Origin of the sequence: Derxia gummosa DSM 723 (genome assembly GCF_000482785.1) — a bacterium.
In the GTDB taxonomy this organism is placed as follows: domain Bacteria; phylum Pseudomonadota; class Gammaproteobacteria; order Burkholderiales; family Burkholderiaceae_E; genus Derxia; species Derxia gummosa.
Genome location: NZ_AXWS01000007.1, coordinates 510,230 through 734,620, shown reverse-complemented (window position 1 = coordinate 734,620; position 224,391 = coordinate 510,230). Strand labels below are relative to the sequence as shown.

209 protein-coding genes, 4 tRNA genes, 3 pseudogenes and 1 riboswitch (2 of these 217 only partly in view) are annotated in these 224,391 nt (G+C 69.7%); of the genes and pseudogenes, 110 read left to right on the top strand and 106 right to left on the bottom strand.

The genetic code is table 11. The annotated features are described in order from the left end of the window. The 15 genes from H566_RS27180 to H566_RS0104405 form a co-directional block, all read right to left on the bottom strand. Positions 1–1,681, bottom strand: the 5' portion of a protein-coding gene (locus H566_RS27180) for a hypothetical protein (RefSeq protein WP_051378012.1). It extends 1,058 nt beyond the left edge of the window; the window shows 1,681 of its 2,739 coding nt (coding positions 1–1,681); it begins with the start codon at positions 1,679–1,681; its stop codon lies off the left edge, out of view. 21 nt (positions 1,682–1,702) lie between these two features. Further along, positions 1,703–5,227 (bottom strand): phage tail protein, encoded by a 3,525-nt coding sequence (locus H566_RS0104470; RefSeq protein ID WP_028310501.1) that lies wholly within the window; start codon positions 5,225–5,227, stop codon positions 1,703–1,705. A gap of 2 nt (positions 5,228–5,229) precedes the next feature. Then, a complete protein-coding gene (locus tag H566_RS0104465) occupies positions 5,230–7,518 on the bottom strand; it encodes a baseplate J/gp47 family protein (protein WP_028310500.1) in 2,289 nt (762 codons plus the stop codon). 72 nt (positions 7,519–7,590) lie between these two features. Beyond that, entirely contained in the window at positions 7,591–7,986 is a 396-nt protein-coding gene (locus tag H566_RS0104460; protein ID WP_034410449.1) for a GPW/gp25 family protein, read from the bottom strand. After that, complete coding sequence (locus H566_RS0104455) at positions 7,986–10,256, bottom strand: hypothetical protein (protein ID WP_028310499.1); 2,271 nt, start codon at positions 10,254–10,256, stop codon at positions 7,986–7,988. The genes H566_RS0104460 and H566_RS0104455 overlap by 1 nt, the downstream gene beginning before the upstream one ends. Continuing rightward, on the bottom strand, positions 10,253–10,963 hold the full coding sequence (locus H566_RS0104450) for a phage baseplate assembly protein V (protein WP_028310498.1): 711 nt from the start codon (positions 10,961–10,963) through the stop codon (positions 10,253–10,255). Before H566_RS0104450 ends, H566_RS0104455 begins: the two co-directional genes overlap by 4 nt. 45 nt (positions 10,964–11,008) lie before the next feature. Beyond that, the gene (locus tag H566_RS0104445) at positions 11,009–12,091 is read right to left on the bottom strand and encodes a phage late control D family protein (RefSeq protein ID WP_028310497.1); all 1,083 of its coding nucleotides are present in this window, start codon (positions 12,089–12,091) and stop codon (positions 11,009–11,011) included. Between the two features lie 81 nt (positions 12,092–12,172). Beyond that, entirely contained in the window at positions 12,173–12,361 is a 189-nt protein-coding gene (locus H566_RS0104440) for a hypothetical protein (RefSeq protein ID WP_028310496.1), read from the bottom strand. 10 nt (positions 12,362–12,371) lie between these two features. After that, positions 12,372–13,379, bottom strand: a complete 1,008-nt coding sequence (locus tag H566_RS22840) for a CIS tube protein (protein ID WP_156924287.1) — start codon at positions 13,377–13,379, stop codon at positions 12,372–12,374. Then, positions 13,372–13,863, bottom strand: a complete 492-nt coding sequence (locus H566_RS0104430) for a phage tail protein (RefSeq protein ID WP_028310495.1) — start codon at positions 13,861–13,863, stop codon at positions 13,372–13,374. The genes H566_RS22840 and H566_RS0104430 overlap by 8 nt, the downstream gene beginning before the upstream one ends. Positions 13,864–13,923: 60 nt before the next feature. Continuing rightward, positions 13,924–16,605, bottom strand: a complete 2,682-nt coding sequence (locus H566_RS0104425) for a hypothetical protein (protein ID WP_028310494.1) — start codon at positions 16,603–16,605, stop codon at positions 13,924–13,926. Positions 16,606–16,609: 4 nt separating this feature from the next. After that, the gene (locus H566_RS0104420; RefSeq protein ID WP_028310493.1) at positions 16,610–17,062 is read right to left on the bottom strand and encodes a phage tail protein; all 453 of its coding nucleotides are present in this window, start codon (positions 17,060–17,062) and stop codon (positions 16,610–16,612) included. 34 nt (positions 17,063–17,096) lie between these two features. Beyond that, positions 17,097–19,181 carry a phage tail sheath family protein gene (locus H566_RS0104415; RefSeq protein WP_028310492.1) on the bottom strand — a complete coding sequence of 695 codons (2,085 nt, stop codon included), beginning with the start codon at positions 19,179–19,181 and terminating at the stop codon, positions 17,097–17,099. Between the two features lie 17 nt (positions 19,182–19,198). After that, the gene (locus tag H566_RS0104410; RefSeq protein WP_028310491.1) at positions 19,199–20,158 is read right to left on the bottom strand and encodes a hypothetical protein; all 960 of its coding nucleotides are present in this window, start codon (positions 20,156–20,158) and stop codon (positions 19,199–19,201) included. Next, entirely contained in the window at positions 20,158–20,772 is a 615-nt protein-coding gene (locus H566_RS0104405) for a Pvc16 family protein (protein ID WP_028310490.1), read from the bottom strand. The genes H566_RS0104410 and H566_RS0104405 overlap by 1 nt, the downstream gene beginning before the upstream one ends. A 280-nt stretch (positions 20,773–21,052) precedes the next feature. On the opposite strand from H566_RS0104405, the gene proC reads away from it, so the two are divergent. Both proC and H566_RS0104395 read left to right on the top strand, forming a co-directional pair. Beyond that, a complete protein-coding gene (gene proC / locus H566_RS0104400; RefSeq protein ID WP_028310489.1) occupies positions 21,053–21,877 on the top strand; it encodes a pyrroline-5-carboxylate reductase in 825 nt (274 codons plus the stop codon). Positions 21,878–22,051: 174 nt separating this feature from the next. Continuing rightward, entirely contained in the window at positions 22,052–22,510 is a 459-nt protein-coding gene (locus tag H566_RS0104395; RefSeq protein ID WP_028310488.1) for a hypothetical protein, read from the top strand. 154 nt (positions 22,511–22,664) lie between these two features. Here the strand turns inward: H566_RS0104395 and H566_RS0104390 are convergent, their stop codons facing one another. After that, complete coding sequence (locus H566_RS0104390; RefSeq protein WP_245591285.1) at positions 22,665–23,078, bottom strand: hypothetical protein; 414 nt, start codon at positions 23,076–23,078, stop codon at positions 22,665–22,667. 234 nt (positions 23,079–23,312) lie between these two features. Here H566_RS0104390 and H566_RS27175 point away from each other — a divergent pair, with 234 nt between their 5' ends. Further along, positions 23,313–26,147: an ATP-binding protein gene (locus H566_RS27175; protein ID WP_051378008.1), complete on the top strand. Its 2,835-nt coding sequence runs from the start codon at positions 23,313–23,315 to the stop codon at positions 26,145–26,147. A 42-nt stretch (positions 26,148–26,189) separates the two neighbouring features. Here H566_RS27175 and H566_RS0104380 read toward each other — a convergent pair whose 3' ends face one another. From H566_RS0104380 to ubiA, 3 genes are all read right to left on the bottom strand, one after another. Further along, positions 26,190–27,086, bottom strand: coding sequence for a crotonase/enoyl-CoA hydratase family protein (locus H566_RS0104380; RefSeq protein ID WP_028310486.1), 897 nt, complete (start codon positions 27,084–27,086; stop codon positions 26,190–26,192). A gap of 708 nt (positions 27,087–27,794) precedes the next feature. Beyond that, positions 27,795–28,355 (bottom strand): hypothetical protein, encoded by a 561-nt coding sequence (locus H566_RS0104375; protein WP_034410444.1) that lies wholly within the window; start codon positions 28,353–28,355, stop codon positions 27,795–27,797. Positions 28,356–28,357: 2 nt separating this feature from the next. Then, on the bottom strand, positions 28,358–29,260 hold the full coding sequence (ubiA, locus tag H566_RS0104370) for a 4-hydroxybenzoate octaprenyltransferase (protein ID WP_051378006.1): 903 nt from the start codon (positions 29,258–29,260) through the stop codon (positions 28,358–28,360). Between the two features lie 248 nt (positions 29,261–29,508). On the opposite strand from ubiA, the gene H566_RS0104365 reads away from it, so the two are divergent. Continuing rightward, positions 29,509–29,781 (top strand): DUF378 domain-containing protein, encoded by a 273-nt coding sequence (locus H566_RS0104365; RefSeq protein ID WP_084544737.1) that lies wholly within the window; start codon positions 29,509–29,511, stop codon positions 29,779–29,781. Between the two features lie 88 nt (positions 29,782–29,869). Here H566_RS0104365 and H566_RS0104360 read toward each other — a convergent pair whose 3' ends face one another. The 3 genes from H566_RS0104360 to H566_RS22830 form a co-directional block, all read right to left on the bottom strand. Continuing rightward, positions 29,870–30,757: an NRDE family protein gene (locus tag H566_RS0104360; RefSeq protein ID WP_028310482.1), complete on the bottom strand. Its 888-nt coding sequence runs from the start codon at positions 30,755–30,757 to the stop codon at positions 29,870–29,872. A gap of 251 nt (positions 30,758–31,008) precedes the next feature. Next, complete coding sequence (locus H566_RS0104355; RefSeq protein ID WP_084544736.1) at positions 31,009–31,653, bottom strand: PEP-CTERM sorting domain-containing protein; 645 nt, start codon at positions 31,651–31,653, stop codon at positions 31,009–31,011. Between the two features lie 688 nt (positions 31,654–32,341). Continuing rightward, positions 32,342–34,720 (bottom strand): alpha-amylase family protein, encoded by a 2,379-nt coding sequence (locus H566_RS22830; protein WP_051378004.1) that lies wholly within the window; start codon positions 34,718–34,720, stop codon positions 32,342–32,344. Between the two features lie 249 nt (positions 34,721–34,969). Between H566_RS22830 and H566_RS0104345 the strand changes: the two genes are divergently transcribed. Continuing rightward, complete coding sequence (locus tag H566_RS0104345; protein WP_028310480.1) at positions 34,970–36,349, top strand: 8-oxoguanine deaminase; 1,380 nt, start codon at positions 34,970–34,972, stop codon at positions 36,347–36,349. 113 nt (positions 36,350–36,462) lie between these two features. Here the strand turns inward: H566_RS0104345 and H566_RS0104340 are convergent, their stop codons facing one another. The 3 genes from H566_RS0104340 to H566_RS28795 are packed head-to-tail and all read right to left on the bottom strand — an operon-like array spanning position 36,463 to position 37,780. After that, positions 36,463–37,161, bottom strand: coding sequence for an ATPase (locus H566_RS0104340; RefSeq protein WP_235839879.1), 699 nt, complete (start codon positions 37,159–37,161; stop codon positions 36,463–36,465). Between the two features lie 32 nt (positions 37,162–37,193). Then, positions 37,194–37,562, bottom strand: coding sequence for a type II toxin-antitoxin system Phd/YefM family antitoxin (locus tag H566_RS0104335; protein WP_051378003.1), 369 nt, complete (start codon positions 37,560–37,562; stop codon positions 37,194–37,196). Then, complete coding sequence (locus H566_RS28795) at positions 37,544–37,780, bottom strand: hypothetical protein (protein ID WP_139826114.1); 237 nt, start codon at positions 37,778–37,780, stop codon at positions 37,544–37,546. Before H566_RS28795 ends, H566_RS0104335 begins: the two co-directional genes overlap by 19 nt. Between H566_RS28795 and H566_RS22825 the strand changes: the two genes are divergently transcribed. Next, complete coding sequence (locus tag H566_RS22825) at positions 37,779–38,705, top strand: ion transporter (RefSeq protein WP_034410441.1); 927 nt, start codon at positions 37,779–37,781, stop codon at positions 38,703–38,705. The two genes, H566_RS28795 and H566_RS22825, sit on opposite strands and share 2 nt — an antisense overlap. 1 nt (position 38,706) lies before the next feature. On the opposite strand, the gene fdxA is transcribed toward H566_RS22825, so the two are convergent. Both fdxA and H566_RS22820 read right to left on the bottom strand, forming a co-directional pair. Beyond that, positions 38,707–39,057 (bottom strand): ferredoxin FdxA, encoded by a 351-nt coding sequence (fdxA, locus tag H566_RS0104325; RefSeq protein ID WP_028310477.1) that lies wholly within the window; start codon positions 39,055–39,057, stop codon positions 38,707–38,709. 4 nt (positions 39,058–39,061) lie between these two features. Then, positions 39,062–39,400, bottom strand: coding sequence for a hypothetical protein (locus H566_RS22820; RefSeq protein WP_034410439.1), 339 nt, complete (start codon positions 39,398–39,400; stop codon positions 39,062–39,064). A 103-nt stretch (positions 39,401–39,503) separates the two neighbouring features. On the opposite strand from H566_RS22820, the gene H566_RS0104310 reads away from it, so the two are divergent. Beyond that, complete coding sequence (locus tag H566_RS0104310; protein WP_028310475.1) at positions 39,504–40,382, top strand: LysR family transcriptional regulator; 879 nt, start codon at positions 39,504–39,506, stop codon at positions 40,380–40,382. A gap of 100 nt (positions 40,383–40,482) precedes the next feature. Here H566_RS0104310 and H566_RS0104305 read toward each other — a convergent pair whose 3' ends face one another. The 6 genes from H566_RS0104305 to H566_RS22810 form a co-directional block, all read right to left on the bottom strand. Then, positions 40,483–41,664, bottom strand: a complete 1,182-nt coding sequence (locus H566_RS0104305) for a Fic family protein (RefSeq protein ID WP_028310474.1) — start codon at positions 41,662–41,664, stop codon at positions 40,483–40,485. A gap of 232 nt (positions 41,665–41,896) precedes the next feature. After that, positions 41,897–43,348, bottom strand: coding sequence for a dihydrolipoyl dehydrogenase (locus tag H566_RS0104300; RefSeq protein WP_028310473.1), 1,452 nt, complete (start codon positions 43,346–43,348; stop codon positions 41,897–41,899). 355 nt (positions 43,349–43,703) lie between these two features. Further along, positions 43,704–44,447, bottom strand: coding sequence for a glutathione peroxidase (locus H566_RS0104295; protein WP_028310472.1), 744 nt, complete (start codon positions 44,445–44,447; stop codon positions 43,704–43,706). Between the two features lie 176 nt (positions 44,448–44,623). After that, entirely contained in the window at positions 44,624–45,382 is a 759-nt protein-coding gene (locus H566_RS0104290) for a pseudouridine synthase (RefSeq protein WP_028310471.1), read from the bottom strand. Between the two features lie 165 nt (positions 45,383–45,547). Continuing rightward, positions 45,548–47,977, bottom strand: a complete 2,430-nt coding sequence (locus H566_RS22815) for a putative bifunctional diguanylate cyclase/phosphodiesterase (RefSeq protein WP_051378000.1) — start codon at positions 47,975–47,977, stop codon at positions 45,548–45,550. A gap of 181 nt (positions 47,978–48,158) precedes the next feature. After that, a complete protein-coding gene (locus H566_RS22810) occupies positions 48,159–48,566 on the bottom strand; it encodes a BLUF domain-containing protein (RefSeq protein ID WP_051377998.1) in 408 nt (135 codons plus the stop codon). Positions 48,567–48,943: 377 nt separating this feature from the next. Between H566_RS22810 and H566_RS0104270 the strand changes: the two genes are divergently transcribed. Then, a complete protein-coding gene (locus H566_RS0104270; RefSeq protein WP_028310470.1) occupies positions 48,944–49,546 on the top strand; it encodes a DUF4337 domain-containing protein in 603 nt (200 codons plus the stop codon). 186 nt (positions 49,547–49,732) lie between these two features. On the opposite strand, the gene H566_RS22805 is transcribed toward H566_RS0104270, so the two are convergent. After that, positions 49,733–51,262 carry an N-acetylmuramoyl-L-alanine amidase gene (locus H566_RS22805; RefSeq protein ID WP_051377996.1) on the bottom strand — a complete coding sequence of 510 codons (1,530 nt, stop codon included), beginning with the start codon at positions 51,260–51,262 and terminating at the stop codon, positions 49,733–49,735. Next, positions 51,259–51,774, bottom strand: coding sequence for a tRNA (adenosine(37)-N6)-threonylcarbamoyltransferase complex ATPase subunit type 1 TsaE (tsaE, locus tag H566_RS0104260; RefSeq protein ID WP_034410436.1), 516 nt, complete (start codon positions 51,772–51,774; stop codon positions 51,259–51,261). Before tsaE ends, H566_RS22805 begins: the two co-directional genes overlap by 4 nt. Before the next feature lie 75 nt (positions 51,775–51,849). On the opposite strand from tsaE, the pseudogene queG reads away from it, so the two are divergent. After that, positions 51,850–53,112: pseudogene (gene queG, locus H566_RS29895) on the top strand (tRNA epoxyqueuosine(34) reductase QueG); the annotation flags it as partial. A 24-nt stretch (positions 53,113–53,136) separates the two neighbouring features. On the opposite strand, the gene H566_RS29890 reads toward queG, so the two are convergent. Genes H566_RS29890 through H566_RS29595 form a run of 5 tightly spaced genes read right to left on the bottom strand, consistent with a single transcriptional unit; the run spans position 53,137 to position 57,502 of the window. Continuing rightward, positions 53,137–54,432 (bottom strand): response regulator, encoded by a 1,296-nt coding sequence (locus tag H566_RS29890; protein ID WP_028310468.1) that lies wholly within the window; start codon positions 54,430–54,432, stop codon positions 53,137–53,139. Between the two features lie 55 nt (positions 54,433–54,487). Beyond that, positions 54,488–55,378 carry an AEC family transporter gene (locus tag H566_RS0104250; RefSeq protein WP_028310467.1) on the bottom strand — a complete coding sequence of 297 codons (891 nt, stop codon included), beginning with the start codon at positions 55,376–55,378 and terminating at the stop codon, positions 54,488–54,490. Positions 55,379–55,384: 6 nt separating this feature from the next. Beyond that, a complete protein-coding gene (locus H566_RS22800) occupies positions 55,385–56,185 on the bottom strand; it encodes a BPSS1780 family membrane protein (RefSeq protein ID WP_156924286.1) in 801 nt (266 codons plus the stop codon). 14 nt (positions 56,186–56,199) lie between these two features. Continuing rightward, positions 56,200–57,195, bottom strand: a complete 996-nt coding sequence (locus H566_RS0104240) for a homoserine kinase (RefSeq protein ID WP_028310466.1) — start codon at positions 57,193–57,195, stop codon at positions 56,200–56,202. A 10-nt stretch (positions 57,196–57,205) separates the two neighbouring features. Continuing rightward, on the bottom strand, positions 57,206–57,502 hold the full coding sequence (locus tag H566_RS29595) for a DUF2782 domain-containing protein (protein WP_211238030.1): 297 nt from the start codon (positions 57,500–57,502) through the stop codon (positions 57,206–57,208). Positions 57,503–57,789: 287 nt separating this feature from the next. Between H566_RS29595 and polA the strand changes: the two genes are divergently transcribed. Beyond that, a complete protein-coding gene (gene polA / locus H566_RS0104230; RefSeq protein WP_028310464.1) occupies positions 57,790–60,678 on the top strand; it encodes a DNA polymerase I in 2,889 nt (962 codons plus the stop codon). Between the two features lie 77 nt (positions 60,679–60,755). Here the strand turns inward: polA and H566_RS0104225 are convergent, their stop codons facing one another. Beyond that, complete coding sequence (locus tag H566_RS0104225) at positions 60,756–61,877, bottom strand: porin (RefSeq protein ID WP_028310463.1); 1,122 nt, start codon at positions 61,875–61,877, stop codon at positions 60,756–60,758. A gap of 294 nt (positions 61,878–62,171) precedes the next feature. Here H566_RS0104225 and coq7 point away from each other — a divergent pair, with 294 nt between their 5' ends. After that, a complete protein-coding gene (gene coq7, locus H566_RS0104220) occupies positions 62,172–62,831 on the top strand; it encodes a 2-polyprenyl-3-methyl-6-methoxy-1,4-benzoquinone monooxygenase (RefSeq protein ID WP_051377990.1) in 660 nt (219 codons plus the stop codon). A gap of 18 nt (positions 62,832–62,849) precedes the next feature. Here coq7 and H566_RS0104215 read toward each other — a convergent pair whose 3' ends face one another. After that, positions 62,850–63,272: an OsmC family protein gene (locus H566_RS0104215; RefSeq protein ID WP_028310461.1), complete on the bottom strand. Its 423-nt coding sequence runs from the start codon at positions 63,270–63,272 to the stop codon at positions 62,850–62,852. A 412-nt stretch (positions 63,273–63,684) separates the two neighbouring features. On the opposite strand from H566_RS0104215, the gene rplM reads away from it, so the two are divergent. The 4 genes from rplM to erpA (H566_RS0104195) all read left to right on the top strand — a co-directional run bounded on the left by rplM (position 63,685) and on the right by erpA (H566_RS0104195) (position 66,271). Continuing rightward, positions 63,685–64,113 (top strand): 50S ribosomal protein L13, encoded by a 429-nt coding sequence (rplM, locus tag H566_RS0104210; RefSeq protein ID WP_028310460.1) that lies wholly within the window; start codon positions 63,685–63,687, stop codon positions 64,111–64,113. Between the two features lie 8 nt (positions 64,114–64,121). Next, positions 64,122–64,514 (top strand): 30S ribosomal protein S9, encoded by a 393-nt coding sequence (gene rpsI, locus H566_RS0104205; protein WP_028310459.1) that lies wholly within the window; start codon positions 64,122–64,124, stop codon positions 64,512–64,514. 103 nt (positions 64,515–64,617) lie between these two features. After that, positions 64,618–65,664, top strand: a complete 1,047-nt coding sequence (argC, locus tag H566_RS0104200; RefSeq protein WP_028310458.1) for an N-acetyl-gamma-glutamyl-phosphate reductase — start codon at positions 64,618–64,620, stop codon at positions 65,662–65,664. Positions 65,665–65,908: 244 nt separating this feature from the next. Continuing rightward, positions 65,909–66,271, top strand: coding sequence for an iron-sulfur cluster insertion protein ErpA (gene erpA, locus H566_RS0104195; protein ID WP_028310457.1), 363 nt, complete (start codon positions 65,909–65,911; stop codon positions 66,269–66,271). Between the two features lie 100 nt (positions 66,272–66,371). Here the strand turns inward: erpA (H566_RS0104195) and H566_RS0104190 are convergent, their stop codons facing one another. Then, positions 66,372–67,583 carry an anhydro-N-acetylmuramic acid kinase gene (locus tag H566_RS0104190; protein ID WP_028310456.1) on the bottom strand — a complete coding sequence of 404 codons (1,212 nt, stop codon included), beginning with the start codon at positions 67,581–67,583 and terminating at the stop codon, positions 66,372–66,374. Between the two features lie 13 nt (positions 67,584–67,596). Then, complete coding sequence (locus H566_RS22795) at positions 67,597–69,048, bottom strand: M23 family metallopeptidase (protein ID WP_051377988.1); 1,452 nt, start codon at positions 69,046–69,048, stop codon at positions 67,597–67,599. Between the two features lie 148 nt (positions 69,049–69,196). Here H566_RS22795 and tyrS point away from each other — a divergent pair, with 148 nt between their 5' ends. From tyrS to H566_RS0104165, 4 genes are read left to right on the top strand one after another with little or no spacing between them, the layout of a single operon-like run. Next, on the top strand, positions 69,197–70,420 hold the full coding sequence (gene tyrS / locus H566_RS0104180; protein ID WP_028310455.1) for a tyrosine--tRNA ligase: 1,224 nt from the start codon (positions 69,197–69,199) through the stop codon (positions 70,418–70,420). After that, a complete protein-coding gene (gene dtd / locus H566_RS0104175) occupies positions 70,420–70,905 on the top strand; it encodes a D-aminoacyl-tRNA deacylase (protein WP_028310454.1) in 486 nt (161 codons plus the stop codon). Before tyrS ends, dtd begins: the two co-directional genes overlap by 1 nt. After that, the gene (locus tag H566_RS0104170) at positions 70,902–71,555 is read left to right on the top strand and encodes a YbhB/YbcL family Raf kinase inhibitor-like protein (RefSeq protein ID WP_028310453.1); all 654 of its coding nucleotides are present in this window, start codon (positions 70,902–70,904) and stop codon (positions 71,553–71,555) included. Before dtd ends, H566_RS0104170 begins: the two co-directional genes overlap by 4 nt. After that, complete coding sequence (locus H566_RS0104165) at positions 71,552–72,349, top strand: histidine phosphatase family protein (RefSeq protein ID WP_051377986.1); 798 nt, start codon at positions 71,552–71,554, stop codon at positions 72,347–72,349. The genes H566_RS0104170 and H566_RS0104165 overlap by 4 nt, the downstream gene beginning before the upstream one ends. A 128-nt stretch (positions 72,350–72,477) precedes the next feature. On the opposite strand, the gene H566_RS0104160 is transcribed toward H566_RS0104165, so the two are convergent. From H566_RS0104160 to H566_RS0104145, 4 genes are all read right to left on the bottom strand, one after another. Further along, a complete protein-coding gene (locus H566_RS0104160; RefSeq protein ID WP_028310451.1) occupies positions 72,478–73,155 on the bottom strand; it encodes an LrgB family protein in 678 nt (225 codons plus the stop codon). Positions 73,156–73,264: 109 nt separating this feature from the next. Continuing rightward, a complete protein-coding gene (locus H566_RS22790; RefSeq protein ID WP_051377984.1) occupies positions 73,265–73,720 on the bottom strand; it encodes a CidA/LrgA family protein in 456 nt (151 codons plus the stop codon). A 241-nt stretch (positions 73,721–73,961) separates the two neighbouring features. Next, on the bottom strand, positions 73,962–75,155 hold the full coding sequence (opgC, locus tag H566_RS0104150; RefSeq protein WP_028310450.1) for an OpgC domain-containing protein: 1,194 nt from the start codon (positions 75,153–75,155) through the stop codon (positions 73,962–73,964). 164 nt (positions 75,156–75,319) lie between these two features. Beyond that, positions 75,320–76,072 (bottom strand): SDR family NAD(P)-dependent oxidoreductase, encoded by a 753-nt coding sequence (locus tag H566_RS0104145; RefSeq protein ID WP_028310449.1) that lies wholly within the window; start codon positions 76,070–76,072, stop codon positions 75,320–75,322. A gap of 208 nt (positions 76,073–76,280) precedes the next feature. Beyond that, positions 76,281–76,432: riboswitch (ZMP/ZTP riboswitch) on the top strand. Positions 76,433–76,499: 67 nt separating this feature from the next. On the opposite strand from H566_RS0104145, the gene glyA reads away from it, so the two are divergent. The 5 genes from glyA to H566_RS0104115 all read left to right on the top strand — a co-directional run bounded on the left by glyA (position 76,500) and on the right by H566_RS0104115 (position 82,479). Then, the gene (gene glyA, locus H566_RS0104140; RefSeq protein ID WP_028310448.1) at positions 76,500–77,753 is read left to right on the top strand and encodes a serine hydroxymethyltransferase; all 1,254 of its coding nucleotides are present in this window, start codon (positions 76,500–76,502) and stop codon (positions 77,751–77,753) included. A 17-nt stretch (positions 77,754–77,770) separates the two neighbouring features. Next, positions 77,771–78,232: a transcriptional regulator NrdR gene (nrdR, locus tag H566_RS0104135; protein ID WP_028310447.1), complete on the top strand. Its 462-nt coding sequence runs from the start codon at positions 77,771–77,773 to the stop codon at positions 78,230–78,232. Between the two features lie 28 nt (positions 78,233–78,260). Beyond that, positions 78,261–79,373 carry a bifunctional diaminohydroxyphosphoribosylaminopyrimidine deaminase/5-amino-6-(5-phosphoribosylamino)uracil reductase RibD gene (gene ribD / locus H566_RS0104130; RefSeq protein WP_028310446.1) on the top strand — a complete coding sequence of 371 codons (1,113 nt, stop codon included), beginning with the start codon at positions 78,261–78,263 and terminating at the stop codon, positions 79,371–79,373. A 260-nt stretch (positions 79,374–79,633) separates the two neighbouring features. Continuing rightward, complete coding sequence (locus H566_RS0104125; RefSeq protein WP_051377982.1) at positions 79,634–81,274, top strand: pyrroloquinoline quinone-dependent dehydrogenase; 1,641 nt, start codon at positions 79,634–79,636, stop codon at positions 81,272–81,274. A 152-nt stretch (positions 81,275–81,426) separates the two neighbouring features. Further along, entirely contained in the window at positions 81,427–82,479 is a 1,053-nt protein-coding gene (locus H566_RS0104115) for a Tim44 domain-containing protein (RefSeq protein WP_156924285.1), read from the top strand. A gap of 151 nt (positions 82,480–82,630) precedes the next feature. On the opposite strand, the gene H566_RS27165 is transcribed toward H566_RS0104115, so the two are convergent. From H566_RS27165 to H566_RS0104095, 4 genes are all read right to left on the bottom strand, one after another. Continuing rightward, positions 82,631–84,109 carry a DUF2779 domain-containing protein gene (locus H566_RS27165; RefSeq protein WP_028310442.1) on the bottom strand — a complete coding sequence of 493 codons (1,479 nt, stop codon included), beginning with the start codon at positions 84,107–84,109 and terminating at the stop codon, positions 82,631–82,633. Positions 84,110–84,190: 81 nt separating this feature from the next. Next, positions 84,191–85,231 (bottom strand): GNAT family N-acetyltransferase, encoded by a 1,041-nt coding sequence (locus H566_RS27160; RefSeq protein ID WP_051377979.1) that lies wholly within the window; start codon positions 85,229–85,231, stop codon positions 84,191–84,193. Positions 85,232–85,504: 273 nt separating this feature from the next. Next, the gene (locus tag H566_RS0104100; RefSeq protein ID WP_028310441.1) at positions 85,505–86,176 is read right to left on the bottom strand and encodes an HAD family hydrolase; all 672 of its coding nucleotides are present in this window, start codon (positions 86,174–86,176) and stop codon (positions 85,505–85,507) included. Positions 86,177–86,363: 187 nt separating this feature from the next. Then, positions 86,364–86,570 (bottom strand): cold-shock protein, encoded by a 207-nt coding sequence (locus tag H566_RS0104095; protein ID WP_028310440.1) that lies wholly within the window; start codon positions 86,568–86,570, stop codon positions 86,364–86,366. Positions 86,571–86,985: 415 nt separating this feature from the next. Between H566_RS0104095 and H566_RS0104090 the strand changes: the two genes are divergently transcribed. Further along, the gene (locus H566_RS0104090; RefSeq protein ID WP_028310439.1) at positions 86,986–88,362 is read left to right on the top strand and encodes a phosphomannomutase/phosphoglucomutase; all 1,377 of its coding nucleotides are present in this window, start codon (positions 86,986–86,988) and stop codon (positions 88,360–88,362) included. A 160-nt stretch (positions 88,363–88,522) separates the two neighbouring features. Here the strand turns inward: H566_RS0104090 and H566_RS0104085 are convergent, their stop codons facing one another. Further along, positions 88,523–88,960: an Ohr family peroxiredoxin gene (locus H566_RS0104085; RefSeq protein WP_028310438.1), complete on the bottom strand. Its 438-nt coding sequence runs from the start codon at positions 88,958–88,960 to the stop codon at positions 88,523–88,525. A gap of 189 nt (positions 88,961–89,149) precedes the next feature. Between H566_RS0104085 and H566_RS28785 the strand changes: the two genes are divergently transcribed. The 18 genes from H566_RS28785 (at position 89,150) to H566_RS0103995 (ending at position 108,355) form a co-directional block, all read left to right on the top strand. Further along, complete coding sequence (locus H566_RS28785; protein ID WP_028310437.1) at positions 89,150–89,701, top strand: Rossmann-fold NAD(P)-binding domain-containing protein; 552 nt, start codon at positions 89,150–89,152, stop codon at positions 89,699–89,701. 61 nt (positions 89,702–89,762) lie between these two features. Continuing rightward, complete coding sequence (locus tag H566_RS0104075) at positions 89,763–90,692, top strand: LysR family transcriptional regulator (protein ID WP_028310436.1); 930 nt, start codon at positions 89,763–89,765, stop codon at positions 90,690–90,692. Positions 90,693–90,908: 216 nt separating this feature from the next. Further along, complete coding sequence (locus tag H566_RS0104070) at positions 90,909–91,892, top strand: isopenicillin N synthase family dioxygenase (protein ID WP_034410421.1); 984 nt, start codon at positions 90,909–90,911, stop codon at positions 91,890–91,892. Continuing rightward, positions 91,885–92,763: an alpha/beta fold hydrolase gene (locus tag H566_RS0104065; protein WP_084544726.1), complete on the top strand. Its 879-nt coding sequence runs from the start codon at positions 91,885–91,887 to the stop codon at positions 92,761–92,763. Before H566_RS0104070 ends, H566_RS0104065 begins: the two co-directional genes overlap by 8 nt. Further along, positions 92,760–93,746, top strand: a complete 987-nt coding sequence (locus tag H566_RS0104060) for an ABC transporter substrate-binding protein (RefSeq protein WP_028310433.1) — start codon at positions 92,760–92,762, stop codon at positions 93,744–93,746. The genes H566_RS0104065 and H566_RS0104060 overlap by 4 nt, the downstream gene beginning before the upstream one ends. A 6-nt stretch (positions 93,747–93,752) precedes the next feature. Beyond that, on the top strand, positions 93,753–94,529 hold the full coding sequence (locus H566_RS0104055) for an ABC transporter ATP-binding protein (protein WP_028310432.1): 777 nt from the start codon (positions 93,753–93,755) through the stop codon (positions 94,527–94,529). 4 nt (positions 94,530–94,533) lie between these two features. Beyond that, entirely contained in the window at positions 94,534–95,292 is a 759-nt protein-coding gene (locus tag H566_RS0104050) for an ABC transporter permease (protein ID WP_028310431.1), read from the top strand. 32 nt (positions 95,293–95,324) lie between these two features. After that, positions 95,325–95,864, top strand: coding sequence for a nucleoside deaminase (locus H566_RS0104045; RefSeq protein ID WP_028310430.1), 540 nt, complete (start codon positions 95,325–95,327; stop codon positions 95,862–95,864). A 2-nt stretch (positions 95,865–95,866) separates the two neighbouring features. Then, positions 95,867–99,271, top strand: a complete 3,405-nt coding sequence (locus H566_RS0104040) for a molybdopterin cofactor-binding domain-containing protein (RefSeq protein ID WP_084544724.1) — start codon at positions 95,867–95,869, stop codon at positions 99,269–99,271. Beyond that, positions 99,268–99,729 (top strand): (2Fe-2S)-binding protein, encoded by a 462-nt coding sequence (locus H566_RS22770; protein WP_034410418.1) that lies wholly within the window; start codon positions 99,268–99,270, stop codon positions 99,727–99,729. The genes H566_RS0104040 and H566_RS22770 overlap by 4 nt, the downstream gene beginning before the upstream one ends. 267 nt (positions 99,730–99,996) lie before the next feature. Continuing rightward, a complete protein-coding gene (gene groES, locus H566_RS0104030; protein ID WP_028310428.1) occupies positions 99,997–100,287 on the top strand; it encodes a co-chaperone GroES in 291 nt (96 codons plus the stop codon). Positions 100,288–100,335: 48 nt separating this feature from the next. Further along, positions 100,336–101,970, top strand: a complete 1,635-nt coding sequence (gene groL / locus H566_RS0104025; protein ID WP_028310427.1) for a chaperonin GroEL — start codon at positions 100,336–100,338, stop codon at positions 101,968–101,970. 152 nt (positions 101,971–102,122) lie between these two features. Continuing rightward, the gene (locus H566_RS0104020; protein ID WP_028310426.1) at positions 102,123–102,320 is read left to right on the top strand and encodes a hypothetical protein; all 198 of its coding nucleotides are present in this window, start codon (positions 102,123–102,125) and stop codon (positions 102,318–102,320) included. A 142-nt stretch (positions 102,321–102,462) separates the two neighbouring features. Continuing rightward, positions 102,463–103,275, top strand: coding sequence for an orotidine-5'-phosphate decarboxylase (gene pyrF, locus H566_RS0104015; protein ID WP_028310425.1), 813 nt, complete (start codon positions 102,463–102,465; stop codon positions 103,273–103,275). Between the two features lie 137 nt (positions 103,276–103,412). Beyond that, positions 103,413–104,117, top strand: coding sequence for a response regulator (locus tag H566_RS0104010; RefSeq protein ID WP_028310424.1), 705 nt, complete (start codon positions 103,413–103,415; stop codon positions 104,115–104,117). Then, positions 104,117–105,952 (top strand): sensor histidine kinase, encoded by a 1,836-nt coding sequence (locus tag H566_RS22765; RefSeq protein ID WP_245591284.1) that lies wholly within the window; start codon positions 104,117–104,119, stop codon positions 105,950–105,952. The genes H566_RS0104010 and H566_RS22765 overlap by 1 nt, the downstream gene beginning before the upstream one ends. Positions 105,953–106,138: 186 nt before the next feature. Continuing rightward, the gene (locus tag H566_RS0104000; protein WP_028310423.1) at positions 106,139–107,002 is read left to right on the top strand and encodes an SDR family oxidoreductase; all 864 of its coding nucleotides are present in this window, start codon (positions 106,139–106,141) and stop codon (positions 107,000–107,002) included. Between the two features lie 183 nt (positions 107,003–107,185). Further along, positions 107,186–108,355 (top strand): DUF2863 family protein, encoded by a 1,170-nt coding sequence (locus H566_RS0103995; RefSeq protein ID WP_028310422.1) that lies wholly within the window; start codon positions 107,186–107,188, stop codon positions 108,353–108,355. An 84-nt stretch (positions 108,356–108,439) separates the two neighbouring features. Here the strand turns inward: H566_RS0103995 and H566_RS0103990 are convergent, their stop codons facing one another. Further along, the gene (locus H566_RS0103990) at positions 108,440–109,081 is read right to left on the bottom strand and encodes a response regulator (RefSeq protein ID WP_028310421.1); all 642 of its coding nucleotides are present in this window, start codon (positions 109,079–109,081) and stop codon (positions 108,440–108,442) included. Then, a complete protein-coding gene (locus H566_RS22760) occupies positions 109,078–110,511 on the bottom strand; it encodes a sensor histidine kinase (RefSeq protein WP_051377974.1) in 1,434 nt (477 codons plus the stop codon). Before H566_RS22760 ends, H566_RS0103990 begins: the two co-directional genes overlap by 4 nt. A gap of 642 nt (positions 110,512–111,153) precedes the next feature. Between H566_RS22760 and H566_RS0103980 the strand changes: the two genes are divergently transcribed. From H566_RS0103980 to lanM, 4 genes are all read left to right on the top strand, one after another. Next, complete coding sequence (locus H566_RS0103980) at positions 111,154–113,052, top strand: methanol/ethanol family PQQ-dependent dehydrogenase (RefSeq protein WP_034410413.1); 1,899 nt, start codon at positions 111,154–111,156, stop codon at positions 113,050–113,052. Continuing rightward, entirely contained in the window at positions 113,049–113,690 is a 642-nt protein-coding gene (locus H566_RS0103975) for a pentapeptide repeat-containing protein (RefSeq protein ID WP_028310419.1), read from the top strand. The genes H566_RS0103980 and H566_RS0103975 overlap by 4 nt, the downstream gene beginning before the upstream one ends. Beyond that, positions 113,671–114,123 carry a c-type cytochrome gene (locus tag H566_RS22755; RefSeq protein WP_051377972.1) on the top strand — a complete coding sequence of 151 codons (453 nt, stop codon included), beginning with the start codon at positions 113,671–113,673 and terminating at the stop codon, positions 114,121–114,123. The genes H566_RS0103975 and H566_RS22755 overlap by 20 nt, the downstream gene beginning before the upstream one ends. 119 nt (positions 114,124–114,242) lie before the next feature. Then, positions 114,243–114,650 (top strand): lanmodulin LanM, encoded by a 408-nt coding sequence (gene lanM / locus H566_RS0103965; RefSeq protein ID WP_028310418.1) that lies wholly within the window; start codon positions 114,243–114,245, stop codon positions 114,648–114,650. A gap of 112 nt (positions 114,651–114,762) precedes the next feature. On the opposite strand, the gene ybeY is transcribed toward lanM, so the two are convergent. The 5 genes from ybeY to H566_RS0103940 all read right to left on the bottom strand — a co-directional run bounded on the left by ybeY (position 114,763) and on the right by H566_RS0103940 (position 121,996). After that, a complete protein-coding gene (gene ybeY / locus H566_RS22750; RefSeq protein WP_084544722.1) occupies positions 114,763–115,380 on the bottom strand; it encodes an rRNA maturation RNase YbeY in 618 nt (205 codons plus the stop codon). Positions 115,381–115,547: 167 nt separating this feature from the next. Further along, entirely contained in the window at positions 115,548–116,768 is a 1,221-nt protein-coding gene (locus H566_RS0103955; protein ID WP_028310417.1) for a PhoH family protein, read from the bottom strand. A gap of 95 nt (positions 116,769–116,863) precedes the next feature. Beyond that, positions 116,864–119,638 (bottom strand): zinc-dependent metalloprotease, encoded by a 2,775-nt coding sequence (locus tag H566_RS0103950; protein ID WP_034410776.1) that lies wholly within the window; start codon positions 119,636–119,638, stop codon positions 116,864–116,866. A 249-nt stretch (positions 119,639–119,887) separates the two neighbouring features. Continuing rightward, positions 119,888–121,240, bottom strand: coding sequence for a tRNA (N6-isopentenyl adenosine(37)-C2)-methylthiotransferase MiaB (miaB, locus tag H566_RS0103945; protein WP_028310415.1), 1,353 nt, complete (start codon positions 121,238–121,240; stop codon positions 119,888–119,890). 423 nt (positions 121,241–121,663) lie between these two features. Beyond that, positions 121,664–121,996, bottom strand: a complete 333-nt coding sequence (locus H566_RS0103940; RefSeq protein ID WP_156924284.1) for a hypothetical protein — start codon at positions 121,994–121,996, stop codon at positions 121,664–121,666. Between the two features lie 281 nt (positions 121,997–122,277). On the opposite strand from H566_RS0103940, the gene H566_RS28780 reads away from it, so the two are divergent. Together H566_RS28780 and H566_RS0103930 are read left to right on the top strand one after the other, a co-directional pair. Further along, the gene (locus H566_RS28780; protein WP_156924283.1) at positions 122,278–122,703 is read left to right on the top strand and encodes a hypothetical protein; all 426 of its coding nucleotides are present in this window, start codon (positions 122,278–122,280) and stop codon (positions 122,701–122,703) included. Between the two features lie 66 nt (positions 122,704–122,769). Then, positions 122,770–122,846, top strand: a tRNA-Pro gene (locus H566_RS0103930). A 192-nt stretch (positions 122,847–123,038) separates the two neighbouring features. Here the strand turns inward: H566_RS0103930 and H566_RS0103925 are convergent. The 14 genes from H566_RS0103925 to H566_RS0103860 all read right to left on the bottom strand — a co-directional run bounded on the left by H566_RS0103925 (position 123,039) and on the right by H566_RS0103860 (position 134,471). Next, positions 123,039–123,539: a hypothetical protein gene (locus H566_RS0103925; protein WP_028310412.1), complete on the bottom strand. Its 501-nt coding sequence runs from the start codon at positions 123,537–123,539 to the stop codon at positions 123,039–123,041. A 70-nt stretch (positions 123,540–123,609) separates the two neighbouring features. Beyond that, positions 123,610–123,936, bottom strand: a complete 327-nt coding sequence (locus H566_RS0103920; protein WP_028310411.1) for a (2Fe-2S) ferredoxin domain-containing protein — start codon at positions 123,934–123,936, stop codon at positions 123,610–123,612. Positions 123,937–124,038: 102 nt separating this feature from the next. Further along, positions 124,039–124,335 (bottom strand): ferredoxin family protein, encoded by a 297-nt coding sequence (locus H566_RS0103915; protein WP_028310410.1) that lies wholly within the window; start codon positions 124,333–124,335, stop codon positions 124,039–124,041. Further along, on the bottom strand, positions 124,332–125,636 hold the full coding sequence (locus H566_RS0103910; protein WP_028310409.1) for an FAD-dependent monooxygenase: 1,305 nt from the start codon (positions 125,634–125,636) through the stop codon (positions 124,332–124,334). The genes H566_RS0103915 and H566_RS0103910 overlap by 4 nt, the downstream gene beginning before the upstream one ends. A 20-nt stretch (positions 125,637–125,656) precedes the next feature. Beyond that, positions 125,657–126,760, bottom strand: coding sequence for an electron transfer flavoprotein subunit alpha/FixB family protein (locus tag H566_RS0103905; protein WP_028310408.1), 1,104 nt, complete (start codon positions 126,758–126,760; stop codon positions 125,657–125,659). 26 nt (positions 126,761–126,786) lie between these two features. After that, positions 126,787–127,635 (bottom strand): electron transfer flavoprotein subunit beta/FixA family protein, encoded by an 849-nt coding sequence (locus H566_RS0103900; protein ID WP_028310407.1) that lies wholly within the window; start codon positions 127,633–127,635, stop codon positions 126,787–126,789. Positions 127,636–127,685: 50 nt separating this feature from the next. Beyond that, on the bottom strand, positions 127,686–128,063 hold the full coding sequence (nifW, locus tag H566_RS0103895) for a nitrogenase stabilizing/protective protein NifW (RefSeq protein ID WP_028310406.1): 378 nt from the start codon (positions 128,061–128,063) through the stop codon (positions 127,686–127,688). A gap of 35 nt (positions 128,064–128,098) precedes the next feature. After that, positions 128,099–129,238 carry a homocitrate synthase gene (gene nifV / locus H566_RS0103890; RefSeq protein WP_028310405.1) on the bottom strand — a complete coding sequence of 380 codons (1,140 nt, stop codon included), beginning with the start codon at positions 129,236–129,238 and terminating at the stop codon, positions 128,099–128,101. 395 nt (positions 129,239–129,633) lie between these two features. After that, entirely contained in the window at positions 129,634–129,969 is a 336-nt protein-coding gene (fdx, locus tag H566_RS0103885; protein WP_028310404.1) for an ISC system 2Fe-2S type ferredoxin, read from the bottom strand. A 14-nt stretch (positions 129,970–129,983) separates the two neighbouring features. Further along, on the bottom strand, positions 129,984–131,924 hold the full coding sequence (gene hscA / locus H566_RS0103880; RefSeq protein WP_028310403.1) for a Fe-S protein assembly chaperone HscA: 1,941 nt from the start codon (positions 131,922–131,924) through the stop codon (positions 129,984–129,986). Between the two features lie 192 nt (positions 131,925–132,116). After that, positions 132,117–132,440: an iron-sulfur cluster assembly protein IscA gene (gene iscA, locus H566_RS0103875; RefSeq protein ID WP_028310402.1), complete on the bottom strand. Its 324-nt coding sequence runs from the start codon at positions 132,438–132,440 to the stop codon at positions 132,117–132,119. Positions 132,441–132,450: 10 nt separating this feature from the next. Beyond that, entirely contained in the window at positions 132,451–132,807 is a 357-nt protein-coding gene (erpA, locus tag H566_RS0103870; protein WP_028310401.1) for an iron-sulfur cluster insertion protein ErpA, read from the bottom strand. After that, positions 132,804–133,223 carry a Fe-S cluster assembly scaffold IscU gene (gene iscU / locus H566_RS0103865; RefSeq protein WP_028310400.1) on the bottom strand — a complete coding sequence of 140 codons (420 nt, stop codon included), beginning with the start codon at positions 133,221–133,223 and terminating at the stop codon, positions 132,804–132,806. The genes erpA (H566_RS0103870) and iscU overlap by 4 nt, the downstream gene beginning before the upstream one ends. 36 nt (positions 133,224–133,259) lie before the next feature. Further along, positions 133,260–134,471, bottom strand: coding sequence for an IscS subfamily cysteine desulfurase (locus tag H566_RS0103860; protein ID WP_028310399.1), 1,212 nt, complete (start codon positions 134,469–134,471; stop codon positions 133,260–133,262). 645 nt (positions 134,472–135,116) lie between these two features. Here H566_RS0103860 and nifA point away from each other — a divergent pair. The 15 genes from nifA (at position 135,117) to H566_RS0103785 (ending at position 146,178) form a co-directional block, all read left to right on the top strand. Beyond that, a complete protein-coding gene (nifA, locus tag H566_RS0103855; RefSeq protein WP_028310398.1) occupies positions 135,117–136,874 on the top strand; it encodes a nif-specific transcriptional activator NifA in 1,758 nt (585 codons plus the stop codon). 163 nt (positions 136,875–137,037) lie between these two features. Next, complete coding sequence (gene nifB, locus H566_RS0103850; RefSeq protein WP_028310397.1) at positions 137,038–138,633, top strand: nitrogenase cofactor biosynthesis protein NifB; 1,596 nt, start codon at positions 137,038–137,040, stop codon at positions 138,631–138,633. An 84-nt stretch (positions 138,634–138,717) separates the two neighbouring features. Beyond that, positions 138,718–138,912 (top strand): 4Fe-4S binding protein, encoded by a 195-nt coding sequence (locus tag H566_RS0103845; protein WP_028310396.1) that lies wholly within the window; start codon positions 138,718–138,720, stop codon positions 138,910–138,912. Between the two features lie 38 nt (positions 138,913–138,950). After that, positions 138,951–139,349 (top strand): HesB/IscA family protein, encoded by a 399-nt coding sequence (locus tag H566_RS0103840; protein WP_028310395.1) that lies wholly within the window; start codon positions 138,951–138,953, stop codon positions 139,347–139,349. A gap of 26 nt (positions 139,350–139,375) precedes the next feature. Next, a complete protein-coding gene (locus tag H566_RS22745; protein WP_211238029.1) occupies positions 139,376–139,978 on the top strand; it encodes a tetratricopeptide repeat protein in 603 nt (200 codons plus the stop codon). After that, on the top strand, positions 139,975–140,868 hold the full coding sequence (locus H566_RS22740; RefSeq protein ID WP_245591283.1) for a 4Fe4S-binding leucine-rich repeat protein: 894 nt from the start codon (positions 139,975–139,977) through the stop codon (positions 140,866–140,868). Before H566_RS22745 ends, H566_RS22740 begins: the two co-directional genes overlap by 4 nt. Then, positions 140,861–141,241, top strand: a complete 381-nt coding sequence (locus tag H566_RS0103825) for a nitrogen fixation protein NifZ (protein WP_028310394.1) — start codon at positions 140,861–140,863, stop codon at positions 141,239–141,241. Before H566_RS22740 ends, H566_RS0103825 begins: the two co-directional genes overlap by 8 nt. Further along, a complete protein-coding gene (locus tag H566_RS0103820) occupies positions 141,225–141,485 on the top strand; it encodes a nitrogen fixation protein NifZ (protein WP_028310393.1) in 261 nt (86 codons plus the stop codon). Before H566_RS0103825 ends, H566_RS0103820 begins: the two co-directional genes overlap by 17 nt. A 56-nt stretch (positions 141,486–141,541) precedes the next feature. Beyond that, positions 141,542–141,874, top strand: a complete 333-nt coding sequence (locus tag H566_RS0103815) for a DUF3024 domain-containing protein (protein WP_245591282.1) — start codon at positions 141,542–141,544, stop codon at positions 141,872–141,874. 18 nt (positions 141,875–141,892) lie between these two features. Further along, positions 141,893–143,074, top strand: coding sequence for a cysteine desulfurase family protein (locus H566_RS0103810; protein WP_028310391.1), 1,182 nt, complete (start codon positions 141,893–141,895; stop codon positions 143,072–143,074). 35 nt (positions 143,075–143,109) lie between these two features. Beyond that, a complete protein-coding gene (gene nifT, locus H566_RS0103805) occupies positions 143,110–143,325 on the top strand; it encodes a putative nitrogen fixation protein NifT (RefSeq protein WP_028310390.1) in 216 nt (71 codons plus the stop codon). Positions 143,326–143,335: 10 nt separating this feature from the next. Next, positions 143,336–143,596: a hypothetical protein gene (locus tag H566_RS0103800; protein WP_028310389.1), complete on the top strand. Its 261-nt coding sequence runs from the start codon at positions 143,336–143,338 to the stop codon at positions 143,594–143,596. Positions 143,597–143,648: 52 nt separating this feature from the next. Further along, entirely contained in the window at positions 143,649–144,803 is a 1,155-nt protein-coding gene (locus H566_RS0103795) for a DegT/DnrJ/EryC1/StrS family aminotransferase (protein ID WP_028310388.1), read from the top strand. Between the two features lie 27 nt (positions 144,804–144,830). Next, the gene (locus H566_RS0103790) at positions 144,831–145,685 is read left to right on the top strand and encodes an SIR2 family NAD-dependent protein deacylase (protein WP_028310387.1); all 855 of its coding nucleotides are present in this window, start codon (positions 144,831–144,833) and stop codon (positions 145,683–145,685) included. 199 nt (positions 145,686–145,884) lie between these two features. Further along, entirely contained in the window at positions 145,885–146,178 is a 294-nt protein-coding gene (locus H566_RS0103785; RefSeq protein WP_028310386.1) for a 2Fe-2S iron-sulfur cluster-binding protein, read from the top strand. A gap of 214 nt (positions 146,179–146,392) precedes the next feature. Here H566_RS0103785 and H566_RS0103780 read toward each other — a convergent pair whose 3' ends face one another. Continuing rightward, entirely contained in the window at positions 146,393–148,885 is a 2,493-nt protein-coding gene (locus tag H566_RS0103780; RefSeq protein WP_028310385.1) for a hypothetical protein, read from the bottom strand. 252 nt (positions 148,886–149,137) lie between these two features. Between H566_RS0103780 and H566_RS0103775 the strand changes: the two genes are divergently transcribed. Both H566_RS0103775 and H566_RS22735 read left to right on the top strand, forming a co-directional pair. Next, positions 149,138–150,841, top strand: coding sequence for a cation:proton antiporter (locus tag H566_RS0103775; RefSeq protein WP_028310384.1), 1,704 nt, complete (start codon positions 149,138–149,140; stop codon positions 150,839–150,841). A 143-nt stretch (positions 150,842–150,984) separates the two neighbouring features. Further along, positions 150,985–151,383 (top strand): group III truncated hemoglobin, encoded by a 399-nt coding sequence (locus H566_RS22735; protein WP_051377969.1) that lies wholly within the window; start codon positions 150,985–150,987, stop codon positions 151,381–151,383. A gap of 75 nt (positions 151,384–151,458) precedes the next feature. Here the strand turns inward: H566_RS22735 and draG are convergent, their stop codons facing one another. From draG to H566_RS0103735, 7 genes are all read right to left on the bottom strand, one after another. Next, positions 151,459–152,370: an ADP-ribosyl-[dinitrogen reductase] hydrolase gene (gene draG / locus H566_RS0103765; RefSeq protein ID WP_028310382.1), complete on the bottom strand. Its 912-nt coding sequence runs from the start codon at positions 152,368–152,370 to the stop codon at positions 151,459–151,461. Further along, a complete protein-coding gene (locus H566_RS0103760; protein WP_028310381.1) occupies positions 152,363–153,205 on the bottom strand; it encodes an NAD(+)--dinitrogen-reductase ADP-D-ribosyltransferase in 843 nt (280 codons plus the stop codon). Before H566_RS0103760 ends, draG begins: the two co-directional genes overlap by 8 nt. Positions 153,206–153,425: 220 nt before the next feature. After that, the gene (locus H566_RS0103755) at positions 153,426–153,857 is read right to left on the bottom strand and encodes an ArsC/Spx/MgsR family protein (protein WP_028310380.1); all 432 of its coding nucleotides are present in this window, start codon (positions 153,855–153,857) and stop codon (positions 153,426–153,428) included. 86 nt (positions 153,858–153,943) lie between these two features. Further along, positions 153,944–154,744 (bottom strand): rhodanese-like domain-containing protein, encoded by an 801-nt coding sequence (locus tag H566_RS0103750; RefSeq protein ID WP_028310379.1) that lies wholly within the window; start codon positions 154,742–154,744, stop codon positions 153,944–153,946. After that, positions 154,741–156,423: a nitroreductase family protein gene (locus H566_RS22730; protein WP_084544720.1), complete on the bottom strand. Its 1,683-nt coding sequence runs from the start codon at positions 156,421–156,423 to the stop codon at positions 154,741–154,743. Before H566_RS22730 ends, H566_RS0103750 begins: the two co-directional genes overlap by 4 nt. Positions 156,424–156,427: 4 nt before the next feature. Beyond that, positions 156,428–157,018, bottom strand: a complete 591-nt coding sequence (locus H566_RS0103740) for a hypothetical protein (RefSeq protein ID WP_028310378.1) — start codon at positions 157,016–157,018, stop codon at positions 156,428–156,430. After that, positions 157,015–157,431, bottom strand: a complete 417-nt coding sequence (locus tag H566_RS0103735; protein WP_028310377.1) for a group II truncated hemoglobin — start codon at positions 157,429–157,431, stop codon at positions 157,015–157,017. The genes H566_RS0103740 and H566_RS0103735 overlap by 4 nt, the downstream gene beginning before the upstream one ends. Before the next feature lie 466 nt (positions 157,432–157,897). Between H566_RS0103735 and nifH the strand changes: the two genes are divergently transcribed. From nifH to H566_RS0103680, 11 genes are all read left to right on the top strand, one after another. Next, on the top strand, positions 157,898–158,770 hold the full coding sequence (nifH, locus tag H566_RS0103730; RefSeq protein WP_028310376.1) for a nitrogenase iron protein: 873 nt from the start codon (positions 157,898–157,900) through the stop codon (positions 158,768–158,770). A gap of 154 nt (positions 158,771–158,924) precedes the next feature. Next, positions 158,925–160,382: a nitrogenase molybdenum-iron protein alpha chain gene (gene nifD / locus H566_RS0103725; protein ID WP_028310375.1), complete on the top strand. Its 1,458-nt coding sequence runs from the start codon at positions 158,925–158,927 to the stop codon at positions 160,380–160,382. Between the two features lie 120 nt (positions 160,383–160,502). Next, positions 160,503–162,062 (top strand): nitrogenase molybdenum-iron protein subunit beta, encoded by a 1,560-nt coding sequence (gene nifK / locus H566_RS0103720; RefSeq protein ID WP_028310374.1) that lies wholly within the window; start codon positions 160,503–160,505, stop codon positions 162,060–162,062. A gap of 224 nt (positions 162,063–162,286) precedes the next feature. Further along, positions 162,287–163,795 (top strand): nitrogenase iron-molybdenum cofactor biosynthesis protein NifE, encoded by a 1,509-nt coding sequence (gene nifE, locus H566_RS22725; protein WP_051377967.1) that lies wholly within the window; start codon positions 162,287–162,289, stop codon positions 163,793–163,795. Between the two features lie 13 nt (positions 163,796–163,808). Continuing rightward, complete coding sequence (gene nifN, locus H566_RS22720; RefSeq protein ID WP_084544719.1) at positions 163,809–165,287, top strand: nitrogenase iron-molybdenum cofactor biosynthesis protein NifN; 1,479 nt, start codon at positions 163,809–163,811, stop codon at positions 165,285–165,287. Next, the gene (gene nifX / locus H566_RS0103705; RefSeq protein WP_028310373.1) at positions 165,284–165,697 is read left to right on the top strand and encodes a nitrogen fixation protein NifX; all 414 of its coding nucleotides are present in this window, start codon (positions 165,284–165,286) and stop codon (positions 165,695–165,697) included. The genes nifN and nifX overlap by 4 nt, the downstream gene beginning before the upstream one ends. Continuing rightward, positions 165,690–166,169 carry a NifX-associated nitrogen fixation protein gene (locus H566_RS0103700; RefSeq protein ID WP_028310372.1) on the top strand — a complete coding sequence of 160 codons (480 nt, stop codon included), beginning with the start codon at positions 165,690–165,692 and terminating at the stop codon, positions 166,167–166,169. Before nifX ends, H566_RS0103700 begins: the two co-directional genes overlap by 8 nt. Before the next feature lie 3 nt (positions 166,170–166,172). Further along, on the top strand, positions 166,173–166,373 hold the full coding sequence (locus H566_RS0103695) for a CCE_0567 family metalloprotein (protein ID WP_028310371.1): 201 nt from the start codon (positions 166,173–166,175) through the stop codon (positions 166,371–166,373). Positions 166,374–166,383: 10 nt separating this feature from the next. After that, complete coding sequence (fdxB, locus tag H566_RS0103690; protein WP_028310370.1) at positions 166,384–166,689, top strand: ferredoxin III, nif-specific; 306 nt, start codon at positions 166,384–166,386, stop codon at positions 166,687–166,689. Positions 166,690–166,692: 3 nt separating this feature from the next. Beyond that, positions 166,693–167,214: a nitrogen fixation protein NifQ gene (locus H566_RS22715; RefSeq protein WP_211238028.1), complete on the top strand. Its 522-nt coding sequence runs from the start codon at positions 166,693–166,695 to the stop codon at positions 167,212–167,214. Positions 167,215–167,269: 55 nt separating this feature from the next. Next, positions 167,270–167,346: transfer RNA gene (locus H566_RS0103680), tRNA-Arg, on the top strand. Between the two features lie 65 nt (positions 167,347–167,411). Here the strand turns inward: H566_RS0103680 and H566_RS0103675 are convergent. Further along, complete coding sequence (locus H566_RS0103675) at positions 167,412–167,714, bottom strand: hypothetical protein (RefSeq protein WP_028310369.1); 303 nt, start codon at positions 167,712–167,714, stop codon at positions 167,412–167,414. 84 nt (positions 167,715–167,798) lie between these two features. Then, positions 167,799–168,419: a DUF2239 family protein gene (locus tag H566_RS22710; protein ID WP_034410406.1), complete on the bottom strand. Its 621-nt coding sequence runs from the start codon at positions 168,417–168,419 to the stop codon at positions 167,799–167,801. Between the two features lie 167 nt (positions 168,420–168,586). Here H566_RS22710 and H566_RS0103665 point away from each other — a divergent pair. Both H566_RS0103665 and H566_RS28775 read left to right on the top strand, forming a co-directional pair. After that, positions 168,587–168,662 (top strand) — tRNA-His (locus H566_RS0103665). Positions 168,663–168,998: 336 nt separating this feature from the next. Then, positions 168,999–169,526 (top strand): hypothetical protein, encoded by a 528-nt coding sequence (locus H566_RS28775; RefSeq protein ID WP_156924282.1) that lies wholly within the window; start codon positions 168,999–169,001, stop codon positions 169,524–169,526. A gap of 331 nt (positions 169,527–169,857) precedes the next feature. Here the strand turns inward: H566_RS28775 and H566_RS0103660 are convergent, their stop codons facing one another. Further along, positions 169,858–170,139, bottom strand: coding sequence for a site-specific integrase (locus tag H566_RS0103660; RefSeq protein ID WP_156924281.1), 282 nt, complete (start codon positions 170,137–170,139; stop codon positions 169,858–169,860). A 128-nt stretch (positions 170,140–170,267) separates the two neighbouring features. Here H566_RS0103660 and H566_RS28770 point away from each other — a divergent pair. Beyond that, positions 170,268–170,357, top strand: a tRNA-His gene (locus tag H566_RS28770). Between the two features lie 61 nt (positions 170,358–170,418). Here H566_RS28770 and nth read toward each other — a convergent pair. The 12 genes and pseudogenes from nth to H566_RS30540 all read right to left on the bottom strand — a co-directional run. After that, positions 170,419–171,063 (bottom strand): endonuclease III, encoded by a 645-nt coding sequence (gene nth, locus H566_RS0103655; RefSeq protein WP_028310367.1) that lies wholly within the window; start codon positions 171,061–171,063, stop codon positions 170,419–170,421. Positions 171,064–171,097: 34 nt separating this feature from the next. Further along, positions 171,098–171,985, bottom strand: coding sequence for an RnfABCDGE type electron transport complex subunit B (locus H566_RS29590; protein ID WP_084544823.1), 888 nt, complete (start codon positions 171,983–171,985; stop codon positions 171,098–171,100). Beyond that, on the bottom strand, positions 171,982–172,746 hold the full coding sequence (locus tag H566_RS0103645) for an exodeoxyribonuclease III (protein WP_028310366.1): 765 nt from the start codon (positions 172,744–172,746) through the stop codon (positions 171,982–171,984). Before H566_RS0103645 ends, H566_RS29590 begins: the two co-directional genes overlap by 4 nt. 51 nt (positions 172,747–172,797) lie before the next feature. Then, positions 172,798–174,546: a hypothetical protein gene (locus tag H566_RS0103640; RefSeq protein WP_028310365.1), complete on the bottom strand. Its 1,749-nt coding sequence runs from the start codon at positions 174,544–174,546 to the stop codon at positions 172,798–172,800. 46 nt (positions 174,547–174,592) lie between these two features. Then, positions 174,593–175,441: a class I SAM-dependent methyltransferase gene (locus H566_RS0103635; protein WP_084544718.1), complete on the bottom strand. Its 849-nt coding sequence runs from the start codon at positions 175,439–175,441 to the stop codon at positions 174,593–174,595. Next, positions 175,438–178,986 (bottom strand): glycosyltransferase family 8 protein, encoded by a 3,549-nt coding sequence (locus tag H566_RS0103630; protein ID WP_028310363.1) that lies wholly within the window; start codon positions 178,984–178,986, stop codon positions 175,438–175,440. Before H566_RS0103630 ends, H566_RS0103635 begins: the two co-directional genes overlap by 4 nt. A 201-nt stretch (positions 178,987–179,187) precedes the next feature. Further along, positions 179,188–179,835 (bottom strand): DUF4124 domain-containing protein, encoded by a 648-nt coding sequence (locus tag H566_RS0103625; protein ID WP_028310362.1) that lies wholly within the window; start codon positions 179,833–179,835, stop codon positions 179,188–179,190. Positions 179,836–179,840: 5 nt separating this feature from the next. Continuing rightward, positions 179,841–181,892, bottom strand: a complete 2,052-nt coding sequence (locus H566_RS0103620; protein WP_028310361.1) for a M3 family metallopeptidase — start codon at positions 181,890–181,892, stop codon at positions 179,841–179,843. Positions 181,893–182,105: 213 nt separating this feature from the next. Beyond that, positions 182,106–182,957: a bifunctional methylenetetrahydrofolate dehydrogenase/methenyltetrahydrofolate cyclohydrolase FolD gene (gene folD, locus H566_RS0103615; protein WP_028310360.1), complete on the bottom strand. Its 852-nt coding sequence runs from the start codon at positions 182,955–182,957 to the stop codon at positions 182,106–182,108. Positions 182,958–183,101: 144 nt separating this feature from the next. Continuing rightward, positions 183,102–183,695 carry an LOG family protein gene (locus H566_RS22700; RefSeq protein ID WP_034410403.1) on the bottom strand — a complete coding sequence of 198 codons (594 nt, stop codon included), beginning with the start codon at positions 183,693–183,695 and terminating at the stop codon, positions 183,102–183,104. Positions 183,696–183,781: 86 nt separating this feature from the next. Further along, on the bottom strand, positions 183,782–184,471 hold the full coding sequence (locus H566_RS22695) for a TetR/AcrR family transcriptional regulator (protein WP_425387922.1): 690 nt from the start codon (positions 184,469–184,471) through the stop codon (positions 183,782–183,784). 17 nt (positions 184,472–184,488) lie between these two features. Beyond that, positions 184,489–184,681: pseudogene (locus H566_RS30540) on the bottom strand (TetR/AcrR family transcriptional regulator); the annotation flags it as partial. A gap of 88 nt (positions 184,682–184,769) precedes the next feature. Here H566_RS30540 and H566_RS0103600 point away from each other — a divergent pair. Further along, the gene (locus tag H566_RS0103600) at positions 184,770–185,279 is read left to right on the top strand and encodes a GyrI-like domain-containing protein (protein WP_028310359.1); all 510 of its coding nucleotides are present in this window, start codon (positions 184,770–184,772) and stop codon (positions 185,277–185,279) included. 56 nt (positions 185,280–185,335) lie between these two features. Here the strand turns inward: H566_RS0103600 and H566_RS27155 are convergent, their stop codons facing one another. Both H566_RS27155 and H566_RS0103590 read right to left on the bottom strand, forming a co-directional pair. Further along, a complete protein-coding gene (locus H566_RS27155; protein WP_051377963.1) occupies positions 185,336–186,475 on the bottom strand; it encodes an esterase/lipase family protein in 1,140 nt (379 codons plus the stop codon). Between the two features lie 18 nt (positions 186,476–186,493). Beyond that, positions 186,494–186,994 carry an RDD family protein gene (locus H566_RS0103590; protein ID WP_028310358.1) on the bottom strand — a complete coding sequence of 167 codons (501 nt, stop codon included), beginning with the start codon at positions 186,992–186,994 and terminating at the stop codon, positions 186,494–186,496. 260 nt (positions 186,995–187,254) lie between these two features. On the opposite strand from H566_RS0103590, the gene H566_RS0103585 reads away from it, so the two are divergent. The 18 genes from H566_RS0103585 to H566_RS0103500 all read left to right on the top strand — a co-directional run bounded on the left by H566_RS0103585 (position 187,255) and on the right by H566_RS0103500 (position 207,574). Then, on the top strand, positions 187,255–189,006 hold the full coding sequence (locus tag H566_RS0103585; protein WP_051377961.1) for an acetolactate synthase 3 catalytic subunit: 1,752 nt from the start codon (positions 187,255–187,257) through the stop codon (positions 189,004–189,006). 110 nt (positions 189,007–189,116) lie between these two features. Then, on the top strand, positions 189,117–189,608 hold the full coding sequence (gene ilvN, locus H566_RS0103580) for an acetolactate synthase small subunit (protein WP_028310356.1): 492 nt from the start codon (positions 189,117–189,119) through the stop codon (positions 189,606–189,608). Between the two features lie 40 nt (positions 189,609–189,648). Further along, the gene (ilvC, locus tag H566_RS0103575; RefSeq protein WP_028310355.1) at positions 189,649–190,665 is read left to right on the top strand and encodes a ketol-acid reductoisomerase; all 1,017 of its coding nucleotides are present in this window, start codon (positions 189,649–189,651) and stop codon (positions 190,663–190,665) included. 151 nt (positions 190,666–190,816) lie between these two features. After that, a complete protein-coding gene (locus tag H566_RS0103570) occupies positions 190,817–191,140 on the top strand; it encodes a hypothetical protein (protein WP_028310354.1) in 324 nt (107 codons plus the stop codon). After that, positions 191,137–191,985, top strand: a complete 849-nt coding sequence (locus tag H566_RS0103565) for an SIMPL domain-containing protein (protein WP_034410399.1) — start codon at positions 191,137–191,139, stop codon at positions 191,983–191,985. Before H566_RS0103570 ends, H566_RS0103565 begins: the two co-directional genes overlap by 4 nt. Before the next feature lie 12 nt (positions 191,986–191,997). Continuing rightward, positions 191,998–192,681 carry a response regulator gene (locus H566_RS0103560; protein WP_028310352.1) on the top strand — a complete coding sequence of 228 codons (684 nt, stop codon included), beginning with the start codon at positions 191,998–192,000 and terminating at the stop codon, positions 192,679–192,681. Next, complete coding sequence (locus H566_RS0103555) at positions 192,678–194,096, top strand: sensor histidine kinase (RefSeq protein WP_028310351.1); 1,419 nt, start codon at positions 192,678–192,680, stop codon at positions 194,094–194,096. Before H566_RS0103560 ends, H566_RS0103555 begins: the two co-directional genes overlap by 4 nt. Positions 194,097–194,128: 32 nt before the next feature. Next, a complete protein-coding gene (locus H566_RS0103550; protein ID WP_028310350.1) occupies positions 194,129–194,767 on the top strand; it encodes a phosphatidylserine decarboxylase in 639 nt (212 codons plus the stop codon). Between the two features lie 3 nt (positions 194,768–194,770). Further along, positions 194,771–195,664, top strand: coding sequence for a CDP-diacylglycerol--serine O-phosphatidyltransferase (gene pssA / locus H566_RS22685; protein WP_051377958.1), 894 nt, complete (start codon positions 194,771–194,773; stop codon positions 195,662–195,664). A gap of 95 nt (positions 195,665–195,759) precedes the next feature. Beyond that, entirely contained in the window at positions 195,760–197,313 is a 1,554-nt protein-coding gene (locus H566_RS0103540) for a 2-isopropylmalate synthase (RefSeq protein WP_028310349.1), read from the top strand. A 193-nt stretch (positions 197,314–197,506) separates the two neighbouring features. After that, positions 197,507–198,898, top strand: coding sequence for a sigma-54-dependent transcriptional regulator (locus tag H566_RS0103535; RefSeq protein ID WP_028310348.1), 1,392 nt, complete (start codon positions 197,507–197,509; stop codon positions 198,896–198,898). A 259-nt stretch (positions 198,899–199,157) separates the two neighbouring features. After that, positions 199,158–200,441: a glycosyltransferase gene (locus H566_RS0103530; RefSeq protein WP_028310347.1), complete on the top strand. Its 1,284-nt coding sequence runs from the start codon at positions 199,158–199,160 to the stop codon at positions 200,439–200,441. Positions 200,442–200,444: 3 nt separating this feature from the next. Next, complete coding sequence (locus H566_RS0103525; RefSeq protein WP_028310346.1) at positions 200,445–201,059, top strand: D-glycero-alpha-D-manno-heptose-1,7-bisphosphate 7-phosphatase; 615 nt, start codon at positions 200,445–200,447, stop codon at positions 201,057–201,059. After that, complete coding sequence (locus H566_RS22680) at positions 201,056–202,441, top strand: glycosyltransferase family 9 protein (protein WP_245591281.1); 1,386 nt, start codon at positions 201,056–201,058, stop codon at positions 202,439–202,441. The genes H566_RS0103525 and H566_RS22680 overlap by 4 nt, the downstream gene beginning before the upstream one ends. Further along, the gene (locus H566_RS0103515; RefSeq protein ID WP_028310345.1) at positions 202,435–204,198 is read left to right on the top strand and encodes a carbamoyltransferase family protein; all 1,764 of its coding nucleotides are present in this window, start codon (positions 202,435–202,437) and stop codon (positions 204,196–204,198) included. The genes H566_RS22680 and H566_RS0103515 overlap by 7 nt, the downstream gene beginning before the upstream one ends. After that, complete coding sequence (locus H566_RS22675) at positions 204,188–205,327, top strand: glycosyltransferase family 2 protein (RefSeq protein WP_245591280.1); 1,140 nt, start codon at positions 204,188–204,190, stop codon at positions 205,325–205,327. The genes H566_RS0103515 and H566_RS22675 overlap by 11 nt, the downstream gene beginning before the upstream one ends. Further along, positions 205,324–206,595 (top strand): glycosyltransferase family 9 protein, encoded by a 1,272-nt coding sequence (locus H566_RS22670; protein WP_245591279.1) that lies wholly within the window; start codon positions 205,324–205,326, stop codon positions 206,593–206,595. Before H566_RS22675 ends, H566_RS22670 begins: the two co-directional genes overlap by 4 nt. A 25-nt stretch (positions 206,596–206,620) precedes the next feature. Next, positions 206,621–207,574 (top strand): glycosyltransferase, encoded by a 954-nt coding sequence (locus H566_RS0103500; RefSeq protein WP_028310344.1) that lies wholly within the window; start codon positions 206,621–206,623, stop codon positions 207,572–207,574. Positions 207,575–207,685: 111 nt separating this feature from the next. Here H566_RS0103500 and H566_RS22665 read toward each other — a convergent pair whose 3' ends face one another. Then, entirely contained in the window at positions 207,686–208,651 is a 966-nt protein-coding gene (locus H566_RS22665; protein WP_051377956.1) for a sigma 54-interacting transcriptional regulator, read from the bottom strand. A 267-nt stretch (positions 208,652–208,918) separates the two neighbouring features. Between H566_RS22665 and H566_RS0103490 the strand changes: the two genes are divergently transcribed. From H566_RS0103490 to H566_RS22655, 4 genes and pseudogenes are all read left to right on the top strand, one after another. Continuing rightward, complete coding sequence (locus H566_RS0103490) at positions 208,919–209,647, top strand: PIG-L deacetylase family protein (RefSeq protein ID WP_034410396.1); 729 nt, start codon at positions 208,919–208,921, stop codon at positions 209,645–209,647. Continuing rightward, entirely contained in the window at positions 209,640–210,821 is a 1,182-nt protein-coding gene (locus H566_RS22660; RefSeq protein WP_051377954.1) for a glycosyltransferase family 2 protein, read from the top strand. Before H566_RS0103490 ends, H566_RS22660 begins: the two co-directional genes overlap by 8 nt. 16 nt (positions 210,822–210,837) lie before the next feature. Beyond that, positions 210,838–211,332, top strand: a complete 495-nt coding sequence (locus tag H566_RS0103480) for a CinA family protein (RefSeq protein WP_028310342.1) — start codon at positions 210,838–210,840, stop codon at positions 211,330–211,332. 14 nt (positions 211,333–211,346) lie between these two features. Continuing rightward, a pseudogene (locus tag H566_RS22655) lies at positions 211,347–211,802 on the top strand (DUF421 domain-containing protein); the annotation flags it as partial. Positions 211,803–211,987: 185 nt separating this feature from the next. Here the strand turns inward: H566_RS22655 and H566_RS22650 are convergent. The 3 genes from H566_RS22650 to H566_RS0103460 form a co-directional block, all read right to left on the bottom strand. Next, entirely contained in the window at positions 211,988–213,331 is a 1,344-nt protein-coding gene (locus H566_RS22650; protein WP_051377952.1) for a dicarboxylate/amino acid:cation symporter, read from the bottom strand. Between the two features lie 214 nt (positions 213,332–213,545). After that, positions 213,546–215,207 carry a CYTH and CHAD domain-containing protein gene (locus H566_RS0103465; protein ID WP_028310341.1) on the bottom strand — a complete coding sequence of 554 codons (1,662 nt, stop codon included), beginning with the start codon at positions 215,205–215,207 and terminating at the stop codon, positions 213,546–213,548. 21 nt (positions 215,208–215,228) lie between these two features. Next, positions 215,229–215,681: an Hsp20/alpha crystallin family protein gene (locus tag H566_RS0103460; RefSeq protein WP_034410742.1), complete on the bottom strand. Its 453-nt coding sequence runs from the start codon at positions 215,679–215,681 to the stop codon at positions 215,229–215,231. 315 nt (positions 215,682–215,996) lie between these two features. Here H566_RS0103460 and H566_RS0103455 point away from each other — a divergent pair, with 315 nt between their 5' ends. The 7 genes from H566_RS0103455 to H566_RS0103425 all read left to right on the top strand — a co-directional run bounded on the left by H566_RS0103455 (position 215,997) and on the right by H566_RS0103425 (position 223,041). Then, complete coding sequence (locus H566_RS0103455; RefSeq protein WP_028310339.1) at positions 215,997–217,667, top strand: nitrite/sulfite reductase; 1,671 nt, start codon at positions 215,997–215,999, stop codon at positions 217,665–217,667. Then, positions 217,660–218,166, top strand: coding sequence for a DUF934 domain-containing protein (locus H566_RS0103450; protein WP_028310338.1), 507 nt, complete (start codon positions 217,660–217,662; stop codon positions 218,164–218,166). The genes H566_RS0103455 and H566_RS0103450 overlap by 8 nt, the downstream gene beginning before the upstream one ends. Before the next feature lie 82 nt (positions 218,167–218,248). After that, positions 218,249–218,986, top strand: a complete 738-nt coding sequence (locus H566_RS0103445; protein ID WP_028310337.1) for a phosphoadenylyl-sulfate reductase — start codon at positions 218,249–218,251, stop codon at positions 218,984–218,986. Between the two features lie 10 nt (positions 218,987–218,996). Then, complete coding sequence (gene cysD, locus H566_RS0103440; RefSeq protein ID WP_028310336.1) at positions 218,997–219,911, top strand: sulfate adenylyltransferase subunit CysD; 915 nt, start codon at positions 218,997–218,999, stop codon at positions 219,909–219,911. A 12-nt stretch (positions 219,912–219,923) separates the two neighbouring features. Beyond that, on the top strand, positions 219,924–221,228 hold the full coding sequence (locus tag H566_RS0103435; protein WP_028310335.1) for a sulfate adenylyltransferase subunit 1: 1,305 nt from the start codon (positions 219,924–219,926) through the stop codon (positions 221,226–221,228). 149 nt (positions 221,229–221,377) lie between these two features. Beyond that, positions 221,378–222,199 carry a ferredoxin--NADP reductase gene (locus H566_RS0103430; protein ID WP_028310334.1) on the top strand — a complete coding sequence of 274 codons (822 nt, stop codon included), beginning with the start codon at positions 221,378–221,380 and terminating at the stop codon, positions 222,197–222,199. Further along, positions 222,193–223,041, top strand: a complete 849-nt coding sequence (locus tag H566_RS0103425; protein WP_028310765.1) for a sulfite exporter TauE/SafE family protein — start codon at positions 222,193–222,195, stop codon at positions 223,039–223,041. The genes H566_RS0103430 and H566_RS0103425 overlap by 7 nt, the downstream gene beginning before the upstream one ends. Before the next feature lie 134 nt (positions 223,042–223,175). Here the strand turns inward: H566_RS0103425 and H566_RS22645 are convergent, their stop codons facing one another. The 3 genes from H566_RS22645 to H566_RS0103410 all read right to left on the bottom strand — a co-directional run. Next, entirely contained in the window at positions 223,176–223,715 is a 540-nt protein-coding gene (locus H566_RS22645; protein ID WP_034410393.1) for a M23 family metallopeptidase, read from the bottom strand. A 204-nt stretch (positions 223,716–223,919) separates the two neighbouring features. Next, a complete protein-coding gene (locus tag H566_RS29335) occupies positions 223,920–224,093 on the bottom strand; it encodes a hypothetical protein (RefSeq protein WP_169732486.1) in 174 nt (57 codons plus the stop codon). Positions 224,094–224,318: 225 nt separating this feature from the next. Beyond that, positions 224,319–224,391, bottom strand: the final stretch of a protein-coding gene (locus tag H566_RS0103410) for a sulfate/molybdate ABC transporter ATP-binding protein (protein ID WP_028310333.1). 1,001 nt of this gene lie beyond the right edge of the window; the window shows 73 of its 1,074 coding nt (coding positions 1,002–1,074); the start codon falls outside the window, past its right edge — the gene reads right to left on this strand; the stop codon is at positions 224,319–224,321.

Here is a 224,391-nt window from a genome sequence, read left to right as displayed (position 1 = left end):
CGAGCGAATCGTCGACGTGCGCGCCGCCCGTCACGTCGAGCGCCCCGCCGACGCTCGCGTTGCCATCGACGCCGAGCGTGTCGCCCACGTGCGCCGCGCCGCTCACTTCAAGCGAATCGGTCGAGAGCGCGCCGGTGATCGTCAGGCCCGCGAACTCGGGACTGTCGAGCGGGCCGAGGTTCTGGATCGTGTCGATGAGGATGTCGGGCGCGGCGCTGTCCGGGTCCACGACGAGGTTGGTCGCGATGGCGTCGGTGCCGGTGGGCGTGTGCTGCACCGGCCGCAGCCAGCCGAGCGCGAAATGCGCCGGCGTGCCCGCCACCTCGGCCACGCCCGTCAGCAGCTGGCCGCGCGCCGGGCCGACGGCCTGGCCGGTGCCGCCGTCGCTGACGGGAATCGGCTGGCTCATGCCGGGGCCGTAGTAGTCGGGGCCGCCCGCCGCCGGGTCGGCGCCGCCGGGCCACTTGACGGCCGGCCGCAGCACCGCCTTGCGGCCCTCGGGCTCGGCGTCGGTCGGCGCGTCGATGAAGTCCACCCGCGTGATCGCATGCTCGTGCGCCGCGAAATCGACATCGAGCGCCTGGGCATTGGGCAGCCGCGCGTCGAAGCGGCCGAGCAGGTAGTCGGCCTCGCGCGGTGCGTCGTTCTCGGCGTTGGTCAGCAGCCATTCCTGCAACAGCCGCAGATGCGCGAGCTGGGCGCGGCCGAGCCAGCGCGCGACCGCCGTCTGCGCCACGTCCTCCGGAAATTGCAGGCTGCCGGCGTCGAGCGTGATGTCGATCGCGGCGAGCAGCAGGCCGGCCTCGGCCGTGGCTTCCGCCGCCGGCACCGGGCCGAAATGCGCCATCGCGTCGGCGCGCAGCCGGCGCACCCACACGTCGAAGGCGGCGTTGATGAACTCGGCATAGCGGGCGCGCGGGATGACGAGCGTCGGCCCTTCCGGCGAGGCGCCGCCGGGCGCGGGATCGGGGTCGGGCAGGGGCGTGGCGGCCTGGGGCGGGCGGCTCGGGTCGCTGCCGTCGAACCAGCGCGCGGCATTGGCGATGGCCTGCTTCACCTGCGTCTCGACGGCGGCCTGGAAGTCGGCCACCGACGGTTCGGGCGCGGGCGCGTCGCGCACCTCCACACGGCGCAGCCAGGCCGCGAAGGTGCGCAGCGCGGCGTCCTCGGCCTGGGACGGCGGCGTCCAGCTGAAGTCGAGCGTGAAGCCGTCGGCGATGCGCGAATCGGCAATCAGCGAATCCTCGGCGCGGCAGGGCTCGCCGGGGATGGGCACGGGCGTGCCCGTGATTTCCACATGGCGCAGCACGACGTACACGCTCGCCGCGCCGGTCTTGCCGTCGGCGCCCGACTTGCCGGGGCCGGCCAGCCATTCGTCGAGGCGGGCGCATTGCGCGGCGGCCACGCCCACGAGCTTGCCGTCGGGCAGCAGCGCGAGGCCGGGCGCGACCTGCACTTCCACCTGCGTGCCGACGACGTTGGTGCCGACCGCGAGGCCGGTGATCGCGCCGTAGCCGATCAGCTCGCGCAGGGCGCGCTCGTCGCGCGTGGCCAGGTAGGTGTGCTCCTGCCGGAAGTCGTCCACGCCCAGCACCATGCCGAAGCTGAAGTTGACGCGCTGGTTCGGGTCGAGCGCCGCGTCGGGCGCGGGCGCGAAGTTGTAGCCGGAACAGCAGCCCATGGAGGTCTCCCCTGAAGTGGTCTAGCCGCGATCGAGGCCGACGCGGTCGGCCGGCGGTTGCGGGCGGAGCGGCGCGAGCCGCGCGCCGCCGAGGTCGATGCGCCCGAGCACGGCGGGCGCGACGGCGCCGCCGCCCCAGCCGAGCGCGGCCAGTTCGGGGCGCCGCGCGAGGCCGGTTTCGAGCCGGGTGTCGAGGCCGAGCCGGGCCTCGCCGATGCGGAACAGGTCGAAGCCGAAGCGCACCTCGGCGACGGTGTGGGCGGGCTTCTCGTCGGCAATCACGCGCAGCACCGCGTCGCGGCGACGGGCGAGGTCGTCGAGGTCGAGACCGGCGTCGGGCAGCGGCAGCACGACGCGAAAGCGGTGCGCGCCCGCGAGGCCGCGCAGCACGCGCGATTCGAAGCGGTGCCAGTCGGCGAGGGCTTCGGCGCTCGCGGGCAGCGCGACCGGCGACGGGATGCGGTCGAAGTCGCGCCAGCGCGTGCCCCAGGCGGCGTTGAGCGCGGAGACGCGGCGCCAGCGGCGCGAGAGGAAGTCCTGCCAGCGGCGGCGCAGCGGCGCGCAGGGGGCGCTGGCGGCTAGGTAGGTGGTCCAGGCGGCGCGGTCGGCGGCGGTGGCGGGTTCGTCGGCGGGGAGCGGGGCCGGGCTGTCGGCGCTGGCGCCGTCATCGCCCGCGAGCGGGGCGTCGCCGGCGAGCGTGGCGGCGCGGGCCTGCGCGGCTTGCGCCTCGCTCCAGGCCGACCACAGCCGCGCTTCCTCGATCGCGCCGCGCGGCGTGAAGCCGAGGGCGCGCAGCAGGGTGGCGTGACGGGTGGCGTTGGTGGTGGTGGCGTTGTCCTGCGCGGCGGCGCTGCCGGCATCGGCGGCGTCTGCCGCGCCGTCGGCGGGCGTCGAAGCGCCGTTGCCGGTCGTGCCCGAGCCGTCGGCCGCGCCCAGCGCTGCAAGCGCTTGCGGATCGGCGAGCGTGGCGTCGCCGTCGAGCCGCGCGAGCAGGTCGGCGCGGCCTTGCGTGGCCGGGTTCCATGCGCTCGCGGGCAGCGGCGGGACGAGGCCGGACAGTTCCTGCAGCCGCAGGCCGTGCGGGCGTTCGGCCAGCGTTTCGGGCGCGTCGAACCAGGCTTCGTCGATGCTCGTCTCCCAGGCGAGCGTGGCGCCGAGCAGCAGGCCGGGCACGGTGCCGCGCCGGGCGTGGCGCGTCATCGCGTGGCGGATGAGCAGGCGGCGACGCCGGTCGTCGAGCGCGGGATCGAGCGCGACGCCGACCCAGCCGGCGAGCCAGTCGAGCGCGCCGGCCGGCGCGGTGCGCGCATCGAGCAGCAGTTGGGCGGCGGCGATGCGGTCTTCCCAGCGCGTGAACTCGCCCTCGAACAGCGCGAGGAAGCGGTCGAGGAAGTCGGCGCCGGTCGGGTCGGCGCGATAGACCGGCGGCAGGTATTCGCGGGCGTAGGAGAAGCGCGGGTACCAGGCGCGCAGCGCGCGCAGCAGCGGCGTGCGCTTGCCGTCGCCGCCGATGACGAGCCGCAGTTGCAGGAAGCGGCCGGTGGCGGCCTGGAGCAGCGTGGACCAGGTGCCGCTGGCGTCGTCGCTGCCGCAGGCGGTCATGGCCGAGATCGGCGCGCCGGTGGCGCTGGCGGCGCTGCCGGTGGCCGGTGCGCCGTTGCCTGCGCTGTTGCCGCCGCCTTCGCCCGCGCAGGTGCCGCTGTCGCGCCAGGGCAGTTCGCTGCCGGCGGGGTTGCGCGCCGGGCCGGGTTCGCGGCGCCAGGGCTGGTGCGGGAGCGAGGCCGGGTCGTCGTCGGCGCGGGTCTCGATCGCGAGCGTGGTGCCGGGCGGCAGGCGCATGTCGAGCGCGACGCGGTGCCAGACGCAGCCGGGAAGGCGGCTGTCCCAGGGTGGGAGTTCGAGGCTGGCGTCGCGCAGGTAGCGCGGCTGGGGCAGGGCGAGCAGCGGCACCCAGCGCTCGTCGGCGGCGTAGAAGACGCGCGCGGCCGGGTAGGCGTGCAGCACGACGCCGCCGGGCAGCGCGGCGAGGCCGAGGCCGAGGTAGCGGCGCATGGGCAGGAAGTCGCGGACGATGCCGATGGCGAGCGCGCCGTCGTCGCGCCAGTCGGCGGCGAAGCGGAAGGCCTGGTCGCCGCCGGCAGCGACGACGATGAAGGCGAAGGGCGCGGCGGCGTCGACGGCATTGGCGCCGTGGTCGATGGCGAGCGCGCGTTCGGCGAGGGCGGGACGCGGGCGCTGCTGCGCGCTGCCGCCGTCGGGCAGGGGGATGTCGCGCGGCTCGACCACCTCGGCGATGAGGGCGTCGAGCGGATCGGCGGGCACGGCGCCGGCGAGGTCGCGGCGCAGCACGGGCAGCACGCTGCCGTCGAGATGCATCGCGCCGGCGACGGGCTGTTCGGCGCCGTCGATGACGCGGCGGCCGATGACCAGCAGGCGCTCGCCACGCAGCGCGGCGACGGCGGTGACGCGCACGGTGGCGAGGGCGTCGGGCGGGACGGGCGTGCCGGGTGGGGCGCCGGTAGCGGCGAGGTTGGCGAACAAGGCGGGGCGGAGGTCGAGGACGCAGGGTTGCGGGGCAGCGGCCTTGGCACTGCCGCCGTTGCCGCCGGAAGGCACGGGCGGACTGGCGGGGGGCGAGCCGTCTTCCGCGTCGGGGGCGGCGGGCGTCGCATCACCGGCGCCCGGCTTCGGCACCGGCCCGAAGGCCGGCGCGCCGGCCGTCGCGGGCAGGGCGGGCTTGAGGTCGGCGCCGACGCGCCAGAGCCGGCCGTCGATGAGCGCGCCGATACCGCCATCCTCCAGCGCGACCAGCGCCTCGGTGATGCGCGGCGCGCCCGAACCTGAGCCTCCGCCCGCGCCCGAACCGCCGCCTGAGTTACCGCTTGAGCCGCCGCCCGAGCCACCCGCCTCGCCCGGCACCCGTCCCAATCCTGGCCAGCCCTGGAACAGCGGCGGCCCCGCGCCGTGCAGATCGAAGATCAGCAATCCCCCCGCCGCCGCCGCCGCGACCACGAGGTAATGCCCGCGCGTCACGGCGAGCGCATCCAGCGTCACCGCCGCCGGCGCGGGCGTGGCCGCGACCGGCCGGAAGCCACCCGCCGCCGTGCTGCCCGGCGCGGGCGCGCGCCGTCCGGCGGTCAGCCCCGCGATCGCCGCGATGCCGTCGCGCTGCGGCGCGCCCGGCTGCTCGCCCGTCACGGGCCAGAAATCGCTCATCGCGCCGCTGCCGGCCGAGCGGATGCGGATCGCGCGCCGGTCGGCCGAGAGCGAGTAGAGGTTGCCCCAGGCGTCGAAGGCGCCGCCGCGTCCGTGGCCTTCGGCGAGCGCGCCGGCCACTTCCCCGCGCGGCCGGAACTCATGCAGCAAGCCCTTCAACCCCAACCCGCCCGCCCCGCAGCTCGCGCCGATCGCGCCGCCGCCCGTCGTCCCGTCCGACCACGCGAGCGGCCGGTCGCCCGGCGGCAATCCCTCGAAGGCCGCGTCGAGCGCGCCCTGCCAGTCGCCCTGGGTGACGAGCGCGAAATGCCGGCTGCCGTTGGCATCCATGCTCAGCACTCCTGCGGAACCTTGGGCACCGGCAGCCGGCGCGGCGCGGTCGTACCGCCGCCGTTGCCGCCCGAGCCGTCGCCGCCATCACCGCCGCCCGCGCCGCTGCCGCGCCCGACCAGATCGTCGAGCGACACCGGATCGCCGAGCGTGACCGACAGCCCCGCGATGAAGGGCAGCTGCAGCCCCTGCATCGGCACGCTGTCGCGCCGGCTGCCGCTCGCGTCGCCGAGCAGCAGGCCCGCCACGCCCGCGACGCCGGTCGTGCGCGCGACCACGGCGGCCAGCTCCAGCGCCGTCACCGCGCGGAACAGCGGCCAGCCGTTCTCCAGCCCCGGCAGCGTCGCGGCGGGCGCGCCCGTCACGGCCGGCGGCAGCGGCGAGAGGTGATCGCGCAGCGCGGCGCGCACCCGGTCGCGCACCGTCGCCACCGACTGCCCGGCCACGATCTCGATGCCCACGCTGATCCACACGCCCGAGTACACCGGCCCGCGCAGCAGCACCTCGCAGGTCACGAGCCGGCGCGGCGCGAGGTGGTTGCACAGCGCGTTGATGAAGTCGGCGTCGGGCAGCGGGTTGTCGGGGTGGGCGGCGTCGGTGCGCGGGATGACCATGCAGGTGACGACGCCGGGCTGGTCGCCGGGCAGCGCGGGCGACAGCTCGGGATGCCAGGCCGCGAGCACCTCGGCGCGGCCGAGGTCGGCGCCTGGCGCGGCGCGCAGGATCTCGGCGAAGTCGTCGGCGCTGACGGCGCGGTCGCGGTGGCGCAGCACGAGCGGAATGCGGCGCTCGCCGTCGGCGGCGGTCTCGGCGGCAGTGCCGCCGGTGCAGGCGACCGGGTTGGCGAGCTTGATGCCGGCCGGCAGGTCGGGCGCGAGCGTGATGGCGCCGGCTGCGACATTGCCGTCGGCGCCGTTCGACCAGTCGTAGGCCACGGCGATGGCGGCGCCCGCCGGCGGCCGCGCGCCGCGCACGCCGTCGCCGAAGCGCAGCAGGCCGGCCTCGGCGTCGAGCGCGAACACGGTCGCGCCGGGCTTGCCCTCGGCGGGCGCGGCTTCGAGTTCGTCGGTGAGCGTCCAGCGCTGGCCGCCGACGGCGAGCACGACCGACTCGGCCAGCACCTGGCCGTGGCCGAGCTGGCGCTGCTGGTTCACGTCGCCGTCGCCGGGCGCGAGCGTCTCGCGCTCGACGCGGCTGCGCTGGGTGACGGTGGCGCAATGGATGCCGGCCCAGCGCAGCCGCACGCCGGCGGTGCCGAGGCCGTCGATGCGCAGCCAGGTGAGGACGCGGGCGTCGAGTTCGTCGTCGGTGAGCAGGGGTGGCAGCTCGCCGACGCCGGCTTCGAGCGGCTCGTCGATGCTCCAGGTGCCGATGGCGTCGGCGGCGGGCATCGTCACCTGCAGGATGCCGGCGCGGTCGGGAAAGCCGGCCGGCGCGACGGCGTCGAGCCGGCAGTAGAGGGCGGTGGCGGTGCCAGCAGTGCCGCCGGCCGTGGCGCCGTCGGCCGCCGCGCCGCCGGTGCCCGACGCCGCATCGCCCGTGCGCGGCATCCACACGCCGAGCGCCGGCGCCGGCCGCGCGCTCGCGCCGGGGATGAGGCTGGCCGACGGATCGGCGCGCTCGGGCACGAGGCCGATCGACAGCGTGCAGGCCGCGAGCCGCTCGCGCACCTGCTGGCGCACCGCGTCGCTGGCCTTCTTCGGCGCGAGCAGCGCGATCCACAGCGCGCCGTCCACCGCCTCGGCGCCCACGTCGAGCGCGGCGGGCAGGTCGTCGAGCGCGACGGTCTCGTACAGCACGGGCGCGAGGTCGGTGCCGGCGAGGTCGCGGCCGGTGGCTTCGTACAGCTGGCGGTAGTAGTCGAGCAGGGCCGGATCGGGCGCGGCCACGGTGCGCTTGAACACCGCGAGGCCTTCCACCGGAGGCACGTCGAGGCCGAGATCGGTGATGAAGGGCAGCGGGCCTGCAAACGCTTGCAGACCGGGCGCAAGCGTGACGCTGATGTGCCCCGGCGATTCGTTGCGCAGCTGCACGAGGCCGTGCGCGGGCGCGGCCGGCAGCAGCTTCACGCCCAGCAGTTGCAGGAACTTGAGCCGGTTGCGCTCGGGGATGAGGTTGGCTCGGTAGAGCAGGCTTTCCGCCATGAAGGCGAACAGCTCGACCAGCGTGACGCCGGGGTCCGACGGGCCGGTGTGGGTCCATTCGGGCGTGTGCACCGAGGCGCGGGCGAGCGCGTCGCGCACGAGGCTGTCGAAGTCGCGGTCGTCGATGGCGGGCAGGGTGATCGGCATGGCGGTCTCGGGGGCGGGCGCTGGCGGCGGCGGGCGGTGGCTCGGTGCGGTGGCGATGGGCTGGCGGCGCGGTCAGCGGCCCCGCACGGGGATGCTCAGGCTCGTGCGGCCGGCCTCGCCGGTCGCGATGAGGGTGAAGCCGAGGGTGGCGAGCGCGGCCTCGGGGTCGGACGGATCGGCGCCGACGCTGATCGACTCGACCTTCAGCCTCGGCTCGAAGCGCTCCAGGCTGCGGCGGATGCTTTCCTCGATGGCGCGCCAGGTGGGCGGCGTGTTGGGCTCGAACAGGAAGCGCTCCAGCCCCGCGCCGAAGCCGGGCCGGCGCAGCCGCTCGCCCTGGCCCGTGAGCAGCACGAGCCGCAGCGATTCGCGCACGTTGGTCTCGCCCTGCGACCAGGCGAGCCGGCCGTCGGCGGTCACGCGCAGCGGGAAGCCCACGCCGCGCCCGTAGATGCTGGCCTCGTCCATCAGCGTTTTCCTTTCAGCCCCGGCACCGGGAAGCAGGCGATGAGGAAGGGCAGCCAGCGGAAGATCAGGTCGAGCAGCGTCGCGATGACGATGAGCAGGATGAAGGCGACGAGCGTGATGATCGGGATCGACAGCGAGCAGATCGTCCCGAAGCTGGCGGCCGGGCCGCCGCAGGGCTGCATGTCGGTCACCTTCAGGTCCTTGTGGAAGGGCCAGGGCAGCACCGAGCGGACCATGTCGCCGAAGCCGAGGCGGCGCACGCGCTTCATCTGGCCGCAGAGCAGGTCGCTCATGATGAAGGCGCTGTTGCGGCCGAACTTGCGCAGCCCGCCGGGCGAGGTGTCGAAGGGCAGGGCGATGCGGATGGGCCGCAGCGGCGCGTCGCTGTCGAAGAAGCCGGCCAGCTCGAACACCTCGCTCGGCGCGGAGATGACGAGCGGATGCAGCGGGCCGCAATCGCAGCGGCGATGCACGAAGCGCAGCACGAAGCGCGGCGGGCCGGCGTCGTCGGCGAGGGCGGCCTTGAGGTCGTCGGCGAGGCGGGCGGCGGCGGCCGCCTGCGGCGTGGCGGCGCCGGACTCGCCGGCCTTGACGGCGGCGTCGATCGCGTCTTCCAGCGTCGCGGCGAAGGCGTCGATGAAAGCGATTGCATTGTCCTGGGCGGCATCGTCGAGCACGAAGCTGGCGTTGCCGCCGTCGAAGGGCAGGCGCAGGCGCGGATCGGCGCTGGCCGCCGTGCCGCCCACGTCGCCGAGCACGAGCGGCAGCGCGAACGCCGGCCATTGCAGCGGCGCGCCGTCGGTGGCGGACGAGAAGGTCTGGTCGGCCGCGTCCAGCCCGGCCGAGGCGGCGGGGATGGCATCGAGCGCGGCGCGCAGCGACACGGCGAGCGGCCGTGCCGGCTTGACGACGGCCGTCGAGAGCGAGCGCGTGATGCTGTCGGGCAGGGTGGTGCGCCAGCTCGCGGGCCAGGTCACGTCTTCGAGCGCGCGCAGCAGGCGGCCGGCGGTGTCGCTGGCGGGTGGATTGGCCGGCGCGGTCTGGCCGAGGCGCGCGGCGATGCGCGGCAGATAGGCATCGAGGAACTCGCGGCAGTCCTGCATCAGCCGCCACGAGGCTTCGCAGAGCTGGTCGTTGAGCGTGACGCAGGCGGACTGGAGCTGGGCGGCGCTGGCGGTGACTTCCTCCTGGTCGTCGTTGAAGCTGATGCGCGCGGATTGCAGGCTCTGCACCGCGCGCTCGACGAGGCCCTGCCAGGGCGCGATGACCTTCATGCGCGCGAGGGCGCGGAGGTCGGCGGCGCGGGCGTCGAGGGCGGCGGTGGTGGTCGCGGCGCTTGCGCCCGACGCGGCGCCAGCCGCCGAACCTGCGCCACCCGCGCCGAGCCCCGCCGCCGGCGCCAGCCCGCCCGCGCCATCCGTGCCGGCCCATTCCGTCGCCCGGCGCGCGAAGCGGTATTCGTCATGCCGCGCGACCGGCACCAGCGCGCCGAGCAGGGTGCGGCGCGGGCCGGCGGGTGGCTGGTAGCCGAGCGGGAAGGTCGGCAGCCATTCCTCGCCATCGGCGCAGGCGGCGGCCGGCCTGGCGAGCGGCGCCCAGTAGCCCGGCCCGCTCGGCGGCTTGACCCAGGCGTGCTCGACGACGCGCGTCGCGCCGTCCGCGCCCTTCACGCTGAACAGCCGGCGCAGCACCACGCCCGACTTGTCGCCGCCCGAGGTCACGCGCGGCGGCAGCCCTGGCAGCTCGCACACGAGGTGGGCGGCGGCGAGGTAGTAGCGCTGGTGCACGGGCTGGAACAGCTTGAGCACGGAGGACGTGGTGCCGAGCGTGCCGGGCAGCAGCGCGGCGCCGGCGGCGGCGTTGCCCGCGCCGGCCGAAGGCACGACGCCGGCCGAAGCCGCAGCGCCCGCCGCCGTCACGCCGGCCGCCGGCAGCGTCGCCACCTCGCCCGCCATCGCCGGACTTTGCGCTGCCTGCGCATCGCGCCGGAAGCCGAGCAGCGCCGTGCTCCGCTTGAGCAGCCGCGCCGGCCGCGAGCTGTTGAGCGCCACGCCGGCCGGCAGCGGCTCGGGCGTCGGCGCGGCCACGGCCGACCAGCTTTCGGGCTTGGCGACGAGCTGCGGCAGCGTCTGCGGCGCCTGCGCGAGCAGCGCGAGCAGCCGGTCCATAAAGTCGTCGCCGTCGAAGCGCAGCAGGCTCGGCGACGGCCGCACCGGCTGCGCGACGAAGGCTTCGGCGCCGACCCAGCGCAGGACGTGCTTCGCGCTCACAGGATGTTCCCCGCGCCCGGCGTGTAGGTCGCCGCGATGATCGTGTTGGTGATGACCGTGTCCGCCTGCACCACGCCCGAGAAGCGCGACATGCCCGCGTCCACCGTCACCATGCCGGCCGACACCTGCACCTGGCTGGCGTTGACCTTCACCTGCGCCGACGCGGTCACGGTGATGCCCGCCGGCTCCAGCTTCACGCTGTTGCCGTTGCTGTCCTTCACCTCGACCGTGCCCGGCCCGTCCTTGAGCGTGACCGAGCAGCCGCCCGGCGTCTCGATCGCGATGCTGTCCTGGCCCGACTGGTCGGTGATGCGGATGAGCACGCCGTTGCGGCTGCGGATGGTCTTGTGCGCGTTGGCGCTGTCGGGGCTTTCGGGTGGCGCGTCGCGGCCGTTCCACAGCCCGCCGATCACGCAGGGATGGCGCGGATCGCCGCCCTCGAAGATGACGAGCACCTCGTCGTCCACCTCGGGCATGAACCAGCTGCCCCGGTTGTTGCCCGCGAACAGCGTGGCCACGCGCGCCCAGGCCTCGTAGCGCTCGCCCTTGCCGTCGGGCGACCAGGGCAGGGTGAGCTTGATGCGGCCGCGCGAGTCGGGGTCGTTCAGGTCGGTCACGACGGCCACATGGGCGCCGTACCAGCGGCCGCCCCAGCCGGCCGGCAGGCGGTCGGCGTAGAGCGATTCGGCGGGGGTGAAGTCGAACATGGCGGGCTCGGTGGTCGGTGGGCGCGGGTTGTCGTGAAGCGGCGATCAGCCCGGTCGCCCGACCGCCGCGCGCTCGGCGGCGAAGTCGGTGCGCAGGCCGCGTTCGAGGTCGAAGCGGTGGCAGACCTCGGTGACGAGGTACTTGCCGTTGAACAGCGCGCCCACGCCGCCCACTTCCACGCGCGCGCCGCAGCGCAGCCGGGCGGCGGGCGTGGCCGTGCCGCGCGCGGTGACGAAGCGGCGGCCGATCTGGCGCATCCAGCTCTCGGCCAGCGCGCGCGCCTCGGCGGCGTCGGCCGGCGCGAGGTGGGCGACCGTGTCGGCGCGTTCGCCGAAGGCGCGGCGCAGCAGGTCGGCGCCGCCGTCGCCACCGTCGAGTTCGCCCGACAGCACGCTGCCGGTCGCTTCCTCGCGGATGGCCTGCTTGGCGGCCATGTCCCAGCCGGCCACGCTCAGCTTCGTGCGCTGGAGCGCGAGGTCGGCCGTCACGTCGAAGGCGGTGAGCGTGCTGCCGTAGTCGAGCGCGACGGTGGCGCCGCCCGCGCGCGACGGGCGCGGCGCCACATGCAGCGCATCGCCCTCGACCCACACTTCGCCACCGGCGGCGCGCGCGCGTTCGCGCAGGAAGGCGAGGTCGCTCTGGTTGACCTGGGCGACGACCGCATGCGTCGGGCCGGGCAGAGTGATCTGCGCACTCAGGCCGTGGTCGCCCGCGATGCGGCGCGCGATGTCGGCATCGCTCGCCTGCGCGAAGCAGCGCGTGCGGCGCGTCATGCGCAAGTCCTGCAAGCGGTCCTCGGCCTGCACGATGACGAGCACGCCGCCCGCGCCCACGTCGGGAAAGTGCCCGCCGATCGCGCTGATGCGGCCGGAAAAGATGCTGTCGGTCTGCAGCTTCACCTCGATGCGCTTGCCGAACTCGAGCCGGCCGCGATCGAACAGCGGATAGCCGTGCGCGCCGTCGCGCGTCAGCCCCCAGCCCTGGAACGCCAGCTCGCAGCGCGCCATGCCGTCGCTGCGTTCCTCCACGCGCATCTCGGCGAGCGCGACCGCGAGGTCGGGCACGCTCGTCCCGTCGATCGCGACGACCGGGCGGGAGGATTCGAGCGGGAGGTTGATGTCGGGCATGGCGGTGGTGGCGCGCGGGCGGTGGCGGGTTGGCGGCGGTTGGAGTCGGCGTTGGCGTTGGCGTTGGCGTTGGCGCGCCGCTCAGTGCGCGTAGCTGCGCAGCGCGCGTTCGCGGCGGCGCTCGTCGGCCTGCTGGAGCGTGGCGGGCGCGGGCGGCTCGGGCGGCGTGGAGGCGCTCGCCGGCGCGCCGCTCTCGTCGCTGACCGTGCTGCGCGTGGCGGCCTGCGAGGGCGCCGGCGTCAGCTCGAATTCGCCGATGTGGACGGGCATGGCGGCCTCCTCAGCCGGTGACGATGCGCGGCTTGGTCGCGCTCAGGTCGATGAACTGGCCCGGCGCGAGCGCGCGCGGGTTCTCGATGCCGTTGGCCGCCGCCACCTGCTGCCAGCCGCCGCCGAAGGCCGCGCCCGTGCTGGCCGCGAAGCCGCCGAGCGACCCGCCCGCCTGCGCCGACAGCCTGAGCGAGGCCGACAGCCCCGCGCCGCCCGACAGCCCGCCGCCGATGCCGCCCGACAGCCCCGCCGACAAGCCGCCGCCCGGCCCGCCGAAGCCGCCGCCACTCCCGCCGCCCGGCGTTGGCGCGCCCGCCATTCCCGGCTTGCCGTCCGTCATCTGTTGCAGGCTCTGCCCGCTGCGCGCGAGCGCCAGCGGATTGCTCGCGGGCGCCTGGTTGGCGCGGTTGACGCGGCCCGGATCGTTGGGGTCGAAGGCGGGCACGAGGATGCTCTGCTGGCTCAGCGTCAGCGCCACCGTCGCGCGCAGCGCATGGCCGTCGGCGGAGAAGAACTCGACCGTCTCCTCGATCGCATCGACGATGCCGTCGAACAGGAAGCGCCCCCACAGGAAGCGCACGCCCGGCGGCGTGAGCTGGCTCGCATCCTTGGCGCCCTTGCCCGGCGGCTTGGGCTTCATGAAGTGCAGCACGTCGGCGGTGACGCGGCGCACGTCATCGACCTGGAAGCGCGTGGCGTCGCCCTGCTTCGTGCCGCCGCTGCCGTCGTTGCCGGAGGCGACGAGAAAGGGCATGTCGCTCGCGGCGCTCACGTCGAAGGTGAGCTGCACGCTCAGCTTGGTCGTGCCCGCGCCGACGAACTGGCGCGCCGGCGTGCCCTGGGAGCCGTTGCCGGCCTTGGCGCCGCCGTTGTTCTGCTCCTTGGTCTGGTTGGCGTAGGCGAGCTTGAGCGTCTCGGGGTTGAACTGCACCGGCACGCGCTTGCCGCCCGGCAGCACGTCGGTGAGGTCGTCCTTCAGCTCGATCAGCTCGGCCCGCACGATCACTTTTTCAGCCACGGCTCTTGTCCTCCCAGCGGAAGCTTTCGTAGGCGATCTGCATTTCCTCCACCGCCACGGTGCCGTCGCGCGCATTGAGCGCGGGCGCCTTGAGCTTGACCGGCAGGCAGCGGCTGAGCACGAAGCGACCCCATTCGCTCGCGCCGTCGTGGCGCAGCACGCTCACCGTCACGCCGGCGCGCAGCCAGGGGTTTTCGAGCTGGGCCGAGAACCATTCCCACAAGTCGAAGCCCTGGGTCACGCCGCGCTTGAGCGTGAGCTGGCCGAAGGCCACCGGCCCGGCCAGCCGGTGCACGCGATGCGCATTGCCGCCCTCGCGCAGCGACTTCACTTCCTGCGACATCTCGATGCCGTCGCATTCGGAGAAGGCGCCACCGGCGAGCGGCGCCGGCTTGTCGTCGCGCAGGATCTCGACCACGAAGTTGAACGCGGGGAAGGGCTGCCACTTGAGGCGTTCCTGTTCCTGCGGGGTGGGCGTGGCCATGGCTCAGGTCTCCGGGGCGACGGGCGCGCTGCAAAGGTTTGCAATGCGGACGGACATGGCTCAGTCCTCGATCGTCAGTTGCTCGCCCGCACGCACCACGCGCAGGGTGAGGAAGCGCAGCGGCCGCGAGGGCGCGACGCGGATTTCGAGGCTGCATTCGCCGCGCTCGATCTCGCGCGCGGCCGGCTCGCCGCTGGCGGTGCGCAGCAGATAGCAGTCGGGCGCGCGGCTGCCGCGGAAGGCGCCGCGCTGCATCAGCGCGCCGAGCAGGGTGTCGAAGCTGCGTTCGAGGCTGCGGCGCAGCGTGAGGTCGTTGGGCTCGAAGGCGTAGCGCTCGCCCTCGCGGCGCGCGAGCCGGCGCAGCAGGATGAACAGCCGGCGCACGCCGATGGCCTGCCAGTCGGCATCGAGGCTGAGCGTGTACGCGCGCGTCGCCGCGAGGCCGCGCGGGCGGGCTTCGATGGCGTTGGCGCCGGCCGCCTCGATGGCTTCGGCATCGACCGCGCTGGCGGGCGCGGCGGCGTCGGGCAGCGGGTCGAGCCCGGCGGCCGACCAGGCACCCTTGTCGCGCGTGCGGCGGGCGTACTGGCCGAGCAGCGCGCCCTCGGGCGGATGGGCGACGAGGGCGGCGCCGTCGCGTTGCAGCAGCCAGGGATGGTGGAGCGCGACGAAGCTCGGTGCCTGGCTGGTCTCGACCTCGCGCGCGGCCTCGGCGCGCAGCGTGGCGACGTGAGCGGCGATCTGCGCGGCGCTCCAGTCGCGCGGCGCGGCCAGCAGCGCGAAATGCTCGCGCGTCGCGGCGCAGAGGTTCATGAGGGCGAGGTGGACGGGCAGGAGCAGGTCGGCGCCGTCGGCCGGCGTGGCGCGCGCGACGCGGCCGGCGGCGACGGCGTGGACCTCGACCGTGGCCGACCAGTCGCTCGCGAGGCCGTCGCGCCAGACCCGGGCGCGCAGGAAGACGAGGCCGGCGACGAGGCGCAGCGAGTAGCGCGCGGGGGCGAACACGCGCGCGCCGGCCGCGAAGGCGAGCGGACGGCCGCGCGCGTCGAGCACGACGGAGGTGTCGGGCGCGCCGGTGAGGGCCGTGAGCGGGCGGGCGTCGGCGAAGTCGGGCAGGCGGGCGAGCTGGGCTTCGATGCTGACGGGGGCTGGCGGCGGGGAGGCGTCGGGTGGCGAGGCGTCGGCGGGCGGGCTGGCCGCGTCGTCGGTCGGCGCGGAGGTGTCGAGCGCGGGCGCGTCGATGAGCCACTCGACATCCGCCGGCTGCTCGCCGGTCACGTCGAGCACCGGCGGTTGCGGGCGCTTCGGCGGCTGCACGCAGGCGCTGAAGGCGGGCAGGTCCTCGCAGGTGCAGGCGGGGTCGGGCACGAGGCGCAGCAGGCCGTCGCGCGCGACGGGCGGCTTGGTGACGGTCCAGCCCGGATGCACGGCGTCGGGCACGGCGATCCAGGTTGCGTCGCGCGCGACGGCGTCGTCGCGGCCGAGCGCGGCATGCAGGCCGCGCAGCCGGCGCGGCGCCGGGCCGAGGAAGCGCAGGTCGTCGGCGAGCGCGCGCAGCTCGGCGCCGCGCAGCTCGGGGTCGGCGAAGGCCGGGTCGATGAAAAGGCTTGCAGCGCAGTCGGCGAGGCCGTTGCGCGCGAGCGCGTCGGCGGGCGCGACGCGGGCCGGCGACCAAGGGCCGAAGTCGATGCCGACGGCGGCGGGCACGAGCATCCAGTCGGCGGCGGTGGCGCCGGCGGCGAGTCCGCCGCGCGCGAGGTCGAGGCCGGCGTCGGTGGCCGGCACGAGCGCGGCGAGGTCGGCGCCGTCCGGCCCGGCGAGCGGCCAGTCGACGGTGGTGAGGTCGTCGCCAGCGTCGAAGCGGGCGAGCGCGTCGGCTTCGGTCCAGGGCTGGTCGCCGCTGCCGCCCGCCGCGAGCGCGCAGCCGTCGCGGCGCAGCGTGGCGGCGTCGGGCCGGCGCAGCGCGAGATCGATGGTGATGCGGTCGAGCAGCCAGCCGTCGAGGTCGGGGCGCGGCGCGCCGGCCGGCACGAGCTGGCGGCCGTCGGCGTCGGTCCAGAGCCAGTCGGCGGCGCGCGCGTTGGCGAGCAGGGCGCCGATCGTGGCGTCGCGGTCGGCGCGCAGCCAGCCGGTGGGCATGGCGACATTGGCCGGCGCGGGGCTGCGGGCGCGCAGCACGTCGCCGGCGCGCAGGCGGTCGCCGGCGTGCAGCGGTACGCCGCTCAGGCGTGTGGCGAGTTCGAGCCAGTCGGCCCAGGCGCCGGGGCTGGCGGCGCGCAGGGTGAAGTCGGCGTCGGCAAGGGTCCAGGGGCCGGCGAGCGTGGTGCCGGCTGCGCCGGCACCGCCGCCGGCCGCGTCACCGTCCGCCGCGCCGACCGCGACCCGCTCGCGCACCGCGAGCCGCAGTCCCGGCACCGCGAACCGCGCGGTATCCGCATCGCCGCCGGCCACGCGCACGACGTAGCAGCGCCGCCCGCCACCGGCGAAGAAGCTCGCCACTGCCGCCGGCAGATGCGCGCGCAGCATCTCGCCACCCGCAAGGCCGCTCGACGCCGCCTCCGGCACCAGCGCCACCCCGCCCCCGAACACCGTCGCGTACTGCGCCGGATCCTCGACCGCCACCGGCCGGTCGAGCGGCCCGCGCTCGGCGAAGCCGACGAACACCGGCACGTCCATGACCGGCAGGCCATCGGCCAGCGGCGGCGGCACGTCGACGATGCTGATCCCGGGCAGGCGGCGCATGGCCTTACTCCATCTCCAGCCGTTCGTAGGAGAGCGTCAGCTCCTCCATCGCCACGTCGGTGCCCTTGGCGTTGAGCGGCCCCGACACATGCTTGGAAATGCGCGCGTTGATGAGCCGCCAGGTCTGCACCGTGGTGCTGCGGTCCTCGCTCTTCAGCTCGATGGTCACGTTGCGCAGGCCGCTGTTGACGCCGTTGCGCACGTCGTCGAGCCACTTGTAGAGGTCGAGCGAGCCGATCACGCCGCGCTTCATCGTCACGTCGGTGGCCTTGTTGAGGCCGGCCGTCTTGATGACGTTGTTGAAGGCGTAGTTGCCGGGCCGGTATTCGGTGATGGTCACTTCCATCCCGATGCCGCTGATCTCCTGGAAGCCCGCCTGCGGCGTGTTGGTCACGCCGTCGCCGAGGTTCACGAGGAAGTTGAACTGCACATAGGGGCGTTCGCGCAGGACTGCCATGTCGGTCTCCTTGCTGTCGGTTCGGTGCGCGGGATCAGTTCTTCTGGTCGGCCGTCCACTGGCCGATGCGGAAGATCACGAACTCGGCGGGCTTGAGCGGCGCGATGCCGATCAGGCAGACGAGGCGGCCGTTGTCGAGGTCGTTCTGGGTCATGGTCGAGCGGTCGCAGCGCACGAAGAAGGCCTTCTCTGGCTTGTCGCCGAGCAGGGCGCCGCTGGCCCATTCGTTGACGAGGAAGTCGCGGATCGTGGCGCGCACATTGGCCCACAGCGCCTCGCCGTTCGGCTCGAACACGGCCCATTGCGTGCCCTTGTCGATCGAGCGCTCCAGGTAGGCGAAGTAGCGCCGCACATTCACGTACTTCCATTCGGGGTCGGAGCTGATCGTGCGCGCGCCCCACAGCCGATAGCCGCGTCCCTCGAAGAAGCGGAACACGTTGATGCCCTCGGGATTGAGCACCTCCTGCTGCGCCGTGCTCACCAGCGTCTCGAAGCCGATCGCGCCGCGCACCACCTCGTTGGCCGGCGCCTTGTACACGGCGCGCTCGGTGTCGTTGCGCGCATAGATGCCCGCGACGAAGCCCGACGGCGGCAGGTTGAGCGCCTGGCGCGTGATCGGGTCGAACACTGTCACCCAAGGCCAGTAGAGCGCGGCGTGCTTGCTGTCGAGCTTGGCGCGCAGCTTGCGCACCTCGGCGATCTTCATGCCCTCGGGCGTGTCGAGCACGGCGATGCGATAGCGCATGCGCTCGGCATGGCTGATGAGCAGGTTGGTGACGGCGTTGACGTCATCGACGCGCGAGTCGTAGGCCCAGGTCGAGCCGGGCGCGGCGACGATCGAGATGTCTTCCAGCGCCTCCAGCTGCTTGAGGCCGGTGGCGTAGTCCTCGGTCGGGTCGGCGCGGCCTTCGTATTCGGCGCGGCCGGGCAGCAGGCCATCGTTGCCGCCTTCGAGGTAGGCGACGCCGGTGAGGCCGCGTTCGAGCTTGGCGCGCAGGGCGGCGAGTTCGTCCTTGAAGCGGGCGTCTTCCCATTCGGCCGGCGTGAGCGAGAAGTCGATGCCCTTGAGCGAATCGAGCGCGCGCAGCAGGTCGGTGCCGCCGCCGACGATGCCGCCGGCCACGTCGTTGAGCAGCACGATGGGCGTGTCGGCGCTGGCGGCGCCGTCGAGGCTGAACAGGTCGAAGATCGAGTCGGGCACGCCGGCGGTCTTGTGGCCGGGCGCGAGCGACAGGCCGCCCCAGGCGCCGAGGCTGCGGCTGCCGTCATCGCTCAGCACCTCGATGGCGAGCGAGAGCGCGCGGATCGAATCGCCGCTGCCGGGCGTCGGGTCTAGGTTGAAGTCGGCGAGGGCGAGCGTCGCGCTGGGGTCGGCCGGCTGCGGCGGGCTGCCGGGGCGGATGCCGCCTTCCACGAAGCTCCAGCCGCCGTCGATGGCCTGCTTCGCGACGTAGATGGGCAGTTCGTCCACCTCGCGCGGCGCGGGCGGCGAGGCGACGGGCGCGGCCGGCGTGAGCGTGGCGGCCGAGGTGATCCACACCACGTCGCCGTCGGCGAGGTTGGCGACGGTCGGGATGAGCGCGGTCTTGTCGTCGGGATCGGGCAGGGCGCCGAGCACGTTGGGGCCGAGCCGCAGCGTGAAGCGCACGCGCAGATTGCCGCCCGAGCCGGGCCAGCGCGCGACGATGCGGAACCGGTCGCTGCCGTCGGCGCCGACGGTGGCGCGGGCATGGCCGTCCTTGTAGAGCACCGGGTTGGAGGCGGCGACGGCGGCGTTGGCGAAGGACGCTTCGAGGTCGGACGGATAGACGCCTTCGAGCGGGCGGAAGACGCGGCTCACATAGGCGCGCCGGCCGCCTTCCTCGAAGAAGGCGCGCACCGCCTGCCAGAGGAAGTTGGGGCCGCTCTGGCCGCCGTCGGCGCCGAAGGCCATCTGCGTGCCGGCGTCGTAGGCGCGCTCGTATTCGGTGAGGCTGGTGAGGATGTCGGACGACGCCAGCACCGGGCCGAAGCGTGCCGGGCCGATGAAGCCGGTGGTGGTCGTGCTCACGCCCTCGATGGACTTCGAGCGGAAGGACACTTCCTCGACGAAGACGCCTGGGGCCAGGTACTCGGGCATCGCGATCTCCTTGCGGATCAGAGCGGCGCAAGCCGCAGTTCGGGACGGTGGGGGGGCAGACCCTCGGTGACGGGCACGGCAAGCCGGCCGGCTTCGAGGCGCAACGGGCCGAGGGCGTCGGCCGTGGCGATGCGCGCGAGCGCGCGGACTTCGGGCTGGGCACGCCAGCGGGCGGCGTGCGGGATGACGGTGAAAGCGCTTGCGGCGCCGGACGCGGCGTCGGTGGCCGAGCCGCCGGCGCGACGGCGCGCGGCGTTCGCGGCGGCGACGAGGCTGGCGCGGGCGACGGCCTCGGCCACGACCGCCGGATCGTGGAAGACGCGCAGCGTGACCGGCGCGCCCGGTGGCGGCGCCAGCTCGGGCGGGCTGGCCGGCGGGCTCGATTGCGGCTTGCGCTCGGGACGCGGGAAGGGCAGGTGCAGCGCGAGCCGGCCGGCGGCGTCGGTCATGCCTTCGGTATTTCGGCCCTGACCGTCGGCCGCGAGCACGCGCGCGAAGGCGGCGGGCGGCGGCTCGGTGCCGGCGGGCGAGCCGGGCGGCGGGTCGAGCAGCAGCAGGCCGGTGATGCCGGCGCTGCCGGGCGGCGCGACGCGGCCGGGCGCCGAGGGCAGGACGAGGCTGGCGAGGGCGCCGCCGGGTGCGTCGGGTGGCAAGGGCCAGTCGAGCCGCAGCGGCAGGAAGCGGCCGAGCGGGTCTTCGACCACGATCTCTGCAAGCGCTTGCGGCGGCGCGGGCGGGCTCGGGTCGCCGGCGGCTGCGCGTCCGGCGAGGTCGTCCGCATTCCACGGCCAGCGCAGCCCGGGCCAGTGATGCACGCCGCCCGCCGACACCGCCGCCCGCGCGATCTCGCGGCCGTCGCGCACGCGGCGCAGCGCGCAGCGCAGGCCGTCCGTCACCGGCTGGCCCGACCATGCGTCGATCAGCCGGAGCCCGGTGGTCGTGCGCAGCACGAGGTCGATGGCGGGCACGACGGCCATCAGCTGCCCCCGCCCGGCGTTGCGAGGCCGAAGCGGCGTTCGACCACCGGCGCGCCGAGCGTCTCGGGCCGGTCGGAATCGAGCAGCACCATGCGCGCTACATAGGTCATGCCGGCCTGGAAGCCCGATTTCACGCGGTCCCAGAGCGCCAGGTAGTCGGCCGTCTGGAGCGGATCGGCGATCAGCTCGACCGACTCTTCCGGCGCGAACACGGCCGGCGCGCCCTTCGTGTAGCGGTTGATGGTTTCGCCCGTGAGCACCGGCAGGTCGTGCATGAAGACGAGCGCCCAGCCGAGCATCTGCGCCTGCCGGTCGGCGCTGCGCGCGACGGGCAGCAGCAGGAAGTGCAGGTCGATCGGCAGCGAGGGCCGGTAGACGAGGCCCTCGCGCGTGCGGCGCGGCGGCAGGTTGCGCGGCATGCCACCGATGCCCGCGCGCCAGAGGCAGAGGTAGAAGCCCTCCGGCGGCGGCGTCTGCGCATCGACCAGCTGGTTGAACGACGCGAGTTCGAACTTGGGCGGCGATGGAAACTGCAACTCCGCGACCGGACAGGCATCGCGCATCAGCTCCAGCACGCTCTCGCCGATGGCGCGGATCGCGTCGTAACGGGCCATGTCTCCCTCGATGGGATGCCAGCGCTCGCGGGCGCCGGTCTGGTCTGCGAAAAAGCGGATGAATTCCTTGCCGCTTCGTTGCTTTTGTTTCCGGGCCGCAGTTGTAGTCCCGCGTCGATGACGCTGCCAAGTACGGACCAATACCCCCTTCGGTCCGCTTGATCCGGGCCGCGCCCGGCCGACGCTGCCGCTAGCGCCGGGCCGGGGGCGGGCGCGCGGCAAGGCGTGGCGGGGCTTTGCTAGAGTCCGCGCCTTTCTTCATCTGGACGAGGGCAAGGCCATGGGCGATCACGCGCGAACCATCACTTTCATCGGCGGCGGCAACATGGCTCAGGCGCTGATCGGCGGCCTGATCGCACGCGGCGCCGTGCCGCGCTCGCTGCGCGTGGTCGAACCCAACGAGGCGACGCGCGCGCTGCTGATCGAGCGCTTCGGCGTCGATGCGCGCGCCGACGCGGCCGGGGCACTAGCGGGCGCGGCGGCCGTCGTGCTGTCGGTCAAGCCCCAGGTGTTGCGTGAAGTGGCGCTCGGGCTTGCGGCCGAGGTGGGCGACGCGCTCGTCATCAGCATCGCGGCCGGCATCCGTGCCCGTGACATCGCGCGCTGGATCGGCAGTGACCGCGTCGTGCGCACCATGCCCAACACGCCCGCGCTCATCGGCGAAGGCATCACCGGCCTGGCCGCGCTGCCGGCCTGCACGACCGCCGACCAGGGCCTGGCCGACGAACTGCTTGGCGCCGTCGGCCGCACGGTGTGGGTCGATGACGAGAGCAAGCTCGACGCCGTCACCGCCATCTCGGGCAGTGGCCCGGCCTATGTGTTTTTGTTCATCGAGGCGCTCGAAGCCGCCGGCGTGCGGATGGGCCTCGGTGCCACCGAGGCGCGCGCGCTCGCGATCCAGACCTTCGCCGGCGGCGCCCAGCTCGCCGCGCGCTCCGACGATTCGCCCGCCGTGCTGCGCGAGAAGGTCACCTCCAAGGGCGGCACGACCTTTGCAGCCCTGACCACCATGCGCGACAAGGCCGTGCCGGAATCCATCATTGCCGGCGCGCTTGCCGCCGCAGCCCGCAGCGCGGAACTCGGCGACGAATTCGGCCGCGACTGATTTCCGGCACACCGGCCCGGCCGGCGCCTTTCCCGTCATTTGCCTTCGGCGAATGCGCGCGGAATCGGCGCCGCAATCGCGGCGCGAATGCAGGCAATCGGCGACCGGATTGGCGCGATAACGCCGGGAGCGCGCGGGAATTCCAATTTCATTCCCCCTTTCCGGAGAACAGCCGTGCCCGCCCTCGAAAAGAAAAGCGCGTTCATCCCCGTCGCATCCGCCAAGCCGACCGGCCTCGCCGATCTCGGCATTCCCGGCGAACCCGTGGTCAAGAAGGGCAAGCTGGCCGAGTTCACCCAGCCGCAGGACGGCGGCAAGGTCGGCCGCATGTTCCAGAACATCCGCGCCGTGCTCGCCAGCACGACCGAGGGCGGCCAGCCCAGCGGCAAGCTCGTGGTGCTGTTCGAGATCTTCGGCGACGACAACGTGCCGACGGGCGTGAACAGGGGCGTGGACGTGGCCCTGTATGCCGGCGACACCCTGCTGGCCGAGTACAAGCACGGCGCCGTTTTCCTGCCCTACGCCTGCGCCTGGTACGAGAACAAGATCTTCTTCGACATTCCGCTGGATGTTTTCGAGAAGGCCGACAAGCTCGAATTCATCGCGCTGGCCGACGAGGTGCGCGCCTTCTGAGGCGAATGATTGCCGGCGGTCGCGCAATGCGATCGCCGAGCCGCGAACGCGATTGCGGCCATTCAGGTTGCCCGCGCCATTCGCGCCGCCCGGGCCATCCGGGCGATTGCCGCCATTTCGCGCGCGATTGCCGCCATTTCGCGCGCGATTGCCGTCAGCCGAGCCGGAACTGGAACAGCTCCGGTTTCTTCGCGCGGTATTGCCGCAGATAAAGCCCGGTCGGCGGCAGCCATTTCTCGATCGCGATCCAGACGGCGTCGCGTTTGTCGCGTGTCGAACAATCGAGCATCGCGCCGAGGTCGATCCAGGCCTGCCAGTCCACCTTCGCCAGTTCGTCGCGGGTTTCCTGCGGCAGCGCCTTCGCGCTCTCGACCATCGTGGCCAGATGCTTCTGGATCGATGGCCGCGCGAGCCGCGAGGCGAAGTACTGCTCGCGCGTCATGTCACCTATCAATACCTGGATGGCATGGCCGGCTTCGAAGAAATTGGCGAGGAGGGCGGCGACGAACATGGCGGGTCGGTTGTCGATCTTGTTGGCCATCGGCGGCGGGGAGGCGCGTGCATGCATGTGGCGTTCCCGCGCGGCGTCCGACGCAAGCTTCAGGGTCGCCCTGCGTCGACGCGCTCACGAAACGGCAGGAAAAGTCAAACCTTGAGTCGGATAATTTCCGCCTTTGCCCGGAAAAATCCCTAGACGTGCGCTGATCCGCGGGTGTCGGGGGCGACCAGAATGGTCGGCAATCATCCGGTTGGGCGGTGGGTTGCCTGCGACCGTCGTCGTTCCGGAAACCGAGCTTCCCCCATGTTCCGATTCCTCCACCGCGCCCGTTCTTCGTCCCCGCCCGACAACGAGATCGAGCAGGCGTCGCTGCGCATCGCGGTCAGCCTCGGCATCTATGTCTGCCTGCTGCCGGCCTTCTTCGGCGGCGAGGCGCATCCGGCGGCGATGCGCGTGTCCGCGGCGCTGCTCGGTTTCCTGGCGCTGGCGTTCGGCATCCGGCTGGCGATGCGGCTGTGGCCGCGCTGCGCGCCCTGGCCGCGCCTGATCGGCAACGTGGCCGACGTGGCGATGACGAGCTTCTCGATGATCGCCATCGGCATCGACGGCGCTGCGCTGTTCTTCGTCTACCTGTTCATCACGATCGGCAACGGCTTCCGCTTCGGCAACCGCTATCTGGACATCAGCCTGGGTCTGAGCCTCGCGGGCTTTGCCGTGGTGGCGACGACGGAGCCGTTCTGGCGTGGCCACCAGCCGCTGGCGATCGGGGTGGCGATCGGGCTGACGGCGATCTGCCTGTATGCGCGCACGCTGATCCGCCGGCTGTTCGCGGCGCTGGAGCGCGCCGAGGTGGCCAACGAGGCCAAGCGCCGCTTCCTCTCGACGATGACGCACGAGCTGCGCACGCCGCTCAACGCAATCCAGGGCATGCACGATCTGCTGGGCGAGACGCGGCTCGACGGCCATCAGCGCGAGCTGCTCGGCTCGATCGACACCGCCGCGCGCACGATGCTCGGGCTGGTCGAGGACGTGCTCGACTTCTCCAAGATCGAGGCCGGCAAGGTGGTGCTGGAGGACGCGCCGTTCGACCTGACCGACACGGTGGACGGGGTGCTGCGCATGCTCGCGCCGCAGGCGACGCGCAAGGGGCTCGATCTGGTGCTGCGCATCGATCCGCGCATCGATCCGGCCTTGCGCGGTGATGCCTTCCGGCTGCGTCAGGTGCTGCTCAACCTGCTGGGCAACGCGCTCAAGTTCACCGAGCACGGCCGGGTCGAGCTGAGCATCGACCGGCTCGATGCGGGCGAGGATGGCTGGCGCCAGCGCCTGTGCTTCTCGATCCGCGACACGGGCATCGGCATGACGCCCGAGGCGCTGACGCGCATCTTCGACAGCTTCACCCAGGCTGACAGCAGCATGACGCGGCGCTTTGGCGGCACCGGTCTGGGCACGACGATCTCGCGCCAGCTGGTGCAGCTGTTCGGTGGCGAGCTGCGCGTGGAGAGCGCGCCGGGCGTGGGCAGCCGCTTCTGGTTCGAGATCGGTCTGGCGCGCGCGGGGGCGCTCGGCGTGGGCGCGGCTGGTGCCGGCGGCGCGGCCGACCGTCTGCCATCGGCGCCCGCCGCCACGCCGGCAGGCCCGTCCGTGCCCTCCGGTCCGGCGCCGCGCTGCCTGCTCGTCGGCTTCTCGGCCGAGACCGTGCTGCCCGGCGTCCGGGTCACGCAGGTTGGCGACATCGCCGCCGCGCTCGATGCCGCGCTGTCCGGCGCGCGCGAGTCGCGGCCGCATGACCTCGTGCTGGTGCGCGCAGGTCTGCCCTCCCGCGACCTGGTCGAACTGGCCGTCGGCCTGCACTGCCATGACGACTCGCCCCCGCTGCTGCTGTTCGACCCCGATGGCGACGAGCGGGCGCGCGCGCTGTGCCGGCTGATCGGCTATGCCGATGCCGTACCGACGCTGCCCGATGCCGCCCAGCTCGCCGCGCTCGCACGACGCCTGAAGCCGCAGCGGGAGAGCGCCGCCACGGCGGACACGGTCGCGCGCTTAGGCGCCGATGCGCCGACGGCGGGCGCGGTGGCGGCGCAGGCGATCCGCGCGGAACCCGGCCGGGCCGATGCCGCCAGGGCGGAGCCGAGCCGGGCCGATGCGGCGAAGGCGGAGACGGCGAGGCCGGACGCCGTCCCGGTGAATGCCGTCGACGCCGGCCCGGATCGCGCTCACGTGTCCGATGCGCCCGCCGGACTCGCGCCCCAGCCCGCCGCCGAGCCGCCCAGCCTCGCCGAGCAGTACCGCGCCCACGGTGGGCGCTCCGGTCTGGACGTGCTCGTTGCCGACGACAACCCGGTCAACCAGGACGTCGAGCGCCGCATCCTCGAACTCGTCGGCTGCCGCGTCAGCCTGGTCGCCGACGGCGAACAGGCGCTCGATGCCGCCGAGCGGCACCGCTACGACCTGATCCTGCTCGACATGAACATGCCCGGCCTCGGCGGTCTGGATGTCGCGCACATGCTGGCCCATGTCGAGGCCGGCCGGCCGCGCACGCCGCTCGTGATGGTCACGGCCAATGCCCAGCCCGAGGTGATCGAGGATGCGCGCCGCGCCGGCATCGGCCATTTCCTGTCCAAGCCGGTTGCCGCGCTGCGCCTGCTGCTGACCGTGGCCGAGGCGACCCGGCCCGGTGGCGGCCTGCCCGCCACCCTGCCGACCGACCTGACCGCGCTGCCGGCCGCCAATGACGAGCCACCGCGCGCCGGTCGGCTGATCGATCCGGTGCGCCTCGATGAACTCACGCGTCTCGGCCCCGATTTCGTCGCCGAACTCGGCCAACGCTTCAACGCCGACAACCGCCGCCTGCTCGCCGCGATGGATCGCGCCCTGGCCGAGCAGCGCATCGACACCCTCGTGCGGCTCGCGCACGAACTGCGGGGCGTCAGCCTCACCCTTGGCGCGACCGAGCTTGCGGTGCGCTGTGAGGCCATCGAGACCATGTCGCTCGCGCGGCTGCGCGCCGAGGGCCGCAGGCTGGTCGGCGACATCGCCGACGTCTCGGCGCGGGTGCGTCGCGCTCTCGGGGAACCGGCGCGCGAGGGCGGGCATCGGGCGACGCGGCCGGGTGATCCGGATCCGGTCGGCCCGTGACGCTTCGCCAGCGTCGGGCCGGGCTGCCAGCGAGTCCGTGCGTCAGTCCGCCAGGCCAGTCTCGGGCTGAAAGCGCCGCGTCTGCGCGCGCACGAGACGCTGCATCGTGCGCAGGTCCTTGTCGTCGAGCCGCAGCGCCGCATCGACCCACAGGCCGGTCACGCGCATGAGTTCGTCATGCGTGACGGGCTGGACCTCGTCGCGCGCCGCGAACACCGCCTGCACGCCGTTGCGGCGGCGGTGCTGGCGCCGCACCCAGTCCATCACGCCGCGCTCACCCTCGCCGTCGGGCACGACGCCGTCGATCACGCCCAGATCGAGCAGCTCGCGCGCCGTCACCACCTCGCCGCTCAGGATCAGCCGCTCGGCCACGCGCCGCCCAGCGCGCCGCGCGAGAAAGCTGTAGGCGCCCATGCCCGGAAAGAGATTGAACAGGATTTCGGGCAAACCGAAACGCGCCTGTTCCTCGGCAATGATGATGTCGCTCGACAATGCCGTCTCGAATCCGCCACCCAATGCATCGCCCTGCACCAGCGAAATGGTGATGAGTCCGTCGCAGAAATAGCGCTGGCTGCGCGCATAGAGATTGTCGATGCAAAGCTTGGCGTAATCGGCCAGGCCATCGCGGTCGCGCTCGGCAATCAGTTGGGTGAACAGCGCGAGATCACCACCGGTATTGAACACGCCAGGCTGGCGTGAGGCACACACATAGTAATTGGCGCGCAGGCTTCGATCATCGAAATCCACCATGCCATGCTGTGCCTGGATGCGCGAATCGACACGTCGGATGTCATGCAGCAATTCTGGCGTGAAGCAGGCATTGCCTTGATTGGCGAAGAAGCCCCACAGCACGCCGTATTCCGGATCGAATTCAGTGTCGTATTGCGGCGCAAAAATCCGGGTGGGGACGCGGGGCTGGGCTTGCAGTACGGCATTCATCTGAATCTCCGGTGAGACGATTGCGCTGGGTATGGAGATTCTATTTCGGCTTTCGGCAGCAATCGGGCAAAATTGAATCGAAAATGAAGCAGATAATCCGGGTAAATTGAAGTATTGAAATCAGGTCAATTGTGATTGTGCGCCGGTGTTGGCCGGCGCTTCGGGGCCGCGCCGGAATGCCCGTTTTTTCAGGGATTTGGCCGATCCGGCCGCATGCTTGCAGCAGTGCGGGAGACAATCGGGCGGGTGAGGTCCGCGCCATGGCGTGTTGTCATGCGAACAGGTGCTGCCATGTCGGACACCGGAGGTATGCCCGCGCGCCGCAAATCCGGCTCGGCATGAGCGTAATTGGCAGGCATCAGAAAATGCACTTGCCGGAAAATGCGCTTGCGTCGGTCGAAAATGGCATTGGGCCGAAAGGGAGCGTTGCCATGCATTCACCGTGCAATCCCTGCGGCATTGCGCAATGTCCTCCCGGGCGAGGGGGCGGCAAAATCGGTAATGACCCGAAATGATCGGGATGGCGAATCACATGCGGACGCGACCGATTGGCAATCGACGGCGGAGGCTCGGTCGGGCTTGCAGGAATCGTATCGGTTAATCGGCGGACACAATCGCGCGGATGTCGAGATGATTCGCAGATGCCCGAATGCCGGCGTTTCTCGGCAGCCGATTGCACGGTCGGCCGCAATCGACGAGGCAGTCGGATCAATGCACGTCGAATTGCTCGACCCAGACGATTTCGCAGGCGCCCGGTCCGGTATCGAATCGCGTGAGCGAGCTTTGCGCATGCCATTTGTCGGCGTCGAGCGCGACGAGCCAGCCGCTCAATGTCACCCGGCTGCCCGGCTCGACCGCGCGCAGGCGTTTCTCGATGTCGCGGCTGGCCGGAATCATGTGCATGTTGGCGCTGTGCGCTTCGATTGCGCGGCGCGGCGGCGTGGCGGCATGGACGCGCCAGAAATAGGCGCGGTTGTCCTGGTCGATGTCGATGTCGCGCAGTACGGCCGGGTCGGCCATCAAGCCCCAGCCGAGTGCCAGGTCGACGGGCGCGAGCGTGGCCAGGTTGTCGTGCCGGTAGCTGCGCGTGCCGAGTACGCGGGCATCGAGTTCGAAGCGCTGCAGGGGCGTGATGCGCACCCCGTTGTGCCGCCAGCTGATGCCGGGGCCGGTGGCGAGGGTGGTCTCGGGCGCGACCGGACGGTCGAGCGTGAACAGTTGCCAGCCGCCCAGACCGAGTAGCGCCAGCAGCAGGAGCAGGCGCCCCACGGTCAGCGCAGGGCAGTGGCCGCGATCGCGCCGATCCAGAGCAGCGCGCCGAGCCGGTGGTTCTCGCGGAAGGCGCGGAAGCAGTCGGCGCGGTCCTTGTGGCGGATGAGCGTCCAGTCGCGCAGCGCGAGCACGGCGGCGCCGACCATCGCCACCCACCACGGCCAGCCGAAGCCGGCCAGCGCGCCGGCCACGGCCATCAGCGCGAGGTGGCCCGCATGGCAGGCCATGACGATGCCGATCACATGCCGGCCGAAGGTGATGGCCGAGGTGCGGATGCCGATCTTGAGGTCGTCGGGCATGTCGACCAGCGCGTACTCGGTGTCGTAGGCGATGACCCAGAGCAGATTGGCCGCGAGCAGCAGCCAGGCCATCGGCGGCACGTCGTTCTGCACGGCGGCGAAGCCCATCGGAATACCGAAGCTGAAGGCGATGCCGAGCCAGGCCTGGGGCACCGGGAAGAAGCGCTTGAAGAAGGGATAGCTCGCCGCCACGCCCACCGCCAGCACCGCATAGGCCCAGGTGAGGAGGTTGAGCGGCAGGATCAGCAGGCCGGCCACGATGGCCAGCACCGCCGCCACCCACAGCGCCTCGGCGCCGCTGATGCGGCCGCTGGTGATCGGCCGGTGGCGGGTGCGCTCGACATGCAGGTCCACATGCCGGTCGGCCCAGTCGTTGATGGCGCAGCCGGCCGAGCGCATGAGGAAGGTGCCGAGCGAGAAGATCAGCACGATGTGCCAGGACGGCACGCCGTCGGCCGCGATCCACAGCGCGGTGAGCGTCGGCCACAGCAGCAGCAGCGTGCCGACGGGCTTGTCGAAGCGGATGAGCTGGCCGTAGAGGCGCAGGCGTTCGGTGATGGGCAGGGGCGGTCGGACGGGCGGCGTGGCGTGTGCTGGCGTCATGGCATCGGGAGGTGGAGCGGAAGCGGCGCCAAGTGTAGGCGCCACCCGATGCCCGCAGAGGGGGGCTTGCGACGGGGGCGGCACTCCGGGTGAGGCCGGATGATCGTGGCGCGGGCCGTGCCATCGGCCGGGTACGACGCGCGCTTGTCGGCCGGCGCCCACGTTAGCAAGGGCGACTGGCCGGCGTCGGTGGCGCGAGACGGCGCCGAAAGTCGGGCCGGTCATCAACCCGGCTTCAGGAGACTCTCATGGCCGACATCCACATCCCCCAGCATCCCCTCGCCAACGCCCATGTCGCGGTGAGCGGCAGCAAGCCCGTCAACACGATCGACGCGGTGGCGCTGGTGCTGCTGATCGTCGGCGGCCTCAACTGGGGGCTCGTCGGGACCATGGGCTTCGACCTCGTGGCCACGCTTTTCGGTGACATGACTCCGCTGTCGCGCATCGTCTACGGGCTCGTGGGCCTGTCGGCGCTGTGGTCGATCGGCACGCTCGGTCGGCTGCGTCGCCTGCCGGATTGAGCTGCGGCGGGCCGGGCTCGCGCCGGCCCGGTGCCACGACGGGTGGCCGCCGGCGTGGGCGGTTTCGTCACCGTCGCGCGCCGCCGGCTCAGTCCTCGCCGCCCGAGAAAACGCCAGCCGGCAGTTCGAACTTGTGCACGCTGCGGCCGGTCTCGGCGCCGGTCGGGTCGAAGCGGCGTTCCTCGAACCAGGAATCACCCTCGCGCGACAGCACCAGCACGCTGCTGGAGCGGGTGCCGTGCTTCTCGCCCAGGACGAACAGCGCCGATAGCCGTTCTTCCTCCTCGGGGCCGACGCCGGTATCGGGCAGGCGCTGGCTATAGGTGGTGGTGTCGCCCAGCAGCGCGAAGCAGCCGTCGGCCAGTTCCTCGGCATTGGCGTTGGCCACCACGTTCAGGCCCAGTTCGCGCTCCTGCACCGCGAATTTCATGCTCGTGAAGCGGTCGAGCAGCATGCGGTAGCCGCCGCTGTCGCGCATGTAGGCGCCAAAGGCGTTGTCGAGCCATTCGTTCTTCGGCCATTGCTCATCGAGCAGGCCGTTGCTGATGGTGTGGATGCCGGGCGTCAGCGCCAACGGCAGCTTGCTGCGCGAGCCGGCATAGAACACGTCGCGTGCGGTGCCGACGATGAGGTTGAACGGGCCGCAATCGGGCTTGGCGCGCATGAAGCCGCGTGCGTGCTGGACCGGCTCGGCGTCGCTCGCGAGGAAGTTGAGCGGCAGCTTGCCGCGCGAGCTGGCGGCGGGTGTGGATTCGGCATTGCCGCGCCAGCTGGTGACTGCGGCGTAGCGGCCGGCAGCGGTGGCCGCGAACCAGGTGCCGCCCGCGACTTCATCCTGGCCACCGACCCAGCGCAGGCCGTCGGCCTCGTGCCAGTCGGCCGGCGAGGTGGGGCGGTCATGAACCTCGTCGCGGTTCATGATCATCACGAAAGGGAACTCGGGGTGCGCGCGCCACGCGATGGCAATGATGCTCATGGTTGTTGTCTTTCGCTTGAGAGGAAGGCGAAGCCGAAAGATAACCCCATAAAACACCCGGAAATGCGCCGGCGGGAATTGACCGGCGCATCGGCAGCGCGGGATGGCGTCAGGGGACGACGCTTGGGCGGGACCGGCAGGACCGGTGGGAGAGACGGCGCGGGAAGACGGCGCTCGGGAACAGCGGAAATGACGTCATTGCGGCGGGCGGAAGACCGCGAAGGCCTTCCGCGCCGGCAGCCGCGCGGATATCAGGCTGCGGCGACTTGTCGCTGGGCGCGGCGCCGCTTGAAGGCCAGCGCAGCCACCCCCAGCCCCGTCAGTGCGAGGCTGGCGGGTTCGGGCACGGCCGTGGTGACGTTGAGGTTGTCATACGACACATCGCGGCTCGTCCAGAAGCTGAAGCTCGAGACGTTGGTGAGGTTGAAGTTGACGGTGCTGACCTGGTTTGCACCCAGTGCGAACGAGCCGGCATAGGTCGTGCCGCCACGCTCGTACGAATAGCTCAGCAGGGTGCCGCTGTCGGTGCGCAGGTTGGTCGAGAAAGTTGCCTCGCCGACCGAGAACAGGCTGTTCGTCGCAGAGGTGAGCGTGACCTGTTCGCCCGACTGGAGCAGGGCGTAGGCGCTGCCGCTCGCGACTCGGCCAAGTACGCTGTCAGCGGTGACAAGCTGGTCGAGGTAACTGCCAAGTCCGCTGGTCGTGCCAACGATTGCCCAGTTGCTCGACGCCGTCCAGTCAATGCCGGCGTAGTTCGACAGGTCTTGGAGCCAGGCCAGACCATCGGCGCTGCCGGCGAGGCCCGGGACATCTTCAAAGCCGATTTGCGCGGCGCTGGCCGGAGCCATTGCCGCTCCGCCCAACAGCAGGGCGGCTGCAAGTAGTTTGAGTTTCATTGCTGTTCCTGAGTTGTATGGGTTGTAACCCGGTTGGCTGCCGCCCAACCGTAGTCAAGCCGGCCCGATCTTCATGTGCGCAAATTCACCTGCCCGATCTGCCCCGGTCGAAATTCATCAAGCGGATTGCAATTGGCGCAATCAATGCCAATTCCACTTGGCAGTGCAGCAATCGTGATGCTGCCAACGTCATTCGAATTGGCGACCGAATTGGTGCAGGTGCAGGCGGGCGCGGGATCGCAGGCGAGTGTAGTCGGCCTTGCTGCATCGCCATATGTTCTGCGACGTGCTTTTGGGTCGACGTTCGACCGTCCGTCGCCGCGATTCGGCAGAAGGACGGGTTGAAGCCTTGCGATGAGCGGATGGATCTGATTGCGAGCATTTGCTCTTGATGCTCTGTCGATCGGCTAGGGATTTTTCTTAATCCGAATTGGCGAGATGCGCCGATATTGCCGATGAATTGAATTCAATTCCGATCGCACGGGATGAACCTCGAGTCGGAGCGGGCATGCTTTTCCTGCCTTTGCGGTTGCGGCAATCGAGTCTTGAAAAAGTATTTCGGCAGTTGAACAACGTGCGTGATTGTGCTGATCAACGCCGATTCCCGGCGATTGCGCCGGAAGATGACCGCGAACCGCGAACCGCGAACCGCGAACCGCGAACCGCGAACCGCGAACCGCGAATCCGGTCAGCGTCCGCCGGTCGTCGTCCTGGCCGCGGCTGTCGCCGTCCCGTCCGTGGTCGTCCCGGCCAGTCGCCCGAGCAGGCGCAGGTTGGCAGCGCGCACGCCGGGCACGAACTCGCTCCAGGGCAGATCGGTGATCGCGACGAGGCCGAGATGGCCGTTCTCGCCGTCGAGCCAGCGGCCGGTGACGGGTTCGTCCAGGTACTGGAACCAGTGCGCGCCGACGAAGGCCGGGTTGGCAGCGACCGAATCGAGCATGCGGGCATAGGCCGGTGCCCGCTCGGCCTCGGAGACCACGGCCATCACGCCGTTCCAGAACGGGCCGCGATCATTGCTGCCGAAATGGAATTCGGTGAGCAGCGCCGGCTTGTCGTGGCGAGCGAACGCCTCGGCCTCGAAGCCGCGCGCAATGTCGGGCACGTAGAGGTTGAAGCTCACCACGTCGCACCAGCGCGCGCAGGCGGCGACGGCCTCGGGCGTGCGGCTGGCCAGCCGGCTGCCGAGATAGAGGTGGTTGGGATCGTGGCGGCGCAGGGTCTCGGCGACGACGCGGTAGTAGGTATCGGCGTACAGGCCGAGGAAGGCGCCGAGGTCGGCCGCGACGGCCGGATGCTGCTCGTCGGGCAGCGGGGCGGTGTGCACCGGCGCGAGCAGCTGTTCCCAGTTGTCGAGCGCCATGCCCCAGGCGTCGGCGAACAGGCGGGCCTCGCCGTAGCGGGCCTGCATCAGCTCGACGAAGGCGCGCTTGGCGAAGCCGGCGCCGGGCGCCGAGGCGTCGGTGCGCAGGGTGTTGTAGGCGAGGGCGTAGCGCTGGCGCGGATCGGTGGCGGCGCCGTTGCCCCAGGCGAGTTCGTTGTCGATGAACCAGCCGATCAGCCAGGGATCGTCGCGGCGCGCCTTCGTGCCGGCGGCGAGCGCCTTGTCGGCGGCGGCGGCGAAGGCGGGATCGAAGGGATCGGGCATGCGGCCCCACCAGTCCTGGCCGTCGCTGACGCGGGCGAAGTCGCCGCCGATTTCCAGATTCCTGACGTAGGGCGTGCGCTTCATGCCGGTAAGGGCGTCGTCGCTCCAGTTGCCGATGGTGTTGAAGCCCCAGGCGCGCAGGCGCAGATGGGCGCGGTCGCGCCAGGCGGCTTCGAAGCGGTCGCGGTCGCGGCGGTAGAGGTTGGCGCGGTAGAAGTCGTAGCTGCGGCCCTTGCTGTAGCCGAGGCCCTGGCGGGCGCCGGCGTCGGCGCCGAGCACGGCGGCGCTGTCGCGCTTGCCGTAGAAGCGGGCGAGCGGATCGCCGCGCGCGGGCAGGTCGTCGAACATGAATTCGCGGCCCTCGACGAGGGTGTCGGCGCCGGCGATCTGCATCGTGTTGACGCCGAGCGACTGGAAGCGGTGACCGGCCGGGGTGACGAACCACCAGCGCGGGCGGCCGTCGGCGCCGGGTGCCTTGGCGGTGCGGAAGAAGCCGGAGGCGGGGGCATTCGGGGCGGGAGCGGCGGGCGTGGCCCCCGCCGGTGCGCCTCCCTCGACGGCGGTGTCGGCGGGCGCGGTCGCGGCCGGCGGCGGCGCGGTCGCCGTGAGCGGCACCGGCACGAGCGGCGCGGCACCGGGTGCGTCGGGCAGGCCGCCGAAGGCGTCGGCGGGCTTGACCTCGGTGGCCCATTGCACGAGCTGGTCGTCCTCGTCCTCGGCGGCTTCGAGCAGTTCCGCCTTCGACAGCACCTTGTCCTGCCACTGGCCCCGGTTGAGCTGGCCGAAGGTATCGACGATGCGCTCGTAGGCCAGACGCGCGTCCAGTCCCTCGGCGTCGGTGAAGAGCTTGCCGAACAGCAGGGTCTGCGGCGCGGTCGGGCCGGGAATGGACAGCGTCAGTCCGGTGATGTGGGCGCGGTCGATCGCGCCGCGCACCTCGGTGGCGACGAGCAGGCGCTCGTCATTGCGCAGCCAGGGCGCGAAGGGCGCGGCGACCATGCCCCAGCCGCGCCCGCTCGTGGCCGCGAGCGGCAGCACCAGCGTCTGCGGCGGGCCGGGCGGCAGCGCGACACGGGCCTCCAGCCGGTTGCCGGCGGCATCGGTCAGCGCGAGATCGAAGGTGACGGCCCAGGGCATGCCGTTCTGCGCATGCAGGCGCAGGCTGCCGGCCCGGGCCCAGTTCCATTCGCCGGCGGGCGGCGCGAGCGTGAGGCGCGGCGCGGCGCCGGGCGCGAAGGTCACGGGCACGAACCAGCCGTCGCCCGCGTTGCCGAGGGTGGCGCCGGCGGCGTCGAAGCGCAGGTCGTTGTCGGGTGGCGCGAAATCGGCCACCGGATCGGCGCCGGCCGGCAGGGTGGGCAGGACGGACAGCGCCGCGAGCAGAGCGGCGAGGGCGAGCGGGCGGAGTCGTAAGGACATTGGGGCAGGCGCGCGGGAGAGCGAAGGTTCGGAAGGGGGCGTCGGCCGGCGCGGGCCGGCGGCGGCGAATCCGGTGGCCAGGGCGAATCCGGCAGCGGCAACTCCGGCAGCGGCAACTCCGGCTTGCGCTCGACCATCGGCCGCAAGCCACCCGAAAGGCGTAAGCCCCGGCTGGCGCGCGGCTTGCACTGCATCATTGCCGACCGGCGTGCCGATTCTGGCGCGCCATTTCTTTCTGAAGGTGAATCGATGCCGGCCCGTTCCGCCGCAACTGGAAACAAGACCTTGCTCGTCCGCAACGCCGACGTGCTCGTCACCATGGACGGCGAGCGCCGCGAGATCCGCGGCGGCGGCCTGTATTGCGTGAACGGCCGCATCGCCCAGGTCGGCCCGACGGCGCAACTGCCGCCGACCGCCGACGAAGTGCTCGACATGACCGGTCACATCGTCATCCCCGGCCTCGTCAACACGCATCACCACATGTACCAGAGCCTGACGCGCGCCGTGCCCGCCGCGCAGGACGCCGAACTGTTCGGCTGGCTCAAGACGCTGTACCCGATCTGGAGCCGCATCACGCCCGAGATGATCGAGATCTCGACGCAGACGGCAATGGCCGAGCTGATGCTCTCGGGCTGCACCACCAGCAGCGACCACCTCTACCTCTACCCCAACGGCTGCACGCTCGACGACAGCATCGACGCGGCGCGCCGCATCGGCATGCGCTTCCACGCCGCGCGCGGCAGCATGAGCGTCGGCGAGAGCGCCGGCGGCCTGCCGCCCGACAGCCTTGTCGAGCGCGAAGCCGACATCCTCGACGACAGCCAGCGCCTCATCGACGCGTACCACGACCCCGGCCGCTTCTCGATGACGCGGCTGGTGCTCGCGCCCTGCTCGCCGTTCTCGGTCAGCCGCGAACTCATGCGCGACTCGGCCGCGCTCGCGCGCGAATGCGGCGTGTCGCTGCACACGCATCTGGCCGAGAACGTCAACGACATCGCCTACAGCCGCGAGAAGTTCGGCATGACGCCGACCGAGTACGTCGAAGACCTCGGCTGGGTCGGCCCCGACGTGTGGCATGCCCACTGCGTCCAGCTCGACGACGAGGGCGTGTACCTGTTCGCGCGCACCGGCACGGGCGTCGCGCACTGCCCGTGCTCGAACATGCGGCTCGCCTCGGGCATCGCGCCGGTGCGCAAGATGCGCGACGCGGGCGTGAGCGTGGGCCTCGGCGTGGACGGCTCGGCCTCGAACGACGGCGCCCATCTGCTCGGCGAGGCGCGGCAGGCGATGCTGCTCCAGCGCGTGGGCTTCGGCCCGGCCGCGATGAGCGCGCGCGAGGCGCTGGAGATCGCCACGCTCGGCGGCGCGAAGGTGCTCGGCCGCGACGACATCGGCGCGCTGGCGGTGGACATGGCGGCGGACGTCGTGGCCTTCGACCTGGGCGCGATCGAGTTCGCGGGCGCGCTGCACGATCCGGTGGCGGCGCTGGTGTTCTGCGCGCCGCCCAAGGTGGCGACGAGCGTCATCAACGGCCGTGTGGTAGTGCGCGACGGGCGCGTCACCACGGTGGATCTGCCGGTGGTGCTGGAGCGGCACAACGCGTTTGCGCGACAGTTGCTGGTGAGGTGATGCCGGGCTGCAAGCGTTTGCAGCATGCGTGATCGCTCATGCCGGCGCAGCTTTGGTTGCAGGCGCTTGTGGCTGCCGGCGTTTGCGGGCGACGGCGTGCCGGCCCGCCCGTCTCAACCCGCCGCCAGCCTCAGCACCGCCGCCGCGATCGGCTTCGCCCAGCCTGGCATCGCCGCCGGCTCGCACATCGCCAGCAGCCGGCCATCCTTCCAGTGCAGCAGCGCGTGCGGCTGGGGCGAGATGCCCGCCTGCGGATCGCCCTCGGCGCTGTTGTCGAACAGCTTCAGCTCCGCCAGCCGGGGCAGCAGCGCGACGAGGTTGCGCCGGCCGGCGTCGTAGCGGCGGCGGATGTCGGCCTCGGGAATGTCGTGGCCGCCCTTGGCGACGCGCTCGGCCACGCGCTTCAGATGCAGCTCGACGCTTTCCAGCCCCACGTACCAGACCCGCACCGCGAAGCCCGCGTCGGCCGCCCGCGCGAGCAGCGCCGGCAGGGTGCTGGCGCCGAGCGTGGTCTCGAAGTTGAAGTCGAGTCGGCCGGCGATCGCGCGTTCGAGCAGCGACTTGCCGGCCTGCCAGGCGAGGCCGTTGGCCGTGGCCTGGTCGAGATCGGGATGGGCGTCGCGCAGGCGGCGCGCGACCGCGTCGGGGTTGAACCAATCGCCGCCGGCGGCGCGCAGCATCGCGCCGGCCACGCTGCTCTTACCGGCGCCGTTGGTGCCGGCGAGCACGCGGATCGTCGGGCGCGGTACGGCGCCGTCGGCGGGCGGCGCGGCGCTGCTGGCGGAGGTCGAGGCGACGGCGGCGGTCGGCACCGCGGCGGAATCGGTTGGCGGCGCGGCGGCCGTCATCGGCCGGCAGTGGCGGCGGCCATCACGGCGGCGGCGCCGAGTTCATCGGGCGAGGCGTCGAACAGCGCCTCGCCCGCCGATCGGCCCGCCGGCGTCTGCATGCCGGCGAGCAGCGCATCGAATTCGGCGCCGAGCGCCGCGAGCGGATCGGCCGGCGCGGCCTGCGCGCCGGTAAGCGCGCGCCAAGCGTCGAGCGACAGCAGCACCGCCTTGGGCGCGTCATGCCGCGTGATCGCGACCGCGCCCTTGGTGAAGGCGGTTTCGAGCACGCGACCGAATTCGTTCTTGACCTCGGTGGCGCTGAAGGCGGGCATCTCGACCGACTGGCCGAGGGAGGTGGTAAGGCTCAAAGCAGATGCGGACATGACGGCCTCGTTCCGGCGGGGAATGCCTGAATCTTAGCCATTTCGGCCGAAATTGCCATGATGGCTGGCTGGGCGGCGCCTTCCCGCGCGGCCGCCGGCGGTGCACCGGCACGGCTCGCCACCGTCTTGCGCGCAACATCGCGCCCGTCGCAACGCCGCTTGCCGCCGCGCGCACTTTGTTTCAATTTGGCTTCATCCAGATTCGCGCCGTCGCCCATGGACCGCACTTCCGCCCGCCCCGCGCCACCGCCCGTCCCCGCCTATGCCCGCGCCGCGCAGCAGTTCGGCAAGCCGCTGTCGGGCTGGCGGCTGACGCTCTACACCATCATCTTCGAGGCCGACACGCGCGCCGGCCGCGCCTTTGACCTCGCGGTGATCGGCGCCATCCTCGCGAGCGTGCTGGTCGCCATCCTCGACAGCACGCATGCGATCTCCGACCGCTGGGGCGGCTGGCTGTACGGCGCGGAATGGTTCTTCACGCTGCTGTTCACCGCCGAGTACGTCGCGCGGCTGCTGTGCGTGCGGCGGCCGGGCCGCTATGCGCTCAGCTTCTTCGGCGTGATCGACCTGCTGTCGATCCTGCCCACCTACATCGCGGTGCTGGTGCCGGGCGCGCATGTGCTCATCGACGTGCGGGTGCTGCGGCTGCTGCGGGTGTTCCGCATCCTGCGGCTCACGGCCTACGTGGCCGAGTTCAGCGCGCTCGGCGCGGCGCTGCGCGCGAGCTACCGCAAGATCGCCGTGTTCCTGAGCTTCGTGCTGATGCTCATCCTCGTGTTCGGCTCGGTCATGTACGTGATCGAGGGGCCGGACAACGGCTTCACGAGCATTCCGGTGGCGATGTACTGGGCGGTGACCACGGTGACGACCGTCGGCTTCGGCGACATCACGCCCAAGACCGAGCTGGGCCGCCTCATCTCGTCGGTGATGATGCTGCTCGGCTGGGGCGTGCTGGCGGTGCCGACCGGCATCGTCACCGCCGAGATGACCGCCCAGCGGCGCGGCTGGCCCGGCGCCGTCACCACGCGCACCTGCCAGTTCTGCCTGACCGAAGGCCATTCGCCCGAGGCCAACTTCTGCCGCCATTGCGGCGCGAAGCTGCCCGACTGGCATCACGACACGGTGGCCGGCGGCGAGGGCTGAATCAGCCCGGCAGCCGCGCGAGCGTCGCGGCGAGCAGCGCGCGCTTGTCCTTCACCTCGGCCCAGCGCGCGTGATCGGCCGGCGCGGCTTCGCGCTCGGTGATGACGGGCCAGCCCGCGTGGCGCGCGAGCCGCGCGTTGATGGCGGCGAAGGCCTCCTGGCCGGCCGGCAGTCCGGTGTCGGGGAAGATCGCGCCGACCGGGCATTCGGGCACGCACACCGCGCAGTCGATGCATTCGTCCGGATGGATCACGAGAACGTCGGGTCCCGCGCGGAAGCAGGACATCGGGCACACGACCGCGCAGTCGGTATGCCGGCAGCGGATGCAGGCTTCGGTGACGACGAAGGGCACGGACTCAGCCCAGCGCCCAGTGCCCGAGCAGGCCGAGCGCCCCGATGCCCCAGCCGATCGGCGCGCTGACGACCACTGCCGCGACGAACAGCCGCCGGCCGCGCACGGCCGCGCGCGCGAGCGGATTGGCCGGCAGCGGCAGCAGCTGCCCGGCGCACAGCTCGGGGCGTTGCGCATTGGCCTTCGCGCGCGCCGAACCCGCCGGTGCGCCGGCCATGGCGGCCGCGATGGTCGAGGCGGCCGACGCAGCCGTGACAGCTGATGAGGCCGCCACCGCCGCCGCGAGCGGCGTGGCAACCGGGCCGCGTGCTTGCGCGGCCTTGAGGGAGGAGAGATCAGACATGACGATCGAAGATGCTGGAAGCCGGAGCTGCCGACCGTAAAGCTTTCCTGCCCGTTGATCGAGCGCGATACCGTTGAGGCTTTCTTTCCCAAAAAGAAACTCAATGGACGGATTGCTCGGTCTGAAGGTCTTCCGCGAGGTGGTGGACGCGGGCAGCTTTGCTGGCGCGGCCGAGCGGCTGGGCCTGTCGGCCGCGATGACGAGCAAGCACATCGCCGCGCTCGAACGCCGCGTCGGCGCCCGGCTGCTCAACCGCACCAGCCGCCATCTGAGCCTGACCGAGGCCGGCGAGCGCTATCACGCCCACGCGGCCGGCGCGCTGGAACTGCTGGACGAAGCCGAGGCCGAGCTGCTCGGCATCCAGGACCGCCCGCGCGGCCTGCTGCGCGTGACCGCGCCGGTCTGGGCCGCGACGCCGCGCTTCGCCCGCATGCTCGTGGACTATCACGCGCGCTATCCCGAGGTGGTGGTGGACCTGAGGCTCGAGAACCGCAAGGTCGATCTCGCGTCGGAAGGCTTCGACCTCGCGCTGCGCGTGACCAACGAGCCGACGCCGTCGCTGGTGGCGCGGCCGGTGTGCCCGATCCGGCTGCTGCTGGTGGCGGCGCCGGCCTATCTCGACCGCGCGGGTCGCCCGGCCGGGCCGGACGACATCCCGCGCCTCGACGCGATCCTGCCGACCTACGTGGACATGAGTTCGGTGACGATGAACGGCCCCGCCGGCCCGGCGCGCCTGCGCCCGCGCTCCGTGCTCAAGACCGACGACACCCTGCTCGCGCTGCGCGCCGTGCAGGCCGGGCTCGGCATCGCCTGGCTGCCCGACGTGCTCATCGTCGATGACCTGGCCGAAGGCCGGCTGGAACGGCTGCTGTCCGACCACGAGCACCCGCCGTTCATGCTGCATGCGCTGTGGGCGAGCCGGAGGTTCACGCCGCCCAAGCTGCGGAGCTTCGTGGACTTTGCGGTGGCGGCGCTGGGGTGAAACGGAGATGACGGGGGCATGCAAGACCGCCGCGCTGTTCTGGCCGGGGGGCGACCGGCAGCCGGCGGCGAGCCGGCCGTCCCTCCGAGGGGAGGGTCGCTCAATCCGGCTGGGTAGCGGCTTCGGGATAGAGATCGGGCAGCAGGAATTGCAGCGCGTCGAGCGGCAGCCCGAGCCGCACCGGACCGAGCGGTGTGTCGCTGCGCAGCAGCCCGGTCGTGAGCAGGCGCGACAGCAGCGCGCGCGCCGTGCGTTCCTTGAGTCCGGTCATCTGCGCGAACTCGCCGCGCGTGACCGGCCCGGCGGCAAACACGTAGTGCAGCGGCGCTAGCGCTTCCATGCGGATGTTCTTGTCGTGCGCGGCACGGAAGCTCAGCAGCGCCTGCATGCGCGTCTTCATCGCGTCGAGGTCGAGCAGGCGGGTCATGAAGCCGACCTGGTCCTCGCAGATGCCGAGAAAGAAATCACACCAGTCGCGCAGCGCGGCCTCGCTCAGGTTGCCGCGCCCGTCGAGATCGCCCCGGCGCGCGGCGTCGGCGGCGGCGAGATGGTCGTAGTAGTCGGCGCGGCGCCGCGCGAGCCCGCGATTGACCGACCACAGCCCGTCGCTCAGGCGCCAGAGCGCGGCATGGGTCTGGAGCCGCAGCGCGCGGCCATTGCCGTCGAGAAAGGGATGGACCCAGGCGGCGCGCTGATGCAGGCAGGCGACCGGCAGCAGCAGGCGCTCGCCGGGCGGCAGCTTGCCGAACACTTGGTCGAGTCGCGCGAGAAAGGCGGGCAGCGCGGCGGCGGCCGGCGGTACATGGCGCCCGACCTCGACCTCGCGGTTGCGCAGGGCGCCGGGTTCGATCGGCAGGCCGTCATCGGTGAGGCGGTCTTGAGGCGCGAGGCGGGAATACAGCGCGCGATGGGCGTCGATCAGGAAGGCCATGGTGGTGGGCGAGTCGCCGGCCGCGACGCGCGCTTCGAGTTCGCGCTCGGCATCGAGATGGGCCACGGCGATGCGCTGGAGCCGCGCTACGTCGGGCCGCTCGGAAAAATCGCGGGCAAGCGCGCGCTGGATGTTGAGCGGATGCGTGCCCTGCCCCTCGATGCGGTTGCTGTAGTACGAGTTCATTGCCCGCAGCAGCTCGCGCAACTCGGTACGCGTGACCGGATGGGCCATGCCAGCGAGGCGCTGGGCACGCTCGACCAGCGTCGCGCAGCGCTCGCGCAGTTCGTCGAGCTTCCGATGCTGGAAGTCCGGTTGAAGGGGTTCGAACTGCGCGGGATGCGTGAACATTTTTTGCCGACTTTACTGCCGAAATTTTGCAGTCAAAACTTGTTGATAAGGAAGAGAATTTTATTGGAATGATGAGTTTGAAGAATAATTTTCTGCCGACTCTTTAGCCGACTCTTTAGCCGACTCTTTAGCCGACTCTTTAGCCGACTCTTTAGCCGACTCTTTAGCCGACTCTTTAGCCGACTTTTTGCGTCCTGAGCGGGGACAGCCCGGTCGCCCGGGCCGCCATCGCTCAGTTCGCGTCGCTGGCCTTGTCCTCGCAGCTCAGGCACTCCCGCTCCGCCGCGCCCAGCTTTGCCAGATGGGCCGCCGCGTCGCGCAGCGCGGTGCGCAGGCCTTCCTCCACCACCGGGTGATAGAAGGGCATGTCGAGCATCTGCGCCACCGTCAGCCGCTGCTGCACCGCCCAGGCCAGCAGGTGGGCGATGTTCTCGGCGCGCGGGCCGAGCCATTCGGCGCCCAGGAAGCGGCCGTCGCGCACGTCGGCATACACATGCATGAGGCCGGCGTTCTTCAGCATCACGCGGCTGCGGCCCTGGTCGGCGAAATCCACCTCGCCGGTCACGTAGCAGCCGTCCTCCAGCTCGCCGCGGCGCTTGCCGACCATCGCGATCTGCGGCTCACTGAACACCACCGAGATCGGCGCGCGGCGCAGCCCCGCCACCACGTCCGGGAACACCGCCGCGTTGTGGCCGGCGGTCTTGCCCTCGTCGGCGGCCTCGTGCAGCAGCGGCACGATGTTGTTGACGTCGCCCGCGATGAACACCGGATGCGTGCCGCATTGCAGCGTGGCCGGGTCGAACACCGGCACGCCCTGCTTGTCGAGTTCGAGGCCGGAATGCTCCAGCCCCAGCTTGCCGAGATTGGGCCGGCGGCCGGTCGCGGCCAGCAGGTAGTCGAAGCGCTCGGTATGCGTCTCGCCGGTGGCGGCCTCGGTCCAGGTCACGACCACCTCGTCGCCCTCGCGGCGGATGTCGCTGCCCTTGATGTCGGGCGAGAACGGGAACTCGGCGCCGAAGATGCCGATCGCGCTGCGGATGACGGCCTCGTCGCTCAGCGGGCCGACCTTGCCGCCCATGCCGAACAACCGCACCTTCACGCCGAGGCGGTGCAGCGCCTGGCCCAGCTCCAGCCCGATCACGCCGGGGCCGAACACGGCCACGCGCTCGGGCAGATCGTCCCAGGCGAACACGTCGTCGTTGACGATCAGCCGGTCGCCGAGCGCGCGCCACGGCGGCGGCACGGCGGGCGCCGAGCCGGTGGCGATGACGATGCGGCCGGGCTTCACGATCGTGTCCTCGCCCACCAGCAGCTCCATCGGCGCGGTGAACTTCGCGAAGGCCTCGATGCGGTCTTCGGTCGGGATGTTGAGCACGCCCTTCACCACGAAGCCGACGAAGCGGTCGCGCTCGCGCTTGACGCGGTCCATCACCTCGCGGCCGTCGATGCGCACCGCACCGTCCACATGCACGCCGAAGGGCGCCGTGTGCCGGGCCGAATGCGCGGCCTCGGCGGCGGCGATGAGCAGCTTGGACGGCATGCAGCCGACGCGGGCGCAGGTCGTGCCGTGGGCGCCGCCCTCGATGAGCAGGGCGCTGGCGCCCGCCGCCTTGGCGGCGCGGTAGGCAGCCAGACCGGCGGTGCCGGCACCGATCACCGCAACGTCGGGTGTGAGGGTCTTCATCTCGTTATCTCCGTGGGCGGCCCGGATCGGGCGACGCCTTGCAAGGGTTTGCAGATCGTCGGGCTGAACGCTGCCGGCCGGGGCGCGGCGCGCGACTCGGGCAGGAGCGGAAGGGGGGGGCGGGCCGGGTCGCGCGCGGGCGCTGCGGATGTCCCGGGCCGGGAATCGATTGGAGGAGTTGCATGCCGGTCATGCCGGCGACGCACCCGGGCGACAGGGCGTCTGGAATTGCCGCCGATGCAGGCCGACCCACCGGAAGGCCAGGCCTGCAAAGGCTTGCATCAGGCAGGGTGACGCGGCCCGTGATGCCGCGTCACCCTGCCGTCGCCACCCCGGGCGGGGCGGCATCGCGGCATCACTTCTTGCCGGCGACGAAGGCGGTGACTTCTTCCGAACCGCCGATGAGCTTGCCGTTGATGAACACCTGCGGCGCCGTCATCTTGCCGCTCAGCGCGCCCAGCACCTTGCCGCGCACCTTGTGTTCGAGCGGGACTTCGATGAACTCGTAGCCGGCGGCCTTGAGTTCTTCCTTGGCCTTGGTGCAGAACGGACAGCCCGGCTTGGTGAACACGACGACCTGGTCGGGCGCCGTGGCTTCGGGCGCCACGTACTTGAGCATCGTGTCGGCGTCCGAGACTTCGAACGGGTCACCTTCCTTGTCCGGCTCGATGAACATCTTCTGCACCACGCCGTCCTTCACGAGCATCGAATAGCGCCAGCTGCGCTTGCCGAAGCCGAGGTCGGCCTTGTCGACCAGCATGCCCATGCCTTCGGTGAAGGTGCCGTTGCCGTCGGGGATCATGACGATGTTGGCGCTCTCCTGATCCTTGGCCCATTCGCTCATGACGAAGCCGTCATTGACCGAGATGCAGGCCACGGTATCGACGCCGTGCTTCTTGAGCGTCGCGGCGAGTTCGTTGTAGCGCGGCACGTGCGACGACGAGCAGGTGGGCGTGAAGGCACCGGGCAGCGAGAACACGACGACGGTCTTGCCGTCGAAGATCTCGGAGGTGGTGACGTCCTTCCAGGCGTTGTTCTCGCGGGTGCGGAAGGTGACGTTGGGGACGCGCTGGCCTTCGCGGCTTTCAAACGTGGGCATTGCTGACTCCTCGGAATGTTCAGTGCTGCTGGGGGTTGACCTGCGCTGCGTCGTGCAGCGATGGAGCGAAGTATCGGGATGGGCCGCCGATAGGTCTAATTCATTGTGTTAAGCGAATCGATAGTCAATTAACTATTGATCCGCTCGACTTGATAGCCCCGGTCCGGGCGCCCGCATCAGAACCCGGGATGGCTTTCGAAGGCCAGCGGAAAACCGTCGACGGGATGCGTCAGCGCAAGCCGCGACGCATGCAGCAGCAGGCGTGGCGCGGCATCGCGCGCCGGCGGTGGCGCGTAGAGCTCGTCGCCGAGGATGGGATGACCGAGCGCGAGCAGATGCACGCGCAGCTGGTGCGAGCGGCCCGTGACCGGCTCCAGTTCGACGCGGCTGCAAGCGATTGCAGCCGCGTCGGACCCGGCGTCGTTCCGGACGGCGAGCGGGGCGGCGAGGCTGGCGTGACCGTCCGCCATGTCCGCCACCGCCGTCGCGGCGAGCCGGCGCCAGCGCGTCAGCGACGGCTTGCCGTGCGTGAAGCTGACCATCTGGCGCGGCCGGTTGGGCCAGTCGCAGATGAGCGGGAGGTCGATCTCGCCGGCGTCGGCGGCGGGCCGGCCGGCCACGACCGCGACATATCGCTTGGCGGTCTCGCGGGCCTGGAACTGCCGGCTCAGTTCGCGCTGTGCCGCCGCGCCGCGCCCGAAGCAGACGATGCCGGAGGTGGCGAGGTCGAGCCGGTGCACGACGAGCGCATCGGCGAAGCGCGCCTGCACCCGCGCCGCGAGGCAGTCGGCATGGCCGGCGCCGCGCCCGGGCACGCTGAGCAGGCCGGCCGGCTTGACCACGACCACCAGCGCGTCATCGGCGTGCAGCAGGTCGAGGCCGGTATCGGGCGGCGGCGCATAGACGGGAGCGAGGGGCGGGGCGGGAGCGGACATCGGACGCGGCAGGCGGATCGGGCGGCGCGGATTATCGGCGCCGATGGCGGTGTCGGTGCGGGAACGGGCGTGCGCGCCAGTCCGGGCCGGGTCCGGCCGCCGCGCACGGCCCGGGCAGCGCCCCATCATCCGGCCCGCGACCGCCGTCCCGGCGCCCGGACGCCCTCAGTGGAACAGCTCGATCACCGTCGCCGTCGGATCGAGATCGACCAGCGGCCCCTCGTGGCGCAGCCGGTGCTGGGCGACCCAGCGCTCGAAGTCGGTGGCCGCCAGCGGCCGGCTCACGATGTAGCCCTGCACCAGATCGCAGCCCACATGGCCGAGCAGGCGCAGCGTGCGCTCGTCCTCCACGCCCTCGGCCACGACGCTCAGGCCGAGCAGATGGCCGAGGTCGATGGTCGAGCGCACCAGCATCGCGTCATGCCGGTGCGCGCACATGCCGCGCACGAAGCTCTTGTCGATCTTGAGCTCGTCGACCGGAAAGCGGCTCAGGTACGACAGCGACGACTGGCCGGTGCCGAAGTCGTCGATCGCCAGCCCGATGCCGAGGCTGCGCAGCCGCGCCAGCGTGGCCAGCGCGCGGCCCGGGTCGTTCATGGCCGCGCTCTCGGTGATTTCCAGCTTCAGCATCGCGGGCGGCACGCCGTGGCGCGCGAGAGCCGCCTCGACCTTGCCGTGCAGTGCCGGATTGTCGAGATCGACCGCCGACAGGTTCACGGCCAGCGGCAGCTCGATGTGCAGCGCGCGCATGCGCGCGATCTGGGCGCAGGCGGTGTCGAGCACCCAGGCCGTCAGCCGCTTGATGAAGCCGGTCTGCTCGGCCCAGGGAATGAAGCTGTCGGGCGGGATCAGGCCCCGCTCGGGATGGCGCCAGCGCAGCAGGCATTCGGCCGATTCGAGCTGGCCGTTGCCGATGCCGACCTTGGGCTGGAAGTGCAGCTCGAGCTGGTGCTTGTCGATCGCGACGCGCAGCTCCGACAGCAGGCTGAGCCGCACGCAGGGATCGCGCTGCACCTGGGGCGTGTAGGCGACGAGCGGGCGGTGCTTGCGCTGCGCCTCGTCGAGCGCGAGCGCGGCATGGCGCAGCAGCGTGGGCGCGTCGCGGCCGTCGACCGGCGCGGTCACGCTGGCGGCGCGCGCCGAGATGTCGACCGGCTGGCCCTCGACCGACAGCGTCACGTCGAGCGCGGCGAGCAGCGCCTCGCCCAGCGCATGCACGCGGTCGTGATTGGCGCGCGGCTGGTCGACGAGGAAGGCGAACTCGTCGGCGGCGATGCGCGCGATGGCGGCGCATTGCGGCCGCGCGGTCTCGAACAGGCGCCGCGCCACCTCGCGCAGCAGTGCGTCGGCCAGCCGCGCGCCGAGCGCGTCGTTGATGGTGCCGAAGCGGTTGAGGTTGACCAGCAGCACGCTGACGCTGCGCGCCTCGCCGTGCTGCAGCGCGTGTTCGAGCCGGCTCATGAACAGCGTGCGGTTGCCCAGGCCGGTCAGCCCGTCGCAGAAGGCGAGTTCGTTGATGCGCTGCTCGCGCTCGGCGAGGCTGGCGCGCATCGCGTTGAAGGCGGCGCCGAGCTGTTCCAGTTCGGCGCTGCTGTGGAAGGCGACCTGCTCGACCGCCTCGCCGCGCCCGACGCGCAGCGCCTTGACCGCGATGCGCCGGATCGGCCCGGCGATCGAGCGCGCCAGCGTCAGCGCCAGCGCGAGGCCGAGCGCGAGCGTGGCGATCGTCACCAGCAGCAGGTTGCGGCGCATGCCGGTGAAGCGCGCGAGGCTGTCGCCATGGGTGTGCAGCGCGATGAGCTGGAGCTGGGGTTCGGCGCGCAGGCTGGGCAGCCATTCGGCCACGCCTTCGCGGCGCGTGTCGCCCAGCGCGAAGAGGAACTGGCGTTCGCCCGGCTCGACCGGGCCGGCGACGAGCTGGGTTTCGAGCGTGACCCAGTCCGAGGGCGGCAGGCTGGCGGCGAGGAGGCGGGGCCGCCCTTCGGCGCGTGCGGCCAGCATCAGGTCGACGCCACTCAGGCTGGCGAGACTGTCCATCGCGGGCTGGTCGAGCGGCACGCCGTAGAGCACGAAGCGCGGGCCTGCGCCCACGCTCAGCGCCACCACGCGCATGGCCATGCCGTCGGGCGCGAGCGCCATCGAGCTGGCGAGCCCGGCTTGCCGGGCGTGCGTGAGCAGCGCCGGCAGGCCGGGCGCGCCGGCGAGGTCGAGTTCGTCGAGCAGCGGGTGCGTCGATTCGGTCAGCACGGTCACGCGGCGGGCGCCGAGCGGCGCGGCCAGTTCGCGCAGGTGATCGCGGTCGGGCGCGTCGGCGCGCGCGGCGGCGAGAAAGTCGCTGCTGTTGCGCAGCACGCGGAAGCCGGCGCCGAGTTCGGCACCGCTCTGCTCCAGCAGCCGTTGCGCGATGCGCATGCCGGCGTCGAGGTCGATGGCGAGCGTTTCGCGCGCGACGCTGTCCAGACCGGCGCGCACGATCAGGAAGCCCGTGACCTGGGCGATCAGCAGCATGCCCATCACGAGCAGCGTGATCTGGCGCGACAGTCGGCGTGGCAGCAGGCGGCGAAAACGCGCCCGAAGGGAATCGGAAAAGCCCATGCGGAGGAAAGCGTTCGTTGCCCCGGCAAGAGGGGGCATGAACGGTTGACGGCCGTCGGGCAGCAGGGCTTGAGCCGGCTAAGCCGGGCGGATCGGCACCTGATCGGGCGATCCGGCGCGAAGGCGGCGTGCGAGGCGACGGGTGGCGGGCGAGGCGGCGAGGCGGAACCTGCCCGGCGCGTCAGACGCCGACGCCGCCCGGCGCGCTGTCGAGCCAGGGCATGAGCGCGAGCAGATGGACGATGCAGGCCGGGCCGAGGTTGGCGAACAGGGCGTCGAGGCTGTGCGGGCCGGCCGGCTCGGCAAAGCTCAGGCTCCAGCCGTGAAATCGCCTTTCAGGCAGCGCGAGCGGTGCGCGATGGCGCACGGTGACGCTGCCGAGCGCCGGATCGGCAGCGAGCAGTCCGAGCCGCCGATCCAGCGCCTCGGCTTCGCCTTCGAGGTATTCGCAGCAGCGCCAGCCGTCGAAGATGAGCAGGCCGGTAAGCCCGGCCGCGCGGTTGCCGCGCCGCGATTCGCGCGCCAGTTGCGCGATCCGGGCCGCGATGTTGCTGTCGCCGGGTTCGCTGGTGTGGATGAGTTCGATCATGCGGGCTGTGGTTGACGCCTCGGACCCGCATGCGGGAGGGGCGGGGGGCGCTCTGCTTTCCCCTTCAGGATAGCTTCGTGCGGCACCGCACAAGTGCCGGCATCGCGCCAGCGCGGCGCCGCACGCCCGGCTTCGGGCAGGCGTCGGGCGACCGGCCGTCGAAGGCGACTTGCTGCCAGCGGGCGCCGAGACCGGTGATCTTCATGAGATCGACGGGGGCGAGGCGGTCACATCCGCCACCCGCGACACGGCCGCGGACGATGGCGCGGTCTTCTGCCTGCGGCACAATCCGGCCCCGATTTTTCCGTCGGCCACGCATGGCCGCTACCGATCGGGCAGCGGCCCGGGCCGCCCCGCAATCCGCAGGAGCAAAGCGAATGTCAGGCAGTCATTTCCACGTCCACGGTCCGCACGATCACGAGATCGAGCATGCCGCCGCCCACGGCGACAAGGACCCGTTCGCGGGTCGCGTGGCGGTCACCACCGCCATCCTCGCGACGGTGGGCGCGCTGTTTTCGTATGAAGGCGGCGCGACCCAGGCGGCGGCCACGCTCTACAAGAACGATGCCGCGATCAGGAAGACCGAGGCAGCCGACCGCTGGGCCTTCTACCAGTCGAAGAGCGGCAAGCAGAACCTGGCCGAGCTGGGCATGGGCCTGCTCGGTGCCCAGCCGCAGAACGAGGCGGTGCTGGCCGAGATCGCGCGCCTCAAGGCCGAGGCCGAGCGCTACAAGGGCGAGAAGGACGGCCTGAAGAAGGAAGCCGAGGCGCTGGACCACGAGTCGGCCGAGTTCGACGAGAAGTCGGCGCACGAGCTGCACACGCATCACCGCTGGGCCCAGGCGACGACCGCGATCCAGGTGGCGATCGCGCTGTCGGCCATCGCGCTGCTCACGCGGCGCAACTGGCTTCAGATGGGGGTGTACGCGGTGGGCGCGGGCGGCGTGGCGCTCGGCATCGCGGCGGCGATGCATCTCTGACGGTGGCGGCTGCCGGGCCGGGCGGCGCATCGCAGGGCCGGGGCGGGCGGCGTACGCCGGCGTCCTCACAGGCATGCGCCGGTGCCATCACGGGCGCGGGCGGGCGAGCCGACCGTGGCGCGCGGGCCACGGCGCCGGCCGGTGTCGCCACGGTTGCGCCGGGATTCGCTGTCGCGCGAGCGGGGGTCAGCCGCGCCGCACGGCCTCGTCCACCGCCGCGAGGCGGCTCTTGGCGAGCGGCGGATTCTTGGCGAAGTAGCGCTTGATGCCCGAGACGATCGCGTCGGCCAGCTTGTCCTGGTAGGCGTCGTCGTTGAGGCGGCGCTCTTCGTCGGGATTCGAGATGAAGGCGGTCTCGACGAGGATGGACGGGATGTCGGGCGCCTTGAGCACGGCGAAGCTCGCCTGCTCGACCTCGCCGCGATGCAGCTTGTTGATCTTGCCGATGTGTTCCAGCACCGCGCGCCCGAGCTTGAGACTGTCGTTGATCTGAGCGGTGGTGGACAGGTCGAGCAGGACGCTGGCGAGCTGGCGGTCACGCGCGCTGACATTGATGCCGCCGATCAGGTCGGCATCGTTTTCCTTCTGCGCGATCCACTTGGCGGCGGCCGAGGAGGCGCCGCTCTCGCTCAGCGCGAACACGCTGGAGCCGCGCGCGTCGCGGTTGATGAAGGCGTCGGCGTGGATGCTGACGAACAGGTCCGCCTGCACGCGGCGCGCCTTCTGCACGCGCACGTTGAGCGGCACGAAGTAGTCGTCGTCGCGGGTCATGAACACGCGCACGTTGGCCTCGCCGTCGAGCTTGCGGCGCAGGCGCTGAGCGATCTGGAGCACGACGTTCTTCTCGTAGCTGCCGGAGGCGCCGGTCGCGCCGGGGTCTTCGCCGCCGTGGCCCGGGTCGAGCGCGATGGTGACGAGGCGCGAGACGGACGGGCGCGGGTCGGCCGGTACCGGCGGGCGCGCGGCCGAGGCCGGCGGCACGGCCGCGCCGTGGCCGCGCGCGGCATCGGCCGGGTTGGCGGGCGGCGCCGCCCCGGTGACGCGGCCGCTGTCGGGGTCGATGCGGGTGATCCAGTCGCCGCTGCCGGGGCCGGTTTCGGGCGCGCGCGCGAGCGGCGCCGGGCCGGCAGGCGGCTCGGGCAGCGGCGAGGAGGTGGCACGGGCGGGCGGCTGCGCATCGGGCGCGCGGCCGGCGTGCTGGGCATCGCCGCCGCGCGCGGGCGGCGCGTCGGCGGGCGGCGCTGCATCGCCACCCTGGGCCAGTTGCATGAGCGGATCGACCGGCTCGGCGGGGTAGAGGTCGAAGATGAGCCGGTGCCTGAACTGCGCGACCGGCTCGACCGAGAACACCTGGGGTCGCACGCGCTGCTTGAGGTCGAGCACGAGGCGCACGACGCGAGGCCGGTTCTGGCCCACGCGCACGGCGCGGATGTATGGATCGTCGGGCGTGATCTTGGAGACGAGGTCGCGCAGCGTGGTGTTGAGGTCGAGGCCTTCCACGTCGACCACGAGCCGGTCGGGGTTCTCGACCAGGAAGTGGCTGAAGCGGATCTCGTTGTCGTGTTCGAGCGTGACGCGGGTGTAGTCGGCGGCGGGCCAGACGCGCACGGCGGCGATCTGCGCGGCGCGGGCGGCGCGGGTGCCGGCCAGCGGCAGCAGCAGCGCGGCGGCGCCCGAGCGCAGCACGCGACGACGATGGAACAGGCGGTCGCTCATGCGGCCGCCGGACTTGCCAGCGCGTTCAGACATTCGCGCCCCCGTTCGCTGAAAGCATCGAGCCGCGCATGGCGGCCGTCACCGGCGTAATCGAGATGCAGGGCGAGATCGGGCGGCGGCAGCAGCTCGCCGGCCTGCTCGGGCCATTCGACGGCGCAGACGGCGTTGTCGGCGAAGTGATCGCGCAAGCCAGCATCGAGCCAGTCCTCATCGCGGTTAAACCGATAAAAATCAAAGTGGTAGAAGGCAATTCTCGAATCGTTCTCGCTCGCGCGCAAGGCGGGAGCAAGGCTGTAACCCTCGACGATCGCGTAGGTGGGGCTGCGCACGGGGCCGGTGTGGCCGAGCGCGCGCAGCGTGGCGCGGATGAAGCTCGTCTTGCCGGCGCCGAGATCGCCGTGCAGTTGCAGGTGCAGCGGCGCGCGCAGCACGGCGGCGAAGCGGGCGCCGAGCGCGTCGGTCGCGGCGGCGTCGGGCAGCTCGATGGCGAGCGTCGCGAGGGGGGCATTCATACTCGGACCTCGATCCGTGCAATTGATGGAAGTGATGTGCCGCGGGCGGGTGACGCCGCTGCGGCCAAGCCTGGAATGACTGTGAACCCTTCGACCGGCGGCGGCGCGGCTGTTGCCGGAAAGCAAAACGCGGCGGCACGCGCGGCCGGAGCGGCGGACTGCCCGACGGTCGATGCGTCCGCCGGGCGGCAGGCCGGCCCGCCCGCCGCGTCGCCGCTCGCACTGGCGGGCGCCGATCGGGCCGAAAACCTTGCCGCGCTCGTCGCCCGCATCCGCGCCGAGGCGGCCGCGCTCGGCTTTGCCGGCTGCCGCATCGCGCCGGCCGAGGTGCCGGCAGCGGCGGTGGACGGCCTCGCGCGCTGGCTCGCGGCCGGGCGCCACGGGGGCATGGATTATATGGATCGGCATGCGGCGCTCCGGGCCGACCCGCGCGGCCTGCTGCCGGAGGTGGCGCGGGTCATCGGCGTGCGCATGGACTATCTGCCGGCCGCCGCGCCCGCCGGCTGGCGCGAGCGCGAACGGGCCGCGCAGCGCGCGCCGGGCACGGCGGTGGTGTCGATCTATGCGCGCGGGCGGGACTATCACAAGGTCATCCGCAATCGCTTGCAGAAGCTGGCCGAGCGCATCGACGCGCTTGCGGCCGAGGCCGGGCTGGGCCGGCATTTCAGCCGCGCCTGCACCGATTCGGCGCCGGTGATGGAGGTGGAATTCGCGCGGCTGGGCGGGCTGGGCTGGCGCGGCAAGCACACCCTGCTGCTCGACCGCGACGGCGGCTCGATGTTCTTTCTGGGCGAGCTGCTGACGAGCCTGCCGCTGCCGGTCGATGCGCCGGTCGAGCCGCATTGCGGACGCTGCGCCGCCTGCATCGACGCCTGCCCGACGGGCGCGATCGTCGCGCCCTACGAACTGGATGCGCGCCGCTGCATCAGCTACCTGACCATCGAGCACGACGGACCGATCCCGGTCGAATTCCGCCGCGCGATCGGCAACCGCATCTACGGCTGCGACGACTGCCAGCTCGCCTGCCCGTGGAACAAGTTCGCGCATCGGGCGAGCCTGCCCGACTTCGACGCGCGCGCGCCGCTCGACCATGCGGAGCTGCTCGATCTGTGGGGCTGGGACGAAGCCGGATTCCTGCGTCGCACCGAAGGCAGCGCGATCCGCCGCGTCGGGCATGAGCGCTGGCGGCGCAATCTCGCGGTGGCGATGGGCAATGCGTTGCGCGATCCGGTCACCTCCGCGCCCGAGCGCGCGGCGCTGGCGGCGGCGCTCACGGCGGCCCGGTCCGGGGCGTCGCCGCTGCTGGCCGAGCACATCGACTGGGCGCTGGCGGGTTGGGGCGGGCCGCTCCCGCCGCCCGCCTCAGCGTCCGCCGATCGAATCGAACAGCTGCTGCAACTTGTGCGGCTCGATCGGCTTGGCCAGGAAGCCGTCCATGCCGGCGGCGCGACAGTCGGCGCGCATGCGCTCGGAGTCGTCCACCGTCACCGCGATGATGGGCAGGCGGGCGTGGCGCGGATCGGCGCGCAGCCGGCGCGCGAGTTCGGGGCCGTCGATGCCGGGCATGTCGCAATCGGTCAGCACCAGATCGACATCGAGCCGCCCGAGCAGCTCCAGCGCCTCGGCGCCGTCGCCGGCGGTCGCCACCTCGAAGCCCATGCGCGCGAGCGAATCGACGGTCACGAACTGGGTGATGCGGTTGTCTTCCACCAGCAGCACGCGGCGCATGCCGGCCACGCGCGGCGGCACGGGCGCGGAATCGTCGTCGCGCGGCTGGGGCACGGTGGCCACCTCGGCGATGTCGGCCACCGGCGCTTCGAGTTCGAGCCCCAGCTGCAGCGATTGCGCGCCGAGCGTGACGCCGAGCCGGCCGCCCATCAGCCGCGCGAGCTGGCGCGCATTGGCGAGCGCGAGGCCCTGGCTGCCCAGGGCACTCGGCACCGGATCGAGCGTCGGCAGCAGCAGCAGCGACTCGGCCTGCTCGGGCCGCACCAGCGCATGGCTCAGCAGGTCGAGCCGCACGGCGATGCGACGCGGCGCCAGCACCGTCTCGGTGAGCGTGACCGTCACGCCGCGCGCATCGGCCTGTGCCAGGGCCGCGTCGATCAGCAGACTGATCAGCTGGGCCAGGCGTTCGCGGTCGGCCAGCACGCACTGGTTGCTGAACGCGGCTACCACCAGTCGTGGCGCGATACCGCCCGCGCCGGCCGCACCGCGCCGCGCGTTCACCAGTTCATGCAGCAGTACCGGCAGATCGACCGGGCCACTCGCGAGCCGCAGCTGACCGGCCTGCAGCAGGGCGCGGTCGGCCAGCGTGGTGAGCGTGCCGTCGATGCCGCGCGCCGAGCGACGCAGGGTGTCGAGCAGGCGCTGGCGCTGCGCGCCCGTGTTCTCCTGGGCCAGTGCGTCGGCCACGCGCGCGAGCGCGGTGCCGGCCGGACGCAGCTCGGCCACGATGCCGTCGAGCAGGTCCGATTCCTGGCGCGCCAGCGTGCGCGCGCGATCGAGTTCGAGCCTGTTGCGCGCGAGCTGCTCGCGCAGCACGGCCAGCTCGCGCGCGAGCCGGCGCCGGCTCAGCCATTGATGGGTGGCGATGCCGGCCAGTACCGGCACGGCAAGGCCGGTGCCGAGAAGAGCGAGGGAAAGCGAGAGCGGCATGGGCGGAAGAAGGCGCGCCGCCGGCATGGCGGGCGCGGAGCCGATCGAGTGTGCCTCAGCCCAGAAGCCCGAGCCAAAGCGGGATGCCCAGCATCGACAGAAGCGTGCTGAGCGAGATGAGCCCGGCGACGAGCGGTCCGTCGCCGCCCATGCGCTGGGCCAGCACATAGGCCGACGAGGCGGTGGGCAGGCAGCCGAACAGCAGCACGACGCGGGCCTCGGCGGGCGGCAATGCAAGCGCTTGCGCGAGACCGAAGGCCACCAGCGGCAGCAGCCCGAGCTTGACGAAGGTGAACCAGCCCACGAGCCAGCGCGACACCCCGAGTTGGCGCAGTTGCAGCCCCGCGCCCACGGCGATCAGCCCGAGCGCGATCGACGCCTGGCCGAGCCGGCTGAGCAGCGCCGCGACCGGCTCGGCCAGCGTGCCGCCCGCGAGGTTGAACGCCAGCCCGCCCAGCGTCGCCACCAGCAGCGGATTGCGCGCGAGTTCGCGCCACAGGCCGGCGCCGCTGTGGCGCGCGAGCGCGAGCACCGCCATCGCATTGGCCAGCGGCACCGCGACGCCGATGATGACCGCCATCGTCGCCGTGCCCGGCTCGCCGCCGAGCCGGCTCGCGAGGGCGAGCGCCACATAGCTGTTGAAGCGGAACGCGCATTGCAGCCCCGATGCGAAGCGTCGCGCATCGGGCTTGAAGGCCAGCGCCAGGGAGCCGAGCAGCGCGCCCGCCAGCGTGATGCCGAGCGAGCACTGCACCAGCCCCAGTGCCGTGCCGGCGTGGAAGCTCGTTCGCGCGATCGAGTGCACGAGCAGCGCCGGAAAGAGGATGAAATAGACCAGCCGCTCGACACCGACCCAGAACTGCGGCGCGAAGCCGCCACGCCGGGCCAGCAGCACGCCGAGCGCGATCAGCGCGAAGTCCGGCAGCAGCAGCAGCGCGGTCTGCATCCGCGCTCAGGCAGCGCCGCGGTCGAGGCCGAAGGTCTGGCGGTAGGAGAGATAGATCGCGCAATGCATGGTCGAGAACAGCACGACCGACAGCGGCATCACCAGGAAGGCCTGGAGCGATTGCGGCGCGCCGAGCAGCGACAGCGGCGCGAGCAGCACGAGCTGGCTCAGCACCATCACCGCGAAGGCGCCGGCGAAGAAGCTCGCGAAGGCGCCGAGATTGCGCCAGCCCGCCACCGTGCTGAAGAACAGCGCCTTCAGCGGCGGCACGTCATGCCAGGCCACGAGCGCCGGCGCGAACCAGAAGCTGAGCGTGACGGCGAGGTAGCCGACGATGGCCGCGATCATCGCGAAGGTCATGCGCGACGATTCCATCTCGGCTTCACTCGGCTCGCGGCCCTCGATGAACATGTGCGACAGCGTGCCGTCGTCGAGCAGCGCGGTGAGCAGGAAGACGAGGCAGATCGCCAGGAAGTAGAAGCCGCCCAGTTGCAGCAGCGGCTTGGCCGCCTTGCCGTGGTTGGCCCGGAAGCCCACCACCAGCTCGCGCACGTTCACGCCTCGCCCCTCGCTCGCCGCCCTGGCTGCGCTCAGGAAGCCGACCGACAGGCCGGGCATGAGCGCCACCTGCACCAGCGGCCCGAGGATCGGGATGAGCACCACGAGAAACAGCGTGAACAGGTAGAACAGGAACAGCGTCATCAGCGAGATGGGCTGGCGCCGGAACAGCGCGAAGCCGTCGCGGATCCAGCCCCAGCCGGCGGCGGCGGGCAAACGGTAGGCCTGCATGGAGACGGGCGACGACATGGCGTGAGATGGGTTCAGGGCAGGGCGCAGCCGGGACCGGCGCGGCGCAGACGCAGGATGCGTTCGAAATGCGTCGGATCGTGCGGCGTGAGGGTTTCGGCTTCACGCGGGCGGTAGAAGTCGTACAGCCGGCTGACCCAGAAGCGCAGCGCGCCGGCGCGCAGGGCGAGCGGCCAGGCGGCGCGCTCGGCGTCGGTGAAAGGGCGCTCGGCTGCGTAGGCGGCGATGAGCGCATCGGCGCGCGCCGCGTCGATCGCACCGCTGTCGAGGTCGATCGCCCAGTCGTTGACGGCAACGGCGAGGTCGAAGATGAAGCTGTCCACGCCCGCGAAGTAGAAGTCGAACACGCCGCCCAGATGGGGCGCCGCGCGCGTGCCATCGAACAGCACGTTGTTGCGGAAGATGTCGGCATGCACCGGGCCGCGCGGCAGGCTTGCGTACTGCGCGCCCGACTGATGCCCGGCCTGCACCGCGAGTTCGTCGCGCAGCAGGTCGGCCAGGTCGGCGGGCAGCCATTCGGCCACCTTGGGGAGCATCGCCTGCTGCCAGTCGAGGCCGCGCAGGTTGGGCTGCATGAGCTGCGGCCGGGCCTCTTGGTAGGCGAGGCCGCCGGCGTGCATCTGCGCGATCGTGCGGCCGAGTTGGCGGCAGTGCTCGGGCTGCGGATCGAGTTCGAACTCGCCCTTCAGCCGCGTCGCGAGGCAGCAGGGCTTGCCCTTGATGCTTTGCAGGATCGCACCGGTGCGGTCGGGAATCGGCCTCGGCACCGCGACGCCGCGCGCCGCCAGCGCCGCCATGAATTCGAGATAGAAGGGCAGCTGGGCCGGCTCCAGGTTCTCGAAGATGGTCAGCACGAAGCGCCCGCCGTTGTCGGCCGAGGTCGTGTTGAAGAAGAAGTTGGAGTTCTCGATGCCGGAGCCGATGCCTTCGATCGACACGAGTTCGCCGAGGTCGTACTGGCGCAGCCAGTCCGCCGCTTCTGCCGGACTTACCGGCGTGAATACAGCCATGGGGTGGTCCTCACCACTCGAGGATCAGCCAGCTCGGTACCGTCAGGTTGGGCGAGGGGCCGTCGAAACGCTGGAGTTGTCCGCCGCCGGAGCGGTCGATGAGCCAGTAGGGCTTGCCGACGTTGGGCGTGACCTTGACGGCGTAGAGCCGGCCGTTCACGCGGTATTCCTTGAACTCGGCGCTGCCGTCGCGGCGGACGGTGATGTCGGGGGGCTTGCCGCCTTCGAGCGTCGGGGCGCCGTCGGGGACGGGTTCGAGCTTGAGCGGCGGTTCGGCGGGGTCGGCGGCAAGCGCCGGAAGGGCCAATGCGGCGAGCAGCAGGCCGGCGAGGGCCGGAGCGGCACCTTGCCCGATGCCTGCCGCCAGCGCGGCAAACCGGCTGCCGGCACGGGCCGGCGTGCCGCCGAGGCGGTGGAAAGCGCTCGCGATGCTGCCCCGGTCGGAGGCGGCGGTGCCGTCAACGTCGTCGAAAACGGCCGCAAAGCGCGGCGAGACGGGCGAAAGCGAGCGGGTTTTCATCGGCCGGATTCTATCAGCGCCCCCTTGGGCGACCCGACATAATGCCGGGCCAATTTCCGGAGCTGTCTCCAACGATGAACAAGCGTCTGCTGCTGGTCGATGGGTCCAGCTATCTCTACCGAGCCTTCCACGCGCTGCCCGATCTGCGCAGCCCCCAGGGCGAGCCGACCGGCGCGATGCACGGCATCCTCGCCATGCTGCGCCGGCTGCGCGCCGACTTTCCGGCCGATTACGCCGCCTGCGTGTTCGACGCGCGCGGCAAGACCTTTCGCGACGACCTCTATGCCGATTACAAGGCCAACCGCGCGTCGATGCCGGAAGACCTCGCGAAGCAGGTCGAGCCGATCCACGTGGCGGTGCGCGCCGAGGGCTGGCCGATCCTCATGGTCGAGGGCATCGAGGCCGACGACGTGATCGGTACGCTCTGCCGCGAGGCCACGGGCAAGGGCATCGACGTGATCGTGAGTACCGGCGACAAGGATCTCGCCCAGCTCGTCAATCAGCACGTCACCCTCGTCAACACGATGAGCAAGGACGGCAAGCCCGAAATGCTCGACCCGGCGGGCGTGGTGGCGCGCTTCGGCGTGCCGCCCGAGCGCATCGTCGATTACCTCGCGCTCATCGGCGACACGGTGGACAACGTGCCGGGCGTGGACAAGGTCGGCCCCAAGACGGCCGTGAAATGGCTGACCGAGCACGGCTCGCTCGACGCGATCATCGCTGCGGCCGACGGCTTCAAGGGCGTGACCGGCGAGAACCTGCGTCGCGCCGTGCCGCAGTTCCCGCTCACGCGTGAGCTGCTGACGGTGAAGTGCGATTGCGACCTGAGTGCGCATTGCGTGGCGCTGGAGGCGCTCCTGCCGGCCGAACCGGACGCCGAGGCGCTGCGCGGGTTGTACGAGCGCTACGGCTTTCGTACCTGGTTGCGCGACATGGGAGGGCCAGGGCGGGCGGCCGGCGGACGTGGCGCGGCGGGAGCGGGAGCGGGAGCGGGAGCGGCCGAGTTCGCGTTGGTCGGGCAGTCGGGTGGGTTCGCGCCGGGCACCTCGACCGGCAGTCCCGGCGCGCAGCCCGTGACTGGCTCGTCCGTCGGCGCCGACGACGACAGTGCGCCGGATGCCCGGACCACGGCCGGCGACCTGTTCCCCCCAGCCATCACGCGCGACTACGAATGCGTGCTGACCGAGGAGGCGCTCGCCGCCTGGATCGCACGCATCGACGCCGCCGAGCTCACCTGCGTCGATACCGAGACCACCTCGCTCGACCCGATGCGCGCAGAGATCGTCGGCCTGTCGCTCAGCGTCGAGCCGGGCCGCGCCTGCTACATCCCGCTCGCCCACCGTTATGCCGACGCGCCAGCCCAGCTCGACCGAGAAGCCGTGCTCGCCCTGCTCAAACCCTGGTTCGAGGATTCGAGCAAGCCCAAGCTGGGCCAGAACCTCAAGTACGACCGCCATGTGCTGCTCAACCACGGCATCGCGCTGGCGGGTGTCGCGCAGGACACGCTGCTCGAAAGCTATGTGCTCGAAAGCCATCGCAGCCACGACATGGATTCGATGGCGCTGCGTCATCTGAACGAAACCACCATCACCTACGAACAGGTCGCGGGCAAGGGCGCGAGCCAGATCTGTTTCGACCAGGTGGCGATCGATCGCGCCACCGAATATGCCGCCGAAGATGCCGACATCACACTGAGGCTGCATCGCCATTTCGCGCCGCAATTCGAAGGCGAAGCCGGCTTGCGCCGGATTTACGAGGAAATGGAGTTGCCCGTCGCCGAAGTGCTCGCGCGTATCGAGCGGCATGGCGTTCTGGTGGATTGCGAGGCGCTCGCGGCGCAAAGCCATGCGCTTGGCCAGCGCATCCTCGAACTGGAACAAGAGTGCTATGACGCGGCGGGCCAGCCGTTCAACATCGGTTCGCCCAAGCAGATCGGCGAATTACTGTTCGGCAAGCTCGGTCTGCCGGTCGTGAAAAAGACGCCGAGCGGCGCCCCGTCCACCGACGAGGAAGTGCTGCAAAAGCTCGCCGAGGACTATCCGCTGCCCAAGCTCATCCTCGAACACCGCGGGCTGGCCAAGCTCAAGAGCACCTACACCGACAAGCTGCCGCGCATGGTCAATCCCGCTACGGGGAGAGTGCATACCAACTACGCGCAGGCCGTGGCGGTGACGGGACGGCTCGCCTCGAACGAGCCCAACCTCCAGAACATTCCGATCCGCACGCCCGAGGGCCGGCGCGTGCGCGAGGCCTTCATTGCTGCGCCGGGCCATGTGATCGTGAGTGCCGATTATTCGCAGATCGAATTGCGCATCATGGCGCATATCGCCGATGACGCGAATCTGAAACGCGCATTTACCGAAGGAATTGATGTCCATCGCGCCACTGCCGCTGAGATATTCGGAATCGACCCCGAAATGGTGAGCAATGAACAGCGGCGTTACGCGAAAGTCATCAATTTCGGATTGATATACGGAATGAGCGCATTCGGTCTCGCGGCGAATCTCGGCATTGGGCGAGATGCTGCAAAGCTTTACATCGATCGCTATTTCACACGTTATCCGGGCGTCGCGCGCTACATGGAGGAAACCCGGAGGCTGGCAAAGACGCGCGGATATGTCGAGACGGTATTCGGGCGTCGGCTCTGGCTGCCGGAGATTAATTCGCCGAATGGTCCGCGCCGTCAGGGCGCCGAGCGTGCCGCGATCAATGCGCCGATGCAGGGCACGGCAGCCGACCTGATCAAGCTCGCGATGATTGCGACACAGAAGGCGATCGACGCCGAGCGATGGGCGACCCGCATGGTGATGCAGGTGCATGACGAACTCGTGTTCGAGGTGCCCGACAGCGAACTGGAGATGGTGCGGCGGCGTGTACCCGAGTTGATGGCAGGCGTCGCATCACTCAGCGTGCCTTTGCTGGCGGAGATCGGCGCGGGTCCGAACTGGGAAGCGGCGCACTGAGCACAAATGGAAAAGGCCACCCTGAGGTGGCCTTTTCGCTAGGCGCCCGGCAGTTGCTGCCGGGCGAGCTTTGTTCATCAGAACGTGTGACGGGCACCCAGGAAAATGGTGCGCGGGTCTTGACCGCGAGCAGACGCCAAGCTGGCAGTGCCGCCGAGCGAGTAGGCCGATTGCGAGTCGTTCCAGATCTTCTGGATACCAGCGTACGTCGTCGTGCGCTTCGACAGGCTGTAGTCGTAGCGCAGACCGGCGGACTTGGCATCACCGTTTTCGCCAATCACGCCTTGATCGTTGCGATTGTTCAGGAAGGCGTAATCGACCGTCAGGGCGCCAGCGCCGAGCGGAGCCGAAATGCCGAGATCGACGTAGTAGTTGCTCAGCGACTTGGTGGTCGTGGCCGGCGTCGAGGCGTAGCTGGCGAAGTTGCTGGTCTTGTTGTCCTGGTACAGGACATAGGGCTTCACAACACCGAAGTTGTACGAAGCGCCGACTGCCACCGTACGGACCTTGTCCACCGAGACGGCGGTGGTGGGATTGGCCTTGGTTTCTTGGTACAGGGCCGACGCGGCAAACGCGCCAATCTTGTACTCAGCGGCACCAGCCAGCGTGTTGCCAGCAGTGGTCTTGACGCCGTTGTTGGTGTTTTCGCCGAAGGCAGCGAAAGCCGTCAGCGTCAGGCCAGAGAAGTTCGGCGAGATGTACTTGACAGAATTGTTAGCACGCGCAATCGGGGCGGTGACAACCGTGGCGGTGGTGGTGTAGGGCGTGCCGTTGGCGAATGCAAACACGTTCGACGCAGCGCCAATCGATTGACCGTTACCCGCGCCGCCGTAGTTCACGACGATGTCGTACAGCGGAGTCTGGTGACGACCGATGGTCGCCTGGCCGAAGTTGCCCTTCAGGCCGACGAACGACTGACGACCCCAGACGGCGCCTTGGGCGTTCGAACCGTCGTCAAGGTTGATGCCGCCTTCGATCGTGAAGATCGCCGACGTGCCGTTGCCGAGATCTTCGCTGCCGCGAACGCCGATGCGCGAACCGCTCAGACCGCCGCTGTCGATGCGGTTGGTGGTCTTCGGGCCGTTATCGAGGTTCTGGTAGTACGCATCGGCAATGCCGTACAGCGTGACGGTACTTTGCGCGAAAGCAGCACCGCCAAACGTGCCGAGAACGGCCAGCGCAAGAAGCGACTTCTTCATAAGGTTTTCTCCACGATGTTTGTAGAAAGCCTGAAAGCTCTTTCGTGAGAGCCCGCTCCTGAATTGAATTCGGCGGTGCTCAGAGTTCAGTAACTTCCCGGACCTGCTCGGAAGCTGCGGCCGATTCTTTCAGAGAACCTTGAAAGCGGCACGACGCCCCGTTCTTTTCCTTGTATCGGAGTGTTGGCCTGTCGGATTTGCGCAACAAGCGCAATTCACTTGCGCATGACCACATGCGGCGCGAGCAGTGCGCCTATAGATAGCAAGCTGTACTTACCGCATGCATTTGCAAAAATGAGTCCTATTGGCACCGCAGACCTAAGTCGCAGGTTTTCCCTTCCGGATCGCGCAATCATCGAGTTCGATACCGCCTTACGCTCGGTTTTCGGCATCCCGCCGACTACACGGGAAATCGACTTCCCCGCCACGGATGTCGCGCTTTCCGAGACTGAACGTGAACTGGCTGGCAGCCTCATGCGCGTCAACCATGTTGGCGAGGTATGTGCGCAGGCCCTTTATCAGTCGCAGGCGCTGACGGCCCGAGACGAGACGGTGCGGTCGCAGTTCCGGCAGGCCGCAGCCGAGGAGCGCGACCATCTGGCGTGGACCGCACGCCGGCTCGACGAACTGGGGGCGCATCGATCACGGCTGAATCCGTTCTGGTATGCCGGCGCCTTCGTCATCGGTGCGCTGGCGGGGCGTTTCGGCGATACCGTGAGCCTCGGCTTCATGGCCGAAACCGAGCGGCAGGTCGAGGCGCATCTCAACGGGCATCTCGATCGCCTTCCGGAAGGCGATACCCGCAGTCGCGCCATCGTCGCGCAGATGAAGGCCGATGAAATTGCCCACGCCGAAGCCGCGACCGCCGGCGGCGGCCTTCCGTTTCCCACCCCGGTGCGGCAGGGAATGAAACTCGCCGCCAAGGTGATGACGACGATAGCCGCGAAAATCTGACGAGGCAGGGCCTCGCCGTCAGGCTTCGATGATCTCAAATGAGTGGGTGATGGTCGCTGTCTTGGCGAGCATGATTGACGCTGAGCAGTACTTCTCGTGCGAGAGATTCACGGCTCGCTCGACCTGCTTGGCTTGCAGTCCGCGGCCGCTCACCTTGAAGTGAAAGTGGATGCGCTCGAATACTTTCGGATCTTCCGCAGCGCGCTCGGCGTCCAGCGAGACCTCGCAGTCGAGCACATCCGCACGGGATTTCTTGAGGATGTGCACCACGTCATAGGCGGTACATCCACCCGTCCCCATGAGGATCATTTCCATGGGGCGAGGCGCGAGATTACGGCCGCCACCTTCCGGAGCGCCATCCATCATCGTGGTATGCCCGCTTCCGGATTCACCCAGGAAAGCCATACCTGCCGACGCAATCCACCGCACTGTGCATTTCATGATAAGGAAAGTAACGAGTTGATCGGGAGGTGCGTGGGCTTCTTCTTGCATCGCACCATAGGGTTAGCTATAGTTTGCCTCACCTGCTGCCCTGTGCTTGCGGCCTCAGCGCTAAAGCGAGGGCACATCACCGTGTCTCCTCCACCCTCCTCTTTGGTGGATTCTGCCCGGGTGCCGAAGGCACTCGGGCTTTTTTTTGCCCGAACCATGCCGAGTTGTCTTGCATGGTTTGACAGAGGGCGCTTCGGCACACTAAAGTAGCCGACTTTCCGTTAAATGATCCGACCGATCGCCGACCGTTTTCCGGCAAGGCATGTCGGCCGCTCAAAGCGGTTCTCGCCTGCACCCGGGTCGGATTTCTGGGGTGCGCTGAACCCCCCGGGCTCTCCCGGTCTGCACTTTGCGACGCAACATGAAAACTTTTTCCGCCAAGCCGGCTGAGGTCAATCACGAGTGGTTCGTGGTTGACGCGACCGACGTAGTCCTGGGCCGCCTCGCCGCCGAAATCGCTCGCCGCCTGCGTGGCAAGCACAAGCCCGAGTACACCCCGCACGTTGACACGGGCGACTTCATCGTCGTCGTCAACGCCGGCAAGATCCGCGTGACCGGCACCAAGGGCCTCGACAAGAAGTACTACCGTCACTCGGGCTACCCGGGCGGTATCTACGAAACCACCTTCGACAAGATGCAGGCCAAGTTCCCCGGCCGCGCGCTCGAGAAGGCCGTCAAGGGCATGCTGCCGAAGGGTCCCCTCGGCTACGCGATGATCAAGAAGCTGAAGGTGTACGCCGAAGGCTCGCATCCGCATGCCGCGCAACAACCCAAGCCGCTCCAAGTCTGAGGTCAGCCATGATCGGTAACTACAACTACGGTACCGGCCGCCGCAAGACTGCGGTTGCTCGCGTCTTCATCAAGCCGGGCACGGGCCTGATCGTCGTCAACGGCAAGCCGGCCGACGAATATTTCTCGCGCGAAACCGGCCGGATGATCATCCGCCAGCCGCTCGTGCTGACCGACAACGCCGCACGTTTCGACATCAAGGTCAACGTGCAAGGCGGTGGCGAGTCGGGTCAAGCCGGTGCGGTTCGCCACGGCATCACCCGCGCGCTGATCGACTATGACGCGACGCTCAAGCCCGCTCTGTCGAACGCCGGTCTCGTGACCCGTGACGCGCGTGAAGTCGAACGTAAGAAGGTCGGTCTGCACGGCGCCCGTCGCCGCAAGCAGTTCTCGAAGCGCTGATCGGTTTGCGGCTGGCAGGCCAGTCGCCCGAACACGAAAGCCGCCCAGATGGGCGGCTTTTTGCATTTCTGGCAGTGAATTTGTGACCGAACAGGGGCAAGCCATGATCAAGGTCGGCATTGTTGGCGGTACCGGATATACGGGCGTGGAACTGCTGCGTCTTCTCGCGCAGCACCCGCAGGTGCAGTTGCAGGCGATCACCTCGCGCAAGGAGGCCGGCATGCCGGTCGCTGACATGTTTCCGTCGCTGCGCGGCCGCGTGGATATCGCCTTCTCGGCGCCGGACGCGGCCACGCTCGGTGCCTGCGACGTGGTGTTCTTCGCGACGCCGCATGGCGTGGCGATGGAACAGGGGCCTGCCCTGTTGGAGGCGGGTGTCAAGGTGATCGATCTGGCGGCCGACTTCCGTCTGCGCGATCCGGTCGTATTCGAGAAGTGGTACGGCATGCCGCATTCGGCGTTAGCGCTGCTCGACAAGGCCGTGTATGGCCTGCCGGAAGTGAACCGCGACCGCATCCGTGACGCGCGACTGATCGGGCTGCCGGGTTGCTATCCGACCAGCGTGCAGCTCGGTTTCCTGCCCGTGCTGCGTGATGGCGCGAAGCTGGTGGACGGCACGACGCTGATCGCCGACTGCAAGTCGGGCGTGTCGGGCGCCGGTCGCAAGGCCGAGGTGCATACGCTGCTGGCAGAGGCGTCGGACAACTTCAAGGCTTACGGGGTGAAGGGGCATCGCCACCTGCCGGAGATCGAGCAGGGCCTGCGCGCGATCGCCGGTCATGACGCGATCAATCTGACCTTCGTGCCGCATCTTGTCCCGATGATCCGTGGCATCCATTCGACGCTGTACGCCCGCATCCTGCCGGAGGCACGCGAGACCGATTTCCAGGCGTTGTTCGAGGCGGCCTATGCGAACGAGCCCTTCGTGGACGTGATGCCGGCGGGTAGCCATCCCGAGACGCGCTCGGTGCGGTCGGCCAATACGGTGCGCATCGCCGTGCACCGCCCGGGCGGCGGCGACCAGCTCGTCGTCCTCGTGGTCGAGGACAACCTCGTGAAGGGCGCTTCGGGGCAGGGCGTGCAATGCATGAACCTCATGTTCGGCCTGCCCGAGAGCACCGGGCTCACGATGCTGCCGGTGTTGCCGTGATGTGCTGACGGCGACGCCCTCGGCTCCTGCATCCGCAAGACCCCGCTCCACGCCGGGTTGTTTCCGTCGGGCATGGCGGCATATCCCCGCAATCGTGATGCGCATGTACCCGCCAGCTATTGGCGCGGCGGGCGCGTCCGACCCTGATGCCGATGCAGGCAAGCACATGCCGCGTTCGGCGCCTGCATACACTCACCGAATGACTCGGGCGCAGTCCGCGCGCGCCGAAACCCAGGAGCAAGCCATGAACGCCGTCACCGAATCCCTCCCGACCGAAGCCGGTCCGCTGATCTTCACCGAAGCCGCTGCTGGCAAGGTGCGCGAACTCATCGACGAGGAAGGCAATCCCAACCTCAAGCTGCGCGTGTTCGTCCAGGGCGGCGGCTGTTCGGGCTTCCAGTACGGCTTCACTTTCGACGAAGACCAGAACGACGACGACACCGTCATGCAGCGCAACGGCGTCAGTCTGCTGATCGACGCGATGAGCTACCAGTACCTCGTCGGCGCGACCATCGACTACAAGGACGATCTGCAAGGCGCCCAGTTCGTGATCTCGAACCCGAACGCGACCAGCACCTGCGGTTGCGGTTCTTCGTTCTCGGTCTGACGAGACCGAGGCAGCGCGGCCCGGGCCGCGCACGGTATGAGGACAGGCCGGCATTGCCGGCCCGTCTGCTTTTGCATCGGCAGCAGGCGACGGTGGCGGATCAGGCCGGATGGCGCGCGCCGAGCAGTCTCACGCCCTGCGCGCCGGTCACGGCCGGCAGGTTGCCGGGCAGGCCGCGCTCGTGTCGCATCGCGAGCCAGGCGAAGGCCATCGCCTCGACATGCTCGGGTGCGACACCGTGTTCGGCACTGGTCCCGACCACGCAGTCGGGCGCCGTCAGGGCGACATGCGCGGACAGCGCCAGCATGAGTTCGGCATTGCGCGCGCCGCCACCACAGACGATGACGCGTGCCGTGCGCGGCGTGACCTCGCGCGCGATGCCGATCGCGGTCAGCTCGACCAGCGTTCGTTGCACATCCTCGGGCGCGAGGAACGACCAGGCCGCGAGCTTGCGGTCAAGCCAGTCGGCGTTGAACAGGTCGCGCCCGGTGCTCTTGGGTGGCGCGCGATCGAAGAATTCCTCGTCGAGCAGTTCGTCAAGCAGCATGTCGTCGGTGTCGCCGATCGAGGCCCAGGCGCCGTTGCGGTCGAAGGGTTCGCCCAGATGGCGCTCGACCCACAGGTCGAGAAGCACATTGCCGGGCCCCACGTCATGGCCGGTGACGCTGCCGTCGGCGCCGAGTCGGCTCACGTTGGCGATGCCGCCGATATTGGCGACGAGTACCTCGCCGTCGGCCGTGCCGAACACGGCCGCATGGAAGGCCGGCACCAGCGGTGCGCCCTGACCGCCGGCGGCGATGTCGCGGCTGCGCAGGTCACCGATGACGGTAATGCCGCTGCGCTCGGCGAGCCGGGCGCCGTCGAGCAGTTGCAGCGTGTAGCCGCATTCGGGGCGATGGCGCACGGTCTGGCCGTGGGCGCCGATCACGGCGACAGGCTCGTCGGCCGCCATCGGCAGCAGCGCCGCGACCACTTCCGCATAGGCATCGGCCACGCCGACGGCGGCGACCGCCGCACGGTGCAGTTCATCGGCGACGGGTCGCTGAAGCGCGAGCAGCTCGGTGCGCAGCGCGGGTGGGAAGGGACGGTGGACGTGGCCGAGCAGGGTGGGCCGATCGCCGGATGACAGAGCTGCCACCGTGCCGGCCATGGCGTCTGTCGGCTTGGCATCCGGTTCGGCGGCATTCGCCGGCCAACCGGGCAACAGCGCTGCCGCCCTCGGCGCGGCGGGCGCCGCGTCCGCGCTGAAGCGCACGAGCACGCCGTCGATGCCGTCGAGGCTCGTGCCCGACATCAGGCCGATGCAGAGCACGGTTCGCCGTCCGTCAGCGCATGCGCGCGCGCACGTTGCTCGCCACCTGCGCCGGCGCGTTGTCGGCCAGCAGCGCGAGCCGCTTCTGGTAGTCCATCACGCGGGCTTGGAAGGCGATGCGCTGGCGACCGTCGAGCGGCGTGGACTGCGGCAGGGCGACCGTGAGCGGATCACGCTGCTCGCCGTTGACGCGGAACTCGTAGTGCAGATGCGGCCCGGTCGCCCAGCCCGTGCTGCCGACATAGCCGATGATGTCGCCCTGGCCCACGCGCGAGCCGTTGCGCACGCCCGGCGCGAAACCGCTCAGGTGGCCGTACACCGTGCTGACCGCGCCCTGGTGCTTGAGGATGACCACGTTGCCGTAGCCGTTCTGCCAGCCGGCCGTCTCGACCACCGCGTCGCCCACCGCGCGCACCGGCGTGCCGGTGGCCGCGCCGTAATCGACGCCGCGATGCGCGCGCCAGGTGTTGAGGATGGGATGCAGCCGGTTCATCGAGAAGCCCGATGTCACGCGCGAGAACTCCAGCGGCGCGCGCAGGAAGGCCGCCTGCCGGCTCTTGCCGTCGAAGCCGTAGTAGCTGCCACGGCCCGCCTCGCCCTCGTACCAAGCCGCCTCGTAGGTCTTGCCGGCGTTGACGAATTGCGCCGCCAGCACGCGGCCGGCCTGGCGGTATTCGCCGTTGGCGTACATCGCCTCGTACACCACGCGGAAGCTGTCGCCGCGGCGCAGGTCGGAGCGGAAGTCGATGTCGTCGTTGAAGATGTCGGCGAGCTGCTTGGTGACGGCATCGGGCAGGCCGGCGGCGTCGGTGGCCGCGAACAGCGTGTTGCGGATGCTGCCGGCGCGCATCTCGATGCGGCGCTCGAAGGTCACGGCCTCCTCGCGCGCGGTGAATTCGCCGTTGCGCGCCTCGACCACGACCATGCGCTCGTCGGCCTTGGGCTCGGGCATGGCGGGCTTGTCGGCCGGCTCGCCCTTGCCGCGCCGCGCGCGCGGTGCGTTCTTGCGGCTGGAGATGGCAGCGTCGCCGGCGATCGGGAAGCGCAGCCAGATCAGGTTGCCTTCGCCATCAACCTTGGCGGTGACGGTGCGGCCATTGCGCACCTGCATCACGCGCTTGCCGAGATCGTCGGCGCGTAGGAAGCGGGCGGCGGCGGCGTCCTCACCGAGACCGAGGCGGTCGAGCAGGCTGCCAAGCGAATCGCCCGGGCGCACCGCTTCTTCGGAAATGTATTCATGGGCCTGCGACTCCGACTCGATCACATCGACCTGGGCCGCGAGCGAGGGCAGGGGGAGTTCAACCGTGAGCACGGCGCCATTGGTCATGGGCTGGGCAGCGTACTGCTCACCCAGCGAGGCGATCGCACCGGCAAAGCTGGCGAGCATGAGGGTCGAGCCGGCCACCAGTCCGTATTTCGCGCGACGCGAGAGGCGGGGCCATCGGCAGAGCGAGCCGAAATCCATTCGCTAGAATCCTTTGAAACGTCTGGCAGCTAGTCGAAGCCGACGAGTATAGCAATCGGCCTCATAGCCAAGACCTTGAGGTTGAAGGGCGTAGCAAGCCGCGTGCCGTCTTGTAGGACAGCCGCGCTCCACCAGAAGAAACCCCCCGATGAGCGAAGAAATCACCGGCCTCAGCGATCGCGTGCGCGAAGCGCTGGCCATCACCAAGCGCGGCTGCGACGAACTGCTGGTCGAAGCCGAATGGATCGAGAAGCTCAAGCGCAGCGAGGCCAGCGGCAAGCCCCTGCGCATCAAGCTCGGCCTCGACCCGACCGCGCCCGACATCCACCTCGGCCACACGGTCGTGCTCAACAAGCTGCGCCAACTCCAGGACCTCGGCCACACGGTCATCTTCCTGATCGGCGACTTCACCTCGCTCATCGGCGATCCGTCGGGCCGCAACAGCACCCGCCCGCCGCTCACGGCCGAGCAGATCAAGGCCAACGCCGAGACCTACTACAAGCAGGCCAGCCTCGTGCTCGACCCCGAGCGCACCGAGATCCGCTACAACTCCGAGTGGTGCGACGCCCTCGGCGCGCGCGGCATGATCAAGCTCGCCGCGAGCCACACCGTCGCCCGCATGCTCGAGCGCGACGACTTCACCAAGCGCTTCCAGGGCGGCGTGCCCATCTCGATCCACGAGTTCCTTTACCCGCTCATGCAGGGCTACGACTCGGTCGCGCTGCAAAGCGATCTGGAGCTTGGCGGCACCGACCAGAAGTTCAACCTGCTGGTCGGCCGCGAGCTGCAGAAGCACGCCGGCCAGGAGCCGCAATGCGTGCTCACGATGCCGCTGCTCGAAGGGCTCGACGGCGTCGAGAAGATGAGCAAGAGCAAGAACAACTACGTCGGCATCAGCGAGCCGGCGAACGACATGTTCGCCAAGACGATGAGCATTTCCGACGTGCAGATGTGGCGCTGGTTCGAGCTGCTGAGCTTCCGCCCAATGGCCGAAATCGCGCAGTTCAAGGCCGAGATCGAGCAGGGCGCCAATCCGCGCAACTACAAGGTGCTGCTGGGCAAGGAGATCGTCGCGCGCTTCCATGGCGCGGCGGCGGCCGAGCAGGCCGAGGCCGATTTCGTCAACCGCTCGAAGGGCGGCATCCCCGACGACATCCCCGAGCTGGCGCTGACCGGCGCGCCGATGGGCATCGCGGCGCTGCTCAAGAACGCCGGCCTCGTGCCGAGCACGAGCGAGGGCAATCGAATGATCGAGCAGGGCGGCGTGCGCATCGACGGCGACGTGGTGAGCGACAAGGGCCTCAAGGTGGAGGCCGGCAGCTTTGTCGTGCAGGTGGGCAAGCGCAAGTTCGCGCGCGTCGCGCTGAGCTGATGATCGCGCTGCTCCAGCGCGTGAGCGAGGCGAGCGTGCGCGTCGAGGGCGAGGTGACGGGCGCGATCGGCGCCGGCCTGCTGGTGCTGGTCTGCGCCGAGCGCGGCGACACCGAGCGCGAAGGCCAGCTGCTGCTCGACAAGCTGCTCAAGTGCCGCATCTTTGCGGACGACGCCGGCAAGATGAACCGCAGCCTGCTCGACGTGGGCGGCGGCCTGCTGCTCGTCTCGCAGTTCACGCTCGCCGCCGACACCCGCTCGGGCAACCGGCCGAGCTTCACGCGCGCCGCCGCGCCCGACGATGGCCGGCGGCTGTACGACTGCCTCGTCGCCGACGCCCGCGCCCGCTACGCTGACCGCCTCGCCGCCATCGGCACCGGCCGCTTCGCCGCCGACATGAAGGTCGCGCTCGTCAACGACGGGCCGGTCACGATCTGGCTGCAGCAACCGCCCGTCTCCCCCGAACCCGTATCGAGGCCCGCATGAAACTCTGGAGCGACAGCTTTACCGACCAGTCGCCGATTCCCGGCGAATTCGCCTTCGCCGTGGCGTCGCCCACCTCGCACGTGGCGCTGTCGGCCAACCGCAATCCGCATTTCGCGTGGAGCGATCTGCCCGACGGCACGCAATCGCTGGTGCTCATCTGCCATGACAGCGACGTGCCCACCAAGCCCGACGACGTGAACCAGGAAGGCCGCTTCGTGCCCGCCGACCTGCCGCGCGCCGACTTCACGCACTGGGCGCTCATCGACCTGCCGGCCGCGAGCGGCCCGATCGCCGCCGGCGAGTTCAGCCACGCGGTCACGCCGCGCGGCAAGGGCGGCCCGGCCATCGCGCGCGCCGACGGCACGCTGCTGCGCCACGGCATCAACGACTACACCGGCTGGTTCCACGGCGACCCCGACATGTCGGGCGACTACTTCGGCTACGACGGCCCCTGCCCGCCGTGGAACGACACGATCGTCCACCACTACCACTTCACGCTCTACGCGCTGTCGGTGGCGCAGGTCGAACTGCCCGCCACGCTCGCGCCGCGCTTCACGCGCGCCGACGTGCTCGCGGCCATCGACGGCAAGGTGCTCGGCACGGCGAGCATGACCGGGACGTACAGCCTGAATCCGGCGGTGCCGGCATGACGGCGGGCGGCACCACGCAGCCCTTGCAGGACGCGGCACGCGCCGACGCCGACGCGGCCACCGGCAACCGTCCGGTCGCCGCGCAGCGCGGCCTGCCCGGCGACGCCCCCGGCACCGAAGGCATCCCCTTCGCCCGCGCCACCGGCCCGCGCGAGGAACGCCGCCCCCGCGAGACCGAGATCGTCCTCGTGCGCCATGGCGAGACCGACTGGAACCGCGCCCACCGCATCCAGGGCCATGCCGACATCGAACTCAACGAGCTGGGCCGCTGGCAGGCCGAGGCCACGGCGCGCGCGCTCGCCGACGAGCAGTTCGACGCGATCTATTCGAGCGACCTCAAGCGCGCGCATGCGACGGCGCTCGCCATCGCCGCCGGCCGCGCCACGCCGGTGACGGTGATGCCAGCCTTCCGCGAGCGCTACTTCGGCTCGATGGAGGGCGAGTTCATCGCCGAGATTCCGCAGCGCCATCCCGAGCTGTACGCGCGCTGGAATTCGACCGACCTGCTCATGCTCCAGCCCGACGACGGCGAGACGCGCCGGCAGTTCTACGACCGCATCGCCGGCGCGCTCGCGACGGTGGCGGCGGCGCACGCGGGCGGCAAGGTGCTGGTGGCGCTGCACGGCGGCGTGCTCGACTGCGCCTACCGGCTCGGCGCGGCCACCGGCCTCGACACGCCGCGCAAGTGGCGCGCGATGAACGCGAGCATCAACCGGCTGCTGCACGGGCCGGAAGGCTTCCGCATCGGCAGCTGGGGTGAGATCGATCACCTCACCGAGACGCTGGACGAATGACATCGCATCGCCGCCGGGCCGCGCGACGGGCGCGGCAATGAAAAAGGGCAGCCGCGAGGCTGCCCTTGTCGTTTGCGGCGAGGTCGTCCCGCGTGCCGGTCGCCGAAGCAGCGTCAAGCTGCTCGCGTTCAGCCGATGAAGTGCGCCAGCACCGGCGCCACCGTCACATTCAGCAGGCCGGCCAGCACCATCGTCAGGCCGGCGATCGAGCCTTCCTCCTCGCCCACCGCCATCGCCTTGGCCACGCCAGCACCATGGGCGCCCATGCCGAACAGCGCGCCACGCGCCAGTGACGAGCGCAGCGGCAGCCAGCGCAGCAGCAGCCCGCCGGTGGCGGCACCGAACACGCCGGTCAGGATCACGAACACCGCCGTCAGGTCGGGCACGCCGCCCACGTCGCCCGACACCACGATGGCGAACGGCGTGGTGATCGAGCGCGGCAGCAGGCTCGCGCGCAGGTCGGGCGACAGATGCAGCCAGGTGGCGAGCAGCCAGGCGCTCGCCATCGCCATGCCGCTGCCCGCGGTCACGCCCACGATCAGCACCTTCCAGTGGCGCGCGATCAGGGCGCGCCGCTCGTAGATCGGCAGCGCGAAGGCCACGGTGGCAGGCCCCAGCATCAGCAGCAGGAAATGCGAGCCGCGCATGTAGTCGCGGTAATCGGTGTGGGCCACCAGCGCCAGGCCCAGCAGCAGCGCTGGCGCCAGCAGCAGCGGCATCGCCCACCAGGTGCCGAGCCGGCGGTAGGTGGCCTTGGCGAGCAGATAGACCACGATCGTGGCCAGTGGCCAGACAGCCAGCGTCATGCCGTCGGTCACGGCATTGATGACTTGGGTTTCCAGGCCGCCGAAGGGATCGTGCGCCGACACCATGCCGGGCGCGGCCAGCAGGCCAAGTTCGATCGCCATGGCTACCTCAGCGCAGGCCGTGGGCGCGCGGCAGCGCCGAGCCGGCGAGCGTATCGGGCGCAGCCATCGCGCGGCGCGACAGCAGGAAGCAGGCCTCGACCGCCAGCGCCGTCGTGCCCATCACCAGCAGCGTGCCGACCGCCACGACCGCCAGCAGCTTCAGTCCGGTGACGCTCAGGAACTCGGGGTGATCGAGCAGCGCCATCGCCGCCGGCACGAAGAACAGCAGCATCTCGCCCAGTAGCCAGCGCGCGCCCTGGCGGAAGCTTTCGACCCGCACGATGCGCGCGAGCAGCAGCGCCAGCATCGCCCCCAGGCCGAGCACGCTGCCCGGCACCGGCAGGGCCAGGTGCTGGCGCAGGCTTTCGGCCAGCCACCACACGGCCATGAGCAGACCGATCTGGAGCAGCCGGCTGTGACGCAGCAGGGCACGGACACGGAGGGGAAGACGTTGGACGGTCATGGGGTTAACCCTTATTCGAGCGATCTTGTCGTCTTTATACGGATCGCCCGGCCGTCACGAAAATGAATGTTCTGAATCGGCTGGATTCGATTTGTGAATGATGGGGGAGTAAAAACGTCCGCCAGCCGACAGGCGACGCCTTCACGTCCCCTGGCGTCAGGCGAGCGGTGAGACCGGATCGAACGACCTGCGGAAGGTTTGCCGCGCCGGCTCGCGCGTGACAGGGCAAGCCCGCGCTGTCTCAATGCCCGGTACTCGCCGGCTGAACCTCATGCGCCGCCAGTCCGTGGACGCCGCCATGAATCAAGCTTTCGGCGCGCGCGACTGGGGCGGTCGCGCGGGTCGAGATCACCCGCTTGCGCGCCGACAGCGCCCAGCCCAGCACCAGCGTCAGCGCGATGCCCAGGAGGCTCAGCGCCACATAACCGCCATTGCCCGGCAGCGCCTGATGCCACAGCAGCACCGCGCCATAGCAATAGGCCGCGCCGAAGGCGAACACCTCCAGCGAATTGGCGCCCGCGGCGCAGATCACGCGGCCCGCCGCCGAAGCCACCAGCCGTGGCCGGCGCCAGAAGAACACGAAGGCCGTTGCCAGCACCACCACCACATGCAGCACCCGCACCGGGCCGAGATGGCGCTTGTCGGCGCCCGGCAGATCGAACACCACGCCCAACCTGCGGCCCCAGGCATCGAGCAGGAACACCACGGTGAACAGCGCCAGCGCCCCGGCCAGCGGCCAGATCGCGCGCGGATGACGGCCGGCCCAGTCGCGCGCGCGCTCCAGCGCGCCCGAGACCGCCAGCGTCATCCCGCCGAAGAAGGGCAGGGCCCAGGCCAGCCGGTTCCACGGGCCGGCACCCACGTCGCCCAGTTCCGGCAGCGCCTGCGACAGCCCGTACAGCGCCAGCAGCGGCACGATGAAGCGCCCGCGCAGCCGGCGCAGCACCGGGATGAGCAGCGGCGTCAGCCCCATGTACAGCACGTACACGAACAGGATGTCGATGATCATCGGCGCCTCGCGCATCAGCAGCAGGTCGCGCGCCGCGAGCGCCGGCTGCCCGGCAAGCGCCGTCAGTCCCACCGCCGTCAGCTCGTCCGGGCTGGCCACCGACACCAGCGCCAGTAGCAGCACCCAGACCGCCAGCGCCATCGAATAGATCTGCGCCATGCGCCCGACGATGCGCAACGTCGCGCGGCGCCAGTCCACCTCGGCGCGCTGGCCCACATGCACCAGCCCGACCAGATAGCCGGAAAACAGGAAGAACACCTCCGCCGCCGACGAGTAGCCGACCATCGTCATGGTCGGGAAGGCGAAACCCGCGTAGCCGAGCCGGTAGGCAAAGCCCGAGAAGTGGTTGAGCAGGATGGTGATGAGCGCGAGGCCGCGCAGGAAATCGATGACGTGATCGCGCTCGCGTCTTGGCGTGGAAGTCATGGTCTTGTTCGTACCGGAGGAGATGCGCCGGGGGAGGGGCGCAGGCGCGGGGCAGATTGGCATGCGGCCACGACGCCGCAAGCCGCCGGTACGGAGGAAAGCCAATTCGGTCACGCGACGCGGGACCGGCGCGCGCGGCACCCGGTCCCGCGTCGCGCGCGTGCTCAGCCCTTGTGCACCGCCAGGGGCCCGAAGGCCTGGCACACCGGCATGAGCTGGACGCTGTTGATGTTGACGTGGGCCGGCCGCGTCGCCACCCAGAACACCGTGTCGGCCACGTCATCGGCCGTCAGCGGCTGGGTGTTCTCGTACACCTTGGCCGCCTTCGCGTCGTCGCCCTTGAAGCGCACGTTGCTGAACTCGGTGCCGCCGCACAGGCCCGGCTGCACGTCGGTCACGCGCACGGGCGTGCCGAGCAGGTCGGCGCGCAGGTTGAGCGAAAGCTGGTGCACGAAAGCCTTGGTGCCGCCGTACACGTTGCCGCCCGGGTAGGGGAACTCGCCCGCGATCGAGCCGAGGTTCACCACATGGCCGCGGCCGCGCGCGACCATGCCCGGCAGCAGCGCGCGGGTCATGTACACGAGGCCCTTGATGTTGGTGTCGATCATCTGCTCCCAGTCGTCGAGGTCGGCGCGCTGCGCCGGCTCCAGGCCGAGCGCGAGGCCGGCGTTGTTGACGAGCAGATCGACGCCGGCAAAGTCCGCCGGCAGCGCGGCCACGGCGGCGAACACCGCCTCGCGGTCGCGCACGTCGAGCACGACGGGATGGGCGGCCTCGCCCAGTTCGGCCTTGAGCGCATCGAGCCGCTCGGCGCGACGGCCCGCGATGACGACGCGATGGCCTTCGGCCACGAAACGGCGGGCGATGGCCGCGCCGAAGCCGGCGGTGGCGCCGGTGATGAAGGCGGTGAGGGGCATGGAGGCTCCTGTCTTCTGATGGATGGCGAGTGCGTGGGGACCGGATCTTCTCCGCGCGGAGTGGCCCGGAGCGATGCCGGCGGCGATGGTTACACGCCCCCGTCCGGGCAAGCGTCGATTGATGGCGATGGACGGCGCGGTGGTTCGACCAGACCGTCGGCAGCGGTTTCGGCGATCCGATCGCTCGCCTACAATCCCGCCCGACCATTCAATCCTGCGTGACTGGCGAATACGTGGGCTCACCACGGGGGAGCGCAGGGCGCGGCGGTCGAGAACCCGCAGCGCGGTGACGGCATCAGGCCGGCAGCGCGCGACGGTTCCGTCACCTGCCGCATCAAGCCGTTCGCCTGGGCATCGATGGTGAAACTTCGGCGTCGCGGTTCGTCCGGGCGCCGGCTTCCATCCCAGCCTTCCCTTGAGGAATCCCATGTTCAATCGCGCCACCCACACGATCGCCTCGGTCGATCCCGAGCTCTGGTCCGCCATCCAGGCCGAAAACGGCCGCCAGCAGGACCACATCGAACTCATCGCCAGCGAGAACTACACCTCGCCGGCCGTCATGGAAGCCCAGGGCTCCCAGCTGACCAACAAGTACGCCGAGGGCTATCCCGGCAAGCGCTACTACGGCGGCTGCGAATACGTCGACGTGGTCGAGCAGCTCGCCATCGACCGCCTGAAGAAGCTGTTCGGCGCCGAAGCCGCCAACGTGCAGCCCAACTCGGGCTCGCAGGCCAACCAGGCCGTGTTCATGGCCTTCCTCAAGCCCGGCGACACCATCATGGGCATGAGCCTGGCCGAAGGCGGCCACCTCACGCACGGCATGGCGCTCAACCAGTCGGGCAAGTGGTTCAACGTCGTGTCCTATGGCCTGAACGAAGCCGAGGACATCGACTACGACCGCATGGAAGCCCTCGCGCGCGAGCACAAGCCCAAGCTCATCATCGCGGGCGCCTCGGCCTTCGCGCTGCGCATCGACTTCGAGCGCTTCGGCAAGATCGCCAAGGAAGTCGGCGCCATCTTCATGGTGGACATGGCCCACTACGCCGGCCTGATCGCGGCGGGCGTGTACCCCAACCCGGTGCCCTTCGCCGACGTGGTCACCAGCACCACGCACAAGAGCCTGCGCGGCCCGCGCGGCGGGATCATCCTGATGAAGGCCGAGCACGAGAAGGCGATCAATTCCGCCATCTTCCCGGGCATCCAGGGCGGCCCGCTCATGCACGTCATCGCCGGCAAGGCCGTGGCCTTCCAGGAAGCGCTGCAACCCGAGTTCAAGGCCTACCAGGAACAGGTCGCGCGCAACGCCAAGGTGATGGCCGAGACGCTCACGAAGCGCGGCCTGCGCATCGTGTCGGGCCGCACCGAGAGCCACGTCATGCTCGTGGACCTGCGCGCGCTCAAGATCACCGGCAAGGAAGCCGAGAAGCTGCTCGGCGAGGCGCACCTCACGGTCAACAAGAACGGCATCCCGAACGACCCGGAAAAGCCCTTCGTCACCTCGGGCATCCGCATCGGCACGCCGGCGCTCACGACGCGCGGCTTCAAGGAAGCCGAGGCCGAGAAGACCGCCAACCTCATCGCCGACGTGCTCGCCGCGCCCGGTGACGCCGCCGTGCTGGAGCGCGTGCGCGCCGAGGTGAAGAAGCTGACCGACGCCTTCCCGGTGTACGGCGGCAAGTAAGCGGCGAGGGCACCGGCATGCATTGCCCGTTCTGCGGACACGACGACACGTCGGTGCTCGAAACCCGGCTGACGGATGGCGGTTCGGTCAACCGCCGCCGTCGGCGCTGCCCGTCCTGCGACAAGCGCTTCACGACCTACGAACGCATCGAGGTGATGCTGCCGGTGGTGGTCAAGCGCGACGGCAGCCGGGTGGAATACAGCCGCGAGAAGCTCAAGGCGAGCTTCACGCTGGCGCTGCGCAAGCGGCCGGTGAGCGCGGCCGCCGTCGATGACGCGATCCAGCGCATCGAGGACAAGCTGGTGACGATGGCCGCCAAGGAAGTGCCGAGCGAGCGCATCGGCGAGCTGGTGATGCGCGAACTCAAGAAGCTCGACAAGATCGCCTACATCCGCTTCGCGTCCGTCTACTTCAGCTTCAACGATGTGGGCGAGTTCAAGGAAGTGATCCAGGAAGTCGAGAAGTCGCGCCGGCGCTGATGCCGGCCACTGGCCGGGGGAGCCGACGATGTTCACCGAATACGACCACGCCCACATGCGCCGCGCCCTCGATGCGGCGCGCGAGGGGCTTTACACGACCACCCCCAATCCTCGCGTCGGCTGCGTGATCGCGCGCGGCGAGGAAGTGCTGGGCGTGGGCTTTCACCGCCGCGCGGGCGAGCCGCATGCCGAAGTGATGGCGCTGATGGATGCGCGCGCCCGCGTCGGGCCCGACGGCATCGTCGGCGCGACGGCCTACGTCACGCTCGAACCCTGCAACCACTTCGGCCGCACGCCGCCGTGCACCGGCGCGTTGCGCGAGGCCAAGGTGGCGCGCGTGGTGGCGGCGATGGACGACCCGAATCCGCTCGTCGCCGGCAAGGGCCTGCAAAGCCTGCGCGACTTCGGCATCGACGTGCGCTGCGGCCTGCTGCGCGCCGAGGCCGAGGAACTCAACCGGGGCTTCATCTCGCGCATGACGCGCGGCACGCCCTGGGTGCGCATGAAGATCGCGGCCAGCCTCGATGGCCGCACCGCGCTCGACAACGGCGTGTCGCAATGGATTACCGGCGAGGCGGCGCGCACCGACGGCCATGCCTGGCGCGCGCGCGCCTGCGCCGTGCTCACGGGCCTCGGCACCGTGCGCGAGGATGATCCGCAGCTCAACGTGCGGCTGGTGGAGACCACGCGCCAGCCGAAGCGCGTGCTGGTGGATGCGCGTCTGGGCGTGCCGCTGGAAGCGCGCATCGTCCACACCGGCACGCTGGTGTTCGCCGGCGCGCTTGACGACGCGGCGGTCGCGCTCAAGGCCGACGCGCTTGCGCGCCGCGACGTGGAGGTGGTGTCGCTGCCCGACGCCAACGGCAAGGTCGATCTGCGCGCGATGCTGGCCGAGCTGGGCCGGCGCGGCATCAACGAGCTGCATGTGGAAGCGGGCGAGAAGCTCAACGGCTCGCTGCTGCGCGAGGGCTGCGTGGACGAGCTGCTGCTCTACCTCGCGCCCTGCCTGATCGGCCCCGGCAGGGGCATGGCCGCGCTGCCGGCGCTGGCCGAGCTGGACGGGCGGCTCGCGCTCGACACGCATTCGGTCACGCTGCTGGCCGATGGCGATGTGCGGGTGCTGGCGCGCGTGAAGCGCTGAGGGCGCGCCGCGCGAGGGCGAATCCGCCCGGCGCGGCGACTGCCGGATTGCCGCCGGGCCGACCGCGTCGGCGGTGGTGCGCGCAACCCCACCGCCAGTGGTCGGCAGCGGATGTGATATCTGCCGCGAGCCGCGCCGGTCGCATCGCCTGTCGCCCCGCCAGTCAAGCCGGCGGCTTGAACCCAGGTGCGCACTCCTGGCCGCACCGATGATCTCCGCCCCCGACCCCGGCCCACCGGGGCGCCGCCCAGGAGATCCCCATGCCTTCCGTCCTCGCGCCCGCCGCATGCCGGCTCGGCCTCGCGCTCGGCCTTGCGGCCGCGCTCGCGCCCGCCGTGCCGGTCGCCGCCCAGACCACCGTCATCTCGACCCGCCCCAGCGGCAATCTGCCAAGCCGGCCCGAGGCCGAGGGTGCCGATTACGACGGCGGCAACTGGCTCACCTTCAACAAGGGCTATCGCGGCTTCCGCTATTCGCAGCTGGGCGAGATCGACCGCGGCAACATCGGTGCGCTGCGCGAGCAATGCCGCTTCGATACCGGCGAGAAGTTCGCCTTCCGCGCCGGGCCGATCGTCCATCGCGGCACGATGATCTTCACGACCGCGCACAACACGTATGCGATCGACGCCGCCACCTGCGCGCTGCGCTGGAAGCATGAATGGCTGCCGCTGCGGCCCGACCTGCAATACGGCACCAACAACGGCGCCACCGTCGCCGACGGCCGCGTGTTCCGGGGCACGAACGACGGCTATCTGCTCGCGCTCGACGCCGCGACCGGCCAGCTCCTGTGGCACACGGTCGTCGCCGACGCCTATCTCGGCGAATATGCCGTCGCCGCGCCGCTGGCCTGGAACGGCCTCGTCTATCTCGGCAAGGCCGGCGGCGACAGCGGCATCCGGGGCGAGATGATGGCCTTCAGCGCCACCGACGGGCACAAGGTCTGGGGCTTCAACACCGTGCCGCAGGTGGGCGAACCGGGCGCCGAAACCTGGACCGACCCGGCCAGCCTCGCCCACGGCGGCGGTGGCACCTGGACGACGTATTCGCTCAACCCGTTCAGCAACACGCTGCTGATTCCGGTCGGCAATCCGGGGCCGGACTTCAACAAGGCGATGCGGCCGGGCCGCAATCTCTACACCAACAGCCTCGTCGCGCTGGACGCGACCACCGGCGCGCTCAAGTGGGCCTACCAGCTGCTCGGCCCCGAAGACCGCGACTGGGATACCTCGGTCGTTGCCTCGTACAGCGACTGGGACGGCCGGCGCGCCGCCGCCGTCGCCGGCAAGGACGGCGTGCTGCATGTGGTGGACCACGCCGACGGCAAGCTGCTGTTCAAGCTGCCGCTCGTGACGCAGCTCAACACCACGGCCGAGATCCCGCTCGCGCCCGGCATCCGCATCTGCCCGATCGCGGCGGTGCAATGGAACGGGCCGGCCTACAGCCCGCTCAACAACCTGCTCTACCTGGGCGCGATCGACTGGTGCGCGACCGCCATCCAGGGCGAGCCGCCGGTGTGGACGGCGCGCAAGCCCTATCTCGGCTGGGCCAACGGCTATGGCACGCGCGACCCGATCGATCAGGCGCGCGGCGTGATCACCGCCGTCGATGCGCACACCGGCCTCGCGCGCTGGCGCTGGATGTCGGACCGGCCGCTGCTCGCGGGCGTGACGGCGACGGCCGGGCAATTGCTGCTCACGGCCGATCTGCGCGGGCGGCTGGTGGCGATCGACGCGGTCACCGGCAAGCAGCTGCGCATGCTGGCGACCGGCGGGCCGAATGGCGGTGGTGTCATTTCGTATCTGGCCGGCGGGCATCAGCGCATCGCGGTGGCGACTGGCTTTTCGCACGGCGGCTTCGCGGCCAGCGGGGCGACGGCGCAGATCGTGGTGTTCGGGCTGTAAGGGTTTGCCGTCGAGTCCGAGCGATTTGGAAACCTTTCTGTAAGCTCTCCATGCGCTTGGTTTTGGCCCGTCTGGCCCAAACTCGCGTCTGAACGCGCGCGAGGCATCGCGCCCCGCGCGGCGCTCAGCTCTTCTTCGTAAACGGAGTCAAAGTGAGCAAGACCCCTTCCCGTCTGGTTGCCGCCCTGGTGGCGACCGCGGTCACCCTGTCGATGACTGCGCCCGCCGAGGCGCGTCTGGGCGGGGGCAAATCGTCGTCGTCGTCGAGCGTGTCGCGCTCGTCGTCGTCCTCGTATTCGTCGGGCTCGTCGTCGCGTGTCGGTAGCGGTGGCGCGAGCGGCATGCAGCGTCCGGAGGTGATGGATCGCGTGCGTAGCGGCCAGACCGCCCAGCCTGCGCCGTCGGCCCAGCCGGGTTATGCGGCGCCGGCGGCGGCCCCGGCCGGCGTGCCGGCCCAGCAGGGCAGCGGCAGCTGGGTCAAGCCGGCCCTCGCGGGCGCGGCGGTCGGCGCGGTGGCCGGCTATGCGCTGAGCGAGGCCGCGCGGCCCGACGCGCCGGCGGCCCATGGCGGCGGCGCGGCGGCGCCCGCCGGTTCTGCCGGCCCGATGGACAGCGCCGCGACCGGTGGCGCGGCGTCGGGCTATGGCGCGCCGGCGCACCAGTCGTCGGGCGGCGGCATGTGGCTGTGGCTGCTGGTCGGACTGCTCGGTGCGGGTGCGTTCTACATGTGGCGTCGCAACTCGGCCCAGCCGCGCTCGGCCACGGCCGGCTCGTCACCGTACGCGGCGGGTGGCACGGCGGCCTATCGCTCGGTGCCACCGACGGGTGGCAGCACGGGCGGCTTCGGCCCCGAGGCCGAGGAGCTGCAACGCTTCGCGCCGGCCTTCTTCAAGACGATGCAGGACCTGAACAACGCTGGTGATACCGACGGCCTGCGCAAGTACACGACGCCGATGATGTTCGAGCAGCTCAGGCTCGATATCGACCAGCGTGGTGGCGCGCGCGCGAGCACCGAGGTGATCGACATGCGCGGCGAGATCGTCGATTTCACGCGCAACGGCGATGGCGCCCAGATCGCGAGCGTCCGCTTCCGTGGCCATGTGAGCGAATCGTCGAATCAGCCGTCGGAGGCGGTGGACGAGGTCTGGCATCTGCTGCGCGAGCAGGGTGACGGCTGGCGTCTGGCCGGTATCGAGCAGGTGTGAGCGCCGCGCCCGCGCGAACGCGGGCGCGAAGCGATGGCGGGTGGTCGGTGCTCCGGCCTCCGCCGCGATCGCCGGTGTGACGGCGATGCAATGAAGAACGGCTGCCTTCGGGCAGCCGTTTTCGTTTGTTCGGGCAGCGGGTGTCGCGGCCTCAGTGCCCGCTCGATTCTCCGCCGAGCGCTTCGGTGAGCCGACGCAGCGCGAGCGTCTGGCGCCGGCCGTAGTCGTCGAGCGCGGCGCGAAGGCGCTGCACTTCCGCCGGGTCGAGCTTGTCGCGCAGTGAAAGCGCGAAGGCTTCGAGCGGCGTGGCCCCGTCTGCGGCGTCGAAGCGGTCGGCCTCGACATCGGGTGCGAAGGCGCCGAACACCGATCTGGCCGACCAGGAGCCGTCCATCGCCGGGTGATAGGCGTGGGCGCGCAGCAGGTGGAACAGGTCGACGATGCGGCCGGCCACGGCGTTGAGCGCGGGCGCGAGGTCGTCGAACAGCGCGGCCAGTTCGACGATGCGGTTGCGCTCGAAGCCGGCGTTGTATGCGAATACCGGCCCGGTCTGGCCGAGCGCGGTGAGCAGGCTTTCGGCGAAGGCGCGGCGCGGGTCGCCGCTGCGGTCGGCGAGGAAGCCGAGATGCTCGACGCCGCTGCCGTCCATGCGCTCGACATCGCAGGCCCACTGGTAGGGCAGCACCTGGTAGGGCCGCGTGCCCGACCAGATCGGCACCGCGAAGCCGATCGTCTCGAAGCGCAGCCAGCGGCGTCGGCCCGGATAGCGCGCCAGCTCGCGCGCGGCGCCCGGCTCGACGATGACGCGGTGATCGACGATGGCCTGCTGCATGCGGCGCAGGCGGTCGTTGGGCAGGCGGGTGGGCGGCACGTCGGCAAGGCTGCCGCGGCCCTCGGCGCGCAGCTCTGCGGCGAGGTCGCGGCCGAGCAGGTCGAGGCGCAGCCGATCAGCCTCGGCGGCTTCGCCCTCGGGCGGCGGCGCGCAATGCGTGGCGTAGGGGCAGGGCAGGGGGCGCTGGCAATGGGCGCCCGGCGGCGTGGCGGGCTCGGGGCCGTCGGGCAGGGTGCGCAGGTCGGCCAGCCACTGGCCGAGCGGGCGTTCCTCGACGCTGCCGCTCACCTCGATGGGCGCGAACAGGCCGCCATACCAGCCGAAGCCGGGATAGATGAAATCGGTGTCGATGCGCGCCACGTCCACGCCGGCTACGTGCACGCCGGCACCGCGCACCGCGCGCGCCGCGAGCGCGACGAGGTCGATCTCGTGTTCGCCGAAGCTGCTCGCATGGCGGATGCCGACCACGCGCCAGCGTCCGGTCGTGCCCTTTTCGAGCGGCACGAGCAGATCGACGCGCACCTCGATGCCCTCGTCGGTGCGGAAGCAGCCGTCGAGGATGGGGCGCGGCGCGGCGGCGCCGAGCGCCTGCGCGGTGGCGGCGAGGCGGTCGTCGAAGGGTGCATCGAGCGGGATGCGTACCGCGCCGGGCCAGGCGCGGCTGAGCACGTCGGTGACGAGAGCGTCGACCGGCGGAGGCGTCTCGGCATCGCCGCGCTGGCGGTGCAGCCAGTGGCGGCGCGGGCATTGCCTGAAGCGCGCGAAATCGGATTCGGTGAGGGCTGCGGCTGCTGACATGGAGGTGCTCAGTCTTGTTGTGAGGCCGGCACGGGCCGGCGGATGGGCTGATGCGGTCGGGATTGGGCGATCGGGTTGGCGTCAGTCGTCGGAAAAGTCGGGCTCGGCGCCGCGGCTGTCATTGCCGGGCGGACGGGCGGTGCCGGGCGGGGGCGTGGCGGTGAGATCGTGGCAATAGCGCAGCTCCCGCACCTCGCTTTCGCCGCGCACGATGGATTTCTGCTGTCCGTCGCTGGCGAAGCCCGAGCGCTGGTAGAAGCGGCGCGCGCGCTGGTTGTCGGCCAGCGCCCAGACCACGGCGCGGCGGAAGCCGAGCTGGCGCATGGCGTCGCGCGCGGTACGCCAGAGCGCGGTGCCGAGGCCATTGGCCCACATCATCGGATCGACGTAATGGCCGAGGATCTCGCCGGTGTCGGGTGCGCAGCCGGGCGCGGGACCGATGGCGATCCAGCCGTGCAGGTCCTGGTCGGTCTCGTCGGCGGCGACCAGCACGGTGGCGCGCCGGTGCACGATCACGTCGCACCAGTAGGCCTCGCGCTCGGTGGCCGAGAGCGCGGCGAGAAAGCTTTCGGGCAGCAGCCCGCGATAGGCGGCTTGCCAGGCGTGCACATGGATGCGCGCGATGGCCACGGCGTCGCCGGCGCGCGCCGGCCGCACGCTGCCGCGTCCGGGCGGCAGCACGAAGCGGAACAGGCTGCGGTCGCCCTGGATGCGCTCGCTCACGTCGGCGAGGCGCGGCAGGGTGCTGAGCGTGGCGCGCCAGAAGTCGCGTGCGACATCGAGGCGCGGCAGGGTCTCGACCTTCCATTCGCCCGGAAACTTCCAGAGCAGGGCGCGCGCGGCCCAGCGGCCGATGCCCTGGCGACGCCAGTCGCGCCGGATGTGCAGCTCGGCCAGTTCGAAGCGGGCGTCTTCATGGCGCCGACGCACGAGCGCGAAGCCGGCCACATGGCCGTCCTGGCGGATGAGGAAGGGGAAATGGTCGTCGCTGGCCCAGTAGCGCTCGTAGTCGAGGCTGGCGGCGTCGATGCCCAGCTCGACGCAATGCTCGACGAGCATCGTTTCGAGAATCGGCCGGTCTTCGTGATCGGCACGGGTGAGCTCGGTGAAGGCTGCGGTCATGGCCGGCGGCGCGGGCGGTGGATGACGACGGCGCCGCGCGGGGCGCCGATCCGGCGGGCGGGAAGCCCCGCCACGGCAGTCATCTTTGCATGTGTTGCAACGTCCTGAGCCGGCTAAGTCCGCGTGTTGCGGTTGCTGAAACGCCACCGCGCGTCGCAAGCGTGTGCAAGTTCAGGCGCGAGCGGTTGCTGACGGACGGTCGCAGCCGCGCCAACCCGTGGCCGGAGCGGAGCGGGCCGATGGCGCGCCTCGGCCGGGCTGCGTGCGAACCCGTCAGCCGCGCGACGCGCGCGCGAACCAGCCCGGCACCTCGGGCAGCGCATGTTCGAGCGAGGCGAGTACCGCGAGCGCGAACTCGCGCGTGTGGGCGCAGGCGGGCTTGAGGTCGGGCACGGCGACGATGCCCATGCCGGCTGCGATCGCGGCGCGGACGCCGTGATCCGAGTCCTCGAACACGAGGCAGTCGGCCGGGGCGGCGCCGAGTCGTTCGGCGGCGAGCAGGAAGATGTCGGGCTCGGGCTTGCCGCGCGTGACCTCGTCGCCGCCGGTGATGCTGTCGAACAGCGGCAGCAGTCCCGTCAGGCCGAGCCGGCGCTCGACCTCGGCGCGGCGCGTCGATGACGCCACGCCGCAACGCACGCCGTGTCCGGCCAGCGCCATGACCAACTCGCGCACGCCGGGTTTCACGTCGTAGCCGTGCACGTCGAAGTGGGCGCGCAGCGCGGTGTTGGCATGCAGGAAGACGGCGTCGTAGTCGAAGCTGGGGCCGTAGTGGGCGCACAGCTTCAGGCGCGACTCGGCGATGGGGCGGCCGATGATGTCGAGCCAGACCGCGTCGTCGAACGCGAAGCCGAAGGCGGGCAGGCTCACGGCCCAGGCGTCGCGGATCGGGCGCTCGCTGTCGAGCAGCAGGCCGTCCATGTCGAAGATGGCGGTGGTGTACATGCGGCGGGGCGGATGGGAGACGGAACGGTGACGCGATCTTGCGCGAAGGCGCGCCGTCATGCGCGAGGTGCTCGGGAAGCGGAGCGTCCAAAAGCAGATCGGCGCGTCGCTCGTGCCGACCTGCCGGCAGGAGCGACGCGCCGATCATGGGCGCGTCAGCCGGGGCAGTGCCCCGGCGCCACGGGCTTCAGACCACGCGGATGTTCGCGGCCTGAAGACCCTTCTGGCCTTGCTTGACCTCGAACTGCACGCGCTGGTTTTCCTTCAGGCTGCGGAAGCCGCCTTCGTTGCGGATTTCGCTGAAGTGCGCGAAGAGGTCCTTGCTGCCGTCTTCGGGGGTGATGAAGCCGAAGCCCTTGGCGTCATCGAACCACTTGACGGTGCCGGTTTGGATGCTCATGGAGTCAGTTTCCTTGCTGAGTGAGTTGGGTAAAAAAGAAGAGCCTCCCGCCGCGATGCGGCAGGAACAGAAACACTCAAGAGACGCCTACCGGGAACTCGAACCAGGCCGGCCACGCAACTGCGGGCGGTTTAGGGAAAGACCTTGAAAAACGGGTCTTGGCATGTCTGTCGCGGATCAGTGTAACCCGCAGCCGAAAGCACGCTTCGCGCGATGACGCGCGCAGTTACGTTTTGGTCGTCACAAGTGGTCTGGCACAGGCCTCGCTCAAGGGTTTTTCCGTGGGCCGAACCCGACAAGAATCGTCGGCAAAGGCGTGCGGCGCGCCGGCTGCGTGTGGCCATTGGCGCGAATCCGACAAGTCCGCCGACGCGGCCCGCTCCGATACCCAACCTCCACGGGAGCGCCCATGACAGTGCCAGCAGACATCTTCCGGCCCAGCAGCATCCGCGGCCTCGTGCGCCAGACCCTGACCCCGCAGATCGCCGAGCAGATCGGCCTTGCCATCGGCAGCGAGGCGCTCGCGCGCGGGCGGAAGAAGATCGCCGTCGGCCGTGACGGCCGGCTGCTGTCGGCCGATTACGCGAGCGCCGTCGCCTGCGGCATCAACGACGCCGGCGTCGACGTGATCGACATCGGCCTGTGCGCGACGCCGGTGCTGCAATTCGCGGCGCACGAGGTGGCCGGCGGCAGCGCGGTGATGGTCACGGGCGGGCGCAGCAACGCGCAGTGGGATGGCATGCGCGTGATGCTCGGCGGCGTGCCGCTGTGCGGCGATGCGATCGCGGCCTTGCACCGCCGCATCGAGGCGAAGGACTTCGCCAAGGGCTCGGGCGACTACGAGCGCGACAGCTTCGACGAGGCCTACATCGAGAAGGTGGTGGCGGGCATCAGGCTCGCGCGCCCGGTCAAGCTCGCGCTCGACTGCGGCAACGGCGCCACCGGTGCCATCGCCGAGGAGCTGTTCAAGCGCATCGGCTGCACGGTCAGCACGATCTGGCCCCAGGTGGACGGCAACTTCCCCAACCACTTTCCCGACCCGACGGTGCGCGACAACCTCATCGACCTGGTGGCGACGCAGCGCAGCAGCCAGCAGGGCGAGGTCGGCATCGCCTTCAACTGCGACGGCTCGGGCCTCGGGCTGGTGGACACGCGCGGCTATGCGGTCGATGGCGACCGGGTGCTGATGCTGCTGGCGGCCGATCTGGCGGCGGGCGGCGTGATGCCGACCGTGGTGGCCGACGTGAAGTCGTCGCCGCGTCTCGCGGGCTGGCTGGCGGAGCGCGGCGGCAGCGTGGCCTATGCGCCGAGCGGGCACGGCTTCATCGAGGCGGCGATGGCGGCAAGTGGCGCGGTGCTGGGCGGCGAGTTCGGCGGGCACTACTTCTTCCGCGACCGCTGGCACGGGCATGACGATGCGCTGTACGCGGCCGCGCGCATCGCCGAGGCGTTGTCGCGCACGCCCGACGGCGCGGCGGCGATCGCGGCGCTGCCCAAGGCGGTGACGGCGCAGGAAGTGCGCATCAAGGTGGGCGAGGGCGAGGCCGCGCCCTTCGTGGCCGAGGTCGCGGGCAAGGCGGTGTTCGACGGCGCGCCCGAGGTCGAGACGACCGACGGCCTGCGCGTGGTGTGGCCGGACGGCTTCGGCGTGCTGCGCGCGTCGGGCACCGGGCCAGCGCTGACACTGCGCTTCGAGGGCGCGAACGACGCGGCCTACAAGCGAGTGCAGGCCGCGTTCCGGGCGGCCTTCCAGGCGGTGCGGCCGGGCGTGGCGCTGCCGTTCTGACGCGCGCCACGACTGCCCGGCGGCTCGGCGCCGGCAGTCGCGCCGGCCCGGGCGGCGGGTGACTGAAGCGGCATCGGCGATGCCGCTTTGACGGTTGCATCGCGCGGCCGGGTCGTCATGCGTCGGCGATGACGCCCGACGCGACCCGGCCAGCGGCGGCTCAGGCCGCCGGCGGCGTGTCGAGCACGGCCTTGAGGTTGAGCGTCATGTTGCCCTTGGTCGCGTCGCTGTACGGGCAGATGCCCTTGGCGCGTTCGAGCAGGCTGTCGGCCGTGTTCTGGTCGAAGCTCGCGGCCATGTGGACGGTGAGCGTGAGCGCGATCTTGTACTGGCCCTCGAAGGTCACGTACATGCTCATCTCGGCTTCCACGTAGCTGCCGCGCAGCGGAAGCTTGTCGAGCTTGGCGATGTGCCGCACCGAATGCTCGAAGCAGGCGGCGAACGCGCCGGCGAACAGCATCTCGGGATTGGGGCCTTCGCCCTTGCCGCCCATCTCCTTGGGCACCGAGAGCTTGAGCTTGAAGCTGCCGTCCTCGCTCTGGATCTGGCCGCCTCGGCCACCCTGGGTCAGCATTGTTGTCTTGTAAACGACGTCCATGTCGGTGTTCCTTCGCGCCTTTGTCGTGGGGGAGTGCTTCCGGAGGAGGCGAAGCAACCCGCGTGCGCGGGGCGGTTTGGGCGGTGCCGCACGACGGTGGAAGCGGCCCGGCATGCGACTGGCATGGCTCCGCGCGTCCTGTCCCATTCCCGACAAAGCGCGCGGCCCGACCGCGCCGGAGAACACCGCATGAAGGTCCTCATCGTCGGCGGCCCGCGTCCGCTGGCCACCGCGCTCACGCAAGCCCTGCTCGACCGCAACCGCCTGACCGACTCGGCCGGCCGTGAGCGCGGCATCGACCGCATCGTCGAACTCGACGCCGCCCCGGCCGACAAGTCCGCCGACCGCCGCATCCGCCGCGTGACCGGTCGCGCCGACGATCCGACGCTGCTCGGCGAGCTGATCGACGCCGACTACGGCGCGATCTTCGACCTCGGCACGGTCGGCGCCGCCGACGGCGCCGCGCTCGACGCGACGCGGCTGCTGCTGGAAATCGTGCGCGAGACCGGCCACCGGCCGCGCTTCGTGTTCGCAACTTCGCTCGACGTGGACGAAGCCGCGCTGCCGCTCGCCGCGCTGAGCGCCGCCGGCCACATCGACGGCCGGCGCCTGCGGCTGGCCGTCGCCGGCCCCGGGACTTCCGCCGAAGCGGCGGCAACCGGCGGCGCGGCGCCGGCCGCTTCCGCCGTGCCCGACCCGGCGCCGGCCGTCGCCGCGCTCATCGCCGCCTGCGAGGCCTGAGCCGCGCCGCTGCGATCATCGGCCGGTCGCCCCACGGGGCCCGATGAAGGTTGCAGGGCTGATGCACATCCACGCGCGCTCGCTGCGCTACTTCGACATGATCCGGCGCTGCGGTTCGATCCGCGAGGCGGCGCGCCGGCTTCACCTGGCCTCGTCGGCCGTCAACCGCCAGCTGCTCCAGCTCGAGGAGGAAGTCGGCACGCCGCTGTTCGAGCGCATGCCCGGCGGCCTCGTGCTGACCGCCGCCGGCGAGGTGTTCTCGCGCCACGTCATCACCGTGCTGCAGGACGAGCGCCGCATGGAGCACGAGCTGGAGGCACTGCGCGGCGTGCGTCGCGGCGAGCTGGAGATCACCGCCGTCGAGGGCCTCAACGCGCGCTTCCTGCCGGCGGTGCTCGAACGCATGCTCACGCGCCATCCGATGGTCCGCATCCGCGCGCGGCCGGCCGGCTCGGCCCAGGCAGCGCGCGCCGTCATCGACGGCGATGCCGATGTGGCGCTCGGCTTCTCGATCACGCGCGACGAGGCGCTGCGCCAGTGCGCGGTCGGCGAATTCGCGCTCGGCGCGGTGCTGCGGCCCGACCATCCGCTCGCGGCCCACCGCGAGGTGAGCTTCGCCGACTGCGCGCGCTGGCCGCTCATCCTCGCCTCGCCCGAAATCTCCACCCACGCGCTGATGCGGCCAGTGCTCGCGCGCCATCGCAAGCCGCTGACCGTGGTGCTCGAATCGGCCTCGATCGAGCTCGCCAAGCGGCTTGCCGAGCAGGGCATCGGCATCGCCTTCCAGACCCGGCTCGGGCTGGAGGAGGAGCTGGCCGGCGGCCGGCTGGCGCATGTGCCGCTCAAGGCGCCGGACCGGCTGGTGGCCGAACTCGGCGTGTACGTGCGCGCCGGCCGCACGCTGCCGCCGGTGGTCGATGCCTTCACGCGGCTGGTCGCCGACGAGATCGAGGCCAGCACCGCGGCCGAACGCGGCGGCGCGGACGGCTGAGCGGCACCGCCGCACGCCGGACGAACTGCATCGGCGCCAGCAGCCCAGCCGCATAGGCGTCATCGGCGATGCCGCTGGGCGCACGCCGCACGCCATCGCCTGCAGTGCCGGCTGCTGATGCCGTTTCGGCATCGGGGTAGTCAGAAAATTGAGCTAACGCGAGCGCCCACCCGCTCCCTAGACTGCCTTCCACCGTCGCAAAACGAGGAAGGCTTGATGCAAAGCAACGATGAGCTGAAGGCAGGCTTGCCCATCATCGACATCGGTGGGCTGGCCGATGCCGATCCGGCAGCGCAACGCCGCGTCGCCGACCACCTGCGCGCGGTCTGCGAGCGGCACGGCTTCTTCTACGTGGTGAATCACGGCGTGCCGGCCGAGCTGATCGGCGCTGCCTTCGCCCGCGCCGAAGCCTTCTTCGACCAGCACGACGCGGCCAAGCTCGCGCTCGACAAGCGGTTGTCAGCCTGCAACCGCGGCTACGAGCCGCTGCGCGCCCAGACGCTCGAAGCCGGCGCGCCACCCGATCTGAAGGAAGGCTTTTACCTCGGCGAGGACGTGCCGGCCGACGATCCGCGTGTGCTGGCCGGCCGCTTCAACACCGGCCCCAACCAGTGGCCCGACGAGGCGGCCCAGCCCGGCCTCGCCGGCTTCCGCGACACGATGCAGGCCTACTTCGCCGCCGCCTATGCGCTGGCGACGCGCATCACGCGCGGCCTCGCGCTGTCGCTCGACCTGCCCGCCGCCGCCTTCGACGACTACCTCGACGGCGCCTCGGCCACGCTGCGGCTGCTGCATTACCCGCCGCAGCCGCCCAATCCCGCGCCCGGCGAGAAGGGCTGCGGCGCCCACACCGATTTCGGCGGCATCACGCTGCTGCTCCAGGACGACAGCGGCGGCCTCCAGGTGCGCGACCCCGCGAGCGGCGACTGGATCGACGCGCCGCCGGTGCCGGGCAGCTACGTGGTGAACCTCGGCGACCTGTTCGCGCGCTGGACCAACGACCGCTATCGCTCGACGCTGCACCGCGTCATCAACCGCTCGGGCCGCGAGCGCCATTCGATCCCGTTCTTCTTCACCGGCAATCCGGACTACCTCGTGCGCTGCCTGCCGACCTGCCTCGCGGCCGGCGCCGAGCCGCGCTACGCGCCGGTGACGGTCGAGCAGCACCTGCGCGAGTGCTACGAGCGCACCTATGGTTGAGCCGCGCGCCAACGCCAGCGTCGATGCCGACGCGGAAGCCGGCGCCGGCACTCGCACGGATATCCGCGCCGATGCCGGCTTCCCGCGCGACCTCGTGCTGATCCACGGCGCCTGGCAGGGCGCCTGGGCCTTCGACGCCTGGCTGCCGCATCTGCGCGCCGCCGGCTGGCGCCCGCATGCGCTCGATCTTCCCGGCAACGGCCACGGCCCCGATGCCGCCGCGCCGGCCTCGCTCGACAGCTACGTGGCGGCGGTGCGGCGCCGGCTCGACGCGCCCGACCTCGCCGGCCGCCGCGTCGTGCTCGTCGGCCACAGCGGCGGTGGCCTGACGGCGACCCAGACGGCCGAAGCCGTGCCCGAGCGCATCGCCGCGCTCGTCTATCTGGCCGGGATGATGCTGCCCTCGGGCGGCAGCTTCGCCGACGTGGTGCGCGATTGCGCCGCCGCCGACCCGGCCCGCGGCTACGACGGCATCGCGCCCTGGCTCGACTGGAACGCCGACCGCAGCGCCAGCCGCGTGCGCACCGAAGGCGCACTCGAGATCTTTCTCCACGACTGCGATCCGGCCGCCGCCCGCGCCGCCGCCGCCAAGCTCGGCTGGCAGCCCGAGACCGGCCGCGCGATGCGCCCGCGCTGGACGCCCGAACGCCATGGCCGGCTGCCGCGCATCTACGTCGAATGCACGGCCGACCGCTCGCTCCTGCTGCCGACCCAGCGCCGCATGCAGGCGCTGGTGCCCGGCGCGCTGCGCATCTCGCTCGACTGCGGCCATGTGCCCCAGCTCGTGCGGCCGGCCGAACTCACCGCGCGGCTCGGCGCCGCGCTCGACCAGGTTTTCTCCTCCCAAACCCAACTCCGGGAAAGCGCATGAAGCTCCGTCTCAAGTCCCTCGTCGCGGGCGTGCTCGCCTGCTGTGCCCTGGCCGCCAACGCCGCCGACAAGCTCACCGTCCAGCTCGACTGGCTGCCCGGCGGCGACAAGGCCTTCCTGTATGCCGGCGTGAAGGAAGGCTTCTTCAGCGCCGAGGGCCTCGACGTGACCATCCTGCCGGGGCGCGGCTCGGCCGACGCCGTCACCAAGGTGGCCTCGGGCGCGGCCGACATCGCGACCGGCGGCCTCGCCGCGCTGATGATGGCCGCCGCCGAAACGCCTGTGCCGGTCAAGGCGGTGATGTCGATCTACTCGCGCCAGCCCGATGCGCTGTTCACCGTCAAGGGCGCCGGCATCACGAGCCTGAAGTCGGTCGCGGGCAAGACCGTCGCCACGCCGACCTTCTCGTCGTCGAACGCGCTCTGGCCGGTGGTGCTGGAGGCCAACGGCGTCGATCCGGCGAGCGTCAAGCTGCTCAAGGTCGATCCGAGCGCGCTCGCGCCGATGCTGGCCCAGGGCAAGGTGGACGCCACCATCAACTGGACCACGGTGCAGCCGGCCTTCGCGGCGGTGCTTAGGCAGGCCGGCAAGGAACTCGCGGTGCTGCCGTGGTCGGCCTACGGCCTCGACGGCTACGGCTGGTCGGTGTTCGCGGGCGACAAGCTCATCAAGGAAAAGCCTGAGGTCGTGAAGCGCTTCGTGCGCGCCGCGCTCAAGTCGCTCGACTTCGCGGTCCAGCATCCGGACAAGGCCGCGGCCGATCTCAAGGCCGCCGTGCCCGAGGGCGACGTGGCGGTGCTCGAAGCCGAGTTCCGCTCGTCGATCCCGCTGATCCAGAACGATCTGTCCAAGCGCGACGGCCTTGGCGCCTTCGAGCCCAAGCTGCTCGCCGCCACCTGGGGCTGGGTTGCCAAGTCGATGAACTACGCGCCGGCTAAGGTTGATCCCGAGAAGCTGGTCGACCGCAGCTTCGCCGCGCGCTGAGGCCGCATGACCGGGAACGTGATCGAGCTGGCTGGCGTCTGCCAGCGCTTCGCGGCGAGCGACGGGCGCCCCGTCACCGCGCTCGCCGACGTGGACCTCGCGCTCAGGCCGCACGAGTTCGTCGCCGTGATCGGCCCGTCGGGCTGCGGCAAGAGCACGCTGCTGCGGCTCGTGGCCGGGCTGATCCGGCCGAGCGCGGGCAGCGTGCGCATCTTCGGCATGGAAGTGACCGAGCCGCGCGACGAGATCGGCATGGTGTTCCAGAAGCCCGTGCTGCTGCCCTGGCTCGACGTGCTCGGCAACATCACCTTCCCGATGAAGCACAAGTACGGGCGCGTCGATGCGCGCGACGAGGCGCGGGCGCGCGAGCTGCTCGCGATGATCGGCCTGGGCGACTTCGCCACGCGCCGGCCCGCCGAGCTGTCGGGCGGCATGCAGCAGCGCGTGGCGATCGCGCGCTCGCTGCTGCACGACCCCGACATCCTGCTCATGGACGAGCCGTTCTCGGCGCTCGACGCGCTTACCCGCGACGAGATGAGCTTCGAGCTGCTGCGCCTGTGGAGCGAGCGGCCGAAGACGGTCGTGTTCGTCACGCATTCGATCCAGGAGGCGCTGCTGCTGTCGGACCGCATCGTCGTCATGAGCGCGCGGCCGGGCCGCGTGGCCGAGATCATCGACGTGCCGCTCGCGCGGCCGCGCACGCTCGCGACGCTGGCTGATCCGGTGTTCCACGCGCTCGCCAACGACATCCGCGTGAAGGTGTTCACGCGCAAGCCGGAGTAGGCCGATGGACAGGCTCATCAAGCTCGCCGACCGGCTCGCGCCGCTGCTCGCCTTCGCCGTGGTGATCGCGGGCTGGGAGGCCGCCTGCCGCCTGCTGGCGATCGCGCCCTACGTGCTGCCGGCGCCGAGCGCGATCGTCGCGGCGGCGCAGGAGATCGGGCTAGCGCGCTGGGCCGAGCATGCGCTGGCGACCCTGCAGGTCGCGCTGCTCGGCTACGGCGTCGCGGTGCTGGTGGCGCTGCCGCTCGCCATCGGCATCACCGGCTCGCGCTTCCTGTCGCGCACGCTGCTGCCATGGCTCATCGTGATCCAGAGCACGCCGATCGTGGCGGTGGCGCCGATCATCGTCGTCACGCTCGGCGCGGGCGTGCTGCCGCGCGTGGTCATCACGACGCTGATCGCCTTCTTTCCGGTGGTGATCGCCACTGCGACCGGCCTGGCCTCGGTGCCGTCCGAACTCGTCGAGCTGTCGCGCTCGCTGCGTGCGCCGCGTTCGCGCGAGTACTGGCAGATCCGCATGCCGCATGCGGTGCCGCACATCTTCTCGGCGCTGAAGGTCGCGATCACGCTCGCGGTGATCGGCGCGGTGGTGGCCGAATTCGTCGCCGCCGAGAAGGGGCTCGGCTACCTGATCCTCTACACCACCTCGTCGTTCAAGGTGCCGGTGGCCTTCGCGGCGCTCGGCCTGCTGGTCGCGTGCAGCCTTGCGCTGTTCGCGCTCGTGGGCTGGCTGCAGCGCCGGCTGTTTCCCTGGAGTCTCTGATGAATCCGCCAGACATCGATGACGCGGCGGCGATGCCTTCGCCCGCCGCCGACGACGGTGCCGCAACCGCCGCGCCGCCGGCCGACCGCAGCGCGCCGAGCCCCGGGCAGATCCTGCGCCACCTCGCGCGCTGCAATGCCGTGGCCGAACGCGCGCTTGCGCTCGGCCACCATCCGTTCGGCGCCATCCTCGTCGCGCCCGACCACGAGACCGTGCTGCTGGAGCAATGCAACATCGACACGGTCAACCATGCCGAATCGACGCTCGCGCGCGTGGCGGCCACCAACTTCACGCCCGACTACCTCTGGCGCTGCACGCTCTACACCTCGGTGGAGCCGTGCTGCATGTGCGCCGGCACCGCCTACTGGGCCAACATCGGCCGCGTCGTGTTCGGCATGACCGAGCGCGAACTGCTCGGCCACACCGGCAACCACGCCGAGAACCCGACCATGGACCTACCGGCGCGCACGGTGTTCGCGCACGGCCAGAAGCCGGTCGAGGTGATCGGCCCGGTGCCCGAGGCGCTGCCCGCGATCGTCGCGATGCACGCCCGCTTCTGGCAGGCGCGCTGACGATGGCGCACAGCGGCGGACTTCTCCCGGCCGGCATCGCGGACGAGGCCGGCGGCTTCGTCCTGCCGGCGACGCCGGCCGAGGCCGAGGCGGCACGCGCGCGGCTCGGGGCCGGCGCGGCCTTCATCGCCGGCGGCACGGCGCTGCAACTGGCCTGGGGCGAGGGCGCGCGGGCGCCGCTGCCGCTGGTCGCGGTCGCCGGCCTCGCGGCCTTGCAAGGGATTGCAAGACTGGCGACGCCCGACGGCCCGGTGCTGCGCATCGGCGCGGCGACGCGGCTCGAAGCCTTGCGCCGCGATGCGCTCGTGCGCGACGAGGCGCCGCTGCTGGCGCGCGCCTGCGCGAGCCTCGGCGCGACCGGCGTGCGCCATCTCGCGACGCTCGGCGGCAATGTCGGCTGGCGCCAGGGCGACACGCTCGCTGTGCTGCTCGCGCTCGACGCCGAGGCCGAGCTGGCCGATGGCGGCTGCCTGCCGCTGGCGGAGGTGCTCGCGCGGCCGGTGCTGCCGCTGATCGTCGCGCTGCGCGTGGCGGCCCGGCGCGCGGGCGAGTGGGCGGTGTTCGAGAAGGTCGGGCTGCGCGCGGATTTCTCGCCGAGCCGGCTCGCGTTCTGCGCCATCGGCGACGGGCGGGGCGGCTGGCGCGTCGCGGCGACGGCGGCGGGCCTGCCGGCGCGGCGGCTTGCGCGCGTCGAGGCCCGGCTCGCGCGGGCCGGCGCGGATGTGGAGACGGTCGCGCGCGCGGGCGAGGGGCTGCGCGCCGCGCTGCTCGACGCCGCGCGCGCCGATCTCGACGGCGACGCGGCGCGGGCGCGGCTGGCGGTGAGGCTGCTGCTCGGGCATCTCGGGCGGGCGGTGACGGCCGACGCCGCGCGTCCGGCCACGACCGGGGACGGCGATCCGGTCGGCGCCGGGCCGGAGGATCGCAATGCCGGGAACCCTGCCGCCGCTCGCGCCCATGGCGGCACTGAAGCCGGAACCGGCACTTCCTTCGCCGTCCCGCACCAGCTCGTCCGCCACGCCGACCTGCTGGCGCGCAGCCGGCCGCGCCCCGATGCCGAGGCCAAGCTCGCGGGCCGCGCCGGCTATCTGAGCGACCGCCTCACGCCGGGCGCGCTGCACGGCGCCATTCTCGGCAGCCCGCATCCGCATGCGCGCATCGTCGCGATCGACACGTCGGCGGCGCGCGCGCTGCCCGGCGTGCATGCGGTCGTGACCGCCGCCGACGTGCCCGGCCCGCTGCGCTACGGCCTGCGCCATGTCGATCGTCCGGCGCTGTGCGACGACAAGGTGCGCTGCATCGGCGACCCGGTCACGGCGGTCGCGGCCGACACGCCCGACATCGCGCGCGCGGCGCTCGCGCTGATCCGCGTCGAGTACGCGCCGCTGCCCGTGGTGGACGACGCGGCTGCCGCGCTCGCCGCCGACGCGCCCGCCGTGCACGACGGCGGCAACCTGCTGCACGCGGCGCATCACGCGCGCGGCGACCTCGCGGCGGCCGAGGCCGCCTGCGCCTTCGTCATCGACGAGGTGTACGACACGCCGCGCCAGATGCACGCCTATCTCGAAACCGAAGGCGGCATCGCCGAGCCCGACGGCGCCGGCGGACTCGCGCTCTACTTCGGCTGCCAGAACCCCGAGCGCGACCGCCAGGTCATCGCCGCGATGCTCGGCCTCGACCCGGCCCGCGTGCGCGCGGTCGGCTCGCCGGTCGGCGGCAGCTACGGCGGCAAGGACGAGCTGACGGTGCAGCCGATCGCGGCGCTGCTGGCCTGGAAGTCGGGCCGCGCGGTGCGGCTGCGCTGGTCGCGCGCCGAATCGACCGACCTCGGTGTCAAGCGCCATCCGATGCGCATCCGCATGCGCAGCGGCTGCGACGCGGCCGGCCGGCTGCGCCTGCATCGCGTCGACATCCTCGCCGACACCGGCGCCTACGCGACCCACGGCCCCGAGGTGCTCGACGCGGCGGCCGAGCATGCGGTCGGGCCCTATGCCTGGGACGCGGTCGGCATCGACGCGCGGCTGGCCTACACCAACAACGGCATCGCGGGCGCCTTCCGGGGCTTCGGCGCGGTACAGACCCAGTTCGCGCTCGAATGCCAGATCGACCGGCTCGCGGGCGCGGCCGGCGTCGATCCGGTCGAGTTCCGGCGCCGCAACCTGCTGCCGGCCGACGCGCCGGGGCCGCTCGGCCAGGTCGTCGCGCCCTTCGACGGGCCGGCGCGCGTGCTGGACGTGATCGCGCGGCATCCGCTCGCGGCGGGGCTGGCACGGCCGTCCGGCGAGGTGTCGGGCGGGCGGGCGTGGTCCACCGGCATGCCGGTGACGGTGCCTGCGTCCCGCTGGCGTCGGGGCGTCGGCCTCGCGCTCGTCCATCGCAGCGACGCCTTCGGGCGCGGCGGGCCGGGCAGGGCGCGGCTCGCGCTCGCGCTCGCGGGCGATGGCCGCATCGAGTTGCGCGCGACGCTCGTCGAGATGGGGCAGAACCTGCTCGACGTGGTCATCGCGGAAGTCGCGCGTGGCGTCGGCTGCGCGCCGTCCGATGTGCGCCCGGTGCTCGGCGACACGGCGCTCGGCCCCGATTCCGGCGCCGCCTCGGCCTCGCGCTCGACGACGATGGTCCGCCGCGCGGTCGAGCTGGCGGCGCCCGGCTTCGTCGCGCGGCTGCGCGCGCTCGCGGTCGAAGCCGGCGCGGTCGACGCCGGATCGCTTCGGGGCGCGGCGGTGGAAGGCGGCCAGGTCGAAGGCGGCCAGATCGAAGGCGGCCAGGTCGAAGGCGGCGCGCTCGCGCCCGACGCGGCGGCGCTGCCGAGGCCCGGCGCGGGCGGCCTCGTCGACGCCTGCGGCCGGCACGTGATCGGCTATGCCGACCTCGCGCGCGTCGCCGCGCCCGGCGCGCTGCCGGTCTGCGAGGTCGTCGTCGAGGAGGAACTCACGCCCACCGACCTGCCGGGCGCGCACTACCTGTTCGGCGCCAGCGCCGCGCTTGCCGAGGTCGAGGTCGACAGCTGGACCGGCGCGGTCGCGGTGCGGCGCATCGTCATGACGGCGGCGCTCGGGCCGGTCGTCTCGGCGCAGGGCCTGCTCGGCCAGATGGAAGGCGGCGCGGTCATGGGGCAGGGGCTCGCGACCGTCGAGCGGCTGCCGATGCGGGCCGGGCGTTATCTCGCGCGCAACCTCGACGGCTATCTCGTGCCGGGTTTCGCCGACGCGCCCGACTGCGAGCTGATCGCGGTCGAGAACCTCATGCCCGGCGACGACCATGGCCCGCGCGGCGCCGGCGAGATCGGCGTGAACATCGCCGTGCCGGCGATCGCGAACGCCGTCCGCGCCGCGATCGGGCTCGACATCACCCGCCTGCCGATCGAGCCCGACGCCGTGCTCGACCATCTCGACACCCAGCCATGATCGACATCGACTTCCACCTCGACGGCGCGGCCGTGCGGCTGAGCTGCGAACCCTCCGAGCGCCTGCTCGACCTGCTGCGCGAACGCCTCGGCCACACCGGCACCAAGCGCGGCTGCGATATCGGCCGCTGCGGCGCCTGCCTGGTCTGGCTCGACGACGAGCCGGTCAATGCCTGCCTGGTCATGGCCTGGCAGCTCGCCGGCCGACGGGTCCGCACGATCGAGTCGGTGGCCGCCGACGCCTGCAGCGAGCCGGTGCGCGCGGCGCTGGCCGACTGCGGCGGCCTGCAATGCGGCTATTGCACGCCCGGCTTCGTGATGATGCTGACCTGGTTGCATGGCCGCACGCCCCGGCCCGACGCCGCGACGGCGGTCGCGGCCTGCGGCGGCAACCTGTGCCGCTGCACCGGCTACGGCGGCATCCGCCGCGCGGTCGACCGGCTGTTCGGCCCGGTCTGAAGATCGCGGCCCGACCGCCCGAAATCGCCGATTGCCACAGCCTCGAAAAAACCGGCACAGACCCGCCTTGAAATGCGCGAGGCCCGTCCCTATTATTAGCACTCGCCGGGGGTGAGTGCTAAACGCATGACGCGGACTCGAATCCGACCGTCACGCGGCTCATTCCCAAGCCCGCCGCCGAGCGGGCACCCGCCGGCAGGCGCGTCGAGCGCCGCCGGCAAGCACATCTGAAGTGGCCAACACCACAGCATTCAAGGAGCGATTCGAATGAACCTTCGTCCCCTGCACGATCGCGTGATCGTCAAGCGCCTCGACAACGAAACCAAGACCGCCTCGGGCATCGTCCTGCCGGATACGGCTGCCGAGAAGCCGGACCAGGGCGAAGTCCTCGCCGTCGGCCCGGGCAAGAAGAACGACAAGGGCGAAGTCATCGCCCTGCAGGTCAAGGTCGGCGACCGCGTCCTGTTCGGCAAGTACGCCGGCCAGACCGTCAAGATCGACGGCAAGGAAGTGCTGGTCATGCGCGAGGAAGACCTCTTCGCCGTCGTCGAAGCGTAATCACGCTTCGGTCCAGTCAGTTCATCCCGAATTCAGAGGTAATCAAACATGGCAGCCAAGCAAGTCCTGTTCGCTGACGACGCCCGCGCGAAGATCGTCAACGGTGTCAACGTCCTGGCCAATGCGGTCAAGGTCACCCTGGGCCCGAAGGGTCGCAACGTCGTGCTCGAGCGCTCGTTCGGCGCCCCGACCGTGACCAAGGACGGCGTGTCGGTCGCCAAGGAAATCGAACTCAAGGACAAGTTCGAGAACATGGGCGCCCAGCTCGTGAAGGAAGTCGCCAGCAAGACCAGCGACAACGCCGGTGACGGCACCACGACCGCGACCGTGCTGGCGCAAGCCATCGTCCGCGAAGGCTTCAAGTACGTGGCCGCCGGCTTCAACCCGACCGACCTTAAGCGCGGCATCGACAAGGCCGTCGCCGCCATCGTGACCGAGCTGAAGAGCATCTCGAAGCCGACCACGACGTCGAAGGAAATCGCCCAGGTCGGCTCGATCTCGGCCAACAGCGACACCGACATCGGCCAGATCATCGCCGACGCGATGGAAAAGGTCGGCAAGGAAGGCGTCATCACCGTCGAAGACGGCAAGTCGCTGAACAACGAACTCGACGTCGTCGAGGGCATGCAGTTCGACCGCGGCTACCTGTCCCCGTACTTCATCAACAACCCCGAGAAGCAGATCGCCGCGCTCGACAACCCCTTCATCCTGCTGCACGACAAGAAGATCTCGAACATCCGCGATCTGCTGCCGGTGCTGGAACAGGTTGCCAAGGCCGGTCGTCCGCTGCTGATCATCGCGGAAGACATCGAAGGCGAAGCGCTCGCCACGCTGGTGGTGAACAACATCCGCGGCATCCTCAAGACCGTTGCCGTCAAGGCGCCGGGCTTCGGTGACCGTCGCAAGGCCATCCTCGAAGACATCGCCATCCTGACGGGCGGCGCGGTCATCGCCGAAGAAGTCGGCCTGACGCTCGAAAAGGCCACGCTGAACGACCTCGGCCAGGCCAAGCGTGTCGAGATCGGCAAGGAAAACACCACGATCATCGACGGCAACGGCGACGGCAAGAACATCGAAGCGCGCGTCAAGCAGATCCGCGCCCAGATCGAAGAGTCGACCAGCGACTACGACCGTGAAAAGCTGCAAGAGCGCGTCGCCAAGCTGGCGGGCGGTGTTGCGGTCATCCGCGTCGGCGCCGCGACCGAAGTCGAAATGAAGGAAAAGAAGGCCCGCGTCGAAGATGCGCTGCACGCCACCCGTGCTGCTGTCGAAGAAGGCGTCGTGCCTGGCGGCGGCGTCGCGCTGCTGCGCGCCCGCGCCGCGGTCAAGGACATCAAGGGCGACAACCACGACCAGGACGCCGGCATCAAGATCGTCCTGCGGTCGGTCGAAGAGCCCCTGCGCCAGATCGTCGCCAACGCCGGTGACGAGCCCAGCGTCGTCATCAACAAGGTGCTCGAAGGCACGGGCAACTACGGCTACAACGCCTCGAACGGCAGCTACGGCGACCTCGTCGAGCTGGGCGTTCTGGACCCGGCCAAGGTCACCCGCTCGGCGCTGCAGAACGCCGCGTCGGTCGCCGGTCTGATCCTGACCACCGATGCGATGGTCGCCGAACTGGCCGAAGACAAGCCGGCGCCCGCCATGCCCGGTGGCATGGGCGGCATGGGCATGGACATGTAATGTCCAGCCGGCGCGCGACGCCACAAGCGGCGCGCGCCAGTGCTCGAAAAGGCCCGTCGGGTTATCCCGGCGGGCTTTTTTTACATTCGGGCCGGGAACTTTCGCGGCTTCCGGGATTGAATGCGGCTGGCATTTGCTCACCGGAGAACCCGATGACCCATCAGGAACGCGTGCTTGCCGAGCAGGCACTTGCGCTGGTCGAGATGCTCGACGCGCGACAGGGCCCGATCTCGCATGTCGATCTGGCCGATCTGCTCGCCGCGCTGCGAGAACTCAATGGCCGGGCGGTCGCCACGCCTGCCGTGCCGCCCCGGCCCTTCGACGCGCTGCGGCTCGTGCGCGTGGCCTGAACGGTGCCGGCCTGTCTGCCGCCGGACGGCGCGCAAGACCGCGAGGCGGCCGCCGAGCGCGCGAGTCCTGCCTCACCCGAATACGGGCAGCGCTGCCGAACCGCCTAAACTCGCGGGTTTGGCAAGCGACCGGAACCGCCCCATGAGTTTCAACACCCTCCTGCGCTCGCGCTGGACCAATGCGAACACGATGCTCTGCGTGGGCATCGATCCCGACCCGCACCGCATCCCCGCGCACCTGCCGCGCAATGACGCGCTGTTCCAGTTCTGCCGCGTCATCGTCGATGCCACCGCCGATTACGCCTGCGCCTTCAAGCCGCAGTTCGCGCACTTCGCCGCCCAGGGCGCCGAAGAGGTGCTCGAAGAACTGATCGACTACATCCACAACGCCCACCCCGGCATCCCCGTCATCCTCGACGCCAAGCGCGGCGACATCGGCAGCACCGCCGAGTACTACGCGCGTGAAGCCTTCGAGCGCTACCGGGCCGACGCGGTCACGGTCAATCCCTATCTTGGCGCCGACTCGGTCAAGCCCTATGCCGACCATGCCGACAAGGGCGTGATCATCCTGTGCCGCACCTCGAATGCCGGCGGCAGCGATCTGCAATTCCTCGATTGCGGCGGCCAGCCGCTCTACCAGCACGTCGCGCGACTCGTGGCCGAGAAGTGGAATGCCAACGGCAACTGCGGTCTCGTCGTGGGCGCGACCTTCCCGGCCGAGCTGGCCAGGGTGCGCGAGATCGTCGGCGACATGCCGCTGCTGATTCCGGGCATCGGCGCCCAAGGCGGCGACGTGATCGCCACCGTCAAGGCTGGTCGCACCGCGGGGGGTACGGGGATGATCATCAGCAGCTCGCGCGCCATCCTGTACGCGGGCAAGGGCGAAGACTTCGGTGCCGCCGCGCGCATCGCCGCCAAGGCCACGCGCGACGCGATCAACGACGCCAATACCTGACGCCGCCGCGCGGCGCGACGGGCCGCCGGTGCCGTCCACGGACGCCCGGCCGCCGGCCCGCCGCCCCCGAGCGCCAGCTGCGGATCCTTTCGACACCGGCCCACACGCCCACAACAAACAGCAGGGAGATCGAAGCCATGCGCATCCTCATCGCGGAAGACGACAACACCCTTGCCGACGGCCTGCAATCGACGCTGCGCCAGAGCGGCTTCGCGGTGGACGTGTTCAAGAACGGCGCCCAGGCCGACGCCGTGCTCGCGTCGCAGAGCTATGACCTGCTCATCCTCGACCTCGGCCTGCCCAAGATGCCCGGCCTCGAAGTGCTGCGCCGTCTGCGCGCGCGCAATTCGCGGCTGCCGGTGCTCATCCTGACGGCGGCCGATTCGGTGGAAGACCGCGTGCGCGGCCTCGACCTCGGCGCCGACGACTACATGGCCAAGCCCTTCGCGCTGAGCGAGCTGGAAGCGCGCGTGCGCGCCCTCGTGCGGCGCGGCGTGGGCGGCGGTCCGACGCTGCTCAAGCACGGCCCGCTCTCCTTTGACTCGGTCGGGCGGATGGCCTACCTCAACGAACAGCCGCTGGAACTGTCGGCGCGCGAGCTGGGCATTCTCGAAGTGCTGCTGCAACGCACCGGCCGGCTCGTGAGCAAGGAGCAGTTCGTCGATCAGCTCTGCGAATGGGGCGAAGAGGTGTCGAACAACGCGATCGAGGTGTACGTGCACCGGCTGCGCAAGAAGATCGAGGCGGGCGGCGTGCGCATCATCACCGTGCGCGGCCTCGGCTACTGCCTCGAGAAGTGGGTCGAGCCGACCGAGCCGCCGCAATCCCAGCCGGCCGCCTGATGACCGAGCGTTCCTGGCGCCGCGTCTGGCGCCGCGCGACCTCGGGCGAGGCCGCCATTCTTGCCGTCGGCGGCGATCCGGCGGCGAACGCCGAAGCGGCGCAGGCATCTGCGCGCGGCGCGGCGTCGGCTGGCGGTGCCAGCCTGCACGGTGCCGGCCCGCACGCTGCGGCCTCGCATGGCGCGGGCCTGCACGGCGATGCTCCCGAGCCCGATCCCGCCCCGCCGCCGGCCGATCCGCTCGGCGTGACCGGTGCCTACGCGGCGGTGATCGCCCAGCCGCCGGTGGCGCTCGGCATGCCCGAGGATGTGTTCGTCCGTCCCGCGCCGTCGCCCGCCGACGAGGCCGACCCGCATCCCCAGGCGGCGCCGTATTCGCTGTTCGGCGAGATCCTCGACTGGATGCTCGCGCCGCTGCTGCTGCTGTGGCCGATGTCGATCGCGGTCACCTATCTCGTCGCGCAGAGCATCGCCAACACGCCCTTCGACCGCGCGCTCGAAGCCACCGTGCGCACGCTCGCGCAGCAGGTGCAGGTGCGCGACGCTCGCATGGTGTTCGATTTCACCGAGGCGGCGCGCGAAATCCTGCATGCCGACGACGCGGCCGGCGTGTACTACCAAGTGTGGAGCGCCGACGGCCAGGTGCTGAGCGGCAACAAGGACCTGCCGCCGCCGTTCCCGCCCGGCGTGCAGGTGGAGGACGAGATGACCGTGCGCGGCATCGTCCGTTTCCGGCCCGAGACCATGGGCGACGACCAGCTGCGCGTCGCCTCGCTCTATCTCGACCCGAGCGTGTATGGCGGCGCGGAGGAAACCGCCGACGCGCCCGTGCTCGTGCAGGTGGCCGAGACGCTCGAAAAGCGCGCCGCGCTCGCCAGCGAGATCGTCAAGGGCGTGATCCTTCCGCAGTTCCTCATCCTGCCGATCGCGGTGCTGCTGGTGTGGGCCGGCCTGTCGCGCGGCATCCTGCCGCTCAACCAGTTGCAGCGCCGCATCCGCGCCCGCGCGCCCGACGACCTCAGCCCGATCAACCCCAATGACGCGCCCGAGGAGCTGCTGCCGCTGATCGAGTCGTTCAACGACCTGCTCGCGCGGCTCGACACCACCGTCAGCCGCCAGCGCCGTTTCATCGCCGACGCAGCCCACCAGATGAAGACACCGCTCGCCGGCCTGCGCACCCAGGCCGAGCTGGCCCTGCGCGAGCACGACCCCGCCGAGCTGCGGCGCCGCCTGCACAACGTGGCCGACAGCACCGAGCGCGCGACCCGCCTCATCAACCAGCTGCTCGCGCTCGCGCGCGCCGAGGCGCAGACGGTGCAGGCACCGCCGCTCGAATCGGTGGAACTCGTCGGCCTCGCGCGCGACGTGGTGAGCGACATGTTCGAGCGCGCGCTCGACAAGCGCATCGACCTCGGCCTCGAGGCGCCCGACGAGCCGGTGCCCGTGCTCGGCATGCCGATCATGCTGGCCGAGCTGGTCAAGAACCTCGTGGACAACGCGCTGCGCTACACGCCCGGCGGCGGCGCGGTGACGGTGCGCATCGAATCGAACGGCGGCCTCGTCACGCTGGAAGTGGAAGACACCGGCCCGGGCGTGGCCGAGCACGAGCGGCCGCTGGTGTTCGAGCGCTTCTACCGCGTGCTCGGCTCGGGCCAGGACGGCTCGGGGCTGGGCCTCGCGATCGTGCGCGAGATCGCGGCCCAGCATGGCGCCGAGGTCATCCTCAGCTTCAACCCGCGCGCGCCGGCCTTCCGCGAAGGCGCCAGCGACGACGAGCGCCGGCTGCCCGGCTGCCTCGTGCGCGTGACCTTGCGCTCGGCCTTCGAGACGGGCTGAACGCCGGCACCGGCATGCCTGTCCGTCCCGTCCGGCACCGACATGCGTTTCCGCCGCGCCGACATGGCTGACGGCGCAATCGCACGCGGCGTGCTGCGCCCGACCGGCAGCCGTCGCTCTGGCGCCTTCCCATCCTGAATCTCCGCCGCCGATCCCGATCGCGCGGCAGTCCAGAAGGAGAGATTCATGCCGGACGAAGTGAAGGACATCCCGCCCCAGCACCAGCCGCGCCAGCCCGGCATCGAGGCCGACATGACGCCGCCGCCGCGCGTGCTGGGCCAGGACAAGGTCGGCGGCAGCGGGCTGCTGAAGGACAAGGTCGCGCTCATCACGGGCGGCGACAGCGGCATCGGCCGCGCGGTGGCGGTGGCCTTCGCGCGCGAGGGCGCGAAAGTGGTGATCGCCTATCTCGACGAGCAGAACGACGCCGAGGAAACCCGCGCACTCTGCGCCGCCGAGGGCGGCAAGTGCGAGCTGGTGGCCGGCGACATCGGCCAGCCCGGCGTGGCCGAGAACGCGGTGCAGACCGCGATCGACGCCTTCGGCCAGCTCGACATCCTCGTCAACAACGCCGCCGAGCAGCATCCGCAGGAACGCTTCGAGGATGTGTCAGCCGATCAGGTCGAGCACACCTTCCGCACCAACGTCTTCGGCATGTTCAACCTCACGCGCGCCGCGCTGCCGCATCTGAAGGAGGGCGCGGCGATCGTCAACACGACGTCGGTCACGGCCTATCGCGGCAGCCCGCACCTGGTTGACTACGCGGCGACCAAGGGCGCGATCGTCGGCTTCACGCGCTCGCTCGCGGGCCAGCTCGCGCAACGCGGCATCCGCGTGAACGCGGTCGCGCCGGGGCCGATCTGGACGCCGCTCATTCCGTCCACGTTCAGCGAGGAGCAGGTGGCGGAGTTCGGCAAGAAGGTGCCGCTCGGCCGGCCCGGCCAGCCCGAGGAAGTGGCGCCGTGCTACGTGTTCCTCGCGTCGGCGCAGGCGTCGTACATGACCGGGCAGGTGCTGCATCCGAATGGCGGCGAGGTCGTCAACGGCTGAGCCGGCGGCTGCGGTCGTCGGTCCCGCGCGGCGCCGTGCGGGGCGGCGGCAAGGCGGGCGATGTCGCGCCGCGGGTCTCGCCATACCGGAGCGCACGTCCCGTGCGAAAGGCCGTAAATGCCTGATCTTTCGGGCCGGAGGGGCTGGGTTACCATGCCTTGCCCCTAACGGAGACCCAGAGACATGAGACGTTTACGACGCAACGACCGTTCGGGCGCGGGCCGTGGAAGCGGCCTTCTCGTGCGCCTCGCCACGGCCGCGTCGGCCGCCGGCAGCCGCATCGAGGACCAGTGGTGGGACGCCCGCCTCGCCGAGGCGATCAAGCCGCTGCTCACCAACGTGGGCATGCACACCATCGAGAATTCGCTCGAACGCCTGAGCCAGACCAATCCGCGCGCCTACGACATCCTGGCCGACGCGGTCGAGTGCGCGGTCGAGAGCGGCATCCTCGCGCATGACGGTGCCGAGCACGACTGTCTGCTCTTCCTCGCGCCGGCGCTCGCGTGGTCGCGCGGCCGCATCCCGAGCGGCAAGCTGCGCGACGCCGATCTCGACGCGCTGCGCATCCAGCTCGGCGCCCATGTGTTCGCGCCCGGCGCGCGCATCGCGCTGTCCGACCGTCTCTACACGCCCGACCAGTTGCCCGGCTCCTATGCCCAGGAAGTCACGCTCGCTCGCGCGCTGTTCGCGGCGGCGCTCGGCGAGGGCCGCCACGCGCCGCGCGCCGACCAGATTCCCGAGGCCATCGACTTCGTGAGCGATGCGCGCTACGTGATCGGCGCGGTCGCGGTGCCCAAGGGCACGGCCATGTTCGTTTACCAGGGCGAGGACGTGACCATCGAGGCCAGCGCGCAGGCCTGGGCCGAGCAGGGCCACGGCGCGCTCGCGCCGATGCTGGTCGGCTGCCAGTTCGAGCTGATGCCGCCGGGTGCCTACTACTCGACGCTGCGTCGCGTGGACCAGACCGCGCGTGCCTTCTACCTGCGCTCGGGCGTCGAGTTTCTCGGCGCGATGCTCAATGCCGAGCCGGCCGGGCTGACGGCCTCGTTCGGCCCCTTCCACGAGGGCCAGCTCATCGAGTACCGCATCGGCCTGACGGTCGGCCGCAGCGAGGAGATCTTCCACGGCGTGGTCTGGCCGGTGCTGAGCGACACCGATCTAGACGAAGGCCCGGAGCAGATCCGTGCCCTCCTCACTGGCCTGGGCGTGACGCGCATCGTCGAGCACGAACACCGCTTTCCGCTCGAATTCAGCGAGGAGTACGGCGACCCGCTGTTCCCGAGCGCGACCGGCGAGCTGGTGCGCGCCGAGCTGCCCGAGGACGCGGAGCCGGCGCCGATGCATCTGCATTGAGGCGGCTCGCGGCAGGGCCGGGCCTGACCCGGCGCGGATGAGGCGGCTTCGGCCGCCTTTTTCATTGGCGCGGCCGGCCGCGCCTCAACCGCCGGCCACCGGCTCGACCAGCCCGTGGCTTGCGGCGATGCGGAACAGGTGCAGATCGCTCTGCGCGCCGAGCTTCTGGCGGATCGCCGAGAGGTGGTTGAGCACGGTCTTCGGGCTGAGGTGCAGCAGGTCGGCCACGCGCGCCGAGGGTTCGCCGGCGGCGAGCAGACGCAGCACCTCGAACTCGCGCAGCGTGAGCCGGCTCGCGAGGTCGTCGCCATCGATGGCGGCGCGTGCAAGCGTTTGCGCGATCTCGGCGGCGAGCATGCGGCGACCGAGCGCCACGCCCCGGATCGCATCGAAGATGGCCTCGGGCTCGCTGCGCTTGGTCATGTAGCCGAGCGCGCCGGCGCGCAGCGCCTGGGTGGCATGGCTTGCGCCGTCGTGCATCGACAGCACCAGCACGCGCAGCGCGGGCTCGCGCGCGAGCATGCGGCGGATCGCGTCGAGGCCGCTGCCGCCGCGCAGCGACAGGTCCACGATCGCCACGTCGATGCCGCCGTCGAGCAGGCGCGCATAGGCCTCGTCGCCGTCGGCCGCTTCGGCGACGACACGGCACCAGCTTTCGGCGTCGAGCAGACGGCGGTAGCCGGCGCGCACGACGGCGTGGTCGTCGACCAGCATCAGGCGGATCACGATGCGGCTCCGGAGCGCGGGCCGGCGGCATCCATCACGCCGGCCTCGACGGCAACGGACGCCGGCGTCCGCTCCGGCGCGCCGGCCGCCGCCGCGTCGCCCGGCGCGCGCGGCACCCGTCCGATCACCTTCAGCCCGCGCGGCGCGAGGTCGAGCAGGCCGAGGCTGCCACCCGCCATCGCCAGCCGTTCGCGCATGCCGGTCACGCCGCTGCTGGCGGCGCGCAGCACATGCTCGGCGCGGCCGCCGCCGTCGTCCTCGACGCTGGCCTCGACCAGATCGCCGCGCACGTCGAGCGCGACCTTCACCCGGCGCGCGCCGGCATGGCGCAGCACGTTCGTGAGCGCCTCCTGCACGAGCCGGAACAGCGCCAGCGCCGCCGCCGGTTCGAGCGGCGGCAGCACCATCGGCAGCCGGTGCGTGATGCGCGGCCCCCGAGGCCGCCGCGCGAAGCCCTCGACCAGCTCGTCGAGCGCGGCGGCGAGGCCGAGCCCTTCCAGCCCGTGCGGCCGCAGCCGCGCGAGCATCGAGCGCAGCTGGCCGTGCAAGCGGCGCACTTCGCCGGAGATCTCGTCGGCGCATTCGCGCACGCGGGCCGGGCCGGCGTCGGGATGGCGCGCGAGATAGCCGGCGGCCAGGCCGACGGCGGTGAGCGACTGCCCGAGTTCGTCGTGCAGGTCGCGCGCGAGGGCGCGGCGCTCGGCGTCCTGGGTCTCGATGAGGCGCCGGGTCAGGTGCTGCTCGGCGGCACGGGCGGTGTCGAGGTGGCGCGCGAGCCGGTCGATCGCCTCGGCCACGCGCGCGAATTCGGGCAGGTCGAAGCGCGGCAGCACGGCGGCGCGTTCGCCGCGTTCGAGCCGGGCGAGGCCGGCGACGAGTTCGCGTACCGGCATGAGCGCGCGGCCGACGGCGGCGCGTGCCGCCAGCACGGTGGCAACCGACACGAGCAGCAGCGGCAGCAGCAGGCGCGCGGCGTCGCGCAGCTTTTCGGCGCGCTCGCCGGCGCCGTCGGGACGCAGCACGAGCCAATGGTCGCCGGCGGGCAGGCGGTGGTCGCCGACCGCGATCGCGGCGTCGTGGTCCGCGGTGCGGGGTTCGAGGCGCAGCGCCAGATGGCGCGATCGGGTGTCGGCCAGCAGGTCTGGCAGGGGCCGGTCGGCCGGGTGGTCGGCGAGGCCCGGCGTGTTTCGGGCGTGGACGGCGGCGGCAGCGTGGTCGGCGTGGCCGGTCGCCCCGACCGGCCGCGTGGCGGCATGCGTGTCCGCGCGCAAGCCGGCCAGCGCGTCTGTCCGCGCGGCGGCCGCCACCACCCGTGCCAGGTCGTTCGCCGCGCGCAGCTCCTCGCGCGCGTCGGCATCGAGATTGACCACCGACGCCGCCAGCACGCCCGCCAGCAGCGCCGCGTGAAAGCCCGCGAGCTGCCAGGTCAATCGTCGCCGCAAATCTCCCATTGCTGTCTCCCGCTGAAACGATGCGGGAAATGGCGCAATCGCCGTACCGAAATGCCGGGCAATCGGGCCGGAATGCAAAAGTCGGGAATCCTTCCCGCCCGGCGATGGGCCGGGATTGCCGGAATCGAGATTGCGGGATTCGATCGCGCAATCGGGTTCGGTGGTGCAAGCGGGTAATCCCGCAATTCGCTCGGGAAGAATTCCCGCAATTACTGCCGCAATCGCGAATCGGCGGTCACGAAGGCGAAATGTCGGTGCCGGCGACGCATGCGTTGCCGTGGGCATTTGCCGTATTCGCCCTCTTTCTGCGGTGTCTGGCCGATGCCACGCCGCGCGCGCAAAAAAAAAGCGGTGGCACTGGCCACCGCCTGGAATCGGGTCGGCGCGGACCCTGGAGGTAGGAGAAGCGCACTGCCCAAATCTGCAACAGATCGCGGGCAATTCGTTTCTCCCATGCGCAATCGCAGTGTGCGCGAGCCCTGCATTGGCCACCCGGGAAAAACTCCCGCCTTTGCCGGGAGGTCGTCCCGGGCGAATTGCCGATTGCGTTTCCTACACTGGATTGACGCCCGCCGGAGCAAAGGCGGGCCACCAATCCATATCCAGAACGGAGACAAGCCAATGACCTTCCCGACGACGCGCCGTATCGCCGGCCATGCGCTGCGCGCGCTGACTGTCGCCATCGCCGCCGGCCTTGCCGCCCAGGCCCATGCCGCCGGCAAGCCGGTGACCTGGGACGACATCGCCAACGACGCGGCCACCCCCGGCGACGTGCTCCAGTACGGCATGGGCGTGAAGGCCCAGCGCTTCAGCCCGCTCAGGAAGCTGAACGCGCAGACGGTCAGGTGGCTGACGCCGGCCTGGAGCTTCAGCTTCGGCGGCGAGAAGCAGCGCGGCCAGGAGGGCCAGGCCCTGGTGCATGACGGCACGGTGTACGTGACGGCCTCGTACTCGCGCATCTACGCGCTCGACGCCCGCACCGGCCAGAAGAAGTGGGAATACGAGCACCGACTGCCCGACGACATCCGCCCCTGCTGCGACGTGGTGAACCGGGGCGCCGCGATCTACGGCGACAAGGTGTTCTTCGGCACGCTCGACGCGGGCATCGTTGCCCTCGACAAGGACACCGGCAAGGTCGTGTGGAAGGAGAAGTTCGAGGACCACAAGGTCGGCTACACGATGAGCGGCGCGCCGACGCTGGTGAAGGACAAGGTCACGGGCCGGGTGCTGCTCATCCACGGCAGCTCGGGCGATGAATTCGGCGTGGTCGGCCGGCTGTACGCGCGCGATCCGGATACCGGCGACGAGGTCTGGATGCGCCCCTTCGTCGAGGGCCACATGGGGCGCCTCAACGGCAAGGACAGCACGCCGACCGGCGACCCGAAGGCGCCGTCCTGGCCCGACGACGCCAGCTCGCCCACCGGCAAGGTCGAGGCCTGGAGCCATGGCGGCGGCGCGCCCTGGCAGTCGGCGTCCTTCGATGTCGAGAACAACATGATCGTGGTCGGCGCCGGCAATCCGGCGCCTTGGAACACCTGGGCCCGCACGAAGAAGGGCGATGACCCGCGCAACTGGGAAAGCCTGTTCACCTCGGGCCAGGCCTATGTCGATCCCTCGACCGGCGAGCTGAAGGGCTTCTACCAGCACACGCCCAACGACGCCTGGGACTTCTCGGGCAACAACGAGATCGTGCTGTTCGAGTACACCGATCCGGCCACCGGCAAGCTGGTCAAGGCCGGCGCGCATGCCGACCGCAACGGCTTCTTCTTCGTGACCGACCGCAGCAAGCTCGCGACCGGGGCCGGCTATCCCAACAAGCCGACGGCGCTGCTCGCGGCCTTCCCCTTCGTGGATGGCATCAACTGGGCCAGTGGCTTCGACGTCAAGACCGGCAAGCCGATCGAGGCCGAGCCCTCGCTGCGCCCGCCGCTGCCGAAGGACGGCGCCGAGAAGGGCGAGGCCAGGTTCATCTCGCCGCCCTTCCTCGGCGCGAAGAACTGGAACCCGATGTCCTACAGCCCCGACACCGGCCTGTTCTACATCGCCGGCAACGAATGGGCCGAGGACTACTGGACCGAGAACGTCACCTACAAGGCCGGCTCGGCCTATCTGGGCCAGGGCTTCCGCATCAAGAAGCTGTTCGACGACCACGTCGGCGTGATCGAGGCGCTCGACCCGAAGACCGGCAAGGTGCTGTGGAAGAACAAGGAGAAGTTCCCGATGTGGGCCGGCACGCTGGCGACCGCGGGCGGACTGATCTTCACCGGCACCGGCGACGGCTATCTCAAGGCGCTGGACGCGAAGACGGGCAGGGAGCTGTGGAAGTTCAACACCGGCGCCGGCATCGTCGCCGCGCCGATCACCTGGGAACAGGACGGCGAGCAGTACGTCGGCATCCACAGCGGCTACGGCGGCGCGGTGCCGCTGTGGGGCGGCGACATGGCCCAGCTCACCAAGCAGCTCCAGCAGGGCGGCTCGTACTGGGTGTTCAGGCTGCCGAAGGACATGGCGGGCAAGTGAGGGCGACGACTGCCTTGCTGGTCGCGCTCGCGGCCGGTCCGGCGTCGGCGGCGTCCGTCACCGACGGCGTGTCGCCGGCCGGGCACGCGGTGGTACAGGCGGGGGCGGCTGCCGGCGATGACGGCGCGGCGGAATTCCGCCCGCCGCTCGTCTTCGGCGACTGCCACATCTGGCCGCATGCGCGCTGCGCCGGCGCCGATCTGCGCCATGCCGATCTGTCGGCGCGCGACCTCGCGGGCGCCGACCTGCGCGGCGCGAAGCTGGCGCGGGCCGACCTGCGCGTCGCCAATCTGGCGGGCGCCAATCTCGACGGCGCCGACCTGAGCGGCGCGCGGCTGGAGATGGCCAACCTGTCGGGCGCGTCGCTGCGCGGCACGATGCTGGTCGGCGCCAACCTCGAACTCGCGCGGGCCTTCCGCGCCGATTTCAGCGGGGCCGACCTGCGCGCGAGCAATTTCGAGGCGGTGCGCGCGCACTACGCCTGGTTCACCGGCGCCGACCTGCGCGACGCCGATCTGCAGGAAGCCAAGTTCAACGCCGCCAACCTCGCCCGCGCGCGGCTGGCGGGCGCGAAGCTGCGCTTCACGATCTTTCCCGATGCGTTCACCGAGGGTTGCGATGGCTGTCCGGCGGAATGAGGCGAGGGCCGGCGGGCTGGCGTGGAGCTGGCGCGGCGCGCTCGCGGCGGCGCTGCTGGCCGGCGCGGCGATGGACTGTCTGGCCGATGCGGCGCGGGCGCCCGTCGAGCAGAACCCGCGTCGCGGCGACCCGGCCGCGATCGCGGCGGGGCAGGCGGCATTCAACGCCAACTGCGCGCGCTGCCACGGCGTCGATGCCGCGGCCTTCCCGGCCGGCGGGCCGGACCTGCGGCGACTCGACGCCTACTGCCGCAAGCTCGATCCCGGCCCGCTGCGCGAGACCTGCCGGCGCGACAACGATGCCTACTTCCTCGAGTCGGTGCTGCTCGGCAAGAAGCGCGTCGGCATCGAGCACATGCCGGCCTGGGACGGCGTGCTGCCGCGCGACGAGATCTGGGCGATCCGCAGCTGGCTGGAGACGCGCGGACGCTGACGGCCGGTCGAGCCCGTCCGACCCGGCGCCGCGAGAGCCATGCAAGACATGGTGAGCCGGGTTGGCGCCAGCCCGTCGGGCGGGGCATGTTGGTTCTGCTTCACCGGAAGGAGACCTTCATGACTGCACGCACCCGATTCATCCACCGCGCCGCCGCGCTCGTCGTTGCCGGTAGCGCGGGGCTGGCATTCGCCGCGCCCTCGGCGCTGCTCAAGGCACTCGATCCCGACAACGACGGCACCGTCAGCCTCGCGGAGGCGAGGACAGCCGCCGAGGCGCGCTTCGCGGCGCTCGATCCCGACCAGGACGGCACCCTCGACGCGAAGGAACTCGAGGCCGTGAAGATCACGCGGGCCGAACTCGGGACGGTCGATCCCGACCGCGACGGCAAGCTCGACAAGGCCGAGTACCTCGCGCTGGTCGAGCTGCGCTTCAAGGCGGCCGATCCCGACAACGACGGCACGGTGTCCGACGCCGAGTTCGGGACCAAGGCGGGCAAGGCGCTGGCGAGCCTGCTCGTGAAGTGATGCTGACGCGGGGCCGACCGCCGGCCCGGTGGGCGGAGGACTGCGCAGGCCCGTATTGCGACGGCGGGCCGGCTCCGCGCGAGTCGGCCGGCATCGAGGTCCCGGCGCGGAATCAGGCGGCTTCGGCCGCCTTCTTCTTTGCCGCGCGCTTCTTCGCGGCCGGTTCTGGCGCGGTGCCCGCCGGGGTGTCGGACGTGGCGGCGTCGGCGGCCTTGCGCGCCTTCTTCGGCTTGAGCAGCGGCTCGACCGGCTGGTAGGGATCGGCGATGCGGAAGCGCCTGAGGATGCGGGTTTCGAGCGCTTCCATCGCGTCGGCCTCGTCGTCTTCCTCGTGCTCGTAGCCGCAGGCGTGCAGCACGGCGTGGATGACCATGTGCGCGCAGTGATGCTCGAAGCTCTTGCGCTGGCCGCTGGCCTCGCGCGCCACCACCGGCACGCAGACGACGATGTCGGCCTCGACCGGAGCGCTGTCGTCGTCGGGGTCGTGCAGGTTGAAGGTGAGCACGTTGGTCGCGTAGTCGCGGCCGCGATGGTCGCGGTTGAGCGCACGGCCTTCCTTGGCGCCGACGAAGCGCACGGTGAACACGCAGTCGCGCGCTTCGCCTTCGAGGCCGGCGGCGACGGCGGCCTTGGCCCAGCGGCGGATGCGGTCGCGCGCGGGCAGTTCCTCCACGCGCAGCGGCGGGACGTATTGCACGGCGAGGTGGAGGGCGGGGGCGGCGTCGGTCATGGCGTTGCGGAGTGAGGGGGCGGCGCGCGGGCCGAAAGGTTCAAGGATGCGATTGTGGGCCGCCCGTCGCCGGGGCGGGCGTGATGCGCTCGGTGCGCGGTGGGCGGGCGTGGCGCGGCTGTCGTATCGGCGATGGTGCTGGCGTCGGCGGCAGCGACCGGGCCGGCTCAGTTCTGCTGCGACGCGCGCTCGTAGGCATCGACGATGCGGCCCACGAGCGGATGGCGCACCACGTCGGCCGAGGTGAAGCGCGTGAACGAGATGCCGCGCACGCCGTCGAGCACCTCCAGCGCGTCGGCGAGGCCGCTGCGATGGCCGCGCGGCAGATCGACCTGGGTGATGTCGCCCGTCACCACGGCCTTGCTGCCGAAGCCGATGCGCGTCAGGAACATCTTCATCTGCTCGGGCGTGGTGTTCTGGGCCTCGTCGAGGATGACGAAGGCGTTGTTGAGCGTGCGGCCGCGCATGTAGGCGAGCGGCGCGATCTCGATGGCCTGGCGCTCCTGCAACTTGAGGGTCTTGTCGAAGCCGAGCAGGTCGTAGAGCGCGTCGTACAGCGGGCGCAGATACGGATCGACCTTCTGCGCGAGGTCGCCGGGCAGGAAGCCGAGCCGCTCGCCGGCCTCGACCGCCGGGCGCGTGAGCACCACGCGCTGGACGGCGTCGCGCTCCAGCGCATCGACCGCGCAGGCGACGGCGAGATAGGTCTTGCCCGTGCCGGCCGGGCCGACGCCGAAGGAGATGTCGTGGCTGAGGATGGCGCGCAGGTAGTCGCGCTGGCGCGGCGTGCGGCCGTGCAGGTCGTGGCGTCGGGTGCGCAGCACCGGGTTGGCCGGCTCTTCGAGCGGATGGCCGGGCAGGCGGGCGGTGACGGGCGCGCCGTTGTCGTCGGTGGGGGCGCGGCGGTGCCGGGCGTCGTCGCCGCCATCGGCGTCGGCGGGCAGTTCGCGGTAGTCGAGGTCGGCGCTGCCATCGTTGGAGGCGTCGTCCGGCTCGATCGTGCGGGGCGCGGACTTGCGGCGCGAGCGGGCACGGGCGGTTTCCAGGCTGGCGATGCCGGCGCCCGCCGCCACGGCGGCGCCTGGCTTGCCGCGTCCGGCGCCGCGCGCGTCGTCATTGCCACCGGCGTCGGCCGCGCCGTCGCCGGCATGGCCGGCCTCGACGAGCGCGAGCTGCACCACGCCGATGTCGATGCGCCCGCGCGTCGCGGCGAGGCCGCGCAGCAGCTCGATGGCCTCGGGCGCGCGGCGGCCGTGCACGTCGAAGTGCGCGCCGCGCCGGCTCACGGTGATGTCGAGCGCGGCTTCGATCTGGCGCAGGTGTTCGTCGAGCGGGCCGCAGAGTTCGGCGAGGCGGGGGTTGTCGAGCTGGTCGAGGCTGAGTCGCATTCGGTCGGGCAGTCGGGCGCGAGGCGCCGGGAAGGATGGTCGATGACGCGAGGGTGGCGCGCCTGCGCCGGCCCGTCGCGGAAAAGTGGTGTCGGTCAGTAGCTCGTGCGCAGGATCGGCGCCTTGAGCGCGAGGTCGAGCAGTTCGGCGCTTTCCTGCACATGGGCGCGGGCCTCGGCCGACAGGCCGGCGAGCTTCGCGCCGCGCAGCTTGCCGAGCAGGCCGATGGCGCTCGCGCGGGCGACCGAGCGCACGTCGGCGGGCGTCGCGGGCGAGGGCTTGACGAGCGGATCGGCGAGGCGGCGCAGGTATTCGCGCTGGAGGTTGCGGCGCTGCTGCGGGATGTCTGCGCCGCTGGCCAGCTCGGCGAAGATCGCTTCCTGCAGGCGCGCATGCAGTTCGGCCAGGCCGAGCGCCTGTTTCGGATCGGGCAAGGCGAGCGGCGCGTCGATCAGCCGTTGCGCGACGCCGTCGGACAGGAGCCGGTCGAGCAGCATGCGCTGGCCGACCAGCGCCGCCTGGTTGAGCGACAGCGGCTCGGGCGAGTCGTAGCCGCGCAGCAGCCCGTCCTGCGATAGCCGCGCGACGAACTCGGGCTTCAGCCCGCCGGCGTTGGGCGTGAACAGCGCGTCGCGCACGAGGGCGAGCGCCTCGCGCTGGCGCGCCGCCGGCACCGGCGTGTACGGGTTGCGGCCGCTGCCGGCGTGGTCGCGCACATGCACGACGCCGCCGACGTACTTGGCCGCGATCAGCGCCACGCCGGTCTGCTGGCCGATGCCGGTGATCACGTTGCGGCGCAGCACGTCGTAGCTCTCGCCGGGCTTGAGCGTCTTGAGTTGCAGCCGGTCGAGCAGCTCGCGCGTGAGCTTCATGCGCCGGCGCGCGAATTCGAGCGGATCGCTGCCGAGGTCGCGCGTGTTGACCTCGGGGTCGTAGCCGTCGGCGCCGCTGAACGAGGACGACGCTTCCTCGTCGGTGCCGTAGGCCAGCTCGGGCGCGATGCCGCGCGCGGCGATGTCGGCGAGCTGGCGCGCCTCGTCGTCGGCGGGCAGCGGCTTGTAGGCGTACTCGATGGCCCAGTAGTCGTAGGCGCCGAGGCCGGTCATCGCGATCGCGCTCCAGGGCTCGCCTTCGAGCGGCAGGTTGAAGGCGTTGTAGTCCATGACCGAGCCGGAAATCTGGTGCTCGCGCGCGTAGGCGGGCTTCTCGATGTCGGCCAGCTTGTGGATCGTCGAGGCGCGGAAGTTGTGGCGCAGGCCGAGCGTGTGGCCGACCTCGTGGGTGATCACGTCCTTGAGCACCTGCTTGACGAGCGCGTCGGCCTCCGGGCTGTCGGGCGCGATCTCGCCGCGCAGCGCGGCCAGTTCGAGCGCGAAGTCGAGTTCGGCGAGGGCGCTGTCGGCGTGCTCGCAGAGCATCGCGTCGTGGGCGCCGCCGAAGCCGCCGGGCAGCGGGGCGTGCTCATGGCGCTCGCCGCGCAGCAGGCGGGTCCAGGGCGCGCTGGCGGCGTCGCCGGTGGCCGCGGCACCGGGCTGGCGCGGCGTCTGCTCGGTCACGTAGCGGCGCGGGATGCTGACCCAGCCCTGCGAGACCGCGATGTCGGCGTCGAGGATTTCGCCGGTGCGCGGATCGACGCGGCTCGGGCCGATGGCGAGCGCGCCTTCCTCGGTGTCGAGGAACCAGCGGATCGAGGCGTGGCGGCTGTCGGCGAGGTCGAAGTCGGGGTTGTCGGGCGCGAGTTCGGCGCGGATCGCGTCCTTGAAGCCGATGCGCTCGAAGGCCTTGTTCCACTCCAGCACGCCGGCGATCACGGTCTCGCGGTAGCGGTCGGGGATGTTGCGGTCGAGCCAGAAGGTGATGGGCTTGACCGGCTCGGACAGCGCGGCGGCCGGGTCTTTCTTGTCGAGTCGCCAGCGGTTGACGAAGAACTTGCGCGGCGGGCGCACGTCGGTCGGGTCGTCGGCGAAGTTCCAGCGCGTGGTGTTGAAGTGGCCGACGCGGTCGTCGGCGGCGCGGGTGGCCATCGGCTGCGCGGGCAGCGGCGCGAAGCTGTAGAGGTAGCCGAGCACCAGGCTGCGGCCGTCGGGCAGGTTGCGCGGCGTGCTGGGCAGTTGCGTGCCCGGCGGCACCGGGCCGGCGGGCGGCGCGGGCAGGCGCGGGATCGCGTAATGCGCGGCCACCTCGATGCTCGTCAGCTCGGCCGAGGCGTGCAGCTTGCCGAACACCGAATTGCGCGGGTCGAAGGCATAGGGCAGGCGGTAGAGCGCCTCGAACTGCGTGCTCGCGCCGGGAATGTCGGACAGCAGGATCGGATTCAGCTCGACCAGCACCGCGCCGCCTTCGGCCTTGGGCTGGCTCGCCACGGTGCCGGCGCCGAGCAGGCTCTCGGCAAAGCTCTGGCCGAGCGCGCGCGCGAGCGGCGTGCCGTCGGGCGCGGTGAAGCGCGGATCGGTCGCCACCAGCTGCACCGCGTTGCCGACGCGGTGGAAGCGAACGAGGTAGTCCTGGAGCGTCCAGTTGCCGTAGAGGCGGCGTTCGCCGAGGCCGCGCGTGCGCGAGATGCTGAGGATGAAGTGCTGTTCGAACTGCGCGGGCGCGAGTTCGATCCAGACCTTGTCCTCCTTCTGCCAGAGCGGGAAGACGCCGTCGATGCGCTTGGCGTCCTTGATGACTTCGGCGAAGGGGCGGGGCGCGCCGGCGGCGGCGGGCGTCGTGCCGCCAGCGGCCGGTGTGGCGGCGGACGGGGTTGCCGCAGGCGCACCACCGCTCGCAGGCGTGCCGCCGCTTGCCGGCGCGCCGCTGGCCGGGCTCGCGCCGCCGGCGGGCTTGACGGCCGGTGCCGCGCCGGACGCGGCCGGGGTGGCAGTCACAGCCGGCTTCGCGGCGGAGGCCGCGGTGCCGTCGGGCGTGCTCGCGCAGGCGGCGAGCACCGACGGCAGCATCAAGGCGGCGACGAGTCGCGCAAGGCGGGTCGGACGGGCGGAGGCAGGCAGGGCGTGGGTCACGGCGTCAGCAGCGCAGGGGGAAGGAGTCGCGCAGTGTGCCTGCGCGTTCGCGCGCCGGGCAGCCGCGCGCGAACGGCTGCCGGCTCGGGGCGGTGCCGGGTCGGCGCGCGACGCTCAATGCTCGCCCGTCACCACAGCGCCGCGCAGCGAATGCGGATAGGCCTCGGTGATCGTCGCTTCCACCATCTGCCCGATGAGCCGCGCCGGCCCGGCGAAGTTGACGATGCGGTTGTTCTCGGTGCGGCCCATCAGCTCGTTCGGATCGCGGCGGCTCGGGCCTTCGACCAGGATGCGCTGCACCGTGCCCGCCATCGCGGCCGAGATGCGGCGCGCCTCCTCGTCGATCGTGGCCTGCAGCTTCTGCAGCCGCGCGAGCTTGGTTTCGTGCGGCGTGTCGTCTTCGAGGCTCGCGGCCGGCGTGCCCGGGCGCTTGCTGTAGATGAAGCTGAAGCTCGAATCGAAGCGCACGTCGTCGATGAGCTTCATCGTCTGCGCGAAGTCGGCCTCGGTCTCGCCCGGAAAGCCGACGATGAAATCGCTCGACAGCGACAGGTCGGGCCGCACCGCGCGCAGGCGCCGGATGATGTTCTTGAACTCCAGCGCCGAGTAGCCGCGCTTCATCGCCATGAGGATGCGGTCGCTGCCCGACTGCACCGGCAGATGCAGATGGCTCACGAGCTGCGGGATGCGGCCGTACACGTCGATCAGCCGCTGCGTGAATTCCTTCGGATGCGAGGTCGTATAGCGGATGCGCTCGATGCCCGGAATCTCGGCCACGTACTCCAGCAACAGCGCGAAGTCGGCGATGTCGGCCGTGTCGCCCATCGCGCCGCGATAGGCGTTCACGTTCTGGCCGAGCAGCGTCACTTCCTTCACGCCCTGGTCGGCCAGGCCGGCGACTTCGACCAGCACGTCATCGAGCGGCCGCGACACTTCCTCGCCGCGCGTGTAGGGCACGACGCAGAACGAGCAGTACTTCGAGCAGCCTTCCATGATCGACACGAAGGCGGTCGGGCCTTCCTTGCGGGCGGGCGGCAGGTGATCGAACTTCTCGATCTCCGGAAAGCTGATGTCGACCTGCGCCTTGCCGCTCGCGCGCTTGCGCGAGATGAGTTCGGGCAGGCGGTGCAGCGTCTGCGGACCGAACACCACGTCCACGTAGGGCGCGCGCGCGACGATCGCCTCGCCCTCCTGGCTCGCCACGCAGCCGCCCACGCCGATCACGAGATCGGGATTCGCCTGCTTGAGCGCGCGCACGCGGCCGAGGTCGCTGAACACCTTTTCCTGCGCCTTCTCGCGCACCGAGCAGGTGTTGAACAGGATGACGTCGGCTTCCTCGGGGTTGTCGGTGGTCTCGCAGGTCTCGGCCATCGCGGCGTAGTGCTCGCCGAGGACGTCGGCCATCTTGGCCGAGTCGTAGTCGTTCATCTGGCAGCCGAAGGTGCGGATGTAGAGCTTCTTGGTCATGTCGGTATCCGGGGCGGCGGCGCGGAGGACAGTGGCGCGCTCATGCCGCGAAGTGAAATTGAAACGGTCGGGGCCGATGGCCTGCAAAGGCTTGCAAGGCGCCGGCGAACGGCGGATAAACAAGGCTGCATTGCTGACATGGCGCGGACCTGTCGGTCCGCATGTCGAGCGCGCGCCGGGCGCTGGGCGTATGCCCAGGTATCGGTGCCGTACGGTGCGACCGGCATGGCCGGTCGGAGCCGCTGTGGCGGGTTCACGACCGACAACTCGTCCGCAGTGGTCGCAAGGCAGCACGGTCGAGGTAATGGCTGCACGGGTCGGCGGAAAGCGTCTGCCAGTGCGTCTGGTGGACGCTCGGGCCAGTCCGGCTGCGGGTTGCCGCGACGGCGTGGCTCGCTGGTCCTGAACCGCCGGACGCCGGCTTCAGGGCTTGGGCCAGGCCGGTTGCGGGTCGGTGCGCGAGATTTCGACATCGGTCAGCAGCCAGATGTCACGGAGACTGCTGTCGTTGTTGTAACGCAGCCGCGCGACCGCGCCATCTGGTACCGCCGACGGCGTGATGTAGCGGTTGTCGCGATCGAGGATGCGTGTGCCCGGCGCGAGTCGCGTCGTCTGGCTCCAGACCGCGAGATGCGAGACGTCGATCGGGCCGATCTCGGCCCGACGAGCATCGTCGGGAATGCGGCGTGTCTGGCCGTGGACCGGGATGGCCACGGCGCTGATGGCGATCGCGAGGATCGGCAAGAGCTTTTTCAAGGGAGTTCCTGGTTGAAAGGGAGCCTTGAGCGACTCCGGCAGAGTCGGCGGCGAGGGCACGATTCTAGCCAACCGTCGCTCGTGTCTTGCCGTGCAGCGGACGAAGTGTGTGCTACCAAACATGTTTCAATTTTGGGCGCAAGTATCCACTTCGATCAATATGAGGACTATTTCGCGCAGTGCATGCTGAAAAATTGTGCGGCGCGGAAGAGCTGTCTAGAATCAGTCCATCCTTCGAAAAACATTCCCACCGCCCTCAAGCTCCGCCTCCGGAGGCCGTAATGACTCAGTCCCGATTCGCCCGCAAGCTTCTCGTTCCGATGATGGTCGTGTGCGGCGCCGCAGGTGCCACGCTGGCAGTTGCAGCCAGTAACGCCGATGGCGCTCGCACTGACCAACCGCTCGTGATTGCCAATGCTGGCAGTTTCGTCGGCGAGGCTCGCTCGACGTTTGCCAATGCGACGCAGATGGTCACGACGCCCAGCCTATCGGCACGCATGAACACTGCCGTGGACGATGCCCGTCGCGTCGCGCATGCGCTGGCGGTGTCGTCGTCGGTCGGCCGCGAGACGGCCAGCCAGGACGCGCTGCTCGAAGCCGAGCTGGTCAATGTGCCGGAGGCGCTGCGCGAACCTTCGGCAGCCGCGCTGCTCGCTGCAGGCTTCGTGAGCATGCTGGTCATCGTGCGCCAGCGTCTCAAGCGCTGATTTCGCTCCGATTGCCGTCTTTCAGCTTGGTGGAAGTGCTGGCGGTCGTTAGAATCTCGCGCTTTTCGGGGTGTAGCGCAGTCCGGTAGCGCGCCTGCTTTGGGAGCAGGATGTCGGGGGTTCGAATCCCTCCACCCCGACCACACATTCAGGACGGGCCTGTCATCGCTGATGGCAGGCCCGTTTTTCATTTGGCCCGATGCACGAATCCGGTGAGCGACGGAGAGCTGCCCCGCACCTGCAATCCGTCGGCCTCCGGGAGATGAGCGCCACGCGGCGAGGCCGGCTCCGCCCTTGGCGGGCGCTGGCCACGGCAGCGAGCCAGCACGCCGCGATCAGGCCGCCTTGTCCGAACCGCCGGACGCCGCTGCCGCAAGCGCGGCGATCACCTCGCCACCGACGCCACCCTGCGGGTCGAGCAGCTGCACATGCGCCAGGAAGGCGCGCGCATCGGCCTCACGCCCCGAACGCAGCGAGATGAAGGCCAGTGCCTTCAGCGTGAAAAGCCAGAACCGCGCCGGACCGATCTGGCTGAAATCGGCAGCACCCGGCTGCACCCTGGTCCAGTCGGCATCAAGGCCGGCCTGTTCCGCCGCCATGTGCAAGCCCTTGCGCGCCGCCCGCTCGGCCAGTGCGAACTGGCGCCGACCGGCGTGGAACTTGTAGAGCAGGTAGTAGGTGGCGAGGCACTCGGGCGCCGAGGCCTGCGCAGTCCAGAGCAGCGCCTCGATCTGCTGCGGCGGCGCGCCGGCCGCCTGTTCGAGCAGGCGCCGCACCGACGGCGGCGTGTCGCTGCCGAAGTATTCGTCCGAAGACTCTCCGGTGAAGAGGTTCATCGCGATCGTCCTTGTGCAAGGGATTGCGAAGCGTCCGCTGCCGACCGCAAGGGCGGCCGGCATGGCGGACTCAGCTCCAGAGTTCCGGCGGGGCGAGCAGACGCTCGACGGTCTTACCGTTCTCGAGGTGCTCGTTGAAGATCTCGGGCACGTCGGCGGGCGTCACGCCGCTGTACATCGTGCCTTCGGGATAGACGAGGACGTTCGCGCCCGAATCGCAGGGGCCGAGGCAGCCCGAATACGTGATCGCGACCTTCTCGTAGGCATTGCGCTTCTGCAGCTCGGCCCAGAAGGTTTGCAGCACCTGGGTCGAGCCCTTGGCGGCGCAGCTGCCGCGCGGATGACCGGGCGGGCGCTGCTGCGTGCACACGAACACATGGCGTGCGGGACGGGACATGGCGAACTCCTTGTCGGATGTTTGTTGGAGTTTATGGAGGAAGACAACGAGTTGCCGGATGCCCCTGCACGCGCCGGCACGGGCATCCGGTCATGACCGCGCTCAGCCGAACTTGAACAACACGCCGTGGCCGCCGCGCGGGTACTCCCACTGCACGTTCGACAGTTCGGTGCAGATCACGCGGCAGGAGCCGCATTCGAGGCAGCCGTCGGTGATGAGGGTGACCGCGCCGTTGCCTTCCGCCTTGTAGCAGGAGGCCGGGCAGACGAAGGTGCACGACTGCGTCTTGCAGTCGTTCTTGCACAGGTCCGGTTCCTTGATCTTGATGTGCGGACGGCCGTGATCGACCTTGTAGCGGTTCTGGTAAAGCTTTTCTTCGACGTTGACGACGATGCTCATCGCGTGGCCCTCCACAGGTTGTAGGCGTCCTTCATGAGACCGACGAGCGAGCGGCTCGACCGGAAGCTGGTGCGGATTTCACGTTCCTTGGTCTGCTTGTCCACGTTGTCGACCGTGAACATGGTCTGCGCGGCCTTGGCCACGAGTTGCGGGTAGGACGTGAAGAACTGGTTGTTGTTGTGCAGGACCTCGGGCATGTGCCGGTACTTGTGCAGGTCCTTCATGACGAAGCTCGCGTCGAGCTTGTCCTTGTAGAGCTTGAGATTGGCGGCGGTCGTGTCCTTGCCGGCCTTCTTCAGCTCGCCGATGGTCTCGCCGGCCAGACGGCCCGAGGTCATCGCGAGGTTCGAGCCTTCGCGGTGGGCGGCGTTCACGAAGCCGGCCGAGTCGCCGACGATCATCCAGCCGTTGCCGTAGAGCTGGGGCAGGGCGAAGAAGCCGCCTTCGGGGATCAGGTGAGCCGTGTATTCCTTCATCTCGCCGCCTTCGATCAGCGGCGCGACCGACGGGTGCTTCTTGAGCTGTTCGAGCAGCGTGTAGGGCGAGGTGCGGTTCGGGTTCTTCTTGAAGTCGTCCAGGATGCAGCCGATGCCGATCGTGACCGATTCCTTGTTGGTGTAGAGGAAGCCGGTGCCGACCATGCCGTCGGTGATCGTGCCGAGCATCTCGATCACGACGCCTTCTTCTTCCTTGATGTTGAAGCGCTCCTGGATCTTCTCTTCGGGCATGAAGAGGATTTCCTTCACCGCGAGCGCGACGTTCTTGGCCTTGATGTCGGGATGGAAGCCGGCCTTGCGGGCGAGTGTCGAGTTCACGCCGTCGGCCAGCACGACCACGTCAGCGAACACGTCGCCACCTTCGCGGTCGCAGCGCACGCCGACCACGCGGTCGCCGTCCATCAGCAGTTCTTCGACCGTGGTCTCGCAGATGACCAGCGCGCCGGCTTCACGCACCTTGCCGCTGAACCACTTGTCGAACTGGGCGCGGATGATCGTGTAGCGGTTGTACGGCGGCTTGTTGTAGTCCTCCGAGCGGAAGTGCGAACCGACGAAGCTCTTGTCGTCGAGCACCCACATGCGCTGCTCGATGATGTGGCGCTCCAGCGGTGCGTCCTCTCGGAAGTCGGGAATGATCCGTTCGAGCGCGTCGGAATACAGGATGGCGCCCTGCACGTTCTTCGAGCCCGGCGTTTCGCCGCGTTCGATCTGCAGTACCTTCAGGCCCTGCTTGGCCAGCGTGTACGCCGCGGCGTTGCCCGAGGGGCCGGCACCGACGACGATCGCGTCAAACTTTTCTTTCATCATGATCGTGATCTCCGGGCTCAGGCGACCTTGCGGGCGCGCTGTGCGATGTGGGTCTTGAAGGCTTCGGTCAGCGCGGGCAGCACCTGCATCGCATTGCCGACGATGCCGAAGTGGGCGAAGTCGAAGATCGGCGCGTTCGGATCGGTGTTGATCGCGATGATGCAATCGGCTCCTTCCATGCCGACGCGATGCTGGATCGCGCCCGAGATGCCGGCGGCGATGTAGAGCTTCGGACGCACGGTCTTGCCGGTCTGGCCCACTTGCCGCTCGGCTTCGAGCCAGCCCGACTGCACGATCGGACGGGTGCAGCCCACTTCGCCACCGAGCAGCTTGGCGAGGTCGAACACGAGCTTGAAGTTCTCGGCGTTCTTCAGGCCCTTGCCGCCGGAAATGATGATGTCGGCGTATTCGAGCTTGGGCGCGTTGCTGGCCGCGTCGGGGATGAAGTCGAGCAGCTTGGTGACGATGTCGGTCTCGATCAGGCCGAGCGTCGATTCGATGATCTCGATGCTGCCTTCGCGGTCCGGATTGGCGCGCGGCATCTGCATGACGCGCGGACGCACCGTCGCCATCTGCGGGCGATAGGCCAGCGTGACGATCGTGCACAGGAGCGAGCCGCCGAACGTCGGACGGGTCGCGGCCAGGGCGCGGTTGCCGTCGATGTTCAGTTCGGTGCAGTCGGCGGTCAGGCCGGTCTGGAGCGTGGTGGCGACAGAGCCGGCGAGGTCGCGGCCCATCGTCGAGGCGCCGAGCAGCATGATCTCGGGCTGGAATTCGTTGACCAGCTTGGTCAGGCCCTTCGTGAAGGGCTCGTTGCGATACCCCTTCAGGATCGGGTCGCGGATGATGTAGCACTTGTCGGCGCCGAAGCCGTAGGCTTCCTTCGCGAAGGCGTCGAGGTTCTCGTCGGGACCGCCCATCAGCACGCCGGACAGCGTGCAGCCGAGCTTGTCGGCCAGCTTGCGGCCTTCGCCGATCAGTTCCCACGACACAGGGTGCACGACGCCGCGGTCATGCTCGATGAACACCCAGACGCCCTTGTAGGCCTTGAGGTGTTCGGGCAGTTCGGTATTGCGACCCGCACGTCCGGCGGGCGCAGCCTTCTTGGGTGCTTCGCTCATTGCTTATCTCCAGGCGTGTGGGGGAATCAGACCGAACCGCGCTCGACGAGGTCGTCTTCGAGCAGCGGATGCGCGGTGAAGATCTTCTGCAGCATGTTCAAGGCTGCATCGCGCGGGGTGCTTTCATCGAGGTTGATGCAGTCGGCCTTCTCGTTGCGCGGGCTCGGCACGAACACCTTGCTGACGATGGTGGGCGAGCCCTTGAGGCCGATCTTGGTCGGGTCCTCGATGCCGGCCGCATCCTTGTTCCACATCTTCACCTGGTAGCGGGCGGCGCGAATCATGTTGTCCATGTTCGCGAAGCGCATCGTGTTGGTGTTCTCGAGCATCGTGATGAGGCTTGGCAGCGCGGTCTTCAGCACCTGCACGCCGCCTTCGGCGCGACGCTCGATCGTGATCGTGCGGTCCTTGAGGTCCACATCGACGATGCGCGACACGTAGGTCAGCAGCTGGAGGTTGAGGCGCTTGGCGATGCCGGGGCCGACCTGGGCAGTATCGCCGTCGATTGTCTGCTTGCCGGTGAAGACCAGATCGACCTTCTGTTCCTTGCTGATCGTCGTGATGGCCGAGGCCAGCGCGTACGAGGTCGCGAGCGTGTCGGCGCCGGCGAAGGCGCGGTCGGTCACGAGGATGGCGTCATCGCAGCCGAAGGACACGCACTTGCGCAGCGAGTCTTCCGCCTGCGGGGGACCCATGCAAAGCACGGTGACGCGGCCACCGAACTTATCCTTCAGACGCAATGCCTCTTCAACCGCAAAGAGGTCATAGGGGTTCACGATCGCCGGAACCCCCTGGCGCATGATCGTGTTGGTGACCGGATGGACGCGGATCTGCGCCGAGTCCGGGACCTGCTTGATACAGACGACGATGTGCATGTCGCACTCCTTGGCTTTTTGTTGTTCGGCTCTGTTGGCCTTTGGGCGCCTTACGCCACGGCTTGGGCGCCGGGAGGAACGCCACCTTCACTGCTGCCGGCCCGCTTGGCGGGCAGGCTCGACTTCAGGCTGTCGAGCGACACATGCTGATTGCCGTCGGCTTCCTGGAAGACCTTGAACACCTTTTCCTTCGCCGCCGAAGAGCCCACGAAATCCTCGTAGGCCTTGGTCAGCAGTTCGCGGTAGCGCGCGAACATTGCGACCTCGTCGAGTCCTTCGAGTTCCGCCTTGCGCAGGTACTGATAGAAGCGCTTGAGGATGTGCAGGCGATTGACGTTGACGACCGCCTGGTCGTAACGGACGCCGAAGAAGTTGAGGAAATCCTCAGCCGCCGACATTTGCGAGAGGCGGCGAGTCAGTTCGTCCATGGCGGGTCTCCGATGGAGGGTTGCGTTGAATGCGATCAGGCGCGATGCACCGTCGCCTCGGCGAACTCGGCTTCGATGTAGAAGCGCTTGAGTTCATCGCTCGTCGGCTCCCGCTTCGTCAGCATCACGTGCTGACGGATGCGGCCGAGCAATTCGTTGGCCTCGACCGAGCTGAGCAGCAGGCCGAGTCGCGCATAGGCGGCGGTCACGGCGCTGGAGCCCGAATGCTTGCCGAGTACCGTGCGGTGCTCGCGGCCGACTTCGGCCGGGTCGAAGCCTTCGTAGTTCGCGCGGTCCTTGAGCAGGCCGTCGACATGGATGCCCGCTTCATGCGTGAAGACGGCATCGCCGACGATGCTCTTGTTGGCCGCCACCGGCCGGCCCGAGGCCTGCGCCACGAGGCGCGAGATGCCGGGCAGGGCGCGGGTATCGACATTGCAGTCGATCGCGTAGAGATGCCTCATCCCCATCACCACCTCTTCGAGCGCTGCGTTGCCCGCGCGCTCGCCGAGGCCGTTGACGGTGGTATTGGCATGGGTTGCACCCGCGAGCAGAGCAGCGAGGGTGTTGGAGGTGGCGAGACCCAGGTCGTTGTGGGCGTGGATCTCGATCTCGATGTCGATGGCCTTGCGCAGGTTGCGGATGTGCTCGAACGTGGTGAACGGATCGAGCACGCCGAGCGTGTCGGCATAGCGCACGCGACGCGCGCCGGTGGCCTGCGCCACCTCGCCCACGCGGGCCAGGAAGGACTGGTCGGCGCGCGAGGCATCTTCAAAGCCGACCGATACGTCCACGCCGGCATCCAGTCCCTTGGCGACCCAGTAGCGCACCTGGTCGAGCACCCAGTCGCGCGAGCGGCGCAGCTTGCGCTCGATCTGCACGTCGGACACGGGGATGGACAGGTGGCAGATGTCGATCGGGCAGGCGAGCGCGGCCTTGAGATCGTTCTCGCACATGCGACCCCAGACCATGAGCTTGGCGCCCAGACCGAGGCCAGCGATGGAATGGATGACGTCGAGCTCGGTGGCACCCATGGCCGGAATGCCCACCTCTAGCTCCGGCACGCCGGCGGCATCGAGAGCCTGCGCGATGGCGCGCTTCTCGTCGGCCGTGAATGCGACGCCGGCGGTCTGCTCGCCGTCGCGCAAGGTCGTGTCGTTGATGATCGGGCTCATGGATCTGGCTCCCTGGTTGCCGGGTCATCAGCAAGCGGTGTGCCACGCCATTGCGCTCATTAAGTCATTGATTTAAAAGGACAAATTACAACCCTATCGGCTTGTAGCGTTTGTAGGCTTTGACACAGCAGATCGGAGAGGAAGAGGGGTGTCGAAGGCGTCGGAAACGGACTGAAGAAGTGCGGAAAAAGCGGCTTAAGAAGACGGCTGGCATTGCGACGGCTGGCGCCTTGATCTGGCGCAAGCGAGTCGGTCATGCGGGCGGAATCGCCACCGCAATAACACCCGATCCGCTTCATGCAAACGCTTGCATGATTGCCTGACCATGCCATGCGCAGGCAACAAAAAAGCGCGTCACGGTTGCCCGTGACGCGCCCGTTTGTCGGCAATGTCGCTTAGTGTTCGCGGGCAAGATTGCGTGTGTGCTTGGGCAGTTCAACCACCAGGTCGACCTCGCCGAGCTTGACGCAGCAGGCGAGCCGCGAATCGGGGTCGAGGCCCCAGGCGTTGTCGAGCTCGTCCTCTTCCTCGTCGTCGGCTTCCTTGACGGAGTTCTTGCCCTGGCGGATGTGCACGTGACAGGTGGCGCAGGCGCAGACCTTCTCGCAGGCGTGCTCGATCTCGATGCCATTGGCGAGCAGCGCATCGACGAGCGACTTGCCCTTCTTGACGTCGAAGCTCGCACCCTCTGGGCAGAGATCGGGGTGTGGCAGGACCTTGACGATCGGCATGTTTGGCTCCGGCTTCAGATGGTTTCGACCGAGCGGCCCGCGAGCGCCTTCTGGATGCTCGCGTTCATGCGCTTGGCGGCGAAGGGTTCGGTCGCCTTGTTGCAGACATCGGTGGCGGCGCGCAGCTCCTTGCCGTCGGTGCAGGTTTCGAGCGCATCCACGAGGGCGTGCAGCGCATTGCGGATCTGCACGCGCTCGGGCGGGCTGAGCAGCGCCTCGCCGTCCTGGGCCAGCGCTGCCTCGGTCGCATCGATGAGGCGGCGGGCGTCCACCTGGGCTTCGCGCAGCATGCGAGCCTTGGCATCGGCTTCGGACTGGCCGAAGGCGTCCATGAGCATGCGGGCGACTTCGTCGTCGCCGAGGCCGTAGGTCGGCTTGACCTCGATGTGCGACTCGACGCCACTCACCATTTCCTTGGCCGTCACGCTCAGCAGGCCGTCGGCGTCGATCTGGAAGGTCACGCGGATGCGCGCCGCGCCGGCCGACATCGGCGGGATGCCGCGCAGCACGAACTGCGCGAGCGAGCGGCATTCCGACACCAGCTCGCGCTCGCCCTGGACGACGTGAATCATCATTGCCGTCTGGCCGTCCTTGAACGTCGTGAAGTCCTGGGCGCGCGCGGTCGGGATGACCGAGTTGCGCGGGATGATCTTCTCGGCCAGGCCGCCCATGGTTTCAAGGCCGAGCGACAGCGGGCACACATCCAGCAGCAGCCAGTCGTCGCCGCCGCGGTTGCCGGCGAGCACGTCGGCCTGGATCGAGGCGCCGATGGCGACGACCTGATCGGGGTCGAGATCGACCAGCGGTTCCTTCCCGAAGAAGTCGCCCACCGCATGACGCACGATCGGCATGCGGGTCGAGCCGCCCACCATCACGACGCCGCTGATGTCGGCGAGTTCGACGCCGGCATCGCGCATCGCCTTGCGCACCGGTTTCATCGTCTTGGCGACGAGCGGCGCGGCCAGCGCGTTGAAGGTTTCGCGCGTCAGCACCTTGTTGACCGAGCAGCTGTCGCAGAGCGTGCAGTTGATCTCGACCGCGTCCTGATAGGTGAGAGCTTCCTTGGCGGCGCGCGCATGCGTGAGCAGCAGCCGCACATCGCTCGGCGCGCGGCCTTCGAGGGCGCAGCCGCCGCTCAGCCACACGGCGATCGCGCGGTCGAAGTCGTCGCCACCGAGGGCCGAGTCGCCGTTGGTGGCCAGCACTTCGAACACGCCGCGCGCGAAGCGCAGGATCGAGATGTCGAAGGTGCCGCCGCCGAGGTCGTAGATGGCAAACACGCCTTCCGTGCCCTTGTCGAGGCCGTAGGCGATCGCGGCCGCCGTCGGTTCGTTGAGCAGGCGCAGCACGTGCAGGCCGGCAAGCTTGGCGGCATCCTTCGTGGCCTGGCGCTGGGCGTCATCGAAGTAGGCGGGCACGGTGATGACCGCGCCGGTGATGTCGCCGCCGAGCGTGGCCTCGGCGCGCTCGCGCAGCACCTTGAGGATTTCGGCCGACACTTCCACCGGCGTCTTCACGCCGGCGACCGTCTCGCAGCTGACCATGCCGGCGCCATCGACGAGCTTGTAGGTCGCGCTTTCGCCTTCCTGGAGGTCCGCGAGCTTGCGACCCATGAAGCGCTTGACCGACACGATCGTGTTGAGCGGATCGGCGCTCTGCGCGGCCTGGGCGTCATGGCCCACCACCGGGCGGTACAGCGTGGCTTCGGCGGGAAGGTCGAAGCTCGGCGCGTTCGGGTCGGTGGCGACGGGCGCGGCGGCCTCGGCCGGCGGCGGCGTGTAGCGCACGACCGAGGGCAGCAGCGGCCGCCCCTGGTCGTCGCGCAGCACCTTCGCTTCGCCGCTCATGACGGAGGCGACGAGGGAGTTGGTGGTACCGAGGTCGATGCCGACCGCCAGACGATGCTGGTGCGGCGCGGTACTCAGGCCGGGTTCGGCGATTTGCAGCAGGGCCATGGTCGGTTCGCGTCGAGGAGGATGGGAGAGGAGGGGTGCCGTCCATCGCGGGGAGTCGATGGAGCACCGGAGTCGAGGTTGGATGTCCGCTCCGCCGGGCGCGGGGCGGACATCCAACCCTCCGGGAATCCGGCCGGATCCCCGGAAGCTTCAGGGTCGTGCTGCAAGGGCTTGCAAGGCAGCCCGGCTGCGTCAGACCGCGAAGCTCTCGCCGCAGCCGCAGGCGGCGGTGACATTCGGGTTGTTGAACTTGAAGCCTTCGTTGAGGCCTTCGCGCACGAAGTCGAGTTCGGTGCCGTCAAGCATCGCGAGACTCTTGGGATCGACGTAGATCTTCACGCCGAAACCTTCGTACACGTTGTCGCTGCCTTCGGCCTCGTCGACGAATTCGAGCGCATACGCGAAGCCCGAGCAGCCGCTGGTCTTGACCGCGAGGCGCAGGCCGAGGCCCTTGCCACGCTTGACCAGCGACTTCGTGATCTGACGCGCTGCCGGTTCGGTGACGGTGATCGCCATGTCGCCGACCTCAGACCGAGAACGAGCTGCCGCAGCCGCAGGTGCTGGTGGCATTCGGGTTCTTGATCACGAAGCGCGAGCCTTCGAGGCTGTCTTCGTAATCGATGTTGGCGCCGGTCAGGTACTGGAGGCTCATCGCGTCGACGACGATCGACACACCGTGCTTCTCGACACGCATGTCGTCTTCGTTGACGGTCTCTTCGAACGCGAAGCCGTACTGGAAGCCAGAGCAGCCGCCGCCCGACACGTAGATGCGCAGCTTGAGTTCGGGGTTGCCTTCCTCGGTGATGAGTTCCTGGATCTTGGCGGCCGCCGAATCGCTCATGTTGAGCAGGGCGGGGGCTTCTTCGAGAACGTCGGTGCTCATTGCTGGGTCTCCGCGGTGGTGGCGCCGGCATCGGCGATCGTGGTCTTGGTGCGGTAGTCGGCGACCGCGGCCTTGATCGCGTCCTCGGCGAGGATCGAGCAGTGGATCTTGACGGGCGGGAGGGCGAGCTCTTCCGCGATGTCGGTGTTCTTGATGGCGAGGGCTTCGTCGAGCGTCTTGCCCTTGACCCATTCGGTCACAAGCGAGCTGGAGGCGATGGCCGAGCCGCAGCCGTAGGTCTTGAACTTGGCGTCCTCGATCACGCCGGCCTCGTTCACCTTGATCTGCAGGCGCATCACGTCGCCGCAGGCCGGCGCGCCGACCATGCCGGTGCCGACGGTGTCGTCGCCGGAGTCCATCGCGCCGACATTGCGCGGGTTGTCGTAGTGGTCGAGAACCTTGTCGCTGTAAGCCATGTTCCTACTCCCGAAGATGCGTTGAAGATGAGGATTTCAGTGTTCAGCCCACTGGACCGTGGACAGGTCGATGCCTTCGCGGTGCATGTCCCACAGGGGGCTCAGTTCGCGGAGCTTGGCGACCGCGGTGGTGACCTGTTCGATCGTGCGGTCAACTTCTTCCTCGGTCGTGAAGCGGCCGATCGAGAAACGGATCGAGCTGTGCGCCAGCTCGTCGCTGCGGCCGAGGGCGCGCAGCACGTAGGACGGCTCCAGGCTGGCCGAGGTGCAGGCCGAGCCCGACGAGACGGCGACGCCCTTGATGCCCATCAGCAGCGACTCGCCTTCGACGAAGTTGAAGCTGACGTTGAGGTTGTGTGGCACGCGCTGTTCGAGATCGCCGTTGAGGAAGACCTCGTCCATCTTGCTGAGGCCGGACCAGAGGCGGTCACGCAGCGTCTTGATGCGCACGTTCTCTTCATGCATGTGCTGGTGCACGAGGCGATAGGCCTCGCCCATGCCGACGATCTGATGCACGGCCAGCGTGCCCGAGCGGAAGCCGCGTTCATGACCGCCGCCGTGCATCTGCGCCTCGATGCGCACACGCGGCTTGCGGCGCACGTACAGCGCGCCGATGCCCTTGGGGCCGTAGGTCTTGTGCGCCGACAGGCTCATGAGATCGACCGGCCACTTGTTGAGGTCGATCTCGACCTTGCCGGTGCCCTGGGCGGCGTCTACATGGAACAGCACGCCCTTCTCGCGGCACAGCGTGCCGAGCTTGACCACGTCCTGCACCACGCCGATCTCGTTGTTCACGAGCATGACCGAGGCAAGGATGGTGTCGGGGCGGATCGCAGCCTTGAAGGCCTCGAAGTCGAGGAGGCCGTTCTCCATCACGTCGAGATACGTAACCTCGAAGCCCTGGCGTTCGAGTTCGCGCATCGTGTCGAGCACGGCCTTGTGCTCGGTCTTGACGGTGATGAGATGCTTGCCGCGGCCGCCGTGGAACTGCGCGGCGCCCTTGATGGCGAGGTTGTTGGATTCGGTCGCGCCCGAGGTCCAGACGATTTCGCGCGGATCGGCGTTCAGCAGCTGGGCGACGTGTTCGCGAGCGATTTCGACGGCCTCTTCGGCAGCCCAGCCATAAGCGTGGCTGCGCGAGGCCGGGTTGCCGAACTGCTCGTACAGGAAGGGCACCATCTTCGCGACGACACGCGGATCGACCGGGGTGGTGGCGGCGTAATCGAGATAGATCGGACGCTCGATCATGGGATGGCTCCGTAGCTGGCAGGGTCGTGGATGCAACCGCTACCGCAATCGGTGTGCCACCGGATTGATCGGGAAATAAGTCGTTTTAATTCAATGGCTTGCAATCGCCCAGGCGGCCGGGTGCGACCCGGGTGGCGATGTCGTGTTTGTCGTGTATGGGACAAGCAAGGATTGCTCGCCACGACATTCGGGACGGTGCCGATTGCGCGCGTCGCTGTCACGGTTCGGGTGACCGGGCAACCGATTGGGGCATGACTGCCCCAAATTCGGATGTGGCGCGCGGCATTCGTGAGGCGCCGCGGCCGGTGGATGCGGCGACTGGATTTTCGGGGCGCGCATCCTGCACGAGATCGGGCGGATCGCCTGTGCGTGGAAATGCTCAATGGCTCTTTAATCCATCAGCTTTTGCGTTTGATCAAATTCGTGACTAAGGGATGACCCTCGGTTTGTCGTGGCCACGAGTCTTGGTTTGTTCCTTGCTCTTTCTTACGCCTGCACCGAATTGGCACCCAACCCGAAAATTCGAACGTTGGCGCGCGGGCAGATCAGCAAACAGAAGAATTCCAAGCCCGAGGGCATTGCTGGACGAGGCACTTAGCTGGTTTGTGTTGGCCATTGGCCGCATCGTTCATCAAGGGGATGCACATGCAGGAAGACTCCAAGTCGACTTCCAGGGCGCGCGTTGAACTGGTCACCATCTACGCGATCAGTCGGATTCTCAGTTCCTCTCTCGATGTCTCGCGAACATTCCGCGAGGCGCTCAACGTCCTGACGACGCACATGGACTTCCGGCGGGCGATGGTCGTGCTCGAGGATCCCGATGGCGGGTTGTCGCTCGCGAGCTGGGTCGGCGTGGCGCAGGACGAGCGGGGGGCAGGTCGCTTCCAGGCCGGCGAGGGCGTGATCGGTCGCGTGTACTCGAACGGCGTGCCGGTCGTCGTGCCCGACATCAGCGACGAGCCTGAGTTCGCGAACATGCCGCAGGCCGAGCCGGGCCAGCGCATCGGCTTCGCGGCCGTGCCGATCAAGAGCAACCGCGGCGTGCTCGGCGTGCTCGCGATCGACCGCATCACCACCGGCATCGGCGGCTTCCGCAACGACCTGCCGCTGCTCACGATGGTGGCCACCCTCATGAGCCAGGCCATCGTGCTCAACCGCAATGTCACGGCCGAGCGTGACCAGTGGATGAACGAGACGCGCCGCCTCAAGCGCGAGCTGAAGGGCCGTTTCAACATCAACAACGCGATCGGCCACAGCAAGCGCATGCAGGAGGTGTTCGCCGAGGTGCATCAGGTCGGACCGTCGCGCTCGACCGTGCTGCTGCGCGGCGAGAGCGGCACCGGCAAGGAAGTCATCGCGCGCGCGATCCACGAGCTGTCGCCGCGCGCGAACGCGGCCTTCGTGAAGGTGAACTGCGCCGCGCTGACCGAGAGCCTGCTGGAAAGCGAACTGTTCGGTCACGAGAAGGGCGCCTTCACCGGCGCCGTGGGCGACCGCAAGGGCCGCTTCGAGCTGGCCAACGGCGGCACGCTCTTCCTCGACGAGATCGGCGACATCTCGCCGGCCTTCCAGGCCAAGCTGCTGCGCGTGCTGCAGGAGCGCGAGTTCGAGCGCGTGGGCGGCATCAAGGCGATCAAGGTCGATGTGCGGCTCATCTGCGCGACCAACCGCAATCTTGAGAAGATGGTTGCCGCGGGCACCTTCCGCGCCGACCTGTACTACCGCATCAACGTGGTGAGCGTGTTCCTGCCGCCGCTGCGCGAGCGCCGCGAGGACATCCCGCCGCTCGTCACCCACATCCTCGAGCGCTACAACAAGGACAACAAGCGCGAGCTGCGCGTGTCGCCCGACGCGATGCGCGTGCTCTACAACTGCTACTGGCCCGGCAATGTGCGCGAGCTGGAGAACTGCGTCGAGCGCACCGCGACGATGACGCAGGGCAAGGTCATCGAGGCGATGAACTTCCCCTGTTGCAGCGATCGATGTCTGACGCAGATGCTGCACAACATCGAGAAGGACGACGCGGTCGCGCCGGCCCGCGTGCCGGTCGAGGCGGTCATCGCACCGCCGGTGTCGCGTCATGCGCCCCAGCCGGTCGATGCAAGCGCTGTCATGCCGCCGCCGATGCCGGGCTATTCGACGCCCTCCTTCCCGCCCATCCCGCGCGAACCGGCCACGGAAGGCGGCATGCCCGACTTCGACGGACGCGCCTTCGCGCCGCGTCCGGCGCCGGGACGGCTCGACCCCGCCGACGAGAAGCCTCAGGGCGAACGCGAGCGTCTGATCTGGGCGATGGAGCGCAGCGGCTGGGTTCAGGCCAAGGCCGCGCGCCTGCTCAACATCACCCCGCGCCAGATGGGATACGCGCTCCAGAAGTATCAGATCGAGGTACGCAAGTTCTAACCCTCGCAGGCTTGTCGGCTTTGTCGTGACAGCGACAAGGGCGACAAGCCAACAAAGCAGTTAAGTAATTGATTCAAAAGAATAAAAACAGTGGCACAGAAATCGCTGAATGGTCGATACGCCAAGCCCGGCACCCCATCGATCCGATCTGAAAGGAGCAGCGATGCAACCCACGCAAGCCACGACCTCCCCGCCGTCCACTTCCTACATTCAGATCGACGCATTGAAGACAGGCAGTGCCCTGTCCGAAGCCGCTGAGGCCGCGCCATCTGGCTGCGGCACGACCGGCGGCTCCGGGAAGGCCAGCTGCGGCAGCTCCGGTGGCCCCGACGACATGCCCCAGGAAATCTGGGACAAGGTCAAGAACCACCCCTGCTACTCGGAAGAAGCCCACCACCACTACGCCCGCATGCACGTCGCGGTGGCTCCGGCCTGCAACATCCAGTGCAACTACTGCAATCGCAAGTACGACTGCTCGAACGAATCGCGCCCCGGCGTGGTTTCGCAAAAGCTCACGCCCGACCAGGCCGTCAAGAAGGTGCTCGCCGTTGCCAGCGAAATCCCGCAGATGACGGTGCTCGGCATCGCCGGCCCCGGCGATTCGCTCGCCAGCCCGGCCAAGACCTTCGAGACCTTCCGCCAGCTGGCCGAGAAGGCTCCGGACATCAAGCTCTGCCTGTCCACGAACGGTCTGGCCCTGCCCAAGTACGTCGACGAGATCTGCAAGTACAACATCGACCACGTGACCATCACGATCAACATGGTCGATCCGGAAGTCGGCGCCAAGATCTACCCGTGGATCTTCTGGGAACACAAGCGCGTGACCGGCATCGAAGCCGCCCGCATCCTGCATGAACAGCAGATGCTCGGCCTCGAAATGCTGACCGCCCGCGGCGTGCTCACCAAGATCAACTCGGTGCTCATCCCCGGCGTCAACGACGAGCACCTGATCGAGGTGAACCGCGCGGTCAAGGCCCGTGGCGCCTTCCTGCACAACATCATGCCGCTCATCTCGGCTCCGGAACACGGCACCTACTTCGGCCTCAACGGCCAGCGTGGCCCGACGGCGCAAGAGCTGAAGGCCGTGCAGGATGCCTGCGCCGGCGGCGCCAACCTGATGCGTCACTGCCGCCAGTGCCGTGCCGACGCCGTCGGCCTGCTCGGCGAAGACCGCTCGGAAGAGTTCACCCTCGACAAGATCGAGGAAATGGAAGTCGTCTATGACCTGGACAAGCGCAAGAGCTACCAGGACAAGGTCGAGGAAGAGCGCGTCGCCCAGCACGAAGCCAAGCTGGCCGCGCTGGCCGAATCGGCCGCGACCGAAGCGGATGACGGCATGAAGGTGCTGGTCGCCGTCGCCACCAAGGGCGGCGGTCGCGTCAACGAGCACTTCGGCCATGTCACCGAGTTCCAGGTCTTCGAAGTGTCGTCGTCCGAAGCGCTGTTCGTCGGTCACCGTCGTGTCGACCTGTACTGCCAGGGCGGCTTCGGCGAGGACGAGCAACTGCCCTCGATCGTGCGCGCCATCAACGACTGCCACGCCGTGCTGGTCGCCAAGATCGGCGCCTGCCCCAAGGATGAACTCAAGCAGGCCGGCATCGAGCCGATCGACCAGTTCGCCGGCGAGTTCATCGAGAAGGCGGCACTCGACTGGTTCGCGGATTACCGCGCCCGCATCGCCCGCGGCGAGATCGAACACAAGGCGCGCGGCGACGCGTCGATCCGCCAGGGTGCATTCACCGCCGAAGCTGCTGCCTGAGCAGCCTAGGCAGGGAGTCCGGTCGTTACAAGGCGCGAACCGGACTCCTAAACACATCTTCAACTTCCCGACCAGGAGAAAACCATGTCCCTCAAGATCAAAGGCTCCATGTGCACCGGCTGCTCGGCGTGCGAACCCGAGTGCCCCAACGTCGCCATCCGTGAAAAGGGCGGCGTGTTCGTGATCGATCCCAACAAGTGCACGGAATGCGAAGGCCAGTTCGACTCGCCGCAGTGCGTCGCCGTTTGCCCGGTTGACGACTGCATCGTCAAGGCCTGAGCCAACTTCCGCTGCCGTCTCCCTGGAGAGCCATCGTCATGCTTCCGAATGTCACCCTCGATCCCGCCGCGACCAAGTTCATCACGCGCGTGGTCCGCTTCTCCGGTCTGCCTGCGGGCGCCGGCTTCCGCCTCACCGTCACGGCCGGCGGCTGCTCGGGCTACAACTCGGAGTTCACGGTCGAGCCCAAGCCCTTCGACGGCGATGAAGTGCTCGAGATCAACGGTCTCAAGCTCTTCCTGCCGGCCGAGAGCCGCCTGATGCTCGAAGGCGTGACGATCGGCTTCGAAGAGACGCCGACCAAGAGCGGTCTCACCTTCTTCAACCCGAACGCGGCGCCTTGCGCGTGCAGCAGCTCGGGCGAGACCAGCACGGCTCCGGCCATGCAGACCGTCGACATCTCGTCGATCGTCCGCAAGCCCGCCAGCATCTCCTGATCGGCTGCCAAGGACAGGACACCGCCATGAGCACGCAGGAAGGTGCGGCCCTCGCCGGATTCGATCCGGCCAGCGGCTTCGACGCCGACTTCGATTTCGACCTTGCGGTGCTCGGCGGTGGCCTGCCACCCGACGTCCAGAATCTCATCGAGGAAGGCGGTCGGCTCTGGCAGCAGCCCGAGCAGGCGCATGCCCTTCTGATCAAGGCCCGGGAGCTGGCGCCAGAACATCCGGCGACGCTCATCGCGCTCTACCGCTTCTATTTCTACAGCCATCGGCTTGCCGAGTGCCGCGAGATCGCCAAGATCGCGCTGGCCACCAGCCGGTACGCGGTCCAGTCGAACTACGACCCGGTGGCCGACGCGAGGGACAACGTTCCCGCCCGCTTCTATCTCTTCTGTCTCAAGGGCTTCGCCTACCTCAACCTTCGTCTCGGTGAATTCGACGCAGCGCGCGTCGCGCTCGACGAGCTGCGCCTGCTCGATCCGAAGGACGTCGTGGGTGGTTCGCTGCTCGCGATCGTGCTCAACCGCTACGAATCCGGCGAAGACGAATACGACGACGATGTCGCGCCGCCGTCACCCTCGCGCAAGCCCTATGGCTGGGCGCAAGTGGAGCCGACGCCATGATGAGCCCCAGCCTCGACATGACGCCGCTGCCGACCGAGATCGACAAGGACGGCAAGCGCATCGTCCGCCGTGAAGCACGCGTGCCCAACAGCGCGGAAGACGGTATTCCCGCCATCGACTGGCAGGAGCAGCCGATCGATTGTCCGAGCTGCGAGTACCAGACCTGGGTGGCCGAAAGCCGTTGCGAGCCGGGCCACGCCTGCATCAACGACCGCTACGCGCGCCGCATCGACCGCTTCTTCCGCTACAACCCCGAAGTGTCGAACGACCATCTCGCGCACCCCTACTTCGAGGTGCGCGCGCTGGCCTGTCGCCGCGCCGACGTGTTCCGGCTGCCGGCGCTCATCGACGACCCCGACGAGACCGTGCGCCTGTCGATCGCGATGCGCCTGCCGCAGCGCCTGCTCCAGCGCATGACCGGCGATCCGCACCGCGAGGTGCGCATCCGCGTCGCGACCAAGCTCGACCCCGAATACCTGCCGGGGATGATGCGCGACCCCGACTACCACGTGCGCGCTCTCGTCGCCCGCCGGCTGCCCGAGGCGCTGCTGGCGACGATGCTGCACGACCGCGACGAACAGGTGCGCTGCGAGGTTGCCGAACGCATCTCGATGCCCGCGCTGCTCACGCTTGCAAGCGACCGGACCCTGGAAGTGCGCCGCATCGTCGCGCGCCGCCTGCCGGTCGGTCTGCTCGACCGGCTCGTCAAGGACCCCGAATGGCTCGTGCGCTGGGAAGTTGCCCAGCGCGCCGCGCCCGAGGTGCTGATGAAGCTGGTGGATGACGAGGATCACGAAGTGCGACTGTCGGCCCGCACGCGTCTCGCGGAGGCCGGTGTCGCGCTGCCCGCAGCTTCCGACAGCCACGCCCAGGAGCCCTCCCATGAGTGACATCGTCCGCGACAGCGAAGTCGTCGAGATCACCGAGCCGCCGCGATTCGGCTTCGGCGAACGCGTGATGGCGCGCAGCGTCATCCGCAACGACGGCACATTCAACGGCCTGGATGTGGGCGTGAAGATCGTCGACAAGGGCGATCTCGGCTACGTCCGTTCCATCGGAACCTTCCTTCAGCAGTACTACATCTACGCCGTCGAATTCGTCGACAAGGGCTATCAGGTCGGCATGCGGGCCAAGGAGCTTTGCACGCTCGACGGACTGCCCGACGAAATCATCGACCAACTCAGCCCCGAAGCGCAGGCGTTCATCCGTGACGCCGGCAAGAAGCAACTTGATGAAGAGGAAAGTGATGATCGAGCCGCGTGATGCAAAGTACCAATGGGGCATGCGAGTCGTCGCTCTGGACGACCTGGTCAATGACGGCAGCTTCCCCGATGCGCCCGTCGATGCGGTGCTCGCGCGCGCGGGCGACATCGGCGAGATCGTGCAGGTCGGCCACCATGTCGAGGCCAACATTCCGGTCTATCTCGTCGAGTTCAACGGCCTCGTGGTCGGCTGTCTCGAAGAAGAGATCGCCGTGCCCGAGCGCGGGCTCGTTCCAGCAGCCTGAAAGCCGGCGTCATGAGCCCCCCGGTTGCACTTGCCAATGACCGCATGGAGGTGCCCATGACGCACAAGCCGTCGGGCATGGCGTCGCTCGACCGCAAGCGGATCGAGAAGGCGCTCAAGGATCGCGTCCGCTACAAGTACGTGCATCCGGAGGTGCTGCCTGCCGAGCCGGCGGGCTGGCGCATCGTCAGCCCCTGCTGCTCGCGCAATGTCGATCCGGACGGTGGCGTGATCGACATCGCCTGGATCGAACCGCTGGCCGAGGGCGGCTGGCGCCTGCATGCGCGCGACCACAAGGCCCAGGCCTGGATCGCGCAGCAGGATTCCCCTCGCATCGATGCGCTGCTGGAGGTCGTCAAGACCGATCCGCAGCGCGTGTTCTGGCCCTGAATTCAAGCGAGCCCAGCCATGGATGCGAACTGGATCTATCTCGACAACAACGCCACCACCGCGCCCGCGCCGGAAGTCGTGGCCGCGATCAACGACTGCCTGCTGAACAGCTGGGGTAATGCCTCGTCGTCGCACGCGGTCGGCCAGATCAGCAAGCAGAAGCTCGTGGCGGCGCGCGCGACGATCGCGAAGTTCCTCGGCTGCAAGCCGGCCGAGGTCATCTTCACGAGCGGCGCGACCGAGTCGAACCACATGGCCATCCTCGGCGCGCTCCAGCGCGGCGAGAGCAGGCGGCTCGTCATGAGCGCCGGCGAGCACGCGAGCATGCAAAAGCTTGCACGCACGCTCGCGGGGCAGGGCGTGACGGTCGATTTCATTCCCGTCACGGCCGACGGCACGCTCGACCTTGACGCGGCAAAGGCACTCATCCGGCCCGACGCGGCGCTGGTGTCGGTCATGTCGGCCAACAACGAGACCGGCGTGCTCATGCCCGTGGCCGAGATCGCGGCGCTGTGCAAGGCGGCCGGCGTGCCGCTGCATGTGGACGCGACGCAATCGGTGGGCAAGCTGCCCTTCGGCTTTGCCGAGAGCGGCGCCGACCTGGTGTCGGTGTCGGCGCACAAGCTGCGCGGGCCCAAGGGCGTCGGCGTGCTGCTCATGAAGTCGGGTCTCGCATGGCCGGCGCTGTTCGCGGGTTCGCAGGAGCGCAACCGGCGCGGCGGCACCGAGAACCTGCCGGGCATCGCCGGCTTCGCGGCCGCCTGCGAGCGACTCGCCACCGGTACCGAAACCATTCCAGAGACGGCGGCTCGCGTAGCGGCGATGCGCGACTGTCTCGAGGCAGGCCTGAAGGCCGCCATCCCGGGCACGGTCGTTTTCGCGGCAGGCGCGCCGCGGTTGCCCAACACGCTGTACCTGCGCTTCGGCGCAATCGATGCCGACGTGGTGCTCAACCGCATCGAGAAGCTCGGCGTCATCGCGTCATCGGGTTCGGCCTGCTCGGCCGGCGGCAGCGAGCCGTCGGCACTGCTGGTCGCCATGGGCGTGCCGCGCGACCTCGCGCTGTGCGCTGTCCGTCTGTCGCTTTCCGACGCCACGACCGATGCGGAGATCGCGCGCGTCATCGAGGCCATTCCGGCCGCGCTCGGCCCTCTCCTGGGCGAGCAATCCGATCCCGGCGGCAAGCAGCTCGCCGCCTGAACCGAATCCAGTCAACTCAATCCGGAGCCTCAAGAATGAAAGTCATGATCCGCAGGGGAAGCAACGGCGTCCTGAGCGCCTACGTTCCCAAGAAGGACCTCGAAGAGCCGATCGTCTCGCAGGAAAAGGAAACGCTCTGGGGCGGCATGGTGACGCTGGCCAACGGCTGGCAGCTCGCCCTACCCGAGATGCCCGAAGGCACGACCCTGCCCATCACGGTCGAAGCCAAGAAGTTCGCGAGCGACGACTGAGGAGCACGAGATGGCACTCACGGTCGAACAGCTTCAGGAAGCCGGCGCCATCCTCACGGTGGCCGAGACGGTGCGCGCCGCTGCGGCCCAGTTGCGCCAGCGCTTTCCCGGGATCCAGGCCTCGGTCGTGGACCCCTTCGACATGAAAGGCGAGACGCCGGCGGTCAAGACCGGCGATCGCGCGATCTACCTCATGTCGAGCGACGGCCATTGCTGGTCCATTACGCAAGACCCGGCGCGGGCTTCGGCCTTCGTGCTGACGGGCGCCTGATCGCCGCCCGCGTTTCCTCCTCCTGCCAACCCCACCCCACCCCGGAGCGACCATGGCAACCGAAGGTGACTGGATCCCCCTGTCGGATCCCGACCTGAGCCAGCGCGAACTGGAACTCGTCGTCGCGACGCTGCAATCGCCGCAGCTGTCGAACGGGCCGATCGTCGAGGCCTTCGAATCGACCTTCGCCGACTGGCTCGGCCGCAAGTACGCGATCGCCGTGGCGAGCGGCACGATCGGCGTCTGGCTTGCGCTGCGCGCGATGGACATCGGCCCCGGTGACGAGGTGATCGCGCCGGCCTATGGCTGGCACCAGGTGGCGCATGCGGTGTCGCTGTGCGGCGCCACGCCCGTGTTCGCCGACATCGACTACTGGTCGGGCTGCATCTCGGCGGACAAGGCGGCGCTCAAGATCGGGCCGCGCACCAAGGCCATCCTCGCCGGCAATGCCAACGGCCATCCGGCCGCCTGGGCGCCGCTGCGCGAACTGGCCACCAAGCATGGCCTCAGGCTCATCGAGGATTCCACCGAAGCCCTCGGCTCGCGCTACATGGGCAAGATGGTCGGCAGCTTCGGCGACGTGGCGGTATTCGACTTCTCGCAGCCGTCGGCGCTGTGCACCGGCGCGGGCGGGATGATCGTGACCGACGATCCCGCGCTCGCCACCGAACTCATGTACCTGCGCGAGCGCAGCTACAAGGACCGGGCCTCGGTGTCGGTCGGCAGCCGCGTGCCGATGCAGGCCAGCATCAGCGAAGTGACGGCGGCGCTCGGCGCGGCGCAGATCGAGCGCATCGACGAGATCCTCGCCCGGCGCAAGCATGTCGAGGCCTGGTACCACACCGAGATGCAGAGCTTCGAGGGCATCAAGCCGCCCTACCTCGGCCCCGATGTGGATGAAGTCCACTGGATGCTCTACGTCGTGCATCTGGGCAAGCGCTTCACCGCGAGCGCGCGCGCCCAGATCGTCGAGGACATGGAGACGCAGGCCGTCGAATGCGCGGCCTACTGCCAGCCGCTGCACCAGCAGTACCACTACCAGCAGCTCGGATGGAAGCGCGGCCAGCTGCCGGATACCGAGCGCATCGGCGACCGGGCCCTGTGCCTGCCGCTGCATTGTCATGTCGAGGAAGACCAGGTGCGCTTCATCGTCAAGACGCTCAAGGAGACGTCCATCAACATCGGCGCGGGCGTCGCCATCTACTGAACCTCTCGCAAAAGAAGGACTCCGGCCATGACTGCCTCCGTCACCGACATCGCTGCCGCGCTCAACGCGGGCGAAGTGATCCCCTATCTCGGCCCCAACGCCCTCACGCTCTGCCCGGGCGTGACCGTGCCGGCAACGCCCGAGGCGCTGTGCGAGTTCATGACCGCCAAGGTCACGGTGCCGCACAAGATCCGCAAGCGCCTCACCCAGGCGGCCCAGTTCATCGAGAACTTCAAGCACCGCAAGACCATCGCGGTGCTGATGAACGAGGCCTATGCCGCGACGCCCGAGCCGTCGGCGCTCCACCTCGCCCTCGCGCGCAGCGCGGCGCCGGTGGTGGTGGACAGCTGGTACGACGATGCGCTGATCGAGGCTTTCAAGCGCGAGCGCGGCGCCGCCGCCGATGCGAGCTGGGGTCAGGTGCAGGGCCTGTCGCAGTCGGAGCATTTCGGTACCTGGACCGGCGCCTATGACGCGACCGGCGCAATCGCCGAGTCGATCTCGCCGGCCTGGAAGACGCTCGTCTACAAGCCCATCGGCGGTCATGCGCCGGCCGGCAACTATCTCGTGTCCGACTCCGACTATGTCGAGGTGCTGACCGAGATCGACATCCAGACGCCGATCCCGACCGAAGTGCAGACCATCCGCACCGGCCGCAGCTTCCTGTTCATCGGCTGCCGCTTCAACGACCAGCTGCCGCGTGCTTTCGCGCGCCAGATCATGAAGCGCTCGTCCGACCGCCACTGGGCCGTGCTGCCCGAGGCGCCGACGCGCATGGAGCAGCGCTTCATGGAAGAACAGAACATCACGCGCATCGACATGCCGCTCGACGCCTTCGCGGCCGAGCTGGCCGGGCTGATCGGCGAGACCGCCGCCGCCTGAGTCCGCGCTTCCCGTCCGAGCCGTTCCGCCCGGCCATCGCGCCCGGGCGGGCTGGCCGCGCGGCCGTGATCCGGTGCGCGCGGCCTTGCTGGCGCGTGCCGTGGCCCGTCACGGCCGGCGTCATCCCGACCGAGTACCACGCCTCATCCGGGTACATCCCAAGACCGCCATCACACACCATCACAAAAGGAGTTCAGCCATGGCAACGCTCACCATCAATCCCGCCGGCACGACCTTCGACTTCACCGCCGGCCAGACCCTGCTGTCGGCCCTCCAGGCCGCCGGCGCCGAGATCGGCAGCAAGTGCGAAGGCAACGCCAAGTGCGGCACCTGCCACATCTTCCTGATCGAAGGCCGCAAGAGCGTCAGCAAGGTGACGCCGGCCGAGAACGCCAAGCTCGACACGCTGGTGGGCGTCGGCTCGAAGTCGCGCCTGGCCTGCCAGGTCACGCTCGGCGAAGAGAACGTGACGATCGAGATCCTCAAGCTCTGAGGTCGCACCCGGCAGGTCGCGCGGCGGGCACAAGCGCCGCGCGACCGGCTGGATGGCACAAGGGCGCGCACGGAGTGATCCGTGCGCGCCCTTGTCATTGGCGGCGTGGTCCGTGCCGCGTTGTTGCTGCGGATCGGCACGATGCATCGCCCGGACCCGCCGTCGCGGGTCCGCTTGTGCGGCCGCCGCGTTGCACGGCGGTCGCACAAGCGCATCACTGCTTGACGAGCTCGTAGTACATGACCGGCTGGCTGCCCGTCGTGTTGTCGAGCGTGAACTCGATGGTGGTCGTGCTCGGGTGGGTGATCGGGCGCTCCTCGATGCGGTTGCCGCGCATGTCGAGCGCATAGAGCTTCCACGCGCCGCCGCGGATCAGCCGGGCCGACACGATCGAGCCGCGCAGGATGACCGGCAGGTGGCCCCAGTCGGTGATGGTCTTCTCGGTCGCGTCCGAGAACTTCATGTCGGTGTTGCGGGCATCGCTCAGATGCACGAGCAGCATGTGCGACGAGCTGCCGATCGACTTGTCGTCGAGCGTGTGGATCGACACCAGGCTGTTGGGCGACGACTGCGGCATCACGCGCAGCACCCGGCCGATGGCCGGCGTGTCGCCCCAGGTGATCAGTTCCGACTTGGCCGTGATGACGCGGGCACGGCGCTCGCGCATCTCCCACAGCAGCTGGGCGTTGTCGCTCTGCACGATGTCGGCCGGTGCGTTGGTCTTGTTGCTCGCTGGGAGATGGCCGGCCTCGCGGTCGCGCGCAGCGGCCTCGTACCACTGCGCATCGATGAGCGAGACGTTCGCATAGGCCTTGCGCGGCGTCGGCTGGTACTCCTCGCGTACGCGCAGCGGGTCGCTGAGCCAGGTATAGGGCTTGGTGCCACCGATCCAGTTGCCGCTCGCGTCAAACTTTGATTCGGGCAGCAGGCCGATCTGGTGCAGGAAGGCGCGCTTGCTGGCGAACACGCCGAAGTTCATGTTCCACGGCTGGAGCGTGGGCACCGCATACGCTTCCTTGGGCCGCATCACGTAGCCGAGCGGCTTGGTGCCCTCGGACACGTCGCCGCGCCGGTACAGGAAGTTGTTGATGCGATCGACGCCGATGAGGATGGGGTCGCCCCACATCTGGAAGCTCTCGACATAGCGCCGCGTGAGCCAGATGGTGTTGGGGTCGTAGCGCAGGCTGTCGTGGGTGAAGCCGAACGAGCACAGCCCTTCCCAGCCCTGGTGCGAGGCATAGGCACCGGCCAGCGCGTACTCGCGCCGCCAGCGGTTCCAGAACACCTGCGAGCCTTCGGTCAGGTAGAAGGGCCGGTCGAGGTAGCGGTGCAGTGCGGCATGGCGCAGGTAGTTGAACTGGCCGTCGAACACGCTCTCGTCGCGGATGGTCGCGCCGAGGCCGTAGCTGCTCGGATGGTCGTGATAGGCGTTGTAGGTGATGGCGTTGCCGGCCTCGCGGGAGAAGTCTTCCTGCCAGCTGTTGCGCACGTTCATGTGGCTGACGAAGCCTGTGTAGCCCTTGGCGCGCAGGTAGTCCGTCATGCGCTTGAGCAGGCCGGTTTCGAGCGCGTTCATGAAGCGCGCGAAGTCCTGGCCGCGGATGTCGCCGCGCGTGTCGAAGCCGGGCATGGCCACGTTGCCGGCGCTCGGGTCCTCGGTGGTGGTGGCCACGCTGCCCCAGGCGGCGCGCCAGGCGGCGGTGCTGCCGTAATGGTCGGCGAGCCAGCGGTTCCAGGGTGCCGCCAGCTCGGGCTCGAACCTGCGCTGGAAGCCGCCCTTGAAGGCGATGCCGCCTTCGTTCACGCCGATGACGAGGCGCAGTCGGGTGTCAAGCGCGAGCGGCTTCTTGAGGTAGGGATTGGTCTTGCCGAGGATGGTGTCGACCGCGCCCTTCCAGTCGTCCATGAAGCGCTCGTCGTACAGCAGGCGCAGCTTGCCCTTGTCCCAGCCGATGGCGTTGAGCGTCGCGGCCTTCATGTAGCTGGCGTCGCCGGAGTAGATGTCGACCGAGTAGCGCACCCCGGCGCGCGACAGGGCGGCCGTGAGGCGGAAGAACTTGTCGAGCTTGACCGGATCGAATTCGCGGTCGGTGCTGCGCGCGCGCGTGAGCAGCGAGGCATCGAGGCTCTGCATGCGCACGAAGTTGTAGCCGCGCCGCTTCACCTCGGCGACGAGGGCGTTCATCTCGGCATCTGTGCTCGGGAGGATGAGCGTCGCCATCGACCAGTTGGCGCACAGCGAGCGGTCGCGCGAGGCATAGCGCGACATGATGGACGTGAAGTCGAGCGCGCTGCCGGGCGCGATCGAGATGTCGGACTCGGCCAGCGGGCGCCATTGCGTGACGGCGGTCTGCCAGGCGGCGGGCGCGGTGCCGGTCGCGGCCGCGACGGCGCGGGCGGCGGGCGCGGCGGTGTCGGTGGCGTCATCGGCGGGGCCGGCCTCGGCGGCGTCGACCGGGGCGTCGTCGGTGGCGACCGGCTCGGCGTCGCCGGCGCGGGCGGCGGGCTCGGTGGTGGCGGGCAGCTCGCTCGCGTCTGCGGCGTGCTCGGGCACGTCACTGGCGGCCGGGTCCACATGGGCGACGCTGATCGCCGCGCTGGCGCCACCGGCCGACGAATCACCACCGCCCCCGCAGGCGGCGAGCAGTCCCGCCGCGATCGCCGTGAATACCCACCTGACAGCCGGAAGTTGCTGGCCCTGCCTCATGTCTGCTCTGCCTCGGATCTTGAAAATCGGTTTGCAGTGCAGCAATAGCAGCCGGGGCCCGCGCTTCCCACCTGTCGGGAGGAATGAGGCGGGCGCACGGTCGATTTCGGCAGACCGGTAACGGTTTCCGCGCGCAACGATCCGGGGACAGACTCGAACTCCACCAGCGCGGGGGCTGGTTGCGGCATGTGACAACACGACGTGCCGGCGTCCGCGTGCGCCTTCCGATCCGCCCGCTCACGTCCGCCGCCCATGCACAACCTGACCATCATCGCCACGCTCGCCGGCGCCCTTGCCGTCGCTCTCGTCTTCGGCTGGATCACGCGCCGGGCCGGGCTGTCGACGCTGGTGGGCTACATGCTGGCGGGCATCGTCGTCGGGCCGTACACGCCGGGCTTCGTGGCCGATGCCGAGCTCGCGTCGCAGATGTCGGAGATCGGCGTGATCCTGCTGATGTTCGGCGTGGGCCTGCATTTCCATCCGGGCGAGCTGCTGCAGGTGCGGCGCATCGCGATTCCGGGCGCGGTGGCGCAGAGCGTTGTCGCGACGCTCGCGGGCTGGGCGGTGGCGCGGCTGTGCGGCTGGAGTTCGGGCGGTGCGCTGGTGTTCGGCATGGCCCTGGCGGTGGCGAGCACGGTGGTGCTGATGCGCATGCTGGTCGAGCGCGACCGCCTCGGCACCCACGCGGGCCATGTGGCCGTGGGCTGGCTGATCGTCGAGGATCTGTTCACCGTGATCGCGCTGGTGGTGCTGCCGGCGCTCGCGGCCGAGGATTCGACGCCCTTCCGGCTCGCGGGTGATCTGGCGCTGGCCTTCGGCAAGGCCGGGCTGTTCGCGGCGCTGGTCTGGCTTCTCGGCACTAAGCTGGTCGGGCGCGGCCTGGAGCGCATCGCGCGGGCCCAAGCGGGCGAACTGTTCACGCTGGCGGTGTTCGTGGTGGCGCTGGGCGTGGCGCTGATCGCGGCCGAGGTCTTTCATGTGTCGGTGGCGCTCGGCGCCTTCCTGGCCGGGCTGGCGATCGGGCAGTCGCGCATCGGGCCGCGCGCGGCCGACGACATGTCGGGCTTCCGCGATGTGTTCTCGGCGCTGTTCTTCGTGTCGGTGGGGATGCTGTTCAACCCGCGCGTGATCATCGAGGCGCCGGTGCTGGCGATCGCGGCGCTGGTGGTGGTGCTGGTGGTCAAGCCGCTGGTGGCGCTGGGCATCGTGCACATGCTCAAGGGCAGCGCGCGCACCGGTCGGCTGGTCGCGGTGGGGCTGGCGCAGATCGGCGAGTTCAGCTTCATCCTGGCCGCGCTCGGGCGGCAGGAAGGGATGCTGCCCGATCAGGGTTTCGACGTGCTGGTGCTGGCGGCGATCGTGTCCATCGGCATCAATCCGCTGCTGTTCCGATGGGAGGCGGGCTGGGAAGCGCGCCGCTCGCGCGCGGTCGACACGACGGAGGACGATGACGCGCCCGGTGCCGCGCGTGATGACGCCGGCGTCGCTGCGCCATCGAGCGCGCTGCTGCCAGCGGGCGCCAGCGCGCCGCATCCAGCCACGATCGAGGGCGACGCGGTGCTGCTCGTGGGGCTGGGTGCGCTCGGCCGGCGCGTGGCCCAGCGCTGCGCCGATCTGGGCGTGCCGCTCGGCGTGGTGGGCGAGGACAGCGACGCGCTCGAACCGCTGCGGCGGCGCGGGCTGCGCGCCGTGCTCGGCGATCCGCTGCACGCCGGCGTGCTCGACGCCGCCGGCATCGCGAAGGCGCGGCTGTTCGTCGTGGCCGATGGCACGCTCGACGCGAAGATGGCGCTCTGCCTGCATGCGCGCCGGCTCAATCCGAGGCTTGCGATCGTCGTCGCGGCCCACAGCGACGCCGAGCGCGCCTGGCTGGCCGAGTTTGGCGGCACGCATGTCTGCGACGCCATCGATGAGCTTGGCGAAGCCATGCTCCGGACGATGCGCGCCGCGCTGTGACGGTCGTAGGCGCGGTGGCCGGAACGGTCGCCCGGACCAAGGCACGCCGCGCCACGGGGAAGGTCTCGCCGGGCGGGCGACGGTCCATCGCCGATACTGGCGGTTCTCCGGCGCCTCGCGCGCCCGCCTTCCCGAGCCTCGCCATGCCGCACGACCACGACAGCCCGCCCGTCTTCCTCCCCGCCACCGACGCCACCGAGGAGCAGGTCGCGCTGCTGGTACGCCGCTTCTATGACGCGGCGCGCGCCGATGCGCTGCTCGGCCCGGTGTTCGAGGCTCACGTGGCCGACTGGCCGCATCACTTCGAGCTGTTGCAGGACTTCTGGTCGCATCTGCTGCGCCGTACCGGCCGCTACCAGGGCCGTCCGCTGCCCAAGCATGTGGAACTGCCGGTGGACGCGAAGCATTTCGCGCGCTGGCTGGAGCTGTTCTCGGTCACGGCGCGCGACGTGCTCGACCCGCAGGCGGCGGAGTTCGCGATCGATCGCGCGCGCCGCATTGCCGACACCTTCCGCACCGCGATCGATTCGCGCCGGGGCTGAGCTGGCGGCGAGCTTCGCCTGCGTTTTCCTCACCGGCGAGTGCGCATCCGCCGACGCAAGGCCACCGAGGGCCGGTCAGCGCGGCCGCTGCTTCGCCGCCACCGCCAGCAAGGCCGGTACCTGTTCGCGGATGCGCACGACCACCTTGGCATCGAGCCGGTCGAGCCAGCGCGCGGGCAGGGCGCTCGCGCCGCAGCGCGCGCCGGCGAGCATGCCGGCCAGCGCGCCCGTGGTGTCGGCATCGTCGCCGCAGTTCACCACCGCGATCAGGCATTGCTCGAAGTCGTTCATGCCGAGCACGTGGTGCAGCACGGTCTGCACCGTGTCCACCACATAGCCGCTCGCGCGCCCGGGCCAGGGCGTGTGCGTGAACTTGGGCCATTGCGCGACGAAGTCCCGCGCCTCGGCCCGCAGCGCCGCCTCGCCCTCGCCGAGCACGAGCCGGCGCGTCATCCGGCCGAAGGCGACGGTGGCCGCGTCGGACAGCGCGTGGTTGTGCGTGATGTGCGCCTGCCCGAGATTCCAGGCATCGCAGGAGGCCGCGTCGTGCAGCGCGGCGAGCGGCACCGGCAGACAGCGCATCACCGCGCCATTGCCGCCGTCGCCTTCGTTGTACGGCCCGCAGACCGAGCCGTCGGCCAGATAGCGCCGGATGCCGCGCCGGCAGGCATTGCCGCAATCGACCGGCTTGGCGCGCAGCCAGTCGGCGAAGGCCTCGGCGGCGGCGCGTGCGTCGAAGCCGCCGCTCGCGACGATTGCGTCGCCGAGGGCGAGCGCCATCGTCGTGTCGTCCGTGACCTGGCCGGCCTTGAGCTTGAGCCAGCCGCCGCCGGTGATGTCGCGGTGCACGCCGAGGTTGGCGACGATCTCGCGCGGCGTCATGAACTCGACGGTCGCGCCCAGCGCGTCGCCGATCGCGAGGCCCAGATAGGCGCCGAGCGCGCGGTCGAGCACGCGGGCGTCGGCGGTGGCGGAGGAATCAGGCATAGCTCGCCTTCACGCGGTATTCGCCGCCGAGCGCGATCACCTCGCCCTCGCCGGCCAGCAGGGACTGCCCGAGCAGTCCGGGAACGAAAACCAGCTTCTCGACCGCCACTTCGGTTTCGAGCATCCAGTCGCCGAAGGCTTCGGCGTGCTCGCGCGACAGGCTGAACGAGACAAGATTGTTGAGGTGCACCGTGCCGCGCCGCTCGCGCAGCCCGCCTTCGACGAAGCGGTGCTCGCCCAGGCCGTTGACGCAGCGCCAGACCTTGACCGTGTGCACGCCATTCGCGCGCGGCGGCAGGTGGAAGCGCCGGATCGCCCATTGGCAGTACTCGAACAGCAGGTCGAGCTGCATGTTGATGCAGTTGCCGTGGAAGCGGCTGGTCATCTTCTCCTCGATGTAGCGCACCCAGGCGTCGGACGGAAAGCGGCCGAGCGCGCCGTGATGCCAGGTCGGCACGAGGCCGAAGCGGCTCTCGACCCAGCCCTTGAGCACCGCGCCCTGCGGCCCGTTCGAGTCGAAGCCCCAACCCTCCAGCAGCTTGAGATAGCTCGACTTCCAGCGCAGCCGCTCCGAGCGCTGGCGCGCCTCGTGGTCGGGCTTGAGGCCGAAGGCGGCCTCCATGTAGCGGCGGAAGACGTTGCCCGCCTCGCGCAGGTTGCCGACGCGGTCGAGCTGGTCGAACAGTCCGCGCGCCGACGAACGCGCGCCGGCGATGCGCAGCCGCGAGGGCTTGTCGTTGAAGTCGGCCGAGGCGATCCATTCGGACGACACGCCGACGACATTGGTCGTGGCCCAGGCGCGGGGATGGTCGGGATCGGCCGAGGCGCTGGCCATGCGATGCATCGGGGGCTGCGCGGCCGTTGAGGCAGGGGCGGCGACGGTTCCGGCACACACCGGCGGCGAAGGCGCATCGGCTTGGGCCGGGGCCGGGAGATCGTCGGCGGTCGGGGAAGCGGTCGCGACGGGAACGAGGGAGTCGGGCGGCATGGTGCGGGCGGACGGCGGCGCGGATTCGCGCGGGAGAGCGGCCGAATCTAGGGCCGCCCGCGCCGTCTCACACCGGGTCGCAGCTCTTGACGCTTGAGGCCGCGCAACCTTCGAGATTGCCCTTGGGCGCGGCGCCGTCGGCGCGTGGCGCGAGGCCGACGAAGGCATCGACTGCTTCGGCGTCGAAGCCGACCAGGCGCTGGCCGTCCACTTCCATGAGCGGGCGGCGGATCAGCAGCGGCTCGGCCAGCATCAGCGCCAGCGCCTGCTCGCGGTCGAGCGTCTCGGGCTTGACGAGGCCGTCGCGCACCTTGGGCGCGGCGCGGTTGAACCAGGCCTCGACCGGCAGCGGATCGAGGAAGGCGAGCAGCGATTCGCGGGTCCAGGGCTCGGCCAGCAGGCTGCGCACGTCGAGCGTGTGACCGGCGGCAGTGAGCATGGCCTTCTGCTTGGCGTTGCCGCCGCAGCCGGGCTTCTCGAAAAAGACGATGTGGGTCATGACGGATGCGGTGTCGGGCCGTCGCCGGGGCGGGCGACGGTGCGCGGCCCGCCGGCATCGCGCCATGCGCGGCCAGCCGCGCGGTTTCAGGCGGCCTTCTGCTGGGCCTTGAGCGACTTCTCGACCGCGCGCAGCAGGTAGAGGCATTCCTCGTTGGCGACCATGTCGAGCGCGGTGTAATCGTCGGCTGACTTGAGCAGCACGTCGGCGCCGGCCTTGAGCAGCTGCACGACGGCGGCGGTCTTGCCGGCCGAGGCGGCGTACATGAGGCAGGTGGCGCCGTTGTCGTTCTGGTTGTCCACGTCCACGCCGGCGCCGACGAGCACGTCGATCGTGGCCGGGTCGTTGGCGAAGCAGGCGAGCCAGAGCGCGTTGTTGCCGTCGGCATTGCGCAGTTCGAGGTCGGCGCCGGCGGCGACGATGGCGGCCGTCATCGCGGCATCGCCGAGGCGGGCGGCGCGCATCAGCGGCGTGGTCTTGTTCTCGATCAGCGCGTTGATGTCGTCGCGCGGAAAGCCTTGCGCTTCGAGCCAGTCGGCGAGGTCGGCCGGAATCGGGCCGGGCGCGGGCTTGCGGCTGGCGCGCTCGTACTGTTCCCAGGCTTCGTAGCCGCCGACGAGGTCGTGCACGTTGGTGAAGCGGAAGTCGGCAAACATGCCGGCGTAGGTCTGGCTCGCGTTGCCGTGATAGCAGTAGATGAAGACCGGCGTGTCGCGCTTGAGCTGGCTGAGGTAGCCGCCGAAGCTGCGGTCGTCGAGGCGCTCGGCGCCGTCGATGTGGCTCGCGTCATAGGCGCGCGCGTCGCGGCAGTCGAGGATGCGCACGCCGTCCTGCTTGATGAATTCGGCGGCGGCGTCGGCCGTGAGGCGGCGGAAGGGCTGGCTCATGAATCGCTCCGTTCTTGCGTCGGTTGGGCGGGGGAGGGCGCCAGGGTGTCGCGATGGGCATAGGGCGCTTCGCTGCGGATTCGCGCATCCGTCAGCGGCAGCCCGAGGCTGAAGTGATAGACCGTCTGCAGGCGCGTGCCGGTGATGCCGAGCGCCTCGTGCACCGAGTCGTCGAAGAAGCAGCCGATGCCGGTGCCGCGCAGGCCGGCGGCTTCGGCTTCGAGATAGAGCGCCTGGCCGAGCAGGCCGGCTTCCCAGTGCAGGTCGCGGTAGCGCCAGGGCGAGTCGGCGAGGGCGTCGTCGAACTCCGCGACGAAGGCCCAGGCGACGCAGCAATCGCCGGCGATGGCCTGGCCGCAGCTCAGGCGGCGCGCAATGAACTGCACCGCCACGTCGTTGAGGCGGTAGAGCGGCAGATGCTCGGGCGCGCCTTCGACGCGCGTCCAGGCGAAGTTCTGGTCGAGGCCCATGCGCAGCAGCGCATGGCCGAGGGTGCTGCGCGGCAGGGCGTACACGCCGGGCGCGAGGCCGTCGACGCGATGCACGAACAGCACCGGATGCACGCGCGCATGCGGTGCCCACACGTCGAGCGGCGCCGAGGCAGGGCTGACGAGGGCGTCGAGCATCGGCCAGAGCTGGTCGGCACGCATCGTGTGCTTGCGGTCGAACTGCTGGGCGCTGCGGCGGTTGCGGATGAGCGTGGGCGCATGCAGGCCGGCGGGCGCGGGCAGGCGGCGCGCGATGCCGGCGTCGGACTCTGCCGGGCGCGGCAGCGGCGGGCGCTGCGTCGCCCTGGCGACGTCGTCGATGACCGGCCACTTGTACATCGGCCAGCGATCGACACGCGTCGCGCTGCCAACCCATTCGATGAAGGCCGGCTCGACCGGCTCGCGCACATCGGTCGAATAGCTGCCGAAGCCGATCTCGACGAGGCCTTCGGCGTCTTCATGCTCGACGCCCTTGAAGTCGTCGGCGCGGTCGGTGCCGATGCGCGCCGCGATGGCGTCGGAGGAAATGGATTCATTGAGCCGCGCGCTCCAGCCGAGGCAGGCAGCCGCGTAACGCAGCGTGCCGAGCGCATGACCCATGTCGAGCTGGCAGTAGCGGAAGGCTCGCTCGCCGTACTTCCAGGCCTCGCGCCAGTGGATGCTGGTCAGGCCGATCTGGAGCAGGGGCGCGCCTTCGTGCGCGGGCAGATAGTGGGCGCGGTGTTCGAGCGCATGCTCGCGCGGCAGGTAGTGCCACACACCGTCGGCGAGGCCGTCGATGCCGCGCGCGATCACATAGGTTTCGGTCGGGTGCAGGTTGCCGCTCGATGGCGCGCAACGCAGCGACCAGCGATCGGGGCCGGCTTCCTTCCAGGCCGCGAGCGCAAAGGAGAGTTCGAGCAGCGCGCCGATCGCGGCCAGCGTGGGCGCGGCGGGCGCAACCGAACCGAGTTCGTCGAAGTTGACCGTCAGCGCATCGGCCGACAGCGCCAATTGCAGCCTGAAGCTGCCTTCGAAATGCCGGAATGGATCGGGCGGAGACGACCAGTCGATCGTCTCCGGCCCTTTTGCATAGCCATCGAGGCGATGCTTGGTGCGCTCGTGATAGGCCCGCACCCGCTCCAGCGCGGGCACGGCGGGATCGCGCCGGGGCGCGACGCTCGCGATGGGGATGGTGCGGGCCTCGGTCATCGCATCAGACCGGACGGTTCTCGTTCGGGTTGCGCACCGGGCCCATGACCTTCAGGCCTTCTTCGTAGGTGATCGCTTCGAACTTGCCCGTGAACTTGAGCGCGGCGTTGGCGACGGCGTCGGTCTTGCCGGCCGTGTCGAGCTTCTTGAGGTCGTTCTTTTCCAGGTACAGGAGTTCGAGGATCTCGTTGTAGACCGTCGCCTCGTGGATCGGGAGGATGAAGAACGTCGCGCCGTTGAGTTCGACCTGGTACTTCTTCGAGAGGTCGATGTTGTCGCAGTACAGGAAGTACTTGCCCGAGGGCGAGAGCGTGTCGCCAAGCACGTCGGCCACGTTCTTGAGCCATTCGAACGACAGCAGGAAGCCGGTGAAGAAGGCGATGTGCGGCTCGCCTTCATGCGCGACGGCGATGACCTGGTCGCAGGTCACGAGCGGCGGGCGGGCTTCGTCGGCGAGCTGGGTGTCGAACACCAGCGCCAGTTCGCCACGGAAGCCGAAACGGCCGGCCTTCTTGGTGGCTGCCTTGAGCACTGGGTTGAGCAAACGGCCTTCGGCCTCAAGGCGCGCGAACGCGGTCTTGTCGATGGTGGTCATGAGGGTCTTCCTTGCGGGTCGTTGCGGATCCAGTCCGCCGTTTTGAAAAAGGCCTGCATCAGCTGCCCGCGGAACTGCTCGTCTGTCACGACCAGCTCCAGCGCGCCCTTCATGCACAGCAGCCAGGCGTCGCGCTCCGCCGGGCCGATGCTGAAGGCGGCGTGCCGCATGCGCAGGCGTGGATGGCCACGCTCCGCGCTGTACGTCTTCGGCCCGCCGAGCCATTCCGAAAGGTACTTCTTGAGTACCGCTTTCGTCGGCCCCAGGTCTGGCTCGTGCATCGCGCGGATGCCTGCGGCCTCCGGCAACGTGTCCATCAGCCGATAGAACTCGTCGACGATGCGATCCACCGCCTCCTGTCCACCGACAAGCGCGAAATGCGGATTGAGCTGAGCTGCGGTCCTGGGGTCCATGACGGACCTTTCAGCAACGTCCGTACCAAGCGCGCGGACATGGCACGGAAACACCACAACGGACGCACGCGCGTACGTGCGCATACGTGAGCGCGCGGGCGTTGGCACTAGGGAAGTGTGCTGTCGGGCGGCCGATGCATGTCGTGGTCGCGACGCCCCGCGACAAGTCCCCGTCGCATTTGTCGTCATGTGCCCTTCGTTACGCCGAAGCCGGCTTTTGTCGGGTTTCACACAAACCCAACGCCGTTTTCAATCGGACCGATAGTCGAAGGTTTTTCTTTGAAAATCAAAGACTTAATTAAAAACCCCATCGGTGGCACGGCCGTTGCGATAGTTGGCCTGCGCGGACCATGACTTGCCGACAAGTGGCTGGACAACAAGACCGATAAAGGCAACCCAAGGCTGCACCAGGTCGCGAAACCGCAACCGTGATTTTCTAACCGAAGCTCTTCACCGGAGTACTGACATGTCCCTTCGTCAAATCGCCTTCTACGGCAAGGGTGGTATCGGCAAGTCCACCACCTCCCAAAACACCCTGGCCGCCCTCGCGGAAATGGGCCAAAAGATCCTGATCGTCGGCTGCGACCCCAAGGCTGACTCGACCCGCCTGATCCTGCACGCCAAGGCCCAGGACACCATCCTGTCGCTCGCCGCCGAAGCCGGCTCGGTCGAAGACCTCGAAATCGAAGACGTCATGAAGATCGGTTTCCGCGACATCCGTTGCGTGGAATCGGGCGGCCCGGAACCCGGCGTCGGCTGCGCCGGCCGCGGTGTTATCACCTCGATCAACTTCCTCGAAGAGAACGGCGCCTACGAAGGCGTTGACTACGTCTCGTACGACGTTCTCGGCGACGTGGTCTGCGGCGGCTTCGCGATGCCCATCCGCGAAAACAAGGCGCAAGAAATCTACATCGTCATGTCGGGCGAGATGATGGCCATGTACGCGGCCAACAACATCTCGAAGGGCATTCTGAAGTACGCCAACTCGGGTGGCGTGCGTCTGGGCGGCCTGGTCTGCAACGAACGCAAGACCGACAAGGAACTGGAACTGGCGGAATCGCTGGCCAAGAAGCTCGGCACCACGCTGATCCACTTCGTGCCGCGCGACAACATCGTTCAGCACGCCGAACTGCGCCGCATGACGGTCATCGAATACGCCCCGGATTCGGCCCAAGCCGGCCAATACCGCTCGCTGGCCACCAAGGTCCACGCCAACAAGGGTCAAGGCATCATCCCGACCCCGATCACGATGGACGAACTCGAAGACCTGCTGATGGAACACGGCGTGATGGCCCAGGTCGACGAATCGCAAGTCGGCAAGGCTGCCGCCGCCGCCTAAGACGAGAGTCGAGGGTCGAGAGCCGGGCGCGGGGATACGCGTCCACCGCGCCGGCTCGTCCGGCGTGTGCCCCCCGCTCCCGGACTGCCGTTTCCCCTCTCGCCCGACTCTGCTCTCTCAACTCTCGCAGCAATCCATTGAACGGAGCGCAACCATGAGCATTACCGTTGATGACAAGAAGGCCGCCAACAAGGCCCTCATCGATGAAGTCCTGAAGGCCTATCCCGAAAAGATGGCCAAGAAGCGGGCCAAGCACCTCGGCCAGTACGAGGAAGGCAAGCCCGATTGCGGCGTCAAGTCGAACATCAAGTCCCTGCCGGGCGTGATGACGATCCGTGGCTGCGCCTACGCCGGTTCGAAGGGCGTGGTGTGGGGCCCGATCAAGGACATGATCCACATCTCGCACGGCCCGGTGGGCTGCGGCCAGTACAGCTGGGCCGCTCGCCGCAACTACTACATCGGCGTGACCGGTGTGGACACCTTCGTGACGATGCAGTTCACGTCGGACTTCCAGGAAAAGGACATCGTCTTCGGCGGCGACAAGAAGCTCGAGAAGATCATCGATGAAATCCAGGAACTGTTCCCGCTGAACAAGGGCATCTCGGTCCAGTCGGAATGCCCGATCGGTCTGATCGGTGACGACATCGAAGCCGTCTCGAAGAAGAAGACCAAGCAGTACAGCGGTCACACCATCGTCCCGGTTCGCTGCGAAGGCTTCCGTGGCGTGTCGCAATCGCTCGGCCACCACATCGCGAACGACGCGATCCGTGACTGGGTGTTCGACAAGACCGACCCGAACAAGCGCCCCGAGTTCGTCTCGACCCCGTACGACGTCGCGATCATCGGCGACTACAACATCGGTGGTGACGCCTGGTCGTCGCGCATCCTGCTGGAAGAGATGGGCCTGCGCGTCATCGCCCAGTGGTCGGGTGACGGCACGATCGCCGAACTGGAAAACACCCCGAAGGCCAAGCTCAACGTCCTCCACTGCTACCGCTCGATGAACTACATCTCGCGGCACATGGAAGAGAAGTACGGTGTGCCCTGGGTCGAGTACAACTTCTTCGGCCCGACGATGATCGAGAAGTCGCTGCGCGAAATCGCTTCGCACTTCGACGACACCATCAAGGCCAACGCCGAGAAGGTCATCGCCAAGTACAAGCCCCTGGTCGAGGCGGTCATCGCCAAGTACAAGCCGCGCCTGCAAGGCAAGAAGGTCATGCTGTTCGTGGGCGGTCTGCGTCCCCGTCACGTGATCGGCGCGTACGAAGATCTGGGCATGGAAATCGTCGGCACCGGCTATGAATTCGGCCACAACGACGACTACCAACGCACCACGCACTACGTCAAGGACGGCACGCTCATTTATGACGACGTGACCGGCTACGAATTCGAGAAGTTCGTCGAGAAGGTTCAGCCTGACCTCGTCGGCTCGGGCATCAAGGAAAAGTACGTCTTCCAGAAGATGGGCGTGCCCTTCCGCCAGATGCACAGCTGGGACTACTCGGGCCCGTACCACGGCTATGACGGTTTCGCGATCTTTGCGCGTGACATGGACATGGCGATCAGCAGCCCCGTCTGGGGCCTGACGAAGGCGCCCTGGAAGAAGTAAAGCGGCGGATCGGGTGATGGGCGTGGCGACACGCCCGTCCCCAACGCTGACGGGCACCTATACGAAAAACCACCCCATCCAAGTCACCCGGTTCCAATAAAACCTGCAAGGAGCACAACCATGCCGCAAAACGCAGACAAGGTCCTCGACCACGAACTGCTGTTCCGCGAACCCGAGTATCAGGACCTGTTCGCCCGCAAGAAGAACGAGTTCGAATTCAACCACTCGGACGCCAAGATCCAGGAAATCGTCCAGTGGACGAAGACCGAGGACTACAAGCAGAAGAACTTCGCTCGTGATTCGCTCGTCGTGAATCCGGCCAAGGCCTGCCAACCGCTCGGCGCCGTGTATGTCGCCAACGGCTTCCACAAGACGCTGTCGTTCGTGCACGGTTCGCAAGGCTGCGTGGCCTACTACCGTTCGCACTTCTCGCGTCACTTCAAGGAACCGACCAGCTGCGTGTCGTCGTCGATGACGGAAGACGCTGCGGTGTTCGGTGGCCTGAACAACATGATCGACGGCCTGGCGAACTCGTACAACCTGTACAAGCCGGAAATGATCGCCGTGTCGACCACGTGCATGGCCGAAGTCATCGGCGATGACCTGGACGCGTTCATCAAGAACTCGAAGCAGAAGGGCTCGGTCCCGGCTGAATTCGACGTGCCGTTCGCTCACACCCCGGCCTTCGTCGGCAGCCACATCACCGGTTACGACAACGCCCTCCTCGGCATCCTGAAGCACTTCTGGGATGGCAAGGCCGGCACGACCGAGCCGCTCGTCCGCGAACCGAACGAATCGATCAACTTCATCGGTGGCTTCGACGGCTTCGTCGTCGGCAACATGAAGGAGATCAAGCGCATCTTCGGTCTGTTCGGCATCGACTACACGATCATCTGCGACCCGTCGGAATCGTGGGCCACCCCGACCGATGGCGAGTTCCGCATGTACAACGGCGGCACGACCAAGGAACAAGTGGAAAAGGCGCTCAACGCCAAGGCCACGATCGTGTTCCAGGAGTTCTGCTGCGAACGTACCGCCAAGTTCATCCGTGAAAAGGGCCAGGAAGTCGTCGCGCTGAACAGCCCGATCGGCGTCGCCGGTACCGACCAGTTCCTGATGGAACTCTCGCGCCTGACCGGCAAGCCGATCCCCGCCGAACTCGAGAACGAGCGCGGCCTGCTGGTTGACGCCATGGCCGACAGCCAGGCTCACCTGCACGGCAAGCGTTTCGCCCTCTACGGCGACCCGGACCAGCTGCTCGGCCTGACCCAGTTCATCCTCGAACTCGGCGCCGAACCGGCTCACGTCCTGGCCACCAACGGCGACAGCGACTGGGCCGCCAAGGTGCAAGCCCTGTTCGATGCCTCGCCCTACGGCGCCGGCTGCAAGGCCTACCCGAAGCGTGACCTCTGGCACATGCGCTCCCTGCTGTTCACGGAGCCGGTCGACTTCCTGATCGGCAACACCTACGGCAAGTACCTCGAGCGCGACACGGGCACCCCGCTGATCCGCCTCGTGTTCCCGATCTTCGATCGCCACCACTACCACCGTTACCCGATCTGGGGCTACGAAGGTGCGATGCGCGTTCTGGTCACCTTCCTCGACGAGTTCTTCGAGACCCTGGACACGAACACGATCATCCCGGGCAAGACCGACTACTCGTACGACATCATCCGCTGAGTCGAACGCATGCCGGGTTTCCGGCGTGTTTTGGAAGGCCACCTCCGGGTGGCCTTTTTTTTGCCCCGGAGGTTCACGACAAAGGCCTTTGTCGCAAACCCTTCAAACCGGTCGGCTTGTCGGTGAAAGCGCTTGCGGATGCACGCAAGTGCTTGATTTCGGGCGCTTTGTCGGTTGGCACCGTTCGTGCTGAATGCCTTGCAGCAAACCTTACGGAGGCTGCCATGGCCGCGTCACTCAAGGCAAAGATCGCTGAAGTCTTCGACGAACCCGGTTGCGACAAGAACCAGGGCAAGTCGGAGAAGGAACGCAAGAAGGGCTGCACCAAGCAGCTGTCGCCAGGTGCCGCCGCCGGCGGATGCGCATTCGATGGCGCCAAGATCGCGCTGCAGCCGATCGTCGATGTCGCCCACCTCGTGCACGGCCCGATCGCCTGCGAGGGCAACAGCTGGGACAACCGCCACAGCTTTTCGTCGGGCGCCGATACCTACCGCACCGGCTTCACCACCGACATCAATGAACTTGACGTCGTGTACGGCGGCGAGAAGCGGCTGTTCAAGAGCTGCCGCGAGATCATCGAGAAGTACGATCCGCCCGCGATCTTCGTGTACCAGACCTGCGTGACGGCGCTGATCGGCGACGACATCGAGGCCGTGTGCAAGCGCGCGAGCGAGAAGTTCGGCAAGCCGGTCATCCCCGTGAACGCGCCGGGCTTTGCCGGGCCGAAGAACCTCGGCAACAAGCTCGGCGCCGAGGCTCTGCTCGACTACGTGATCGGCACCGAAGAGCCCGAAACCACCACGCAGTACGACATCAACATCATCGGCGAGTACAACCTGTCGGGCGAGCTGTGGCAGATCAAGCCGCTGCTCGACGCGCTGGGCATCCGCATCCTGTCGTGCATTTCGGGTGATGGCCGCTATCACGAGGTGGCGAGCAGCCATCGCGCGAAGGTCAACATGATGGTGTGCTCGAAGTCGATGATCAACGTCGCCACCAAGATGGAGAAGAAGTACGGAATCCCGTATTTCGAAGGCTCCTTCTACGGCATCGGCGACATGAGCGACACGCTGCGCCAGATCTCGAAGCTGCTGGTCAAGCAGGGCGCCGACGCCGAGCTGCTCGACCGCACCGAGGCGCTGATCGCCGCCGAGGAAAAGCGTGCCTACGAGCGCATCCAGGCCTACAAGCCGCGCCTGCAAGGCAAGCGCGTGCTGCTGATCACCGGCGGCGTGAAGTCGTGGTCGGTCGTGGCGGCGCTGCAAGAAGCCGGCATGGAGATCGTCGGCACCAGCGTCAAGAAGTCGACCAAGGAAGACAAGGAGCGCATCAAGGAGATCATGGGCGAGGACGCCCACATGATCGACGACATGTCGCCGCGCGAGATGTACAAGATGCTGAAGGACGCTCGCGCCGACATCATGCTGTCGGGTGGCCGCTCGCAGTTCGTGGCGCTGAAGGCAAAGATGCCCTGGCTCGACATCAACCAGGAGCGCCATTACGCCTACGGTGGTTACGAGGGCATGGTCACGCTCGTCAACGAGATCGACAAGGCACTCGCCAATCCGGTGTGGAAGGCCGTGCGCCTGCCGGCGCCCTGGGATGGCGCCGAGATGATCCCGGCCGATACCGCGCCCGAGATGTGCATGCCCCAGCCGGTGCGCGAGGCCGGCATCGTCGCCCGCGAACACGCGCTGAACGAAGGCCGCGAGGCCGCGGCCCACGCGCACTGAGCAGGCGAGCGACATGGCAACCGTTGTCGAATCGAAGAAGGCCTGCGCGGTCAATCCGCTCAAGATGAGTCAGCCGCTGGGCGCGGCCTATGCGTTCATGGGCCTCGACGCCTGCATGCCGGTCATGCACGGCTCGCAGGGCTGCACGTCCTTCGGGCTGGTGCTGCTGGTGCGTCACTTCAAGGAAGCGATTCCGCTCCAGACCACGGCCATGAACGAGGTGACGACCATCCTCGGCGGCTACGAGAACCTGGAGACGGCGCTCCTCAACATCCGCAACCGCGCCAAGCCCAAGCTGATCGCGGTGTGCTCGACCGGCCTGACCGAGACCAAGGGCGATGACGTCGACGGCTATCTGGAACTGGTGCGCAAGCGCAAGCCCGAGCTGGACGACACCGCGCTGCTCTACGTCTCGACGCCCGACTACGTGGGTGCCTTCGAGGACGGCTATGCGAAGGCCACGCTCAACATGGTCAAGCAGTTCTGCACGCCGTTCGGTGCGCGCATCGAGCGGCAGGTCAACCTGTTGCCGGGCGCGCATCTGACGCCGGGCGACATCGAGGAAATCTGCGAGATCTTCGAGCGCTTCGGGCTCAATCCGATCGTGCTGCCGAACGTCGCGCGCTCGCTCGACGGCCACATTCCCGAGGACTGGCGCGGCTTCACGCTCGGCGGCACGACGCTCGACGAGATGGCGACCATGGGCGGCTCGATCGCGACCATCGCCATTGGCGAGTCGATGCGCTCCGCCGCCATCGAGTTGGAGATGCGCGCCGGCGTGCCGTACCACGTGTTCGACCGCCTCACCGGCCTCGAACCCTGCGACAACTTCCTGCAAACGATTGCACAGATCAGTGGCAAGCCCGTGCCGCAGAAGTACCGGCGCGAGCGCGGCCAGCTGCTCGACGCGATGCTCGACGGCCACTTCCACTTCGGTGGCAAGAAGGTCGCGATCGGCGCCGAGCCCGATCTGCTGTTCGCGGCCGGCTCGCTCATGCACGAGATGGGCGCGACGCTGCACACCTGCATCACGACCACGCACTCGCCGGTACTGGAGCGCGTGCCGACCGAGAAGGTCGTCATCGGCGACCTCGAAGACCTGGAGATCGGCGCCAAGGAATGCGACCTGATGGTCACGCATTCGCACGGTCGGCAGGCGGCGGCGCGGCTCGACAAGCCCTTCTACCGCATGGGCATCCCGATGTTCGACCGCATCGGCAATGCGCATCGCGTGTCGGTCGGCTATCGCGGGACGATGAATCTCATCTACGACATCGGCAACCTGCTGGCCGACAACATCTGGCACGGCGAGGCCGACTCCTGGCCGCTGCCGCCGGAGTCGCTCGCGGCGGCCCAGGGTGTCCAGCCCATCGTCGTGCAGGACGGCGCGGGCGGCGGTTGCGGCACCGGCGGTTGCGGTTGCGCGACCGCGGTGTCGAGCGACGTCACGCTTCAGAACGAATCCCTTTCCACCACAGGAGCCGCGTCATGAAAGTCGCCTTCTCCACCCAGGACAAGGTGCGCGTCGATGCGCACTTTGGCTGGGCCAAGAACATCGTCATCTACGAGGTCACGTCCGACAGCGCCGAACTGATCGAGAGCCACGAGTTCGGCGGCAAGCTCGAAGAGGACGGTGACGAGGACAAGCTCGCGCCCAAGATCGAGGCGGTCAAGGACTGCGCAATCCTGTACGTCGCCGCCATCGGCGGCTCGGGCGCGGCGCGTGTCGTCGCGGCCAAGATCCATCCGATCAAGGTTCCGCAACCGGAATCGATCGCCGAGATCATCGAAAAGCTGCAAGCGGTGCTCAAGGGCACGCCGCCGCCGTGGCTGCGCAAGGTCCTGACCAAGGGTCAGGAAAAGACCCAAGACTTTGAAGACGACGAGGTTGAACATGGCTGAAGCCACCATTGAAGCAGGCAGCGACGAGGCCTTCCTCGCGACGCCTTTCGTGCAGCAGATGATCAAGATGCTGCGCGCCCAGGACATGCATGGCACCTGGGACAACAAGACCGATCTCGACCTGCTCGATCCGTTCATCCTGAACGCCGAGAAGCGTCGCGAGATTCCCATCATCGGTGACCCGGACCCCGAAGTGCTCTGGCGCCTGGAGCTGTTCTACAACGCGATCGCTGTCTGCATTGAGCGCGAGACCGGGAACATCGTCACCCCGATGATGAAGATGAGCCACGAAGGCTTCGGTCGCATGGTGCTGATTGCCGGCCGTCTCATCGTCGTCAACAAGCAGCTGCGCGATGTGCACCGCTTCGGCTTCGCGTCGCTGGCCAAGCTCTCCGAGCAGGGCAACAAATTCGTGAACGAAGCGGTCGAGATGGTCCGGAAGTACCCGGACGTCGTGAATTACGGAGGCTGAAAGATGGAAAGCGCCGAAGAACTCAAGGCCAAGATCAAGAAGCTCAACGCGCAAGCCACGCAGGCCAAGATGGATCTGCACGACCTGAGCGAAGAGTTGCCGACCAACTGGGAAAAGATCATGGAAGTCGCCCAGAAGGCCCATGACGCCCATGCCGCGCTGATGGAGGCCCGCAAGGCCCAGGCAGCCGCATCCGCCGCTTAAGGAGTAAACGATGAGCGCCTTTTCGGTCACGCTGCCCAGCGGCGAAAGCTGGACGCCGCAATTCGTCCAGGAACTGAACGAAGACACCTGCATCGGCTGCGGCCGCTGCTTCAAGGTCTGCCCGCGCGGCGTCCTCGAACTCTTCGGCGTCAACGAGGACGGCGACAAGCTGGCCCTGTCGGGAGACGACGACGAGGACGAGGAATACGAGAAGAAGGTCATGACCATCGCGCATCAGGAACTGTGCATCGGCTGCACGGCCTGCTCGAAGGTCTGCCCGAAGAAGTGCTACACGCACGGCCCGGTCGAGGCCTGAGCGATGGAAGTCGCGCTCGCCCGGTTCCTGTGCGATCGCTTCGGCGAAGCCGAAGCCGGTCGGATCGAAGCGCGCTGGTGTGCGACCTTCGGACAGGTCGCGGGCGAGCGCTGTGAATTGATGGCGGTGCCCGACCGTCACGAGGAGTACGCCGATCTGCTCGGTCTGCTGCTCGAAGACCTTGTCGTGGCCGGCGAGGAGGGGCTGGCGCTCGCGCGCTGGATTGCCTGGTCGTGCATGGGCGAGGGCCATCTGTGGGAAGACCTCGGTCTGCCCGAGCGACCCCAGCTCACACGGATGATGGCGGACTGCTTTCCGGCGCTGCGCGCGCGCAACTCGCAGGACATGCGCTGGAAGAAATTCTTCTACAAGCAGCTCTGCGATCGCGCGGAGGTGTCGGTGTGCCGGGCGCCGTCGTGCAGCGTGTGTTCCGAATATTCGGTGTGCTTCGTCACGCCGATCCTCCCGTCGGCGGCGATGCTCGATCGTCTCGCGGGGGAGTCTGGCCCGGCGCGCTTCGGCTGAGTTTCGGGATCGGTTGAACGAAGGCGCGGTGCTATGATCCGCCGCCTTTCGTCGGCTGCCCGTAGCTCAGTCGGATAGAGCAACGGCCTTCTAAGCCGTGGGTCGGGGGTTCGATTCCCTCCGGGCAGGCCATTGAATCAACGGCTTAGCGCGCTCCGACGATTGCCTGTTGTGCCAATCACCGACCTCCGTGCCAATCAGCCGCCGTTGGGCGGCTTCCTCCGGGCCGCCGGCTCGACGATTTCGGCCTTCCGCCGATAGTGCCGGCCCGTCGTGACGACCTTCGCATGCGACAGCAGCGCCCACTTGTTGCTGTCTGCGTTGCTGCTGAACTTCGCGCGGATGTCGTGGGCGCCGAACTGTCGCGCCACCTTGGTCTCGGCGACCATGCGCGCTGTGAAGCGTTGCCACATCGAATCCCAGCCGCTCGCTATGCCCGTCTCCTCGTTGAGGATGGTGCCGTAGTCGGCCACATCCCGCCGGTGCAGCAGGTTCAGCATCACGATCTCACCCTCCAGACAGACAGCGCATGATGAAGTCGTGGCCGGTCCGTGGTGTCGGTGTCAGATGGCGGACGGGCGACGTCACGCGCTCGTCTCGATGTCGCTGGCCGAGAGTTTCTGCGCGTACGTGCGTACGTCGGAAGGCCAGGCGGCCGTGATCTCGTTCAAGCGTGTCAAGTCGTTGGCAAAGAGCGCGCGTGTGGCTTCCTCGAAGCCCGGCAGGTCGCCGGCCATCGCCGACATGAAGTTGTATGCCCGCTCTTGCGCCTCGCGCTGTCTGTCTTTCGCCGCACTGCTGCGGCGTGCGTCTTCGACAAGTTTGCGCAGCGCCACCGAAGCACCGCCCGGTTGAGCGGCCAGCCATTCCCAATGGCGGGGCAATAGCGTGATTTCTCTCGGCACTACCCCGATGCGTGGGCGTCCGCGTCCTCGGGGTTCGTCAGGCTGGTGCGAGTCCGCTTCATTGAAAGGCGCGACCACCGCTGGCGTCAACGCTGCCAGCCGGTTGGCGATGTCCGCTGCGGACCCTCGCGTATCCACGTCAACGACCTTGCCTGTCATATCGTCAAACACCAGCACCGGCCCTTCCGATGCACCGCCGCCGAGCGCATCCCGGGCGGCCAGCACGTTGTCAAGCAAGGAGCCGGCGGCAATTCGTCGATGACCGGCGAAGCTGGTGTAGGTAATCGGAGCTTTGTTCATTTGCCAATAATACCCGGATAAAAAATAATGCGTGAAATATATCCGGGTGAAAATTAAATGAGCAACCATGATCCTCGGCGACCTGCCAAGGAGGGTTGTGCAACAGGGTGTGTGCCATCAGGCTTGTCAGTTTTGGTCAAGCTGCTGCATAATCTGCGGCTTCGGTGGTGGCGGTAGCTCAGTTGGTAGAGTCCCGGATTGTGATTCCGGCTGTCGTGGGTTCGAGTCCCATTCGCCACCCCATAAAATCAAGCACTTACGATTCACTTGGTTTGTTTTTTGGAACAAATCAAAAGTTTTTGGAAGACGTAAGGCTGCAAAAATGGCGCTTCCTGCTACGGGAAGCGCCATTTTTTTCGCATGCACAGCTCTGTCTTGGTGCTCAGATCGGCGTGACGATGTTCCGATAAAAGGTCGGTTTTCTGGTCACACAGGGCGCTGCATGGTCCGGATGTTCATGCACAATCGGACGCGTTGCCGTGTAACTCCGCTGGACGGACCGGCACAAGACAGCGCCAACTCTGGTGCACTCCGAGGTGGTGCCGACTGTCTTACTGACTAACTTAAACGGGTAAAAACGTGGATGCTTGCATTTCGGTTGCCGATCTGGTGAGCCGTGGCAAGAGCGAACTTCGCCGACTGGAGCGAAAGGAGCTCAAGCTTCCGCAGTGGACCAGGTGGTTAAGCCGCTTTCCTGTTGCCGTCATTGAACTGCCGCTGAATTGGTCGCTCAACAAGCAACTCCCTAAGCTTGTCGATCAGGCGGTCAGAATGAGTGGGCTTGCGGCTGAGATCGAACGCGATCAACTAGATGATCTTCTCGACGAAGATCTGACGTTTGTCGAGCAACTTAATGGGTACACGGCGGCGCTAATTAGCCTGCAAGCAAGCACTCGTGAGCTTGCATCGATTGCCGGCGGTTTCTCAAAGCTTGCTGGTACGCTTCAACGGCTTGAGGGAGCAGTTCGACTAGCCCGCAGCAAAGCGGAAGAACTCCGCTGGGCAGTCCTTGAACATGATGCTGAAGTCTGTTCAAGAAAAAGTGCACCGACACGACTCGTGGCGCACAGTCAAGCTGAGCTGGAGAAGCTTTTCGACCTTTTGTGAACCTGATGGACGGCGATCAGTTACAGATAGTAGGCGTCGATCTGTCTAACCCTAGGTTCGTGAAGGCGTTCAGTAAGCTTGATGAGCCGTTGCGACGCCAGGTGCGAGACGCAATCGGCTCCATCTTGCTGGTACCTAGAAATGCGTACCCAGCGAAACTTCACTTTCATCCGCTTAAGTCGAAAAAGGCCAAAGGACACGACGGTAAAGACGTCCCTGTCTATACCATTCACGTCACACCAGACGATCGCTACAAGGCCAGTTTCACGATTGAAGGTGGATACGCGTTTTTTCGGGTGCTCGGGTTGCACGACGACGTAGATGCAAGCCCTTAGCTAAGAGGCTTGGAGCGTCTAATTGCCCGCCGGTCATAAACCGAATCCGTCGTCGCCGTCTGCGTGTGCGCGGCGAAGTCATACCGGTCCGCATCCCGCCGCTCGAACTTCTCGGTGATCGCCGCTGGCCGGATGTGATTCAGGGCGAAGCGCCGCGCGCCCGTGTCGGCGTGCTTCTCCATGTACTTGTCCATCAGCCGGCCCCAGATCGTGCCGGCGCCGCTCTTCGTGTACGGGCTGCCTGACTTGTTCCCGAACACGTAGAGCGAGCGGTCCACGTCGCGCGGGTACTCCAGCGCCTCGCGCACAGCGCTGGCGGCGCAGCCTGACCAGTGGGGTAAAAATCTTGGAATGCTGAGCTTTACCCTTGGGCCGTTTACTGAGCTGGCGAATGTTTTTGTTCCGAGTGATGATTTATAAGTTATTGATTTTTATGAAATTTATTGTCGGATTGTGATTCCGGCTGTCGTGGGTTCGAGTCCCATTCGCCACCCCACCAGATACAAAAAGCCCCGGTGAGTTCTGCTCACCGGGGCTTTTTCATTTGCGCTTCGATATCAGCGCTTTGGCGCCGGTGTTTTCGGTTCGTACTCGCACAGGTCGCCGATGGCGCATTGCCAGCATTCCGGTGTGCGTGCCTTGCAGACATAGCGGCCGTGCAGGATCAGCCAGTGATGCGCGTCCACCATGAAGCGCGGCGGGATCACCTTTAGCAAGCCGCGCTCGACATCGAGCGGCGTCTTGCCCGGCGCGAGGCCGATGCGGTTGCCGAGCCGGAAAATGTGCGTGTCGACCGCCATGGTCGGCTCGCCGAAGACGACGTTCAGCACCACGTTGGCGGTCTTGCGGCCGACACCCGGCAGCGCTTCGAGCGCCTCGCGCGAGCGCGGCACCTTTCCGTCATGCCGTTCGAGCAGCAGGCGGCAGGTCTCGATCGCATGCTTTGCCTTGCTCTTGTAGAGGCCGATCGTGCGGATGTAGCCGGCCAGCTCTTCCTCGCCGAGCGCAAGCATCGCGGCGGGCGTGTTGGCGACCGGGAACAGCTTGCGCGTGGCCTTGTTGACGCTCACGTCGGTGGCCTGGGCCGAGAGCAGTACAGCGATGAGCAGCTCGAAGGGCGTGGTGAATTCGAGCTCGGTGACGGGCAGGGGATTGGCCTGCTCGAAGCGGGCGAAGAGTTGTTCGATCTTGTCGGCGCGCATGGGCGGGGGAGGGACGTGCGTGGGGTGACGGAATTCAGCCTGCATCGCGCATGGCGCGGGCGGCGGCTTCACGCAGTGCGGCCTTCTGACGGGCGCGTTCGATGGCCGCGTTGACGGTGGCGCGCTTGCGGTCGTCGGCCGGCGAGGCGGTGCCGGTCGCCTGGGGCGCCGGTAGCGCGGCCGAGGCGTCGGGCCGGGCACCGGCGGGCGCTGGCGGGAGGGTATCCGCGAGCGGCGCGGCGCCGGCTGCCGGCGCGGCGCCGTCAATGGCGGCATCGGACGTGGAGCGCGGCGCGGCAGCGGCAGATGAACGCGCTTGCAGGCGCCGCTCCCGCTCCTCCTGCTCGCGCGCGAGGCGCAGCGTGCGCGCCTCGAAGCGCTGGCGCGCGGCACGGGCGTTGGCCGGTGTCCAGGGCGGCACGGGCTGGCCGTCGCGCAGCGTCTGCGGCATCGAGATGCAATCGACCGGGCAGGGCGGCACGCAGAGCGCGCAGCCGGTGCAGAACTGGGGGATGACGGTGTGCATGCGCTTGTGCATGCCGAAGATCGCGTCCACCGGGCAGGCCTTGATGCAAAGCGTGCAGCCGATGCAGGCCTCCTCGTCGATGAGCGCGACCGCGCGCGGCAGCTCGGCACCGCAGGCCGGGTCGAGCGGGATCGCATCGCGACCGGTCAGTTCGGCGAGCCGGGCGATGCCGTCGGCGCCACCGGGCGGGCAGCGGTTGATGGCTTCGCCATCGCGCGCGATGGCTTCGGCATAGGGCGCGCAGCCCTTGTGACCGCACTGGCCGCATTGGGTCTGCGGCAGGGCGTCCTGGATCGCTTCGATGAGCACGGCCAGATCGGCGGGATGGCCGGATCTGTCGCCGGGCGCACGGGCTTCGCGGTCGTCTGCCCGCGCCGTGGGGCCGGCCGCGCTCATGCCAGCGTCGCCACCACCGGCGCGTGGTCCGACGGCTGGGGCTTCTTGCGTTCGGCGCGGTCGATCGTGCAGGCGGTGCAGCTGTCGCGCAGCGCGGGCGACATCAGGATGTGATCGATGCGCAGGCCGCGGTTCTTCTGGAAGCCGAGCTGGCGGTAGTCCCACCACGAGAAAGAGCGCTCGGGCTGGTCGAACAGCCGGTACGCGTCGGCGAGACCGAGGCCGAGCAGCGCGCGGAAGCGCTCGCGCTCCGGCGGCGACACCAGCACCTGGCCTTCCCAGGCGGCGGGGTCGTGCACGTCGCGGTCCTCGGGGGCGATGTTGTAGTCGCCGAGCAGGGCGAACCTCGGATGCGCGGCGAGCTGCTCGCCCGCGTGACGCAGCATCGCGTCGCACCAGGCGAGCTTGTACGGGTACTTGTCGCTGTCGAGCGCCTGGCCGTTGGGGAAGTAGGCGCAGACGAGACGCACGCCGTCGATGGTGGCGGTCAGCACGCGCTTCTGCTCGTCGTCGAAGCCGGGCAGGCCGGCGATCACGTCCTCGGCCGGCGAGCGGCTGAGGATGGCGACGCCGTTGTAGGTCTTCTGGCCGATGAAGACCGAGTGATAGCCCAGCTCGGCAAAGGCGGCGGCGGGGAACTTGTCGTCGGTGAGCTTGGTTTCCTGCAGGCACAGGGCATCGACGGGATTGGCTTGCAGCCAGGCGAGGACGTGCGGCAGGCGCACGCCGAGGCTGTTGACGTTCCAGGTGGCGATTTGCACGGCGGTGATCCGGAGGCGGTTGCATGGCGCCGCGCGCGGCGCCGGCGGGCCTCAGCGGGCCCGCGTCGCCTGCATGTCGCGCAGCGAGCGGAGGAAGCGGCGGACGATGTCGTCCACGTCGAGTTCCACGTTCTGCACATTGTTGCGGATGTCGTACTCGTTGCGGCGCTCGCCAGCGTCGGCGATGCGGCCGATGACGAATTCGGCCGGACGGATGTCCTCGGCTTCCCAGGTGCCGGGACGCTCGTCGGGCGGCGTCTTCTCGATGTCGGGGCCGGAGTAGGTCAGGCCCGTGCCGCGACAGAACCAGCCGACCTTGTGCTGGGTGGTACCGATCGGCGCGAGATAGAAATCGACCTGTGCCGCGAGCAGCACGCTCTCGCGCAGCGAATTGCCCAGGAGGTTGAACACCCGCGCGCGCAGCCCGGACGGGCAGCCGTCGATGACCTGATGCGCCACCGCGTCGAGCGCCTCCAGCGCGCCGGCCCACTTGTGCGTGATGAGGTCCTTGCCGACCGGATACGAAAAGCCGTCGAGCAGGAACACCGCCTGCGGGAACTCCGCGCCGACCGCCGCGATCACCCGCGCGATGCCTTCGGCCTGGCCGATCCAGGCGCGCGAGCCGGTGCGCATGCCGAACCAGATCACCGGCCAGGCGTCGACCGGCAGCTGCTCGGGTTGCACGGCCGTCTCGCGCGCCACCGGCAGCCGGCGCGCGCACTCGATCAGCCGCGCGCGCAGCGAGGCCGGGATGAAGTAGCCGCCGGTCGCCACCATGAGCCGGTCGGGCGCGAACGGGCAGGGATCGGTCTGGCCAGCGTCGCTCTCGACATGGCAGTGCGCGTACTCCGGATAGATCCGCTCGAAGGGCGCGAAGAACTCCGAGCCGCCGGTGATGACCGATTCGACGCGCGGCGTCGGCCCGCGCAGCACCTGGCGTTCGACACCGGTCAGGAAGTTCCAGTGCCAGTGCGCGAAGTTCTCGGCCCGGCCGACGCGCAGCGCGATGCGGCGCGGCTCGGCCAGCTGGGCCGGCGTGCGCGCGAGGAGGGCGAGGAAGGCATCGGCATGGCGCGCGAGCCGGAACAGCTGGGCGCCGAAGGAGGTGGCGAGCGCCTCGTCCTTGGTGATGGCGCCGAGGCCGGCCTCGAAGTCCAGGAACAGCCGCAGTGCCGGCAGCAGCAGGCCCACGGCCTTGTGCCCCGCGCCGCCGGTCACGAGATAGAAGGGCTTCGTGCCGAGGAAGAGATAGACCGCGCGCCCGAACAGATGGAAGCAGTCGGTCGCATGACAGGGCGCGCCGGTCCACGGGTCGGGAAATTCGAGCCGGCCACTGTCGATCGCGCGGTCCTGGAAGCCGAGAAAACGCTCGCGGCTCGCGATCATGGCGCGCGACTTCTCCGAGCCGTAGGTGGCGGCATCGAGCCGCGCGGCCCAGGCCGGCTCGGCGCTGAGGAAGTCGTTGATGTCGCGCTTCAGGCGCGCGTGATCGAGGCCGAACTCGGCGCACTTCTCGGCCTCGCTGCGCAGGCTGGAGCGCATGCGGATGCGGTTCGCGGCCAGCCCGTGGGCGATGCCGAACACGATGCGCGCCGAGCCGCTGCTGCGCAGCACGCTGGCGCAGGCGTCGGCTGGCAGCGCCTGGCCGTCGGCATGCGCCTCCCACAGCGCGACCATGGCCGCGTAGTCGGGCGTGGCGCGGAACTCGTCGAGACCGGCCTGGGCCTGCGGATGGTCGGGGCCGAAGGACTTGAGGAGCTTGCTGAGCGATGCCCAGTCCTGGGCGGTGGCAGTGGTCATGCGGTGAAGCTCGTGCTGGCGGGGCGAAGCCGCGCCCCGGGGCGGATCAGCGGCGCTTGATCCAGGCGATCTCGTACAGCGAGCCGAAGTGCTCGGCATCGGGCAGACGGTCGTGTTCGACGCTGATGTTGGGCGCGTCGAGCAGGGTCAGGCGCTGCTCGCGCATCGCCTTCGCATACTCGTCGCGGTTGTAGCGCGTGCCGTAGGCCACGAAGTGGACGGTGGACACGCGCTTGCCGCTGCCCTCGCATTTCTCCATCCAACCGTTGACCGGGAAGTCGGGGCAGCCGCTCGGCTCGTAGCGATCGGCCAGCACGGTGTGCTCGAAGAAGTAGGGCGTGTTGTAGAGCGCGATGACCGCGCCCGGGCGCAGGTGTGCGTCGATCGCGAGCAGGCCCTCGTTCATCGACGCGATCGGGTAGATCGGGCTGATGTCGTCATGCCCGGCCGTCTGGTGGTAGCGGCAGAACACGTTGAAGGCGGTGACGAGGTCGAAGGGCCCGTGCTCGGCCAGCCCGCTGCGCGACGACTCGAAGATCGTCGCCTTGCCGGCGCAGCGCGTGCGCGCCTCGGCCAGCGCGGCGGGATCGACGTCGCAGCCGAACACCTCGGCGCCCGGAAAGGCCTCGACCAGGTCCATGCATTCGTGCCCGACCGAGCAGCCGAAGGACAGGATGCGCGGCGGCCGGCCGAGCGCCGTGAGCGCCGGCAGCCGCGAGAGCGGCCCCAGCACATGCGGATGGCGGTTGGCGCCCGAGGCGGTGGACTTCTGCTGCTGGGCGAGGCGGTCGGGCGGCGTTGCTTCGGGCGCGCCCTCTTCGGGCGGCGCCACGGCGGCGGCACGCGCGGCGTCGGCCGACAGCGAGGGCACGGCGGGGCGTGGGGGAGTGCTCATGCCTTGCGTCCGGTGCGCGCGAGATAGCGCGCCTTGTAGTCGTTGAACTCGCGGCCGCGCGTGATGGAGAGCTCGTTCCACGGCTTCACCGGGCCGGCGTAGTGAAGAATCCTGGCGTCGTCGGTCACGTCCTGGCTCGGCACCGCGTTCCACTCGATGCCGAGGTGGACGCGCTCGCCGCGCGCATAGACGTTGAGCGCGTCCTGATCGTTCATGCCGTAGCGCTCGATGAGCGGGACGTAATGCCGGGCGAAGTCGTCGGCACGCATGCGCGCGAGATTGAGCACCACCACGCCGGCATTGAAGGCCTGGAACACCAGCGGCCCTTTCGCATGCATCGCGCGGCGCAGCTGCCAAGCCTTGCGGTGCGACAGCGTGCCGGCGGCGCGGTAGGCCATGTTGTAGCCGTAGCGCCAGCTCGCGAAGGTGCTCGACTTGCCGGCGATGGGCGCATTGCCCAGCTCGACCGCCCACAGCTCGGCCAGATCGCCGAGCACGAGGATGTCGACATCGAGGTAGATGACCTTGCCGATCTCGGGCAGCAGGTCGGGCAGCATGAGCCGGTCCATCGTCGAGACCGTGGTGTGCACGAGCATGCGCAGCTGGTCGCCGTAGTCCACCACGTCGAAGTTGTAGAAGCTCAGGCTCGCGCGGTCGCCGAACTCGGCGATCAGCCGCTCCCAGTAGCCGCGGTCGAGACCGCGCGTCATCACATGCACATGCAGCGGCGCGCTGGCATTGGCGAGCGCCGATTCGAGCACCACCGGCAGTTCCTCGCCAAGGTTGTGATCGACCGCGAACGCGACCTGGATGTCGTCGGCCCGCGCGGCGCGGCCGCCGTGCAGCGCGCCTTCGCGCAGCTGTGCCGCGAGCGCGGCCGGGTCGAAGGAAGCCAGGCCGAGGTCGATGTCGCGCTTGCAGTACTCGTCGGCGAAGGCGAGGTCGGGGGCGCAGGCATCACGCCAGACCTTGCGCACCTCGGCCTCGCTCGCGCCCGAGAAGGCGGCTTCGAGCACCCTGGCGAGCTTGGCCTCGATGCCGTCGCGGATGCGCGCGAAGCCGTGCTCGCCCAGCTCGACCAGGCCCTCGAAGCGGATGTCCGACATGCTGCGCGGCTTGAACACCACGTCCATGCCGAGTGCCGTGGTGGGCAGGTAGCAGTGCAGGCGCGAGGTGGCGATCACCTCGTAGGACTGGTAGCCCTCCAGCAGCTTCACCGCGTCGTCCATGTTCCGGCAGAAGCTGTTGTGGCGAACGTCGGTGCCGGCCTGGGTGAACTTGCTCACCTCCTTGCCCTCGAACTCGCCGGGCTGGGGCCGGTAATCCACCAGCGCCACGTGCTGGCGTTCGCTGGTGGTGGTGCGGCGCGGGAAGACCTTGCCGACGGTGGTCGTCATGCAGCCCGAGAAGAAGGCTTCGATGCCGTGCTCGCGCAGCAGGTACACCGTGGTCCAGTCGCGGCAGCCGATCGGGCCGTTGGCCTTGAGGTAGTCGATCGCCTCGGGCGTGAGGAAGGCGCGGTTGTTGACGTGGAACGAGACGAAGATCGGCCGCAGGTTGGGCGCGAACGGGAAGTCGAAGTAGTCGCGGAAGTTGGGGTGCATGTACCAGCCGAAGCCGATCATCCACACCGGCTCGGCGTAATGCCGGCTGTGCGAGAAGTCGCGGTCCACCAGCACCAGCTCGACTTCCTTCTCGGGGCCGTCGATCACGTAGTCGGGGTTGAGGCGGGTGCGCAGGTTGTCGACCCATTCGGCCAGCCCCGGCTCCTGGCTCGTGAATTTCACGTTCTTGAAGCGCACGACGTTCGACAGGCTTGCAAGCGTTTGCACGTGATCGCCGATGTTCGACGACGCCTTGTCGTAGTCGAGCATCTTGTAGTCGATGATGCCGAAGCGGATCTTGCCGTCGCAGGTCCCGGCGGGATGGCGTTGCGCGTCGAGGCGCGCGGCCTGCCAGCGCGCGAGCTGCTCGACGAGCCAGCGACTGCGCATGCGCTGCTCATCGTCGAGCAGGTCGAGCAGCGGTTCGAGCCGCGTCACGGCCGTCATGGCGAGGTCGAGCTGGCGCTGCGCGACGAGCCGCTGCGCGATGCACGCGAGCTGGGTGGCCTGGGTCGCGTCGGGCGCGGCGGGCAGGGCGGCGAGCCAGTCGGCAAAGGCGGCGCGGCCGGCGTCGAGGTCGCCGGCGAGCAGCGAATCGATCCATTCGGCCGGCGCATGCCGGCTGACCCAGGCCGGGCGCACCTTGGCGAACAGATGGCGCGCGAGTGGCTGGAAGCCGTCGGCATGGGCGTAGATGCCCGAGCAGAGCGTGCCGATCTCGACCGTCACCTCGTCGTCCATCAGCGCATGCGCGAAGGCGCGCGCATCGACGCGGGCACGTTCGGCCAGCTGGGTTCGCACATGGCGCACGCAGGCGTCGACCATGCTCGTGCCGCGCGCGATGAGCTGGGGCAGCAGGTCGTTGCCGCTGCTGCGGGCGCTGGCGCGAGCCTCGGCCAGCGCGGCGCGCGCGGTGTCGCGCTCGGCGCGGGTCTGCTTGACGGTGGCGCGCAAACGGCCGATGTCCTTCAGGCTGGTGTCGAGCCTGGTGCTGACACGCGCGGTGCCGGCCTGGGCGGCGGCCAGACGGTCGGCAGCACGTCGGGCCTGGACGTGCAGCGTCTCGATCTGGGCCGTGAGACGCTGACCGCGCAGCTCGGCCGATTGCAGCAGGCGGTCGCGCCGGTTCAGTTCGATCTCGTGCTGGTTGCGCTGGCGTCGTGCCTCGGCCAGCGTGGCGCGGGCTTCGTCGCGGGTGGCCGCGCGGGCGGCGAGGGCGGCAGCGAGCTTGGCTTCGAGCGCGCCGACCTGACGCGTGGCGCGCAGCGCCTGCCGGCGCGCTTCACGCAGTTGCTCGCGATAGCGCTCCGCCAGCGCGGCCATGGCCGCCTTGTGCTTGACGCGCAGCTGCTTGACGTCGTTGAGGCGGTCGCGCGCGAGGCCGCGCGTGGCGGTGAGCGTCTCGCGCGTGCGCTTCAAGCTCTTGCGCAGCTTGTCGAGATCGCGGTCGCGACGTTCGAGTCGCTGCGTCACATGGCGCAGATCGCGCGCGGCTATGAGGCCGTCGTGGCGCAGGGTCTTCTTCTCGCCCCGCAGTTCCTTGAGCGCGAGCTGGAGCCTGCGAATCTCGGTGCGCCGTCTGATCACGTCGGCGAGTGCTTCTTCCAGCTGGCTGGCAAGCGCCTGATTGTGGCTGCGTGCCTCGTCCAGCTTGCGCATGACATGCGAGGGCGCGCCGGCGGCCGAAACCGCAGGCGCCTTCTTTTCACGCAATTGCGAGACGAGGCTGCGCAGTCGGTCACGTTCGTTGCGGACCTTGTCGATCGACTCGGTGGTCAGCGGCTTGCCGGTCTTGACGACGGCGGTCGCGCTGGCGGCCGCGGGTGCGGTGTCAATGCCGTGCACGAGGCTGGCCGGAGGCCGGGTCGGCGCCTGCGATGGCGGGACGCCGTCTGTCAGGGTCGGATCGGCGGGGGCGCCGATGTCGCACTTGGCATTCATGAGTTGCGGGCCTGCGGGAAGAAATCCGGAATCTCGATTGTCCGGGTCGGTATCGGTCGGGCTGACCGTGGATCGCCGCGAATATCGCCGTTATTCGGCCGACTCGCTTGCACGATCGCCCGGTCTTGTGGCGGCTGTCGGATTGTCGTGCGGGCAGTGCGTGCCGGCCGGTCGTCGTGCCGACCGGCCGGCAGCTCGCGCTCAGAAGCGGAAGCCGGGCGGCGTGGCCGGCGCGGGCGTGCTCGAGGCCGGGGTGGGATCGGGCTCGACGGCGGGCCGGCCGGGCGCGGTGGCGGGCGCCGGCTGGGCGCCGGTTGCCACCAGCGGCGCCGGCTCGGGATTGCGCCAGCTGCGCGGCAGCACCGAACTGCGCGGATAGCCGGCGGCATCGAGCGCGGCGCGCCAGTCGTCGGGGTTGTAATTGGCGAGCCGGGTCGCGCCGACCGTGAGCGCTGGCAGGAACTCGCTGAAGCCGAGCTTGCGGAAGGCGTCGAGATCGGCGCCGGTCGGCAGCGTGCGCTCGGTATAGGGCACGCCGCGCGCCTTGAGGAGGTCGCGGCCGAGGTCGCAGGGCGCGCAGCCGCTCTGGGTGTAGAGCGTGACCGGCGCCTTGCGCACCGCCTGCGCGAGCGAATAGGGCAGGCCAGCCAGCGCGTCGGCCGACGGCCCGCCGCGACCGAGGTCGAGCGCCGCGCCGCCGCGCGCGCCGCTCGGCGGCGGCTGGTCGGTGTACACGGTCACGCCCTTTTCATCGACGTACTTGTACTGGGCGAAGGCCGGCGCGCCGGCGAGCAGCGCCAGCAGCAGCGCCGCGCGTGCGGCGGGCAGTGGAAGCGGAGTCAGGGTCATGTGGCTCAGGCCGCGACGGGCTCGGTCATGCCGTTGTGACGCAGCAGCGCGTCGATGCTCGGCTTGCGGCCGCGGAAGGCCACGAAGGAATCGAGCGCCGGGCGGCTGCCGCCGACGGACAGGATGGTTTCGAGAAACTCGGCGCCGGTCGCCGCGTCGAGCCCGCCGCGCTCCTCGAACTTGCCGTAGGCGTCGGCCGAGAGCACTTCGGCCCACTTGTAGCTGTAGTAGCCCGCCGCGTAGCCGCCCGCGAAGATGTGCGAGAAGCTGTTCTGGAAGCGGTTCCATTCGGGCGGGATCAGCACCGCCACCTCGGCGCGCACGGTGTCGAGCAGCTGCTGCACGCCCACCTCGCCGGCGGGGTCGAAGTCGCTGTGCAGCAGCATGTCGAACAGCGAGAACTCGATCTGCCGCACCGTCTGCATGCCGGCCTGGAAGTTCTTGGCCGCGATCATCTTGTCGTACAGCGCGCGCGGCAGCGGCTCGCCGCTATCCACGTGGCCGGTCATGTGGCTGAGCACTTCCCATTCCCAGCAGAAGTTCTCCATGAACTGCGACGGCAGCTCGACTGCGTCCCATTCGACGCCGTTGATGCCGGCGACGCCCAGTTCCTCCACGCGCGTGAGCATGTGGTGCAGGCCGTGGCCAAATTCATGGAACAGCGTCAGCACCTCGTCATGCGTGAACACGGCGGGCTTGCCGCCCACCGGCGCCGAGAAGTTGCAGGTGAGATAGGCCACGGGCGTCTGCACGCTGCCGTCGGCGCGGATGCGGCGGCCGCGCGCATCGTCCATCCACGCGCCCGAGCGCTTGCCGGCGCGCGCGTACAGGTCGATGTAGAACTGGCCGAGCAGCCGGCCGTCGAGCGATTCGATGCGGTGGAAGCGCACGTCCGGATGCCACACGGGCGCCTCGTCGGGCTTCACGCGCACGCTGAACAGCGTCTCGATCACGCGGAACAGGCCGGCGAGCACCTTCGGCTCCGGGAAGTACTGCTTCACCTCGTGTTCGCTGAACGAATAGCGCTTCTCGCGCAGCTTTTCGGAGGCGTAGGCCACGTCCCAGGGCTTGAGGTCATCCAGGCCCAGCTCGACCTTTGCAAAGGCTTTCAGCTCGGCCACGTCGCGCTCGGCGTAGGGTTTGGCGCGTACCGCGAGGTCGCGCAGGAAGCCGATGACCTCGGCCGGCGTCTCGGCCATCTTGGGCACCAGCGACACCTCGGCGAAGCTGGCGTAGCCGAGCAGCGCGGCTTCCTCGGCGCGCAGCGCGAGCAGCTCCTTGATGAGCGGCGTGTTGTCGAGTTCGGCCGGGCCGAACTCGGACGCCCGGATCGCATTGGCGTGATAGACCTTCTCGCGCAGCTCGCGCTTGTCGGCGTACTGCAGCAGCGGGAAGTAGGACGGGAAATGCAGCGTGAACAGGAAGCCGGTCTTGTCGGCGGCCTTGGCTCGCTCGGCGGCGGCCTGCTTGGCGTCGTCGGGCAGGCCGGCGAGGTCGGCCTCGTCGTCGATGTGCAGCGTCCAGGCGTTGGTGGCGTCGAGCACATGCTCGGAGAACTTCTGCGACAGCTCGGCCTGGCGTTCCTGGATCTCGGCGAAGCGTTCCTTCGCGGCGTCGGCCAGTTCGGCGCCACCGAGGCGGAAGTCGCGCAGCGAGTTCTCGACGATCTTGCGGCGGGCGCCGTTCAGGGCTTCGTAGCCGGCGCCGGCGCGCAGCGCCTTGTACTTGCCGTAGAGCGCCTCGTTCTGCGACAGCGCAGTCCAGAACTCGGTCACGCGCGGCAGGTTCTCGTTGTAGGCGGCGCGCTGCTCGGGCGTGTCGGCCACCGAGTTGAGGTGACCGACGATGCCCCAGGCTCGGCCGAGTTTTTCGGTGGCGTCGTCGAGCGGGGTGACGAAGCTGTCCCAGTCGGCGGGCAGGTCGGGCGATTCGAGTTGATCGACGGTGGCCTTGCAGTCGGCCAGCAGCGCGTCGAGGGCGGGCGTGATGTGCTCGGGCTTGATGTCGCCGAAGCGCGGCAGGCCGGAGAAATCGAGCAGGGGATTCGTGTTCGACATGGGCGGGCGCCTCTCGGAATGGTGTCGGGCCAGTATAGAGCGGCCCTTCCGGAGGACGTCTTGCGCGCGTTGCGTCGGAAACGAGTGTCTGCGCGTGCTCGGCGCCAGGGGCGCCTCCTGTCCGGCGAGTGACGCGACCGTTGCGGTGGGCGCCGTTGCGGTCGCGCGCCTTGCAGCCTTGCCCGCGCGCAGCCCGCGCCGGCAAGGCCGGCTTCAGCCCGCCTTGCGCTGGGCCGATTCGAGCGTGTTCTGCAGCAGCATCGCGATGGTCATCGGGCCGACGCCGCCGGGCACGGGCGAGATCCAGCCGGCCACGTCCTTCGCGGTGTCGAAATCGACGTCGCCGCAGAGCTTGCCTTCGTCGTCGCGGTTGATGCCGACGTCGATGACGATGGCGCCGGGCTTGACCATGTCGCCGGTCACGATGTGGCGGCGACCGACGGCGGCCACGACGATGTCGGCCTGACGCACGTGATGGCCGAGGTCGGGCGTGGCGCTGTGGCAGACCGTGACCGTGGCATTGGCCGCGAGCAGCAGCAGGGCCATCGGCTTGCCGACGGTGGCGCTGCGGCCGATGACGACGGCGTGCTTGCCGCGGAGGTCGGCGCCGATGCTTTCCAGCATCTTCATGACGCCGTAGGGCGTGCAGGGCCGGAAGCCGGGCAGGCCGGCGACGAGTTCGCCGGCGCTCGCGACCGAATAGCCGTCCACGTCCTTGGCGACCGAGATGGCTTCGACCACCTTGCCGGCGTCGATGTGCTTGGGCAGCGGCATCTGCACGAGGATGCCGTGGATGGAATCGTCGGCATTGAGCGCGGCGATGCGCGCGAGCAGCGCCGCCTCGCTCATCGAGGCTTCGTAGCGCTCCAGCACCGAATGGAAGCCGGCTTCCTCGCAGGCCTTGACCTTGTTGCGCACGTACACGGCGCTGGCCGGGTCGTCGCCGACGAGGATGACGGCGAGGCCCGGGCGATGACCGCGATCGGCGAGCGCGGCGGCGGCGGTGGCGATGTCGGCGCGCAGCTTCGCGCTCAGCGCCTTGCCGTCGATGATTTGTGCGGTCATGAGAGCTCCCGGGGCGTGGTGCGGACGGCGTGGCGACCGCTTCGGGCCGGCCGGGCGCCGCGAAAGGCGGCGGAGAATAGCACGCTGTTTCAGGGTGTTTCGCGTCGCTTTCGGGATGGTCTGCGTCGCTCCGGGGATGGCGGATCAGAGCAGGTCGGTGGACTGAGTCGCCGGTGGCGCGTCAGCCAGTTCGGCGGCAAGCCAGTCTGCAAGCGCTTGCGGCTCGGTGTGCACGACGAGGCGCGCGAGCGTCGCGGCGGCGAGGAAGCCGCGCTCCACGCAGTTGCGCAGGAAGTCGAGCATCGGGTCGTAGAAGCCGTCGAGATTGAGCAGCGCCACCGGCTTGGCATGCAGGTCGAGGTATTGCCAGGTCAGCACCTCGAACAGTTCTTCCAGCGTGCCGATGCCGCCGGGCGCCGCCACGAAGGCATGGCTGCGCTGCGCCATCAACGCCTTGCGCTCGTGCATCGAGCCGACCACCAGCAGCTCGTCGAGCCCCTGATGCGCCCGTTCGCGCGCGACCAGATGCTCCGGGATCACGCCGATCACGCTGCCGCCCGCCGCGAGCGCCGCGTCGGCCGCCGCGCCCATCAGCCCGGTGTTGCCGCCGCCGTAGACGAGCGCGATGCCATGACCCGCGAGCGCCGCCGCGAAGGCACGCACGCCCTCGATCGTGTCGGCCAGCGTGCCCGGGCTGGACCCGCAGAAAAGACAGACCGCCGCGCGATTCGTCGTCATCGTGTGCTCCGTGTGTGAACCGGCGGGCACATTACAACGCGTCCGATCGCGGCGCGGTTGGCGATGCTGCGCCGCCGCATGAGCGGTCACTGCCCATCGGTCGGCGTGGGTGGCTGCGTCCCGGCAGTGGTCTCGGCGGCATCGGCGGTGGCGGCATCGGCATCCGCGGCTCGCGGCGCAGCGGCATCGGTGATGTGGCTGCTGTCGGACGCGGTAGCGCGTGCGGCGCGGAGCGCCGTGGTTCGGACGGCCAGCGGTGGCGACCAGGCCACGCCCGGCTGCGGCTGGCGGATGTCCTGCCAGTCGGGCGCGCGCGGGCGCCCGGCCGTGTCGGCGGGCAGGTCGGCGAGCGTATGCGCCAGCTCGGCGCGTGCCGGTTCGGCCAGCCAGGGATCGAGCAGCGCGAGGGTCTGCCGCATGCCGCGCTGCGTCGATGCCGCGATGTGGCGCCCGCTGCCGAAGCTGCGCGCATCGCGCACGAACTCGAACGACAACCAGAAACTCGACACGACGATCATGTTGGTCGCGAGCGCTTCGAGCCGGTCGGCCGGCGCGAGCAGGTCGCCGTTGCGCGCGAGATCCTGGAGCCAGATGTGCATCAGCGCGGTCTCGCGCTCGACGATGCGCTTGAAGCGGGTTTCGAGCCGCCGGTTGCGCGACAGCAGTTCGTTGATGTCGCGGTACAGGAAGCGGTAGCGCCAGAACAGGCCGAACAGCGCGGCGAGAAAATCGCGCGCGCCGGCGATCGTCGCATCGCGCGCGGCGACCTCCGACAAGGTCGATTCAAGATCGCGCTCGAATTCGCCGAAGAGCGAATTGACGATGTCGTCCTTGTTGCGGAAGTGGTAGTAGAGGTTGCCGGGCGAGATGCCGAGCGCTTCTGCCAGGGTGCCGGTCGATACGTTGGGTTCGCCATGGTCGTTGAACAGGCGCAGTGCCAGTTCGAGAATCCGGTCGCGGTTGCTGCGCGGGCTCTTGCGTTCCATGGTGTCTCGATCGTGCGGCGGCGTGTTCGCAGGTACTCACATTATGGTTTGCGGGCTTACATCCAGCGTGGGCGAGAAATCAATCGGATTGGAAACCGTTCCCGAGGTCGTGCGACATCCGGGCTTTACCGCCTTCGGGCTGGCGGTTCGCACTTCGCCGGACATCGAGGCGCTGCCCGCGCGCGCGCGCATCGGCGAGGTATGGCGCCAGTTCCATCTTCGCGCCTTGCCGTTTCATTTGCGCGCCAATGGCGAGAACGGCCGCATCGTCGCGGTCCGGCATGACTTCGAGAATGGCGGCATCGGCGCCTTCACCGCGACCGTGGGCGTGCAGCTGCGACGCGCCTACCGGCTGCCCGACGGACTGGTGGAGGTGCGCGTGTCGGCCGGCGAGTACCTGCGCTTCTCGCATCGCGGCCAGGGCGCGCTGGCGCTTGCGCGGCTGTGGCGCGAGGCGACCGAGTTCTTCAAGCATCCGCGCCATCCGCTGGCCTTCCGCTTCGAGCGCGCCTACACGGCCGAATTCGAGTGCTACGGCAAGGCCGATCGCAGCGAGCTGTACATCGCGGTCAAGCGCAAGCTCGGCGTTCCGGTGTGAGGCGGTGATCGGTCGCGCCCGATCCGGCGTCAGCTCGGCACGGGCGCGACCTGCCGTCAGCGCGACGCGGCGCCGGCTTGGCCTGCCGGCTGCCCGGTGCCGGCCGATCGGGCGTCTGGGGCGCCCGCGTCCGCGCGCAGCGCCTCGATGATCAGCGCGATGCCGCGCGGCTCGCAGATCAGCGACAGGTGACCGATGCCCGTCGCGCGCCACTCGCGCGCGCCCGGAAGCCGTGCCGACACCTGTGGCGTGACGACGTTGTCATGCCATGACCAGAGGCAGGCGCGCTTGGCGCCGGAGGCGGCCGCGTGATGGCTCGCGCTGGCCGCCGCCTCGGCGGTGGCCAGCGCGGCGAGAAAGTCGCTGCCGAGCCGCATCTGCTTCACGTTGGGCGAGATGAACAGGTGCGCGAACCGGGTGCCGCGATGCGGCGAGCCGACCGTCACCAGCCGCGCGACGCGTGCATCGCCGTGGCGCGCGGCCCAGGCGCGCAGCGCCACGCCGCCCATGCTGTGCCCGACGGCGTCGATGCGCTCGACGCCGTGGCGCGCGCGGATGTGCTCGATCGTCGCCTCGATGCGCTCGACATAGGCGTCGATGGGGCCGAACACCGGCAGCAGGTCGATCGTCTCGACGATCCAGCCCGCCTCGGCCAGCCGCGGCGCCGCATGGCGCCAGATGCCGCCGTGGCAGCCGAAGCCGTGCACCAGCAGCACCACGCGTCGTTGCCCCGCCGCGCCGCTCGAAGCCGAAGTCCCGTGCCCGAGTCCGGCAAAGGCCTGTCCGAGCACGAAGGTGAACAGCCAGTGCCGCCATTCCGTCGTGATGCAGCCCAGCAGCGCCAGCGGCGACGCGGCCGGCGCCGAGCCTGCAATCGCTTGCGCCTCGGCGCGCAAGCCGGCCGGCGGAAAGCGGTTGGCCGTCAGCGAAAACACCAGTTCGGCCACGAACACGCCCCAGCGCGTCAGCAGCCAGCTCGCCGGCGCGAGCAGCGGCAGCCAGCCGAGCGACAGACCCGCGCGCCACGACAGCCAGCCCCAGAGCAGCGTCCACAGCGTCCATTCCCAGGCGAGCCAGCGCCGCATGAGGCCGGCGATCGTCAGGCAGCGCTCGCCATCGACGAACGCATGTGCCGCGTAGCGCCGGTGCGCGGCGGGCGCGGGACGGTCGGCGCAGCCGGAATCGGGCGGGCTCACGCTCGGCGGCGGTTCGGCTCAGGCGCCGACGAAGCGCGTGCCGAGCAGGCGGTCGTGCAGGAACTGGCGCTCGCGGTCGACCACGGCCCAGCCCCATTGCAGCGTGATGCCGAGTAGCAGCCCGAGACCGAAGGCGCGGTTCTGCAAGCCTTCGGGCGCCAGCTCGAAGCACAGCGCCGCCGGCAGCAGCGGCGCCCAGCTCAGCACGTAGCGCAGCGCCGCGCGCCACCAGACGACCGCGCCGCCGTCTCGCGCGACGAGCCGCAGATGCCAGGTCTTGAGCGCGAGCGTCTGTCCGCCGCGGCGCCAGAACCAGACGAAATAGGCGCCGATCCAGCCGAACTCCCAGAGTTGGAACAGCAGCTTGCGTTCGGGCGGCAGCGGCCAGGTGGACTGGCTCAGCGTGAGGAAGAGATAGCTCGTGATGAAGCAGACGCCGAACAGCAGGCAGCCTTCGTAGGCGGCGCAGGCGAGGCGCTTCCACAGGCCGGGCGTGGCGGGGGCGGGAGATGTCGTCATCGGAAAAGTGTATCGCCCGGTCGAAACGCGGAATTGCGTCAGGCGATATCGGGTTTTGACGCTTTGTCAAGCGGCGAAGTATGATCGCGGGCTTCGCTCACAGGACCTCTGCGCAACGCGAAGCAGTCTTTCAGCGCCGGCGCCCACCTCAGGGTCGCGCCATGGCCGCTCTAAGACGCGTCCCCGAAACCAGGCTCACGAGGCCGGCACAGGGAGCCCGATCAATCTCTTGGCGCTGTGCGCTTTGAAAGGACTTAGTCATGGACGCGTTCAAACCGGACGTTCTCAAGCCTTCCACCAAGGAATACACCGGCGCGGAGATCGTCTGCCGCGCCCTCGCCGAAGAAGGCGTCACCCATCTGTTCGGCTATCCGGGCGGCTCGGTGCTCTACATCTACGACGAGATCTTCAAGCAGGACAGCTTCCAGCACATCCTCGTGCGCCACGAGCAGGCCGCCGTGCACGCGGCCGATGCCTACTCGCGGTCGAGCAACAAGGTCGGTGTGGCGATCGTCACCTCGGGCCCGGGCGTGACCAACGCGGTCACCGGCCTTGCGACGGCCTACATGGACTCGATCCCGATGGTGGTCATCTCGGGCCAGGTCCCGACGCATGCCATCGGCTCCGACGCCTTCCAGGAATGCGACGCCGTCGGCATCACGCGCCCCTGCGTCAAGCACAACATCCTCGTGAAGGACGTGCGCGACCTCGCGCCGGCCATCCGTCGTGCCTTCCATATCGCCAAGACCGGCCGTCCCGGCCCGGTGCTGGTCGATATCCCGAAGGACATCACGATCGCCAGGGCCAAGTTCGAATACCCCGAGCGCGTGGAAATGCGCTCGTACAACCCGGCCGGCAAGGGCCATCTCGGCCAGATCAAGAAGGCGGCCGCGCTGCTGCTGACGGCCGAGCGCCCGATGATCTACGCCGGTGGCGGCGTGGTGCTGGCCGATGCCGCGCCCCTGCTCAACAAGCTGGCCGATGAACTGGGCTTCCCCGTCACGACCACGCTGATGGGCCTCGGCGGTTACAAGTCGGGCGATCCGAAGTGGGTCGGCATGCCCGGCATGCACGGCTGGTACGAAGCCAACATGGCGATGCAGCACTGCGACGTGCTGTTCGCCGTGGGCGCGCGCTTCGACGACCGCGTCATCGGCAATCCGAAGCATTTCGCCCAGAACGAACGCAAGATCATCCACGTCGATGTGGACCCGAGCAGCATCTCCAAGCGCGTGAAGGTCGATGTGCCCATCGTCGGCAACCTCTACGAGGTGCTGGAAGAGCTGGTCAAGCTCGTCGAGCAGGGCAAGACCTCGGGCCAGGTGCCCAAGATCGACGCCTGGATGAAGCAGATCGACGAGTGGCGCGGCATCAAGTGCCTCGACTATCGCAAGAGCGACGAGGTCATCAAGCCGCAGTTCGTGGTCGAAAAGCTCTGGGAAGTGACCGGCGGCGACGCCATCGTCACCTCCGACGTGGGCCAGCACCAGATGTGGGCCGCGCAGTACTACCGCTTCGACAAGCCGCGTCGCTGGCTCAACTCGGGCGGCCTCGGGACCATGGGCGTGGGCCTGCCCTACGCGATGGGCGCGCAGCTCGCGAACCCCGGCGTGCCGGTGGCGTGCATCACGGGCGAGGGCAGCATCCAGATGAACATCCAGGAACTCAGCACCTGCAAGCAGTACCGGCTGACGCCCAAGATCATCCTGCTCAACAACCGCTACCTCGGCATGGTCCGCCAGTGGCAGCAGATCGACTACGGCTCGCGCTACAGCGAGAGCTACATGGACGCGCTGCCCGACTTCGTGAAGCTGGTCGAGAGCTATGGCCACGTGGGCATCCGCGTGACCAACCCGGCGGATGTGGAACCGGCGCTGCGCGAAGCCTTCGGCAAGCACAAGGACCGTCTGGTCTTCCTCGACTTCATCACCGACCAGACCGAGAACGTCTGGCCGATGGTCAAGGCCGGCAAGGGCCTGACCGAGATGCTGCTCGGCTCCGAAGACCTGTAAGCAACGGATCGACCGCAACGAACCTCAAGGCCCGGCCGGATTGCCGTCCGCCCGGGCCACCAAGGCGCCGCCCCACGAGCGCGGCGCACGACAACGACACCGAGGACAACATGCGTCACATCATTTCCGTGCTGCTCGAGAACGAGCCGGGCGCGCTTTCGCGCGTCGTGGGCCTGTTCTCGGCGCGCGGCTACAACATCGAAACGCTCACCGTCGCGCCGACGGAAGACCGCAGCCTCTCGCGCATGACCATCGTCACCGAGGGCAACGACGAGATCATCGAGCAGATCACCAAGCACCTGAACCGCCTGATCGAGGTGGTGAAGGTCGTTGACCTGAGCGACGGCGCCCACATCGAGCGCGAACTCATGCTCATCAAGGTGAGGGCGGTCGGCAAGGAGCGCGAGGAGATCAAGCGCACCGCCGACATCTTCCGCGGCCACATCATCGACGTGACCGACAAGAGCTACACGATCGAACTCACCGGCGACCAGTCGAAGCTCGACGCCTTCATCGAGGCGATCGACCGCACGGCGATTCTCGAAACCGTCCGCACCGGCGCCTCGGGCATCGGCCGTGGCGAACGCATCCTGCGCGTCTGACCGGCGCACACCCATACAGCTTTACCAGCGAGGAAGAACCATGAAGGTCTACTACGACAAGGACGCCGACCTGTCCCTCATCAAGGGCAAGAACGTCGCGATCATCGGCTACGGCTCGCAAGGCCATGCCCACGCCCAGAACCTGAACGATTCGGGCGTCAACGTCACCGTCGGCGTGCGCAAGGGCGGTCCGTCGTGGGCCAAGGTCGAGAAGGCCGGCCTGAAGGTCGCCGAAGTCGCCGAGGCCGTGAAGTCGGCCGACGTGGTCATGATCCTGCTGCCGGACGAGCAGATCGCCACCGTCTACGCCAACGACATCGAGCCGAACATCAAGGACGGCGCGGCGCTCGCGTTCGCCCACGGCTTCAACGTGCATTACGGCCAGGTCCAGCCGCGCGCCGACCTCGACGTGTTCATGGTCGCCCCGAAGGCCCCCGGCCACACCGTGCGCGGCACCTACACGCAAGGTGGCGGCGTGCCCCACCTGATCGCCGTGTACCAGGACAAGTCGGGCAGCGCCCGCGACATCGCGATGAGCTACGCCGTCGCGAACGGTGGCGGCAAGGCCGGCATCATCGAAACCACCTTCCGCGACGAGACCGAAACCGACCTGTTCGGCGAACAGGCCGTGCTGTGCGGCGGCGCCGTCGAGCTGATCAAGGCCGGTTTCGAGACGCTGACCGAAGCCGGTTACGCGCCCGAGATGGCCTACTTCGAGTGCCTGCACGAGCTGAAGCTGATCGTCGACCTGATCTACGAAGGCGGCATCGCGAACATGAACTACTCGATCTCGAACAACGCCGAGTACGGCGAGTACGTGACGGGTCCGAAGGTCATCACGGAGCAGAGCAAGGCCGCGATGAAGCAGGCGCTCAAGGACATCCAGACCGGCGAATACGCCAAGAGCTTCATCCTGGAAAACAAGGCCGGCGCGCCCACGCTGATCAGCCGTCGCCGTCTGAACGCCGAGCACCCGATCGAAGTCGTCGGCGAGCAGCTGCGCGCGATGATGCCGTGGATCAAGGCGAACAAGCTCGTCGACAAGTCGCGCAACTGAGCACGCTGTCGAGCGCGTCCGCCAATGGCGGACGGGCGCGGCGACGGGCGGCATACGCATCGTCACCGCGCTTCAGCCTCGCGAAGGCCGGCCCGTTCTAGACTGGGCCGGCCTTTTTCTTTTGCGGAGGTGGGCGCGCATGAGTTTGCGAATGAAGGGGCGTGACGGCAGCCTGCCGTCGCGGCCCGCGATGATCGGAATGCTGTTGACGGCCGCGTTGCTGGCGGCCTGCTCGCGCGGCGCGCCGCCGGCACCGGCCGCGACGTCGGCGGCGCCCGGCTCCGGCGCGGTGGCCGACACGGCAGCCCGGCCCGAGGGCGGCGTCGGCCCCGCCGACACGGCGCCGCAATCCGAACTTGGCCGCGCGGCGGTCGATGCGCTGCACCGCCCGCTCGACGCCGCCCACGCGGCCGAAGCCGCCGAAACCGGCCGTACCGACGCCATGCGGCGCCAGATCGACGAGGCCAGCCGATGAACCCGATCCTCCGCCCGAATCCCCCGCGCCCCTCGGCGTCGCGCCTTGTCTCGCGCTCCATCGCGCTGATGGCCGGCACGCTGCTGGCGCTCGGCTGCGCAAGCGCGCGCGCCGATGCTCCGTCGTCACCGGGCCTGCCGGCCGCCGCGCTGCCCGGTGCATTGCCGGCCGGCAATGCCGCCGTCGCGGGCATGCCCACGCCCGCGCAGGCGGCCGCGCCTGCCGGCACCATCGTGCTGCTGCGCGCCCGCGCCGAGGCCCAGTTCGACAACGACGAGGCACGCGTCGCCTTCTATGCCCAGGAGCAGGGCGCCGACCGCGCCCAGGTCGCGGCCGCGGTCAACCGCCGCATGCGCGACGCGACCGCCGCGCTCAAAGCGGCCGATCCGTCGGCCGAATTGCGCTCCACCGGCTACTCGACCTATCCGGTCAACGACCGCAACGGCAAGCAGACCGGCTGGGTCGCGCGCCAGGACCTGAGCCTCGTCACGCGCAACCTCAAGTCGCTGGAAGCGACGGTCGCACGGGCGCAGGCGCTGGTCGCGGTGCAGTCGGTGGGCTTCGGGCTGTCGCGCGAGGCTCGGCTCAAGGCCGAGGCGCAGCTGTTCGATCAGGCCTTCGCTGATCTGCGCGCGCGCATCGCCAATGTGTCGCGCGCGCTCGGACGGACGCCCGAGCAGGCGCTGATCGAGCAGCTCGATTTCGCCGGCGGCGACGAACCCGCGCCGCCGCGCGCCTTCGCCATGGCCCGCGCCGCGAGCGCCGAGGCGGTCGATCAACCTTCCTTCGAGGCCGGCGATTCGAGCCAGAGCCTCGCCTTCAATGCGCGCGTGCGCATTCCCTGACGGAGCAATCCCATGCGCCTTCTCATCGTCGAAGACGACACCCAGATCGGCGACTCGCTGTGTTCCGCGCTCGGCCGCGCCGGCCACGCGGTGGACGTCGCCCGCAACGGCCTCGAAGCCGAGCACGCCCTTGCCGGCGCCGAATTCGACCTCGTCCTGCTCGACCTCGGCCTGCCCGGCAAGTCGGGCACCGAAGTGCTGCGCGCCCTGCGCGCGCGCGGCAGCAAGACCCCGGTCATCGTCATCACCGCGCGCGACGGCCTTGGCGAGCGCGTCGACACACTCGACCTCGGCGCCGACGACTATCTCGTCAAGCCCTTCGAGCTGGCCGAACTCCAGGCGCGCATTCGCGCCGTGCTGCGCCGCGCCGTCGCCAACACCGCCGGCCCGGTGCAGGTCGGCCGGCTCAGGCTCATGTCGGAGCGCAAGACCATCGAATGCGACGGCGCGCCGCTCGAACTCAGCCCGCGCGAATACGGCCTGCTCGAAGTGCTGATGATGCGGGCCGGCACCGTCGTGTCGAAGGCGCAGATCGAGGAGCACCTGTGCAACTGGGATGACGCGCTGGCCGAATCGGCCATCGAGCTGTACGTGCATCGCGTGCGCCGCAAGCTCGACCGCGCCGGCGCCGAGATCCGCACCGCGCGCGGCTTCGGTTACATGCTCGTCGCCATCGAAGACAAGACGCCCGCATGACCGTCGCCGCCGATCCGGCGGTGCATCACGACCCGCCCGCCGGCCCGGAGCTGCGCCGCGTCCTGATGCGGCGCCTGATCGCGCCGCTGATCGGCCTGCTGCTGTTCAGCGTCGCGGTGTCGCTCTGGCTCGCGGCGCGCTACGTCAACGCGGTGTACGACCGCGAGCTGTACGACGACGCCTCGGCCATCGCCGCCGTCATGGCCGGCGTGCAGGAGGATGACCTGCGGCTCCAGGTCGAGCGCTTCGCCGAGATCACCTATGACGAGGTCGACAACATCGTCTACGCGGTGAGCATCGGCAATGCCGACTACGGTCCCGACAGCGTCGCGCCCGCGCCGCCCAATGCCGTGCGCTTCCGGCGCGGCCTCATCTACGACCTCACCGCCGACGACGGCCGCATGCGCGCGGTCGAGCTGAGCGTGCCGCGCGTGCGCGACGGCCGCCAGGTGACGGTGCATCTCGCGCGCACCACGCGGCGCCGGCTCTCGACGCTGGAGGAGCTGGCGGCGGTGTTCGTCGTGCCCCAGCTCGCGCTTCTGGCCATCGCCATCGTCGTCGTGAGCGGCGGCCTGGGCCATCTGGTGCGGCCGCTGGCGATCGTCGAGGCGCAATTGCAGAACGAATCGCTCGCGCCGGTGCGGCTGCCGCGCGAACCGATGCCGCGCGAGGTCGCGGCGCTGGTCGGCGCGGTCAACGGCCTGGTCTCGCGGCTGCAGGAAGTGCTGCGGCGCGAACGCAAGTTCACCGCCGACGCCGCCCACCAGCTGCGCACGCCCATGACCGCGCTGCGGCTCCAGCTCGACGACGCGCGCCAGCAGTTCACCGACGAGGCGGTGCTGGCGGTGTTCGCGCGGCTCGCCGCGACGGTCGATCGCGCGATCCGCGTGACCGAGCAGCTGCTCGCGCTCGCACGCGTCGAGCAGGCCGACGGCCCCGCGCCGCGCGAGAGTCTCGATCTCGTGGCGCTCGCGCGCGAGATCGGCGCGGACTGGGTGCCGCAGGCGATGCGCGCTGGCCTCGACCTCGAATTCGAGCCGGCGACGGACGAGCTGAACATCGACGGCGACCGCCAGCTGCTCGGCGAGGCGCTGTCCAACCTCATCGACAACGCGATCAAGTACGCCGGCAAGGGGCGCGGCCGGCGCGTGCTGGTGAGCCTCGCCTTCGATGACGACGGCGCGGTGCTGTCGGTGGAGGACGACGGCCCCGGCGTGCCCGAATCCGAGATCGGCCGGCTCGCCGAACGCTTCTATCGCGGCGACCGCAAGGACACGCCGGGCACTGGCCTCGGCCTCGCACTGGTGAAGGAAGTGGCGCAGAACCACGGCGGCCGGCTGGAGCTGGCACATGCAAGCGGGCGGCGCGGCCTGCGTGCTTCGCTACACTTGCCGGTTCCCGCGAAGGCCGCCTGACAGGCGCCGCGCGTCACCCATCGCCCCCTCGAATGAACTATCCCCATCCCATCATCGCCCGCGAAGGCTGGCCCTATCTCGCCGGCAGCTTCGTCGTGGCGCTCGTCGTCAGCTTCCTCGCCGGCTTCCTGGTCGCGCTGCCGGTCTGGATCGTGTTCGTGTTCGTGCTCCAGTTCTTCCGCGATCCGCCGCGCCCCATTCCGGCCGAGCCGGGCGCGATCCTCTCGCCCGCCGACGGCCGCATCGTCGCGGTGGAAAAGGTGCGCGATCCCTACGCCGACCGCGACGCGCTCAAGATCAGCGTGTTCATGAACGTGTTCAACGTGCACAGCAACCGCGCGCCGGTGGATGGCACGATCCGCGCCGTCAAGTACTTCCCGGGCAAGTTCGTCAATGCCGACCTCGACAAGGCCTCGACCGAGAACGAGCGCAACGCCGTCGTGCTCGACACCGCCGGCGGCAAGACCGTCACCTTCGTGCAGGTGGCCGGCCTGATCGCGCGCCGCATCCTCTGCTACGTGACGGCAGGCGACACGCTTTCGCGCGGCCAGCGCTACGGCTTCATCCGTTTCGGCTCGCGGGTGGATGTGTACCTGCCCACCGATGCCCGCCCCGCCGTCGTCATCGGCGACAAGGTGAGCGCCACCACCACCATCCTCGCGCGGTTCTGAGCGATGGCCATCCGCAAGAACAAGCTGCGCATCGGCGGCCGCAACGCGCGCCGCTCGGCTCCGGGTGCCGCGCATGCCGACGTCCATGCCGCCAGCGTCGAGGCCGTCGAGCGCCCGCGCCGGCGCGGCATCTACCTGCTGCCCAACCTGTTCACGACCGCCGCGCTGTTCTGCGGCTTCTACGCGATCGTGCAGGGCATGAACCGCAACTTCGACCATGCGGCGGTGGCGATCTTCGTCGCGATGGTGCTCGACTCGATGGACGGCCGCGTCGCGCGCTGGACCAACACCCAGAGCGCCTTCGGCGCCGAGTACGACTCGCTGAGCGACATGGTCAGCTTCGGCGCGGCGCCCGCGCTCGTCGCCTACGAATGGGCGCTCAAGGGCATGGGCAAGCTCGGCTGGATCGCCGCCTTCATCTACGTGGCGGGCGCGGCGCTGCGGCTCGCGCGCTTCAACACCAACATCGGCATCGTCGACAAGCGCTTCTTCCAGGGCTTGCCGTCGCCGGCCGCCGCCGCGCTCGTGGCCGGCTTCGTGTGGGTGATGAACGACTACGGCATCGACGGCGATTCGCTGCGCTGGCCGGCTTGGGTCATCACGATCTACGCCGGGCTGTCGATGGTGTCGAACGCGCCGTTCTACAGCTTCAAGGACGTCAACTTCAAGAAGAGCGTGCCGTTCATCGCGGTGTTCGCGGTGGCGCTCGGCTTCGGCCTCGTCGCCTACGAGCCGCCGACGGTGCTGTTCGGCATGTTCTGCCTGTACGGGTTGTCGGGCTTCGTGCTGTTCTTCAAGCGCCTCGCAAGCGGCCGCGCCGGCCCGCTGATCTCGACCCAGCCCGACACCGACATCGGCCCGGGCGCCAAGGACGCCGAGGACGCGTCGGGCCGCTGAGCCCGCCACACGCACACAACAACAACTCGCCTCGCGCCCGAGACCGCCGCGCATGCGGCGCATCCGCGAGGCGATGCAGACCCAGGGAGCACACCATGGCCGACAAGCTGATCATCTTCGACACCACCTTGCGCGACGGCGAGCAGAGCCCCGGCGCCTCCATGACCAAGGACGAGAAGCTGCGCATCGCGCGCCAGCTCGAACGCCTGAAGGTGGACGTGATCGAGGCCGGCTTCGCCGCCAGCTCGAACGGCGATTTCGAGGCGATCCGCGCGATCGCCCAGACCATCAGGGAAAGCACCGTCTGCTCGCTGGCGCGCGCCAACGACCGCGACATCGCGCGCGCGCTCGAAGCCGTGGCGCCCGCGCCGCGCCGCCGCGTGCACACCTTCATCGCCACGTCGGCGCTGCACATGGAGAAGAAGCTGCGCATGACGCCCGAGCAGGTGCTCGACCAGGCGGTGCGCGCGGTGCGCTTCGCGCGCAACAGCATCGACGACGTCGAGTTCTCGCCCGAGGACGGTTACCGCTCCGATCCCGACTTCCTCTGCCGCGTGCTGGAAGCCGTGATCGACGCCGGCGCGACCACGCTCAACATCCCCGACACCGTCGGCTACGCGGTGCCCGAGCTGTACGGCAACTTCATTCGCATGCTGCGCGAGCGCGTGCCCAACTCCGACAAGGCCGTGTGGTCGGTGCACTGCCACAACGACCTCGGCATGGCCGTCGCCAATTCGCTCGCGGGCGTGAAGGTAGGCGGCGCGCGCCAGATCGAATGCACGATCAACGGCCTCGGCGAACGCGCGGGCAACACCTCGCTCGAAGAAGTCGTGATGTCGGTGAAGACGCGCCGCGACTACTTCGGCCTCGACGTGGACATTGACACCTCGCAGATCGTGCCGGCGTCCAAGCTGGTGTCGGGCATCACCGGTTTCGTGGTGCAGCCGAACAAGGCCGTCGTCGGCGCCAACGCCTTCGCGCATGCCTCGGGCATCCATCAGGACGGCGTGCTCAAGGCGCGCGACACCTACGAAATCATGCGGGCCGAGGACGTGGGCTGGAGCGCCAACAAGATCGTTCTCGGCAAGCTGTCGGGCCGCAATGCCTTCAAGCAGCGCGTGCAGGAGCTGGGCATTCCGGTCGAGAGCGACACCGAGCTGAACGCCGCCTTCACGCGCTTCAAGGAACTGGCCGACCGCAAGAGCGAGATCTACGACGAGGACATCCAGGCGCTGTTCTCCGAAGACGGTCAGGCCGAGGACGTCGAGCACTACAAGTTCATCGGCCTGTCGCAGTACAGCGAGACCGGCAAGCGGCCGAACGCGCGCGTGCGCTTCACCATCGGCGGCAGCGAGGTGGCGAGCGAGGCGGCCGGTAACGGCCCGGTCGATGCGTCGATCCGCGCGATCGAGACCGAGGTCGGCTCGGGCGCCGAGATGGTGCTGTACTCGGTCAACGCCATCTCCGGCGGCACCGAGGCGCAGGGCGAAGTCACGGTGCGGCTGAGCAAGGCGGGCCGCATCGTCAACGGCGTCGGCACCGATCCCGACATCGTCGCGGCGAGCGCCAAGGCCTATCTGTCGGCGCTCAACAAGCTGCACGACAAGACCAAGCTCAACCCGCAGACGGCGGAGGAAGAGGGCGTGTAACGCCCTCCGCGCCCTGCTGCACCGCAGGGTGTGACGGGGCCTTGCTGCTGTAACGCCTTCACCGGCGCAATGCCGCCGAAAGCCGCGTCTTCTCCCGCCCGACGGCGGACGGAAGGCGCGGCTTTCTTCATGCGCGAGGCGAAGCGCTTTGCAACGAAATCACCGCCCGGCGCACCGCGCTTAAGGTGAACGCATGGCACGCACCCTCGTTCTCGTCATCGACAGCGACCCGCATGAACGTCGCTCTCTGGCACAGAAGGCGGCGGGCGCGGGCTGCGACGTGCTCGAAGCCGCCAGCCTGCGCGAGGCCCAGATCCACCTCGTGCGGCAGCGGCCCGGCTTCGCCTTCGTCGATCTCAACCTGCCCGACGGCGATGGTCTGGCGCTCGCGCGCGAGATCGTCTTGGGCGGCACGCGCATCGCGCTGCTCACCGGGCGGCCGACGGTCGAAAGCGCGATCGCGGCGCTGCGCCTCGGTGCCGCCGACTACCTCGTGCGGCCGCTCGATGCCGGCGCCATCGCCCGCCTGCTGGCCGGCCTCGCGAGCGAAGCGCAGACCGCCCGGCCCGACACCGCCGCGCTGCTGCGCGAGCTCGACGCCACCGGCCGCTTCGGCCACCTGATCGGCCGCTCGCCCGCGATGCGAAGGCTGTACGACGCGCTCATCCGCGTCGCGCCCACCAACGCCACCGTGCTGCTCGTGGGCGAAAGCGGCACCGGCAAGGAACTCGCCGCGCAGACCGTGCACGACCTGAGCGACCGCCACGGCCAGCCCTTCGTCGCGCTCAACTGCGGCGCGATCTCGCCCACGCTCATCGAGAGCGAGATGTTCGGCCACGAGCGTGGCAGCTTCACCGGCGCCGAGCGCCAGCATCGCGGCTATTTCGAGCGCGCCGACGGCGGCACGCTCTTTCTTGACGAAGTGACCGAGATGCCGCTGGAGCTTCAGACCAAGCTGCTGCGTGTGCTGGAGACCGGCAGCTTCATGCGCCTCGGCACGCCGAAGGAGATCGAGGTGGACGTGCGCATCGTCGCCGCCACCAACCGCAATCCGGAGCGCGCCGTGGCCGAAGGCCAGCTGCGCGCCGACCTGTATCACCGCCTCAACGTCTTCCCGATCGCGCTCGCGCCGCTGCGCGAACGCGGCGACGACATCCAGCTGCTGGCCGACGACTTTTTGCGCCGCCTCAACGCCAGCCACGGCGATACCCGTCGCTTCTCGCCCGCGATGCGCGCCGTGATGGCGCGTCACGCCTGGCCCGGCAATGTGCGCGAGCTGCGCAACGCCGTGCAGCGCGCCTACATCATGAGCGCCGGCGAGGAGCTTGACGCCGCCACGCTCGACCTCGACCTGCCGCCCGCGCGCGCCGCCGGCCCGGTGCTCGCGATGCCGATTGGCATCTCGCTGGCCGAGGCCGACAAGCGCCTCATCTTCGCCACGCTCGACCAGTGCGACGGCGTCAAGAAGCGCGCCGCCGAAGTGCTCGGCATCAGCCTCAAGACGCTCTACAACCGGCTCGAAAGCTACGGCCTGCCGGCGGTGGAGACGGGCGAGATCGACGGCGACACAGCGCCGGCGGAGTAGGCGGACCGGCCGTGCGTGCGTAGGCGGCCGACGCACGCACGACGCAAGGTCTAAGGCGCGCGGGCCTGTCGTCGGTGCGAGGTGGCGGCAGCCTGAACATGCATTCCCAGTAGTTCTTACCGCTTGCATGAAAGAAGCGCTTCCCGCCGCCGCACGGCGAGACGCTTCCGCCGGCGCCGGCGCACTGGCATGCATGCTGCCCGTCGTCTCCATCGGCCGTCCGCGCGATGGATGGCCTCCATGACGGAGCGCGCCATCCATGCGAAAGATCGCCCTGGTCAGTGAACACGCCTCGCCGCTCGCCGCCGCCGGCGGCGTGGACAGCGGAGGACAGAACATCTATGTCGCGCATGTGGCGCGCGAACTTGCGCGGCGCGGCTGGCGCGTGGACGTGTTCACGCGCAAGGACCGCGGCTTCCTGCCCGAGGTGATGCACTGGCTCGACGGCGTGCGCGTCATCCACGTGCCCGCCGGGCCGGCCACGCTGCTGCCGAAGGAGGCGCTGCTGCCCTTCATGCCGGCCTTCGGCGAATGGATGGCGCGCTTCTGCGCCGGTGCCGGCTACGACCTCGCGCATGCCAACTTCTTCATGTCGGGCGTGGCGGCGCGCATCGCGGCGCGCCGGCTCGGCATCCCGCTCGTCATCACCTTCCACGCGCTCGGCCGCGTGCGCCGGCTGCATCAGGGCGAGGCCGACGCCTTCCCGCCCGAGCGCGGCGACATCGAGCAGGACCTGGCGCGCGCCGCCGATCTCGTCATCGCCGAATGCCCGCAGGACGAGGCCGACCTGCGCATGCTCTACGACGCCGATCCGGCGCGCATCGAGGTCGTGCCCTGCGGCTTCGACCCGGCCGAGTTCGGCCCCGAGGACCGTACCGCCGCGCGCGGGCGCCTGGGCTGGACGCATGACGGCTTCACCGTGCTGCAACTCGGCCGGCTGGTGCCGCGCAAGGGCATCGACAACGTGATCGAGGCGCTCGGCCGGCTGGTGCACGGCCTGGGCGTGGAGGCGAGGCTGTGCATCGTGGGCGGCAACTCGGCGCGCGCCAACGCCCGCGCCACGCCCGAGATCGCCAGGCTGCAAGCGATTGCAGCGCAGGCCGGCGTGACCGGGCGGGTCGAATTCGCCGGGCGGCGCGGGCGCGCCGAGCTGCGCGACTACTACTGCGCGAGCGACGTGTTCGTCACCACGCCCTGGTACGAGCCCTTCGGCATCACGCCGGTCGAGGCGATGGCCTGCGCCCGCCCGGTGATCGGCGCCGACGTCGGCGGCATCCGCAGCACGGTGCTCGACGGCATCACCGGCCATCTGGTGGCGCCGCGCGACCCGGATGAACTCGCGCGCCGGCTCGCGCGGCTGGCGGCCCATCCCGAGGTCGGACACCGCATGGGGCTTGCGGGCCAGGCGCGGGCCAACCTGCTCTACCGCTGGAGCAACGTGGCCGAGCGGCTGGACGAGGCTTACGGCCGCGTGCTGGCGGCGCATCGTGCGCCGGCGTCGGCGGTGCAAGCCATTGCAGGCCGCATCGGCGCGGAGGCCTGAGCGATGACCGCATCCACCGCCGCCATGCCCGCACGCGGCGTCACGCATCCGGCCGTGTTCCTCGACAAGGACGGCACGCTGATCGAGAACCTGCCCTTCAACGTGGACCCGGCGCGGGTGCGGTTCGCGCCCGGCGCGGCCGAGGCGCTGACCCTGTTCGGCCAGCTCGGCTGGCCGGTCGTGGTCGTGAGCAACCAGCCCGGCGTCGCGCTCGGCCGCTTCGAGTCGGTGGCGCTGGAGGTACTCGGCCGGCGCCTGGCCGCGATGTGCGCGGCCCGGGGCGCGCGACTCGCGGCCTTCGCCTGGTGCCCGCATGCGCCGGCCGCCGACGGCTCGCCCGCCTGCGCCTGCCGCAAGCCCGAACCCGGCCTGCTGCTCGACGCCGCCGCGCGCCACGGCATCGACCGCGCAGCCTCGTGGATGGTCGGCGACATCCTCGACGACATCGAGGCCGGCCGCCGCGCCGGCCTGCGCACCGTGCTCGTGGACAACGGCGGCGAGACGGTCTGGCGCGACGCACCGCTGCGCCGCCCGCATCACCGCGTGACCGATCTGCACCAGGCCGCGCTGGTCATCGCACGCGCGGTGCGTGCCCCGCGCCGGGACTGGCCGCGATGACGCCCGACCTGCCCGCGCGCATGCCGCCGCCCGCTCGCGCCCACGCGCTGCCGCGCCCGCCCGCCCCGCCAGGCGCAGGCTGGGCCGCGGCGCGCCGCATCCTCTGCCTGCGGCTCGACAACCTCGGCGATGTGCTCATGACCACGCCGGCGCTGCACGCGTTGCGCCATGCGCTGCCCGGCCGCGAGCTGACGCTGCTCACCTCGCGCGCGGCGGCGCTCGCGGCGCCGCATCTCGACGACGTGGTCGAGGTGATCGCGCATGACGCGCCCTGGGTCGCGGGCACCGGCGACGCGGCGGCCGACCTCGCGCTGCTGGCGCGGCTGGCCGGGCGGCGCTTCGACGCGGCGGTGATCTTCACCGTGTACAGCCAGAGCCCGCTGCCGGCGGCGCTGCTGTGCCGGCTCGCGGGCATCCCGCTCGTGCTCGCGCATTGCCGCGAGAACCCGGGCGCGCTGCTGAGCGACTGGCTGCCCGAACCCGAACCGGAAATGCTGCTTCGCCACGAGGCGCGCCGCCAGCTCGACCTCGTCGCGCACGTGGCGCCGCCACTGCCCGAGGGCCGCGCCCAGCGCCTGCGCTTCGCGCTGCGCGACACCGATCGCGCCGAGGCGGTCACGCTGCTCGCGGTGCTCGGCCTGCCGCCCGACGCGCGCTTCGTGCTCGCGCATCCGGGCGCGACGGCGGCCTCGCGCCGTTATGCGCCGGCGGATCTCGGTGTCGCGCTCGCCGGCATCGCGCGCGCGACCGGGCTGCGCGTGCTCATCGGCGGCAGCGCGGGCGAACGCGGTCTCGCGGCCGAGGTGGAAGTGGCCGCGCGTCGCGCGCTGGCCATCGCCGACACGGGCGGGGCGAGCGCGGTCGTGCCCGTGAGTGCGAGCGCGACTCCGGCCGCGGTCGTGCTCTCCGACGCGGCGCGCCCGGGCCGGTCGCCGCGCGTCCGCAACATCGCGGGCCGGCTCTCGCTCGGCGGCGCGGCGGCGCTCATGGCGCGCGCGCGGCTGCTGGTGTCGAACAACAGCGCGCCGGTGCATCTGGCCGCCGCGCTCGGCGTGCCGGTCGTGGACCTGTACGCGCTCACCAATCCCCAGCACACGCCCTGGCAGGTGCCGCACCGGCTGCTGTTCAGCGACCAGCCTTGCCGCCACTGCTACCGCAGCGTGTGCACCGCGCGCCGTCGCGCCTGCCTCGACGACATCACGCCGGCCGACATCACCGCCGCCGCGCTCGACCTGCTGGCCGAGGCTGCCGGCCCGTCGTCTGCGGTGCCGCGAGCGGCGCCGCCGCCGGCCCGGCCCGATCCGCTTCCCCTTGTCACCGGCCCGCGCCGCGCGCTCGCGCAGCCCGGGTCCGGCTCCCCAGGAGACCCGCCGCCATGCTGACCCTCGGAATCAACGCCGCCTTCCACGACTGCTCGGCGGTCATCGTGCGCGACGGCGAAGTGCTCGCCGCCGCCGAGGAGGAGCGCTTCACCCACGTCAAGCACGGCAAGCGGCCGCTGCCCTTCACGACCTGGCAGCTGCCCTTCCACGCGATCGACTTCTGCCTCGCGCGCGCCGGCGTCACGCTGGCCGAGGTGGACCATGTGGCCTATTCCTACGATCCGTGGGCCTTCGACGGACTTGACCGGCTCACCGGCTCGACCGGCCGGCTGCCCGCCAGCATCGCGCTGCCGCTGGAACCCGGTCATCCGCCGGTCACCGGCTCGCCCTGGGATCCGCTCTTTCTCGCCTACATCGTCAACGCGCCGGGCCAGCTGCGCGACGGCGCGCCGCATCATCTGCGCAAGCGCTTGCAGATCCCGCGCGGCGAGCAACGCTGGCAATGGCACTGGGTCGAGCACCACCTCGCGCACGAGGCCAGCGCCTTCCTCGCCGCGCCCTTCGACGAATGCGCCGTGCTCACGCTCGACGGCCGGGGCGAGCGCGCCACCACCAGCGCCGGTCACTTCAGCGGCGGCCACTACCACCGCCTCGCCCAGGTCGAGCATCCGCATTCGCTTGGCCTGCTGTACGAGCGCATCACCGGCTTTCTCGGCTTCCTGCATTCGTCCGACGAATACAAGGTGATGGCGCTCGCCTCCTTCGGCCAGCCGCGCTTCCGGGCCGAGTTCGAGCGCATGGTCAGGCTCGACGACGAGGGCGGCTACACCACCGCCGTGCCCGACGACGCCGGCCTCGAAGCCCTGTTCGGCCCCGCGCGTGAACGCGGTGGCCCGATGGAACAGCGCCATTTCGACATTGCCGCCTCGCTCCAGAAGACGCTCGAATCCGCCGTGCTGCGGCTGGCCGACTGGCTGCACCGCCGCACCGGCGCGCGCAATCTGGCGCTCGCCGGCGGCGTCGCGCTCAACTGCGTGATGAACGCCCGGCTGCGCGACGAAAGCGCCTTCGAGCATGTGTGGGTGCAGCCCGCCGCCGGCGACGCCGGCACCGCGCTCGGCGCCGCGCTCTGGACCGACCATTGCGCGCGCGGCCGGCCCGCCGCGCACTGGCGCATGGAGCACGCGCTGCTCGGCCCCGAATGGAGTGACGACGAGATCGAAGCCTTCCTGCGCTGGACCGGCGTGAGCTTCCGCCGCGCCGCCGACGTGGTGGAGGAGGCCGCCGATCTGCTCGCGCGCGGCCGCGTCATCGGCTGGTTCCAGGGCCGCATGGAGTTCGGCCCGCGCGCGCTCGGCGCGCGCTCCATCCTCGCCTCGCCGATTCCGGCCGACATGCAGGCAAGGCTCAACGAGATCAAGGACCGCGAGGACTTCCGCCCCGTCGCGCCCGTCGTGCCCGAGGAGCACCGCGCCGAATGGTTCGAGGCCGTCAAGGGCGGCGATGATCCCGCGCCCTTCATGCTGTTCATCTTCAAGGTGAAGCCCGGGATGGCGGCGCGCATCCCGGCCGTCGTGCATGCCGACGGCACGGCGCGCGTGCAGACCGTGCGCGCCGACCAGAACCCGCGCTACCACGCGCTGCTGCAAGCCTTTGCACGCCGCACCGGCGTGCCGGTGCTGGTCAACACCTCGTTCAACACGCGCGGCGAGCCGGTGGTGTGCAGCCCGCGCGACGCGCTCGAATCGTTCTGGACCTCGCCGCTCGACGCGCTCGTGATCGGCAGCTTCATCGTGGAGAAGCGCCATGGCGGGTGACGCGCGCGACGTGAAGATCGGCCGCATCGAGGTGCCGGCGCGGCCGCATTCGCTGACGCCCGGCCACGAGACGGCAGGCGCCGTGGCGGGCGCCGGCCCGACACCTGCCGCCGCGATGCCCGACAACGCGACGGGCGCCGCCGCCGACCCGCGCGCCGGCGTGCTGGCCAGCGTCGTCGTCCCCAGCTACCGCCGGCCCGCGCTGCTCGAACGCTGCCTGCGCGCGCTGCTGGCGCAGGACATCGACCCGCGCCGCTACGAGATCATCGTCTGCGACGATGGCCCCGACGACGCCACGCTCGACGTGGTGCGCCGGCTCGGCCGCGAGAGCGGCGGGCGGCCGCTGCTGCGCTACCTCGCCGTCACCGGCACGCAGGGGCCGGCCGGCGCGCGCAACCGGGGCTGGGAGGATTCGCACGCGCCGGTCATCGCCTTCACCGACGACGACACGATTCCCGAGCCGGGCTGGCTCGGCGCCGGTCTCATGGCGCTGCGCCCCGGCGTGGATGCGGTGGCCGGCGCCGTCGTCGTGCCGCTGCCACCGCGCCCGACCGACTACGAGCGCAACGAGAGCGGCCTTGCCGGCGCACGCTTCGTGACGGCCAACTGCTTCGTGCGCCGCTCGGCCCTGGTGGCGGTGGGCGGCTTCGACGAGCGCTTCACCGCCGCGTGGCGCGAGGACAGCGATCTGGAGTTCGCGCTCGACGCGGCGGGCCGGCGCATCGGTCAGGCGCCCGACGCGCGGGTCGCGCATCCGGTGCGGCCGGCGGGCTGGGGCGTGAGCCTGAAGCAGCAGCGCAAGGCGCAGTTCGACGCGCTGCTGTACCGCAAGTGGCCGCGCCGCTATCGCGCCGGCATCGGCGCCGTGCCGCGCGCCGACTACTGGCTGGTGGTGGCGGCGCTGCTGCTGGCGATCGGTGCCGCGCTCGCCGGCGCGCGCGGGACGGCGCTGTTTGCCTTCGCGGCCTGGCTGGGCTGGACGCTGGCCTTCGCGCTGCGGCGGCTGCGCGGCAATTCGCTCGCGCCGGCCCATGTCGCGGAGATGCTGGTGACGAGCGCGCTCATCCCGCCGCTGTCGGTCGGCTGGCGGCTGGTGGGGGCGTTGCGCTTCCGGGTGCTGTTCGCATGAGCGCGGCTGCGATCGGACTGGCGCGGCCCCGCGATGACGCGCCACGCGGCCGCGCCGGTACGGCCGGACCGGAGCGTGCGCCGCCCGTCGAACTGATGCCGCGCGCCGCCGCCGAGCTGCTCGATCCGCCGCCGCGCCGCATCGCGGTGCTGCGCGCGCTCGCGCTCGGCGACCTGCTGTGCGCGTTGCCGGCTTTGCGCTCGCTGCGGGCGGCCGCGCCGCGCGCGACGATCACGCTGGTCGGTCTGCCGTGGGCGCGCGAGTTCGTCGCGCGCCAGCGCGATGTGCTCGACGAGTTCATCGAGTTTCCGGGCCATCCGGCGTTTCCGGAGCGCGTGGTGGACGAGGCGGCCCGCGCCGGCTTCGACGCGCGCATGCGGGCGCTCGGCTTCGATCTTGCCGTGCAGATGCAGGGCAGCGGCGAGGTCGCCAACGACATCGTCGCGGCCTGGGGCGCGCGGCACACGGCGGGCTTCCATCCGCCGGAAGCGCCGGCGCCCGGGCCGGGCTTCCGGCCCTGGCCCGTCACCGGCCACGAGATCGACCGGCTGCTCGCGCTGCCGCGCTTCCTCGGCGCGCCCGACGCGGGGCGCGGACTGGCCTTTCCGCTCGACGCGCGCGATCGCGCCGAGGCGGCGGCGCTCGAGCTGCCGGGGTTCGCGGCCGAGAGGCTGCCGGACGAAGGCCGCGCCGCGCCGGCGGGTGAGGGCGCCGGGCGCGCCGTTGCCGCGCCGCGCGGCCTGGTCTGCGTGCATCCGGGCGCGCGCCTGCCGTCGCGGCGCTGGCCGGCCGAGCGCTTCGCCCAGGTGGCGGCGGCGCTCGCGCGCGACGGCTGGACCGTGGCCGTGACCGGCTCGGCGGGCGAGGCCGAGGTGGCGCGCGCGGTGCTGGCGCAGGCGCGCGCACGCCTCGCTGCAAGCGATTGCAGCCCGGGCGCCGGGCATCGCCTGATCGACCTCGTCGGCCGTACCTCGCTCGGCGCGCTCGGCGCCGTGCTCGACCGCGCGACGCTGCTGGTGTCGAACGACACCGGCGTCGCCCACATCGCCGCCGCGCTGCGCCTGCCGAGCGTGATCGTCGCGTCGGGCAGCGAGGTGGCGCGCTGGGCGCCGCTCGACGCGCGACTGCATCGCGTGCTCTGGGCCGATGCCGACTGCCGGCCCTGCGCCCACGAGATCTGCCCGGTCGGCCACGGCTGCGCGCTCGCGGTCACGGCCGAGGCGGTGATCGATGCCGCGCGCGCGGCATGCGTCTGGCGCCATCCCTGATACCCACCTCATCCCGGAGACCGTCATGCCCCAGAGTCGCCGCCTGCGCATCCTCACCTGGCATGTGCACGGCAACTATCTGCACTACCTGAGCCATGCGCCGCACGACTTCGTGGTCGCCACCCGCCCCGGCGATCCGCCCGGCCATGCCGGCCTTGGCGGCCATCTGCCGTGGCGGTCCAACCTGAGCGCCGTGCCCGAACACGAACTGGCCGACCAGCGGTTCGACGCCGTGCTCCACCAGTCCGACGCGCACTGGCAGGCGCGCCACCGCGTGCTCACGCCGGCCCAGCTGCGCCTGCCGCAGATCCGGCTCGAACACGACCCGCCGCCCGCCGACCCGACCGACAGCGTCCATCCCGCCGCCGACGCGGCAACGGTCATCGTCCACGTCACCCACTTCAACGCGCTCGCCTGGGACAACGGCGCCGCGCCGGTGCGCGTGATCGAGCACGGCGTGGCCCTGCCGGAAGGCGTGCGCTGGAGCGGCGAATACCCGCGCGGCATCGTCGTCGTCAACCATCTGCGCCGACGCGGTCGCCGCCTCGGCGCCGACATCTACCTGAACCTGCGCCGGCGCATCCCGCTCGACCATGTGGGCATGGCCGCGACCGAGATGCCCGGCGGCCTGGGCGAGATTCCCAATCCCGAACTGCCGGCCTTCATCGCGCGCTACCGCTTCTTCCTCAACCCGATCCGCTGGACCAGCCTCGGTCTCGCGGTGGTGGAGGCGATGACGCTCGGCATGCCCATCGTCGGCCTGGCGACGACCGAACTGGCAAGCGTGATCGACCGCGACGTGCAGGGCTGGATCGACAGTGACGAGACACGGCTCGCGGCGGCCGGACGCGCGCTCATCGACGATCCGGCGCTTGCGGCGCGCTGGGGCGCGGCGGCGCGCGAACTGGCGCTGGAGCGCTTTGGCATCGGGCGCTTCGCGGCGGACTGGGACGAGCTGCTGCGCGAAGTCTGCGAGTGAAGGGGATGAACCGGGCCGGGCGAGGTGGGCGGGACCGGGGCGCGGGAGGCGGGGCGGGTCGCGCGCGTCATCCGCCGCCCGGCCAACTTCGCCTTCCTTGCCCGAAGCGCTTCACATCAACCGCCGATACACATCGAGCCGGTTGTAGAGCGTCTTGAGACTCACCCCCAGCGTGCGCGCCGCCAGCCGCTTGTCCCCCGCGTGATGGTTCAGCGTCGCAAGGATGATGTCGCGCTCAAGGTCGGCCAGCGGCACGCCCACGCGCACCTTGAGCGCATCGCGCTCGGCGTCGAACACGCAGCCCCGGTCGGCGGGCTGGGCCGGCAGGTCGGCGCGGCCGTCATCGATGATCTCGTCGGCCATGATGAACAGCCGCTGCACCGCGTTGCGCAGCTCGCGCACGTTGCCCGGCCAGGCCCGCTCGCGCAGCTGCTTCAGCGCCTGCGCCGAGAAGCGCCGCCGCCGCGCGGCGCGCGCGTTGAACTCGGCCAGGAAGTGCTGCGCCAGCGGCTCGATGTCGTCGCGCCGTTCGTGCAGCGCCGGCACCCGCAGCGGCAGCACCGCCAGCCTGTAGAGCAGATCTTCCCGAAATCGTCCCTCCCGTACCGCGACGCGCGGGTCGTGATGCGTGGCCGCGATCACGCGCAGGTCGCATTGCACCGGCTCGCTGCCGCCGATGCGGTGGAAGCTGCCCGTCTCGAGAGCGCGCAGCAGCCGCACCTGCATCTCGGGCGCCATGCCCGTCACCTCGTCGAGAAAGAGCGTGCCGCCCGAGGCATGCTCGAAGTAACCCGCAGTACGCGCATGCGCGCCGGTGAAGCTGCCGCGCTCGTGGCCGAACAGCTGGGCCTCGATCAGCGCCGCCGGCAGCGCCGCGCAATCCACCGCGACGAAGGGGCGCCCGGCCCGGTCGCTCGCGGCATGGATCGCGCGGGCGACCACTTCCTTTCCGCAGCCGCTCGGGCCGATCAGCATCACCGGCGCCGCGCAGGCCGCCACGCGCGCCACCTGGGCCTGGAGCGCCCGGCCGGCGGCGGAGCGGCCCCAGCACGGCCCCTCGGGGGGCAGCAAGGCCATGGTGTTCTCCTTCGCTTGTTCGTCTTGAACGCATGGTTCTGCGCGCGGGCGTTCGCTGTCCGTCGGTGGACACGGCTCGTTACTTCGCGCCGCACCGCGGGCGGAACTTCCGGCACGCTTGGCGCGCAGCCCCACGTCGTGCAAAAGCTGCATGTGCAAGGCAGGAATTGCCGTGCCTCGGCACCGTTGGTCGGTGCGCCATGCCGGCGGACGCGCGGGCGGGTTTATTGCGAACACCTCATCCATCGCCACTTCCGACCGCCGCCGATGAGCCATTCCAGCGAACTGCATGCGCGCCTCGACCGCCCCGGCAGGCTGCTGGTCGTGTCGCCGCATTTCGATGACGGCGTGTTCGGCGCGGGCCTGCTGATGGCGGCGCGCCCGGGCGCCTGTCTGCTCACGGTGTTCGGCGGCACGCCGGGCGACGGCGCGCTGCTGACCGAGTGGGATGCGCATTCGGGTTTCACGGGCGCGGCCGACGCGATGGCCGCGCGCCAGATCGAGGACCGTGCTGCCGCCGCGCTGCTCGGCGCCGAGCCCCGGCCGCTCGACTTCCTCGACGCGCAGTACGGCGCGCCGCCGCGCGAGGCCACGATCGCCGCCGCGATCGCGCGCGTGATCGACGCCGATCCGGCGATCCGCCTGATCGCGTTTCCGCTCGGGCTGTTCCATGCCGATCATCGCCGCGTGCGCGAGGCCTGCCTCGGCCTGCTCGACGGCTGGCCCGGGCTCGACTGGCTCGCCTACGAAGACGCGCTCTACCGCCGCATTGACGGCGCGGTGCAGGACACGCTGGCCGAACTGGGCGCGCGCGGCCTCGCGCTGCTGCCCGTCTGGCCGCTGGCCACCTCGGCGCTGGCCGGCGCGCTTGCGCGCAAGCGTGTCGCCGCCCGGGCCTACCGCAGCCAGATCGGCGCGCTCGCCCTCACCGATCTGGCCGACCTCGACGCGCCCGACCGCTACTGGCTCATCCGCCCCGGAGACGACGATGAATGAACCGCGGGTGCTGCCGCGCGTGAGCGTGATCGTGCTCACCCACAACCGGCGCGAGGAGCTGCTGACGACCGTCGCCCGCCTGCTCGCGCTGCCCGAGGCGCCGCCGGTGATCGTGGTGGACAACGCCTCGACCGACGGCACGGCCGCCGCCGTCGCCGCCTGCTTTCCGGGCGTGACGCTGGTGCGCAGCGAAGCCAATCTCGGCGCCGCCGGGCGCAATCTCGGCGCCTTGCGCGCGCGCACGCCCTACGTCGCCTTCAGCGACGACGACACCGACTGGCAGGCCGGCGCGCTGCCGCGCGCGGCCACGCTGCTCGATGCGTTTCCGGCGGTCGGCCTGGTCTGCGCGCGGGTGCGGATCGGCATCCCGCCCGATGCCGCCGGCGCCGTCGAGACGGGCGGGCTCGCTGCCGGCCAGGGATGCGCCGGTGCCAGCACTGCCATCGCCGTCGTCACCGGCGCGCCCGCCGTTGCCGCCACCGCAGGCCTCGTTGACGACCCCAGCTCCCGCCTCATGGCCCGCAGCCCGCTGCGCGCCGACGGCCTGCCGGGTCGGCCGCTGCTCGGCTTCATGGCCGGCGCCTGCGTGATGCGGCGCGACCTGTTCATCGCGATGGGCGGCTACCGGCGCGAATTCTTCATCGGCGGCGAGGAGGCGCTGCTCGCCTTCGACCTCGCGGCCGCGCGCTGGCTGATGCTGTACTGCGCCGATCTCGTGGTCGTGCACCGGCCCTCGCCGCTGCGCGATGCCGGCACGCGGCGCGACCTGCTCGCGCGCAACCGCGTCTGGGTCGCGTGGATGCGGCTGCCGCTCGCCGACGCGCTGCGCGAGACGGCGGAGGCGCTGGCCGACCTCGCGCGCGCCGGCCGGCTGCGTGCCGGCCTCGGCGCGATCCGGCGCGGTCTCGGCTGGGTGCTGGCCGAGCGCCGCGTGCTGCCGCACGCGGTCGTGCGCGACTGGCGCCGCGTCGAGGAGGTCCGGCGCGCCGACGAGGCGGCACGGCGCCTTGCCGAGGTCGACCGAGGCTCGGTCGAGGCCGAGCGGCACATTGCCCGGCCTGCCGCCACCGATGCCGGCGCCTCGACTTCGGCCGGCGCCGCCGAGCCGTTCCTGCGCGCCACGCTCGAACGGCTGCGCGGCGGCAGCCGCCAGCCCGACGACCTGCGGCCCTGAGCCCGGCTGCAAGCCCATGCACTCCCTCGTCGCGCTCGCCGGCTATCTGCGCCGCAACGGTCTGCTGGTCGTGACCGCCGAGTCATGCACCGCCGGCCTGATCGCCGCGCGTCTGGCGGACGAGCCCGGTTGCGGCAGCCTGCTCGACAGCGCCTTCGTCGTGTACTCGCCGGGCGCCAAGCAGCGCGAACTCGGCCTCACGCGCGAACTGCTTGCCACGCACAACCTGACGAGCGAGCCGGTGGCGCGCGCGATGGCCGAGGGCGCGCTCGCGCGCGTGCCCGAAGCGACGCTCGCCATCTCCAACACTGGCGTGGCCGACGATGGCGGCGAGGGCGTCGAGCCCGGCACGCAATGCTTCGGCTGGAGCTTCCGGCGGCGCGGCGCGGTCGTCAGCTTCACCGAGACCGCGCGCTTCGGCGGCGACCGCGCCGCGTTGCGCGCCCGGGCCGCCGAGTTCGCGCTGCTGCGCGTGTTCCGCTATCACGCGCTGGCTTGGCGCGCCGGCTGACGGGGCCGCGCGCGATGCTCGACCTGACGCTGCCCTGGTGGGAATTCATCGTGCGGGCGGCGGCCGTCTATGGCGTGCTGCTGGTGATGGTGCGGATGTCGGGCAAGCGCACGATCGGGCAGTTCACGCCCTTCGACCTGCTGGTCGTGATGCTGCTGAGCGAGGCCGTCAGCAATTCGCTCGGCGGCGGCGATGAATCGCTCGTGGGCGGCCTGATCGGCGCGGCCACGCTGCTCGCGCTCAATGCCGCGCTCGGCCGGTTGACGGCCATCAGCCCGGCGGCCGAGCGGCTGGTGGATGGCGAGCCGGTGCTGCTCGGCCGCGACGGCAGGCTGTTCCGCGACCGCATGCGGCGTCACCGGGTCGGCGAGGGCGACATGGCGCGCGCGCTGCGCGAGGCCGATTGCGGCCTTGACGAACTCAACTGCGCCTTCCTGGAGATCGACGGCAGCATCAGCGTGCGCAAGCGCGAGCGCGAGCTGCCGGATCAGGGCCGCGCGGGAATGACGCGCCACCGGCGCACCAAACAAAAAACGCCGTCATCCGAGGGGGGATGACGGCGCGGGAGGGGCCGGACCGCGAGGCCCGGCTTCCGGAGGAGACACGGTGGCGTCGGCGCCAGCCGCCCGGGGCGGTGGCGCGCGGCGCGGAAGAATCAGGCGCGGGCCGGCGCCTCGGTCGGAACCACCACCGGGGCGGCGCCGTGGGCGTGCGGCAGGACGGCCTCGGCGTCGAGTTCATCCTCGACGCCATGCGCCAGCACGCGCTGCATGCGGGCGCCGTCGAGTTCGCGTTCCCACTTCGACACGACCACCGTCGCGACGCCGTTGCCGATGAGGTTGGTGAGCGCGCGGGCTTCCGACATGAAGCGGTCGATGCCGAGGATGAGCGCCAGGCCCGCGACCGGGATGGTCGGCACCGCCGACAGCGTCGCGGCCAGCACGATGAAGCCCGAGCCGGTCACGCCCGACGCGCCCTTCGACGTGAGCAGCAGCACCGCGAGGATGGTCAGTTCCTGCATCAGCGTGAGGTCGGTGTTGGTGGCCTGGGCGACGAAGATCGCGGCCATCGTCAGGTAGATCGCGGTGCCGTCGAGGTTGAACGAATAGCCGGTCGGCACGACGAGGCCCACGACGGGCTTGGAGCAGCCGAGCTTTTCGAGCTTGGCCATGATGCGCGGCAGGGCCGATTCCGACGACGAGGTGCCGAGCACGATCAGCAGCTCTTCCTTGATGTAGCCGATGAACTTCACGATGCTGAAGCCGGCCCAGCGCGCGATCGAACCCAGCACCAGGAAGATGAACAGCAGGCAGGTGAGGTAGAAGCTGCCCATCAGCTTCATGAGCGGCAGCAGCGAGGCGACGCCGAACTTGCCGATCGTGAAAGCCATCGCGCCGAAGGCGCCGATCGGGGCGAGCTTCATGATGAAGCCGATGACGATGAACAGCATGTGGCCGAACTCGTCGACCAGCTTGACCACCGGCTTGGCGCGCTCGCCGGCGGCGCTGAGCGCGAAGCCCACGAGCACCGACAGCAGCAGCACCTGGAGGATCTCGCCCTTCGCGAACGCGTCGATGAAGGTCGACGGGATCAGGTTCATGAAGAAGTCCACCGTGGTCTGCGGCGGCGCCTTCGAGGTGATGGCCGTGAGCGCCTTGGTGTCGAGCGTCGAGACGTCGGCATTCAGGCCCGCGCCCGGTTGCAGCACGTTCACGACCACGAGGCCGAGGATGAGCGCCAGCGTGCTGACGACCTCGAAGTAGAGCAGGGCTTTGCCGCCGACGCGGCCGACCTTCTTCATGTCTTCCATGCCGGCGATGCCGACCACGACGGTGCAGAAGATGATCGGCGCGATCAGCATCTTGATGAGCTTGATGAAGCCGTCACCGAGCGGCTTCAGGTCGGCGCCCGTCGAGGGGTAGAAGTGGCCGAGCGCGACACCGGCCGCGATGGCGATGAGGACCTGTACGTACAGGCTCTTGTAGAGGGGCTTTTTCAAGACTGTCTCCCATGCGCGGCATCTCGGTGTCCGGACGGACGGCCGCTGAATGTGCGGCGGATGTTAGGGAGCGCGGGAGCGGCGGGCCATGTCGGATTTCCACAGCGGCGCGGGCCTGGCCGACCGGTGGAGAACGATCGCGCCCGGGCGGCGCGAACCGTGCGCGTCCGGTCGCGGCGCCGGACGGATGCGGGCGTGAAGCGGTATTTGCCGTTCAGCTTCTGGCGGCGGGCTTCTTCCACGGCGCGGGCAGCGCGAGCAATTCGCGCGCGAGGCGGGCGGCCTCGGGTTGCGCGGCGGCGATGGCGTCGCGCGCGGCGCGGGCGAGGTCGGCGGCGTGCGGGCTCGACGGCAGCAGGTCGAGCCGGGCGATGGCGACGGCGTCGTCGTTCATCTCGCCGAGCACGTCCTGAAGGTGCGACAGCGCCTTGCGCTGGGCCTGCACCGCGTCGGCGTCGAACAGCGCGCCGTACATGTCGAGCGCATAGCGGTAGCGCTTGACCGCGATGCGGAACTGGTGGCGCGCCTCGGCGTCGTCGCCGTCGAGCGCGGCGACGGTGGAGCGGGCGGCGTCGCGCGCGGCCTTGAGTTCGCGCCGCGCCAAGCGGTCGGCGGCGGCGCCGCGCTTGGCCGCGAGGCGCAGCGCGAGACCTTCGAGCTGGAGCATGGTGCGCGCGAAGGCGGGCGAGGCGAGGGCCTCGCGCAGTTCGTCGAGCGCCTGGGCGCGGTCGGCGGCGAGGCGGGCGTCGAGCGCGGCGCGCAGGTCGGCGTCGGAATAGGCGTCGTCGCGCGCGGCGGTGGAGGGCGCGCCGATCTTGCCGTCGAGGCGCGGCAGGGTCTGGCCGGTGAGCACGTCGAGATCGCGCGTGCGGCCGAGGCGACGGCCGAGTTCGCGCAGCGGTGCGCGCAGTTCGGCTTCGCGGCGCGGCAGCAAGGGACGCGCATGGCGCAGCGCGACGCGCAGGCGGCGCAGCGCGACGCGGGCCTGATGGACGAGTTCGGCGGGATCTTCGGCGTCGTCGGTGACGGAGGCGGACGGTGCAGCGGAACCACCTTCGGACGCCGGAGGCTTCGTGCCGTCGCCGGTCGGCGCGATACGGCCGGCTGCGGGCGTGGTTGCACCGGCGCGGATGAGCGCGGTGTCGAGCAGCAGCGCCTGCTGGCAGCGCGTGACGACGGCAGCGAGCAGCGCGCCCGCATGCGCGGCGGGGTCGGCCTCCGGCAGCGCGACCTTGGCCGCCACGGCCGGCCGACGGTCGGCCAGCGCAAAGCCGCGCGCCGCCTTGCTGCGCGTCTCGGGGATGAGCGCGATGTCGGCGGCGAGCCGCTCCGCGAAGTCGAGCACGCGACGCGGATCGCCCTCGATCAGCTCCAGCTCCACCTCGCAGATCGGCTCGCGCCGCAGCGTCTTGCCCTTGCCGGCGCGCAGTTCGCCGCGGTCGAGCGCCAACTCGAAGCGCGTGCCGCCCTTGAGCCGCAGCGTGCGCGACTCGCGCTCGAAATCGGTGTCGAACACCGGCCCGAGACGGGGCGCGAGACGGTCGAGCAGGGCGCGCACCTCGTCGGGCAGATCGGTGAAGGCGTCGAAGTCGAGCGCGGCGCCCGCGACGGGCACTTCCCATTCGCCGCGCGCGCTCAGGCCCGACACGCTTGCCGGCGAGGTCTTGAGCGTCTGCCACCACTGCTCGCCCGCAAGCCGCAGGCGCAATGCGGCCCGGCTGCGCGCGAGGTCGCGGCCGGGCGTGTCGAAATAGCGGTTTGCAAGCGTTTGCGCGGCCCACTCGCCCTCGGCGTGGCGCTCGACGAGCGGATGGCCGCGCAAGCGGGCCAGGTCGGCCGGCGCGATGGCGAGCTTGAGTTCGATTTCGTTCGCCATCGCGTCTCCTTCAGGTCAGGCTCATTGCACGGTGATGAGGCGCGGCTCGATCACGTCGCGCTTGGGCAGCACGAGCGTGAGCACGCCGTTCTCGAAGCGCGCCTCGGCCTTGGCGTCATCCAGTTCCGAGGGCAGCGCGAAGCTCCGAGCGTACTGGGTGGCGAAGCGTTCCGTGTGAAGCACCTGTTCGCCTTCCTTGACCTCGCGTTCGGCGCGTGTGGTGGCCTCGATCGACAGGCGCTTGCCCTCGACCTTGATGCGGATGTCTTCCTTGGCGACGCCGGGCAGGTCGGCGACGACCTCGTAGGCGCGGCCGCGGTCGATCACGTCGACACGGGCCTTGGTGACGATCGGCTCCTGCGCGGCGGCGGCGCGGGCGGCGACGGCGCGCGGCGTGAACAGGTCGTTCACCACGTCATCGAAGAACGAGAGGAAGGGGTCGCGGACAACGGCATTGCGGACGATCTGGTTCATGGCTTTCTCCATCGGGGCAGTGGCGCACACGGCGCCGATGAGCCTGAAATGGGAACCGCGACAGCGCCTTCAAGATCTTGAAAATCGGCCACGCCGACCCTATGCGGCGGCGATTTCCCGCATGCGGCGTGGGCTTATGCGGATCGGGCATACCACTATTGCCCGCAGTGCGTAGGGCCGCGCGGAAGGCTGACTTATCCTCGCGCCTCCGCTTGATCCGTCCGCCACCGCGCATGCCGCGCGACCGCCGGTACCGGCCCGGACCGATCCACACCCTCTTTCCCGACGACCATGCCGCAGGCTTCCCCCCCTCGCATCTACCGGTACACCGAGTTCGACCAGCAGATGGTCGATGAGCGCGTCGCCCAGTTCGCCGACCAGATCGCGCGCAACCTGCGCGGCGAGCTGGCCGACGACGAACTGCGTCCGCTGCGCCTGCAGAACGGCCTCTACATCCAGCGCCACGGCCCGATGCTGCGCGTGGCCATCCCCTACGGCGTGTTCGCGGCCTACCAGCTGCGCGGCCTGGCCAACATCGCGCGCACCTACGACCGTGGCTGGGCGCACTTCAGCACCCGCCAGAACCTGCAATACAACTGGTTCAGGTTCGAGGACACGCCGGCGATGCTGGCCGACCTCGCCAAGGTCCAGATGCACGCGGTGCAGACCTCGGGCAACTGCGTGCGCAACATCACCACCGACGCCTTCGCCGGCGTCGCGCCCGACGAGATCGTCGATCCGCGCCCGGTGGCCGAGCTGCTGCGCCAGTGGAGCACCTTCCATCCCGAGTTCGCCAACCTGCCGCGCAAGTTCAAGATCGCCATCAGCGGCACGAAGGACGACCGCGCCGCGATCTCGGTGCACGACATCGGCCTGCAACTGCGCCTCGAAGATGGCGCGCTCGTCGCCGACGTGTACGTGGGCGGCGGCCTCGGCCGCACGCCGATCATCGGCAGCCTGATCCGCAAGGGTCTGCCCTGGCAGCACCTCATCACCTACATCGAGGCCGCGCTGCGCGTGTACAACCTGCACGGCCGCCGCGACAACCTCTACAAGGCGCGCATCAAGATCCTCGTCAAGGCGCTGGGCGCCGCGAAGTTCGCCGAGGAAGTCGAGGCCGAATGGCAGCACCTCAAGGACGGCCCCGGCACCCTGCCGCAGAGCGAGCTCGACCGCATCGCGGCCGATTTCACGCTGCCGGAATACGAAACGCTCGACGACAACTTCGACGTCACGAACGAATCGGTCGCCTTCCAGCGCTGGGCCGCGCGCAGCGTCAAGGGCCATCGCCAGTCGGGCTACCGCGCCGTGACCATCTCGCTCAAGGGCCGCGACCTGCCGCCGGGCGACATCACCGCCGACCAGATGGACGCCGTCGCGGCGCTGGCCGACGAGTTCAGCGCGAGCGAGATCCGCGCGACCCACGAGCAGAACCTCGTGCTGCCGCATGTGCGCGCGATCGACCTGCCGGCGCTGTACGAGCGCCTCGTGGCCGCCGGCCTCGCGACGCCCAACCTCGGCTTCATCACCGACATCATCTGCTGCCCGGGCGGCGACCTGTGCGCGCTGGCCAATGCCAAGTCGATCCCCATCGCCAAGGCGCTCCAGCAGCGCTTCGACGACCTGGACTACCAGCACGACATCGGCGACATCACGCTCAACATCTCGGGCTGCATCAACAGCTGCGGCCATCACCACATCGGCCACATCGGCATCCTCGGCGTGGATAAGCACGACGAGGAGTGGTACCAGGTCACGCTCGGTGGCGACTACGGCGCGTCGCCCGAGCAGGCGCACATCGGCACGATCATCGGCCCGAGCTTCGCGGCCGAGCAGGTGCCCGACGTGGTCGAGAAGATCGTCAGGCACTACCTGGCGAACCGCGAGGGCGAGGAGGAGCGCTTCATCGACGCCTTCCGCCGCATCGGCATCGCCTCGTTCAAGCAGGCCGCCTACGCCACGGAAGAAGGAGCCGCCCATGTCTGACGTCATCACCACCCTGGGCGGCACGCCCGCGCTCGCCGCCGATGACTGGACGCGCATCGAGGACGCCTCCGCCGGCATTCCGGCCACGGGCAAGGTCATCGTGCCGTTGGCCTGGGCGCTCGAACATGCCGACGAACTCAAGGCGCGCGGCGACTTCGGCGTCTGGCTCAAGCCCGACGACGTGGCGGAAGCCGCCGCGCCGCTGCTCGGTAGCGCGGGCATCGTCGCGGTGCAGTACCTCAAGTTCACCGACGGGCGCGGTCATTCGATCGCCTGGCTGCTGCGCAAGCGCCTCGGCTACACCGGCGACATCCGCGCCTTCGGCGACGTGCGCCGCGACCAGCTGTTCAACCTGCGCCGCACCGGCTTCACGAGCTTCGCGATGGCCGAGGGCCAGAACGTCGCGGCGGCGCTGGCGGGCTTCACCGCGTTCAGCGGCGCCTACCAGCTGAGCGCCGACGGTCGCGCACCGGCCTGGCTCGCGGCCGCGTCGGCCTGACGCCTCCCTCAAGCCTCGTTTCCGCCTGCCGCGCAGTCATGCCGGCAGGCTCGCGAACCCCAGCCAGAGAGCAAGCCCCCGCATGAGCGCCCCCAATCCCAATATCGACACCGCCCTCCTCGACGCGCGCGAAGCCTCGGCCCTCGCCGTGCTGCGCGAGGCGGCGGCCGAGCAGCCGGCCGTGTTCTCGACCAGCTTCGGCGCCGAGGACATGGTCATCCTCGACCTCATCCGTCGCCACGGCCTCGACATCGCCAGCTTCACGCTCGACACCGGCCGGCTGAACGAGGAGACCTACGCCGTCATGCAGGCCACCGAGGCGCGCTACGGCAAGGTCGTCACCACGTACTTTCCGGATGCCGCCGCCGTCGCCGCGCTGGTCGCGAAGAACGGCATCAACGGCTTCTACGACTCGGTCGAGAACCGCAAGGAATGCTGCGGCGTGCGCAAGATGCAGCCGCTGGCCAAGGCGCTCGCCGGCAAGAAGGCGTGGATTACGGGCCTGCGCGCCTCGCAGTCCGTCACGCGCACCGACACGCCGGTGCGCGAATGGGACGAGGCCCGCCAGCTCACCAAGTTCAATCCGATCATCGACTGGAGCGAGGCCGAGGTCTGGGCCTACATCCGTCGCCACGACGTGCCGTACAACAAGCTGCACGACCAGTTCTTCCCGAGCATCGGCTGCGCGCCCTGCACCCGGGCGATCACGCCGGGCGAGGACGTTCGCGCCGGGCGCTGGTGGTGGGAGAACCCCGAATCCAAGGAATGCGGCCTGCACGTCAAGGACGGCCAGGTCTCGCCGCTCAAATTCAAGTCCTGAGGAAATACCGATGACCGCGATTGCGTCGCGCTCGCTGAGCCATCTCGACTGGCTCGAATCCGAAGCCATCCACATCATGCGCGAGGTCGCTGGCCAGACCAGCAACCCCGTGCTGCTGTTCTCGGGCGGCAAGGATTCGATCGTCATGCTGCATCTGGCCACCAAGGCCTTCCGGCCGGGCAAGTTCCCGTTCCCGCTGATGCACATCGACACGGGCCACAACTTCAAGGAAGTGACCGACTTCCGCGACTACCGCGCCGCCCAGCTGGGCGAACGCCTGATCGTGCGCAGCGTGGAGGACAGCATCAAGAACGGCCGCGTCGTGCTGCGCTCGCCCGACGAGCTGCGCAACAAGCACCAGAGCGTGACGCTGCTGGACGCGATCGCCGAGTTCGAGTTTGACGCCTGCCTCGGCGGCGCGCGCCGTGACGAGGAAAAGGCCCGCGCCAAGGAGCGCGTGTTCAGCTTCCGCGACGAATGGGGCCAGTGGGACCCGAAGAACCAGCGCCCCGAGCTCTGGAACCTCTACAACGCGCGTGTCGCCAAGGGCGAGAACATGCGCGTGTTCCCGATCAGCAACTGGACCGAGCTGGACGTGTGGCAGTACATCGCGCGCGAAGGCATCGAGGTGCCGAGCATCTATTTCGCGCATGAACGCGAGATCGTGCGGCGCGGTGACGCGCTCGTGCCCGTCACCGAACTCACGCCGGCCAAGGACGGCGAGAAGGTCGAGACCGTCAGCGTGCGCTTCCGCACCGTGGGCGACATCACCTGCACCTGCCCGGTCGCCTCGACCGCCGGCACGTACGAAGAAATCATCGCCGAGACCGTCACCGCCACGCTCACCGAGCGCGGCGCCACGCGCATGGACGACCAGACCTCGGAAGCCTCGATGGAACAGCGCAAGAAGGAAGGCTACTTCTAAGGTGCCATGACAATGAATCTTCAAGACACCCCCCAAGAAACCGATCTCGGCGTCCTGCGCTTCCTGACCTGCGGCAGCGTCGATGACGGCAAGAGCACGCTCATCGGCCGTCTGCTCTACGACACCAAGACCATCCTCGACGACACGATCGCCACCCTCGAACGCAACGCGAAGAAGAAGGGCCTGAGCGCGATCGACCTGTCGCTGCTGACCGACGGCCTGATCGCCGAGCGCGAGCAGGGCATCACGATCGACGTGGCCTACCGCTACTTCGCGACGGCCAATCGCAAGTTCATCATCGGCGACGCGCCCGGCCACGAGCAGTACACGCGCAACATGGTCACGGCCGCGAGCACGGCCGACGTGGCGATCCTGCTGGTCGACGCGCGCAAGGGCATCCTGCCGCAGACCCGCCGTCACGCCACGATCGCCACGCTGCTGGGCGTGAACCAGCTGATCGTCGCGGTCAACAAGATGGATCTGGTCGGCTACGACAAGGCGGTGTTCGACCGCATCGACACCGAGTTCCGCGAATGGCTCGCCCAGCATCCGGAAGCCAGCGCAAATGTGCATTCGGTGCCGCTGTCGGCGCTCGAAGGCGCGATGGTCGTGAACCGCGGCGTGCCCCAGGAAGATTCCGACGAGGACGCCCAGCCGCTCGGCTGGTACCAGGGCCCGACGCTGCTGGAGCTGCTGGAATCGGCGCCGAGCAGCCAGCTCAAGGCAGACGCGGCCTGGCGCTTTCCGGTGCAATGGGTCTGCCGCCCGTCGCAGAGCGATTTCCGCGGCTACGCCGGCCGCATCGAGGAAGGCACGATCGCCGTCGGCGACGAGATCGTCGTGCTGCCGTCGGGCCGCCGCTCGAAGGTCACGCGCATCGGTCTGGGTGAAGCCGAGCTGACCGAAGCCTTCGCCGGCCAGTCGGTGATGGTGTCGCTCGCCGACGAGATTGACATCTCGCGCGGCGACATGTTCGTCAAGGCGAGCGAAGCCCAGCCCGAAGGCCGCCAGCAGTTCTCGGCCACGGTGAGCTGGCTCGGCCACAACGCGCTCGACCCGCGTCGCGGCTACATCCTTCGCCACACCTCGCGCGAGGTGAAGGCGAAGGTCGCGGCCGTCGAAAGCAAGCTCGACCTCGTGAGCCTCGCGTGGTCGCCGAGCGACCAGCCCGTCGCGCTCAACGACATCGCCAAGCTCAGCATCAAGGTCCAGCAGCCGCTGATCGCCGATGCCTACGCCGCCAACCGCGTGACCGGCAGCTTCATCCTCGTGGACGAAGCCACCAACGACACGGTCGCCGCCGGCCTCATCGCCTGAGCACGAAAGCTGCTCTCTCCTCCCGCATGACCGACAAGCCCGACGCGCCGGGCGGCAATCCCGCCCCGGCCACAGTGCAAACGCTTTCACCGTCTACAGTCGGTGAAGGCGCGGCCGCGCCCGCGAAGCCGAAGAAGCTGCCGGGCGAAATGCCGCCCGACAAGTACACGCGCGAGACCATCACCTGGATCAAGCCGTGGACGCCGCATCTGTTCAGCTTCCGCACCACGCGCTCGCCGGGCTTCCGCTTCATTCCCGGCCAGTTCGCGCGGCTGGGCGTTTGGCGGGAGGACGGCGATCCGGCCGAGAAGAAGGGGCCGCGCTGGGTGTGGCGCGCCTATTCGATCGCTTCGGCCAACTACGACGAGTTCCTGGAGTTCTATTCCATCGTCGTGCCCGACGGCGAGTTCACGACGAAGCTCGCGTCGCTCAAGGTCGGCGATGAAGTGCTGGTCGAGAAGACCAACTACGGCTTTCTCACCACCGACCGCTTCGAGGGCGGCCGCGAGCTGTGGCTGCTGAGTTCGGGCACCGGCCTCGCGCCCTTCATCAGCATCCTGCTCGACCTCGCGATCTGGGAGCAGTACGAGCGCATCGTCGTCGTGCACAGCGTGCGGCATGCCGACGAACTGGCCTACCGCGACACGATCGAGGGCTTGAAGGATCACGAAGCCTTCGGCGAACTGCTCGCCGAAAGCCCGGGCAAGGTCGTGTACCTGCCGCTCATCACGCGCGAGCAGGGCCACTGGCCCGACGGCCGGCCGATGCTGGCCAAGCGCATCACCACCGCGCTCGCCGACGGCAGCCTCGCCGCCGAGGCCGGCGTGCCGCTCGACCCCGCCACCAGCCGCGTGATGATCTGCGGCAATCCGACGATGGTGGACGACATCCGCAAGCAGCTCGCCGCAATGGGCTTCGCCGTGAGCCGGCGCGGCGTGCCCGGCACCATGGCCGTGGAGAACTACTGGTGATTCCCGAACTTCAATTCGTGCTCGGCGGAGCCTTCGTCGGCTTCATCGTCGGCATGACCGGCGTCGGCGGCGGTTCGCTCATGACGCCGCTGCTCACCCTGGTGTTCGGCGTGCCGGCGCAGGTGGCGGTCGGCACCGATCTGCTGTTCGCCTCGGTCACGAAGGCGGGCGGCATCGTCACGCATGCGCGCAAGGGCAACGTGAACTGGTCCATCACGGGCTGGCTCGTCGCGGGCTCGGTGCCGGCGGCGGCGCTCACGCTCGGCGGGCTGCATCTGGCCGGACTCGACAACGGCGCGCTCGCCAAGGTGATGGCGCGCGGCCTGGGCGTGGCGCTGTTCATGACGGCGAGCGCGATCCTGCTGCGCAACCAGATCCGCGCGCTCGGCCAGAAGCTCGCGGCGCGGCGCATGGCGGCGGCCACGCCCGGCGGCGGCACGATTGAAGTCGAGGTGGAGGTTGCGATCGAGCGCGACGCCGAAGCGGTGCGCGTGCTGCCCACCTTCCTGCTCGGCCTCACGATCGGCACGCTAGTCGCGCTCACCTCGGTGGGCGCGGGAGCGCTGGGCGTGGTGGCGCTGCTGTTCCTGTATCCGAACGCGCCGGTGCGCCGCATCGTCGGCGCCGACATCGCGCATGCGGTGCCGCTCACGCTGGTCGCGGGCGCGGGCCACGCGATCATGGGCAGCGTCAACTGGTCGATGCTCGCGGCGCTGCTGATCGGCTCGCTGCCGGCGATCACGCTCGGCAGCCATCTCACGGCCAAGGTGCCCGAGAAGCTGCTGCGCGGCTTCCTCGCGACGATGCTGGTCGTGATTGGCGCCAAGCTGGTGTTTTCCTGAGCGGGCGCCGGCCCTGACGGGCTGGCTGTTCGGCGAAAGGGATGGGCGCTTCGGCGCCCGTTTTCATTGGCGCAGCCTTGATCTAGCCGACCTCCCGCGCTGACGACGCAGCGGCCGCGCGGGGACCGCCGACCTCAATCGCGCACACCCGCCGGGGCAGTTGCCGCCTCCCGCCCCGCGCGCAGCAGCGGCCACGGATTGATCGCCCCGCCCGCCGCATAGATGCCGTAGTGCAGATGCGTCGGCCCGCCGGCCGCGTTGCCGGTATTGCCCACGCGCCCGATCACCTCGCCGGGCCAGACCCATTCGCCGGCGGCGCGGCCGGCCCAGTCGTCGAGATGGGCGTAGTAGTGCATCTGCCGGCCCGGCCCGAGCACCCACACCACCTTGCCGCCGAGGCTGTTCATGCCGACCCGCGTGATGCGCCCGCGCGTGGTCGCGAGCACCGGCGTGCCGCGCGCCGCGAAGATGTCGATGCCTTCATGCCGGCGCCGGCCGCCATCGCGCGCATTGCCCCAGGAGTCGTAGAGCCGCGCGCCCGGCAGCGGCGAGGGCAGTCGCGCGGGCGCCGGCTCGGCGAGCAGATCGGCGAAGCGGCGGGCTTCCTGCATCCACGGCAGAACCCAGGCGCTCGCGGCGAGGATGAGGACGACGGCGAATACGCGCTTGAGCATGGCGGGGCGGCTCCGGCTGAACGTGACACGTCACCGTCGCTTCATGCTTTGGCAATCGATCCGGATGACCTGGATCAACTGTGTTCTGAATTGTCTGTCGGGATTGTTTGATTCATGACAAGCGGAAGGGCGGGTTGTCATGAGGGCGACGGGGGGCTCCCGCCGCCAACCGGGCCGTTGCGGCCCGGCGTGGCGAGCCTGGGATCAGGCCTTCACTTCGGCGAGCGCGCGCTCGGCGGCCATCGCGGCGGCCTGGGCGTCGAAGGCCTTGCCGTAGAGGACTTCCCACACGAGCTTGGACAGCACGGTTTCGATCTTCTCGGCGTCAGCGGCCTTGACGAATTCGCCTTCGGTCGTGGTGAGCTTTTGCAGGGCCATGGTGATCTCCTATTGAACAGAACTGATGCGGTTTTCAGGGGACTGGGCCGTTGTCGTATCCAGCGGCTCGCATCCCCTGTTTAGCAACAACCGTGCAAATCACTCGGGATAGTCGGGCTCTATGAAAGCGATGGAGAAAAGGCAATCGGCGGCTTGCTTTCAGGCCCGCGCGCAAATGAAAACGGCGGGCCAGGCCCGCCGTTCGCCGCCATGCCGGGCAGTGCGTCAGATGTTCTCGCCGAGAAACACGCGCGCCTCGCGCGGCTGCACGACGAGCGCATCGCCCACGCCCACGCCG

Excerpts from the sequence above, each read along its gene's own strand:
- rpsI (WP_028310459.1), top strand. The coding sequence starts at position 64,122 with ATGATCGGTAACTACAACTACGGTACCGGCCGCCGCAAGACTGCGGTT.
- H566_RS0103915 (WP_028310410.1), bottom strand. The coding sequence starts at position 124,335 with ATGAGCATCGTCGTCAACGTCGAAGAAAAGCTTTACCAGAACCGCTAC.
- H566_RS0104425 (WP_028310494.1), bottom strand. The coding sequence starts at position 16,605 with ATGCGCCGCCTGCCCGGGATCAGCATCGTCGACGTGCCGCCGCCGCTG.
- dtd (WP_028310454.1), top strand. The coding sequence starts at position 70,420 with ATGATCGCGCTGCTCCAGCGCGTGAGCGAGGCGAGCGTGCGCGTCGAG.
- H566_RS22675 (WP_245591280.1), top strand. The coding sequence starts at position 204,188 with ATGGCGGGTGACGCGCGCGACGTGAAGATCGGCCGCATCGAGGTGCCG.
- H566_RS0103910 (WP_028310409.1), bottom strand. The coding sequence starts at position 125,636 with ATGAAAGAAAAGTTTGACGCGATCGTCGTCGGTGCCGGCCCCTCGGGC.
- H566_RS0103490 (WP_034410396.1), top strand. The coding sequence starts at position 208,919 with ATGAGCCATTCCAGCGAACTGCATGCGCGCCTCGACCGCCCCGGCAGG.
- opgC (WP_028310450.1), bottom strand. The coding sequence starts at position 75,155 with ATGACTTCCACGCCAAGACGCGAGCGCGATCACGTCATCGATTTCCTG.
- H566_RS0103515 (WP_028310345.1), top strand. The coding sequence starts at position 202,435 with ATGCTGACCCTCGGAATCAACGCCGCCTTCCACGACTGCTCGGCGGTC.
- H566_RS0103500 (WP_028310344.1), top strand. The coding sequence starts at position 206,621 with ATGCCCCAGAGTCGCCGCCTGCGCATCCTCACCTGGCATGTGCACGGC.
- nifN (WP_084544719.1), top strand. The coding sequence starts at position 163,809 with ATGGCAACCGTTGTCGAATCGAAGAAGGCCTGCGCGGTCAATCCGCTC.
- H566_RS0103735 (WP_028310377.1), bottom strand. The coding sequence starts at position 157,431 with ATGGACCCCAGGACCGCAGCTCAGCTCAATCCGCATTTCGCGCTTGTC.
- H566_RS22800 (WP_156924286.1), bottom strand. The coding sequence starts at position 56,185 with ATGTCGTCGCCCGTCTCCATGCAGGCCTACCGTTTGCCCGCCGCCGCC.
- H566_RS0103755 (WP_028310380.1), bottom strand. The coding sequence starts at position 153,857 with ATGACCCACATCGTCTTTTTCGAGAAGCCCGGCTGCGGCGGCAACGCC.
- H566_RS0103465 (WP_028310341.1), bottom strand. The coding sequence starts at position 215,207 with ATGGCGAACGAAATCGAACTCAAGCTCGCCATCGCGCCGGCCGACCTG.
- H566_RS0103955 (WP_028310417.1), bottom strand. The coding sequence starts at position 116,768 with ATGCGACTCAGCCTCGACCAGCTCGACAACCCCCGCCTCGCCGAACTC.
- H566_RS29590 (WP_084544823.1), bottom strand. The coding sequence starts at position 171,985 with ATGAGCGCGGCCGGCCCCACGGCGCGGGCAGACGACCGCGAAGCCCGT.
- H566_RS0104090 (WP_028310439.1), top strand. The coding sequence starts at position 86,986 with ATGACAGTGCCAGCAGACATCTTCCGGCCCAGCAGCATCCGCGGCCTC.
- H566_RS0104440 (WP_028310496.1), bottom strand. The coding sequence starts at position 12,361 with ATGCCCGTCCACATCGGCGAATTCGAGCTGACGCCGGCGCCCTCGCAG.
- H566_RS0104125 (WP_051377982.1), top strand. The coding sequence starts at position 79,634 with ATGCCTTCCGTCCTCGCGCCCGCCGCATGCCGGCTCGGCCTCGCGCTC.
- miaB (WP_028310415.1), bottom strand. The coding sequence starts at position 121,240 with ATGACCAAGAAGCTCTACATCCGCACCTTCGGCTGCCAGATGAACGAC.
- H566_RS22795 (WP_051377988.1), bottom strand. The coding sequence starts at position 69,048 with ATGGATTTCGGCTCGCTCTGCCGATGGCCCCGCCTCTCGCGTCGCGCG.
- nifB (WP_028310397.1), top strand. The coding sequence starts at position 137,038 with ATGCAACCCACGCAAGCCACGACCTCCCCGCCGTCCACTTCCTACATT.
- ribD (WP_028310446.1), top strand. The coding sequence starts at position 78,261 with ATGTTCACCGAATACGACCACGCCCACATGCGCCGCGCCCTCGATGCG.
- H566_RS0103810 (WP_028310391.1), top strand. The coding sequence starts at position 141,893 with ATGGATGCGAACTGGATCTATCTCGACAACAACGCCACCACCGCGCCC.
- H566_RS0103555 (WP_028310351.1), top strand. The coding sequence starts at position 192,678 with ATGACCGTCGCCGCCGATCCGGCGGTGCATCACGACCCGCCCGCCGGC.
- H566_RS0103700 (WP_028310372.1), top strand. The coding sequence starts at position 165,690 with ATGGCTGAAGCCACCATTGAAGCAGGCAGCGACGAGGCCTTCCTCGCG.
- nifT (WP_028310390.1), top strand. The coding sequence starts at position 143,110 with ATGAAAGTCATGATCCGCAGGGGAAGCAACGGCGTCCTGAGCGCCTAC.
- groES (WP_028310428.1), top strand. The coding sequence starts at position 99,997 with ATGAACCTTCGTCCCCTGCACGATCGCGTGATCGTCAAGCGCCTCGAC.
- nrdR (WP_028310447.1), top strand. The coding sequence starts at position 77,771 with ATGCATTGCCCGTTCTGCGGACACGACGACACGTCGGTGCTCGAAACC.
- H566_RS0104335 (WP_051378003.1), bottom strand. The coding sequence starts at position 37,562 with ATGTCCGCATCTGCTTTGAGCCTTACCACCTCCCTCGGCCAGTCGGTC.
- H566_RS0103535 (WP_028310348.1), top strand. The coding sequence starts at position 197,507 with ATGGCACGCACCCTCGTTCTCGTCATCGACAGCGACCCGCATGAACGT.
- H566_RS22815 (WP_051378000.1), bottom strand. The coding sequence starts at position 47,977 with ATGGGCTTTTCCGATTCCCTTCGGGCGCGTTTTCGCCGCCTGCTGCCA.
- argC (WP_028310458.1), top strand. The coding sequence starts at position 64,618 with ATGATCAAGGTCGGCATTGTTGGCGGTACCGGATATACGGGCGTGGAA.
- iscA (WP_028310402.1), bottom strand. The coding sequence starts at position 132,440 with ATGGCGATCACCGTCACCGAACCGGCAGCGCGTCAGATCACGAAGTCG.
- fdx (WP_028310404.1), bottom strand. The coding sequence starts at position 129,969 with ATGCCGATCGTCAAGGTCCTGCCACACCCCGATCTCTGCCCAGAGGGT.
- H566_RS22670 (WP_245591279.1), top strand. The coding sequence starts at position 205,324 with ATGAGCGCGGCTGCGATCGGACTGGCGCGGCCCCGCGATGACGCGCCA.
- H566_RS0103760 (WP_028310381.1), bottom strand. The coding sequence starts at position 153,205 with ATGGCCAGCGCCTCGGCCGATCCCGACCATCCCCGCGCCTGGGCCACG.
- nifA (WP_028310398.1), top strand. The coding sequence starts at position 135,117 with ATGCAGGAAGACTCCAAGTCGACTTCCAGGGCGCGCGTTGAACTGGTC.
- H566_RS0104270 (WP_028310470.1), top strand. The coding sequence starts at position 48,944 with ATGTCAGGCAGTCATTTCCACGTCCACGGTCCGCACGATCACGAGATC.
- H566_RS29335 (WP_169732486.1), bottom strand. The coding sequence starts at position 224,093 with ATGGCCCTGCAAAAGCTCACCACGACCGAAGGCGAATTCGTCAAGGCC.
- H566_RS0103980 (WP_034410413.1), top strand. The coding sequence starts at position 111,154 with ATGACCTTCCCGACGACGCGCCGTATCGCCGGCCATGCGCTGCGCGCG.
- H566_RS22790 (WP_051377984.1), bottom strand. The coding sequence starts at position 73,720 with ATGACCGTCCAACGTCTTCCCCTCCGTGTCCGTGCCCTGCTGCGTCAC.
- H566_RS0103825 (WP_028310394.1), top strand. The coding sequence starts at position 140,861 with ATGAGTGACATCGTCCGCGACAGCGAAGTCGTCGAGATCACCGAGCCG.
- H566_RS0103840 (WP_028310395.1), top strand. The coding sequence starts at position 138,951 with ATGCTTCCGAATGTCACCCTCGATCCCGCCGCGACCAAGTTCATCACG.
- H566_RS0103565 (WP_034410399.1), top strand. The coding sequence starts at position 191,137 with ATGAACCCGATCCTCCGCCCGAATCCCCCGCGCCCCTCGGCGTCGCGC.
- erpA (WP_028310457.1), top strand. The coding sequence starts at position 65,909 with ATGAACGCCGTCACCGAATCCCTCCCGACCGAAGCCGGTCCGCTGATC.
- H566_RS0104310 (WP_028310475.1), top strand. The coding sequence starts at position 39,504 with ATGGACGGATTGCTCGGTCTGAAGGTCTTCCGCGAGGTGGTGGACGCG.
- H566_RS0104170 (WP_028310453.1), top strand. The coding sequence starts at position 70,902 with ATGAAACTCTGGAGCGACAGCTTTACCGACCAGTCGCCGATTCCCGGC.
- H566_RS0104410 (WP_028310491.1), bottom strand. The coding sequence starts at position 20,158 with ATGGCCGTCGTGCCCGCCATCGACCTCGTGCTGCGCACGACCACCGGG.
- H566_RS0103925 (WP_028310412.1), bottom strand. The coding sequence starts at position 123,539 with ATGAACCTCTTCACCGGAGAGTCTTCGGACGAATACTTCGGCAGCGAC.
- H566_RS0104160 (WP_028310451.1), bottom strand. The coding sequence starts at position 73,155 with ATGACGCTGGCTGTCTGGCCACTGGCCACGATCGTGGTCTATCTGCTC.
- nifX (WP_028310373.1), top strand. The coding sequence starts at position 165,284 with ATGAAAGTCGCCTTCTCCACCCAGGACAAGGTGCGCGTCGATGCGCAC.
- H566_RS27165 (WP_028310442.1), bottom strand. The coding sequence starts at position 84,109 with ATGTCAGCAGCCGCAGCCCTCACCGAATCCGATTTCGCGCGCTTCAGG.
- pyrF (WP_028310425.1), top strand. The coding sequence starts at position 102,463 with ATGAGTTTCAACACCCTCCTGCGCTCGCGCTGGACCAATGCGAACACG.
- tsaE (WP_034410436.1), bottom strand. The coding sequence starts at position 51,774 with ATGAATGCCCCCCTCGCGACGCTCGCCATCGAGCTGCCCGACGCCGCC.
- H566_RS22825 (WP_034410441.1), top strand. The coding sequence starts at position 37,779 with ATGGACCGCACTTCCGCCCGCCCCGCGCCACCGCCCGTCCCCGCCTAT.
- ubiA (WP_051378006.1), bottom strand. The coding sequence starts at position 29,260 with ATGACGCCAGCACACGCCACGCCGCCCGTCCGACCGCCCCTGCCCATC.
- H566_RS0104100 (WP_028310441.1), bottom strand. The coding sequence starts at position 86,176 with ATGTACACCACCGCCATCTTCGACATGGACGGCCTGCTGCTCGACAGC.
- H566_RS0104465 (WP_028310500.1), bottom strand. The coding sequence starts at position 7,518 with ATGCCGATCACCCTGCCCGCCATCGACGACCGCGACTTCGACAGCCTC.
- H566_RS0103620 (WP_028310361.1), bottom strand. The coding sequence starts at position 181,892 with ATGTCGAACACGAATCCCCTGCTCGATTTCTCCGGCCTGCCGCGCTTC.
- H566_RS0103570 (WP_028310354.1), top strand. The coding sequence starts at position 190,817 with ATGAAGGGGCGTGACGGCAGCCTGCCGTCGCGGCCCGCGATGATCGGA.
- H566_RS0103785 (WP_028310386.1), top strand. The coding sequence starts at position 145,885 with ATGGCAACGCTCACCATCAATCCCGCCGGCACGACCTTCGACTTCACC.
- H566_RS0104065 (WP_084544726.1), top strand. The coding sequence starts at position 91,885 with ATGGTTGAGCCGCGCGCCAACGCCAGCGTCGATGCCGACGCGGAAGCC.
- ilvC (WP_028310355.1), top strand. The coding sequence starts at position 189,649 with ATGAAGGTCTACTACGACAAGGACGCCGACCTGTCCCTCATCAAGGGC.
- nifD (WP_028310375.1), top strand. The coding sequence starts at position 158,925 with ATGAGCATTACCGTTGATGACAAGAAGGCCGCCAACAAGGCCCTCATC.
- H566_RS0104020 (WP_028310426.1), top strand. The coding sequence starts at position 102,123 with ATGACCCATCAGGAACGCGTGCTTGCCGAGCAGGCACTTGCGCTGGTC.
- lanM (WP_028310418.1), top strand. The coding sequence starts at position 114,243 with ATGACTGCACGCACCCGATTCATCCACCGCGCCGCCGCGCTCGTCGTT.
- H566_RS0104390 (WP_245591285.1), bottom strand. The coding sequence starts at position 23,078 with ATGCATGCACGCGCCTCCCCGCCGCCGATGGCCAACAAGATCGACAAC.
- erpA (WP_028310401.1), bottom strand. The coding sequence starts at position 132,807 with ATGAGCACCGACGTTCTCGAAGAAGCCCCCGCCCTGCTCAACATGAGC.
- H566_RS27175 (WP_051378008.1), top strand. The coding sequence starts at position 23,313 with ATGTTCCGATTCCTCCACCGCGCCCGTTCTTCGTCCCCGCCCGACAAC.
- H566_RS0104415 (WP_028310492.1), bottom strand. The coding sequence starts at position 19,181 with ATGCCCGAGTACCTGGCCCCAGGCGTCTTCGTCGAGGAAGTGTCCTTC.
- H566_RS0104075 (WP_028310436.1), top strand. The coding sequence starts at position 89,763 with ATGCACATCCACGCGCGCTCGCTGCGCTACTTCGACATGATCCGGCGC.
- H566_RS0103920 (WP_028310411.1), bottom strand. The coding sequence starts at position 123,936 with ATGTCCCGTCCCGCACGCCATGTGTTCGTGTGCACGCAGCAGCGCCCG.
- H566_RS0103820 (WP_028310393.1), top strand. The coding sequence starts at position 141,225 with ATGATCGAGCCGCGTGATGCAAAGTACCAATGGGGCATGCGAGTCGTC.
- polA (WP_028310464.1), top strand. The coding sequence starts at position 57,790 with ATGAACAAGCGTCTGCTGCTGGTCGATGGGTCCAGCTATCTCTACCGA.
- H566_RS29890 (WP_028310468.1), bottom strand. The coding sequence starts at position 54,432 with ATGCCGCTCTCGCTTTCCCTCGCTCTTCTCGGCACCGGCCTTGCCGTG.
- H566_RS0104240 (WP_028310466.1), bottom strand. The coding sequence starts at position 57,195 with ATGGCTGTATTCACGCCGGTAAGTCCGGCAGAAGCGGCGGACTGGCTG.
- H566_RS0103480 (WP_028310342.1), top strand. The coding sequence starts at position 210,838 with ATGCACTCCCTCGTCGCGCTCGCCGGCTATCTGCGCCGCAACGGTCTG.
- H566_RS0103550 (WP_028310350.1), top strand. The coding sequence starts at position 194,129 with ATGAACTATCCCCATCCCATCATCGCCCGCGAAGGCTGGCCCTATCTC.
- H566_RS0103445 (WP_028310337.1), top strand. The coding sequence starts at position 218,249 with ATGAGCGCCCCCAATCCCAATATCGACACCGCCCTCCTCGACGCGCGC.
- H566_RS0103435 (WP_028310335.1), top strand. The coding sequence starts at position 219,924 with ATGAATCTTCAAGACACCCCCCAAGAAACCGATCTCGGCGTCCTGCGC.
- H566_RS0104010 (WP_028310424.1), top strand. The coding sequence starts at position 103,413 with ATGCGCATCCTCATCGCGGAAGACGACAACACCCTTGCCGACGGCCTG.
- H566_RS0103450 (WP_028310338.1), top strand. The coding sequence starts at position 217,660 with ATGTCTGACGTCATCACCACCCTGGGCGGCACGCCCGCGCTCGCCGCC.
- H566_RS0103635 (WP_084544718.1), bottom strand. The coding sequence starts at position 175,441 with ATGAGCACTCCCCCACGCCCCGCCGTGCCCTCGCTGTCGGCCGACGCC.
- H566_RS0104060 (WP_028310433.1), top strand. The coding sequence starts at position 92,760 with ATGAAGCTCCGTCTCAAGTCCCTCGTCGCGGGCGTGCTCGCCTGCTGT.
- H566_RS22770 (WP_034410418.1), top strand. The coding sequence starts at position 99,268 with ATGATCGACATCGACTTCCACCTCGACGGCGCGGCCGTGCGGCTGAGC.
- nifW (WP_028310406.1), bottom strand. The coding sequence starts at position 128,063 with ATGGACGAACTGACTCGCCGCCTCTCGCAAATGTCGGCGGCTGAGGAT.
- fdxB (WP_028310370.1), top strand. The coding sequence starts at position 166,384 with ATGAGCGCCTTTTCGGTCACGCTGCCCAGCGGCGAAAGCTGGACGCCG.
- H566_RS0104305 (WP_028310474.1), bottom strand. The coding sequence starts at position 41,664 with ATGTTCACGCATCCCGCGCAGTTCGAACCCCTTCAACCGGACTTCCAG.
- H566_RS22820 (WP_034410439.1), bottom strand. The coding sequence starts at position 39,400 with ATGTCTGATCTCTCCTCCCTCAAGGCCGCGCAAGCACGCGGCCCGGTT.
- H566_RS22700 (WP_034410403.1), bottom strand. The coding sequence starts at position 183,695 with ATGACGACGAATCGCGCGGCGGTCTGTCTTTTCTGCGGGTCCAGCCCG.
- groL (WP_028310427.1), top strand. The coding sequence starts at position 100,336 with ATGGCAGCCAAGCAAGTCCTGTTCGCTGACGACGCCCGCGCGAAGATC.
- H566_RS0103625 (WP_028310362.1), bottom strand. The coding sequence starts at position 179,835 with ATGACCCTGACTCCGCTTCCACTGCCCGCCGCACGCGCGGCGCTGCTG.
- nifH (WP_028310376.1), top strand. The coding sequence starts at position 157,898 with ATGTCCCTTCGTCAAATCGCCTTCTACGGCAAGGGTGGTATCGGCAAG.
- H566_RS0103430 (WP_028310334.1), top strand. The coding sequence starts at position 221,378 with ATGCCGCCCGACAAGTACACGCGCGAGACCATCACCTGGATCAAGCCG.
- draG (WP_028310382.1), bottom strand. The coding sequence starts at position 152,370 with ATGCCTGATTCCTCCGCCACCGCCGACGCCCGCGTGCTCGACCGCGCG.
- H566_RS22810 (WP_051377998.1), bottom strand. The coding sequence starts at position 48,566 with ATGATCGAACTCATCCACACCAGCGAACCCGGCGACAGCAACATCGCG.
- H566_RS0104345 (WP_028310480.1), top strand. The coding sequence starts at position 34,970 with ATGCCGGCCCGTTCCGCCGCAACTGGAAACAAGACCTTGCTCGTCCGC.
- H566_RS0103800 (WP_028310389.1), top strand. The coding sequence starts at position 143,336 with ATGGCACTCACGGTCGAACAGCTTCAGGAAGCCGGCGCCATCCTCACG.
- H566_RS0103995 (WP_028310422.1), top strand. The coding sequence starts at position 107,186 with ATGAGACGTTTACGACGCAACGACCGTTCGGGCGCGGGCCGTGGAAGC.
- H566_RS0103460 (WP_034410742.1), bottom strand. The coding sequence starts at position 215,681 with ATGAACCAGATCGTCCGCAATGCCGTTGTCCGCGACCCCTTCCTCTCG.
- H566_RS22740 (WP_245591283.1), top strand. The coding sequence starts at position 139,975 with ATGATGAGCCCCAGCCTCGACATGACGCCGCTGCCGACCGAGATCGAC.
- ilvN (WP_028310356.1), top strand. The coding sequence starts at position 189,117 with ATGCGTCACATCATTTCCGTGCTGCTCGAGAACGAGCCGGGCGCGCTT.
- H566_RS0103530 (WP_028310347.1), top strand. The coding sequence starts at position 199,158 with ATGCGAAAGATCGCCCTGGTCAGTGAACACGCCTCGCCGCTCGCCGCC.
- H566_RS0104250 (WP_028310467.1), bottom strand. The coding sequence starts at position 55,378 with ATGCAGACCGCGCTGCTGCTGCTGCCGGACTTCGCGCTGATCGCGCTC.
- nifE (WP_051377967.1), top strand. The coding sequence starts at position 162,287 with ATGGCCGCGTCACTCAAGGCAAAGATCGCTGAAGTCTTCGACGAACCC.
- H566_RS22765 (WP_245591284.1), top strand. The coding sequence starts at position 104,117 with ATGACCGAGCGTTCCTGGCGCCGCGTCTGGCGCCGCGCGACCTCGGGC.
- H566_RS22660 (WP_051377954.1), top strand. The coding sequence starts at position 209,640 with ATGAATGAACCGCGGGTGCTGCCGCGCGTGAGCGTGATCGTGCTCACC.
- H566_RS0103740 (WP_028310378.1), bottom strand. The coding sequence starts at position 157,018 with ATGACCACCATCGACAAGACCGCGTTCGCGCGCCTTGAGGCCGAAGGC.
- H566_RS0103905 (WP_028310408.1), bottom strand. The coding sequence starts at position 126,760 with ATGAGCGAAGCACCCAAGAAGGCTGCGCCCGCCGGACGTGCGGGTCGC.
- H566_RS0104165 (WP_051377986.1), top strand. The coding sequence starts at position 71,552 with ATGACGGCGGGCGGCACCACGCAGCCCTTGCAGGACGCGGCACGCGCC.
- H566_RS0103845 (WP_028310396.1), top strand. The coding sequence starts at position 138,718 with ATGTCCCTCAAGATCAAAGGCTCCATGTGCACCGGCTGCTCGGCGTGC.
- H566_RS0104300 (WP_028310473.1), bottom strand. The coding sequence starts at position 43,348 with ATGAAGACCCTCACACCCGACGTTGCGGTGATCGGTGCCGGCACCGCC.
- H566_RS0104290 (WP_028310471.1), bottom strand. The coding sequence starts at position 45,382 with ATGTCCGCTCCCGCCCCGCCCCTCGCTCCCGTCTATGCGCCGCCGCCC.
- H566_RS0103795 (WP_028310388.1), top strand. The coding sequence starts at position 143,649 with ATGGCAACCGAAGGTGACTGGATCCCCCTGTCGGATCCCGACCTGAGC.
- H566_RS0104445 (WP_028310497.1), bottom strand. The coding sequence starts at position 12,091 with ATGCCCGACATCAACCTCCCGCTCGAATCCTCCCGCCCGGTCGTCGCG.
- H566_RS0104430 (WP_028310495.1), bottom strand. The coding sequence starts at position 13,863 with ATGGCCACGCCCACCCCGCAGGAACAGGAACGCCTCAAGTGGCAGCCC.
- nifV (WP_028310405.1), bottom strand. The coding sequence starts at position 129,238 with ATGAGCCCGATCATCAACGACACGACCTTGCGCGACGGCGAGCAGACC.
- H566_RS0104460 (WP_034410449.1), bottom strand. The coding sequence starts at position 7,986 with ATGGACGAGGCCAGCATCTACGGGCGCGGCGTGGGCTTCCCGCTGCGC.
- folD (WP_028310360.1), bottom strand. The coding sequence starts at position 182,957 with ATGACCGCACAAATCATCGACGGCAAGGCGCTGAGCGCGAAGCTGCGC.
- hscA (WP_028310403.1), bottom strand. The coding sequence starts at position 131,924 with ATGGCCCTGCTGCAAATCGCCGAACCCGGCCTGAGTACCGCGCCGCAC.
- H566_RS22715 (WP_211238028.1), top strand. The coding sequence starts at position 166,693 with ATGGAAGTCGCGCTCGCCCGGTTCCTGTGCGATCGCTTCGGCGAAGCC.
- H566_RS0104355 (WP_084544736.1), bottom strand. The coding sequence starts at position 31,653 with ATGAAACTCAAACTACTTGCAGCCGCCCTGCTGTTGGGCGGAGCGGCA.
- H566_RS0104040 (WP_084544724.1), top strand. The coding sequence starts at position 95,867 with ATGGCGCACAGCGGCGGACTTCTCCCGGCCGGCATCGCGGACGAGGCC.
- H566_RS0103640 (WP_028310365.1), bottom strand. The coding sequence starts at position 174,546 with ATGACCACTGCCACCGCCCAGGACTGGGCATCGCTCAGCAAGCTCCTC.
- pssA (WP_051377958.1), top strand. The coding sequence starts at position 194,771 with ATGGCCATCCGCAAGAACAAGCTGCGCATCGGCGGCCGCAACGCGCGC.
- H566_RS22730 (WP_084544720.1), bottom strand. The coding sequence starts at position 156,423 with ATGACCGAGGCCCGCACCATCCCCATCGCGAGCGTCGCGCCCCGGCGC.
- tyrS (WP_028310455.1), top strand. The coding sequence starts at position 69,197 with ATGAGCGAAGAAATCACCGGCCTCAGCGATCGCGTGCGCGAAGCGCTG.
- H566_RS0104070 (WP_034410421.1), top strand. The coding sequence starts at position 90,909 with ATGCAAAGCAACGATGAGCTGAAGGCAGGCTTGCCCATCATCGACATC.
- H566_RS0103695 (WP_028310371.1), top strand. The coding sequence starts at position 166,173 with ATGGAAAGCGCCGAAGAACTCAAGGCCAAGATCAAGAAGCTCAACGCG.
- H566_RS0104450 (WP_028310498.1), bottom strand. The coding sequence starts at position 10,963 with ATGTTCGACTTCACCCCCGCCGAATCGCTCTACGCCGACCGCCTGCCG.
- H566_RS0104085 (WP_028310438.1), bottom strand. The coding sequence starts at position 88,960 with ATGGACGTCGTTTACAAGACAACAATGCTGACCCAGGGTGGCCGAGGC.
- H566_RS0104295 (WP_028310472.1), bottom strand. The coding sequence starts at position 44,447 with ATGCCCACGTTTGAAAGCCGCGAAGGCCAGCGCGTCCCCAACGTCACC.
- H566_RS22665 (WP_051377956.1), bottom strand. The coding sequence starts at position 208,651 with ATGGCCTTGCTGCCCCCCGAGGGGCCGTGCTGGGGCCGCTCCGCCGCC.
- H566_RS0104215 (WP_028310461.1), bottom strand. The coding sequence starts at position 63,272 with ATGAAATGCACAGTGCGGTGGATTGCGTCGGCAGGTATGGCTTTCCTG.
- H566_RS0104045 (WP_028310430.1), top strand. The coding sequence starts at position 95,325 with ATGCCTTCGCCCGCCGCCGACGACGGTGCCGCAACCGCCGCGCCGCCG.
- H566_RS0103585 (WP_051377961.1), top strand. The coding sequence starts at position 187,255 with ATGGACGCGTTCAAACCGGACGTTCTCAAGCCTTCCACCAAGGAATAC.
- H566_RS0104000 (WP_028310423.1), top strand. The coding sequence starts at position 106,139 with ATGCCGGACGAAGTGAAGGACATCCCGCCCCAGCACCAGCCGCGCCAG.
- H566_RS22745 (WP_211238029.1), top strand. The coding sequence starts at position 139,376 with ATGAGCACGCAGGAAGGTGCGGCCCTCGCCGGATTCGATCCGGCCAGC.
- H566_RS0103525 (WP_028310346.1), top strand. The coding sequence starts at position 200,445 with ATGACCGCATCCACCGCCGCCATGCCCGCACGCGGCGTCACGCATCCG.
- H566_RS0104055 (WP_028310432.1), top strand. The coding sequence starts at position 93,753 with ATGACCGGGAACGTGATCGAGCTGGCTGGCGTCTGCCAGCGCTTCGCG.
- glyA (WP_028310448.1), top strand. The coding sequence starts at position 76,500 with ATGTTCAATCGCGCCACCCACACGATCGCCTCGGTCGATCCCGAGCTC.
- H566_RS0103775 (WP_028310384.1), top strand. The coding sequence starts at position 149,138 with ATGCACAACCTGACCATCATCGCCACGCTCGCCGGCGCCCTTGCCGTC.
- H566_RS28795 (WP_139826114.1), bottom strand. The coding sequence starts at position 37,780 with ATGGGCGACGGCGCGAATCTGGATGAAGCCAAATTGAAACAAAGTGCG.
- H566_RS22735 (WP_051377969.1), top strand. The coding sequence starts at position 150,985 with ATGCCGCACGACCACGACAGCCCGCCCGTCTTCCTCCCCGCCACCGAC.
- nth (WP_028310367.1), bottom strand. The coding sequence starts at position 171,063 with ATGCGCGCCGACAAGATCGAACAACTCTTCGCCCGCTTCGAGCAGGCC.
- H566_RS0104360 (WP_028310482.1), bottom strand. The coding sequence starts at position 30,757 with ATGAGCATCATTGCCATCGCGTGGCGCGCGCACCCCGAGTTCCCTTTC.
- H566_RS0103560 (WP_028310352.1), top strand. The coding sequence starts at position 191,998 with ATGCGCCTTCTCATCGTCGAAGACGACACCCAGATCGGCGACTCGCTG.
- rplM (WP_028310460.1), top strand. The coding sequence starts at position 63,685 with ATGAAAACTTTTTCCGCCAAGCCGGCTGAGGTCAATCACGAGTGGTTC.
- H566_RS0103590 (WP_028310358.1), bottom strand. The coding sequence starts at position 186,994 with ATGACGACATCTCCCGCCCCCGCCACGCCCGGCCTGTGGAAGCGCCTC.
- H566_RS0103790 (WP_028310387.1), top strand. The coding sequence starts at position 144,831 with ATGACTGCCTCCGTCACCGACATCGCTGCCGCGCTCAACGCGGGCGAA.
- nifK (WP_028310374.1), top strand. The coding sequence starts at position 160,503 with ATGCCGCAAAACGCAGACAAGGTCCTCGACCACGAACTGCTGTTCCGC.
- H566_RS0104225 (WP_028310463.1), bottom strand. The coding sequence starts at position 61,877 with ATGAAGAAGTCGCTTCTTGCGCTGGCCGTTCTCGGCACGTTTGGCGGT.
- H566_RS0103780 (WP_028310385.1), bottom strand. The coding sequence starts at position 148,885 with ATGAGGCAGGGCCAGCAACTTCCGGCTGTCAGGTGGGTATTCACGGCG.
- H566_RS0104470 (WP_028310501.1), bottom strand. The coding sequence starts at position 5,227 with ATGGATGCCAACGGCAGCCGGCATTTCGCGCTCGTCACCCAGGGCGAC.
- H566_RS22830 (WP_051378004.1), bottom strand. The coding sequence starts at position 34,720 with ATGTCCTTACGACTCCGCCCGCTCGCCCTCGCCGCTCTGCTCGCGGCG.
- H566_RS0103750 (WP_028310379.1), bottom strand. The coding sequence starts at position 154,744 with ATGAGCCAGCCCTTCCGCCGCCTCACGGCCGACGCCGCCGCCGAATTC.
- H566_RS22645 (WP_034410393.1), bottom strand. The coding sequence starts at position 223,715 with ATGCTCAAGCGCGTATTCGCCGTCGTCCTCATCCTCGCCGCGAGCGCC.
- ybeY (WP_084544722.1), bottom strand. The coding sequence starts at position 115,380 with ATGACCGACGCCGCCCCCGCCCTCCACCTCGCCGTGCAATACGTCCCG.
- H566_RS22755 (WP_051377972.1), top strand. The coding sequence starts at position 113,671 with ATGGCTGTCCGGCGGAATGAGGCGAGGGCCGGCGGGCTGGCGTGGAGC.
- H566_RS0103630 (WP_028310363.1), bottom strand. The coding sequence starts at position 178,986 with ATGAATGCCAAGTGCGACATCGGCGCCCCCGCCGATCCGACCCTGACA.
- H566_RS0103675 (WP_028310369.1), bottom strand. The coding sequence starts at position 167,714 with ATGCTGAACCTGCTGCACCGGCGGGATGTGGCCGACTACGGCACCATC.
- proC (WP_028310489.1), top strand. The coding sequence starts at position 21,053 with ATGGGCGATCACGCGCGAACCATCACTTTCATCGGCGGCGGCAACATG.
- H566_RS0103815 (WP_245591282.1), top strand. The coding sequence starts at position 141,542 with ATGACGCACAAGCCGTCGGGCATGGCGTCGCTCGACCGCAAGCGGATC.
- H566_RS0103540 (WP_028310349.1), top strand. The coding sequence starts at position 195,760 with ATGGCCGACAAGCTGATCATCTTCGACACCACCTTGCGCGACGGCGAG.
- H566_RS0104380 (WP_028310486.1), bottom strand. The coding sequence starts at position 27,086 with ATGAATGCCGTACTGCAAGCCCAGCCCCGCGTCCCCACCCGGATTTTT.
- H566_RS0104145 (WP_028310449.1), bottom strand. The coding sequence starts at position 76,072 with ATGCCCCTCACCGCCTTCATCACCGGCGCCACCGCCGGCTTCGGCGCG.
- H566_RS22805 (WP_051377996.1), bottom strand. The coding sequence starts at position 51,262 with ATGAGCGACCGCCTGTTCCATCGTCGTCGCGTGCTGCGCTCGGGCGCC.
- cysD (WP_028310336.1), top strand. The coding sequence starts at position 218,997 with ATGACCGCGATTGCGTCGCGCTCGCTGAGCCATCTCGACTGGCTCGAA.
- H566_RS28780 (WP_156924283.1), top strand. The coding sequence starts at position 122,278 with ATGACTCAGTCCCGATTCGCCCGCAAGCTTCTCGTTCCGATGATGGTC.
- H566_RS28785 (WP_028310437.1), top strand. The coding sequence starts at position 89,150 with ATGAAGGTCCTCATCGTCGGCGGCCCGCGTCCGCTGGCCACCGCGCTC.
- H566_RS0103900 (WP_028310407.1), bottom strand. The coding sequence starts at position 127,635 with ATGCACATCGTCGTCTGTATCAAGCAGGTCCCGGACTCGGCGCAGATC.
- H566_RS22680 (WP_245591281.1), top strand. The coding sequence starts at position 201,056 with ATGACGCCCGACCTGCCCGCGCGCATGCCGCCGCCCGCTCGCGCCCAC.
- H566_RS0104050 (WP_028310431.1), top strand. The coding sequence starts at position 94,534 with ATGGACAGGCTCATCAAGCTCGCCGACCGGCTCGCGCCGCTGCTCGCC.
- H566_RS0104365 (WP_084544737.1), top strand. The coding sequence starts at position 29,509 with ATGGCCGACATCCACATCCCCCAGCATCCCCTCGCCAACGCCCATGTC.
- H566_RS22710 (WP_034410406.1), bottom strand. The coding sequence starts at position 168,419 with ATGAACAAAGCTCCGATTACCTACACCAGCTTCGCCGGTCATCGACGA.
- H566_RS27160 (WP_051377979.1), bottom strand. The coding sequence starts at position 85,231 with ATGACCGCAGCCTTCACCGAGCTCACCCGTGCCGATCACGAAGACCGG.
- coq7 (WP_051377990.1), top strand. The coding sequence starts at position 62,172 with ATGAGTCCTATTGGCACCGCAGACCTAAGTCGCAGGTTTTCCCTTCCG.
- iscU (WP_028310400.1), bottom strand. The coding sequence starts at position 133,223 with ATGGCTTACAGCGACAAGGTTCTCGACCACTACGACAACCCGCGCAAT.
- H566_RS0104405 (WP_028310490.1), bottom strand. The coding sequence starts at position 20,772 with ATGGCCCGTTACGACGCGATCCGCGCCATCGGCGAGAGCGTGCTGGAG.
- H566_RS0103860 (WP_028310399.1), bottom strand. The coding sequence starts at position 134,471 with ATGATCGAGCGTCCGATCTATCTCGATTACGCCGCCACCACCCCGGTC.
- H566_RS0104420 (WP_028310493.1), bottom strand. The coding sequence starts at position 17,062 with ATGGCAGTCCTGCGCGAACGCCCCTATGTGCAGTTCAACTTCCTCGTG.